Genomic DNA, 222,612 nt, shown 5'->3' with positions numbered 1-222,612 from the left:
CTACCGACCGCGCCGCCCGCGCCGTAGACGACGACATTCTTGTTTTCCAGCAACATATCCTTCTCTTTCTGGTTGTTCACGCCATCGCGTGAAGTCCGTGGCCGGTGAGCTGGTACTCCCGGTGCTCGTCCTGGTTGTCGGTGTCCTGGCACAGCCGCGCGATCTCGGTGCCGACGATGGCCGGCGTGAGAAGCGGTTGCAGAGCCGCCGCGAATGTGTCGGTGTCGATTCCCTGCCGCTGGGCGTAGGCGGCGACCCCGGCGGCGCCGAGTTCGGTGGCAGGCGTCAGTTGCGGCAGCACGGTGGCGAAGCCGATGCCGAGCTGGGCGCGGCGGGATTCATCGGCGGCGTATCCGGCGAGAAATCGGATCATCGCCTTTGCGCCCGAGTATCCGCCGCTGAGCGGTGAGCCGCGGAGGGCAGCCCCGCTGGATATCGCCACCACCAGGCTGCCTGGCGTCAGCGGGTGGCGCAGTGCCGCGCGGATCCAATGGAAAGCGTGTTGGGTGTCGACCTGCCAGTTGCGGCTGAACGATTCCCAGGACTGTTCGTTTACCGGGCCGATGGCGGGTGTCGCGCCCGCGTTGAGCACGAGCAACGTCGGTTGGTGTTGCTCGATCAGGGTGCGGGCGGTCTCTGCGTCGGTCGCGTCGGCAACAACCGGGACGAACGCCGCACCCAATCGTCGGTGCACGTCCGCCAATGCGTCGGCGGTGCGTGCCACGCCGACGACCTGGTGATCTTGGTCGATCAGCGCGGCGGCGATCGCCGATCCGAAGCCGCGGCCCGCTCCGGTGACCACCGCCGTGGTCTGTGACTGGCGCGATGAGCTCATACCTATACAGAGGCGAGCACACCGCGAAAGTCATCGCTGCGGCTCGGTTCGGGTTCTCACAGAGGGTGTCCGATGATTTGTCCGGCGACCGCTCGAGCCGGGGGTATCTCGTCGGGTCAGGATCCGGAGCATCCAGCCTTGGCCTGAACACGAAGTTGGAGGTCGTCTGGCACGTGACGCATTCCCATGTTGGCCCCGTTCGGCGCCCGATTAGCTCGGACCGACGAGGAGGCCGACGACTGCGGCAGCGATGCTCGCCGCGGTGCCTGCCAAGAGCACCGCAGCACCCCACGACGGAGTGCTCTGGCGACGTGTTGCTGTGCTTCGGCTCGCGAGCCGAAGCCGTTCGAGCACAGCGGCGACCTCTACGGCCGATGGTCGCCCGTTCTGACCGTCAAACCGCCAGGTTTCACGGCCGTAGCGGCCAAGATCAACGTTTACTTCGTACCGCCGAACCCGAAGTCGTTCGATCGCTGACCAGGGAAAGGCACGCTGACGCAGCACCCCACGGACCTCGAAACCTTCTGCCGTCACCGTGAGGCGACAGCAGGGACCTCGTAGCTCGTCGTACAGAGGCCACAAGAAGAAGAGCGTGCCCAGCCCCAGCCACCATGGCATGGTGCTGCCCGCCAGGTAGACAATCCCAAGTGGCCAGCTGACGAGTAGCGAAACCAACCGCCACGAGCTCCCGCCGCTGCCCTCAAACTTTGGGCTCCAGGGCAAAATGGGAAGTTCGGGTGCCGGCGTAAAGTCCTGGGCGTCCCACGGCCGCTGCGCATCGATGTCGTCCACGAGCCACCATCCTGAGATTGTCGATCATCCAAGCTACGACGCAGCGAGCGGCTGAGCCGTTGCACCTTGCGTGGTGGTCGTGGTAGCCGCCGCTGTCCATCATGCAGTTCTTCCGGAGGGGCGTTGCTTGTTCTGCCTTGACATGTGCGCCGCTCCCATGCGGAGTAGCCTCCTCGGGGCCTGAGTACGATATTGTGCGTATGTCATACGACACGAGGAGCAGATTTTATGAGTCCGGGGTCTTCCAGCGTGGCGCGACGCCGGCGGCGGCTGGCGACCGAGATCAAGGACTTGCTGCGCCAGTTGAGCAATGAACTGTCGTTGCTCAACCACCAGGTCGGCACGCACCTCGAGCTGAAGGACGTCGACCTGGACTGCTTTGAGCTCATCAGCCGGTACGGCCCGATGAGCCCGAGCAGCGTGGCAAGACGGGCGGGGCTGCATCCGGCGACGATGACGGGCGTGCTCGACCGCCTGCAGCGGGGCGGCTGGATCACCCGCGAACGCGACCCGGAGGCCACTGACCGTCGTGCCGTGACCTTGCGCGCACTCCGCGACCGCAATGCCGAGGTGTTCCACCTCTACTCGGGAATGAACAGCACGATGGACGACGTCCTCGCGGACTACTCTGAGGGCGACCTGGAACTCCTCGTCGGCTTCCTCCAACGCACTACCACTGCCGGCCAGTCCGCCACTGCCACGCTCGCTGAGGCCGAAGTCTAGGTCTCGGTCCACTTCGGGCCTTCAGAGCTTACGGCGGCCGGGAGGAGCTGTACGCCGCGTTTTGTCGCGCGCCGGTCGCCTGCCACCACTCATCCGCAGCCGGTAACCGCAGCACTCGGCCCAGCTAACCACGGGCAAGCTTCGGTACCCGCGCCAGGACCTGACGCCACGACGGCCGCCGCCCCTCCTCACGCCGGCGATATCGGGTGGCAGGCCATCCGCTGGCTCAGCCCTCGCTGACGTCGCTTCGCGGGCTCTCGTCGGAATCAGCGTTGGAACGGCCGGCGGATCAACACTACCTTCAGGCGCGCTTGGTGATGCTGAAAACAGATGATACGATTCCCATATTATCTCTCATGCGAATTTTCGGCATCAGGGTGGGCAGTGGAAGGAAGCTCCCGCAGGGGAAGCAGCGACGAGCCGACCGCCAGACCTTCCCGTACGCGAAGGAGCAGCAACATGAACACAACGTTGAACGTCGTTCTCTGGATCGCCCAAGGTTTCCTCGCCCTCTTCTTCCTCGCGGGTGGCGCCCCGAAGGTCCTCGGCCGCGGCATTGACCGCTGGACCGGGTTCTCCGACCTGCCCCGCGCCCAGGTGATCCTCGTCGGTGTCGCGGAGGTTCTCGCCGCCGCGGGTCTGGTGCTGCCCAAGGTGACCGGAACGCTACCGTGGTTGACCCCCCTGGCGGCCATCGGTCTCGCTGTCATCGGTCTGATGGCCGCTGGGTTTCACGTGCGCGCCAATGAGCACCTCAACGTACTGGAGACATCACTCCTGGCTTCCATCGGCGCAGTGATCGCGATCGGCCGCTGGGACCTCATCGACTCAAGCGCCGATGTCTCGCCATGGACGCTGGTCGTAGCTCTCTGCCTGCTGGTCCCTGCGGCCATCATCAACGTCATCGTCCTCTACTCGGGCAATGGCGAGCTGGCTGCGCCGGAGCACAGCAGTTCCGGACAGGTTGACGGAACCCGGCAGCCCGTCGGGTGACGACGCTACCCGCGGTCCACCGGGCCGATCCGGAGTGACAGATCGGTGCCTACGGCATGCAAGGTGTCATGCGGACGGGTCCTGAGCGCGAAAGGTGCGCCGATAGGCCGCTGGGGAGACGCCGATGGCGGCGCGCAGGTGTTGCCGCAGGGAGTTGCCTGTGTTGAAGCCGGCCTGCTGGGCAACGTGATCGATGGGCAGGTCGCTGCTCTCGAGCAGCTGGCGGGCAAGCTGGACGCGCTGCAAGGTCAGCCATTCGCCAGGTGTCAAGCCGACCTCGGATCGGAAGCGTCGCGTGAATGTGCGCACGCTCATCCGTGCGTGGCCCGCCAGCTCCGCCAGGGATAACGCTTGGTCAAGTCGATCCAGAGCCCAGGCCCGTGTCTCGGAGGTGCTCGCTGTCGTTGCCTCTGGCACCGGCTGGTCGACGTACTGCGCCTGGCCGCCATCGCGCCAGGGTGGGACCACGCAACTGCGCGCCACCTGGTTGGCCACTGCGCTTCCGTGGTCGAGGCGCACCAGGTGCAGGCACAGGTCCACGCCCGCCGCAGCTCCGGCGGACGTCAGGATGTCGCCACTGTCGATGAAGAGCACATCCTGATCGACGTCGACGCGAGGAAACGTCTGGTGGAAGTGCTCGATCTCTTGCCAGTGCGTGGTGGCGCGGCGCCCGTCAAGCAGGCCCCCGGCTGCCAGCACGTACGCCGCCGTGCACAGCGAGGCGACCCGGGTCCGTGGCCCGATCAGCGCGAGGGCAGCAGCCAGCGGCTCGGGGAGAACTCCCTGGTCGCGAATCGAACCCAGCGACGCAGAGGGAGGAATGACCACCGTGGCGGCGGTCGCGAGTATCGATGAGTCGTGCTCGACAGTCACGGAGAACCCAGCAGCGGTACGGACCGGCCGACCGTCCAGTGTGCAGGTGACCACCTCGTACAACGGCTTGCCGTTGGCGCCTTCCGCGCTGCCGAAGATCCGAGCAGGGATTCCGAGCTCGAAGGGGATGACTCCCTCCAAAGCGAGCACTGCCACGCGATGCATGGCCGGATTCTGTCACATGATGTCCATCGAGCCACTACCTGGCGAAGGACTGGCGGGTGACCCTGGACAGTGTCCGGGGTGGTCCCGGCGTCACGATGACATCGGAGAATTTGAATGCGATCGGAGTCCGGCGGTGTGCGGATGCGTGCGATCAGCCTGCGCGACTGGGGTGGACCTGAGGTTCTTGAAGAGATCGAGACGGATCGGCTGAACCCTGGGGCGACGGAGATCCTGGTGCGCGTGCATGCCGCCGGGGTCAACCCGACAGACTGGAAGGCCCGGTCGCATGGCGGCTTGAGGCTCTGGGACGACCCTGTGATTCTCGGCCACGACGTCTCCGGTGTGGTCGAGGCCGTCGGGCTGGGGGTGACATTGTTCGAGCCCGGCGACGAGGTGTTCGGGATGCCTGACTTCCCACGCCAGGCTGGGGCGTATGCAGAGTACGTCGTAGCGCCTGCGAGGCATTTCGTCCGGAAACCGGAGGGAATCGACCATGTCCATGCGGCTGCGCTGCCGATGGCCGGGCTGACGGTGTGGCAGGCTCTGACCGAGATGGTGAGCCTGAGACCGGGGCAACGGGTGCTTGTCCACGCGGCCGCCGGTGGCGTCGGGCATCTCGCCGTACAGATCGCGAAGGAACTTGGTGCCTACGTCATCGGAACCGCTCGGCAGGACAAGCATCTCTTTGTTCAGAAACTCGGCGCCGACGAGGTGATCGACTACACCCAGGTCGATTTCGCCGACGCGGTATCGGATGCCGACGCGGTGCTCGACACGATCGGGGGAGATTACAGCATTCGTTCGCTCCGGACGCTTCGCCGAGGCGGCACCCTCGTGAGTCTGGCCGCAGCGGCCGATGCTCCTTCTGCCGACGTGGCAATGGAGTACGGCGTCCGCTGCGGGTTCATGCTGGTCGAGCCCGACTATGCCGGCCTGAAAGCCATCGCCGGTCTCGCCGCGGCAGGGCGGCTCACCGCCGAGATCGCAGCTGTTCTCCCACTGGCCGAAGCTGCCGAGGCCCACATCCGAGGTGAGACAGGCCGCACCACGGGAAAGATCGTCCTCGTCCCGTGACCCTCGCTCGCTGATTGCCTCAGCGTGAGACCAGTCTTCTTTCGGTAGAGGTCAGCTGGTTGGGCACTGCGAAGCTCTGGTCGAAGTGCCGGAAGTCGATGCCGTCCTTCAGCGCGGTCATCTGATGCACCACGACCTCGGGCTCCGGTGCATGCCACTGACCGTCAGGACAGCAGGGCGCATCCATCGACGACGTGACCGGTGGTGGAGAGTTCGACGATGTCACCGGACGCGTCAACCGTGCCCAGGATGTGGCCGCCGCTGACGAGCCTCAGTGCCGGTGCGCCCAACCGTGCCTTCTGCGCTTCCCTGACCCAGGCCATTGAGTTGCCTTCGAAGTCCAAGGTGGAATGACTGTCCGGGTAGACAGTGAATGTCCCAGGTCCTCCGTTGTCGTAGTCGATGGAGACCCCGGTGTTCAGGTTGGTCAGGCGGTTGATGAGACGTCCGGTCACCCGCGTGGTGATCGAGCCGTCCGCGTTCTCGGTCTGCTGCACCACGTACTCCCGGTCCTCGACAGCGCTGATGTGTATCGGGAAACCGCAGACGTCCGCCGGGATGTCGCCGGGGGTGTTGCCGACCGGGACGCGGGGGTCACCGCTCCCGGCCTGCGCCATGCCCGTCGCGGTGGTGATCAGCGTTGTGATGACGGCGAGACCGAGTCCGATGCGGAGTGCCAGCGGCGATTGCTTGCGCTTCATGGAGTTTCTCCCTTGCCTCTGCGGCGCGGTGGCCGTTGTTGTGAGAGCGGTCAGGTGTCGAAGACATTGCACGAGATTCATAACATATGGAGAGCGTATGTCATCGGGCGGGCTGCGCTCGTCGTGCGCAGCCCCAGGACGCGACCATCGACCAACTCGGCCCAGCCGGTGCCTCAGGTTGCGTCAGGAGCAGATATGATTAATATGGAGATCATAATATACGAATCCCGCAGAGATGGAGTTGTCATGATCGTGATCACAGGAGCGACCGGCACCGTCGGACGTCCGCTCGTCGCATTGCTGAAGGATCAAGGCGTCGCCGTCCGTGCTGTCACCAGGTCCGCCGAAGTGGGGAAGGTGCCGGCCGGCGTCGACGTTCACAGGGCCGATCTGGCGCGGCCGGAGGACGTCGCGTCCGCTCTGGAGGGAGCCAGCGCCCTCTTCGTGCATCCGCGTGCCGTCGGTGAGAGTGCGGCGAAACTGCTCGCACTTGCCGCCGAGATGGGGGTGCGGCGAGTGGTGGTGCTGTCGGCGATCAACGTCGACGACGATCCGGCGTACCAGCCGTCGCGATTGAACGGTGATCGCAACAAGGAGGTGGAGGCCGCTGTCGCCGACGCGGGATTGCCATGGGTCGCAGTGCGGGCCAGTTCGTTCGCCACCAACGCCATCGGCATGTTCGGCGCCCAGGCCCGCGCCGGCGACGTCGTCCGGGCCCCGTATGCGAACTTCGCCGAGGCCCCGATCCACGAGTCGGACCTGGCCGCGGTGATCGCTCGTGCGCTGGTCGATGACGACCTGGACGGACGCCGGATCCCAGTGACCGGTCCGCAGTCCGTGACCCATCAGGAAATGGTCGCTGTCATCGGCGAGGTGATCGGTCGGCCGCTCCGTTTCCAGGAGGTCCCGCCGGAGCTGGCCGCCCGCGGACTGGTTGCGAATGGCCTGCCGGAGGCTTTCGTCGACGCACTGCTGGCCAGGTACGCGCGGGACGCCGGAAAGCCGGCCCGCGTCACTGATGAGGTGGAGCGGATCCTCGGCCGCCCGGCGAGCAGCTTCGCCCAATGGGTCGCGGATCACGCGGACGCTTTCCGGGCGGTGGCGTCATGACGATCACCGTCCGTCGTACTCCGGATGCCAGATTCGAAGGGCTCCTGGACTACCCATTCGAACCGCACTACTTGGACATCGATGCCGGCGACGGCGCCGGCACTCGGCTGCGCGTGCACTACATTGACGAGCGACCTGATCCGGCCAAGGCGTCCGGCGAGACGGTGCTGCTGCTGCATGGCGAGCCGACCTGGAGTTACCTCTACCGCCACATCATCCCGCCGTTGGTCGCCGCCGGGCACCGCTGTGTCGCCCCCGACCTCGTCGGCTTCGGCAAGTCCGACAAGCCCGCTAACCGATTCGACTACACCTACCAGGCTCACGTGGACTGGCTGCGCCAGGTCGTCTTCGACCGGCTCGACCTGTCCGACGTGACAATGGTTTGTCACGACTGGGGTGGCCTGCTGGGCCTGCGCCTGCTGGGCGAACACCGTGGCAAGTTCCGGCGCGTCGTCGCGACGAGCACCTCGATGCCGACCGGGGACCGGGACCCCAGCGGCCCGCTGTCCATCTGGCTGCAGATCAGCCAGCGGTCGAACCCGTTCGTGGCGAGTCAGGTCATCGACCGCGGTACGGTCACCGAACTCGATCCCGCGGTCCGGGCGGCGTACGACGCGCCGTTCCCCGACGAGAGCTACCTGCAGGGCGCCCGGCAGTTCCCGCTGCTCATCCCGCTCACCCCGTACGACGAGGCGACCGTCCCGAATCGCAAGGCATGGTCGGTACTGCGGACCTTGTCTATCCCCTTCCTGTATGCGCACGCAGATCACGACTACGGAGTCGGCGAGGGGAGGACGACTCTCCACGAAGCGGTTCCGGGCGCGCAGGAGGTCGTCCTCGAGAACGCTGGTCACTTCGGCGTGGAGGACCGTGGGCCCGAACTCGTCGCCGTGGTCGACGAGTTCATCCGTTCAACCGCCACAGTCGAGAGTGACAGGTGACCGTCATGTCTATCGCGAAGGTCTTGCGGGCGGCGAGCCTGCTATTCACCGGACTGTTCGCCGGGTTCCTGCTGGGGGTGCTCGTGCTGGAGAACTCGCTGCGGGGCTACGACGCCTCGGTCTATACGCAGGTTCGGAAGGTAGAGCTCGATTCGCTCGACACGCTGGCCTCCGTCACCTTGATCCCCGCACTGGTCTCCACTCTGATCCTGGCCGTTCTGACCATCCGGGCCAGAGGCAACGATCGGTGGCTGCTACTGGCGGCGTTCGCGTTGCTGGCGCTGGTGTTCGTCACGTCGCTGGCGATCAACCTGCCGATCAACGGCGATCAGGCCGACTGGTCAGTGCAGGCTCCACCATCGGACTGGGCGAGTGTGCGGGACCGCTGGCAACTTGCCCACGTGGTCCGCACAGTCTCCGCCGTACTGGCGCTGTGCTCACTGACCGCCGCCGCTGTCAGCGAGACGGTCCGGCGCAATACCGGCGCAGGATCCGACCGTGTCCTGCTTGGGAGCACTACGGGTTCATCTCAGCAGTAGCCGGCCCGATGTCGCTTCATCGCACCGGATCTGCTGGGCCTGCCCGGCCCGACGACCAGCACTCCGGTGCCGTCGATCGACGGCACCGGAGCCCTACCGAGGCAGCCTGGAGCGGGCGGTCTGCGCTGCAGAATCTTGACAGAATGTTGTGCGGAAGTCGTATGACACGAGGAGCCGACCTTATGAGTCCTCTATCTTCCGGCGAAACGGCGCGCCAGCGGCGGTCCAGTTGATCGGGGTGGCCGGTGCCCGGCGAGGCGGGGCAATGAGCTCAACCTCCGACTGATAGAGCCCTCGGACGGAATTACGCCTTTGTCATTGCTGGAAGAAGCTGGTGAGGGCCGGCTTCAGTGCGGCTGGTGACACGGCGTGGCTCTGTCCATCGAGGACCTGATACTTGCCATCGGGGAGAATTCCGGCCAGTTGCCGAGCCCCGGTACGCAGCAGTTCGGGAGCCTTGCCTCCGGCCATGACGAGAGTCGGCACCTTCACGTCAGCGAAATCGGCGGCTTCGAGCGGCTTGCCGTAGATCTTGTCGTCGACGATTGCCACGTCGTACGGAAGAGTATGAGCCAGCCCGGTCAGGCGTTTCCATAACGGCAGCAGCCGCATGACGCCGACCGCGAAGCCAGGTGCGCCCATGCCCTTGGTCATCATGTACCTCACCGCGGCACTCCGATTGCCTTCGGCGACGAGCGTGTTCAGGTGCTTCTGGAAGTCGGCCGGTGGCAGTGGTTTGCTGTGGTCGACCCGGAACGGCGGTTGATACAGCGCGAGGCTGCGAATGCCGATGTCCGCCGCGGCGGCGTGAAGGGCCAGCGCGGCGCCGGAGGACTGCCCCCAGACGTGCGCCTCGCCGCCGGCTGCCTGGACGAGTGCTTGTAGATCTTCGATCTCGCGTTGGACCGCGTATGGCCGGGTGTCCGTACTGTCACCACGTCCCCGGCGGTCGTAGTTGTAGACGGTGAACCGGTCCGAGAGGGCGGCCACCAGCTTGGGCAGCATCGGGTACTTGCGGTAACCGAAGGCCCCGGCGACGAGGATCAGTGCGGGGCCGGTGCCGGCCTTGTCGTACGCGATGGTCGTGCCGTCAGGCGAGGTCACTGTGTGCATAATCGTGTTCTCCAGTGGAATCTGGTCTTCGTACCAACTCGTCGAATGACTGGGTCCGTAATCGACATCCCCATCGCCAAGATGCGAGCCGATGCGTCATCGACCCGCCACGGGAGCGGACCGGAATGAGGCAGCAGGAACTGGTCCGCGGCGAGTTGTGAGGCCATCCACGCTGTTCGCTGCGACCGCTGCCGATCGATGCGGTAGAGAACGTGCCGCTCGACGCGGTGGCCCGGGACAACCCGCGGATGGTCGAAGTCGTCCGCTGGGTCGCGAAGCATCCCGATCCGCTCCATCACCTGTGCGTCCGCGCTCAGTGCGGCGAACGGTCCACGATCGAGGGCTGTCCACTGGCGGAGGTGGATTCGATCGGGGCGAGGCCACCGTGACAACGCTCGCCGAGCGACTCCCTGTCTCGCGATAGGCGCTGGTCAAGCACCTTGCGGTGTTGGATGTTGTCGGGCTCGTCTCAGGCGGCCGGATCGGGCGTGAGGCGCGCTACTCGGTGCGGCCCGCGACGTTGAACGCAACGGCACAGCGGATGACTGCGCTTTCGCGGACGATCAATTATTGAGCGTCCTGATCGCCGGCTCGTAGCCTGGAGGCCCGCTGCTCGGTTCGCTTCGATCCGGGCCACACGATCAAAGGGTTTCTATGACCGCGGCGGCCGATCCCGCCGTCGTCTTCCGGCACACGGACTCCGGCGGTACGGTCCGCCCGCAATCAGGCCCCGAAAATCTGGCGCAGGTGATCAGCGAAGTTGTCGGGGAATCGGTGGCCGAGGCCGGGGATCCTGCGGACGCTCAGACCGAGCTCAGACAGCCGATCTGCCGCCTCCTCCACCGTCTTGAGTAGATGATCGTCCACGCCGATCAGAACGGTTGCCGGAGACAACGGCCCGTACCCCGTCACCGGAAGCTCTCGGAGCGCGGGGGCCAGAACTACGCTGCCTTCCACTGGCAGTGGCTGCGCCGACAAGGCCCAGTCCAGCGCGGCCCGCCCGCCGTCGGAGAACCCGCCCGCGACCAACGGGAGTTCGAGAAGCTCTGCCGGGAGGTCAGCCAGCGCAGCGGCGATGTCCGTCGCAGCCTGGGCTCGGTCCGGCCAAGTCCGGGACCTCGGCGCGATCAGCTGCGACGATTCCACGCAGACCAGCGCATATCCGAGTTCGAGCACCGCAGCCCAGTCCCTCGCTGCCCGCGCTGCAGTCTGCCCGGCACCGTGCAGCGCGACCACGACAGCAGACGGCGGGACGCCGTCGGCGGGGACCTTCACCAACCAGGAGCTCCGATCGTTCACTCGCCGCCCCCGGGATACCTCGACAATCTGCCGGAAGTCAGGGAGTTGTTGAAGCCCTGCCAGATCATCATCCTCGGTCAAGATGTCCTCATGCCACCACGCACCGGCCATGCTCGCCTGTACCAGAACCTGGAGAGCCAGATCCACCTCACCCATCGAGCCGTGCATGCATGCCCGCAGATGAGCCAACTCCGCTGACCAAGGATCGAGGCTCGGGCTTGCCGAGTCCAGCAGCTCCAGGGCTTCCCTCTGGCGACCTCCGCGGTACAAGAACAGCACACGGTCGTTCAGGTCGTCGTACTGCCGCTCGGCATCCACCGAGCGATGGTGACACAGGCGAGGGCCAAGCAGAGCGAAGTGATCGGCCGGGCAAGCTGGCGACAAGTCGACGATCCCGGTGACCTGGAGTCAAGCCTCGGAGGCTGGGGGTGAAGCCCGCTGTCGCTCCCCTCGGATACGGTGGTCTTGACAGGAGCAGAGGAGGGGTGTGGGCGTGACGACGAAGGTAGAAGGCTTCGATCGCTTGCTCGAACCGTTCCGTTCGGAGTTGCTGGCGTACTGCTATCGGATGCTCGGCTCGTCTCATGACGCCGAGGACTTGGTCCAGCACACGTACCTGAGGGCGTGGCGGGCGCGGGAGCAGTACGACGAGACTCGCAGCTCACTGCGCACCTGGCTCTACCGGATCGCGTCGAACGCCTGCCTGACCGCCTTGGAGGTCCGCGGCCGCCGACCGCTGCCGTCGGGTCTGGTGGCCGCGTCGGACCCGCTCGCGCCGCTCGCGCCGGGGGAGAACGTCGCCTGGCTCCAGCCCCTGCCGGACTCCCTGCTGGACGCGGGCGATCCGGCCAGGACCGTGATCGACCGCAGCAGCCTGCGCTTGGCGTTCGTCGCCGCCCTGCAGCACCTGTCGGCGCGTCAGCGTGGTGCGCTGATCCTGCGTGACGTGCTCAGCTTCTCCGCGTCGGAGGCAGCAGAAATCCTAGGCACCACCGTTGCATCGGTGAACAGTTCCCTGCAGCGAGCGCGTACCCGCGTGAAGGAAGTCGGGGTCCGGCCGGAACGTCTCAGCGAGCCGTCCGCGGCCGAGCAGCGCGCCTGGGTCGATCGCTACATGAAGGCGTTCGAGCACGCCGATATCGAGGGTCTCAAGCGGCTGCTCACCGAGGACGTGCTCATGGAGATGCCGCCGATGCTCAACTGGTTCGTCGGCCCCGCCAACTACGGTCTGTTCATGGAGTGGGTCTTCGAGAAGGCCGGAACGGACTGGTGCCTGAAGGCGGTCGCGGCCAACGGCCAGCCCGGGTTCGCCGCCTACCGGCGCGTCGGTGGCGGATACGAGCTGCACACGGTCCAGATCTTCACCGTCACCGCCGAGGGCATCAGCCGGAATTCGGTGTTCCAGGATTCCGAGGTCTTCACGCCTTTCGGTCTGGCGGCCGGGCTCGACGCCCAGGGAGCCTGACCAACCACACACCCCAAGCCACGGGGCGATCCTTCACGCCCCGATCGGGCCCACAACGCCGCTGACCACTGTCGAGCATGCCTCAACATCTTTACCGCGGCGCGATGAGTTCCGGCCCCGCCGCCGGTATGTATTCACGAGTTCGTCGGAATACCCCCGGCGAACCGATCACAAGGGAGAATCCGATGTCATACAGTCGTGCGGCAGACGAGGCCGCCATCCAGGCCGTGCTGGTTGACTCCTACAAAGCGTGGGAGGCCGGCGACGCCGACGGCATGGTCGCCGACTACACCGCGGACGCGTCCGCCATCATGACAGGCTCGCTCCGCGACAGCCGTGACGTGATCCGCGAGAGCATGGCCCTGGCGTTCGATGGTCCGCTCAAGGGCAGCTCGACGTACAACAAGCAGCTGAGCCTCCGCTTCGTCGGCAGGGACGCCGCGATCGTCGTCAGCGAATCCGGCATCCTGTTCGCCGGCGAGACCGAGGTTCCAGACACCGGCAAGGTGAACGCGACCTGGGTTTTCGAGAAGCGGGATGGCCAGTGGCTGATCGCCGCCTATCACAACAGCCCGGTGCTGGCGCCCGTGCAGTGAACCTTCGCTGCAACCGGCGGTGAAGGTGTAGTGGCGCGGAGGTCTGACATCGCTGGTCCCGATGTTCGAGCCCTGCCGTCGAACGGCGTGAAGCCCTGATGGAAGTAGGTCTTGACCAGAGATCAGCTTTGTAGGGGCTTCACGTCGACACCATCGTGAGGTGCACCGCATTGCTCGACGTCCGGGAGCACCCGGTGTCGTCCATGCGTTGCGCTCAACGGGGGCCGGTTCCATCGGGTCACCGAGGAGTTCGGCCGCGAGATCGTTCCGAGCGAGGAGGTCGAGGTGCCGGCTGACGACGAAATTCGAGCTCCATCTGGGCACGAACGTGCTCGGCCATTTCGCCCTCACCGGGCCCGCCCCTACCGACTCTTGCCCAGGGCAATGATCCGCGAGTGGTTTCTCTTAACTCGATCACATATCAGAGGAGGCATCTCGACTTCGAGGACCTACAGCTCGAACGAGCCTTCAACGCACTGCGCGCTTACGGCAACTCCAAGCTCGCGACCACGAGGCCAGCGCTGACGACTGCAAAACCCGCCCGCCCAACAGTTTCGCCTCGGCTGAAGCCAGCGGGCCCTCGCCCAAGCTTGAATCAGTGGATGCTGACCGGTCCGGCACACCGCGATGGCGTCCATGTCATGGGTTATCTGCTGCTGTTGTGGGTTCTCCCCTGGTGCACCAGGGGAGAACCCACACCTCGAGGGGATATCCGGCTCTTCTGAGGTATGCTGGCGAGGCGGGTAATCAGCAATGGGCGAAGCTCCACGACACCGATGGTGACACCTCCGGTTCGTCGCGCCCACTGCCTGCGCTGACTGACACCGGCATGCCGTCCACGTGCCCTGGGTAGTGGTCGCTTGCGGGGTGGGATCCAGGCGTGGGGACACCTCCTCTACGGCGGGCGGGCCGCCGGGCCGCCCGGCCAACACACGCTCATGCCGAATTCAGGAGGTTCCGAGGCGGACCCGATCGTCGTCATCCTGCAGTAGAAGGGGTGCGCGGTTCCGCTACCGTCAGGCTATTGTCATGCGTGCTCGAAGAGTCGTCAGGTACCAACGTCGGTTGCTCGCCGGTGTTCGAGGCTTGTGGTGGTCGTAATGGTCGACGGCTCAGGACGTCCTCGAAATGATTCAGCGGATGAGGGTACAGACCGGGACGATGACCTTGTGGTCCCCGGTTTGACGGTTCAGCGTGAAGCCCCCCTCGAGTCGCTGCAGGCTCAATTGATCGGAACTCTCGAGATCGACACTTCAACGAACTGCCTGATAGTCCGCGTTGCAGTCGGCACCGGGGACAGGCTCGTCGACGTCGACGTTGCTTGGCCCCCAGGCTGGAGTGTCGCAATCCGTCACGGCGAGATCGTCCTGATCGACGCGGCCGGGCAAACGGTCCGAAGGCTGGGTGACGAAGTGTGGGTCGGGGGAGGTTCCGTGGACGCCGACCAGGCTGGCGTTGTCTCATGTACAGGCCGCAAGCAGGTATTCGTGGCGTCTGGGTTCAGTGGTCCTTGAGTTCTCGCCGCCCGGCATCAGGACGCTTGGCTGTGCGAGGCGAACCAACTGCCACGAGCCGCCGTCCTGGCGTCTGATCGCCGGCCTCTTGACCAACAAAGTGCGGTCGTGTCGCGGACAGTTAAGGCGCGTTGAAATGCCGAGAACTGTGGGCCATCGACAACGAGCGCATGTCATTTTGCCTACGGAGGGCAGACGAGGCCAGTGTCTGTCGCGTTGCGCGACGAGCTATTTGCTCACGTCGAGCACGCGCCGAGCCATCTCGTCGAGCACCTGATCGACCCGCTCGACAATGATCCGTTGTTGCTGATCCGGTGCGAGATCGATGAACCGGGTCCATGGCAGCACAGTCTCGACGTACTGCATGCTGCCGTCGTCGGTTTGTCCGGGCGCTCTGATCAGTCTGCTCCGCTCGTTGTGGAGCACGAGGACAATAAAGAGCCGTTGGCCGCCGGTCGCCGCGCGCCATTTCAGAGCCGAGTCGAGGCGCTCGGCCTCGGCCGCCGTGGCTTCAGCGAGCTCTGTTACACGCTCTTCCTCGCGCAGGCTGAAGTAGCGCTTCCATTCCTTGTCGTACTCGCTGCCCGCGTGGAGCTTCAGCCAGTGCTGGTCAGTAGTCACGGTCACCTGCGGCTGAAGTACCGTCCGGGAGGACATCGGCCATAGCGCCGATCGTACGGGCGGATCTCCGGGCCGAAACGTCCGGTAGCCGCGATCCGCGCTCCGATTGTCGCGCATCAGTCAAACGGAGGTAGCCCCCCGGTCTCCCTGCCGAATTCGCTCCTATGGATCAAGCGAGCGCCTTCGGCGCCCCGCATCTCTGCACGACCACCGATCCACGAGAGACCACCTAGCGTCGTCCGACGACCTGGCGGCGCACCGACCGGCGAGTCCCGTCCCCTGACGCCCGATTGTCCGGGCAGCCCGGCACGCGTCAAGGTCGGCCTTCGGCCGTCGCAAGCGATCGAGCAAACCGCTCGACCCTTGATCCGCACCGTGCTGACCTTGGTCTGGCAGCTATCAAGGCGACCGGGGCAAGTGTGGCGACCCAATGATCGGGGTGCCGCGCCAAGCGAGCAGTCACACCCGCTCGTAGGTTCCGAGCCGTTGTCCACCAGCCGCGTAGAAGGTGAGCGAGCGGCCGTCGATCGCGAACCGAGCTGCCCGTTCAAGCACCTCTGAATTAGGGACGGTGATGACGTCGGGACAGCCGATCAGGGTCTGAGCGCTATTGGCAGTGCTGATCGATCCGTCGTCGCTGGCGCTGTAGGTTCCGCTGATCGCGTTGCACCCGTCCGAACCCCGCCATCGCCCATCGCTCGTGAACGTAATGTTCGGCACGCGGCCGGCCGGCAGCGCGGGGGGTGGAAGGGCAGAGTTGTCGAACCCGACGATGTCGACCGGCCGCCAGTTGCCAATCAGTGCACCGGTCTGCGTCTGCGTCGATGCCGACGTGCTGGGTGTCGACACGCCCGCGGTCTCGGTCCCCGAGGGCGCGGTGATGGCAATGGCGACTCCGACCGCAGCCATTGTCACCGCAGCGACGCCGGATGCCAGCCAGGTCCGGCGGCGACGAACGGGCTTGGCCGCTCGGCTGACGAGGTCCTCGACCACCGGCACCCGCTCACCTGCTTCGATCATCGTGGCGCGAAGCTCGCGCTCAAGGTCTGTCATGGTCGTCGCTGGCTCCCTTCACTATCGCCGGATCGTGCGCCGCTCTCAGCGCGGCGAGTGCCCTGCTCACAGTCGCCCGTGCTGTGGAATCCTTGATCCCGAGCACGGCCGCGATCGAGGCATGGTCGAGATCCTCGTAGTAGCGCAGGACGAGTACCGTCCGCTCCCGGGGCGATAGTTCCGCCAGCGCGCGCCACATCGCGTCGTGCTCCGCCACTGCCAACGCCGGATCAGGCTCCGAGTGGGCAGACTCAGCCATCACCAGAGGGGCTTCGCGGGAGGAACTACGTCGGGCCGCCGACACATGCGCGTTGACCAACACCCGTCGGACGTAGGCGTGCGGATCGTCCATGCGCCGAACGCGCCGCCAGTGTTGATAGGTGTGCATCAGAGCGGTCTGTGCCAGGTCCTCGGCGCGGTAACGGTCGCCCGACAGGACGTAGCCCAGCCGCACGAGCTGCTGCCCACGCACGGCCACGTACTCGTCGAACTCCACATCCGACTCCCAACTATGGGTTGTCCTACCCCTTGAACGCTCCAGCGCCACAAAACGCTGCATCAGATCAGATCGTCGCGCGTGCACACCGCGTGCCCTTATGAGCGCACACCAACGGGCTCGACTGGTCACTCACGGAGAGGAACCGACCGGGCCCCACGCTCGGCGAGCTACCGCTCAACCAGGCGGAGCCACCTGGACCGCCTTCGCAAGGCAGTGACCGGCTTGCGGCCTGGCCGCTGGCGCCCTGATCATCCTCCTATGAACGAGACGCCTGCCACGGCGAGGCTAAGACGTGCCGTCCGGGCGGTCATCCTGGCCGATGACGACCGTGTTCTGCTGTGCCGCTTCAGCTTCCCGCATCCGGCTGTACCGACGGGCGCAACGGTTGTATGGGCGGCCCCCGGCGGCGGCATCGAGCCCGGTGAACTGCCGCTGGCGGCACTGCGCCGGGAGTTGCACGAGGAGACAGGGCTTGTCATTGACGCTGACCCGCCTCACGTCTGGCACCAGGAGGTCGCCGCTCCCGGCCATGCGGACGGCTACGACGGGGTGGTCAACGACTACTTCCTCGTCCGCACCACGCGCTTTGATCCCCGCGGCGCGCTGTCCGATGACGACCTCGCCGCCGAGCACATCAGCGGGATGCGATGGTGGCGGCACGCAGACATCGCCGAATACGGCGGAACCGACCTGTTCTCACCTCGTGACATCGCCACGCCGCTGGCGGCGCTGATCGCCGGTGACATCCCGGGCACGCCAGTGATGCTCGGCCTGTGATCTCCCTGGGCACTTGTAGATCCGCTGTATCCGCCAGACGCACCAAAGGCGCGAGGCTGCCGGACAACCAGGCGAATCTCCACGCGCGGCGTGCAGGTCCGACGAGCATCGGGAGACTCAGCACAGATGATCGTGCAGCAGCGCCTGCTCTACCGCCGTAGCGCCTGCAGGACTATCCACGCTTGGCGGGGAGTACAACAAGTAGCCGCGATCCGTGCACGCAACCGTGGTGTCTTCGACACGGCGGGCCAGTTGGCGCTTGTGCGCGGAGAACGTGAGCAGATGTCGCTCGCACCGGTCGATCGGGTTGGACAGGCGGGTGAGTGTCGACTGCTTGGTCGAGTGTGACGAATCGTGGATCTCGTGTGGGTACGCGATCCGTGGAGCGCTGACCGATCGTTGCTGCGCCCTCTATCTGATGTGGAAGACGTGGACCAGGTGTGGTGTATCGGCCAGGGTGTGAGGTGCAAATGCGTGGTAGGCCCAGACGTGGACCCAGGCGTTGCCGGTTCGTACCGTGAGTACGGTCTTGAACATTCCCGGTGCGAAGTAAGTCAGGATCAGGAAGACCACCGACAGGGCGGCATTTCCTGGTGAGTCGAAGATCGTCCACGCGTCCCAGACGTGCAGCGCCGTGTAGGTGAGCCCACCGAGGATGACCGTGGCGGCGGTCGAGCCGGTGAGCAGAAGGAAGCGTGGCACCAAGATCGCGTAGATGAAGACCATGGCGGGCAGTACGGCGCCGGCGAGGTACAGCGTGAAGGTCAGGGGAGCACCCAGCAGGATCTGACGGGCGGTGAGGTCGAAGATCTCGGGCTCGAGCGCGGCGATCTGGACGAGTGATTCGACGCCGAGGATCACGCCGATGAGTAGGGTGTCGGCCCGGCGGTTGCCGGAGCGGAGGTTGAGCGCCTCGGCCGAGTACCGGCGTCGGAAGTAAAGGAGGGGAACCACCGCGTAGATGACCAGGTTGAAGCCGGCCCAGGTGATGGCCTCGGCGGGGCTGACATGCTCGTGGGTTCCGTAGATCGAGCCCGCCAGGTGGAGACCGAAGGGATGCCATCCGAGGAGTCGGGCAAGGGCGAAGCCGAGGCCCAGCGCGCCTGCCGCGTAGAGGAGCAGGAACAGCGTTTCGCGGGCGGCCACCGCTCGCCGCGGTGCACGGCTGGCGAGGTCAGGCACGGCCCGTTTGCGGGAGACCCAGTAGGTGAGTGCGGTGAGCAGCAGCACCTCGACGAGGACGAGGTTGGCGTCTACCACGCGACCGAGCGGTGTCCGCGCGGCGGCGTTCGGCCAGTCGAACGGCAACGTGTCTCCCGCCACAGCAAGAGCCAGTCCGTTGCAGGCCACCCAGCCCAAGGCGGCAAGGCGGACGCTGCGCCGGCGGAGCAGCGCGCGGAGGCCACGGCGGCGCGCGGGGTGCGCTTCGGGCTCGTTGACGAGCGTCATGATGGGTCTCCAACACCTTTGGTAGCACGACTGTGCTACTAAACGGAACGCTAGCACGACTGTGCTATAAAGGGCCAGTGCCCAAGGTTGTGGATCCGGTGGAGCGCCGCCGTGAGCTCGTCGGGGCAGTACTACGGGTGGTACGCCGCGACGGCCTGGAGCAGGCCTCGGTGCGCAACGTCGCGCGTGAGGCGGGGCTGTCGATGGGATCGCTGCGCCACTACTTCGTGAGTCAGTCCGAGCTGATGGTCTTCGCGTTCCGGACGGTCATCGACCGGATCGGGGCCCGCCTCGCGATGCTGGAGGCCGAGCCCGACCCGAGGCGACGAGCCGAGCGCGTGTTGGCTGAGCTGCTCCCGCTCGATGACGACCGGCGCGCCGAGAATGAGGTCTGGTTGGCCTTCACATCCCGGGCCATGGTCGACCCGTCGCTTCGGGTCCTGCGTGACGAGGGATACGACGCGCTCCAGGTCGGCTGTCGAGCGATACTCGCCGACCTCTCCGCAGCCGGTCTCGCCCCGACCGACGTACGGGCTGAGGCCGAGCGGCTGCACGCCTGGCTCGACGGCCTCGCCGTGCACGCGGCCATGCGACCAGACCTCTACACCGCCGATAAATTGACAGCCGCCATCACGTATCACCTCGACATGCTCGCAACCGAAGCAGCCGTTGCCCCACGAAACCGGCGGCCGCGTTGAACCCTGATACGTCGGCGCCGTGCAGCGGGTGGTCTCGCCGACGACGGACCGCGCAGGTGCGGGATGCGCGTAGACCTCCGTCGAGGCGGGTGGCATGTCCCAGCAGTGCCTGTGCCTCGTCCAAGGTGCGGCCGGTATCAAGCACGTTGCTCGCGAAGGCGTGGCGCAGTATGTGCACCGGCCCGCTCCAGTCCGGCTCGGCGCGACAGCGCAGCCAGCAGTTCGGTCACCGCTCTGGTCGCATCGGCGCACCCAGCGGTTCCCGGAACAGGTTCGCCAGCCTGAACTCGCAGGCCGCGGCGGCTGACACCTGTTGTCGTTCCCAGCAGTAGGCGTCCTGGGCCTGCCCGACCAAGAAGTCCAGCGGCACGATCGCAAGGACCGACGCGACCGCGCCATTCGCTGATACTGGGGGTATGGACGACTGTTGCGATCCGAAGGGATATCAGGCGGTGTTCTCGTCGCGGTTCGCGCGGCGGGTGGCGAAGCGGTACTCCAAGCGTGGCCTGAGTCCGGCGGCGTCGCGGATGGTCGGGTTCGTGAGCGAGCACGGCCTCAAGGGGGCCACGGTGCTGGAGATCGGCGGTGGCGTCGGGGAACTGCAGGTCGAACTGCTCCGCCGCGGCGCGGCGCGGGTCACCAACCTGGAGATCTCCACCAGCTACGAGGCCGAGGCCAGGGCGCTGCTGGAGCGGTCGGGTCTGACCGAGCGGGTCACGCGGGGCTTCGGCGATATCGCTACCTCACCGGACCTGGCCGAACCGGCCGACGTGGTCGTGATGCATCGGGTGGTTTGTTGCTATCCGGACTACCAACTGCTGCTGTCGGTCGCGGCGAACCACGCGCGCCGGCTGCTCGTCTACAGCCACCCCGCGGACAACGTCGTGGCCAAGGCGATCGTCGGGTCCGAGAACCTCGTGCGCCGGCTGCAGCGCAATCCGTTCCGCGCGTTCGTCCATCCACCCGACGCGATGGTCGCCGCCGCGGAAGGCGACGGCCTGCGCACGGAGTACCGGCATCGGGCCAAGGACTGGCAGGTCGTCGGGCTCGTGCGCTGACGGTTGATCCGGAGCCATCAATCCGGGTCCACCGCCAGCTAATTCAGTTCACTGACTGAGCTTGGTGATCCGGGTGTATCAGATCCCCAGGCTCGTCCGGGTGCACACCCTCGCGGCCGCAGGCCGGCCAGATCATGTCCCTAGCCAGCACTGATAGCCGTGCGTATAGCCCGTTGAATAGCCAGCGGCATAGGCGGCGGCCCGCGATATCTGCTCGCGCGCCTGTCCGGCCGGGATGTGGACCGTGCGCTCAGTTGGACGACGGCCAGGCTTGTGGACGCTCTAGGTTCGCAGTGTCCACGACACAGCGGGAGCCACGCGAGTGCAGCGGTGGCTGGTCGCGATGCCGGTGAGGAGTCGTGGACCCCAACATCACCGCAGGCACCGACGGCAAGCTGACCGTCACCCTCACCCCAATGCGGTCACCCGACATCCAAGTCAGCTGGTTGATGATCGCCCAGACGTGCTAGGCGACGCTGTCGAGAGCTGCTCGGGTATCTCGTGGGTAGTTGCCTTTGGCATCAGATCAACCTCTGCCTCCGCCAGGGCGTCTGACAAGTGTGCCTGGCTACAAGGCTTGGCGCTTGGAAGGGGGGAATCACCGATGAATCGTCTTCGCACTCTCGCCCGCGTCGTGGCAGTCGGAGCCGCCGGCACCTTGCCGGCGGCCGCACTGCCCAGCCAAGCGGCCGTCACGACGGCCTCAACGACAACCGTTGCTGCGAGCAGCAACCTCCACGCGCTCGATGCGAGCAAGCTCCGGTACATCCGCCGGTGCTGGGGATACGTGAGGTATCCGAACGCCGGCTGCGAGGTGTCCGCCGCCGTCCCGAAGGGCTGGAAGATGACCAGGCTCAGCACCTACCACGCCCGCTTCGACGACCGGTCGAGGACCTGGATGGTGCGGATCAACGGCGGTCTGGGCGGCAAGCAGAGCAGCTCGACGGCGGCCCTGAGCAAGCAGCAGAGCCTGCGCGGGGTGCCCGGCCTGAGGATCGTGTCCCGCGTGACCAGCACAGAGGTCTACGCGCCCGGGCCCAATCCCAGCACCACGGTCAAGGTCACCACACTCACCTACACCTACCGCAGCTATCGCGGCACCCGCTGGGTGGCCACCCGGTACGTCGAGTTGTGGGGCCCGCGCGCCTACGTCGAGATCACGGTGGCGGGTCGCCAGAAGGACCAGGCAGGCCTGAAGACCGTTCTGGCGAAGGCAACCCGGACCATCGCGCTAGCAGGTTGACCCAGCCCTCACAAGGTCCGCAAGACTGGAGGCGGGCGGCTGCTTTGGGCGTGAGCGTTGCCAAGGCCGCCCGCCATACCAGCTGACGCGGGAGGTCAGCTCTGGTACACCCAGGCAGGTAGGTCGGCGATGCTGTCGAGGATGGCGTGGGGACGCCAAGGTCCCTGGCGACGACGCAGCCCGGCGGTGTCATCCAGCGCTGCGGCTGGTCGCCGGGATGATCGGCAGGAGCAGCGAAGACGTGTGTTGCCCGCCGGTGAAGAGGGTCATGGTGCCGCCGAAGACCGTGTGTGGACGGGCGCGTTCGTCGGTGTGGACGAAGATGCCGTTGCCGCGCATACGGACGCCGTACGCTTCCGGCCACGGACCTTCGCCGGCGAACGCGAAGTCGCGGCCGCACAGTGTGACGCCGAGCCGGTATCCGGCGGGGATGATCACCGAGGTGGGCCAGATCTCGATGTCGACGCCGACCGGCTCGCCGGGCGTGAGCGGCTGCGACTCGGTGTAGGTCTGCCAAGGCCGGTACGGCGTGCTGAGCGCTGGGTCGGTCGAGCGAAGCGAGGCGCGTAGCCAGCCGAACGCGATAGCGCCCTCGGGATCCATTGCACCGGGAAAGGTGACGTCCTGTCCGTTCGGGTCCTGCACCCGCAGTACGAGGAACAGGTCGGCGTCTGTGGTGCTGGACGCAACGGTCAGGTGCGCGGAGGCAGGTCCGGTGATCTCGGTTTCCACGCTCAACGGGTCCGTCCAGAACGTGACTCCGTCGTCGAGTGCGGCGAAGTCGACGCTGGTCGCGGACCGCGGCGGCGTGGTGTCGAGTTGCCGGCGGTCGACGTCGAGGTGGAATGTTGTCCACGTAGTCCGGGCCAGTGGCCACTCGTTCTCGGCGCGCTGCGCGAACGTGCCGTCCACCCTGCGCAGGTTGAGGTACACCGGTGGCTGATCGCGCCAGCCGGTGTCCTCGTCCTTGAGGAAGTGGCCGAAGAACCGTTTCTGCAGCCGCAGGCCGTAGTCGGTGTAGAACTCGACCCAATGCTGCTGCCCGTGGACCTCGAGCCACTTCTGGCCGGCCGGGATCGTGTTGTAGCCCTCGAACCCGCCGCGGGTATGCAGGTGGTGGCCCCAGTTCGTGGCGGACAGCGTGGGCACGGTGATCCGGGTGAGATCGGCCGACCGGTCCCGGTAGTAGTCGTCCAGAATCGGGCGGGCGAGCATCTCGGCGACCACGTCCGCCCGGCTCTTCTCGAGCACGTCCGGATCGAGCGTTTCCGGGCCGGCCACCGGCACCCCTGTCACTGGATTGCGTGCGCCGCGGTCGCCGACGCCGTGCTGCATCGCCTCCACCTGCGGCGGAAACCACTGGCTGAGGAAGTCGCTGGGAATACCGCCGTGGTGGGTGAACTCCCGGTAGTAGTCGGTCGCACCCTCCCACGGACAGATCGCTGCTAGGTGCGGTGGCTGAAGTGCGGCAACCTGCCATTGATTGACGGCGTAGTACGAGATCCCGAGCAGGCCGACCTTGCCGTTGCTCCACTGCTGCACTCCGGCCCACTCGATGCAGGTGTAATAGTCGCGGGCCTCGCGCGGCGAGAAGATGTCGACATACCCGGGGGATCGGCCGGAGCCGCGGGCGTCGACACGGATGACGACGTACCCGTCGGGAACCCACTTCTCGGGATCGACTGTCTCCCAGTTCTGGTAGCGGTTGGACGAGCCGTCGAGCGCGTCGGGATGCTCGGCCTCCAGGTTCGACCACGCGAACCTGAACGCCTGCTGGAACGACAGTCCCTTCGCATACGGCCCGTGGGTCATGATGACCGGATAACGGCCGTCCGTGTCGGGCCGGAAGATATCGGCCCGCAGGACCACGCCGTCGTCCATGGTGATCGGCACATCCCAATCGATGCGCATCAAGTTCTCCTTGGGTTGGTGTCGACAGTGCTGAGTTCCCTTACCAATGAACCGCGGCCGGAGCGGCCCCGACAGGGGTACCGCCGCAGCGGCCTCAGATACTCTCGATCCGCTCAGCAGATGGAGGTTCAGGCATGGAGTTGCGCCAGCTACGCCATTTCATCGCGCTCGCGGAGGAGCGCAGCGTGACCGCCGCGGCCCGTCGCGAGCTGATCGTGCAATCCGGACTGTCGAACTCTCTGCAGGCCCTGGAACGCGAGCTGGGCACCGAGCTCTACCTCCGCGGCACCAGGCCGGTGCGGCTCACCGCCACCGGAGAGGCTCTGTTGGCGCCGGCCCGCGAGGCGTTGCGCGCCGCAGAAACCGCCCGTCGCGCGGTGCAGGAGACCCGGGACGTGCTCGTAGGCCGGCTCCGCCTCGGCATCGCCCTCTCGGCGCAGTACCTCGTACCGTTCGCCGGCTACCTCGGCGCGTTCCTGCGCGACCACCCCGGCGTCGACGTCCGAATGCGCCCCGCCGCCGCGCTGGTCATGCTCGACATGGTGGAGAACGGCGAGCTCGACTGCGCCATCGGACCGGCCTTGGAGCAACGCGGACGGTTGCGTCTTACCTCGCTGGCCAGCGAGCCGCTCGCGCTGACCTGTCGCAGTGATCACGAACTCGTCCGCCGTGACCGTGTGACGGTCGCCGACCTCGCGGGGGAGCGCTTCGTCGACGTACCCCCGGGCTGGACCGCGCGCCTGCTGTGCGATGCCCTGTTCGCCGGGGCCGGACTGACGCGGCGGATCGTCGCGGAGGTCGGCGACTGGGAGGTCCTGCTGGAGATGATTGCCGCCGGCGCCGGTATCGGATTCACCCCGGTGGGACTGCAGTACAGGGTCATGACCGATCCCGACAGCCCGCTGCGTCACCTCCGAGTGGACGGCGCCCAGATGGATCGCCACCTCTACCTGATCCTGCCGCCGCACGCCGAGACCAGTCCTGCGGCCGCCGCGTTCGCGGCCGGCATGCTGGCCCGGCACGGCGCCGGCTGAGGGCTCCGGCCTCGGGATCTCCAGGAGAGATGGACGCCATCTCATCCAGGCCCACAAAGTCTGGCATCGGCCTTCGCGAGCAGGCGGTTCTCATCGAGTGGAAGCATCATCCGCTTGCGAGAGGTTTGGAAATGAGTACAGCTACACGTTCGTCCCGTGTTGCGGTTGCCAGCACTCGGCGACATCTGGCCGGTTTCTGGTTCGTGGCTGCCGCGTTCCTGACGTTGATGGCATTCGGTACCGTCCCCACCCCACTGTGGCCGATCTATCAGGTCCGGGATCACTTCGGCGCGACGACGGTGACGATCGCCTTTGCGGTGCTGGTCGTCGGCACCGGCTCCAGTTTCCGGCTGCTCGGCCACCTGTCCGATCGGCTCGGCCGCCGCCGGGTGATCGTTCCTGGACTGCTGGTCGCGATTCTTGCCGATGCGGTGCTGGCCTTCTGGCCTGATTTGCCTGGCCTGATCGTCGGCCGGGTGCTGACGGGTGTGGCGATCGGTCTGATCGCGTCGACAGCGACCGCCTATCTCGCGGATCTGTACCACGAGGCGCGGCCCGAGCGGGACGGATCACCTGTTCCCGCACTGGTCGCGACCGCCGTCAATCTCGGTGGTCTCGCACTCGGCCCGCTGGCTGCGGGAGTACTGGCCCAGTGGGCGCCGGCGCCCTTGCGTACGCCGTACATCATCTTCGGAGCGTTGATGGCGGGGCTTCTCGTGCTCGTGCTGGCCAGCCCAGAGACCATCGACACCGCTGCGGCGGATCAGGACCGACCGGTGCGCTTTGCGCTGCGTCCAGGTCAGGGCGCAGCCTTCGGGGCAGCGGCAGCCGTCGGGTTCTTCGCGTTCGCGGTGATGGGGTTGTTCTCGTCGCTGGGCGTCATCATCGTGCGCAGCGAGTTGGGCATCACGTCATATTTCATCGCCGGCCTGGCGCCGTTCGCCGCCTTCGCCGCGTCAGCCGTCGCGCAGCTCGCGCTCGGTAGGCTCGCCCAGTCGGCGGTGCTCTTGATCGGCGGGCTGCTGTTCCCGATCGGGCTGGCCCTGACCGCGGTGTCGCTCTACCAGCCGACGCTCTGGCTGGCGCTCACGTCTGCGGCTCTTGCCGGCGGTGGCGCGGGGCTCCTCATCAAGAGCGGTGTGACTCAGGCCGCGATCGCCGCCGTACCGGCTTCGCGGGCCGGCGTGCTCGCCATGTTCTTCATCATCGCGTACGTCGGCATGGGGCTGCCGTCGATCGCGTTCAGCCTGGTCATCCAGCATGTCGCGCTCCGGCCGTCGATGATCGGTTTCGCCAGTGTGCTGTCGGTCGGCGCATTCATCGCCATCGTCATCGCTCGCCGATCAGCCGCCGTCGCCGGGTCCGGCCGACCGGGGGTGCAGAGCCGATAGACCTGGACGGCTGGTGACGAGGCAGCAGATGTGGCCGATCCTCGACGTCGGGGTGCAACTCCGTCTGCTGCCTCTCGCAATGCTGACGCAGGCTCCGTGCCGGTAAGGGGCGTCTATGGGCTGTACCCAGCCGGTTCCCGTCGGCGATGCCTTCGGCAACGAGTTCGTCCAGCGGTTCGAGAAGGGCGCTGAACCGGGCACGACGCTGGACGGTACCGCCCTCATCCCCTGGGACGAGGTCGCAGCCGTCCTGGTCGAGAGCACCAGCGGCCACCAGTTCGTGAAGACCACGATCTGAACCTGTGCCGACCGCTGGGAGGGATCACTCTCGCCGTTCGTCCGGGATCGACTGCAGGGCTGTTGTGAGGACGGCGTCGAGTATCGCCTGGGCCTGGTCACCTGCGGGGAGGGCCCGTGCGATCGTGATGGCGCCCACGATCGAGGCCACGAGGGTCCAGGCCTGCTGCACCTGTTCCTCCTTGTCGCCGGGCATGGCGGGGGCGATGGTGGCGATCACGTCGACCATCCGGCGGCGATATGTCTCGCGGACGGAGTCGCCCGCCCGTGCCACGTCCGCGCTCAGTGACGGCATCACACAGCCGTCTGCGGGGTTCTCGCGGTGCAGGTCGCTTAGGTAGACGCGGAGAACGTCGCCGAGCAGGCGTCGTCGTACGGCCGGCTCCTGGTCGGCGAGACCGGCGAACTCGATACCCAACTGCGTGGCCACGACCTCTTCGAGGACGGCTTCCTTGTTGGCGAAGTTGGAGTAGAGGGCCCCCGAGGTGACCTGGGCCGACGCGGCCAGGCCGTCGACCCCCACGCCGTGGAAGCCGTTCTCCTTGAGCGTTCGCCCCGCCTCCTGCACGATCGCGGCCTTGGCCTGCGCTCTGTGCTCCTTCGTGTACCTCATCCCCGGCCTCCTTCCTGTCTCCGGGCGCTCGGACTTTAGCGTAGCGCTCGCTATATAACGAGCGCTACGCCGAGTACGTCGATCACGGGCGTCCGGGTGAAGGCGGTAGAACGGTGTCGTGCTCCGAGAGCAACCCGAGCATGCGCTCGTCGATGCACAGGTCCCCAGGGCTGCACCTGGACGCCGGGCTGCGGCTCGTCGCCGCCCTCCACGAACATCGCCTCCGCGCCACCGGGTGTGTAGATGAACACGAGCTGGCGCGGCGGATGCCCGGGTCGTTGAAGCGGTGGACATTGCCGCGCGGCAGAAACACCACATCACAGGTCGACGCGGTGAAGGTCTCGTCGCCGGGTTGCAGTACCCGGGCGACGCGTTCAGTGGCGCAGGAATCCCAAGGTCTGCTGCACGAAAAGGGCGTGGTACTGGAAGATGCCGCCATGCCCGGAATCGGGGTAGATGCTCAGCTGGGCGTCAGGGAGTAGCTGTGCCAGCTCGAAGGAATTGATCGTCGGCAGCATGATGTCCTCGTCGCCGTTCACGACCAGGACGGGCTGCGCGACGGTCGCCAGTCCGGCGGGGGAGGTGCCCTGCTCCCACTTGGCGAGCGCGGTGAGCTGGGCGCCGATCGACTCGTTCGTCAGGGGCGTGTCCCGATCCTGCAGGGTGCGCTCGTCGAGGCGGCCCAGGAAGGCGTCGGCGGCTGCCTGACTGGTCGGCGTAGGCGAGAAGAACAGGATGTGCTTGGGGTGCTTGCCCTGGTTGGACGCCTGCTGAATGGCACTCTGGAGCACGGGTCCAGCGCTCGCACCTCCCTTGCCGCCGGCGGGGCCGGTTCCGGCCAGAACGAGGCGCCGGACGAGGTCTGGACGCTGTTGGGCGACGACCTGGGCGACCATGCCGCCAAGGGAGAAGCCCAGCAGGTCGACTGTGCCCAGTCCGAGGGCCTCGAGGAACGCCACGGCGTCCTCGGCCATGGCCTCGACGTTGTCGGGGGTCGTACCTCCGGATCGACCGACGCCGCGGTTGTCGAAGGCGATCACGTGGCGCTCTGAGGCGATGCCATCGATCACCGCCGGGTCCCAGTCGTCCAGCCCGGCCGTGAGGTGGTGCAGGAATACGAGCGGGACGCCGCCGTCGGTGCCCGCCTGCCGATACGCGAAGGGGACTCCGTCGACATCCACCGTCATGGTCGGCGTGTCCTTGTAGCTCACTGTCATTGCTCTTCACTCTCCGACTTGTGCCGCGTCGGGGCGGCATGCCCAGCGTCGTAGGATAACGATCGCTATATAACGAACGCTATCCTATGCGAGGGGCGTACACCAACCGGAGAGCGAAGGGCCACAGATGCGAGACACCGACGAGCGCGAAGTCACCGGGTCCACGAAGACCCAGGTACTGGTGGTCGGAGCCGGCCCCGTGGGATTGGTTGCCGCCTGTGATCTGGCGCGCAGGGGGATCGCGGTGCGTGTCATCGACGCCGCCGACGGATCGTCGTCGGGTTCGCGCGCTAAAGGGCTGCAGCCCCGCAGCCTCGAAGTGCTCGATGACCTCGGAGTGGTCGGACGGATCATGGCGTCTGGACGCTCCCGGACGCCGATACGCAAGTACCAGGGCACGACCGTCCTGGGAACGAGCGAGGTGAACCCTGATGCCCAGGAACCGAGCTGCTCCACCCCCTACACCCGCACCATGCTGATCCCGCAGTGGCGCGTGGAGGAGGTGCTGCGCGAGCGGCTCGGAGAACTGGGCGTGGCCGTGGAGTACGGGTCGCGGCTTGTGGGACTGGAGCAGGACGGCGAATTCGCCCATGTCACCATCCAGAACGCGGGCGGGCGTGAGAACGTCTCCGTCCCCTATGTCGTGGGCAGCGACGGGGCGTCCAGTGAGGTGCGAAAGCTCATCGGCGTCGGTTTTCTGGGGCAGACGGACGAGACAGTCAGAATGCTCACCGGCGATGTCGAACTGAGCGGGTTGGACCGCGACTTCTGGCACTGGTGGCCCAGCCCCGACGGGAAGCTCCTGGCGCTGTGCCCGCTCGCGTCCACGGACACCTTCCAGATCCAGATCGGTGTGTCCCCCGATGCCGCGGACGAGTTCTCGCGGGAGGAGATTCAGAGCCTGATCGACCAGCGGAGCGAGCGAAACGACATCCGCGTACGGCGCGTTGTGTCCCAGTCCGTCTGGCGTTTCAACGTGCGGATGGTCGACCGGTACAGGGTGGGCCGGGTCTTCCTCGCCGGTGACTCGGCCCATGTCCACTCGCCGGCAGGAGGACTAGGAATGAACACCGGTATCCAGGACGCATACAACCTCGGCTGGAAGATCGCTCACGTGCTAGGTGGAGCCCCTGAAGCCCTCCTGGATACCTACGAGGAGGAACGGCTCCCCATCGCCGCCGACATTCTGAGTCTCTCCTCGAAGCTCATCTCCGAACGCCTCAAAGGGGGCGTGCCGAGTGAGGGGCGAAGCACGGACACCCTGCAACTGAATCTGAACTATCCCGCCAGCGCGCTCAACGACGGCCCGGTGCGATCTGGAGCGGTCGTGAACCCGGGGGACCGCGCACCGGACTCGCTGGTCCAGGCAGCCGACGGCACCACCACCCGGTTCTTCGACCTCTTCCGCGGTCAGCACCTGACCGCGCTCGCCTTCGGGCCGCAGAGCCGCAAGACCGCCCAGGTTCTCGCCGAACGCTTTCCCCGGGAACTGCGGACGTTCGCTGTCCTACCGCCCGATTCTCCCAACGCCGACCTGGATGCGAGTTCGATGATCGACCACGCGGGCCACGCTCACCGCGATTACGGCATTGACGGCGACACTCTTCTGATCGTGCGGCCTGACGGTTACGTCGGCATGCGTGTCACCGACCCGGACCAAGCCCGCGCCTTGGACTACCTCGGGCGAATGCTGCCTTCAGGAAGACCAGTCGGCTGCTGAAACCACCTGGATTTGCTGCGATCTCGTTCATCGGGAAGGTCGCACTCATGCCAAACCGCCGAGCCGGCTGAGGTGGATCTCCAGGAGAGATGGAAGCCATCTCATCCACGCCCACCAAGTCTGGTATCGGCCTTCGCGAGCAGGCGGTTCTCATCGAATGGAAGCACCATCCGCTTGCGAGAGGTTTGGAAATGAATACAGCTACAGGGTCGTCTCGTCTCGCGCACCTGACAAGCGTGCGTGCACTCGCCATCGTCATCGCGGCGGTCGCCGGCATCGCCGGGCTGCTCATCACGTCCGGACCGGGGGCGTCCGCCCAAGCCGGACCCGCTCGCGCTCGATCCGCCCCGGGCGGCGCTGCCCTTACGGCCCAGCGCGCCTGCTCACTCAACCCATCACCGCCGGCCGGCTTCATCGAGCGCAAAGTCAAAGTCAACGGCATCGGCATCAACTACGTGCGCGGCGGTCACGGGCCTACCCTGCTCCTGCTACACGGCTACCCGCAGACCTGGTTCACGTGGGACCACATCCTGCCCGCGCTCGCCCAGCACTACACGGTCGTCGCGCCCGACCTGCCCGGCGCCGGGCTGAGCGATGCTCCCACCTCCTCCGCCGCCTATACGAAGAAGGCGATGGCCGCCGACATCTACGCGCTCATGGTCAAGCTCGGCCTCAGCCGCGACATCAGGGTCGTCGGCCATGACATCGGCACCACGGTCGCCTATCCGTACGCCGCCGCCCATCCCGGTGACGTCGTGAAACTCGTGCTCAGTGAAGCCCCGATCCCGGACCCGACCATCTACACATTCCCCTCGCTGACTCCGAACGGCCCCGGGCTGTGGTGGTTCGGCCTGTTCGCCGAGAAAGACGGCCTGGCCGAGGACTTGATGACCGGCCGGGAGCGGAAGTGGGTGACCGACTTCATGCCGACGAGCGAGGTGGTCAAGGGCGCCCTCACCGCATGCGACCTGGACATCTACGCCCACTTCCTCGCGCAACCCGGACACTTGCGGGCAAGCATCGCGTGGTTCGCCACCCTGCCGCAAGACGTCAAGGACAACGCCGTCTACCAGAAGACCAAGCTCAGCATGCCGGTCCTCGCCATCGGTGCCTCGGGCAACCTTGGTAGCCGTGAGGCCACTTGGGTCCGTGGGTACGCCACCAACGTGACCGGGGTGGTTGTCCCGAACTCCGGGCACTGGCTCTACCAGGAACACCCCGCCGAGCTCACCAGGATCCTCCTGCCGTTCCTGGGATAACCGGCGCTCGGGCGGCTGCCGCTGCGACCACCGGCAGCCGCCCGTCGGGGCCGGTGAGCTGTCTGTGGATCTCGCTGGCCATTGTGATCACCGTGTCGGGGTCGTCGCCACAGGGGATGAGGTTGAAGGTTGTGCATCCTGCCTCGGCATAAGGACCGAGGAAGTCGGTTACCTCCGCAGCGGAGCCGAATGGCGAGTACCGCTCGAACTTGTCGAATGGCAGCCGGTAGGTGGCCTGCATCGCATCAGCGACGGCGGATCTGGCACGGTCGCGGTTCGGGGCCAGTCCGCACCAGACGTTGAGTCCGTGCGAGAACGCTGCGGTCTCGCGGCCGATTTCCGTTGCCAGGGCGGCGATGGTTGCTGTTGCTGCCGCAAACCGGGTGGGTGAGATCCAGATCCCGAGCCAGCCGTCGCCCAGGCGCGCGGCGCGGTCGAGTGCTGCTCCCGATCTGCCTCCGACGATCAGCGGGGCGGGCTTGGTCGGGATCGGCCGTACGAGCGCGTCTTCGACGGTGAAGTGGTCGCCGTGGAAGGTGACCCGATCGCCGGCAATCAGGTTGCGCAGGACCGTCAGTGATTCGTCCATCCGCTTGCCTCGGGTCGCCGGATCGACGCCGCAGACAGCGACCTCGTGGCGGTCCTCGCCGCCTATTCCGACGCCTAGGGTGAGCTTGCCCGGCGCCAGTTCGGCGAGGTCGCTGAGTTGGCGGGCCACCGGAACCGGGTGGCGCAGCGGCAGCAGATACAAGCCGACGTAGACGCCGAGGTCGGGGCGGCATCCCAGTGCCGCGGCGGCCTGGATCAGGCCGTCCATGCCGAAGCCTCCGTGGAAGCTGATGTGGTCGCCGAACACCACGTGGTCCAGCCCGGCGTCGGCGATGCCGATCAGTGCCTCGCGCCGTTGCGTGCCCGTGAGCAGACGGCCTCCTATCGCCGGGATCGCCGTACCCGCGCGGATACTGCTCACGGGGCGCTCGGTCGATCCGTTCGGTGACATTGTCATGACAGGCCTACCTTCGTCTCGCTTCGGGGGACCGCGTGCGCCGATCGCGGGTGGCGGGGCACGAACCGGGGCACGCGCCGCGCGTACTCGCCGTACACGTCGCCGAGTTGACGGCGCAGGTCGCGCTCCTCGAACCGGACCCCGACGGCGATGTATGCCGATGCAGCGACCGCGAACAGCAGGTGCCCAGTGGTCATCGACGGGGTTGCCCAGAAGGCGACCAGCAGCCCCAGCATCATCGGATGTCGCAGCCACGCGTACATCCAGCGCTCCGCGAAGGACGGCGAGGTGTAGCGTCCGCGCCGCGCCCAGCCGCCCTGGCGCAGGCCCACGAAGTCGAGATGATCGATCATGAAGGTCGAGCTGAGTGCGATCACCCAACCCACAGCGCAGATCCCCCACAACAACGCAATCCACGGCTGCGCATCGACCCGCCAGATCGAGCCAGGTAGTCCACGCCACTGCCAGAACGTCAGGCCGAGGCACAGGCTCGTTGACAGTACGTACGTACTGCGCTCAAGCGCAGCAGGCACGCCTCGCGCAATCCGCCGCTTCACGCCGGCGCGGGCCATCACGGAGTGCTGGAGCGCGAACACCAACAGCAGGGCCGAATCGACAAGCACCGCCCGCCAGGCCGGCCCTGTCTGGGCGCGGTCGATGACGGGGACCAGTCGCAGGTTGCCGAGGAACGCGATCGCCCACGCCGCAGTCAACGCGAACGCAAGATAGGCGAACGCAGAGTAGACGCGCGAGGCCACGCCGGTCGAGTAGCTAGTCACGTCCCCAGCATCAGTGACGCCGAGATCGCCTGTCAGCAGTGGAACTACCGCACTTCGTCAGGGCCTGAACGGCCGCCGGCGACGACCCAGGCCGCGATCTGGGACCGCGACCGGAAACCCAGCCGAGCCCGGATGCGCTCCACGTGCGACTCCGCCGAGCGCTCGCTGATGCCGAGCCGGCCGGCGATGTCCCTGTTCGTGAGCCCCTGGGCGACCAATTGCGCCACCTCGTACTGGCGTCGTGTCACCGACGTGCCGGGAACAGATCGCAGCGGTGAGAGGCCGAGGAAGCCTCGCATGGCTTGCACGATGGCGTCCAGGTCGCCGATGTACGGAAGGTGATCGCGGCCGGTCAGCACCTCCAATCGCGCGCCCGGGATTCCGGCGGCGAGCAACCGAGCCTGCTCCAGCGGCGCCGCCCGGTCATGGTCGCGATGCAACACGAGCGTCGGGGCCTGAACGTTCGCGAGCAGATCGGTGATGTCGAGGTCATATGCGAGGGCGAGCATCGCGCGCGCAGTCTGGGGCGTCGTGGCCTCGCGTTGGTATCGGACGAACGCCGCTCTGGTCGCGGCGTCGGCGTCGGGGGCGAAGATGTCGGCCAGCACATCCGAACCAAGGCCCCAATGCTCCGCGATCAATCCGAGGACATGCTCACGGACCCGCACAGCCGCGATGTCGGCTCCGCGTACCCACCCCCCGTAGAGGACCAACCGCGAGACGCGAGCCGGATGCCCCGCCGTCCACGCGGCGGCCACCGCGGCACCCAATGACGCACCGAACAGATCGAATCGCGAAGCGCCGACCGCCCGGACGACAGCATCGAGTGTCTCGAGCTCCAGTTCCATCGACGGAACACGCTCCGCGGCCCCCGACAGCCCGCAGCCCACCTTGTCGTAACGGACCACCGTCCGCCCCTGCGCCAAGGACTCGTACAACGCACGCTCCGGCGGCATCGCCCAACTCAGCTCCAGATGGGTAAGCCATCCCGGCGCATGCACCAGAACCGGTCCACGCCCCACCACCGCATACGCGACCCGCGAACCATCGGCCAGCCTCGTCGTAGCGATCCGCTGCTCCACAGCCTCATTCTGCCGTGGCTCGTGACCATGCGTGGGCCGACGCTACCGGCTTCGACGCCGAGATCCGCGCTCTGCAAGACCGCGGGTATTCGGCTATCGGGTTCGGCAACCCGCTTCGCGATCTTGCCGGCGACGCCGCCTACCTGGCCGACTTCCTGCGGACCCTGAGTGGGCCCATCGTGCTCGTCGGTCATTCGTACGGCGGCAATGTGATCTCCACCGCCGCTATCGGCAACGAGCAGGTCAAGGCGCTCGTCCACCTCAACGGCTGGATGTGCGACGTCGGCGAGAGCCAGCAGGAGCTCCTCGAGAGGTTCGAAGGCAGCCTTGTGGGGCCCTCGATCCGGCCCGTTCCGTTCACCAACCCTGATGGGAGCGAGGGCGCCGACCTCTACCTTGCCCCCGAGGCCTTCCGAGAAGCCTTCGCCGCCGACGTCGATCCTGCGACGGCCGCAGTGATGGCTGCGGCACAGCGGCCCTACGCGGCTGCGGCGTTCGCAGCTACGCCGTCGGCCCCGCCCGCGTGGAACACACTGCCGTGCTGGTATTTGCTGGGCACCGAGCACAAGGCCATCCCGCCGGAGCTGCGGCGGTTCATGGCCGGGCGAGCGAACGCAACGATCGTGGAGGTGGCGGCTTCGCACGTCTCGTTCGTGTCCCAGCCCGAGGCCGCCACCCAACTCATCCTGCAGGCCGCCGAAGCGACAGCCGCAGCCGGCTGAACGGTCTTGACGTATCCGCGGCCGACGGCGGCTCACCCCAATCGACTTGAGGCGAGTGCCGGTGATGCGTCCGTGCCCGCGGACCAGGGTGGTCCTGGCTCGGGTTCGTCATCTCAGTTGGCCTTGGCTGCGAGGCGGTGCAGACGGATCGCCGAGATCAGGAAGAAGATGCCGCCCAGCACGGCGTATCCGCTGATGCCTGAGACGGACGCCTTCGGCCCGCCGGCCATCAGGATGAAGCTCGAGCCGGCGATGACAGAGACTCCGCCGCTGAGGATCATTGCCCACTGCCCTCCGAGCCGGTAGCGCAGGATCGCGACGATCAACTGCACGATGCCCGCGGTGATCGCCCAGGCACCCCACACCCGCAGAACGCTCGGCATACCGGAGGTGACGGCGACAGCCAATCCGATCGCCGTGAGCAGACTCAGTGCCATGTTGAGGTACAGCGGTGCTCGCGGTCGTGTGGTCCCCGAGGAACGGAAGTCGATCACGGCCGCGGCCACGTCGAACAGCGGATAGATCACCAGGAGGGCGATGCCGGCCGGGTTGAGTGTCGAAGCGGTGAGCATGATCAGGACAGCCCAGATGACTGCGAAGGCGAAGCGGACGTAGTACAGGTTTCGCAACTCCTTGGTGCTGCTGGCGGTCTCGGTTACGGCGCGGGCGTCGATGGCACTGGACATCAGATTCCTCTTTCGATGATTGGCACGGCGGATCGGTCGGGCGTCAGCGGCTGACACGGTCGGCCTGCTTGATCGGACACGTGAGGGTTGCCGGGTAGGCGGGCGATGGGGGCGCGGCAGGCATTGACCTCTTGCTCACTCCGAGTAGAAAGAACGATCGGTCTACCTGACTTTGGCGGATGTACCCACGGATGTCAAGACCGACCGTTCTATCTGCTAGCCTTGCGACAGGATCTCGAACGGGAGAGGCGGATGTCGGAAGCACGAGCGCGACTGCTCAGCACGGCCAGCGGGCTCTTCTACTCCGAAGGACTTCATTCCGTAGGCATCGATCGCATCATTGCTACCGCAGGCGTGACACGAGCCACGCTGTACAGGCACTTCCCGAGCAAGGACGACCTCGTCGTCACCTACCTGACACAGGCCGACGAGGCAATCCGCACACGAGTGAACGCCGCGCGGACTCAGGACGCGTCCCCCGACGACGTCGTTCGGACTGTCGGTCGGTTCATCGCTGACGACATCCAGAGCCCCGGCTTCCGGGGGTGCGCGTTCCTCAACGCCGCCGCTGAATACCCCGACCCGACCCATCCGGTCCACCAGGCGGTCCTCAGGCACCGGCAGTGGTTTCTGGCCACGATGACCGAGCTCTTCTCCGAAACCGGAAAGCCCGACCCCGATCCCGCAGCCCGGCATTTCGTCATGCTGCGAGACGGCGCAATGGCCGCCGGCTGCCTGACCGATCCGAAACCCATTTGTGAGACATTCCTACGCGGGACCGAAGGACTCCTCAAGTACCGCAGTCGCCACCAATCGGACTACTAGAGCCGGCCTCAACGCGGACCACCGTCGGCGAGCCGTGCTGTCGTCCCAGACGATTCTGAGCGATGGTCACCCAGGACAGCCCTTCACCAGTACGACGTGTCGGTCCTCAAGGTGTGAAGGCGCGGGCGATGGGCCAGGCGCCGGGGGAGGTGTTTGACAGCACGGTGCAGGTGGTGCCGGTGTGTGGGTCGTGCGTGGACTTGAACGACGCGCCGGCGTCGTACCCGACCAGGATCGCCGTGTCGGTGCTCTCGTGCAGCCAGAAGCCGAGACCGTAGCGCCTGGATTCCTCGGGTACGTCGCAGTGCGGCCGTACGACCTCTTCGACCGAATCCACTAGGTCGCCGGCGAAAAGCGCGCGCCAGAAAGTGGAGATGTCGGCGGCGGTGGTGTGGATGCCGCCATCGCCGGTGGCCAGCACCGGCAGGTGGAAGATGTTGGAGCGATCCACACCGTCTATTGGCAGGTAACCCACGGCCGCGTCAGCGGGCAGCTCGTCGGAGCGGAGGAAGTCGGTTCTGGTCATGCCGGCGGGGCGGAGCACCCGTTCCCGGACCAGGTCGTGGTATCCGACGCCGCTGGCCCGCTCCGCCAGCAGGGCGAGGACCACGAAACCACCATTGCAGTAGCCGAAGCGCTCACCGGCCCGGAACTTGGTGGGATGCCCGTCCAGCAGGGGCAGGAACGCCTCGGTGGTAGTCAGCTCGTGCGCCGCGCCGATGAAGTAGTCGGTGATGTCGGTGTCGGCCTCTTCGTCCAGGTAGTCACCGATGCCGGAGGTGTGCGTGAGTAGATGCTCGACGGTCACGTCGTCCGCGATCAGCGGAAGATCCTTGCCGAGCAGGGATCGAGCGGTGGTGCTCAGCTCCAGCACACCGTCATGCACCAGTGAGAGCACCGCCACCGCGGTGAACCCCTTGCTGCCGCTGGCGATACCGAATCTGGTGTCCAGGGAGTTGGGAACGCGGTAGGCACGGTTGGCCAACCCGTAGGCCTTCGCGAACTCGATCTGGCCGGCCCGATCAATCCGGACCACACCGGAGAACCCGGTTTCCTTAGCGATCTTGTCAATATCCCCCTGCGCCATTGCCGCAGATTAACCCAGGTCGCGCGCCTACCTGGAGGCCGTATAGCCACGCCTGTCGTACGGCGGATGCTCACAGTTGCGGTACGGCGAGAAGGGGTTCGACGGTCGCGTAGTCCACGACCGGGCCGTCGCGGCAGATCAGCAGTGGCCCGAGCTGGCAGTGCCCGCACAGCGCGACCCCACACTTCATCGAACGCTCGAGCGACACGCGGATGCGCCCGGCGGGTAGCCGGCCCCCGATCAGGACACGTGCACCGAATCGCATCATCGGCTCGGGACCACAGAGGAACGCGACCGTCCGGTCCGGATCGATCCGGAGCCGGGACATCGGCTCGGTGACGAAACCGACCGCGCCGTCCCAGCCCGGCGCGGGCCGGTCGACGGTGAGCTCGACGTCGAGGTCGTCGCGCGCCGCCCAGCGATCCAGCTCGGCGCGGAACAGGAACTCGTCCGGCGTGCGGGCGCCGGCCACCAGCACGATCTTGCGGTACGCCGGCCGTTCCGCCAGCGCCTCCAGCAGCAGCGGACGTAGTGGCGCCAAGCCGATGCCACCGGCCACCACGACGAGATCGTTGCCGGCGGCAGCTTCCGGCGCCCACGCCGTACCGAACGGGCCGCGGACACCGATCACGGATCCGGGCCGGGCGTCGTGCAGGGCCTTGCTGACCGCCCCGACGGACCGGACGGTGTGCAGCAGTGTGCCGTCGTCGCCGATGCCACTGATCGAGATCGGCACCTCGCCCACGCCGTACGCGTAGAGCATGGCGAACTGCCCCGGCCGGAACGGGGCCAGCGGGCGGTCGACCGGCTCCAGTCGCAGCGTGGCCGAGTCGCGGGTCTCGACCGTGCGGCTGGTGACGCGGTACCTGACCGGAAGCATCGGTTCAGCCGGCATCGGTACGGCCCTCGTCGTTCGGATTGCCGTAGACGTCCAGCAAACGGGCGCGGGTGGACTGCAGCCGGTCCAGTACGACGACCAGCAGCCGGCGGGTCAGCGCGTAGCCGAGCGAGGGATCCTGGTCGGCGAGCAGCCTGAGCCGCTCGGCGTCGAACGCGGTCGCATGGACGGTGCCGACCGCTCGGGCTCCGAAGTGCCAGCGGTACGGCGGGACGAGCCAGGACCAACCGAGCAGATCGCCAGGTCCGAGAGTCTGGACGACGACATGGCCGCGGCCAGGGACCGCTGTGTCGAGCGCGACGCGGCCGTGCTGGATCAGCCAGCAGCAGTTGGCCGCGCCATCCTCGTCGAACAGCCGCACGCCGTCGTCGTAGTCCACGTCGTGGGCTGTGCTGAGCAGCATCTCCCGCTCGTGCGGACCGAGGGTGTCGAACAAGCCGATGCTAGGCATCAGCCGACTCGCCGGCCGCTGCCGTCGCGGCGAGCCGGCCCACTTCCTCGGTCAGGTCGATACCGACAGGGCACCAGGCGATACACCGGCCACATCCGACGCACCCTGACCCGCCGAACTGGTCGTACCAGGTGCCGAGCTTGTGGGTGAGCCACTGCCGGTAGCGGCTCTCGCCGGAGCTGCGGACGCTGCCACCATGCAGGTAAGAGAAGTCGAGCTCGAAGCACGACTGCCAGCGTTGCCAGCGTTCGGTGTGGTCCCCGGTCAGGTCGGTGACATCCTCGGTGGTGGTGCAGAAGCAGGTCGGACAGACCATCGTGCAGTTGCCGCAGGTCAGGCACCGTTCGGCGACGTCCTCCCAGTGCGTCGAATCCCGGCTGCCGGCCAGCAGGGCCCGCAGGTCGACCTCGGGCATCGCCCGGCCCATCCGGTGCGCGGCGGCCGCGACCTCCGTGCGGGCGCGGTCGGTCTCGTCCGCCGCGGCGTCGCGGTGGTCCAGCCGGCCGAGCAGGTCGGCGCCGGCTTCGGTGCCGGTCTCGACCAGGAACCGGTGGCTGTCGGCTGGTCCCGACGCCGTTAGTTCGGTAAGCGTCAGATCGGCCCCCGGTCCGGCCCCGGGGCCGGTGCCCATCGAGGCACAGAAGCACACCTCGCCGGGTTCGGTGCAGTTCACCGCCACGACGAACAACGACCGGTGCCGTGCCTCGAACGACCCGTCCGGATGGCTGCCGCCGCCGAGCACACCGTGAAGCTTCGCGATCGCGGCCAGATCACAACCCCGGACGCCGAGCAGCGCGTACCGCGGTGTCTCCTCGTCAGCGGCGCGGAACGAGCCGTCCTCGTCGGTGGACCACAGCTTGCGGCGGGCCGGATGCAGGAACGTCTTCCAGGACTGCGGACCGGCGGAGTGGGCGAACATGGCGTCGTCCTCACGCGGCCGCAACCGGTAGTAGCCCGGACCTGTCTCGACGCCCCAGCCGGCGGGCAGTTGCCCGGCGTCGGTGAGCTCGGCCAGCACGATCGCGCTGCCGGACACGGTCGGCCCGATCACCTGATAGCCATCGCCGATCAGCACCTGGACGAGAGCGCCGAGGCCGTCGGTGTCGATGATCGATTGACCCATACCGCGATCGTCCTGGTGGCCGCCGTACCGGCCCCAGGGCCGAAGGTCCCGGGCGGCGCGGTCTTCGGTCCCTGGCGGAGCCGTCGGTCACCCTGGTGTGCTCACGATGATGAACACTCCGACGCTTGCGGTCTTCAAGCTCGCCTCGTGTGACGGTTGCCAGCTCACCGTGCTGGACTGCGAGGACGAGCTGCTCACGCTGGCCGGGCGGGTGCGGATCGCGCACTTCCTGGAGGCGTCGAGCGCGGTGCTGCCCGGTCCGTACGACGTGGCACTGGTCGAGGGCTCGATCACCACGGCAGCCGACGCCGAGCGAATCCAGCGGATCCGGGCCGAGTCGCGGGTGCTGGTGGCGATCGGTGCCTGCGCGACGGCCGGCGGGATCCAGGCGCTGCGCAACTTCGGCGACGTCGCCGAGTTCGCGTCGGTGGTGTACGCCCGGCCGGACTACATCGAGACCCTCGCCACCTCGACGGCGGTCGCGGACCACGTCCGGGTCGACTTCGAGCTGCGCGGCTGCCCGATCGACCGCCGCCAGCTGCTCGAGGTGCTGACTGCCTTCCTGGCGGGCCGCAAGCCGGATCTGCCCGACACCTCCGTGTGCACCGAGTGCAAGCGCCGTGGCCTGACCTGCGTGATGGTCGCCGACGGCACGCCGTGCCTCGGCCCGGTCACCCATGCCGGGTGCGGAGCGTTGTGCCCGGCGTACCGGCGTGGATGTTTCGGCTGCTTCGGCCCGATGGCGAAGCCCAACGTGGCGGCGCTGCTCCCGCGACTGCGGGAGGCCGGGATGACCGACGACGAGGTCGACCGGGTCTTCCTCACGTTCAACGCGGCTGCCGGCGGGTGGTCCTCGTGAACCATCGCGCCAGGCAGCTGAACGTCAGCTCGCTCGCCCGCGTCGAGGGGGAGGGTGCGCTACGAGTCACCGTTCGCGACGGAGTGGTGGAGCGCGCGGACCTGCAGATCTACGAACCGCCGCGATTCTTCGAGGCCTTGCTGCGCGGGCGAGGCTACACCGAGCCGCCCGACATCACGGCACGGATCTGCGGCATCTGCCCGGTCGCCTACCAGACGAGCGCGTGCACTGCGATCGAGGACTCCTGCGGAGTGCGGGTCGGCGGCCCGATCGGTGAGCTGCGCCGCTTGCTGTACTGCGGCGAATGGATCTCCAGTCACGCGCTACACATCTACTTGCTGCATGCGCCGGACTTCCTCGGCTACCCGGACGCGATCGCACTGGCCACCGCCCATCGCGACATCGTCGAACGTGGGCTGGCCCTGAAGAAGGCCGGCAACGCGATCCTGGAGCTGGTCGGCGGCCGGCCGATCCACCCGATCAACGTTCGCGTCGGCGGCTTCTACTCCGCACCAGGCAGAGACCGGCTGGACGCGCTGGCCGCGCAGTTGCGGCCGGCGCTCGAGGCCGCGATCGCCACGGTGCACTGGGTGGCCGGATTCGACTTCCCGGACCTGGAGCTGGACCACGAGTTGCTCGCTGTCCACGACCCGGCCCGGTACGCGATCGAGGGCGGCACGACGCTGCGTCGCAGTGACGGGCCTGCGTTCGGAGTCGACGCCTTCAGCGACCATGTGGTCGAGGAGCAGGTACGACACTCGACTGCGCTGCACGCCGCCCTCGACGGCCGCCGGTACCTCACCGGGCCGCTGGCTCGATACACCCTCAACCACGAGCGCCTGTCACCACTGGCTCGCGAGCTCGCGGCCGGCGCGGGACTCGGCAGCGAGTGCCGCAACCCGTTTCGCAGCATCGTGGTCCGTGCCGTCGAGACCGTGTACGCGGTCGAGGAAGCATTGCGGTTGATCGAGTCGTACCAGCCGCCGGAGCCGCCGTACGTCGGCGTTCGGGCACGAGACGGGGTCGGGCACGGTGTCAGCGAAGCGCCGCGTGGCCTGCTCTACCACCGCTACGCGATCGGCGCCGACGGCCTGGTCCGGTCGGCGACGATCGTGCCGCCGACATCGCAGAACCAGGCCGCCATCGAGGAAGACCTCCGCCGGGTCGTCTCGGCCCATCTGGATCTCGGTGACGAAGCGCTGACCGCGCTGTGCGAGCGGACGATCCGCAACTACGACCCGTGCATCTCCTGCTCGACGCACTTCCTCGAGCTCTCCGTGGAGCGGCTGTGAAAGCACCGGTCGTGATCGGCATCGGCAACGAGTACCGTCGCGACGACGGTGTCGGCCCCGCACTCGTCGCCGCGCTCGAGGAGTATCGGCCAACCGGTGTGCGGCTGATCGTGTCCGACGGCGAACCGGCGCGGCTGATCGAGGATTGGGCCGGCGCCCCACTCGCCGTGGTGGTCGACGCCGTGCTGTGCGAGCCGTCGACGCCCGGCGAGATCCATCGCACCGACCTGCGCGGTCTGGCCGCGGTCGTCCGCGCGCGTCCAGCCGGCTCGCACGGCCTCGGTATCCCTGATGCGGTGCGGCTCGCCGAGGCGCTGGACCGGCTGCCGGAACGGCTGATCGTCTACGCGGTCGAGGCCACCGACGTTGCCTTCGGCACCGACCTGTCGGCGCCGGTCGCCGCCGCATTGCCTCGGCTGGTGACGGCCGTACTGACCGAACTGGGGTTGCGTCCGCGGGGATGACGAGCCCACGACGAGGGAGTTCCCCTCTGCCGGTCATCTCACGTGGTCGACGCGAACCCACGCTTGCGCGGATGACAAATCCACGCACCGCACACTCCGGTCACCGACCGGCTCGCCGACTACCTGCTGTTCCTCCGCGACTGACCGCTCGATGTCGTGTCGCGGCCGGCCGGGACCGCCGTACCTTTGTGGTGGGTTGGGGCGGCGACTCTGTCGCGCCAGCCTGGGGTGCGTAGGGACAGGTAGCAGAGGCCGGCTACGGGGACGGGGATCCAGAACTGGAAGAGCCGCCAGGAGACGACCGCGATGACGGCGACCCCGCCGGGGACGCCGAGACCGATCAGGCCCGGGATGAGGATGCCTTCGATGATGCCGAGGCCGCCGGGGGTGATCGGCAGAACGGCGAGCAGGCTGGCGATGCTGTAGGCGAGCACCAGCGAGGCCGGGTTCATCGGGTGTCCGAAGGCGATCAGGAAGAACCAGAGAGCTGCCGCGTCGAGCAGCCAGTTGAGCGTCGCCCAGGTCAGGAAGGATCTGCGGACCTCTCGGTCCGACAGCAGCTCACGAAGCTGGGTTGCGATCTCACGAGCGCGGGGACGCCAGCGCCGGGGGAGCCGGCGAAGAGCGAAGCGGAGGACGGCGGCAGCGCCGGCAGCCATCCGTGAACGCTCCCGGGTGGCAATGACGCCGCTTCCCGCAAGCACAGCGCCGATGAGCCAGAGGATCAGATAGGGCGCGGTCGGACCGGAGAAGATCAGGGTGGGAATCAGTGCTACCCAGAGGACGGCGGCAAGAGCCACCGCACACCCGACGCCCTGTACTGCGATTGCCGCGGCGACGTCGGTCGGCGCCGCGCCACCGGAGACCAGAAGCCGATAGCGGAGCGCCGTCGTCGTCGCGCCACCGCCCGGCACGATGTGTCCGATGCCATAGCCCGTCAGATCGCTGCGCAGGAGCCAGCCGAAGCCTGCCGGCCGCTCGCGGAGCACGCTACGGGTACTCAGCGAGTAGCACACCAGGCTCATCGCTTCGAACGCGATTCCGGCGCCGACCCACCATGGATCGACCTGTCGCAGCAGGCGCAGCGATTGCTGGGTGCCGGCCATTCTCGGCAGCACGACGTAGTCGACGACCGCGATGAGGATCAGCAGCCCGATCGCGCTGCGGCCCCAGGCCAGCGCCGTTCTGGCCGCTCGCCCGGCCGCTGTGCGTCGCGGGAGTCGGGGATCAGCCGCCTTACTTGCCTGCGGCAACAGGTGCGCCATTGCCGGCTGCTTCGGCCAGGTCGAGGGCCAACGTGATCATCTCGCTCCTCAGGTCATCCGGCCCGTCGGCGGCGACGGTTGTACTCGCGACGCCTCCAGAGCGGTGGCGATTTCGCCGGACCAGGCGCGGATCTCGGGCCAGTCCCTGGAGTCGCCGATCAGCTGGTCGAGTTCTGCGCGGTGGGAACGGACTCCGGCGACGGCGTCGGCTTGGAGGTCCCCGGCGAACGTCTTGACCGGAGCGGCCTGGATGAGGCCGGCCAGTCGGGCGACGTCGGGTGGGACGGGCTGGTCCTGGTCCTTGCTCGGACCGATCGGGCCGCTGTGGAAGAGCCAGACCGGCCGGCTGCGGAGTTGCCGCTCGTGATCGCGGAGGAAGCGGACAGCCTCGGAGCGCCAACGTCCCTTGTAGATCGCGCTGCCGACGATCACGGCGTCGTACTCGCTGACGGCCAGGACGGCGCCGATCTCGTGGACGTCGACCTGGTGGCCGGCGGCGCGGAGCTCGGAGCCGATCACCCCCGCAATAGTTGCGGTCGCGCCCATCTTGGTGGCGTAGGCGATCAATACCTTTCGGGTCATCACACATCTCCTTCCGTCAGCACGCGAAGAGGCTCACGTGCCGCTCGTCGTGCGAGTCGAGGTCCGCGGTGAGTCGGCTGCCGCCGATAGTTCCGTCGCGGTACTCACGTACTCACGTACTCATCGTGGTTCCGGCGACAGGCCCGCGTCAGAGTCTTTCTGCCTGGATTGCCTGGGCCGCAAAGTCGGTTGGCCGGCGTCCGTCGTGCCGTTATGGCGAGACCTTGTTTCCTTCGAGGTGGAGTGCGGTTGCGAGGAACGCGGTGACGCGCTGTTCCCACTCGCGCGGGTGGGTTCGCAGGGCCTGGGTGTGTCCGGTGCCAGGGACGATCCACAAGTCGACGCTGCCGGCGGCCGCGGACTGGATGTAGCGGGCTGCGCTGCCCTCGTCGGCACGGTCGCCGGCAGCGATGAGCAGCACCTTTCGTGGCGCGGTCGCAGCGACCGCATCGCGCAGCGCCGGTGGTTGATCTGCGGCCGTGAGCAGGCCCGTGACGCCGTAGGTCAGCCAGTCGAGGCCCTCCTGAAGGGTGCCGCGCCAGCCGTATTCGCCGGACAACCACGCTCGGTCGGCAGGTACTCGATGGGTCGCGCCTTCGGCGACGACTGCGCGGATCCTCCGGTCACCTGCCGCCGCGCCGATCGCTTCCTCGCCGCCCATCGACAACCCGACCGCCGCGATCAGCTTGTCATCGACGTCGGGTTGCGTCTGCAGGAACGACACGGCCGCGGCGACGTCCTGATCGCCGTACCAACCGAAGTCCATGGCTCGCCCGTCGCTGCGGCCATGACCGCGTGCGTCGAAGAGCAGTACGCCGTACCCGTGATGCGCCAGCACGACAGCGTGATCGAGCACGCTCGAGCGGGTCGAGCCCGCCCCATGGAGCAGGACAACGGCCGCGTGGTTTCGGGACGGGATGTACCAGCCGGCGAGCGCGACCCCGTCCGCGGTCGGGAACGTGACTTCGGCAGACGCCAGACCGCGGTCCGCCGGAGTTGTCGAGCCGACGGTCGTCGGAGGAACGGTGGTCGCGGCAACCGCCTGACCGATCGTCAGCGCTGCGATGACCACAGCGGCGAGGAGGACGGGCACCACCAGGATGCGGCGCCAGCTCCGGGCGGCGCGGACCAGGATCACCCCGCTGACGGCAAGCAGGGCCAGACCGGCTGCCAGGACGGCGAGGCCGATGACGGTGATGGGATGGAAGCCGGCCTTCGCCAGGTACGGCAGGCCGACGCCGATCCCGACTCCGAGTACGAGACATCCGGCGCTGAACACCAGGCTGCCTCGGACGATCCGTGGGCGGGCACCGATTCGCTTCACCTCGCGTCACCTCCGCCGTCCGCTCCCAGGTTCTGTCGCGGCGCACTCGCCACCCAGGGCCGCAGGTCCTGACACAGCGGGGACAACCGACCCTGCCGCCGGGGCGGGTCCAGCGGGAGTGTGGAGTCGAGTGGAAAGGGTGCCTCATGACACGAACGCCTCACCTGGAGCCCGCTCGGAGGCGACTACGGCCGATACTGCTCGGTCTTGGCGCGGTCGTCGGGGTCGCCGTTGGGTTCGGTCTGTTCCGCAAGTACGGCGGTCGAGCGCGGGACGCCAGTTCGTTCGCGATGTTCGGCGAGACCAAGACCACGGTTGAGCATCTGACGAGTGCCGATGCCACGGCGGTGTTCGGCGCGGTCACGCTCGACCTGCGAGAGGCTCAGATCGACGAGGAAGCGACAGTCGACTGCTTCGCGCTCTTCGGTGGTATCGACGTTCTGGTGCCCAAGCGGTGGCGGCTCGCGTTGTCAGGCACGCCGATCTTCGGGGGAGTCGAGGACAAGACCAGCCAGGACGAGCCGCTGCCGGCCGAAGCACCCGTCCTCCTCGTCAACGCGGTCGCGATGTTCGGCGGGGTCGCGGTGGCGAATGAGCCAGGCGACGCGACCCTTAGGGCCAAGGGTCGTCAGGGGTTGTCCCAGCCGCGGCGCGGAGAGTGAGTGGCGGTCTGCTGGTCGCGGCTGCGGTAGACGATGTAGGGCCTGGTCAGGTAGCCGAGCGGGGCGCTGAAGACGTGGACCAGGCGGGTGAAGGGCCAGAGGGCGAAGAGGGTGATGGCGACGAGGCCGTGGAGCTGGAAGGTCAGGGGAGCCGCGGCCATCAGGTCGGGGTGGACGTCGAAGCGGAACAGGCCGCGGAACCAGATGGAGACGCCGTCGCGGTAGTCGTAGTGGCCGAAGATGTTCGCGATCACCGTGTTCACGAGGCCGAGCACTATGACGGTGGCGAGGAACAGGTACATGACCTTGTCCATCCGGGTGGTTGCCGAGAACACCGGTCCGACCGTGCGGCGGCGGTAGATGAGGATGGCCAGGCCGGCGACCGTGCAGAAGCCGGCGATCGCGCCGATCGAGACGGCGAGGAAGTGATAGAGACCCTCCGAGATGCCGACCGCCTCGGTCCAGGACTTCGGTACGCCGAGACCGATCACGTGCCCGAGGAACACGCCCAGGATGCCGAAGTGGAACAGCGGGCTGCCCCAGCGCAGCAGTCTGTTCTCGTACAGCTGCGAGGACCGGGTGGTCCAGCCGAACTTGTCGTAGCGGTAGCGCCAGAAGTGCCCGGCCACGAAGATCGTCAGGCAGATGTAGGGATAGACCACCCACAGGAACTCGCTCATCGGCGTGCTCCGGGAAACGTTGGCATTGGCAACGGTTGGGTCGCCGGATCGAAGGCCGGTGTCGCGTACGGCGTGAGTCCGACCTCCTCCTGCGGTGGGCCTTCGGCGGCGAGGCGGTCGATCGCGGCGCGCTCGTCACCGGCAAGCGGCGGCAGTGTCGCGGTGATCCCTTGTACGGCGCCGTGCCAGGCGGACCCGGCGTCCGCGAGAGCCAGCCGGAGGATCTCGAGACCCGCGCGATGATCGATCAGCAAGCGCCACCCGAGTCGCTGGTCGACGGTCGCCGCGTACTCCAGCACCACACAGAGGTGATCGGGCAGCTCGGTATCGTCCAGCACGAAGCCGGACCGCAGGTAGGTCTGCTTGAAGCGCAAGAGTGCGACTCCACGACGCCTGGTGTCTCCGTGGGCGAAGTAGGTCAGGTAGAGGTTGTGCCGTCGCCGGTTGTCGAACGTGTCGACGTACCGCTGCTGGAGCGTGGACAAGTCTTCGGATGCGAGCTCTTGAGCGGTGGCGCGCAGCGGATCCCCGACGGTCGGGGGGAGTTGGGCCGCTCCCTGCTGGATGAGTTGCAGCCGTGAGAGCAGTTCGTCATCGGGGTAGTCGAGCAGCAGCGATGCTGCCTGCCAGGCGATGGTGAGGTCGCGAGGGGGCAGTTGCGGGTTCGGGTACTTCATGGCTGATCGGCCTTCGGTGGGAAGAGGCCGTCCGGCTTGCCCTTGCCGTCCCAGTTCAGCAGGTTGACCCGGTCGGCGGTCTGCCGGTCCTTCAGCATCTGGAAGTTCTCGACCGCGATCGGGGTCGGTACGCCGGAACCCTCGCCGAACGGGCCCGATCCACCCATGCCCGGTCCACCTTCGTAGTCGAGCGAGCACTCGGTCGCCAACTCTTCCAGCGCGTGCGCCTGCTCGGCGTGCGCCGGTGGGATCACGTAGCGTTCGTCGTACTTGGCCAGTGCGAGCAGCCGGTACATGTCGTACATGTCCTCTTCGGTCATGCCGACCGCGTGGGGGATGCCGCCGTCGGGGTCGCGGCCGAGATTGATGTCACGCATGTACGAGCGCATCGCGGCGAGCTTGCGCAGGACGAGATCGACAGGCTGTACGTCGCCTGCGGTGAACAACTCGGCCAAGTACTCGATCGGAATCCGCAACGCGTCGATGGCGGCGAACAGGTTCTCCCGCTTCTCGGCGTCCTCGCCGGTCTCCCTGACGACGTCGACGACGGGAGACAGGGGCGGGATGTACCAGACCATCGGCAGGGTTCGGTACTCCGGATGCAGCGGCAGAGCGACCTGGTAGCGGTTGATCAATGCGTACACGGGCGATCGTCGAGCGGCCTCGATCCAGTCGTGCGGGATCCCGGCCCGCTCGGCTTCGCGTCGTACGTCGGGGTCCGAAGGATCGAGGAACACGTCCCGCTGGGCTTCGTAGAGTCCGTGCTCGTCCGGTGTCGACGCGGCGGCCAGGACCTTGTCGGCGTCGTACAGCATCAGGCCGAGGTAGCGCAGCCGGCCGACACACGTCTCCGAGCAGACCGTCGGCAGGCCGACTTCCACCCGCGGGAAGCAGAACGTGCACTTCTCCGCCTTGCCGGTGCGGTGGTTGAAGTAGACCTTCTTGTACGGGCAACCGGAGATGCACATCCGCCAGCCGCGGCAGCGGTCCTGGTCGACGAGCACGATGCCGTCCTCGGACCGCTTGTAGATGGCGCCGCTCGGACAGGACGCGGCGCACGACGGGTTCAGGCAGTGCTCGCAGATCCGCGGCAGGTAGAACATGAAGGTCTGCTCGAACTCGAACTTGACCTTGTCGCCGACCTTCTTCAGCACCGGGTCCCGCTCTGCCGTCGCGGCGGACCCACCGAGATCGTCGTCCCAGTTCGCCGACCAGGACACCTTCATGTTCTGCCCGGAGATCAGCGACTTCGGCCGGGCCACCGGCGTGTGCTGCTGGGCGGGCGCGTCGGTCAGCGTCGCGTAGTCGTAGGTCCAGGGCTCGTAGTAGTCCTGGATGGACGGCATCTTCGGGTTGGAGAAGATGGTCAAGAGTTTCTTCAACCGCCCACCTGCCTTGAGCGTGAGCCGGCCGCGCATGGTGAGCGTCCAGCCGCCCTTCCACGTCTCTTGGTCCTCGTAGGTCCGTGGATAGCCCTGGCCGGGCCGGGTCTCGACGTTGTTGAACCAGACGTACTCGGTGCCGGGGCGGTTGGTCCAGGCCTGCTTGCAGGTGACCGAGCAGGTGTGGCAGCCGATGCACTTGTCGAGGTTCATCACCATCGCCATCTGCGCCATGACTCGCATCAGTAGGTCACCTCCTGGGAGCGCCGCCGGATCACGGTGACCTCGTCTCTCTGGTTCCCTGTCGGCCCCAGGTAGTTGAAGGCGAAGGACAGTTGGGCATACCCGCCGATCAGATGTGTCGGCTTGATCAGCAGCCGGGTCAGCGAGTTGTGGATTCCGCCGCGCTTCTTCGACGTCTCCGCGATCGGTACGTCGATCAGCCGGTCCTGCGCGTGATGCATATACACCGTGCCTTCGGGCATCCGGTGCGAGACGATCGCGCGGGCCACGACGACGCCGTTGCGGTTGACCGCCTCGATCCAGTCGTTGTCAGCGATGCCGACCTTGGCGGCGTCCTTGTCGCTCATCCAGATCGTCTGGCCGCCGCGCGACAGCGACAGCATGAACAGGTTGTCCTGGTACTCCGAGTGGATCGACCACTTGCTGTGCGGCGTCAGGTAGCGAACCGTCACGCCGTGCTCGGTGACCGAGCCGATCTCCGGTTCGGCGAACAGTGCGCCCATGTCGAGTGGTGGACGGTACACGGGCAGGTTCTCGCCGAGCTCTGCCATCCAGTCGTGGTCCAGGAAGAAGTGCTGGCGACCGGTGAGCGTGTGCCAGGGCTTGAGCCGTTCGACGTTGATGGTGAACGGCGAGTACCGCCGGCCGCCGGTCTCTGAGCCCGACCACTCCGGAGAGGTGATGACCGGCACCGGAGCGGCTTGGGTGTCGGCGAACGTGATGCGCTTTCCCTCGTGCTCCGCGGCCAGGTCGTGCAGGGGTTTGCCGACCCGGGTCTCGAGTGTCTTGAAGCCCTCGGTGGCGAGGCGGCCGTTCGTCGTACCCGACAGGGCCAGGATCGCCTCGCAGGCGTGGACGTCGCGCTTCAGTGTCGGCCGGCCGTCGGCCGGGCCGCCGCGGACAGCGCCGTTCTTCGCGCGCAGGTAGTCGACCGGCTCGGTCACATCGTAGGTGACGCCCTTGGTTGTCGCGCCGAGCTTCTCCATCAGCGGGCCGAGGGCCGACATCTTGGCGGCAACGGCACCGTAGTCGCGTTCGACCTCGACGAGCTTCGGCATCGTGACGCCGGGGATCGGGTCGCAGTCGCCGGCCTTCCAATCGCGAACGATGCCGTGCGGATTCGCCAGCTCGTCCGGCGTGTCGTGCAGGAGTGGTACGGCGACGACGTCGCGGCGTACGCCGAGATGCTCCTGGGCGAGCTCGCTGAACTTCTCCGCGATCGTCTGCCACGCGTCCCAGTCGGTGCGGGTCTGCCACGGCGGCGCGATCGCGGGGTTGAAGGAGTGGATGAACGGATGCATGTCGGTGGTGTTCAGGTCGTGCTTCTCGTACCACGTCGCCGCCGGCAGGACGACGTCGGAGAAGAGTGTCGTGCTGGTCTGCCGGAAGTCCAGCGTCAGCAGGAGATCCAGCTTCCCGCGCGGTGCTTCGTCGTGCCACTCCACCTCGCGCGGGCGGCTGCCTGCCGGTGCCTCGCCGGCTCGCAGCGACGAGCCGGCACCGAGGAGGTGCTCGAGGAAGTACTCGTTGCCCTTGGCCGACGAGCCGAGCAGGTTGGCCCGCCAGATCGACAGGATCCGCGGGAAGTTCTCGGGCGAGTCCGGGTCCTCACAGGCGAAGCGGAGCGCTCCGGTCTTGAGCTCGTCGACGATGTGCTCGGCGACCGGTCGTCCCGCGGCCTGCGCCTCGTCGGCGAGGTCATGCGGATTGCGGTTGAACGTCGGGTACGACGGCATCCAGCCGAGCCGGGCGCTGAGCGCGATCAGGTCGGCGGTGGTCTTCCCGGCCAGTTGTCCCTGTCCCGTCGTCGCGGCCAACGTGTCCGCACCGAACGGGTCGTAGCGGAACTGATCGGTGTGCAGGTACCAGTAGGCGGTCTGGATCATCTGCCGTGGCGGCCGCGACCAGTCGAGCCCGAACGCGAGCTGAGCCCAGCCGGTGATCGGGCGGCACTTCTCCTGCCCGACGTAGTGAGCCCAGCCGCCGCCGTTCACACCCTGGCAGCCGGTCAGCGTGGTCAGCGCCAGGAACGCGCGGTAGATGGTGTCGGAGTGGAACCAGTGGTTCGTGCCGGCGCCCATCACGATCATCGAGCGGCCGCGGGAGTCCTCGGCGTTCTGCGCGAACTCGCGCGCGATGCGGGCAGCCGCAGCCGCCGGAACACCGGTGATGCGCTCTTGCCAAGCCGGAGTGTACGGCGCGAGGTCGTCGTACGAACTGGTCCAGTCGCCGGGCAGTCCGGGGCGGGCGACGCCGTACTGGGCGAGCATCAGGTCGTAAACCGTCGTGACGAGGTGTCCGCCGATCCGCCGCGCCGGGACGCCACGGATGAGGTCACCGGCCGCCCCGTCACCGGTGTCGAACCGCCGCAGCCGGAGCTGCACAGGCTCGGCGTCCCCGCCGGCCAGCGACAGCGCCGGATCCACCGGGCCAAGGTCGAGATTCCACTTGCCTTGGCCGGCCTCGCCGAAGCGGTGACCGAGCGAACCGTTCGGTACGACGGGCCGGCCGGTGGCCGAGTCCAGCACCACGGTCTTGAAGTCGGCGTTCTCCTCCGGGAGGTCCGGGAGATCGGCCGCGGTGAGGAACTTGCCCGGCCGGTGCACACCGTTGCCTACGGCATCGAGCCGGACCAGGTAGGGGAGGTCGGTGTAGGTCTTGGCGTAGCGGGTGAAGTACGGCGTCTCGCGATCGACGAAGAACTCCTTCAGGATCACGTGTCCCATCGCCATCGCGAGCGCACCGTCCGTTCCAGGTGCCGCGGGCAACCATTCGTCAGCGAACTTCACGTTGTCCGCGTAGTCCGGTGACACCGCGATGACCTTCTGGCCGCGGTAGCGCGCCTCGGCCATCCAGTGCGCATCCGGCGTTCTGGTGACCGGCAGGTTCGAACCCCACATGATCAGGTAGCCGGCGTCCCACCAGTCTCCGGATTCGGGTACGTCGGTCTGGTCGCCGAACACCTGTGGTGAGGCCACCGGGAGGTCGGCGTACCAGTCGTAGAACGACAGCATCGTGCCGCCGATCAGCGACGTGAACCGGGCGCCCGAGGCATGCGACACCATCGACATCGCCGGGATCGGCGAGAACCCGGCGATCCGGTCGGGTCCCCACTTCTTCAGCGTGTGCACGTACGCGGCAGCGACGAGCTCGGTGGCCTCGTCCCAGGTCGCCCGGACCAGTCCGCCTTTGCCACGGGCGGACTTGTACTTTTGTGCGAGCGTTGGATTGTCGACAATGTGCGCCCAGGCGGCGACCGGATCGCCGCCGTACTGGGACTTGGCCTCGCGGTACATCTGCAGCAGCACGCCACGGATGTAGGGGTAGCGGATGCGCGTGGGGGAGTAGGTGTACCAGGAGAAGGCGGCACCGCGTGGGCAACCGCGGGGCTCGTACTCCGGCTTGTCGGGACCGACGGAGGGGTAGTCGGTCTGCTGCGTCTCCCAGGTGATGATGCCGTCCTTGACATACACCTTCCACGAGCAGGAGCCGGTGCAGTTCACCCCATGGGTGGAGCGCACGACCTTGTCATGACTCCAGCGATCCCGGTAGAAGTCGTCGGCGCTCCGGCCACCGATCTTGTGCAGGGTGCGCAGGTCGTCGGAGACCACGCCCCTGGTGAAGTAGCGCCGAGTCCGGACCAGGGCCTCGCTGAGCCCGCCATCCAGGCCGATGGCCGAGGCGTCCTTCGAGCCGTCCCCAGTGCTCATGCAGCTCCCTCGCTAGTCGCTGTGCGGTGCTCCTGACGCGTCGGGTCGGCCGTCCTTCTCACGATCGTCAGGGTCAGCAGCAACGTCAAGGCCGCAGTGACCGACAGCAACGTCAGGCCGATGCCGTACGACTGGGTGCGGCCGTAGACGTAGCCCATGATCAGCGGGGGGACGAAGCCACCGAGGCCGCCGGCCGCACCGACGAGGCCGGTCACGCCGCCGACCCGGGCCGGGTCGGTGACCTTCGCGACGAGTGCGAAAGTGGCTCCGCTGCCACCGCCGAGAGCGGCGGCCATGGACAGGAACGCGGCGGTGCCGACGTGCTCGAGCAGGGGCGTGGTGGCGGCGACCGCCGCGCCCCCGGCGACGATCGCGTAGCAGCCGGCGAGAACGGGCACCGGTCCGAACCGGTCCGACAGCCAGCCGCCGAGCGGTCGCATCAGGACGGCGACCACGACGAAGCCGGCCATCCGGTTCGCCGCGTCGGCGGCGCTCAGGTCGTACGCAGTCTTCAGGTACGACGGCAGGTAGACCGAGAAGGCTACATAGCCGCCGAACGCCACGGCGTACAAGATGCAGGCCTGCCAGCTGATCGGGAGCTTGGCGTTCGCCACCAGCCGGGTCACGAACGATCCCTGCGCCGGGCGCCGGTTCGGCGCGTCCCGCAGTACCAGCCACGCCAGTACGGCGTACCCGGCCATGACGCAGGCCGTGATCACGAACGGAACCCGGTGGCCGGCATTGCTGTACAGCTTCACGGTGGTCAGCGCGCTGATCGCCGTACCGCCCATGCCCGCGCCGAAGATGCCGACAGCGAGACCTTTGCGCTCGGGCGGGAACCAGGCACTCACGAAGGGCACGCCGACCGCGAAGGTGGTGCCGCCGATGCCGAGGAAGAAGCCGCCGATCAGGAGCGCGCCGTACGAGTCGAGCCCGAAGAAGCCGATGAACAGGATCGGCACGATGGTCGCGGCGGTGACCAACGGGAACATCACCCGCCCGCCGAACCGGTCGGTCAGGGCACCGACCGGAATGCGGCCGAGCGAGCCGACCAGCACCGGTACCGCGACCAGCAGCGCGACATCCGACTCGGACAGCCGGCCGAGTGTGCCCTGGGTCCGGAACAACGGCCCGAGCGGACTCAGCAGCGCCCAGGCCCAGAAGTTGACCGCGAACCCCACGGTCGCAACCGCCAGCATCACCCAGGGCGCTCGCTCAGCTCTCTCTGCCGGGCGATCGACGTCGCTTCCGTTCATCGCAGGCTCCTCGCGCCGAAGTCAGGCCTCGATCGTCGCGCGGCGCGACACGGTCGTCCCAGGGCCATCGGTCCCGCCGGGCTGCGCCGAACGGCCCGGCAAGTGATCTCTCAACGGCCGGCGCGCCAGGGGTCGTCCGGCTACCGAGGGGCTTTTCCTCACCTACGGAGTCGGTACGTCGTTGCTGAGCATGCGCAACCCGGCCGTTGCCCGGGCCCGAGTGCCGGTGAACTGAGCGAAGTCAGTCGCCCGGCGGCGGTTCGGTCGGCTCTGCCGGCGGCTTGTCCGCTTCTTTGTCACGGCGGTGGCTCTCCCGGTAGACCTCGACGCCGAGGTGGCGCACGATGCTCTGGTCGGGGTGTGCCGATCCGGTCGTCCGCCGGCTGGCCACCGTGCGCTTCGCGTCGCGCTGTGTGCGGGCCTTCTCGATGTCTTTCATGGCCGGCTCCCTTCTTCTACTTCCAGCACACGCCGGCTCGCGACCGTACGACAGGGCAGAAGTTCCCGCCGGGGTGGACCGGACGGCCCTGGCGCGCCAGGCGGCACCTGCGGACGATGGCACGAAGGGGTCCATCGATCGGAAGGGCGAGCATCATGATCGCGAGCAGGCACTGGAGCGTCGAGATCTTCATCGACGAGCACGAGGACGAGCGGACCACCCACGCGGAGGCCCGGCTGCACACCAACGACAAGACCCAACTCGTCGGCCGGGGAACCGCCCGCCGGAACCCGGGCGACACCGACATCGCCGAGATCGGCGACGAACTCGCCGTCGCCCGCGCATTGTCGAGCCTGGCCCACGAACTGCTCGACGCCGCCACCTCCGACATCGAGCAGATCACTCACGAGCACATCCACTTGCACAGCTGACCGCAGGCCCGGGTACCGGTCCTGTCCGGCGGGCCTTTCGAGGGGCCCGCCGCGATCAGGGCACGCCGAGGACGCTCAGGTTCTTCCCGATCATTGCGTCGACGCCGAGGCGGCGAGCGTCAGCCAGGGCGTCATCGGTGTCCACCGGCCAGGTGAAGACGACCTCGGCCCCACGCCGCAGCTCGGTGACGATCGCGGGAGTGAGCAGTCGCCGGTGGACGCAGACGCCGTACGCCGGTCGTCCGCGGAGCCGGGACCGCAGCCGGCGCAGCCCACGGCGGCTGCCGGCCGACAGCACGAGCCGCACGTTCGTCAGGTCGCGGAAGGCGGACAGCATCCACCAGTGCTGCGTGCACACGGTGACCGTGCCCGCCGGCACGACCTCGGTCAGCACGGTCGCGAGGCGGGCGGCGAGCCGGGGATGGATCCCTTTCAGGTCGAGCAGCAGACGGGGATCGCCGGCGGCCGCGGCCAGCAGTTCGCGGATCTCGAGCAGTCGGACGTCCGTGCGGCGGACCAACTCACCCCGATCCCACAGCCACCACGGACCGAGGGTCTTCCGGTGCCGAACCTCGAGTCGTCCCCGGTAGGCGTGCACGTCCGCCTCGACGAGGTCGGCGCCGAGATCGAGGGCTGACCGGAGGGTTCCGAGATCGTTGCCCGCGCGATGCGCGACGACGAGTTCCGGGGTCACGATGCCGTCGGTGCGGGCTCGGTGAACCAGCCGCGCCAGCGCAGGAACAAGAACGTGCCGCCCAGCAGGAGCGCGGGAATCCAGTAGAGCAATGCGGTGAGTGCGACGGCGCCGAAGGCGGCTGTCCAGGAGACACCGATCGACGCCAGGCCGGCGACCAGGGCGCCGTCGCGTGGACTCGCCCCGTGGACGCCGGGGAGCACACCGGCGATCTGGCTGGCTCCGAAGACCGCGATCAGGTGGAGCGGCGACACGGATCCGCCGACCGCGTCGATGGACCCGACCAGCAGGCCGAGGATCGTGGCCTGGTACCCGATCGACAGGACGACGCCGAGCGCGAACACCTTCGCCGACGGCCAGGGCCAGCGACCGACCAGGAGCGGACGCCGACGTCGTACGACGAGCGCGACCGCGAGGACCACGGCCGCGGCGCCGAGGGCGATCGCGAGCACGGTCCACGGCAGGGTCACCCCGCTGACCACCACGGCGGCGACGAGTCCGACGGCACCGATGAAACGGTCCAGCGCGACCTCGGCGACCCCGCTGGCACGTCGTACGCCGATCTTCTCCAGCCGGTGGACGCGCCACAGATCCGCTCCGGCATGCCACGGTGAGATCAGGCCGAGGACCTCACTCTCCGCGTAGGCGCGCAGATGCCACCGGCGCGGGCGGCCGCTGGTCGAGATCGCGTGCCAGCGCGTCGGGCACAGCACGTACTTGCCGATCGCGAACGGCAGTAAGCCCAACACCGCGGGCAGCAGGACGGTGTGCGGGACGCGGTCGACATTCCACAGCGAGAGCCCAACGGCGGCCACGAGCGCGGCGATGCGCACGCCGCGGTGCGTCGCGATCGTGGGGATGAAGCGCGCGATCCTCGCGAGGTGCCTCTGGCCCTTGTCCATGACGGCTTCCTTCCGGGCCCGGGAACGGCGCTGAGACAGGCGCCGCGCCCGACGGTCCCTTGCCAGGACGATAGCCGCCCCGTTCAAGGTCGGCATCGTGACGCCTGTCGTGGACCTTTGCCAGCGAGCGAGGGAGGGATGGCCCTGTGCCGCTCCCGGTCGCCTCGGCAAGGGTGGAACGAGTGGTGGAGGGAGAGCTGATGGTCGCCGAGCGCGAGACATCGATGCTGCGAAGGACCGGTCGTGCGCACCAGATCGCCCGCGAGGTGATCGTGATCGCCGCCGTCATCGTGCTGTACTTCGGTGTCAGGGGCCTGATCGCGACCAGGATCGAGGTCGCCTACCGGAATGCCGAGCGCGTCATCGCCCTCGAGCGATGGACCGGCGTGTTCGTCGAGCCGAAGCTGCAGGCGGCCGTCACCACGCACGGCTGGATCGCGAACACGGTCAGTTACATCTACATCTATGGGCACTGGCCGGTGCTCCTGGCGACGTTGCTGTGGTTGCTGATCCGGCATCGTGACGCGTACCCGACGTTCCGGAACGCGATGCTGCTCTCCGGGACGATCGGATTGGTGATCTTCGCCGTCTTCCCGGTCGCCCCGCCACGCTTCCTGACGGCCTACGGCTTCATCGACACGGTCACGCAGGAGACCGAGGCCTACCGGGTGCTGCAGCCGCCGGCGTTCGTGAACCAGTACGCCGCCGTGCCGAGCCTGCACTTCGGCTGGAACCTGTTGATGGGGATCGCCGTCGCCAGTCTGGCCGGTCACCGGATCATGCGTTTGTTCGGCTGGCTGATGCCCGTCCTGATGCTCGCCGCGATCGTCCTGACCGCCAACCACTACCTGTTCGACGGCCTGGTCGGCGGCGTGATCGCCCTACTGAGTCTCTTCGTCGTGAGCCTGTTCGGCTCCGCCGGTCGCCGGCGGGGGGGAGGGCCGAAGGCCTGCGAGGTCCAGTGCATTGGGCCCTGCCGTGCGGCTCCGGCGCGAGGTGTGGTGGAGGTGAAGGCTACGGAAGGGAGACACCATGACGATGATCCAACACAGGGACCCCCGGCGTCAGTTCGCCGACCTGTTCGACTGGGCTGAGGGCTTGCCGAGTCTGTTCACTATGCCGGCGATGATGCGCGGCGTCCGGATCGAGGAGTTCACCGACGACGACAAGTACGTCGTCCGGGCGGAGCTGCCCGGCCTGGATCCGGCGAAGGACGTCAAGGTCGAGGTCGCGAACGGGATGCTGGTCATCTCCGCGACTCGTCAACAAGAAGAGCACGACGGGACCCGCTCGGAGTTCCACTACGGCACGCTCACCCGCCGGGTGCTGCTGCCGGACGGAGCCGACGAGAAGGCTGTCGTGGCCAAGTACACGGCCGGAATCCTCGAGGTGACCGTCCCGATCTCGGCGAAGCCCGCCGAGGCGCGCACGATCACGATCGACCACACCGACTGACACCGACCCGGCCCGACCTGGTGAACCAGGCCGGGCCGGCACACGAAGGGATGTGATGGTGATGAGGCGGTTGGTGATTCTCGGTGCCGGTACCGCTGGTACGACGGTGGCCAACAAGCTGAGGCGCCGGTTGGCGCGCGACGAGTGGCGGATCACGGTGATCGACCGCGATCGCGACCACCTGTATCAGCCGGGACTCCTGTTCATCCCGTTCGGGCGTGATCAGGCCGCTGATGTGCTGCGACCACGGCGGAGCCTGCTCAGGAAGGGTATCCAGTTCATCATCGGTGAGATCTCCGCTGTCGATCCGGAGCAGAAGGCCGTCCGGCTCTCCGATGGGGGAGTGGTCTGCTACGACTACCTCGTCATCGCGACCGGTACCAGCTCGCGGCCGGATCAGACCCCCGGAATGCTCGGGCCCGAGTGGCACCGCAGCATCCACGACTTCTACACCTACGACGGCGCCTTCGCGCTGCGCGAGGCATTGCGGGACTTCCCCGGGGGCAGGCTGGTCGTGCACGTCGTGGAGCAGCCGATCAAGTGCCCGGTGGCTCCGTTGGAGTTCACCTTCCTGGCCGAGGACTACTTCCGCCGCGAGGCCATCCGGGACCAGGTCGAGATCGTCTACGTGACGCCGCTGGACGGCGCCTTCACCAAGCCGATCGCGTCGCGGTACCTCGGACGGTTGCTGGACGAGCGGAAGATCGCGGTGGAGACCGACTTCCTGGTGGAGCGCATCGACGCCGAGCGCAAGACCCTGGTCAGCTACGACGACCGCGAGATCGGCTACGACCTGCTGGTCACCGTCCCACTGAACATGGGTGCGGACTTCATCGGCGAGTCCGGCCTCGGTGACGAGCTCAACTACGTACCGGTCGACAAGCACACTTTGCAGTCCACCGCGTATCCGGACGTCTTCGCCATTGGCGACGCCAACGATCTCCCGACCTCGAAGGCCGGCTCGGTGGCGCACTTCTCCAGCGAGATCCTGGTCGACAACTTCTGCCAGTACGTCGAAGGCCGCGCGATGACCCACCGGTTCGACGGGCATGCCAACTGCTTCGTCGAGACCGGCGACGGCAAGGCCCTGCTGATCGATTTCAACTACGACACCGAACCGCTGCCCGGGCACTTCCCGCTGGGATTCGGACCGTTGTCCCTGCTCCGGGAGACGAAAGCGAACCACTGGGGCAAGGTCGCGTTCCGCTGGATCTACTGGCATCTGCTGCTGCCAGGCCGCCGGCTGCCGGTGCCGGCCCGGATGTCGATGACCGGCAAACATCGACCGGACGAGGAGGTCCGACCATGACCGTCGTCAGCGTTGGCGACATCACCATTCATGTCGATTCCGAAGGATTCCTGACGGATTACGGCGAATGGACCGAGGATCTGGCGGTGGAACTCGCGAGCCGGATCGGCATCGAGCTCACCGACGAGCACTGGAAGGCGATCAGGTTCCTGCGTGCGGACTACCCGTCGCACGGGGAGACCGCCACCCTGCGCAGGGTGTCGACCTTGGCCGGCATCCCGATCAAGCAGCTTTTCGTCCTGTTCCCCGGCAAACCGGCCAAGAAGATGGCGTACGTCGCCGGCCTGCCGAAGCCCCGCGGTTGTGTGTGAAAGAAGGAAATGTGATGACCACCATCGACAGCATGCCGCTGATCGTTCCTGACTTCGGGGATGAGGCGACGGCAGGCCGCAAGCTCGCGATCATCTGCTCCAAGGGCAACCTGGACATGGCCTACCCCGGCCTGATCCTGGCCAACGCCGCACTGGGCGAAGGTGTGGAGACGCACCTGTTCTTCACCTTCTGGGGCTTCGACATGATCACCAAGTCGCGGATGAACGACCTGAAGTTCACCATGCTCGGCAACACCGCCACCCATATGCCACAAGGACTCGGCGGCCTGCCGGGCATGACCGCGATGGCCACGCACCAGATGAAGAAGCAGATCCACGACATCGGCGTCCCCGACGTACCGGAGTTCCTCGAGCAGATCGTCGCCTCCGGCGGTCATCTCTGGGCCTGCCGGATGTCTGCCGACATGATGCACCTCGACGAGTCCGACCTCTCCGACGACGTCGAAGGCATCATCAGCGCCGCCGACTTCATCGAGAAGACCGACGGCGCCCAGATCATCTTCATCTGAGCGCGTTGAGTGCTACCGGGCGGCCCGGGAGGCGTGGCGGGCTGCCGGGATCGCGAAGCAGAGGGCGGGGACGGACCAGAGCCAGAAACCCCAGCCGAAGCACATCAGGGCCAGATGGAAGGCGATGACCGCCACGTACCCGGCGCGCGGGCTCTTGACCAGGAGTACGGCGATGGTCAGTTCGGCCACAGCGAGGAGCAAGGCCCACAGCGTCGGGTCGGCCATGAAGATGTTCTGCCAGCCGTCGTACACCCAGCCGAACAGGGCGCCGTCGGCGAAGGGGCGGTAGGAGTCGGGAGTGGTCAGGGCCAGGTAGACGTGGACGCAGGCGCCTGAGGCGAACAGGGACACGAAGCCCCAGTGGATCGCGCGCCACACCGGGTTGGAAGCCACGGGTGTCGTGGCGGGATGTGTCGTCATGGGGATCAGCCTCCGGTGGCGGCGGCGGGGATGACGGCGACCGGGCAGTCGGCGTGGTGGAGGACGGTTTGGCTGACCGAGCCGATGAGCATGCCGGCGAAGCCGCCGCGGCCGCGGGCGCCGAGGACGATCAGGTTGGCGTCGGCGGCGAGGCGGAGGATGTGTTCGGCGGGGTGGCCGGTGATCTGGATGAGTTCGGCGTCGTGACCACCGCGCGCGTGCACCGCGTCGCGGAGCTCGGCCTCGGTGATCCGGTGCAGCTGGGTGCCGGCGGGCTGGGCGGCGACGACGCGGACGGCGAGGTCATGGCGCCGGGCGTAGTCCAGGCCGAAGTCGAGTGCGGTCTGACTCGCGGACGAACCGTCGTACCCGATGACCACCCGGATGCCGGCCTCAGTCCCGAGATCCGGTCGTACGACGACCACCGGGCAGCGGGCGTTCGCGGCGAGATCGAGGCCGGTCGAGCCGAGGAGTGCGCCGGCCATCAGGCCGAGGCCACGGCTGCCGATGACCACCAGCTTCGCGTCACCGGACGCCTTCACCAGGATGGTCGATGGCGGGCCGCTCTCGATCCGCGGATCGACGTCGACGGCCGGCGCGAGTTCGCGGGCCAGGGCGAGAGCCTTGTAGACGACGTCACCGGCCTCGGACGCGGAATCACCGGGCTGCATGGCATGGATCAGGCGAAGCTGAGTGCGCAGGGACTTGGCCTCGGCTGTCGCCCACCTGATCGCGATCTGGTCGGCCGGCGACCCGTCGATGCCGGCCACGACTGGCTGGTGTCTCATGCTGATCTCCTTGCCGTCTCCGGCAGACCGATCTCCTCGGCAGCTGTGAGCAGATCGCGCAGGCGCGCGACGAACCGGGCGGCGGGCGCGCCGTCGACCACGTCGTGGTCCACGCTGATGGTCAGCTGGAGGAACTCACGCTCGACCAGCCGGCCCTGGAACAGAATCGGACGCCGGGTGATGCCGCCGATCACGATGCTCAGTGTGTGGAGCTGGAACGCGATGCCCCAGCCGCCACCGGCGCCGAACATTCCGACGGCTGTCACACCGACGGTTCCTGCCAGCGCCCGTTGGCGCTGCGGCAACCGGTGCAGCATCCCGAGCAGACGGATGCGTACGAAGCCGGGGAGGATCAGATAGGCGCGTGCCCACCGTGCCTTGCCGACCGACGGGCTGAGGTGGGGATTCACCTTGACGTCGCGGATCTCGCGGTGCAGCTCCTGCACGGTGCGACTGCCGGCATCGCGCAGGACATGGGTGAACGCGAACGGACTCCCGTCGAGGTCGACCTCGACGGGTAGGCCGACGTCGACCTGATCGAAGATCACGTCCCGGCCGCGCAGATCGCGGTACGCCTGGACTGTGGGGTCGGCGGCGACCGCACGGGCCACGCACGCGATCACGAAAGCGGTGAACGAGAGATCCTCACCGGTCGTCTCCCGGTGCCGTCGCAACGCACCGCGGGCCGAGGTCACGTCCACCTCGAACAGGCCGTGAATGGCGTGGCGGCGCTGGGCGGCCCGGCCGGCATCGATCACGAGCCGGCGGGCCCAGGGCACGGGCACGACCTTCGAGTGCAGCTGATGCACGGTCCACCTCCGGAGCCGATCTGCTTCGAGCATGGGCTGCACGCGGCGCCTTCCGCATCGGCCGATCGGTCCGGGCGGACGGGTCTTTAGGCCCTACGGGGGTCGACCGAGCCGGAGTTCGCTCTAGGTGCATGGACTCATCGAGGTAAGGATCGGAGGATCGGATGCCCACCGTCCGTATCACGGCCACCACGGCCGCGCGCCAGGCGATCCGTCACCTGAGCGCCGGTCGTGGCGCTCCAGTGATGTTCGTCCAGTCCGGCGATGGCCGTGCCGGCGGTATGCCGATGTGCTACCCGGATGGCGAGTTCCTGATCGGCCCCGGGGACGTGCTTCTCGGGGAGATCGAGGGCAGCCCGTTCTACATCGACCGGCGGCTGGACCAAGCCCGGGGCGAGGTCACGTTCGAGCTCGACGTCGCGCCCGGTGGACCGGAGGGGTTCTCTCTCCCGGCTGGGCTCAGCGGCCATTTCGTCACCCGATCCACAACCTGTGCAACCTGAAAGGACGATCATGAAGGCAGCAGTTGTCACCGGCTTCTCCGCACCTCTGGAGATTCGGGAGGTGCCGATTCCCGAGCCCGGACCAGGGGACGTACTCGTCCGGATGGAGACCAGTGGGCTGTGCCACACCGACATCCACGCGGCGCACGGGGACTGGCCGGTCAAGCCGACGCCGCCGTTCGTCCCGGGCCATGAGGGCATCGGTGTGGTGGTGGAGCTGGGCGCCGGTGTGACCGACCGGGCGGTCGGTGACCGGGTCGCGATGGCCTGGCTCGGGTACGCCTGCGGCAGGTGCCGGTACTGCATCGGCGGCTGGGAGACGCTCTGCCTGGAGCAACGAAACTCCGGCTACTCGGTCAACGGCAGCTTCGCCGAGTACGCCGTACTGCCTGCCGCCTTCGCGACGCCGGTGCCCGCTGCGATCTCCTCGCGTGATGCCGCGCCGCTGACGTGCGCCGGAGTCACGACGTACAAGGCGATCAAGGTCGCCGGCGTGGCTCCGGCCGAGACCGTGGCGATCTTCGGCGTCGGCGGACTCGGGCACCTGGCCCTGCAGTACGCGCGGATCGCCGGCGGGATCACCATCGGCGTCGACATCGAGGACTCCAAGCTGAAGATGGCCACCGAACTCGGTGCTGACCATGTGGTGAACGCCGCCAAGACCGATCCCGTCGAGGCGATCCAGGCGCTCGGTGGCGCCGACGTCGCGGTCGCCCTCGCGGCGAACCCGCAGTCGTTCGACCAGGCCTTCCGGTCGCTGCGTCGCGGCGGGCGGCTCGTCTGCGTGGCTCTGCCCGGTGACAACGGCGCGCTCAGCCTGCCGATCTTCGACACCGTGCTGAACGCCAAGACCGTGATCGGCTCGATCGTTGGCACGCGCAACGATCTCGCCGACGTGTTCGCCCTGCACGCGGCCGGCCGGACCCGGGTCATCGCCGTCGACCGCAAGCTCGACGACGTCAACCAGTCCATCGCCGATGTACTCGCGGGTGACATCCCGGCTCGGGTCGTCTTCCAGTTCTAGTGAGGAGCTGAACCCATGAGTGTGCTGATCGGCTGCCCGGCCGAAACCGAACCCCGGGAGAACCGGGTGGCCCTGACACCCGACGTGGCGGCCCGCCTGCACCGCGCCGGTCTCGACGTGATCGTCGGGTCCGGCGCCGGCCGGGGGGCGTGGTTCCACGATGAGGAGTACGTCGCGGCCGGCGCGCGCATCGGGACCGGGGAAGAGGTCTACGCGCAAGCGGACGTCGTGGTGGTGATCCACCCACCGGCGGACCGCACGTTGCTCCGGGCCGGTCAGCTCCTGATCGGGCTCCTCGAGCCACTGCTCACCGCGGGGGACCTCGCGGATACGAAGGTGACTGCACTCAGCTTCGACGGACTGCCCCGCACACTGAGCCGGGCCCAGTCGATGGACGTCCTCACATCACAGGCCAACGTGGCCGGCTACAAGGCCGCAGTGCTGGCCGCGGACACGTTCGGCGGGTTCTTCCCGATGCTGATGACCGCGGCGGGCACGGTCCGCCCGGCGAAGGTCCTGGTGCTCGGCGGGGGAGTTGCCGGCCTTCAGGCCATCGGTACGGCGCGCCGTCTGGGCGCGCTGGTCACGGGGTACGACGTCCGAGCGGCCGCGCGGTCCGATATCGCGTCGACCGGTGCCTCGGTGCTGGACCTCGGTGGCGTCTCGGCGAGTGGCCAGGGCGGCTACGCCCGCGCGCTGACCGCCGAGGAGCAAGCCGATCAGCAGCGCGCCATGATCGCCGCGATCGGCGCCTTCGACATCGTCATCACCACCGCGCAGGTGCCGGGACATCGCCCACCCGAACTGGTTCCGGCGGCTGCGCTCGCGGCGATGGCGCCCGGCTCCGTGGTCGTCGATCTCGCGGCCGGCCCGCTGGGCGGCAACGTGGCGGGCTCGACTCCGGATGGTCGCCACGTCACAGCGAACGGCATCACCGTGCTCGGGGCCGGCAATCTGCCGGCCCAGGTACCGCGGGCCGCGTCGGCTGCCTGGGCTCGCAACGTCGCCGCGCTGCTCGACCACCTGATCCACGACGGTTCCGTCGTACTGGATCGCGGCGACGAGATCACCGCCGGTCTGCTGGTCTGTCAGGACGGCCAGGTCGTGCAACCGAAGGAGACACTGTCATGACACCTGTGCTGCTGGCGGACCTCACGGTCTTCGTGCTCAGCGTGCTGGTCGGTTTCGAGGTCATCACCAAGGTCCCGGCGACCCTGCACACGCCGCTGATGTCGGGATCCAACGCCATCCACGGCGTGGTCGTGGTCGGGGTGATGATCGTTGCCGCGAGCCTCGACACCACAGTGGGCTACGTGCTGCTGTTCGTTGCGGCCGTCTTCGCCGCCGCGAACGTCGTCGGCGGATACGTCGTCACCGACCGGATGCTCGAGATGTTCCGGACCAAGCCGAAGGCGAGGGCCGGGCGATGACCGTCTTCGACACCACGACCCACCTGCTCTACCTGGCCACCGCGGTCTGCTTCGTGCTCGGCCTGCAACTGATGAACTCGCCCGCGACCGCGCGGCGCGGCAACCAGTTGTCCGCGCTGGGAATGGCGGTGGCGGTCGGCCTGACGGTCGTCGTACTGGTTCATGACCGGACGATCACGGCCACCGCGGCCGTCGTCCTGGCTGCCGGGGTGGCCGTCGGCGCCGGCGCGGGGCTCGTCGCCGCCCGCCGCGTGAAGATGACCGCGATGCCGCAGCTCGTGAGCTTGTTCAACGCCGTCGGCGGTGGTGCGGCTGCGTTGATCGCGTTCGCGGACGCGCTGCCCGGCTCCGCCGGCCGGCCGATCAGCACCACGCTCGCGACCTCCCTGGACGTGCTGATCGGCGGCGTGACCTTCTCCGGCTCGCTCATCGCCGCGGGCAAGTTGGCCGGGTTCGTCCCAGGCCGGCCGCTCACCTTCCGCGGTGGTCGAGTGATCAACCTGCTGCTCGGGCTGATCGCTGTCACGGCCGGCTACCTGTACACCGCGCATCTCGGTGCGGGGACGACGCTCGCCGTGCTGACGGTCGCCGCGCTGGCGCTCGGCGTACTGATGACTCTGCCGATCGGTGGAGCCGACATGCCGGTGGTCATCTCGCTCCTGAACGCGTGCACCGGTACGGCGGTGGCGATGGCCGGATTCGTGATCGGCAGCACTCCGCTGATCATCGCCGGCGCACTGGTCGGCGCGGCCGGTGGCATCCTCACCAAGCTGATGGCAGTCGCGATGAACAGGTCGCTGCTGAGCATCGTCGCCGGCGGATTCGGCACCGGTGACGAGCAGTCCCGGCCACTGGTCGCGGCGACGGGCACGGTACGGTCCGTCACCGCCGACGACGCGGCCCTGCAGTTGGCGTACGCCGCGAAGGTGGTGATCGTGCCGGGGTACGGCCTGGCAGCGGCGCAGGCTCAGCATGAGGTGGTCGAGCTGGCCGAGGCCCTCACCGAGCACGGTGTGGACGTGAGCTACGGGATCCATCCCGTGGCCGGCCGGATGCCCGGTCACATGAATGTCCTGCTGGCCGAGGCGAACGCGCCGTACCCGCAGCTGAAGGACCTCGACGAGATCAATCCCCAGTTCCCGGCGACCGACGTCGTGCTCGTGGTCGGCGCGAACGACGTGACCAACCCGGCCGCGCGCCGGCCCGGCAACGCCGTCTCCGGGATGCCGATCCTGGACGTCGACAAGGCGCGCAGCGTGATCGTCGTCAAGCGCTCGCTCGGCCACGGCTACGCGGGGGTCGACAACGAGCTGTACACCAACCCGAGGACCGCGATGCTCTTCGGTGACGCGAAGGTCGTGCTCACCGCGTTGATCAGCGAACTCCAGGCCTATGTCCACTGAGGTGAGAACGATGGAAGACACGCAGGCAGTGACGGACGCGGATCGGGATGCGATGCTGCGGGCCGCGGTGGCGGCGCCGTCGATGCACAACACCCAGCCGTGGCGGTTCCGGTTCGCCGGGCCGACGGTCGAGGTGCACCGGGATCGGGAGCGCGAACTCCCGGCGGAGGATCCGTCGCGGCGGATGCTGTACGTGTCGCTGGGTGCGTCGATCTTCAATCTGCGAGTGGCCGCGGCGGCGCTCGGGATGGGCTCGGCGGTTCGTCACCTGATGGACCAGCGCCGCCCGGATCTCGTCGCGGTGGTGGAGCTCGATGCGCCGCTGATCGGAGAGATGGCCGGACTGGCGCCGTACCTCGCGCAACGCCGGACGAACCGGGAGCCGTTCAGCGATGTGCGGGTTCCGGACCAGGTTCGTGCGGAACTCGGGCTGAGTGCGCGGGTCGAGGGCGCCGTGCTGCAATGGCTCGATCGGCCGCCGATGCGGTGGTGGTTGCGGATGGCAACGACTGACGCGATGACCGCGGACGACGACGATCGCGGCCGGACGGCGGAGCGGCGCCGGTGGGTCGGTGGCGACCGGGCGGACGACGGCGTGCCGTCGGGCGCGCTCGGCCCCCGTGTCGCGGGCGGCGATCCGGTCGTCCGTGATCTGGCCGCCACCGGGGCCGACGAGCTGCGGCCGGTGGCGGACTTCGAGCGGGCACCACAGTTCGCGGTACTGGCGACCCGGTACGACGGACCGATCGAGTGGCTCCGGGCCGGCCAGGCACTGGAACGGGTGCTGCTCGAGGCGACCGCACAGGGCGTCTCGACATCGCTGCTCAATCAGGCGATCGAGCACGAGGGCCTCCGGTGGCAGATCAACGATCCGCTCGGTCCCTGGCAGCGTCCCCAGGCGGTGATCCGCTTCGGCTACGGTCCACCCGTCCCACCGACTCCCCGCCGTCCGATCGCGGACGTCCTGATCCGCGACTGACAGCGTGCCGGGGGATGGGCCGGGTGGTCCCGGAGGTCGGGACCTTGGGCCCTGACCATGGCGGCGGGGCTGGGCGAATCTTGAAATGCAGGGAAACCACCGGCTCGCCGGGAGCGGACCCAGGAGAGGTGGCCGGAGGCCACGAGATCCGCCGTCATCAAGACGGTTCCGGTCCGGAGAGCCGGTCCCCTGCGTCCAACCGCGCCGTACCAGGGGGTTGTCATGAACACCGGCAAGGAGCGGTCGGGGGAGCTGTGGGTGCTCGGGCAGGCTCGCCGGCTGGGGTTCGGGAAGAATCCGTTGCGCCGCCGGTCGGATCGCATCGAGGCGGTTGTGTTGTGGTGTGGGCTCGTCGTCGCGTTGCTGCTGATCCCGGTCGCCGCCGCGATCGGCACCGGCATCAGCAACGCCAGTGAGGAGTCGGCCGCCCGGCAGCGAGCGGTTCTGCACGAGGTGAAGGCCACGACCCTCGAGGACACCGCGACCGCCGTACCGAGCGCACCCGGCGACGTCATGTCGCGGGCTCAGGTCAGTTACGTCGACGCGAACGGCGTCGCCCGCGAGGGTATGACGAGCGTCGTCATCGGTACGAAGGCCGGAGACGAGGTGACGATCTGGCTCGACCACTCCGGGAACATCGTCCGCACGCCGCGCTCGGGCGCCGACAGCTCGGCCTTCGGTACCTCCGCCGGCTTCCTCATGCTGGCCGGTTCCTGGCTCCTGCTCTGGGGCCTGGTACGACTCGCCCGCGTCCCGCTGGACCGCAGCCGCACACGGGAATGGGAGAACGAATGGCGTGCAGTCGCCCCACGGTGGCTGCACGGCCAGAAATGACGGCGTGAAGGCCTGCCCCGAGGTCGGGGCAGGCCTTCCGCACTGTTGTCACTTACGGCGCGCGATGCGGTCCATCGCGGCCTGGACCGCGGTCTCGCTCGGTTGCGGCCAGAACACGTCCCACGCGTGGAAGACGATTCCGATACCCCAGCCGAAGATCGGGAAGGCGGGCCAGAAGAATTCCGCACCGGTCAGGTACCAGATGACCACCAGGAAGGTGTTCACCGTCAGGTAGGCGAGGACGTGTCCCGCGAGGTCGTGCCGCTTGCGGAGATCCTCGACCGCCTGCTTGCGCAGCGTCTCGTCGTTGTCGGCCGGAAGAGGCCGATCGACGACCTTCTCGTCCATGACTGCCTCCTTACTCATCACTTCCACCGTCTGCCGGTTCGGGCCGTCCGGTCAGGGCACCAAGGCGCGACCTGAGCGGGACCTTCGGCTCTGCAGACCTCGCCACGACGGATCGACGCTGGCAGTGAGGGACGAGTGTGAGGAGGACGTGATGAGTACGACGACGTACCCCGTCCGCGTGGACGGGGCGATGGACGAGCGGCTGAATCGCTGGCTGTGGCTGGTGAAGTGGGTGCTGGTGATCCCGCACCTGTTCGTGCTGGTGGTGCTGTGGATCGGGTTCGTCCTGATGAGCTTCGTGGCGTTCTTCGCCATCCTGTTCACCGGGCGCTACCCGCGCGGAATCTTCGACTTCAACGTCGGAGTTCTACGGTGGACCTGGCGAGTGCAGTTCTATGCGTACGGCGCACTGGGAACCGACAAGTACCCGCCGTTCACCCTGGAGGACGTGCCCGATTACCCGGCGCATCTGGAGATCGCGTATCCGGAGCACCTGTCGCGCGGTCTGGTGCTGGTCAAGTCGTGGCTGCTCGCGATTCCGCACTACCTCGTAGTCGGATTCTTCCTGGGCGGCGGGACCTGGTTCGCCGTGCAGACGGACCGGCAGGGCTGGGCCTCCGGTCTGGTCGGCCTGCTGGTGCTGATCGGCGCTGTGGCCCTGTTGTTCACCGGGCGCTTTCCGCGGCCGGTCTTCGACCTGGTGCTCGGCATGGACCGCTGGGTGTTGCGGGTCGCGGCGTACGCCGGACTGATGGTCGACCAATACCCGCCGTTCCGCCTGGACATGGGCGGTGACGATCCAGGTACCACCAGGCTGGACGAGCCGCAGGACGAGCCGCACCCGGGGCTCTTACCACCGCCACCACGGCGCGAACCCGGGCCGCGGATGTCGGCCGGGCGGACGATCGCGTTGATCGTGGGCGTCCTGGTGACGCTGGCATCGCTGCTGGGGCTCACGGTCGGGGGAGCGATGGCCTGGCTTGATCAGGCGCGCCGTGATTCCGCCGGCTTCGTGACCTCGGACAAGGTGACGCTGAGCACGACCGGCTACGCACTGACGAGTGAACAGGTGACGATCCATGCCGGAGCCGCGTCGGTGCCGCACCGGTGGTTCGGTGATGCCCGGGTGCGCGTCGAGACGGTCAGCGGCGGCCCGGTGTTCGTGGGCCTCGCGTCCGTGACCGACGTACGCCGGTACCTGGCCGGGGTCGCGTACACGACAGTGAAAGCCGTCGGCCCGAACACCACGACGTACGCCGATCACGCCGGCACGGCGCCGTCAGTGGTGCCCACCGACCTGAACATCTGGCGGGTCCAAGCGGCCGGTCCGGGTGAGCAGACGATCACCTGGCCGATCGAGAACGGCGACTGGACGCTCGTGGTGATGGCCCAGGACGGCAGCAAGGCACTGAGCGTGCGCGCCGACGCCGGCGCCACCGCACCTGCGCTGCAGTGGGTCTGGATCGCGATCCTGACGAGCTCGGGTGTCTTCCTCCTGCTCGGCACGCTGACCGTCGTGCTGGCGGTCATCCGGCAGCCGAAGCCGGGACCTTCGACTCTGCAGACGACCCCCGGCCCGCGGGTCGAATGAGAGTGACGGAAACAACCGACTGAAGGGTCGATCATGAGCGTACGGGTTGGGATCAACGGGTTCGGGCGGATCGGGCGGGACTACCTGCGCTGCGTGCTCGAGCGGACGTCGAGCGGCATCGAGGTGGTCGCGATCAACGACGTCGCGGCACCCGCGACACTCGCGCACCTGCTGCGCTACGACTCGACCTATGGACCGCTGAAGGAAGAGGTCGGGCACTCCGACGACACGATCACGGTCGGTGGCCGCACTCTGCGTGCGACCGCCGAGCGTGACCCCGCGCGCCTGGACTGGGCCGCGGTCGGGGCCGACATCGTGATCGAGTCGACCGGCAAGTTCCGGACCCGCGAGGCCACCGGCGCGCACCTGACCGCGGGCGCTCGCAAGGTGATCCTGTCGGTGCCCGGCAAGGACGTCGACGTGACCGTCGTCCTCGGCGTCAACGAGGACGACTACGACCCGGCGATTCACCACGTGATCTCGAACGCCTCGTGTACGACGAACTGCGTCGCACCGATGGTGTCCGTGCTGCACCGGGCCTTCGGCATCGAGCGTGGACTGATGACGACGATCCACAGCTACACCAACGACCAGGTGCTGCTGGACTCGCCGCACAAGGATCTGCGCCGCGGGCGTTCCGGCGCCACGAACCTGATTCCGACGAGCACCGGCGCGGCCCGTGCGGTCGGCCTGGTCATCCCTGAGCTGGCCGGGAAGATCGACGGCGTCGCGGTGCGCGTCCCCGTCGAGGACGGCTCCCTCACGGACCTGACGGTGCAGCTGTCCGAGGCCGTCACCGTCGAGCAGGTGAACCAGGTCTTCGCGGATGCCGCGGCCGGACCGCTCAAGGGGATCCTGCGCTACACCACGGATCCGATCGTGTCCCACGACATCATCGGCGACCCGGCATCCTGCATCTTCGACGCCCCGCTCACGCAGGTCCAGGACCACCTGGTCAAGGTCTTCGGTTGGTACGACAACGAGTGGGGCTACACCAGCCGTCTGGTCGACATGACCGAGCTCGTCGCCGGTTCGCTGTGACAGGAGGAGCAATGAACAGCGAGAGAGTCGTCTGGCTTCACGGCGACGCAGATCCACAGCAGGTCGGCGTGAAGAACGCTCGATTGGCCGAGCTGACGGACGAGGGCATCCGGATTCCGGAGGGCTTCGCGGTGACCGCCGCGGCGTACCAGGAGTTCGTCCGCGAAGGCCGGCTGGGGCCGGTGATCGCGCGGGAGCTCCGCAGATACCGCGCCGGCCGGGACCTCGTCGTGGTCGCCGCCGCGATCCGGACCGCCTTCCGGGACACATCGCTGCCGCAGGCCGTCAGCGACGAGATCCTCGCCGCCTACGAGGACCTGGGCGGTGACGGTACCGAGGTGGCGGTCCGGAGCAGTCCGGCCGAGACGCAGGACGACGTGGCCGACGAGACCTTCCTGCATCTGCGCAGCGGAGCGGATGTGCTCGCGGCCTGCCGCCGGTGCTTCGCGTCGCTGTTCAGTGCCGTTGCCGTTGGCAACCGTGAGCACCGGGGCCCGGACCACCTGGTGGCCGCCATGCCGGTCACCGTGCAGCGGATGGTACGCGCGGATCTGGGGAGCTCCGGCACGGTCCGTGGCGAGAGCACCTTCGTGCGGGTCCGTGCCGCGTGGGGTCTGGGGGAGCCGGTCTCCGGCGATGCCGACCAGTACTCCGTGCATCCGGGCGCGCGCCCGATGATCGTGAAGCACCGCGGCGCCAAGCGAGCCAAGACCGTGTACGCCGGACTCCGCGGCACCGAGGTGGTTCAGACCACCCCCGAGGAACGGTCAGGGCTGGTGTTGACCGATGACGACATCGAGGAACTCGCCCGCTGGTCGGTCATCGCCGACAAGCACTTCAAGCGGCCGATGGAACTCGAATGGGCCAAGGATGGTCGCTCCGGCGGCCTCTACCTGGTCGAGGTCCGCGCGCGGGTGCTGCCCGTGGTGACCATCGACGGTCCCGGTCGAGCGGTTCCGGTGCTTCAGTACACCAGGGAACGGTGACGCGATGTTCGAGGTGCGGATCCATGGCCGAGGTGGCCAGGGTGTGGTGACGACGGCCGAGTTGCTGTCCGTCGCGGCGTTCACCGAGGGGCGGCAGGCCCAGGCGTTCCCGACCTTCGGGTCGGAGCGGACCGGCGCGCCGGTGGTGGGCTTCTGCCGGATCGACGACCGGCCGATCCGCACGCACGAGCCGGTGGCGGAACCGGATGCGGTGATCATCCAGGATGCCGGCCTGATACACCAGACGGAGGTGTTCGCCGGACTTCGTGCCGACGGCTACCTCCTCATCAACACTTCGTGGTCGCTCGTCGAGCTGGGCCTGGATGCGTATGTCCAACGGTTCCGGCCGGAGCGGGTGATGACGATCCCGGCGACCGAGCTGGCCCTGACTCACCTGGGCCGTCCGTTGCCAGGTGCCGTACTGCTGGGCGCCTTCGCCGCGCTGACCGGCCAGGTCCAGCTCGAATCGGTCACGACCGTGGTCGAGGACCGCTTCTCCGGTTCCGTTGCCTCCGGCAACGTCGCCGCCGTGCGCGCCGCCTACGGCCTGGCGCGCAGCCAACTCGAGGAGGCATCCGGTGTTCACACAGATTGAGGGTTCGCGCGGTGTCGCCGAGGCTGTCGCCCGCTGCCGGCCCGAGGTGATCTGCGCGTATCCGATCTCCCCCCAGACGCACATCGTCGAGGCGCTCAGCGTGCTGGTCGCCTCCGGTGAGCTGACGCCGTGCGAGTTCGTCAACGTCGAGTCGGAGTTCGCCGCGATGTCGGTCGCCATCGGCGCGTCGGCGACCGGCGCCCGCGCCTACACCGCGACCGCGAGCCAGGGTCTGTTGTACATGGCGGAGGCGCTCTACAACGCCTCCGGGCTCGGCCTGCCGATCGTGATGACGGTGGCCAACCGCGCGATCGGTGCCCCGATCAACATCTGGAACGACCACAGCGACGCGATGTCGCAGCGCGACTCCGGCTGGATCCAGCTGTACGCCGAGAGCAACCAGGAGGCGCTCGACCTGCACATCCAGGCGTTCCGGATCGCCGAGACGCTGTCGCTGCCCGTGATGGTCTGCATGGACGGGTTCGTCCTCACCCACGCGGTCGAACGCATCGACCTTCCGAGCCAGGAGGTGGTGGACGGCTTCGTGCCCCCGTACGAGCCGCGGCAGCTCCTGGATCCGGACGAGCCGGTGTCGATCGGCGCGATGGTCGGCCCGGACGCGTTCACGGAGGTCCGCTATCTGGCGCACACCAAGCACTTGCGGGCGCTCGAGGTGATTCCCCAGGTGGCGGCCGAGTTCGCCGCGACCTTCGGCCGGGATTCCGGTGGTCTGGTCCGGGATTACCGCTGCGCGGACGCGGAGACGGTCGTCATCGCGCTCGGCTCGGTGCTGGGGACGGTGAAGGACACCGTGGACGAGCTCCGCGACGAGGGCGTGAGCATCGGTGTGCTGGGCGTGACCTCGTTCCGGCCCTTCCCGTTCGAGGCCGTGGGTACGGCGCTGCGCGGTGTGAAGCGGGTCGTCGTCCTGGAGCGGGCGCTGGCGGTCGGCATGGGCGGGATCGTGGCAGCCGACGTACGGATGGCTTGGCCCGGTGAGCCCTGCACGGTGATCGCCGGCCTCGGCGGTCGTCCGGTCACGAAGAAGTCGCTGCGCGCGTTGTTCGCCGACGCGGTGGCGGACCGGCTGGAGCCGCTGACGTTCCTGGACCTGAAGCGCGACCTGGTCGAGCGCGAATTGCGCCGGACAGGCTGAGAGGACAGATCATGCCAGTACAACGGATCAAGTTCTACCAGACCGGCAGCTTCGCGGTGGGGAACCGCCTGCTGGACCCGGATCAGCAGTCCGTCCAGGCCGACACTCGGCGGACGAACTCGCTGAACTCGGGACACCGCGCCTGCCAGGGCTGTGGTGAGGCGCTCGGCGCCCGCTACGTGCTCGATGCGGTGATGCGTGCCACCGGCAACCAGATGGTGGCGGTGAACTCGACCGGCTGCCTGGAGGTCTTCTCGACGCCCTTCCCGGAGTCGTCATGGCAGATTCCCTGGCTGCACTCGCTGTTCGGCAACGCGCCGGCGGTGGCGACCGGTGTCGCGGCGGCGCTCAAGGCGAAGGGCCGGACCGACGTACGTGTCGTCGGGCAGGGTGGCGACGGCGGGACTGTCGACATCGGGCTGGCCTGTCTGTCCGGAATGTTCGAGCGCAACGACGACGTGTTGTTCATCTGCTACGACAACGGCGGTTACATGAATACCGGCGTCCAGCGGTCCGGTGCGACTCCGCATGGCGCGGCGACCACCACGACCCCGGCGGGCAACTCGTTCGGTCAGGGCAAGAATCTTCCGGAGATCGCGATGGCGCACCGGATCCCGTACGTCGCCACGGCGACCGTCGCGGATCTGCGCGACCTGGAGTACAAGGCGAGCCGCGCGATGGAGTTCCACGGCGCGCGCTACCTGCACGTGCTGGTGCCGTGCCCGCTGGGCTGGCGGACCGCCTCCGACGAAACGATCCGCGTCGCCCGGCTGGCCACGGAGACCGGCGTCTTCCCGGTCTTCGAGGCGGTCGACGGCGTGGTGTCCGACGTGACGAAGATCCGCCGGGTCCGTCCGGTCACCGATTACCTGCGACCGCAGGGACGCTTCGCGCATCTGTTCGGCGACACCCCACGCGAGGACATGGTCAACAAGATCCAGGCGGAAGCGGACCGGAACATCCGGATCTTCGGCCTGACCGAACCCGACGAGGTGAGTTAGATGCCCGAGGCAATCAAGCACGGACCGTTGCCGTTCGCGATCACGCTGGACGTGGGCTCGAGCCTGGCGAACAAGACCGGCTCCTGGCGGACCGAGCGGCCGGTGTACCTCGATCGGATGCCACCGTGCAACGACGCATGCCCGGCCGGCGAGAACATCCAGGAATGGCTGTCGCACGCCGAGGCGGGCGACTATGAGACCGCCTGGCGGCAGATCATGGTCGACAACCCCTTCCCCGCCGTGATGGGCCGGGTCTGCTACCGGCCGTGCGAGACCGCGTGCAACCGCGCCACGCTGGACGAGCCGGTCGGCATCAACTCCGTCGAGCGATTCCTCGGCGACGAGGCGATCAAGCAGGGCTGGTCCGTCGCGGTCGAGGCGCCGCCCAGCGGCAAGCGGGTGCTGATCGTCGGTGCCGGTCCGTCCGGACTGTCGGCGGCGTACCACCTGGCGCTGCTCGGCCACGAGGTCACGGTCCGGGACAATTCGCCGGAAGCCGGCGGCATGATGCGCTACGGCATTCCGTCGTACCGGCTGCCGCGGGACGTGGTGGACGCCGAGATCCAGCGGATCGTCGACCTGGGCGTCCGGCTCGAGCTCGGTACGCCGGTCACCGAACTGACCGGGGAGCTCGCCGAGTTCGACGCCGTCTTCCTGGCGGTCGGGGCGCACGTCGGACGTCGTGCCGACATCCCGGCCGGCGACTCGGCACGGATCGTCGACGCCGTGTCGTTGCTGGCCGGACTCGAGAGCGGCGAGGAGCCGCTGCTCGGCCGCCGGGTCGCGGTGTACGGCGGCGGGAACACCGCGATGGACGTCGCGCGCACGGCTCGCCGCCTCGGCGCCAGCGATGCGGTGGTGGTCTACCGGCGAACGCGCGAGCGGATGCCCGCTCACGACATCGAGGTCCAGGAGGCGCTCGAGGAAGGTGTTCGGATGCGCTGGTTGTCGACGATCGTCTACGCCGGCGAGGATCGGGTGCTGATCGAGAAGATGCGGCTGGACGACACCGGCTTCCCGCAGCCGACCGGTGAGTTCGAGGAGCTCGACGCGGACTCGGTCGTGCTTGCGCTCGGCCAGCAGGCGGAGCTCTCACTGGTCCAGGATCTCCAGGACGTGCGGATCACCGACGGTGTGGTCGAGGTCGACACCCGGATGATGACCGGCCACGCCGGGCTGTTCGCCGGTGGCGACATGGTCCCCGGTGAGCGCACCGTCACGGTTGCCGTCGGCCACGGTAAGAAGGCTGCCCGGAACATCGATGGCTGGCTTCGCGGTACGACGTACAACCATCCGGACCGGCCCGCGTTGGCGAGTTACGACCGGCTCAACACCTGGTACTACGCGGACGCGTCGGCGACCCTACGGCCCCAGCTCGACGTGGCCCGGCGGATCACGACCTTCGACGAGGTGACGGGCGGACTGACCGCCGAGAACGCGCTCTTCGAGGCCCGGCGCTGCATGTCCTGCGGCAACTGCCTCGAGTGCGACAACTGCTTCGGCGTCTGCCCGGACAACGCGATCATCAAGCTCGGCCCCGGTCAGGGCTACGAGATCGACCTGGACTTCTGCAAGGGCTGCGGCCTCTGCGCCGCCGAATGCCCGAGCGGAGCCATCACCATGGTCCGCGACCGCTTCTGACGGTCGAGGTCCGTCGAGCCCGCGGTGACGGGACGTTCGGCCCTGCCCGCTGTTGCGGGGAGAGTCGACAGTGAAGGTATGAGGCGATCGTCGACTGATCAGCGGCCGTTGGGGCCGGAGCTGATCGACCGCTGGCTGGGCGACGGGCTGATCACCAGGGGTCAGGCCGAGCGGATGCGCGCCGACCTCGGTCTGAGCTCGGCGCGGCCGGCACCTGTCGAGCCGGTGTCGCCGTCGTCAGTTCGGGCCGCGCCGATCGCCGGCCCGCCTCAGCGCGATCGCACCTCGCTGATGATCGAGGCGCTTGCTTACCTCGGTGGTGTGATCGTTCTGGTGGCCGCCGGACTTCTCGCCGCCCAGTACTGGGATGCGTTGTCCGCGGTTGCTCAACTCGGCGTGGTCAGCGGGGGAGCGGCGTTACTGCTGGTCGCCGGAGTGGCGGTGCCGAAACACCTCGGAGCCACGAGTGTCCGCCTGCGGTCCGTTCTCTGGCTGCTCTCCACCGCCGCCACCGCCGCGTTTCTCGCCCTCTTCGCCGACCTCGTTCTGGACCTGCGCGGCGACGACATCCTGCTCGTGTCCAGCGCGGGAGCAGCCGTGCTTGCGGCCGCGCTCTGGTGGCGGCTACCGATCTTTCCGCAGCAGGCCGCGTTCTTCATCGCTCTGATGGTTGCCGCGGCTGCGACAGTCGCGCAGGCGACCGACAACCCGCAGGTGCTTGGACTGCCGGTCTGGGTGCTGGGCGTGGTGTGGTTCGCGCTCGGCTGGCGCGGCCTGCTGAAGCCGCGGCGTTGGGTCTTCGCCGCCAGTGCGGCGGGCATGCTGGTCGGGGCGGCTATCACGCTGGCCGCCGATGCAGGCATGGTGCTCGCGCTCTGCACCGTCCTGGCGATCGTTGTCCTGGCCGTGCTGTTCCGCGATCTGCTGCTGCTCGGAGTCGGCGCCTTCGGAGCGCTCAACATCCTGCCGTCGGTGATCACCGAGTGGTTCCCAGGAGAGCTTGCGCCGCCGCTGGTGCTGCTCGGTTTCGGCGGACTACTGGTTGCGGCAGCCGTCTACACAGCCACAAGGGGGAAACCATGAGTCAGCAATCGGCGACCGTGCAACTGACGGTCCGAGGACACGTACCGGACGAAAGCGCCGACTACGCGATCGGCAAGCTGCAGCACGTCGTCAGCCGTACGCCGGACCGCGTCCAGCAGGTCCACGTCGTCATGAGCTTCGCGGCGAATCCCGCTCACGAGACGCCGGCCGATGTCGAGGTCGAGGCCGTGGTGGGCGGCGCGTCCGTGCATGTCCACGCGGCGGCAGCGACGCTGGCCGAAGCCGTCGACGAGGCGGCCGACCGGCTCCAGCGGCAGCTCACCGACCTGCGCGAGCGCGGACGTTCCCGGCGCCGGATCGGCGCACCGCGGTCAGCGGCCACGGCCACGTCCGAGCCCGTCGGCGACCTGACCGAGGAGCAGGAGGATGGCTGACCCCGAACTCGGACGGCCTCCGGACGACCGAGGCCCCGGGTGGTCGTAGGTCCCGGCGCGTGCGGGTAGGACGGCTCTGCCGGAGCGGTGCCGGTTGGACGAGATTGGAAGTGAGCCTGGGGACATGGGTCCCGGGAGGCTCGACCGGGAGGTGAACAATCATGCAGACGCGGGCGCCGTTGAGTGAACTCGGACTGAACTGCGGGAAGAAGACACGGTTGCGGCGGATCCTGTTCGATCATGGGCTGCGGAACGGGACGGCGTTGTTCCTGCCGTACGACCAGGGCCTCGAGCACGGGCCGCGGGACTTCTTCGCGAATCCGCAGGCGTCCGACCCGGCGTACATCGTCAAGCTGGCGATCGCCGGCGACTTCAACGGGATCGCGATCCAGATCGGGCTGGCGGAGAAGTTCTTCTGGGACTACGCCGGCGAGATCCCGCTGATCCTCAAGCTGAACGGCAAGACCGACATCCCGTCGGACGAGGCCGCCCTGTCGCCGGTGCACGCGAGCGTCGAGGACGCCGTCCGGCTCGGTGCGGACGCGGTCGGCTACACCCTCTACGTCGGTTCGCCCGCACAGGAAGCGGATTTCGCGCAGTACCGGCGGATCCGTGCCGACGCGGAGCGGTTCGGGATGCCGTTGATCGTGTGGGCGTACCCGCGCGGCGCGGCGATCGAGTCGAAGGGTGGCACGGACTCGTTCTACGCGGTCGACTACGCCGCCCGGGTCGCGAGTGAACTCGGCGCCGATGTGGTGAAGGTGAACTTCCCGCATCCGGACAAGCGGGACAACGTGAAGCCGCCGTACGAGGAGATCTTCAGCTCGCAGCAGGCGATCGACTCGGTGGTGCGGTCCGCGAACCGCACGCTCGTGCTCGTGTCCGGCGGAACGAGGGCCGGCGACGACGCGATGTACCGCAAGGCCGAGCAGGCGATGGACGCCGGCGGTCTGGGACTGATCTTCGGTCGCAACATCTGGCAGCGCGGCTACGACGAATCGCTGGCCTTCGTCGACGGGCTGAAGGAGATCCTCGTCCAGCATCCGAGTCACTGAGGGGAACAGATCGATGGACAAGTACATTCTCGTAGGCGTCGACGACACGCCCGAGAGTCGGCTCGCGCTGCACTGGGCTGTCGAGGCGGCCAAGGGTCGCGGCGCGGCGGTGCGGGTGGTCCGCGCCTATCTGAACGAGCTGAGCCGGTGGCCGGCGCTCGGTGTCGAGGGCTATGTTCCACCTCCGATGCCGATGGAGGAGTACCAGCGCGAGGTCGAAGCCGCGGTGCAGTACGCGCGGGACCGGCTCGGCTACGAGGGCGGATCCGGATGGCTCGCGAACAACGACCCGGCGCACGCGATCCTCACCGAGGCCGGGAACGCCGACATGGTGGTGGTCGGAACCAGGTCACGGAACAAGATGTCGGCCGTCGTCCTCGGTTCGGTGGCGACGTCGGTCGCGGCGAAGGCGCCGTGCCCGGTGGTCGTGGTGCGCGGTGAGCGCCGCACCGGACCGGTCGTCGTAGGCACCGACGGTTCGGCGGAGTCGGAGCAGGCGCTGGCCTTCGGGTTCGAAGAGGCCGCCCGGACCGGGCAGCCACTGAAGGTCGTGTACTGCTGGCATCCGCAGGATCAGCATGCCGATTCGATCGAAAACACCCAAGGACTGCTGAAGAACTGGCTGGCCGAGAGCCTCGCGCCGTACCTGGACAGGTACCCGACCGTGCGGGCGCAGGCCTTGGTGATCGAGGGCCGGGCCGGCGCACAACTCGTCGAACTGTCGGCAACAGCGTCGCTGGTGGTGGTCGGTTCTCGCGGCCGCGGCGGTGTCGCCGGTCTGCTGCTGGGATCCGTCAGCCAGAGCCTCCTGCACCACGCGGACTCGCCGGTCGCGATCGTCCGCCGGCATGAGGAGTCATGATGCGTCACCTGTTGACAGTCGCCGACGTGATGACGACCGAGGTGGTGGTCACCGTCGCCAACGACACGGCTCCTGCCGATACGGCCGGAACGTTCTACTAGGAGCCACGGTTCGGTGACCACTACAGAACTGCTTGCGACAGAACAAACAACTGATCCGCGCGAGCCCACCGATCGTCTGTTTCGTGATCTGCGGACGACACCCGACGGCCTGACGGATCGGGAGGCCCAGCGCCGTTTGGAGGCGTACGGGCCGAATGAACTCACCCGGCGACGGGGGAGTGGCTGGGTGGGTGAGCTGGTCCGGCAGCTCACCCACCCGCTGGCCTTGTTGCTGTGGCTCGCCGCCGTCCTCGCGGTGGTCGGCGGTACGGTCGTCCTCGGGGCGGCGATCGTGGTGGTCATCCTGCTCAACGCCGGGCTCGCGTTCGCGCAGGAGCGCCAGGCAGAGCGCGCGGTCGAGGCGCTGGCCGCCTACCTTCCGGTGCTGGCGACGGTGGTCCGCGACGGTGTGACCAAGAGCGTCGAGGCGCGCACCCTGGTGCGTGGCGATGTCGTTGTCGTTGCGGAGGGCAACCGAATCTCGGCCGACGTCCGGCTGTTCGCCGGAGCGGTCGAGATCGACAACTCGACGCTGACCGGCGAGTCGGTGCCGGTGATCCGCTCGGCCGACCTGACCGATGTCTCGGGCAACGTTCTGGATGCCGGCGATCTCGCCTTCAGTGGCACGAACTGCACCGCTGGCGAGGCCAGAGCGGTCGTGTTCGCGACCGGGATGCACACCGAGCTCGGCCGGATCGCCGCGATGTCGCAACGAGTCACGCGCGAGGACAGCCCGCTGGAGCGTCAGGTCAAGCGGGTGGCATGGCTGATCGCCGCTGTCGCGGTCGGTGCGGGGTTGCTGTTCCTGCTCCTCGGGGTGACTGTGACCGGCCTGTCGGTGCCGGACGCACTCAACTTCGCGATCGGCCTGCTGGTGGCGAACGTCCCCGAGGGCCTGCTCCCGACGATCACGCTGGCGCTCGCGGTCGGCGTACGGGTGCTGGCCCGGGCCGGTGCCGTGGTGAAGCGCCTGTCGGCGGTGGAGACGCTGGGGTCGACGACGGTGATCTGTACGGACAAGACCGGCACGCTGACGCAGAACCGGATGCACGTGACGGACGTGTGGACACCTTCGGGGCCGGTCGCTCTGCAGCCGGCGACCACCGGCGCAGTCCGGCGGCTGGCCGAGGCGCTCGCCCTGTGTTCCAACGCTTCCCACGATCAGACCGGCGCCGACAGCGGTGATCCGACCGAGGTGGCCTTGCTGCGGGCGGCGGCCGAGCTCGGCGTGGACCTGGATGTCGGGTCGCGGGCGAAGGGCCGGATCGCCCACTTCGCCTTCGACCCTTCGGTGCGGCTGATGTCGACCGTCGACCGCGCCGGCGACGCGATGACCGCGCATGTGAAGGGTGCGCCGGAGGAGGTCCTGGCCCGGTCGACGCAGTTCGCGACGACGTCCGGGACCGAGCTGCTGACCGATGCCGCCCGGGCAGAGTTCGGCCGGACGTTCGCGGAGTTCGAGAGCCGCGGTCTGCGGGTGATCGGCGTCGCGGACCGAGCTGTCGATCCGGCAGCGGTGCCGGCCGTGCGGGTCGAGGCAGAGCGCGACCTGGTGTTCCTGGGGGTGGTGGCGATGCTCGACCCGCCGCGGCCCGAGGTCGCCGCCGCCGTCCGGCGCTGTCAGGCGGCAGGCATCCGGCTGATCGTGGTCACCGGCGACAACGGCCTGACCGCGGCTGAGATCGCCCGGCAGGTCGGCATCGGTCGCGAGGGTACGACGGTCGTGACCGGAGCGGAGCTGGACCGGATGACCGAAGCCGAACTGGACCGGTTGCTCGCGGAGGGCAACGAGCTGATCTTCGCCCGGAGTTCCCCCGAGGCGAAGCTGCGGATCGCCGACGCGTTGCGGGCCGAGGGCAACGTGGTCGCGATGACCGGAGACGGCGTCAACGACGCTCCCGCGCTGCGCCGGGCGGACATCGGGGTCGCGATGGGAGCCTCGGGCACCGATGTCGCGCGCGAGGCGGCCACGATGGTGCTGACCGACGACGACTTCGCCAGTATCGTCACCGCGGTCGAGTCCGGCCGCCAGGTCTACGACAACGTCCGCAAGTTCATCGTCTACATCTTCGCCCACGCGACCCCGGAGGTCGTCCCGTTCCTGATCTACGCCCTGTCCGGCGGCCGCATCCCGCTGCCGCTGACGGTGTTGCAGATCCTGGCGATCGACCTCGGGACCGAGACACTGCCGGCCCTCGCCCTCGGACGCGAGCCGGCCGAACCCGGCCTGATGGATCGCCCGCCGCGGCGCCGCGGCGACGGCGTGATCAACGCAACGATGCTGGCCCGGGCTTGGGGGCTCCTGGGCGGCTTGTCGGCACTGCTGGTGATGGGAGCCTTCTTCTGGACACTGCTGGCCGGCGGCTGGCGCCTCGGCGATCCGACCGGCACCGGTGATCCGTTCCATCACCTCTGGCTGCAGGCGACCACGATGTCGTTCCTCGGCATCGTCGCCTGCCAGATCGGCACCGCCTTCGCCGCCCGCACGCAGTACGCCTCCCTCCGCACCATCGGAGTCACCTCGAACCACCTGCTGCTGTGGGGGATCCTGTTCGAACTCGTCTTCGCGGCTGTGATCGTCGGCGTACCCCTGCTGGCGTCGATCTTCGGCATGGCCGTCCCACCGGCCTCCTACCTGCTGCCGCTGCTCGCCTTCCCCTTCATCGTCTGGGGCGCGGACGAACTGTGGCGGCTGATCCGTCGCCGGCGCCGGTCGGCACACGGGCTCGGGATGTCGTCATCATGAACGCGATCTTCGACTGGCTCGCCGGACTGCCCGCGTGGCTGGTGATCGCGGCGGTGCTTCTGTTGCCCGCACTCGAGGCGTCGACGTTCCTCGGGCTGGTCGTCCCCGGCGAGACCGCGGTGATCATCGGCGGGGTGGTGGCGCACGCGGGCGGTCTGCCGTTGTGGGCGGTGATGGTCGCGGCAGCCGTCGGTGCGATCGCCGGAGACCAGGTGGGGTTCCTGGTCGGGCGCCGGTACGGTCCCGGCCTGCTCGGTCGGCTACCGCGCCGGCTGCGGCACGAGGAGAAGATCGGGCCTGCGCTCGACCTGATCGCCCGGCGCGGCGCGGTAGCTGTGCTGATCGGCCGCTGGACCGCCGCCTTCCGGGCGCTCGTGCCGGGGATCGCGGGGATGAGCCGGATGGGGCGCGTGGCGTTCACCGTCGCGAACGTCATCGGTGGAGTGATCTGGGCCGTCCTGGTCGCCGGCGGAGGCTACCTGGCCGGGGCGTCGTACCACGCCCTCGAACAGCGCCTCGGACTCGCCAGCGGCGTGCTGCTCGGCCTGTTCGTCTCGGGCCTGGTCGTGGGGCTGATCGTCCGCCGGCGGCGCCGTCGGCGGATTCGTTGAGCTCCACGTCGTACCGTTGCCGCATGACGGCGAGGCGGAGCTGGGTCGAGCAGATCATGGGTCTGCCGATCAGCGTTCTGGCCCGCGGGGAGCAGGCGGACTCCGAGCGGGCGGATGCGGCGGTGCGGGAGGTCTTCGCGGAGCTGGTCGAGGCCGATCGGGTGTTCTCGCCGTACAAGCCTGACAGCGCGGTCAGTCGGCTGGCGCGCGGCGAGGTGGGCTGGGACGACGTGGATCCGGTGGTGCGCGAGGTGGCCGAGCGCTGCGAGCGCGCCCGCGACCTGACCGGCGGGCTGTTCGATCCGGAGCTGCCCGGTGGCGGATGGGATCCGTCGGGGCTGGTGAAAGGCTGGGCGGTCGAGCGCACCGGGGAGCGACTGCGGGCCGTCTCCGAATTGGACTGGTGCCTGAACGCCGGAGGCGACGTACTGGTGCTGTGCCCGAGCAACCATCCGTTCACGATCGGGATCCAGGACCCGCGTGATCCCGGGCGTGTGGTGGCCGCCGTGGCCCGGACCGATGGAGCGGTGGCGACGAGCGGTACGGCGGCCAGAGGCGCGCACCTGTACGACCCACGGACCGGCGCGCCTGTGATGTCCCGATGGCTGTCGGTGTCGGTGAGCGGTCCGTCGCTGGAGTACGCCGACGTGCTCGCGACCGCCGCGTTCGTGGCGGGAGAGGAGTGGCCGGCAGTGCTCGACGCGCTGCCCGGCTACGAGGGCCTGGGCATCCTTGCTGACGGCAACCTCCTGGCGACACCCGGCTGGCCCGCGGGCGGATCGGCGGCAGAATGACCGCGATGAAACGCATCCTGTTGATCGAGGACGACGCCGATCTGGCCGGTCTCCTCGACCGGGTGCTCGCCGACGAGGAGTACGCCGTGACGCGAGCGGGCGACGGCCAGACCGGACTGCACCTGGCGTTGACGCGGTCCTTCGATGCGATGATCGTCGACCGTGGCCTGCCCGCCGTCGAAGGCCTGGACCTGATCGCCCGGCTGCGCAGCCGCGGCGTCGTCACGCCGATCTTGGTGCTGTCTGCGCGGAACAGCACCGAGGACCGGGTCGAAGGCCTGGACGCCGGCGCCGAGGACTATCTGGCGAAGCCGTTCGAGCTCACGGAGTTGCTGGCGCGGCTGAGGGCCCTGCTGAGGCGTCACCTCGACCACGCCGGTCAGCTGGCCGTTCCGGGCGGCTCCCTGGACGTCGCCAGCCGCACGGTCCGGCAGGCGGGCGGCGGCACGGTCGAGCTGTCCGAACGCGAGGCGGCGTTGCTGGCGCTGCTCGCGGCGCGGCCGGGTGTCGTGTTCAGTCGCGGCGAGCTTCTCGATCGGGTCTTCGACGACGCGGAGTCCGAGACCGTGGTGGACACCTACGTCCACTACTGCCGGCGCAAGCTCGGGCGCGGAGTGATCAGCACCGTGCGGGGCCTCGGCTACCGGTTGGGGAGCACATGAGTGGGCGGCCGATCGGTGACGAGGTCCTCGTCCGCAGAGCCGCTCGTGGCGTTGCCGTCCAGGTCGCGGCTCTGGTCGCCGTGGCGATGCTGCTGCTGATCGCTCTGGTCACGGTCGTCGTGGTTCGCGGTCAGGCGGGTTCGGCCGACGATCTGCTCCGGTCCGCCGTGGCGACCGCCGATGACGTCGGCGATCCGCCGGCCGGCACGTGGCTGGCCATCACCGGTGCGGCCGGTACGACCGTCACGCCGGGGCTGCCGGACGAGCTGCTCCCCGAGCTGGCCGCGCTGCGCGGCGGTGCAACCCGTGGCGTTCGGCTGACTACAGTGGAGAACGACGACGGCGAGTACCGCATCGCCACCGGCATCCGCAAAGGTGAGCCTGTGCAGGCTGTGCTCAATCTGGCGACGGCGCATCAGGAGCGCGTCCGCCTGCTCCAGGCGATGGGATTCGCGTCGGCGCTCGGTCTGTTGTTCGCCGCGCTGCTGGGCGTCCTGATCGGCCGTCGCGCCGTCCGGCCGCTGGCCCAGGCGCTCACCCTGCAGCGGGCGTTCGTGGCCGATGCGGGCCACGAACTGCGTACGCCGCTGACGTTGCTGAGCACGCGCGCACAGGTGCTCGATCGCACGCTGCGTCGCAACAGCTCGAGCGACGAGATCCTGCGCGACTCCGGCGGCGTCGTCGAGGACGCGAAGCGGCTCGGCGAGGTCGTCGACGACCTGCTGGCCGCCGCCGACCCCCGCGGCGCCGAGGGCCACGAACCGGTCGATCTCGCCCATATCGCGGCGGAGGTCGCGGACAGCGCGGGAGCCCATGCCGAGCAGGCCGGCGTCTGGCTGCGGTGGCATGCGGACGAGGGCAACCTGCTGGTCCTCGGCGCGGCCAGCGCGATCCGCCGCGCGACCATCGCGCTGGTCGACAACGCGATCGACCACACACCGGCCGACGGCGAAGTGCGGATCGCCGTACGGCGGCATCGGCGGGACGTGATCCTGGCCGTCAGCGACACCGGTACCGGGATCGGGCCGGAGGAGGCACAACGGGTGCTGCGCCGGTTCGACACGGGCGGTCATCGTGCGGGCCGGGCGCATTACGGACTCGGCCTCGCGCTCAGCCACGATGTCGCGAACCGGCATGGCGGCCAGCTCCGGCTGGCGCCGAGCGAGATCGGCGCGACGTTCGAGCTGGTCCTGCCCGCGATCGAGGATCCTGGGCAAAGGAAGGACTAAGATTCCGCGGGCATCGTCGGAGTATGACCAACGGCGGTGTTGTCCCGGCGATGAGCCGGCGTCGCATCGCGCATGTCCGGCGGAGGTCTCCCCGTACGCCGGCCTGGTGGCGCGACGCCGTCGGCGTCCTGTGCTGGGCCAGTGTGCTGGTCGTGGTCGCCCTGTGGTTGTCGGGGCGAGGCGCTCAGCTGCTCGCGGCCGGGCCGGCGGATCTGCTGACGTCGCTCGGTCGGCTGTCCGGCCTGGTGGCCGCGGACCTGTTGCTGGTGCAGGTGTTCCTGATGGCCCGGGTGCCGATGATCGAGCGCAGCTACGGCCAGGACGAGTTGGCCCGCAGGCACCGGCTGGTCGGCTTCTGGTCCTTCAATCTGCTGATGGTCCACGTCGCCTTGATCCTCGGGGGATACGCGCTCCGGGACCACAACAATCTGCTGCGCGAGACGTGGAACGTCGTCACGACGTACGGCGGGATGCTCCTCGCGGTCGCGGGAAGTATCGCGCTGACGCTCGTCGTCGTCACCTCGGTGCGGGTGGCTCGCCGGGCCTTGCGCTACGAGTCGTGGCATTTGCTGCACCTGTACGCGTACGTCGGGGTGGGCCTGTCGGTGCCGCACGAGATCTGGACCGGCGCGGACTTCACGACCTCGGCGTTGGCGCGGGTGTACTGGTGGTCCGCGTACGCCGTCGCACTCGCCGCGATCCTGGTCTACCGCGTCGCCTTGCCGGTCTGGCGGACGCTCCGGCACGGGCTCACGGTCCGCGAGGTCGTCCGCGAGGGTCCCGGCGTGGTGACAGTTCTACTGGCCGGTCGTGGCCTGCACCGGATGCCGGTCCAGGCCGGTCAGTACTTCGTCTTCCGGTTCCTCGACGGCCCGGGATGGTCGCGCGGCAATCCGTACTCGCTGTCGGCCTCGCCCGCGCCGGACCGCCTGCGGGTGACTGCCAAGGCGGCCGGTGACGGGAGCAGCCGGCTGGCCGGGTTGCGGCCGGGCACCAAGGTCGCGATCGAAGGCCCGTACGGGCGGCTGACCGGCGAGCGGCGGGTCACCCACAAGGTCGCGATGTTCGCCTGCGGCATCGGCATCACACCGCTGCGGGCCTTGCTGGAGGAGCTCGCGTACGAACCAGGCGACGCCGTCCTGGTGTATCGCGCGCACGATCTCGACGACCTGGTGTTCCGCGACGAGCTCGAGCAGCTGGCCCACCGCCGCGGGATCGCGATGCACTACGTCCTCGGCCGGCGGATCCGGAACCGGAAGTCCTGGCTGCCGGAGAGCGCCGCGGCGTGGACCGACGAGGACGCCATGCAGCAGCTCGTCCCCGGCATCAGCCAGTACGACGTCTACGTCTGCGGCCCTGACCTGTGGATGGACGCGGTGTGCGCGGCGGCCACCGGAATCGGCCTGCCGCCGAACCAGCTGCATCAGGAGCGGTTCTCATGGTGAGAGGAGTACGTGCGTGAGGCGCGGGATCAAACTGGTCATGTCGGCCGCGACCCTGGTGGTCGTCGGCGTCGCACTGCGGGCGAGCGCCCAGCCGCACTCGTCGGCCGCGGTGGTGTCGTCCGCTCCGGCCGGGCGGTCCCGGCACGCGCCGACTCGTCCGACGCCGCTGCCTCCGAACCGGTCCGGGACCCGGACGGCGCCGCCGAGCCGACCGAGTCCCACCGACGACGACTCGGATCGCCCAAGCCCTTCCGCGACACGCCCGAGCTCCGCCACGCCGCGCCCGAGCGCCTCGCCGACACGCCCGAGTCCTTCGAAGGCCTCGGCTGTGACCGTTGCCGGTGATCTGGTCCAGACGCAGTACGGACCGGTACAGGTCGAGATCACGATGCGGAGCGGGCAGATCACCCGGGCCCGTGCACTCGCCCGGCCGAGCGGGGACGGCCAGACGGACTCGATCAACAGCTACGCGATCCCACAACTGGTCCAGGAGACCCTTGCCGCGCAGAGCGCGCGGATCGACACCGTGTCCGGGGCGACCTTCACCTCCGAGGGATACCGGCAGTCGCTGCAGTCGGCGCTCGACGCGGCACATCGAGCCGGTGCGTGATGAGGACCCACTCGGAGCGGCTGCGACGCAACGCGGCGGTCGTCGGGGCGACCGGCGTACTGCTCGGTCTGCTGTTCCTCTACCCCACGAGCACGAATCGGACCGACTCGCCGACCTCCGCCGCGGTCAAGCCCGGGGTCGTCAGCACGGGACCGGCGACCGGCGTCCTGACGGTGAACGGCAGCTCGGAGGGCACCCGGTACGGTCCGGTGCAGGTCCGCGTCACGATCCGTTCGCGCCGCCTGGTCGCTGTGACCGCACTCGTCTATCCGTCGTCGGGAGGGCGCGACCAGGAGATCAGCGCGTACGCGCTGCCGCAGCTCGAGCACGAGGCGATCGCGGCCCAGAGCGCGCAGATCGACACCGTGTCGGGCGCGACCTTCACCTCGGACGGATACCGGCGCTCGCTGCAGTCCGCCCTGGACGCGGCCCACCTGCAGGGCTGAAGTCCTCCAAGAAAACACCAAGAACGGTCTGCCAGCGTGGCGACTCCAGATCAGCACGATCCGAAGGAACCTGATGCAGACAGTCAATGGTCTCCCTGCCCATGTGCTCCTCGTCCACGCCATCGTCGTGCTCCTGCCGTTGTCGGCAGCGTTGCTCGCACTGACCGCGATGTGGCCGGCAGCCAGGCGCCGATTGGCCGGTCCGAACGCGATCCTGGCGCTGTTGGTCGTCGTACTGGTGCCGATCACGACCAGCGCGGGAGAGTTCCTCGAGCACCGCTTGGCGCCCAACGCGCTCATCCACCAGCACGCCGAACTCGGCGACACCGCCATCTATGCGGCCATCGGAGTCGCCGTACTGGCACTGATCGTCTGGTGGCGGCAACGGGAAGGCCGCGGCGCGACCCCGGCGAAGCGCGCCTATCTCGCACCAGCCTCGACCGCTGTGACCGCGGTCGTGACCGTGGCCGCCGTCGTCGTCTCGGCCGCGGCGGTCTACGACGTCGTCAGAATCGGCGACTCCGGCGCGAAGGCGAGCTGGAGCGGGTGGGCCCAGGGCTCCTGACCGTGATGGGCCCGGCGCCCACCGTCGATGACGGGGAAGTGTCATCGGCGGATCGGGCCCCCGCGTGGACGGTGAGAGCTGGATGAAACATCTGTCATCCGCGCCGGCGGGCGCGTCCCTTGCCGCACTGTTGCCGCTGACGGCGTGACGTCTCCAGGACGCACGCGGGTGGGCAAGTGGGGGTGGGGTCGTGACGCTTTACCGGAGATCCGTGCCGCGGCGGTGGCTGCGGGTACTGGTCGGACTGAGCCTGATCGCAGCGCTGCTGTCGGTCGGGCAACTGAGAATCGCGGCGCCGGCGAGCGCCGCCGGGCCGGGCAGTATGACCCTGCACGTGGTCAGCGCCCGGTCGGTGAACTCCGGTCCCGGCTTCGTGCACGAGAACGATCCGGTGCCCCACTACAAGTGGATCGTCAATGTCGACGACACCGGCGATCCCGGCACCCGGGCGAACCAGCTGACCGACCGGTGTCTTCCGGCGACCGCACCCGGTGGCTCGTCAGATCCGAACTACGCGGACACCTGCCCGTGGCCTTCGACCCGCCCGACGTCCGGCTTCGCACCGATCGTTGCCCAAGGCACGGAAACGGACCTGAACGACAGCACGGCGCTGGGTGAGCTGCCGCCGGGGAAGTACCTGATCTCGGTCACCGCGGACGGCTTCAAGATCGACGGGCAGCACTTCACCATCACCTCGGGGACGACCACCCACGCGGTGGTCCGGATGAACCCGACCCCGTTGCCGCTGACAACGCTGCGGCTGCAGGTCTTCAACGACAACATTCCGGTGGACGGCACCTACGAGGCCGACGCCGAGCAGGGACTCGCCGGCTTCACTGCGACCCTCACCGACGTCCTCGGCCTGGTCAGCACCGACTACTACGGCAACCCGCTGTGCACCGTGTACAAGCACGCGAACGCCAACGGGACCGGGCCGATGCTGTTCGACGCCAACAACCGGCCTGTCATCGACACCGCCCGATCGACCGGTCAGTGCGTGAGCAACGCGAGCGGTGCGATCGTCATTCCCAACCTCGGACCGAACCGCTATGCGGCCACGGTGTCGCCCCCCGCGGGTCAGTCCGGGTGGGTGCAGACCACCACGCTGGAAGGTGGCCATGACCACGACATCTGGCAGCAGGAGGGCGAGACCGGTTACGACACCGAGCAGGTCCGTGGCGCCGAACTGGTGTCCGCCGTCCAGTTCGGCTTCGTCCGGACCCGCGGCATCACGCCGCCGGCCGGTACGACGCCGACCGGCGAGATCAAGGGTGTCGTCATCGCCGGCCTGCCCTACATCGGCGGTCAGAACGGCCAGGTCGTGCCGGAGACCGGCTTCGCCGGAGCGAAATCCGACGGCCCGATCCCGTACCCGTGGGTGGCGCTGTCCGACCTCGACGCCGGCGACGCGGCCGTGTACGTCGGTCGCGGCGCGGCCGACGGCAGCTTCGACATCACCAACGTGCCGGACGGGACCTACCAGCTGACGCTGTGGGACGACGACCAGGACTACATCCTGTGGAGCTTCAACGTCGAGGTGCACAACGGCGACGTGACAGATGTCGGCAACAAGATGCTGGTCGGCTGGTTCACCCACATCCACGGCAGCGTGTTCATCGATGCCAACGGCAACGGTAAGCGTGACACCGGCGAGAAGGCGGTGCCGAGCTTCGGCCTGACCGTCCGCGAGCGCGACAACTCGTTGATGGACCAGTACACGAACACCGCGGTGACCGATGCCGCGGGCAACTACGACATCAGGGAGACCTACCCGCTGGGCAAGTGGCTGGTCCTGGAGGGCTTCAACACGCGCTACAAGACCACCGGCATCACCTATCAGGCCGCCAACGAGACGAAGCCGACCACGCAGCTGGGCAGCTTGGTCGACATCAACTTCCTGCCGATCATCGGCCTGCGCGGCCGGATCGACTGGGGTGTGCAGCCCTACGATCCCGGAACGAACGGCGGCATCGTCGGCACCGTCACCTACGACACGACCCGCAACGAGCTCGACCCGGCGATGGCCGCAACCGAGCCGTACCAGCCGGGCATCCCGGGAATCCCGGTCCGCTTGTACCTGCCGAAGGCCTGTACGGACACGACGCCGGTCGAGCGCTGCCGGCAGGGCTACGAGACCGAGCCCCAGCAGATCTCCGACGGCAACGGTGGTCTGGTGGACAACCCGCAGTACGGCGCGTTCGTCAAGGGCCCGGAGGTTCAGGACGCCTATACATCGGAGGAGTGGGCTCCGCCGCGCGGCTGCACGGCCCGGATGTACAACGGCCAGCCGCTGACCGATCAGCAGGCGCTCCCGGCCTTCGGTACGACGGAGAACCGGTTGTGCGTCGAGGCCCCGATGATGGGCGTGACGGTCGGCGCCAGTGACAGCGCCGGTGGCAGTCAGACCGTGAACGGCAACTACGGCTTCGCCACCTCGAAGGTCAACCTCTACCCACCGACGGACACGGTGCACAACCCCGACGGGCTCGCGCTGTACGCACCGCTGCCCGCCGGTCAGGAGCAGGACCTGCCGGCCCGCGACTACATCGTCTCGGTGGACATTCCGAACGACCCGGTCGACGGCAAGCCGATGTACAAGGTGACGCGGGAGGAGGACGTCAACGTCTTCGACGGTGACACCTACTTGCCGCAGGAGAACTATCCGCCGGCCACCCCGGCGCAGGCGAACGACCCGGCGGGCCCACCGGACCCGACCCCGACTCCGCCCGCCGAGCCGCCGTCCCAGCAGGCCGGCATCATCTCACCGTGCGCCGGACCGCTGCACACGGTCGACGTGACCAACGAGGCGTTCAACGCCGGCGGCGGCAGTCCGTTCCAGGGCTACGAACGGCCGCTGTGCGGTGACAAGCTGGTCGGCCTCCGGGCCAACCAGGCGGTCGCCCCCAACTTCAACCTGTTCACCGACGTCCCGATCCCGACGCACTTCTGGGGCCTGACACTGAACGACCTGGGGCTGACGCTCGACAAGCGCAGTGTCAACTACGGCGAGGCACAGGGCCTACCGTTCGTCCCCGTCGGCCTGTACGACTGGTCCGGCCGCCTGGTCGACACCGTACACACCGACTTCAACGGACTCTACGAGGCGCTCGAGCCGTCCACGGGCACGTACAACTGCCCGCTGCCGGCTGGACCCTGTCCGAACATGTACCGCTTCGTCGGCAACGATCCAGGTCAGCCTGGTGCCCTGAACCCGGACTACAACTCGAGATTCAGAACCATCGCGACCAACTTCCAGGCCTGGCCAGGGCTCTACACAGTGACCGACGAGGCGCCGACCCAGGTTGCCGCGACGGTACTGGCGCCCGACACGACCACGGTCAACCCGACGATCTGTGACCTCGGCGCGTCCGTCCCGCAACTGCTGTCCGTCAGCAGGCCGTACATCCGCCGGGGTGACTCGAACCGGTCGATCACGGCGACCGGCTTCGGCTTCGGCGCTGGCGGCAGCCCGGACCGACTGACGCTCAACGGTACGACGATGGCGATCACCAGCTGGAGCGACAAGAGCATCACGTTCACGGTGCCCGCGTTGTTCCCGCTCGGCGCCGCAGTCCTGGAGATCACCGGACACAACGGCAAGGCGAGCGTCAACGGGCTCACCCTCCAGGTGCTCGGGGCAAGCATCCCGCTGCTGGCCGGAATGTCCGCGACCAACCCGTTGATCGCGGAAGTGGGTCCGACGAAGCAGTACAAGACCGTGCAGGCCGCACTCGAGGCAGCCACGCCGACCCGGCAGCGGCCGTACTGGCTGGTGGTCGTCTGGCCGAACGCGCAGACCAGTGCGAACCCGCACGGTGACTACAACGAGAACGTCATCGTGCACCACCAGGTTCGCATCCAGGGCGTCGGCCCCGGCGGCTTCGACTCGGCCGGCACCTGGGTCCCGGGTTCGATTCTCGACGGCTCGGGCTTCAACCTGGACAACCCGAACGGCACCGCCTGGATCAACCGGCTGAGCAGCCTGGCGTACTCGGGCAATCCGGCGGTACCGGACTCGGCTGTGGTGACGGTGCTCGACGACCCGGCCCGGGCGGGGTTCACCCCGAGCAGCTGGCCGGTCACCCTGGACGGGCTCAGCATCACCGGCGGTGCGCAGGCCGACATCCCCGGCAACGTCAACGCGCTTACCGGGGCAGTGACCACGCCGTACGGCGCGGCCGGTGCGCTGGTCACCCAGGGCGGCGGGGTCTACGCACACTCGAACGTCCGTGGGCTGCAGGTGACCGACAACGTCATCCACGGCAACGGTGGATCGTACGGCGGCGGCATCCGGATCGGCACGCCGTACGTCGGTGACAACCGGAACTACGACCCGGTGATCGCGCGCAACCAGATCCGCGACAACGGCGGCACCAACCTGGCCGGTGGGATCGGGCTGTTCACCGGCAGCGACGGCTACCGGGTCACCGACAACGCCCTGTGCGGCAACTTCTCCGCGGAGTACGGCGGCGCACTGACCGCCTTCGGCTACATGGCCAACCCCGGTGGCAGCACTGGTGGCAGCATCACCGGGAACCGGATCTGGTTCAACGCCTCGTACGACGAGGGCGGCGGCGTGATGGTCGCGGGCGAACTGCCCGTCACGCCCGCGGCGCTTTCGCCGGGCACCGGTCCGGTGACGATCGACGCGAACGTGATCCAGGCGAACCTGGCCAACGACGACGGTGGCGGGATCCGGTTGCTGCAGGTCAGCGGATCGCACATCTCCCGGTCCGATCCGCAGACCATCGTGATCACGAACAACACGATCGCCGACAACGTGTCGGCCCACGAGGGTGGCGGCCTGGCACTGGACGACGCGGTCTTCGTGAACATCGTGAACAACACCATCACGAAGAACCTGACCACGGCCTCGGCCGTGACCAGCAACGGCCAGCCTGCTCCGGCCGGCCTGTCGACCGCGGCGAACAGCGACCCACTGCAGGCCAGGCTGCGCAACACGTCGCTGTTCTCCGGCTCGCAGACGCTGGCGGCCACGACGTTCAGCAAGCCGACACTGCTGAACGACGTGTTCTGGGACAACCGGGCCGGCTCCTTCAGCGGTGGGTACGTCTACGGCATCGGCGGTCAGCTGCCCGACGGTACGGCGAACTCGGTGAACAACTGGGACATGGGCGTCGCCGACGACCCGGGGGCGCTGCTGACACCGACGCACACGGTGCTGCAGGACGTGACCGGGACCGCCCCGGACGCGTCGAACTCCACGGTCGATCCGGGCTTCGTCTCGCCGTACGAGGTGTCGGTGAACATCCTGGCGGTCCGGTCGTACCCGGCCTTCCGGGAGGCGGTCATCGTGGCGCAGTTGCTGCCACCGGATCTGATGGGCGACTTCCACCTGTCCACCGCGACGCCGGCGTCGTCGGCACGCGGTCTGGGTGCGGCGAGCACCATCGTCCGTTGGGGAACGCCGACCACAGGGTTCAGCTACACCGTGGCCGCGCCCAGCCCGGACATCGACGGCCAGCCCCGGCCGACCGGGACCGGCAGCCAGCGCCGGTACGACGCCGGATCCGACCAGATGACGCCGTGACCCGTGCGGCCTGCCGCGTCCCCTCCGCGGCGGGCCGCACCTTCTACCTTCACCGAACCAGCAACGGGAGAACTCCAGTGACCGATATCTCCACGTCGCGTGGACTGACGCGGCGTTCCCTTCTCACCGGCGCGGGTGTCGTCGGCGGCGCGGTGCTCGGTGGGCGTCTGCTCACCGGCGGCGCTGTGCTGGCCGCACCCGACCGGTCGGCGGCAGCCGCCGCGCATCCGATGAAGCAGGTCCACCTGGTCGGCACCGACGGATGGGTCGCGATGCCCGGCGACGCACCGCCGGACCCGCCGTTCTTCCCGGATCCGTTGGCGCCGAGCCCGTTCAACACCTACGTCTTCGGCTTCCGCGACGTCACCGGCATGGCGTCGAACCTGGTCGCGGCACAGCGGGGCAAGGCACAGGTGAGCGCACCGATGATGGCGTTCGACGAGGATGACGACATCTACCTGACCCTGACCAATCTCGGCCTGGCGCAGCGGCCGGACCTGTTCGACGGGCACACCCTGCACTGGCACGGATTCGTCAACGCCATCCCGCTGTTCGACGGCGTCCCCGAGCTGTCGCTGGCGGTGCCGATCGGGCGCGACCTGACGTACTTCTACCGGCCGCACGACGCCGGCACCTACATGTACCACTGTCACTTCGAGGACGTCGAGCACGTCCAGATGGGGATGACCGGCATGGTGTTCGTCCGGCCGGCCCAGAACCGGACCCCGCTGCACCCGGGGGAGCGGTACGCGTACAACGACGGTGACGGGTCGACGGCGTACGACCGTGAGTTCGCCTTCATGCTGACCGAGCTGTGGTCGGCGGCGCATTACCGCGACGCGCACATCCAGGTCAACGACTGGACCGACTACGACCCGAGCTTCTGGCTGCTCAACGGCCGGGCGTATCCCGACACGATCGCTGCGAACGGGGACCCGCTGAGCACCGCCGCGGGCCGGCTGCAGTACCAGCCGATCTCGTCGCTGATCCGCTGCAACGCCGGCGACCGGGTGCTGTTGCGGATGTCGAACCTCGGCTACCAGAACCACGCGATGACCGTGGACAACCTCGATCTGACCGTGATCGCCAAGGACGCCAGCCTGCTGAAGGGCCGCGACGGCACGACGAACTACCTGACCACGAACATGGTCGAGATCGGGCCCGGTGAGAGCCGCGACGCGCTGTTCGTGGCGCCCGGTCCGGGGGAGTACCTGCTCTACGACCGCAAGTACTCCTATCTCGACAACGGCGGCGGGCCCGGGTACGGCGGGATGATGACGAAGATCGTCGTCGGCCCGCCCGGCACCTATCCTGCCCAGACCGCGGCGAATGCGTGACGGGGGCGATGATCCGATGAAACGACTCTCGGTCCAACGACTGCTGGCCCTGACGGCGGCCGTCGTACTGGTCACGACGCCGCTCGTGGTGCGGACGCAGGCGTCTGCCGCGGAGATGTCCGAAGGACTGCTCTGCGACAGCGACCCGAACCAGACGTTCTCGCTCACGGCGAGCGACGGCTACGTGTCCACGCCCGACGGCAACTCGATCCTGATGTGGAGCTACGGCAACAGCAAGCGCGGCTTCCAGTTGCCCGGTCCGACGCTGTGCGTCGAGTCCGGCCGGCCGGTCACTGTGATCCTGCACAACAAGTTGCCGGAAGCAACATCCATCGTCTTCCCCGGACAGCAGTCCGTGAGGGCGAACGGCAATCCGGCGCAGCCGCAGTTCGACTCCGGCGGCTCGCTGACCTCACTGGTCCAGGCTGCCGACGCCAGCGATGGTTCGGTCACGTACACCTTCACCGCCGGCAGCCCCGGCACCTATCTCTACGAGACCGGCACCGATGTGGACAAGCAGCTCCAGATGGGCCTGTACGGCGCCCTGGTGGTCCGGCCGGCGGGCCATCCGAACCAGGTGAACGATCGCACCGACTCGGCGTTCGCCAACGGCAAGGAGTATGTCTATCTGCTGTCCGAGATCGACCCCGACGTCCACCTGGCCGTCGAACGGAACCAGCCGGTCAACGTCAACGCGTCGAAGTCGCGATACTTCCTGATCAACGGCCGCAGCATGCCGGACACGCTGGCGCCGAACAACGCACCCTGGCTACCGGGACAGCCGTACGGCGCGCTCGTGCACATCAAGCCGTACGACGCCGCCACCAACCCGCTGCCGGCGACGATCCGCTACCTCAACGCCGGCAGCGTCAACTACCCGTTCCACCCGCACGGCAGCGACGAGCGGGTCGTCAACCGCGACGGTCATGCGCTGCAGGGACCGTCCGGCCAGGACCTGTCGTACCAGAAGTACGACCTGGACGTCGGTCCCGGGCAGACGCTCGACGTACTGATGGACTGGCGTGACGTCGAGCACTGGAACGCGACCACCAACCCGATCCCGACCCAGATCCCGGCGATCACCGACCAGTTGCTGGTCGGCCCGGACACCTGGTTCTCCGAGAGCGGCTACCTCGGCACCAAGAACGCGGTGCCCTCGAACCTGACGCAGAACAACGAGTGCGGCGAGTACTACCACATCGCGCACAGCCACGCGCTCGAGCAGGCGACCAACTACGGGGCAGCTTTCGGCGGCATGATGACGGTCTTCCGCATCGATCCGCCCGCCGGCTGTGCGAGCCAGTGAGGACACCGACGATGACGAACAGATTCCGGGTCGCCGCCGCGGGCGTAGCGACCACAGCTCTCGCTGGCGCACTGCTGTCAGCGGTGCCCGTCGCCGCGGCACCGGCGGTCCAGCAGACGCCCTCGCGCGCATCGGTTGCCGTCGGCAAGCTCACCCCGCGGGGGTGCAGCTTCGGTACGGGCACTGCCGCCTGCGACCTCTACGCGATGGCCGGTACGTCGACTGTGCTCGGCACCGCGGTGCCGATCTGGGGATTCTCCTTGGCCGGTGCGGCTGGCTCGGCCACCGCACCGGGGCCGGCGCTCGTCGTTCACCAGGGCGACCAGGTGACCGTCACGCTGCACAACCAGCTGGCCGGGCAGACCGTTTCGCTGGCGTTCCCCGGGCAGGGCCTGCCCGCTGGTGGTGAGGACACCGCCGGCATCGCGTCGGGCGCCCGCACCTACACGTTCACCGCCGCCAGGGCCGGGACCTTCCTGTACGAGGCCGGCCACACGTCCGGCGGCGCTCGCCAGGTGGCGATGGGACTGGCCGGCGCGTTCGTGGTCCTGCCGCCGGACGGTACGGCGTACGGGACGCAGCCGGCCGGCTATCCGGCCAGCCAGTACGACGACGACGCCCTCGTCGTCCTGAGTGAGATCGATCCGTCGTTCAACGCGAATCCGGCCGGTTTCGACCTGCGCAAATTCAGCCCGAAGTACCGGCTGATCAACGGCAAACCGTTCCCGGCTACCGATCCGATCGCGACGGACCAGGCCCACAAGGTGCTCCTCCGGTACGCCAACGTGGGATCCGTGACCCATCCGATGACGGTGCTCGGCGGTCTGCAGACCGAGATCGCGCAGGGCGGTCATCCGGCCCACTTCAGCACCACGGTGGCGGCGGAAAGCGTCGATCCAGGGCAGACGCTGGACGCGCTCGTGACGATGCCGACCGGTCCGGAGGCCAAGCTGGCCCTCTACGAGACCGCCCGGCATCTCGACAACAACGGCCAGCACACCGCCGATCCGGCGCAGTTCGCCTTCGGGGGGATGCTGACGTTCCTCGACACCAACGCGCCGCCGCCGAGCACGGACGGCGTTGGCCCGGTCTCGACCCACCTCCGGCTGGCGCCGAACCCGGCCACCGGTCAGGTGCCGGTCTCGGTCACCGCGGACCTCAGTGATGTCACGACCGGTGGATCAGCGGTGACCCAGGCCGAGTTCGTCATCGACGACGCGGTCACTGTCGGGCCCGGATTCGGTACGCCGATGAGCCTGCCCAGCAGCGGTGTGAGCGTCATCGGAGCCACCGGGACCATCACCACGGCGATGCTGGCCGCGCTCGACGCCGGTCGTCACACCGTGTTCGTCCGGGCGCTCGACGCGGCCGGCAACTGGGGCGTCGTCGGCTCGGTGATCCTGAACCTGCCGAAGACAGGCCCGCAGACGATCAACGGCTCGATCGCGGACGTGCCGGCCAATGGCACCGTCGCGGTCGGTGTCTCGGCGACCGGGGACGACTCGGACGCGGGCGGCCTCATCACCGCCGCCGAGTACTTCCTCGACACAGCCGGGACCGACGGCACCGGGACCCCGCTGACGCTGAACCGCAGCGCGACCGTCGTGTCGGAGGACGTCGATCTGGCACCAGCTCTGCTGCAGACCCTGACCGAGGGGACGCATCACGTCCTGGTGCACAGCAAGGACTCGCTCGGTCTGTGGGGACCGCCCCTGGACATCCCGTTGCCGATCGACGTCACCGGTCCGGCCGTGGACGCGGCTGCAGTCGGGCCGAACCCGACGAACGGCGTACTGGCTGACAAGAGCCACCCGGGCAACCTGTTGATCTCCGCCGAGATCACGGACAAGGACGCCGGTGGGGCGGCCCAGAGCCGGCTGGTGGACGCCGAGGCGTTCCTCGACCCGACTGCGCCGAACCCGGCCGGCGGGACCGGCCTGCAGATGCTGCCGGTGGACGGGAAGCTCGACTCCACAGGGGAGGCGTTCTACGGGCTGATCCCGCTGACCCAGGTCAAGGCGCTGGCCGACGGCACCCATCACGTCTACGTCCGCGGCCAGGATGCCGCCGGCAACTGGGGCCCGTTGTTCGCGGTGAACCTGGTGGTCGACAAGACGGCGCCGGTGCTCGGAGCCCTGACCGCCGCTCCGAACCCGACCAACGGTGCGGACACCCTCACTCTCACCGCTCCGGTCACGGATGCCTCGCTGATCGCGAAGGCGGAGTACTGGCTCGGGTCCACCGACCCGGGGGTCGGCAAGGGCATCTCGGTGCCGGTCAGTGTGGTCGCGGGCAAGGTCCAGGTCACCGTGCCGTTGGCCTCCGTGACACCTGGCAACCAGGTGTTCAACCTGCGGGTGCAGGATCTGGCCGGGAACTGGAGCAAGGCGGTGAACACCACCGTCTCGGTCCAGCGGCCGAACCGGATCTTCGCCGACGGGTTCGAGTCGGGCGGCTTCGGCTTCTGGAGCTCGAGCACTGGTGGGGTCGCCAACACGACGACCGCGGCGCTGCCCGGGCCGCTGGAGCCGGGGAGCCTGCGCGGACTGCAGGTGACGCTGCCGGGCGCCGGCTATCTGACCGACAACACGCCCGCGGCGGAGACGTCGTACCACGCCAGGTTCGTGTTCAACCGGAACACGCTCACCTCAGGCACCAACGCGAACACCGCCCTGAGCCTGTTGCAGACACGGACCGGTACGAATGGCCAGGTCTTCGCGCTGGAGTACCGGTTCACGGCCGGCTCGGCGCAGGTCCGGACCGTGCTCGACCGCAGCGGGGCCGGAGCTCTGACGGGGGCGTGGTTCACGCTCACACCCGGTACCCACACCCTGCAGGTCGACTGGACGTCCGGACCGGCCACCGGTACGTCGGCCGGCTCGCTGCGGCTACTGGTGGACGGCGTCAGCCGCTCGCTGCAGACCGGGAACACCAGCACGCTGCGGATCGAGACGGCCTGGTTCGGGGTGTCGGCCGGGATGAGCGCCAGCTCCTCCGGGCGGGCGTACTTCGACACCTTCAACTCGACCAGGTTCACGATGCCGTGACGCCATGACCGCCGGGGCCTTGAGCGATCAGGGCCCCGGCTCAGTCCTTGGGAGGGACAGGCATGCTGGAGACAACAGTTCGTCAACGGGCCGGCTGGACGGCGGGGGCCAACCGCCTGGTCGTGCTGGCCGCGGTGCTCGCGATGGCAGCCGTCGCCGGCGTCCTCGTGGGATTCAAGCTCTGGTCGTCGCCGGGCGATCCGGGGGCGTTTCCGCAAAGCACCGCGATCGAGCAACAGTACGGCGTGCGCTTCAGCCGGATCGCCGTCGTCGGGGACGGCGGCCTGATCACGCTGACCTATGTCGTCCTCGACAGTGAGAAGGCCACCCGGTTCCAGTCCGATGTCGGGCATCCGCCCGAGCTACGCAGCGAAGCCCGGGACGGCGGCACGAAACGGGTGTCGGTGATGAAGCAAGGCCATGCCTTGCGCGCGGGACAGACGTACTACCTCGTCTACCAGAACACCAAAGGTGCACTCCGCCACGACGAGAAGGCGTCTATCCAGCTCGGCGACCTCGTCCTGCCGCATGCACCGGTCCTGTGAGACCACGTCCGGCGTCCGGGAGCGTCAACTCGCGGTGGAGACCTCCGGCTGGATCGGCAGGAAGACCTCGAACAGGGCGCCGCCCTCGGGCGCCGCCGAGACGGTGATCCGGCCGCCGTGCGCACGGACCGCGGCCTGGGCCATCGGCAGGCCGAGCCCGCTGCCCATCGGGACCACGGATCGGGGCGGCCGGTGCCAGAAGCGCTCGAAGACATGCGGCAGGTCGACCGCCCGGATGCCCGGGCCGGCGTCGGCCACGCTGATCACGTACCAAGGCCCCGCGATCTCGCCGGACAGCCGGATCCGATCACCGGAGGCGGTGAAGTGCACCGCGTTCTCGATCAACGCGTCAAGGGCCAGTTCGAGCCAGTCCGGGTCTGCTGTGATCCTGGCTCCGGCCAGCCGATCGACCGCCCAGTCCCGGTCGGCGCTCTCGCGCCAGTTCCTGCCGATGCCGCTGAGCAAATCGGCCAGATCCAGGTCGACGTGACGAAGGGCGCGTCCGGAGTCCAGCTTCGCCAGAGCGAGGAGTCGCGTCGACAGTGCCGACAGCCGGCCCATCTGGCGGACGACGATCGCGTAGTCGCCGGCGGACTCGGGGCTGGTGGTGACGATCGGCTCGAGCAACTCGAGGTGCCCGACGGCGATCGTCACCGGCGTCCGCATGGCGTGCGACGCCTCGCGGAAGAACTCGCGCTCCCGCTCGAAGACGGCCAGACGCTCCTCCGCCATCAGCTCGACCTCCTGCTGCGCGGCGACCCGCCGCCGGGCGTGCCACACCATCGCGAGGAACAGCAACGGCATCAGGGGTATCTCGGCCCACTCGGCCCGGCTGGTGCCGTCCTGCAACTGATGGTTGACCAGGATCCACCCGGTCGTCACGGTGACCAGAAACGTCACCAGCAGCGTGGGTGCCAGCGGCCAGACGCGAAAGCCGTACGCGAGCGTCAGACCGAGGAACAGGAAGTGATAGGGGATGACCTCCCGCTCGATCATCACGTTCATCAGGGCGAGCATCGCCAGCACGTAGGCAGCGAGCAGGCCGTCGACCAGCCGGTACCACTCCGGTGTCAGCCGGCCATTACTGAACCGGCCGAGCCAGGTGGTCCGGGCATCACGCGCTTTGAAGCTGATAGCCGACATTGCGCACCGTCTGGATCACGTCGCGAGTCATCTTGCCGCGCAGCCGCCGGACGTAGACGTCCACGACGTTGGTCGCGGGGTCGAAGTCGTAGCCCCACACCGCGGACAGCAGTTCGCTGCGCGAGCAGACCTTGTCCGGCTTGCGCATCAGGTGCTGCATCAGCAGGAACTCGCGCTCCGAGAGCGCGGCCTCGCTGCCGTCGATCCGCAGCTTGCGCGTCCGGATGTCGAGCAGGATCCGGCCGACCCGCAAGACGAGATCCTCCGAATCCCGGCCGGCGGAGTCCCGCAGCCCGAACCGCACCCTGGCCAGCAGTTCACGGATCGTGAACGGCTTCGGCAGGATGTCGACCCCTTGCTCCAGGCAACGAACGCGCGCTTCCGCGTCGGCGACCGCCGACAGGACCAGGATCCGGGTCTCCGGGCTGCTCACCAGCACGGCGGCGATCACCGCCTCACCGTCGACCTCCGGCATCCGCAGGTCCAGCACCATCAGCTCCGGCTTCTTGGTCAGCGCCATCCGCAGCCCGTCGCCGCCGTCCGTGGCGGTCAGCACCCGATAGCCCTCCGCCTCGAGCCCGCGCCGGACGAAACGAACCACTTCCGGTTCGTCGTCAACCACCAGAATTGTTGCCATGTTCCCCCCATGCCGGTCGCGCCGTCGAGCGCACCCGCCATCCCGATCCGTCCCCCGAACCCAAGGACATACTGACTCCCCGTGACGCCGGACGGAAGTCCCGGCGCGCGATTCTCGCCGAACCGCCGCCATGACAGTCGGGTGAAAAGGTTGTCATTTCGATGACCTCGCGGCGCCCGCGGGTGGATCGTCTCGAACAGACTGTTGGTGTCCGAGGGGGGAGACCGTGGGCACTCTCACGCGGGACAGGCAGGCTCACCGGCGAAGCCGGTGGGTCAGGGCATCCCTCCTGGTGGTCGTCACCGCTGTGCTGTGGCTGGCTTCCGGCGGTGTCGCCCAGGCTCACCCCGTGCTGCTGCGGTCCACCCCGTCGGACGGGCAGACGGTGCAGGCGGCGCCACGGCAGATCGACCTCTGGTTCTCCGAGCCTCCGACGGCGGCCGGGATCGAGGTTTCGCTGTCGGATCGTGACGGCCGTGCCATCCCGCTCGGAACCACCCGGATCGCGGACCGCGGGATCCATGTGGTCGTGTCCGGCTTTCCCGAGCTGCCTCGGTCGGTGTACGAGCTTCGCTGGAGCGTCGTGTCGAAGTACGACCTGCACCGGTTGCAGGGCACGCTGGTGTTCGGCGTCGGTCTGGCGGCGACCTCGACCGGTGAACCGGCCCGTTCGGTCACCGGGCCGGCGGCCACCGTCGTCGACGTCGTGCTCGGCTGGATGGACCTCGCCGCCACGTCGGTGCTCTGCGGCTGGGCGTTCCTCGCCACCGCGCTCGCCCGGCGCCCGAAGCCGGCGCTGCCCGAGCCGGTGGTGGCGACCATGCTCGGACTGGCCGTCGCCTTTGGATTCCTGTCGGTCTTCACATCCTTGGTTCGCAGTGGGAGACAGCTGTCGGAGGCGAAAAGCTCGGAATCGGGTCTGGCGATCCTCATCGGCTCGGGCCAGTTGACGCGCTGGACGCTGCGCGAGCTGGCCCTCGTCGGAGTGCTCGTCGTGCTGATCAGGCGTGTTCGCGGCCTCTCAGCCGGACCATTGGGTACGTCGTTGCTGGTCGTTCTCCTGCTCGCCGACATCGTGCTGCGGTCCGCGAGCAGCCATGCTCAGGCTGGCCCCGTATCCCTTGTAGTGCTGTCCCTGCATCAGGCCGCCGGGCTTGCCTGGATCGGCGGTCTTGGTCTCCTCGCTGTCCTGACGGGCCAGCTTCGCGAGAACCGCGGGCAGGCCTTCCGGCTCTGGAAGGCATTCGGGCCGCTGGCCGCCGGTTGCGTCGCCGTCCTGTCCGTGACCGGCCTCTTGCTGGCAGGCCGTCAGGTGGCGAGTCTCGATGCCGCTCTCGGGACCCTGTACGGCAAAGCGTTGTTGGTGAAACTAGCGGTCGTGGCGGCAGCGATGATGCTCGGATTCCGGCATGCCCGGCGGTTGCACCCCTGGCTGATCCGACGGCCGGACCGTCAGCCGAAGACTCCGACGGCCCGCGGCCAGGCGATCTCGGCTTTGCTGGGCGTGGGCGTCCTGCTGTTCGCGGTGGTACTCGCCGTGACTCCGCCGGCGCGTGGCCCGCAGTTCAGCAAGCCGATGCCGGTCGCCACGCGCGCGACGTACCAGGTGGACGACCTGCTGATCACGGTGGCGCTGGCGCCGAACGCGCCCGGCCGCAGCCTCCTCCTGGTGGACGTAGTCAGCAGCAGGCGCCCTGTCCCAGGACCGATCTCGGCGGTGACGGCCGACCTCGGAACAAGTACCGGGATCGTCCTCCGGCGGACCCAAGGTGCTGTCGGGGGCGACTCGCGATGGCAGGCCGCGGTGGATGTCGAGGCAACGGGTGACTTGCCGCTCCGGATCGCTGCCGTCCGCGGCCACCCCGGTTCCGCGACGGTCTCCGGAACCTGGGTCGTGCCGAGCGGCCTGGCGCCGCGTGCTGTCGTCGTCTCGAACAGTCCATTGACACCGTGGACGAATGCCGCCGCCGCACTGACAGCCCTGCTGGCCCTGACCGTCGCGGGCGCGCTCGTGCACCGGCATCGCCGACGCGTCGCGCCGGGCTCCGAACAGCTGTCCGGAGCGCACGAACTCGAGGACGCCGCTACACACCGGTGAGCGCTCACTTGGTGGTGGTGCAGATGTACCTCTCGATGAGGTTGAACGGGCCGCCCTGGACGGAGACTTCGTTGCGCCAGATCATCGTGTGGTCGTCGACGAGATGCCAGGAGAGGCGGAGGCGGACGGGTGGGCGCCCGATGCTCTCGAAGGTGAGCAGGTCGCCGTTGATCCGGCCGGACAGGATCTCCAGGTGGCCGTAGTTGTCGGCGACCGAGGCGCGGTACTCGCCCGCCTGTGGATCCCAGCCTGCGACCCAGTGCAGCTGCCAGTGGAGGACGAAGGTCCCTTCGGTGAGGAACTGGTCCTGCCGGTAGTCGCCGACGATCCACAGTCCGTTCTGGATGGTGTGATGGCGGCCTTCGCCGGTCGCGGTCATGGCAGGACTCTCCGGGCCCATGCCGCCGGCCTGGATGGTGCCGGTCCAACGCACATTGCGATGGAACCGGGCGAGCTGGACCATCTCGTCACCGGGCTGTACCGGCAGCGGAATTCGTGTTACCGGCGTCGATGTCATCGTGTGCCTCCCGAGATGTTGCTGATGTGAAGGTGAGGTGTTCGGCGAGCTGGGCGGAGCACAACGCGAGGGTTGTGGCGATGGCGATGGTCAGGAGCAGAGTGGATGGAGACAGGGCAAGGTTCAGGGTTGCGGCGGCGACTGCGGCGACAGCGAGGATGGTGGACTGCCAGCTGACGGCGTCCGGACGCTCCCCGTCGGAGCAGAGGATGATGATCACTCCGCTCAGCAGGAGTGTCACGCAGGTCATTCCACGAGCGGTGATGAAGTTGCTGGAGGCAAGGAACAGCAGGTAGAGCACCACCAGTACGGCGATCAGGGTCGAGGCCACGAGGTCGCGGCGGCCGAGCGTGGGCATGGCTCAGCCGCCGTGGGCGGTCGAGATGTCGCGGCCGTCGAGGGCGGGCAGCGCGATCGCGACGAGGAAGGCCGAGCCGGCCAGCAGCCAGAGGTAGCTGAGTTGGAGGCCGGCACCGAGCGGTCCACCGTTGAACGCCTGGTGGATGGGGGAGTAGGGCTGCCAGGACTCGAAGCGCGGCAGGATGAGTCCGACGGCGTAGACGACGTACGCGGCGGTGGCGGCGGCCGCGGCGATCCCGATCGCGGCGGAGCGGCGTCCGGTGAGCGCGCCGGCGGCCAGGGCCAGTACGCCGTACTCCACGCCGAGCAACGTCATCGCGAGCGCGCCACTCGCGGCGGCTGGAACGCTGATGCCAAGGCCGAAGATCAGGCTGCCGAGCGTGGTGGCGACGAACAGCGCGAACCCGAGGACGGCGATCGACAGCGCCAGCGCGAGCGCCTTGTCCACAACGATCCGGAAGCCGGACACGGGCGTGACCAGCAGCAGCTCGAGGGTCCCGCGTTCCTCTTCGCCGGCCAGGGCACGGGCGCCGTGGCCGATGCCGTAGACCAGGAAGAGCCCGGGCAGCATCAGCGTGAACAACTCGGCGTTGAGGAAACCGGCGCCCGTGGACATCGCGTCGAGGTCGAAGAACTTGCGCAGTTCCTCCGGGAACGACTGGTACAGCTCGGTCAGGTTCGGCATGTCCCGGACCGACGGCCACAGGGCGCTCTCGAGCAGCACGAGTGCCACGATCGCGATCGACCAGCCGATCAGGCCGCGGCGGGCGTCGTACATCGACTTCAGGAAGACGTTGCGGAACATGGCGCTCACTCCCGCCCGGTGTAGTAGTCGAGGAACGCGGCCTCCAGGTCGGCCTCATGGCTGACGACGTTGGTCACCTCGTACGGCCCGACCGACCTGATCAGCTCCGCGGTCGATCCGGTGACGACGACATGCGCGGTGCGGCCGTCGATCGTGAGCTCCTGCACACCTGGTACGGCGTGGATGCGGTCCGCCGGCGGGGTAGCGGCGAAGGTGAGATCGAGGCGACGGCGGGCCTTGTCCCGCAATGCTTGGACGGACTGCGTCGTCACCAGCCGGCCGGCTCGCAGGATCGCGACAGTGTCGGCGACGGCGTCGATCTCGGACAGGACGTGCGAGGAGAGGAAGACGGTCCGGCCGGCGCCCCGGGTCTCCCGGAGCAGGTCGCGGAACTCGCGCTGCATGAGCGGGTCGAGTCCGGTCGTGGGCTCATCCAGGATCAGCAGGTCGGGCTCGTGCATGAACGCCTGGACGATGCCGACCTTCTGCCGGTTGCCGCGGGACAACATACCGATCCGGACACTCAGGTCGAGGTCGAATCGCTTGGTCAGCAGTTCGATCCGATCCCGGTCCACACCGCCGTACAGGTGGGCGAAGTAGTCCAGGTACTGCGCGCCGGTCAGGTCCGGGTAGGCCACGAAGTCGCCGGGCAGGTAGCCGATCCGCCGCTGGATGACGTCGTACTGGTCGTTGGCGTCGAACCCGAAGACGACCGCGGAGCCGGACGTCGGGCGGATCAACCCGGCGAGCAGGCGGATCGTGGTGGTCTTGCCGGCGCCGTTCGGCCCGAGATAGCCGAGGATGACGCCGGCCGGGACGTCCAGGTCGAGCCCGTCGAGCGCGGTCCGGCGGCCGAACCGCTTGGTCAGTCGCCGGGCTTTGATGACGATGTCCCCATTGAGTGTCATGGCAACGAATCCTCAGCTGTGATGGATGACGGCGACCGGGCAGTGCGAGTGGTGGAGCAGGCCGCGGGCCACTGATCCCAGCCGCAGCTCGGAGAACGCGGTGTGGCCGAGCCCTCCGACCACCACCAGGTCGGCGAGCTCGGACTCGTGCGCGAGCACCCGCACCGGATGATCGGCGACGGCACGGTGGTCGACAACGACCTCGGGGTACTTGGCTTGCCAGTCGTCCAGCGTCCGGGCCAGGAGTTCGTCGGTTGCGTCGGCCCAGGGCGGCCGGCTCGGGTCGGTCCAGACACTGGGATCGGGGTAGCTCTCGCGGATCTCGACAGCGTGGACACCGACGAGTTCGGCGTTCGTCGCGTCGGCCAGCTCGAAGCCGAAGCGCAGCGCGTCCTGGCCTTCCAGTGATCCGTCGACGCCGACCACGATCCGCCGGTGCGCGGGCGCCGCCGGATCCCAGGTGTCGGGTACGACGACCAGCGGCACCTTGGTGCTGAGCGCCGTACACGCCTGGGATGTCGATCCGAGCACGAGCTCCGCGAAGCCGCCCATGCCGCGGCGGCCGACGACGAGGGCCTGGGCACGCTCGGACAGCTCGAGGAGGATCTTGGCCGGATGGCCGTGGCGCACTTCCAGTGACGCGGTCGTGAATCCGATCCGCTCGAGCTCCTGGAGGGCGTCTTCCAGCACCTCGCTGCCGTCGTCCGGTCCGGTCGGCCGTGTGCTCGTGGGGAGCTGCGGCTGATCGTCCAGGACGTAGACGGCGTGCAACCGCGCCTGCCGCAGGGTGGCGTACGCCGCCGCCCAGCCGAGCGCGATCAGGCCGTCGCGTGATCCGTCGATCCCGACCAGTACAGGCTGTTCCGCTGACATGGGACACCTCTCGGTTCGTACTCCTGCAGTTCCAGTCAAGCCGTGCGCGGGCGCTGGAGGGAGGGCCGAAGGTCCCGCCTGCAGGTGTAGTTCGGCCGCAGTCAGGACCGGTGCGGAGGGCCATTGTCGAGAGTGGAAAGTCTCGTCTAGGGAGGTCTGTGATGAAGGCATTGGTCTACAACGGTCCAGGGCAGCGGAGCTGGCGCGAGGTGCCGGATCCGGTGATCCAGGATCCCGAGGACGCGATCGTCCGCGTCGACGCGGTCACCATCTGCGGCACCGATCTGCACATCCTGAAGGGTGATGTGCCGACGGTCGAGCCGGGCCGGATCCTCGGTCACGAGGCGGTCGGCACGATCACCGCTGTCGGCAGCGGCGTCCGTGGCGTGGCGATCGGTGACCGGGTGCTGATCTCCTGCATCACGTCCTGCGGCCGGTGCGAGTACTGCCGGCAGGGTCACTACGGTCAGTGCCTCGGTGGTGGCGGCTGGATTCTCGGTCACCTGATCGACGGCACCCAGGCCGAGCAGGTCCGGGTTCCGTTCGCCGATCGGTCGGTGTACAAGCTGCCGGACAACGTCAGTGACGAGGCGGCGGTGCTGCTGGCCGACATCCTGCCGACGTCGTTCGAGGTCGGCGTACTCAACGGCAAGGTCTCGCCGGGTGACACGGTCGTGATCGTGGGAGCCGGGCCGATCGGCCTCGCGGCGATCGCCACCAGCAAGCTGTTCAGCCCGTCGCGGATCATCGTGGTCGACGCCGCCGACTCGCGGCGCAAGGCCGCGCTCGAGCGGGGCGCGGATCTCGCGCTCGACCCGGACGACGACGTGGAGAAGACGGTTCGTGAGCTCACCGGTGGACTCGGTGCCGACGTCGCGATCGAGGCGGTCGGGATCCCGGACACCTTCGAGCTGTGCACCCGGGTCGTCCGGGCCGGCGGGACGGTCGCGAACGTCGGTGTGCACGGTGCGCCGGCGACCCTTCACCTGGAGGATCTCTGGATCAAGAACGTCACCATCACGACCGGCCTGGTGGACACGTCGTCGACGCCGCGGTTGCTGTCGATGCTCGCGGCGGGCCGGCTGGAACTGCCCGAGCTGATCACGCACCGGTTCGGCCTCGACGAGATGCAGGACGCGTACGACGTCTTCTCGCGGCCGGCGGTGACCGGTGCCCTGAAGGTCGCACTGTTCAGCGAAGCCGGAGTCGAGTAACAGCACAACAGCCGCGGTCCGCGACCTGGCGTCGCGGACCGCGGCTGTTGCCGTTCGGGGGTCAGACGTCAGCAGCCGAGAAGGTGATCGGCTGGACGACCTCGATGCGACCGCCCAGATCGTCGCAGGTGGGCAGGTCGTGGTAGATCTCCCAGCTGTCTCCGTCGCGGTCGGCGCCCTCGAGCTGCAGCCAGTCGTCGATGGCTTGGCGCGCCGGGCCGATCTTCTCGTGCGCCCCCTTGTACTTCTCGACGACTGCCGGGCCGGCCGGCAGAGTGGACGGACGGACCAGGCCGGAGCCCGCGATCGGAGCCGCGACCGGGAAGCCGGCCTCTACCTCGATGAGATCGTCGTGCACCCGGTGGCCGCGGGCGAACGGGTATCCGGACGGTGGGATGCCGCGGCGAAACAGGTACGTCGCGACCTCCGCACAGGCCCGGGGCACGAAGTCGGTCAACTGCGCCGGGACGAGGACCGTGCGCCGGACGGCTGTCGCCTGCTCGGCGAGTATCCGTGGCTGCGGTGCGGAGCTGGACATGGCGTCAGCGGACGATGGCGACGGGGGACTGGGCGTGGTGCAGGACGCTCTGGCCGACCGAGCCGATGAGCAGACCGGTGAAGCCGCCCCGGCCGCGCGAGCCGACGACCACCAGGTCGGCCGAGTTCGCCCGGCGAACGAGCGCCTGGGCCGCCGATCCGCTCACGAGTTCGGTCCGCCACTGCACATCCGGATGATCCGCCGCCGCCCCGGCCACGGACTCGGCGACGAGCAGCCGGGCTTCCTCCTCGATCTTCTGCGCGTCGAACGCAAGCATCGACGCCCCGTCGGCGTAGTTCAGCAACGACGTGGTCCAGGCGTGCAGCGCGACGATCTGAGCGCCTAAGGCCTCGGCCTGGTCGAAGGCGAAGTCGATCGCCTTGGCCGACGCCTTGGATCCGTCGACTCCGACGACCACGGTCGGCCCCTCGTGGGCGTGCGCGCGCAGGTCGTGCGGGATCACGATGACCGGGCACGGAGCGTGCGTGGTCACCTGGACCGCGACAGACCCGACCAGCAGTCCGCTCCAGCCGCCGAGGCCGCGCGAGCCGAGGACAACGAGGCGGGCGTGTTCGGCCCCCTCGAGCAGGGCTGGTACTGCGGCTCCGCCGACGAGGCTCGTTTCGACCTGCAGTTCGGGGTGCTGCAGACGGACGCTTTCGGCAACCGAGTCGAGCCCCTTCTGACGCGCCGTTCGCAAGGCGTCGAGCGGAACTACGTGACCCGGCGAGGGACGCACGGTGACGATGAGCTCGAACGCCTCCAGGATCCGGAGCGGAGCCAGCTCGCGGACGGCTTCGGCGACGGCCCAGCGCAGAGCGCTCTGGCTGCTCGGCGAGCCGTCGTAGCCGACGACGATCGGAGCGGGTTGTGACGACATAGTGTTGGCCTCCTGTGTTCTCAGAACCATTGGTCGAAGGAATCGCGCCAGTTCCGGCGGAACGTGCCGCCGTTGGACTGCGCGGGGTAGCCGATCCGGATCACCATCTGCGGCCAGAAGCAGTCGCCGATCAGGTCCCGGACCTGGAGGCGCGGGGCGGTGCGCTCGAGCACTTGATTGAGGAACGAAGCGGTGAGGTCGTACGACGTGGCGACGAGCAGGACCCGCTGCAAAGCGTGGCCGGCGCGCACCCAGGCGGCGGTGTCCTCGTTCCGGGTGCTGAGCACGGCGATGGACGGGTGGCTCTCGTAGACGGCCTGGCTGCGATGACTGCTGTCGAAGCCGGCGGACAGGTCGCGGACGAAGCCCGGGCGGGTGGGGAGCGGACCGAGCGCGCTGTCCTGGATCCCGTCGCCCGATCGGTCTCCGCCGATCCAGCGCTGACGTTCGTGCAGCCGATCCTCGTCGTGCAGGTCGTCGGCGTCGGTGCGCCGAACGATGGTGCCGAGCTGTGTCAGCTCGCTCGGGCCGAGCCAGTGCAGCTGAGCACGTTCGGCCCGCGCCGCCCCGTCGAGCTTCCGCAGCACCTTCGGTGAGACCGCGTGCTCCAGGAGCGGACCGCGATACGTGTGCCTGCGACGGATCTCGCCGTACAGACTGCTGAGGCCGGGCACCCGAGTCTCGCGGTCGGCGAGGAAGATGCGGGCGGCGATCTCCGGGTACTGCGGATCCGGGTTCGCCGCCACGCGGGACTCGTGGCCGAGCATCGCGGCCGCCACCCGGAGGTTGAACACCGCCGCTCCGATGCCGATCCGCGCGGCGCGACCGGCAGGATCCGCGGCGGGCAGCGTGCGCTCCTCGTCGAGCAGTACGTCGACCACCGGCCCGTGGACCTCGAACCGCCACGGCTGCGTGTTGTGGATCGACGGCGCCTGCACCGCGGCCGTCAGCAGGATGCCGACCTCGTCGTCGGTCAGTACAGCGTTCATCTGAACTCCGTTCTCACCGGCACGCGGGCAATGCCCAGCCGGAGCTGGTCCTTCCGCTCCCAGCGTGCGCGGGTGTCGAGCGGCGTCACAGCGGCATACGTCCCGAGATGACAGGCCCTTCGGCGGGTGGCGGTGAGGTGACAACGGCCCTGACCGGCGGCGGGGGCGAGATCCACGATCGAGGTGTCCGCATCGAGTGAGAGGAACAGACCATGACCACCACGCCGCACCGCCGCGACCTACCGACTCCGGCGATGGAACCCGACGGCGATCAGTACCCGATCATCACCACGGCGGCCGGGCGTGCGCTCGCCGTCCTCCGGATCGCGTTCGGCCTCGAATTCCTCTGGGCGTTCCTCGACAAGGTGTTCGGCCTCGGCTACGCCACCCCGTCCGGCAAGGGCTGGATCGACGGTGGCGACCCGACCGCCGGCTTCCTGGGCAAGGGCACCAGTGGCCCGATGAGCGACTTCTACCACTCGCTGGTCGGTGACTGGTGGGTCACTCCGCTGTTCATGATCGGCCTGGCCGGAATCGGTCTCGCGCTGACTCTGGGCATCGGAATGCGGATCGCCGCCGTCTGCGGCTCGCTGCTGTACCTGTTGATGTGGTCCGCGAACCTGCCGCCGCAGACCAACCCGGTGCTCGACGATCACATCCTCGGCGCCATCACCCTCGTCGTCCTCGCGCTCGTTGCCGCCGGCAACGTGTGGGGGTTCGGCCGCTGGTGGGGCAAGCTCGACATCGTCCGCCGGTACCCGTGGCTGCGGTGAGCACAATGACCGCCAAACCGGTCATCCACGTGGGGGTCGACGGCTCCTGGCGTGACACCGGTGCCCTGGAGTGGGCCCTGCTCGAGTCGCTGCTCCGGCAGGAGCCTCTCCAGGCGGTGCATGTGATCGAGGATCGGCCCCGGCATGCACCGGGCTGGCAAGCCGACGTCGTGGACGACTCCTCGTTGGAGCTCGTCGGCGAGGTTCAGAAGTACCTGGACGAGAGCCCCGGCTCGCTCGACCACGAGGCTGATCTCGTGGTCGGGCCACCGGCCCGGACGCTGACCGAAGTCGCGGCCGGCAGCCGGATGCTGGTGGTCGGCCGCCGGGGGATGGGGACGTTCCAGCGACTGCTGGTCGGCTCCACCTCGGAGGTGGTCGCGGCCACCGCGCAGGTCCCGGTCGTGATCGTGCCCGAGCACTGGAAGCCCGGCGACCACTCCGGTCCGGTGCTGGTCGCGGTCGACGACTCCGACAACAACCAGGCGACCATCGAGTTCGCCATCGAGGAAGCGACCGAGCGTGGGCTGGCCGTGCGGCTGGTCCATGTCTGGGACCTTCCAGCCATGTACAGCTGGGACGCGATGAACGTCGCCGGCGTCAGGGCCGAATGGACCGAGAACGCCGAGCGCCACTTCGAGAACGTGACAGCCGAGTGGCGGCAGAGGTATCCCGGACTGACGATCCATGCGGATGTCCGCCGCGGCCACCCGGTCGACGGCGTCGTCACGGCGGCAACCGAATGGGACGCCCAGCTCCTGGTCATCGGCACCCGCCACCACGCCAGGCTGACGTCCTTCCTGCTCGGATCCGTGACCCGTGGTGTGCTCCACCACGCGACGTGCCCGCTGGCCGTCGTACCGACGACGAGTAGTTGATGGCCGAAGGTCCTCCACAGATCCGTCCATCCGGCGGGAGCGGACGGCCCGCACGACCCTGTCGGAGCCGCCGAGGTCGGCGCAGGCTCGAAGTGACAAGAGAGGTGAAGAGATGAGTACTTGGACACGTACCGGGCCGATTGTGGTCGAGGTCGACGGAACCGCGGAGAATCTGCGGATCGTGGACTACGCGGCCGCGGAGGCACTTCGGAGCGGGGCCGAGCTGGTGCTGGTGGCACCGTATTCGGCACACGGTTCGTTCTCGCCGATGATGCCCGGGTATGCGCCGAAGACGCCGGCCGAGCTCGCGGATGACGCGTTGCGGGCGGCTGTCGCGCATGTGCGGCATCGGGACGGTTACGCGATGGCGCTGGCCGCGGTCGCCGGCGAGGGGTCGCGGGTGCGGGTTCTCGCGCACGCCGCGCGGAAGGCGCGGATGCTGGTGGTCGGCAGGGCACGCAGCCGTGGTCCACAACGCCTGATGAACACGCACACGAGTCTGACGCTGGCGAGTCGGGCCGGCTGCCCGGTGGTCGTCGTACCGGCGTCGTGGAAGCCGTCGCTGGTGGACCGGAAGGTTGCCGTTGGCATCGATGGTACGGCGCTGTCGTCGGAGGCACTCGAGTTCGCCTTCGCTGTCGCCGCCGGCCGGGAGTCCGACCTGGTCGTCGTGCACGCGGGTCTGCCCGCGGAGCACGCCTGGAACGACGAAGACCCCGAACACTCGTGGATCAGCCGGGCGGATCACCTGCTGTCGGAGACGCTCGCCCCGTGGACGAGCCGGTTCCCGGACGTGAAGGTGACGCGGTTCCTGAGCAGCCGTCAGCCGTCTGCCGCACTGGTGCACGAAAGTTGCGAGGTCGGCCTGGTCGTGGTCGGTTCACACACTGGTCCGCTGCCGGTCGACCCGGTGGCGCGCCGTTCGGTGGCCGCGATGACCTGCCCGGTCGCGATCGTGCCGCATCACGTGACCGCGGCCGAGCGCGAGCCCGTGGAGCAGCAGCGCGACGCCCTGCGCGGCGAGCTCGTCGTACCGACGTACTGACCCTGATCGGAGGCCTTGATCATGTCCGAGACCGTACGTGCGCTCGTGGTGTACGAGTCGATGTTCGGAAACACCGAGCGGATCGCGCGAGCGATCCGTGACGGGCTGCAGCAGAGTGTCCCGACCGAGATCGTCCCGGCGTACCGGGCGCCGACCGTGGTCCCCGCCGACGTACGACTGCTGGTCGTCGGGGGACCGACGCACGCGTTCTCGATGAGCCGGCCGTCCACCCGGCAGGAGGCGCGGAAGCAGGACGACGTGGTGATGCCGATCGAGGTCGGGATCCGCGAGTGGCTCGACGCCCTGGCGACCGACACGAGGTCCAGCACCGGACGCCGGTCGAAGCACCTCGAGGTGGCGACGTTCGACACGCGGATCGCCAAGGTCCGCCGGCTGCCCGGGTCGGCCGCACGGTCGGCCGCGAAGCTGTTGCGGAAGCTGGGGTTCCGGCTGATCTCGCCGTCGACGAGCTTCTTCGTGGACGAGTCGACCGGGCCGATCCGTCAGGTCGAGATCGATCGCGCCCGCGAGTGGGGCGACGAGCTCGGCCGGCTGCTCACCACCTCCGCGACGGCGGCCCTGAGGCGCTGAGGAGGAGCGATGATGCAGATGGGTTATGGCATGGGTATGGGCATGGGCTGGATCCTGTTCGCGGGGATCCTGTGGGTGCTCGTCGCCGGTGCGGCCGTGTGGGTCGCCGTGCGGCTGGTCCACCAGTCGCGTCCGAGGCCCACCAGCCTCCCGTCGCCGCTCGACATCCTCGAGCGCCGGTTCGCCGCCGGCAAGCTGACCCGCGACGACTTCGACGAAGCCCGCGCCCGCTTGCGAGAACACGAGCTGGATCGGTGATTCACGCAGGACCAGATGCGACGGTCGCTGATGCGCATCACCTGGACGGGTTGAGAGGTTCGACCACCAGGACGAGCTTCCCGCGCGCGTGACCGTCCTCGCTGACGCGGTGCGCCGCCGCCGCGATCTCGCCGAGCGGGAAGGTCTGCGCGACCGGGAGCGAGAACTGCCCGGACTCGATCAGCTCGCCGATCTCGGCGAGCGCGTGCACCGCGATCCGGACCTCGCCGCGGCGCCGAAGAGCTGCCGTTGCTGGTGGCAGGTGCTCACCAGGAGCGAATGCGGCGGCCGGTGATGCGGTGCGGCTCGATGGCCATGTAGGACTCGCGGGTTCCGCCGGCCCAGGGCTCGACTCGGCCGCGGGCGGCGTCGAGTTCTTCGCGCGTGACCGGGCGGACCATGCCGTGCACCAGGACGCTCCAGCCGTCGTGCAAGGCTTCGTCGGTGAAGTCGATCTCGAAGGCGATCGGGGCCAGGTCGAACTGCGCGACCGCGCTGTCGGCCGCGGTCCGGAAGATGATCAGGTCGTTGAGGTAGCAGTAGTTGATCGGGAAGACCACGAGCTCGTCGGCTCCGTTGTACGCGATTCGGCCGACATCACCGGCGTCGATGAGCTTCACGCACTCCTCCTTGCGCATCGGCTCGAGTACGGGCGCGGTCGGTGACTGCCGAGGGGTTCTGGGCCGATAGGGCCCGGTCAGGTCGCCGACGCTGATGTCGAGGGCACGCGACAACCGGACGAGCTCCGCGCCGGTGAGAGCGAACGCCCGGGTCTCGATGTTCTCGATGCGCTCCGTGCTCACGCCGGTCCGCTCCGCGACTTCCGCCGTACTCAGGCCGAGGGCCAGCCGGCGGCCCCGGATGCGGATGCCGAGGTCGCTCGGCTTGCCTGTGGTCCCTGACCTGGTGTTCATCGGAGTCTGCCTTCCCATCGATTTCGGCAGTTCCAGACAATCAGGCGGGCACCCGGGCGGGCAGGGCATGACGTCCTGAAGGACCAGGGCCGGTCGGCACGTTCGCGCCGAAGGTCCCGCCCGGGGTAGGACCGTTGCCCCTGGCGCGTACCGCGCGGGGAACGAGATCCTGATGTGGGCGTGCCGGGCCACGTCGTACGGTGGGTGAAAAGCCAAGGAGACGGTGATGACGATCAAGGTGTTTCTGCTCGACGACCACGAGGTGGTCCGGCTGGGACTGCACCAGCTGCTCGACGCGGAGCCGGACATCGACGTCGTCGGTGACGCCTCGACCGCCGCGGAGGCGATCGCGCGGATCCCCGCCGTACGTCCCGATGTCGCGGTCCTGGACGTCCGGCTGCCCGACGGCGACGGCATCACCGTCTGCCGCGAGATCCGTTCGTCGATGGAGACTCCGCCGGCCTGCCTGATGCTGACGTCGTACTCCGACGACCAGGCGCTCTTCACCGCGATCATGGCCGGCGCGGCCGGCTACCTGCTGAAGCAGATCCACGGCGACGCCCTGATCGACGCGGTACGGCGGATCGCCGCCGGCGAATCGCTCCTCGACCCGACCATGACGATGAAGGTCCTGGAACGCCTCCGCCACCCGGTCGCCGACGAGGACCCGAGGTACGCCGCGCTCACCGAGCAGGAACGCCGCATCCTCGCCGAGATCGCCGAAGGCAAGACCAACCGCCAGATCGCCCAGTCGCTCTACCTGGCCGAGAAGACCGTCAAGAACTACGTCTCCTCGCTGCTGCGCAAACTCAACCTCGAACGCCGCACCGAGGCAGCCGTCTTCGCCATCGAACACTCGAAGAACCACCCGCAGTCGTAGGTGGCCACTTCATCAGCCGGGGAAGTGCCCCGTTGAGCGGTGACTAGGGCCGGGTGACGGGGATGGCGGTGCTGATGCCGTCGGCCCAGGCGCGGATCTTGGCCCAGTCGCGGGAATCCCCGGCCAGGTTGCCGGTGGCGAGGTGGCGGGCGAGGAAGCCCTTCGCGGTGGCTTGTTCGAGGCGGCCGGCGAAGGTGACGGCGGGCGCTGTGCCGATCTTGTCGGCCAGGCGCCGTACGGCGGACGGCATGTCCTGCTCCTGGTCCTTGTCGGGACCGACCGGGCCGCTGTGGAAGAGCCAGACCTGGCGCTCCCGGAGCTGGTCGACGTTGTGGCGCAGGAACCGTACGGCGTCCCGCCGCCAGCGGCGGGCGTAGATCGCGCTGCCGAGCACGACAGCGCCGTACGGATCGATGGTACGGACCTGAGCGACGTCGAGGACGTCGACGTCGTGGCCGTGCTCACGCAATTCGGCGCCGATCGCCTCCGCGATGCCGGCGGTCCCGCCCATCTTGCTGGCGTAGGCGACCAATACCTTCCTGGACATCGAGACCCTCCTTCTGGTCACCCCAAGCACACCAGTCGCGGGCACGGCCCCGGCAGTGCCGAACGGCCTCGGCTAGCGGGCCTCAGGGCCCTCGATCGCCGCGCGGGGGATGACAGCGACCGGGCACGGGGGCTGGTGCAGCATGGTCTGGCTTACGGAGCCGAGCAGCAGTCCGGCGAAACCGCCGCGACCGCGAGACCCGACGACCAGGAGTTGTGCATCGGCGGACCACTCGAGCAGAAGTTCCGAGGGATGACCGGGCACCTCGATCACCTCGGCGGTCCGCGCGTCCGCGTGGGCACGGAGCGCGGCCGTGAGGTCGTGGTCGTCGTCCTCGTCGTCCGCCAGGACCGTCACGATCCGGGCGGCGAGTTCGTGGCGCCGCGCGTACTCGAGCCCGAAGTCGACCGCCGCGTCGGCGGCCGCCGACCCGTCGTACCCGATCACCACCCGGCTGCCCACCAAGGAGTCGTCGCTGGGGCGTACGACGACCACCGGACAGTGCGCGTGGGCGGCGAGCTCCAGTCCGGTGGAGCCGACGAGCAGGCTGACGGCCCGGCCCGATGCCCGGCTGCCGATCACGATCCGCTCGGCGTCCCGGGATGCCGCCAGCAGAACGGGCGTGGGGAAACCATCGACCCGCTCCGCCGTGATCGGCACGCCAGGGTCGAAGCTATGCGCCACCTCGAGCGCCTCTGCGACGATCTTGTCGGCGGCGGCGCGGAGCCCGGGCGCGACATCGCTGGGTCCGAGCGGAACCCGGAACTCCGCCCACACGAACGCGTGCACCAACTGCAGAGCGAGCCCCTTGGACGCGGCCTCGGCGGCACCCCACCGGATCGCGTTCTCGCAGTCGGCCTCGCCGTCGATGCCGACGACGACCTTCTTCGCCGTCACGTCGACGTCCCTGGCCAGCGCCAGTTCGTGATCTCGGGCATGTCCTCGCCGTGGGCCAGGATGTAGGCGTGGTGTCGCGCTCGCTGGTCGATGAGCCATTGGCGGACCTCGGCGGCCCGCTGACCGAGCCCGGGGACCCGGTCGATGACGTCGAGGGCGAGGTGGTAGCGGTCCAGGTCGTTGCGGACCACCATGTCGAACGGCGTTGTGGTCGTGCCTTCCTCCTTGTAGCCACGGACGTGGAGGTTGTGGTGGTTAGTCCGCCGGTAGGTGAGCCGGTGGATCAGCCACGGGTACCCGTGGTAGGCGAAGATGACGGGCCTGTCCGTCGTGAACAGCGCGTCGAAGTCGGCATCGGCCAAGCCGTGGGGATGCTCGCTGGCCGGTTGCAGGCGCATCAGGTCGACCACGTTGACGACCCGGACCTTCAACGACGGCAGGTGCTCGCGCAGCAGGCTCACCGCGGCGAGCGTCTCCAGCGTCGGTACGTCGCCCGCGCACGCCATCACCACATCGGGTGAGCCGTCGTCGTTGCTCGCGAAGTCCCAGATGCCGAGGCCGCGCGCGCAGTGCAAGGCGGCGTCCTCGGGGCCGAGCCAGTCCGCCTGGGGCTGCTTGCCGGCGACGATCACGTTGATGTAGTCATGGCTGCGCAGGCAGTGCTCGGCGGTCGACAGCAGCGTGTTGGTGTCCGGCGGCAGGTAGACGCGGATCACCTCGGCCTTCTTGTTCACCACGTGGTCGATGAAACCGGGGTCCTGATGGGAGAAGCCGTTGTGGTCCTGCCGCCAGACGTGCGAGGTGAGCAGGTAGTTGAGCGAGGGGATCGGTCGCCGCCACGGGAGCGAGCGGGTGACCTTGAGCCACTTCGCGTGCTGGTTGACCATCGAGTCGACGATGTGCACGAACGCCTCGTAGCAGGAGAACCAGCCGTGCCTGCCGGTCAGCAGGTAGCCCTCGAGCCAGCCCTGGCAGGTGTGCTCGCTGAGGATCTCCATCACCCGGCCGTCCACCGCCAGGTGCTCGTCGGTGGGCAGGACCTCGGCGTTCCAGGCTTTGCCGGTGACGTCGTACAGGGCGTCCAGCCGGTTGGAGGCGGTCTCGTCCGGACCGAAGACGCGGAAGTTCCGATGCGGCAGGCTGGCTCGCATCACGTCGCGCAAGTAGTTGCCGAGGACCCGCGTGGGCTCGTGGTCGGTTTCGCCCGGGCCGGCGACCGGTACTGCGTACTGCGTGAGCTCCGGCAGCTCGAGGTCCTGCGATAGCAGGCCGCCGTTGCTGTGCGGACTGGATCCCATCCGGCGGTCATCAGGTGGTACTTGCGCGAGCAGCCGGGCAACCGGCCGGCCGTCGGCGTCGAACAGTTCTTCCGGCCGGTAGCTGCGCATCCATTGCTCGAGGAGCCGCAAGTGGTCCGGTGACGTCCGTACGTTCGTCAGCGGCACCTGATGCGACCGCCACGTCCCTTCGACCTGCAGGCCGTCGACCTCGTGGGGCCCGGTCCACCCCTTGGGTGTGCGGAGGACGATCATCGGCCAGCGGCGACGAGGTGTTCCCTCATGGGCGCGCGCTTCGGCCTGGATCTCGGCGATCTCGTCGAGCACCTGGTCGAGGGTCAGCGCCAAAGCCTGGTGGACGTGCTCGGGCTCGTCGCCGTCGACCAGGTACGGCTGGTAGCCGTAGCCCTCGAACAGCCGGGTCAGTTCGTCGTCACCGATCCGGGCCAGTACGGCGGGATTGGCGATCTTGTAGCCGTTGAGGTGCAGGATCGGCAGGACCGCGCCGTCGGTGCGGGGATCGAGGAACTTGTTCGAGTGCCACGAAGTCGCCAGCGGGCCGGTCTCGGCCTCGCCGTCGCCGATGACGCAGGCAACGACCAGGTCCGGATTGTCGAGTACGGCGCCGTACGCGTGGCTCAGGGAGTAGCCCAGTTCGCCGCCCTCGTGGATCGAGCCGGGCAGCTCGGGGGCGACGTGACTCGGGATGCCGCCGGGGAAGGAGAACTGACGGAAGAGCTTCGCCATCCCGTCGGCGTCCCGGGACACGTCCGGGTAGGTGTGGCTGTAGCTGCCTTCGAGCCACGTATTCGCCGCGATGGCCGGCCCGCCATGTCCCGGACCGATGACGTACATCATGCTCAGGTCGCGCCGTCGGATCACCCGGTTGAGGTGCGTGTAGAGCATGTTCAGTCCAGGCGTCGTACCCCAGTGACCGAGCAGGCGTGGCTTGATGTGCTCGGGCCGCAGCGGTTCGGTGAGCAGGGGGTTGCCGAGGAGGTAGATCTGGCCGGCGGACAGATAGTTGGCCGCCCGCCAATAGGCGTCGAGGTCGGCGACCTCGTCGGCGGACAGGGGCTTGCCGGTGAGCTCATCCATGGCTCCCAGCGTCGCGGCAGCGGGCAGTGCTCACCCAGAGTCGAAGGTCCCGCCGTCGTGGGACCCATCGGCACTGGCCTGGGCAGGCTTCGCCGCGGTGAGCTGGTGGGGTGTCGGAAGGAGACGTGATGACGGCGGTCGAGCAAGTGGGTGGGCGGTCCGGCGCGGGCTGGGATGTGCTCGCCTCGGACGGTTCGGTCGTGCGGATCCGTCCGCTCCGGGAGGACGACGAGCCGGCGCTGGAAGCGATGAACCGGCGGGTGTCGGACCGGTCGATCTACCTGCGATTCTTCGGGATCAGCCGATCCAACGCCGACCAGCACACGCACCACTTGGCGACAGTCCACGACGACGGGCATGTCGCGGTGGTGGCCGAGTACGGCGGCCAACTGGTGGGCGTGGCGAGTTACGAACCGCTGCGCGCGGGTGAGGCCGAGATGGCCTTCCTGCTGGAGGATTCGGTGCACGGCCGGGGGATCGGCACCCTTCTCCTCGAGCAGCTCGCAGCGATGGCCCGGGAGAACGGGATCCAGCGGCTGCGCGCCGACACCCTGGCCGAGAACGCGGGCATGCTGCGCGTGTTCGCCGACTCCGGTTTCGAACAGGTCCGCAGGCTGGACAGCGGTGTGGTCGAGCTGGTGCTGGATACGGCGTACCGGCCCTCGACGCTGGAACGGATGGCCGACCGCGAGCGGGCGGCTGAAGACCGTTCGCTGCACCGGCTGTTCTCGCCCCGCGCGGTGGCCGTGATCGGCGCCGGCCGGAACCCTGGCGGGATCGGCCACGAGGTCCTGCGGAACCTTGTCAAGGGCAACTTCACCGGACCCGTGTACGCCGTCAATCCGCACGCGGACCGGGTCGCGGACCTGCCGTCGTACCCGTCGGTCGCGGACGTGCCCGGTGAGGTCGATCTCGCGATCATCGCGGTCCCGGCCGAGCAGGTCCGGCAGGTCCTGACCGAGTGTGGCGCCAAGGGTGTGGGGGGAGCAGTCGTGCTGACCTCGGGCTTCTCCGAGCTCGGGGCTGCCGGGCACGAGGCGCAGCGGGAGATCCTCGAGGTCGCCCGCCGGAACAGCATCCGGCTGATCGGCCCGAACTGCCTCGGGCTGGTGAACACCGACCCGGCGATCAATCTGAACGCGACCTTCGCCGAGGTCTCGCCCACGCGCGGAACGCTGGCGATCGCGGCGCAGTCCGGTGCCGTCGGCATCGCGGTGCTCGATCAGGCGGCCCGGACCGGGCTGGGCATCTCCGAGTTCGTCTCCCTCGGCAACAAAGTCGATGTCAGTGGCAACGATCTGCTGCTGCACTGGTGGGGCGACCCGCGGACCGCGGTGATCGGGCTGTACCTGGAGTCGTTCGGGAACCCGCGCAAGTTCGGCGGACTGGCCCGCCTGGTCGGCCGGACGAAGCCGATTCTCGTCGTGAAGGGCGGTCGTTCGGCGGGTGGCCGGCGGGCCGGCGCCTCGCACACTGCCGCGGCGTCGACTCCTGAGACCGCTGTGGACGCCCTGTTCGCGCAGTCCGGCGTACTGCGGATGGACACCGTCGAGGAACTGGTGGAGACGGCCCGGGTGCTGAGCGTCCGGCCGTTGCCTCGTGGCCGTCGGCTCGCCGTCGTCGGCAACGCGGGTGGTGCGGGAGTGCTCGCCGCTGACGCGGCCGGCCGGCTCGGTCTCGAACTGCCGGAGCTGAGCTCGGCTGTTCAGGGTGAGCTGGCGGCGGTCGGTGCGGTGGGCAGCGGCAACCCTGTCGACCTCGGCGCGGCCGCGTCTCCGAAGAGCCTGGCCCGAGCCTTGAAGGTCATCGTCGACAGCGGCGAGGTCGACATCGTGCTGGTCTGCTATGCCGCGACGCGCGCCGGCCGGGTCGAGGACATCTACGACGCTGTCGCCAGGACCGCGACCCAGGCCGAGGTGCCGATCGTCGTGAACTGCGTCGGTGCGACTCACGCCGCGCCGGAGGTCGCGCTTGCGGACGGCCGTCGCTTGCCGGTGTTCCCGTTCCCGGAGAGCGCCGTGCGCGCGTTGGCCCATGCCGTTCAGTACGCCGAGTGGCGGTCGCGGCCGCAGGGCGTCGTACCGGAGCTGGCGCGGGTCGATGGTGTTGGAGCGCGAGCCGTCGTGCGGTGGTTCCTCGAGCAGAGCCCGGACGGTGGCTGGATGGGGCCGTTGCAATCCGGCCAGCTTCTGCAGTGCGCCGGGGTTCCGGCGATCCCGGTCCTCGCCGCGTCGACTCGTTCCGAGGCGATCCGGGCGGCCGAGTCGGCGGGGTATCCGGTCGCACTGAAGACTGCTGCGCCCGGCGTCCTGCACAAGACCGATATCGGCGGTGTGCGGGTTGGGTTGGCGAACTCGGTGCAGGTGGCGACGGCGTACGACGAGGTTGTCGCCGCTGCCGGGGACCCGCAGGTCGTGGTGCAGGCGATGGCACCGGGTGGGACCGAGTTGGTGATCGGCGTGGTGCGGGACCGTCTGTTCGGGCCGCTGCTCATGGCCGGTAGCGGTGGCATCCTCACCGACCTGCTGGCCGACCGCCAGTGGCGTGGCCTACCGCTCACGGACCTCGACGCCATCGAGACGCTGCACTCACTGCGCTGCGCACCACTGCTGGCCGGCTACCGCGGCGCCCAAGCTGCGGACCAGGAGGCCGTCCTGGACGTCATCCACCGCATCGCTTGGCTCGCCGAACAGGTCCCCGAGCTGGCAGAACTCGACATCAACCCGCTGATCGCCGGCCCGTCCGGCGCCTTCGCGGTCGACATCCGAATGCGCCTGACACCGGCGAACCCCGAACCCGACTGGCACGCCCGCCGCATGCGCGCGGACAGCTGAACCGGACGTGCAGCGTCCCCGTCTCGGTAGGGCCGAGACGGGGACGGCTGGTCACTACGCGTTCTGGACTGTGTCCTCGAACCGCAGAGCGACCCGCGAGAGGGCGCGCAGAGCGGCGATGGCTTCGGCGACCTGCTGGTGAGATGTGGGTGGGTGGACGGTTCGGTAGAGGTCGTTGCGGAGGTCTTCGAGGTGGTCGACGAGGTGCTCGATCTCGTGGGCGACGATCGTGTCGTGCGGTTGCTGACTCGTGAAGGTGGGCAGGATGCGGCCGCGGTATGCGGTGATCGTCTGCTGCGCTTCGGCGAAGCGGCGTTCCTCCAGGAACCAGCTGTCCGAGGCACTGTTCGCCGCGATGGTCTCGAGGTCGGCCTCCCAGCGGTCGATCTCCTGTTGCAGGGTGGTGGTCATGGCTGCTCCTTGGTGGTTCGGAAGTCGGCGATCGGCCGGCGGGCAGTTCCGACGCCGGGATGGCTGCGACTGAAGCGGATGATCATGTGGGCGTGCCCCGGCCGCTGGGTGAGGCGCTGCACCTTGCGGCGCAGGTCCTCGAACTCGAGCGGCTGGTTGAGGAACGACGCGCTGACGCCCTCTCGGGTCGCGGTCAGCAGGACACGTTCGAGCGCGGCGCCGGCGGTGACCTGGTCTGCGGGCTCGTCGAAGTCGGTGGACAGGATGGCGAGATCCGGGTTGGCCTCGAAGGTGCCCTGATCGCGGGCCCGGTCGGCCGGCCGGGTGGCCAGGTCGCGAACGGCCGCCGGGTAGCTGGCGGATCGTGGTCCGAGCGCCGAGCTCGGCACTCCTTCGGTGGTGCGCTCACCGCCGACCCAGTGGGCGCGTTCGGCGCGGCGATGCCAGTCCCTGATCTCACGCAGGTCGGTGTCGAGCACCAGGTCGAGCACGGCGCGGATCTCAGGTTCGCCGAGCCACGTCAGCTCGGCGCCCTCGGCGAACGCCGCCCGCAGCAGACCGACGCGGATCTTCTCGGCCAACGGCGTCGGATCGGAGGGGCGACGGTCGGTGTGCCGGCGCGGAATCTGCTCGGCGAGGTTGCGAAGGTCGTCGTCCTGGGCGCTCGTGGGTTCGATGACGATGCGGGCCAGCAGGTCGGGTTCTTCCGGGTACGGCGCGAGGCCGAACCAGGTGCCGTAGCCGAGGGCGGCGGCCGCGCAGCGCAGGTTGAAGGTCGCGGCACCGGCCGCGATCCGCATCGCCCGGCCAGTGGGGTCCTCGGCGGGCAGGGTGCGTGAGCCGTCGAGGAAGAGGTCGATGACGTGACCGTTCACCTCGAACCGCCACGGCTGGGTGTTGTGCATGCTGGGCGCGGCGATGGCCGCTGCGAGCAGGCTGTCGACGTGCTCCGCCGGCAAGTGCTGGTCCGACATCGGTGGCTCCTCCCACTGGTGATACCTCAGCTTCGCGCCAGGGAGGAGGGTGGCGCTGCGGGCAAGAGTCCCGATTCGGGAGGCCCTTCGGCAGTCGGTCAGTCGCCGATCGGCGCCCTGAACTCCACCACCGTGCCGTGCGGCTCGCTGCCGGTGAGCTGGACGCTTCCGCCGAGGGCCTGGGCACGCTCGGCGAGGTTGCGCAGCCCGCTTCTGCGATCGCTGGTCCCGATGCCGACGCCGTCGTCGGAGATCCGGGCCATCACCTCACCTGAGCCGACCGCTATCTCGACCGTCGCGTGGGAGGCCTGGGCGTGGCGGACGACATTGGACAGCGTCTCCCGGACGGTGGCGAGGATCTGCGGGCGGACGGGATCCGGTACGACGGTGTCGATCGGGCCGGTGCAGATCAGCTGGGGCCGGAATCCGAGTGGTTCGGCGTACTCCGCGACGAGCGCCTGAACGTCGCCACGCAGCGAACTGGATTCCGGTGTCTGCTGAAGCTGGAAGATCGCGGCCCGAAGATCGTGGATGGTCGTGTCGATGTCCTCGACCGCCCGGCTGAGTCGATGCTGATCTTCGGGGCGGGCAAGCCGATGCATGCCCTGGAGTTGCAGCCCGGTGGCGAAGAGCCGCTGGATCACCAGATCGTGCAGATCCCGGGCGATCCGGTCGCGATCCTCGAGCACCGCGAGCACGTCGCGGTCGTGCTGCGCCTGGGCGCGTTCCAGGGCCAAGGTGGCCTGGCCGGCGAACATCCGGATCAGGTCCGTGCCCTCGGACACTCGCGTGGTGGACCCGTGTTCCATGGCGACCACGAGCAGACCGCCGGTGCCGGTGCCGCCGGCCGGCAGCGGCACCGTCGTCGTCCGCGCGAGGTCGGCCGCCTCGGGGAACTCGGCGAGGCCGCCGGTGTCCTTCAGCACCTGAGCCAGATCCTCGATCACCACCTGGGCGTGCCCGGTGATCGCGTGGCCGACCACCGGAAGGTCGGCCGGGACATGGCGGCCGAGGAAGCGCTCGAACTGCGGTGGTCCGTCGACGGCCCGCACGACGAGGTCGGAGTCCTCGATGAGCAGCACCGCTGCCACCAGTGCCCCGGACAGTTCGCGGGATCGCTGCGCGATCAGTTGGAGTGCTTGCCCGGGTTCGAACTCGCCGAGCATCAGCTGCGTGATCTCGGCGGTGACCTCGTGCCAGCGCCGGCGCTGCTCGGTATCGGCGTACAGCCGGGCGTTGTCGATCACGACCCCGGCGGCAGCGGCGAGCGCGGTCACCGTGCGTTCGTCGTCCTCGGTGAAGTCGGCGCCGCCGGTCTTCTCGGTCAGGTACAGGTTGCCGAAGGCGTGCTCGCGGGTCTGGATCGGAACACCGAGGAAGCTCTTCATCGGTGGGTGGTTCGCCGGGAAGCCGTACGAGCGCGGGTCCTCGGCGAGATCGTGCATGCGGATCGGTTCGGGGTGCTCGATCAGCAGACCCAGGATGCCGTGACCCTCGGGGTACGGGCCGATCGCGGCGATCTGCTCGTCGGTGACACCGTGGGTGATGAAGCGGACGAGCCGCTTGCCGTCCGGGCCGACGACACCGAGAGCGCCGTACTGGGCACCGGCCAGTTCGCAGGCGGCGCTCACGATGCGGTCCAGGGTGCTGTTCAAGTCGAGGTCGGCGCCGATGCCGACGACCGCGTCGAGGAGGGCGCGCAGGCGCTCCTGGGTGTCCATGACCTCGTCGACGCGGCCGAGGACCTCCTGCAGGAGGGCATCAAGACGCACCCGGGACAAGCCTGCGAACTCCAGCGCTCCTTCGTCCCAGCTTCCACTCCCTGACCGTGAGCCCTCAGCCACGGGTCCAAGGTACTCGAAAATATCACTGCTGGTGTGAGCTCGCGGCCCGAGGACGCTGCCCCCAGGGAACCAGGCGCCGCCCGTGGACGGATTCGATTCCGAGCCGGACCAGCTGTGGATCGTCCATCGGCAGCCACGAATGCAAGGGCAGGGTCTGGCGGAGCTCGGCGGTCTCCTCCGGGGAAACCACGGACAAGTGCCCGATGGCGGTCACGGTCCAGCCGAGGTGACGCTCGAGGTCCACGTCATCGGCCTCGAAGGCGACCACGTCACCCCGCTCCGCGGCCCGGAACTTGTCGCCGGTCGCGGTGCTGAACACGATCGTGTCGTCGTCCAGCACGAAGTTCACCAGCCGAACCGCGGGGAGACCGCCGTAGGTGTAGACCAGCCGCCCGAGCGGGACCGACTCGAGCAGCTCCAGGCAATCTGCCCGGCTGACGATCTGCAGACGCGAGTGATCGAACTGCTGCGTGCTCATGAGGGCCTCCCTGCGGTGGACAAACCAACGATCATCTGGCGGAGAGCGCCGCAGTAGGGCCGAAAGTCCCTGACTCCACTGGGACTCGGAGCACGTGGCGATCGTCGGGGCCCGGCGAGACGTGACCAGTTCAGCGGGGTGCGCAGCTCCACCACGGTGCCGGTCGGCTCATTGGGACCGATGTGGACGGCACCACCGAGTGCGGCGGCCCGCTCGCGAAGGTCGCGCAGGCCGGTCTGATGGGCATCAGGAGGCAGACCGACGCCGTCATCGGCAACCCGGGCGACGACCTCCTGGCCGGTGACGATCACCTGGACGGTAACGTGCGTTGCCCGTGCGTGGCGTACCACGTTCGACAGCGACTCCCTGATCGCGGCGAGGATCTGCGGACGGACAGCGGCGGGTACGGCGGTGTCGAGCGGCCCGGTACAGGTCAGCGCGGGCCGGAAGCCCAGCGGCTCGGCGTGCTCTGCGACCAGGGCACTGACATCCGCGCGCAAGGAGATGTCGCCGGGGCGATGACGGAGCTCGAAGATGGCGGCGCGCAGATCCGTGATGGTGGTGTCGATGTCGGCAACGGCCCGGCCAATCCGTTCCCGCACGTCCGGCCGTGCCACCTTGTGCATTCCCTGCAGTTGCAGGCCGGTCGCGAACAGCCGCTGGATGACGAGGTCGTGCAGGTCCCCGGCGATCCGGTCCCGGTCCTCCAGGACGGCGATCATCGACCGGTCGCGGTGTGCTTGAGCCCGCTCGAGAGCGAGCGTCGCCTGGTTGGCGAACATCCGGAGCACATCCGTCCCCACGGTCACGGAGAGGGTCGCGCTCTGGCTGGCGGCGACGATCAGGAGCCCGCCCGTACTGAGGCTGCCGGATGGAAGTGGCGCGATGATAGTGCGCCCGAGCATCTCGACCTCCGGGACCTCTCTGGCCCGGCGGGCGATCAGTCGCAAGGCATCGTTCGGGTCGTAGTCACCGAGCATGAGCTGGGTGATCTCCGCGGTCACCTCGTGCCAGCGTCGCCTGCGTTCGGTGTCGGCGTAGAGGCGGGCGTTGTCGATCACGACTCCCGCCGCCGCGGCCAGCGCGGTCAGGGCGCGCTCGTCGTCCTCGGTGAAGTCCGCACCGTCGGCCTTCTCGGTGAGGTAGACGTTGCCGAAGACGTGGTCCCGGGTGCGCACCGGCAGACCGAGAAAGCTCTTCATCGGCGGGTGGTTCGCGGGGAAGCCGAACGATCGGGGGTGTTCGGACAGGTCGCGCAGGCGGAGCGATGCGGGGTGATCGCTCAGCGCGCCCAGCAGGCCGTGTCCCTCGGGTAGTGGCCCGATCGCCGCGATCTCTTCGGCGGTGACACCGTGGGTGATGAACCGGCTCAGCCGCTTGCCGTCCGGTCCGACCACGCCCAGCGCGCCGTGGCGGGCGCCGACGAGCTCACAGGCCGCGGTGATGATCCGGTCCAGCGTGCTCGTGAGGTCGAGGTCGGCGCCGATGACGACGACGGCGTCCAGCAGCGCACGCAACCGCTCCTGCGAGTCGATGATCTCGTCGACGCGGCCGAGAAGCTCCTGCAGGAGGGCGTCGAGCCGGACCCGGGACAGCCCGGCGAACTCCAGCGCGCCCTCGTCCCAGCGATCGCTCGGGGCCTCACTCACATACCCAAAGCTAACCGGTCGTCACCAGTGGCGGAACTGCCCGGCCAAGCGGCGGGCAGATCGTCGCCGTTCATCAGAGCCGTCAGTCACGCCCCCGAACCATGACGTACGACGCCGAGGGTCTCGCGCGCGATCTGCCACTCCTCGTTGGTGGGGACCACGAACACCGCGACCTCGCCGGCGTCGGTGGAGATGCGGTGCGCTCCGGAGAACGCTGCGTTGTTCCGGTTGCTGTCGATGGCGATCCCGAGGCGTTCCAGACCGGCCAGAGACGCAGCCCGGACCTCGGCCGAGTGCTCACCCACACCGGCGGTGAAGACGACGGCGTGGACTGTCCCCAGGACGGCGTAGTAGGCGCCGACGTACTTGCGGATCCGGTGGCAGTAGACGTCGAAGGCGAGACTGGCGTGCTCGTCACCCCGTGCGCGCAGTCGCGACAGTTCACGGAAGTCGTTCTCGCCGGCCAGGCCTTTCAGTCCCGATGCCGAGTTGAGCGCACGGTCGATCTCGTCCACGGACATGCCCAGTTCCCGCGCCAGGTACGCCGGGATCGCGGGGTCCACGTCGCCGGAGCGGGTCCCCATCACGAGTCCCTCCAGCGGAGTCAGGCCCATCGAGGTCTCCACCGACCGGCCACCCAGAACGGCCGAGGCCGAGCACCCGTTGCCGAGGTGCAGCACGATGACGTTCGTCTCGGCCGGATCACGTCCGAGCAGTCGAGCGGTCTCGTGGGAGACGAACGCGTGCGATGTTCCGTGGAAGCCGTAGCGGCGGACCCCGTGGTCCTCCAGCCAGGTCAACGGCACCGCGTAGGTGTAGGCGTGCGGAGGGAGCGTTTGATGGAACGCGGTGTCGAACACGGCGACCTGTGGCAGGTCGGGGAAGACCCGGCGGGCGACCCGGATTCCCTCCAGGTTCGCCGGGTTGTGCAGCGGGGCGAGCGGTACCAGCCCGGTCACTTCGGCGATCAGTGCGTCGTCGATCGGCGCCGAAGCCGAGAACCGGGAGCCTCCGTGGACTACGCGGTGGCCCACCGCCCTGAGGTCGAGGTCGGCGAGTGATGGCCCGTGCTTCTCGAAGGCATCGATCGCCGCGCGCAGCGCATCCTCGTGGGTGGGTATCGACCGCGTCGTCTCGGTCTCGCCGGCCGGGCCGCGGTGGACGTGGCGGCCCTCGCCTTCCCCGATGCGCTCTACCAGGCCGGCGGCCGCCGCTTCACCAGTGCGGGCGTGGACCACGCTGTACTTGAGCGACGAGGAGCCGGCGTTGATCACCAGGACGTGGTCGCTCATTGCGTGCGGCTCCCGGCGGCCTGGACGGCGGTGATCGCGACGGTGTTGATGATGTCTCGTACGGTCGCTCCGCGCGACAGATCGTTGACGGGTCGGCGCAGACCTTGCAGGACCGGCCCGACCGCGACGGCGTTCGCCGAGCGCTGGACCGCCTTGTAGGTGTTGTTGCCGGTATTCAGGTCGGGGAAGATGAACACGGTCGCCCGCCCTGCCACCGGCGAGCCGGGCAGCTTCGTCCTCGCCACCGCGCTGTCGATCGCGGCGTCGTACTGGATCGGTCCCTCGACCGGCAGCTCCGGTGCTCGTTCGCGGATGATCATCGTTGCCTTCGACACCTTTTCGACGTCGGTCCCCGATCCGGAGGTCCCGGTCGAGTAGGACAGCATGGCGACCCGCGGTTGGATGCCGAAGGCAACCGCCGTCGCGGCCGAGGAGATCGCGATGTCCGCGAGCTGCTCGGCGGTGGGATCCGGGTTGACCGCACAGTCGCCGTACACCAGGACCTGGTTCTGCAGGCACATGAAGAACACCGAGGAGACGACGGAGACCCCAGGCACGGTCTTGACGATCTCGAGCGCGGGCCGGATGGTGTGGGCGGTGGTGTGCGCCGCGCCGGACACCATGCCGTCGGCGAGGCCGAGCTGGACCATCATCGTGCCGAAGTACGAGACGTCTCTGACCAGCTCGCGGGCTCGGTCCAGGTCGATCCCGCGATGCTTCCGGAGCCGGTGCAGTTCGTCCGCGAGCCGCTCGGCGAGGTGGTCGTGCTCGGGGTCGACGATCCGGGCGGCCGCCACGTCGGCGCCGAGTGCGGCGGCCTTCGCGCTGATCACCACCGGATTCCCGAGCAGGGTCAGGTCGGCCACTCCACGGCGGAGCAGGACGTCCGCGGCCCGCAGGATCCGCTCCTCCTCGCCTTCGGGCAGGACGATGTGCTTGCGGTGGGCAACTGCTTCGTCGATCAGCTGGTGCTCGAACATCAGCGGCGTCACCGCGTTGCTGCGCGCGACCTCCAGTTGATCGAGGAGGGCCTCGCCGTCGACGTTCTGCTCGAACAGGGACAACGCCGCGTCCACCTTGCGCGGCGAGTCCTTCGTGAGCCTGCCGCGGACGGCGGTCAGTGCCGCCGACGTGGCCTGCGTGTCGAGAGTGGTCTCGAGGATGGGCAGTGTCACCCCGACCCCGTCGAGCAGCCGCTGGACCTGCGCCGGCAGCGTGAAGCCGCCGTTGAGGACGACCGCGGAGATCTGCGGGAAGTTGAGCGACGCGTGCGCGACCAGCACCCCGAGGACCACCTCCGGCCGATCTGCCGCAGTCACCACCGCTGCGCCGTCGAACAGCCTGTCGAGCACGTTCGGCATCGTCATCCCGGCGACGACGAGGCCGGTGACCTCTCGCGTCAGCAGGGCGGGATCACCCCTCAGCAGACGGCCTTCGACCGGGACCATCAGGTCCGCGACCGTGGGCTGAGTGAGGAGCGGCTCCTCCGGCAGGGCGAACGCCGGTGCACCGGCGCCTGCCAGTACCGCGACGGTGTCAGCGAGGTGGTTGGGGGTGACGCGGTTGGCGACCACCGCGGCCAGCGACCCGTGGTTGCCGCGCAGTTCCCCGACAGCCATGTCGGCGATCATCCGAACCTCATGCGGGCTGCGCTGGAACCCGTTGAGGACGAGGACGACCGGTGTGCCCAGGTTGGCGGCGATCTTGGCGTTGAAGGAGAACTCTGTCGGAGTCCCCACATCGGTGTAGTCGCTGCCGACCACGAGTACGGCGTCGACGTGGTCGGCGATCTCGTGGTAGCGCTGCACGATCGCGTCGAGCGCGGCGTCGGGGTCCGCATGCACCTCGTCGTACGTGACGCCGAGGCTCTCGCCGTACGCCGACTGGACCGCCTCGTGGGCGGTCAGGAGGTCCAGTACGTAGTCCCGACCACCGTACGTCGCCGTGTCCGGACGAACGATGGGACGGAACACAGCCACCCGTTCGACCCGGCGCGACAGTTGCTGAAGCACTCCGAGGGCGACCGTGGACTTTCCGGTGGACCCCTCCACCGACGCGATGTAGACGCTGCTCCCCATGCCTGCACCCTAACCACTCACCGCGACCGCGGCGGACTGGTCCTCGAACGGGACCTTCGGCCCTGTGCCCGCGGCGCGAGGGACAGGACCGTGAGAAAGGGAGGTGGCATACACATGACCACAATGCCGACGACCGGCCGCTACGTCTTCGACTTCGCCGAAGGGAGCATGGACCAGAAAGAGCTACTCGGTGGGAAGGGCGCCAATCTCGCGGAGATGACCCGGCTGGGACTCCCGGTTCCGCCGGGATTCACGATCGGGACCACGGCGTGCCGTGCCTATCTGGAGACCGGAGACCTGCCGGCCGGGCTGGCCGGCGAGATCACGGCGCACCTCGGCCGGCTCGAACAGGTGATGGGTCGCCGGCTGGGTGACCCGGCCGACCCGCTGCTGATCTCGGTCCGCTCGGGTGGGAAGTTCTCGATGCCCGGGATGATGGAAACCATCCTCGACATCGGGCTGACCGACGAGTCGGTCCACGGGCTGGCGAAGCACTCGGGCAACGAGCACTTCGCGTGGGACTCCTACCGGCGGCTGCTGCAGATGTACGCGCGCACCGTTCTCGACGTCCCGGACGACCTGCTGCAGGCGGCCGTGTCCACGGAGTACGCCGAATGGGGCGTCGGGACTCCTGAGGAGCTGCCGGCCCCGGCGATCGAACGTGCCTGTACGGCGCTGAAGCAGGTGATCGCCGACCACGCAGGCCGGCCCTTCCCGCAGGATCCGGCGGAGCAGCTCGACCTCGCGGTCCGTGCCGTCTTCCGCTCGTGGTCGACGCCTCGGGCTCGTTTGTACCGGCGCCAGGAGCACATTCCGGACGACCTCGGCACAGCGGTCAACGTGATGGCGATGGTCTTCGGCAACCGCGGTCCGGACAGCGGCACCGGTGTCGCCTTCACGCGCGACCCGGCGTCGGGTGCGACCGGGGTCTACGGAGACTACCTCCAGGACGCTCAGGGCGAGGACGTCGTCGCCGGGGTCCGCAACACCGTTCCGTTGGCGCGGCTCGCCGACATCGATGCGGTGAGTTATGCCGGACTGGTGACCGCGATGACCACCTTGGAACGGCACTACCGCGACTTGTGTGACATCGAGTTCACGATCGAGCGTGGCCGGCTGTGGATGCTGCAGACGCGGGTCGGCAAACGCACCGCTGGGGCGGCGTTCCGGATCGCGGTCCAGTTGGTCGACGAGGGCCTCATCACCCTCGACGAGGCATTGTTGCGCGTCAGCGGCGCCCAGCTCGGACAGTTGATGTTCCCACGGTTCGGCGAGCGGCACGGCGTACCGGAGTTGGCCCACGGTGTGCCCGCCTCGCCGGGTGCCGCGGTAGGGGTCGCGGCCTTCGACTCCGAGGCGGCACAGCGGTTCGCCGCCGACGGCCGGCACGTCGTACTCGTCCGCCGGGAGACGAACCCCGACGACCTGCCCGGCATGCTGGCAGCGGTGGGGATCCTCACCACTCGAGGTGGCAAGACCTCCCACGCCGCGGTCGTCGCTCGAGGAATGGGCAAGACCTGTGTCTGCGGCGTGGACAGCCTGTCCGTGGACCCGGTGGCGCGTCGCGCTGTCACGGCCGAGGGTGCCGTCGTCGAGGAAGGCGACGTGCTCTCACTGGACGGGACGACGGGCGTCGTCTACCGCGGTGAGGTTCCTGTGGTGGCCTCTCCGATCGTGGAGTACTTCGAGGGCCGTCTGAGCCTCGCCGAGGCGGACGACCTGGTGCGTGCGGTCGACCGGCTGCTGCGGCACGCGGATGTCCGTCGCAGGCTCGGCGTCCACGCGAATGCCGACACTCCCGCGGACGCCGAGCGCGCCCGGCAGTTCGGCGCGGGCGGCATCGGGCTGTGCCGGACAGAGCACATGTTCCTCGGTGAGCGGCGCAAGCTCGTCGAGCGGCTGGTGCTCGCCGAAGGTGCCTCGGACCAGCAGACGGTGCTCGAGGAACTGCTGCGGCTCCAGCGCGACGACTTCGTCGGGATCTTCCGGGCGATGGCCGGTCTGCCGGTGACCGTGCGGCTGATCGATCCGCCGCTGCACGAGTTCCTGCCCGACCTGACCGACCTGTCGGTGCGGGCGGCCGTCGGCCGAGCCACCGGCACTCCCGACGTCGACGCGGAGCGCCTGCTGCCGGCGGTCCAGCGGATGCACGAGAGCAATCCGATGCTGGGACTGCGCGGTGTCCGGCTGGGCATCGTCATCCCGGGGCTGTTCGAAATGCAGGCCAGGGCGATCGCCGAGGCGGCCGTCATCGTGACGGGTGAGGGCAAGACGGTGCTCCCGGAGATCATGGTGCCGTTGGTGGCCGGCGAAGCCGAGCTGCACCTGGTGCGGCAGGAGATCGAAGGTGTCCTCGCCGAGGTGGCGACCCGAACCGGCCGCACGGTCCCGACCCGGATCGGCGCGATGATCGAGGTGCCGAGGGCGGCGCTGGGTGCCGAGCAGATCGCCCGGTCCGCCGACTTCTTCTCGTTCGGCACCAACGACCTCACCCAGCTGACCTGGGCGTTCAGCCGCGACGACGTGGAGGCATCGATCTTCCCGCGCTACTTCGACGCCGGGATCTTCGCGGTCTCGCCGTTCGAGTCGCTGGATGTCGTGGGTGTGGGCCGTTTGGTCCGGATCGCCGTCGCCGAGGGACGCAGCGGCAACCCCGACCTGGTCATCGGTGTCTGCGGTGAGCACGGCGGCGACCCGGCGTCGATCGCCTTCTTCGCCGAGGCCGGGCTGGACTACGTCTCCTGCTCCCCGTACCGCATCCCGATCGCCCGCCTCGAAGCCGGCCGCGCCGCTGTGGCGCCGACCTCGGCGGACAGCGACACACGCTGAGCAATGCGGGCCTGGCCGACCTCCCTTGCCGGGGAGGTCGGCTAGGCGCATGGTGGAGACGTGGCCGGAACCAAGTGGCACGACCTCAGTCCTGGCAGGCGCCGTGTCATCATCGCCGGTGCCGCCCTCGAGAGCGCCTTGAAAGCTGCCGCCCTCGCTGACCTGGCGCGCCGCCCAGCGACCGAGGTCAGAGGCTCCAAGGCACTCTGGGCGCTCGCGATCACGCTCATCAACGCGGTCGGTGCGGTGCCGATCGCCTACTTTGTCTACGGCCGCCGACCGTCCAGCTGATCAGCTGGACGGCCAGGTGTGGGACTCGCCGGCCTTCAATTGCCGCGTTCGGCCGAAGCAGCGCACGGTGATCGGCGCGCCCGGGCCGGGATCGACGGTGAGCGTCAGCCCGCTGGTGGACACTTCGGCGACGAGACGGTGTCCTCGGTAGCGCAGCACCATCCGGAGTGTGCCGAGTTTGCCCGGCCAGTGCGGCCCGAAGCGGAGTACGTCGTTCGACGTGCTCAGGCCGGTGAAACAGCGCTGGATGAGATCGGCGCCGCCGGCCATCGCGGCAAGGTGGATGCCCTCGGCGGTCGTGCCTGTCTGGCTCGGATCGCCGGCGTCGCTGTGCAGTGCCTGTTCGAGGAAGCCCAGAGCCCGATCGGGATCGAGCATCGCCAACCCCCAGGCGTGCACAACCGCGCTCAGCGACGAGCCGTGGCACGTGCGGGCCAGGTAGTACTCGACCGTGGCGCGGATCGTTTCGGCGGTCAGCGGGTAGCCGAGCCTTTCCATCAGCTCGCGCAACTCCCGGCGGGGCAGGAGGTACAGCAGCATCAGTACGTCGGCCTGCTTGGAGACCTGGTACGCCGTGACGTCCTGTCCCTCGGCTTCGAGGATCCGGTCCAGCCGGCGAATATCGCCGTACTCGGCCCGGTAGTGCTCCCAGTCGAGCTCGGAAAGCTGCTCGTATCCCTCGAACTGGCTGATCACCCCGTCGTGGAACGGGACGTACATCCGACGGGTCAGTTGGTCCCAGTGACTCAGTTCCTCGGCGCGGAGGCCGAGGGACTCGACCAGCTGCGTGCGCTGCCAGTCCGGTAGCAGCGCGAGGGCCTTCGCGGCCACGCCGAACAGCCAGACGGCCATCACGTTCGTGTAGGCGTTGTTGTCGATCCCCGCGGCCGGCTGATCGGGATAGCCGGTGTGGAACTCGTCGGGTCCGACCACACCGCGGATCACGTACCGGTCGCGACCCTGGTCGTACTCCGCGAGGCCGGCGAAGAACCGCGCCACCTCGACGATGACCTCGGCACCGTAGTCGCCGAGGAATGCGAGGTCGCCGGTCAGCTCGACGTACTGCCACATGGTGTAGGCGATCGCCAGGCCGACGTGCCGTTGCCGGAAGGTCGCGTCCTCGCTCCAGCGACCGGACAACGGGTTGAGATGCAGCCGCTGGCTCTCCTCGCGGCCGTCGCTGCCGGACTGCCACGGGTACATGGCTCCCGGACAGCCCGCCAGCCGAGCCGCCAGCCGGGCGGCGGGCAGCCGCCGGTACCGGTACAGCAGCAGTGCCCGCGTCAGCGCCGGCATGCGCAAGGTGAGGACCGGAAAGACGAACAACTCGTCCCAGAAGATGTGGCCCCGGTACGCCTCCCCGTGCAGGCCGCGAGCGGGTACGCCGGCATCGGTGTCGGCGCTGTACGGCGAGACCGATTGGAGCAAGTGGAAGAGGTTCAACCGGACAGCGGCCAGGGTGCCGTCGAACGGCTCCTCGAGATCGAGCGAGAACTGCCGCCACAGGTGTGACCAGGCCAGCACGTGGGCGTCGCGCAGTTGGTCGAAGCCGCGCGCGTTCGCGACTGCGGTGCGGCTGGCCAGCAGCGGTTCGGAGATCCCCGGGTCCCGCGAGCCGTAGAGCGCGGCCACCTTCTCGGCGGTGACGACGTCTCCGCTCCGGACCGGGACGACGACCTCGGCACAGGCGGATGTCGCGTCCGTCCACGAGGTCCACTCGGTGATCGGCGATCCGTTGTGGGCGGCAACGGTTCGCGTCGCGACGGCAACCCGGTGGCGGGATTGCGACGTCGTCGCCGCGACCATGAGGTTGCCATCAGCAACCGTTGCGGAGACGTCGGTCAGATGCCGGCCGGACAGTTTCCGGTAGCGCTCGACTCCGGCGTTCCGGACGGCTCCGTTCACCGCGGTCCCCAGCCGTAGCCGACCCTCCCAGTTGAGGACGGTGACGGCCAGGGTCTGGCCGGCCAGGTGTGGCTCGGCCATGCTGGCGAAGCGCCGTTCCACAGCCTGAACCTCCCGGCCGTGCGGATCGCGGAGCCGGAACCGCCGGGTCAGCACGCCGCGCAGCAGGTCCAGCTCCTGGTCGTGCTCGACCACCTCGCAGTTCTCGGGAGTGAGCCAGTCGCCGTCGTCGATGGCAGCCGTCAGCGGCAGCCAGTCCGGCAGGTTCACGAGGCTCTCGTTCTCGAGTACGTGGTCGTTGACCTGGTCGGCCAGCCGGTTGTAGTAGCCGGCCAGGTACGTCCCCGGGTAGTGGTGTTCGCCCGCTACCGCACCCGCCCACGCCCCTCTGGTCGCGAAGTACCCGTTGCCGACGGTGCACAGCGCCTCACGGCGCCGCTCGTCGGCCGGGTCGTAGCCACCGAACCGGTGGACCCAGTCGTTCATGGCTCGAGACCGACCCAGCTGGTCGCGTCCCGCCACGGGCGGCGGCCGGTGTGTTCCTCGGCCTGGGCCGGATAGCCGATCCGGAGGATCATCTGCGGCCAGCTCCGTCCGCCGATCAGGTCCCGGACCTGTGCCCGCAAGGTCGGGTACTCCAGCGCCTGATTGAGGAAGGAGACGGCCAGCACCGAGGAAGTTGCGGTCAGCAACACACGCTCCAAGGCCAGGCCGGCCAGCACCCAGGCGGACTCGTCTTCGTCCCCGGTGGAGAGCACGGCGATGCGCGGGCGCTGTTCGAAGACGACGTGCTCCCGGCCCGGTGTGTCGAGACCCGTCGCCAGATCCCGGACCATGGCCGGATCGGTAGGCACCGGCCCGAGTGCGGCGTCCGGTACGCCGTCGTGCGGCCGCTCGCCGCCGACCCACCGGCCGCGCTCCAGCAGGCGGTCCTCGTCGTGCGAGTCGAGGTCGTCGGCCTGCCGCAGGAGCTGCCCGAGCGTCCGGGTGGCATCGTCGTCCAGCCAGTGCAGTTCGGCACCATCGATCTCAGCAGCGTCGGTCAGCGCGCTGATGACGATCGGTGGGATGGCCTGGTCGAGCATCGGTCCGCGATAGGTGTGCCGGCGCGAGATCTCGCCGTACAGGGCGGACAGGTCGGCGATCAGGCCGCTGCGATCGGACAGGTAGATCCGGGCGACCAGGTCCGGTTCGGCCGGGTCGGGCGCGACGGCGAACGTCGACTCGTGCCCGAGCATGGCGGCGGCAACCCGGAGGTTGAACGCCGCCGCGCCCAGACCGATCCGGATCGCCCGGCCGGCCGGGTCGGCGACGGGCAGGACCAGGTCCTCGTCGAGCCGGACGTCGATCACCGGCCCGGCGACCTCGAACCGCCACGGCTGGGTGTTGTCCATCGACGGAGCGTGGACCGCGGCGGCGAGCAGAATGCCCACCTCGTCGTTGGTCAGTGCCTTGGTGGTGTTCACGGGCGTCCTCCTCGTGCGGTCACTTCCAGGACACGGCAACGGGTGGGCGGCCGGCAGGGCCGTCAGTCCTGAACCCGGCGGGTCCATGGTCGGCGACCGAGCCCTGTGGCGGCAGGACCGGGACCTTCGGCCCTGCGCGCGCGATCGGCCAGCTCGTGGAATGGGAGTGGACGCCTTGCCGAGGGGGAGTTATGAAGCACCGGCTGACGGTCGCGGACGTGATGACCACCGACGTCATCACCGTGCCCGACGACGCGGGATTCAAGACAGTGGCCGAAGTGCTGGCCGAGCACCACATCAGCGCCGTACCGGTGGTCGACCGGTACGGCACCGTGGTCGGCGTGGTCTCGGAGACGGATCTGCTCCGCAAGGAGCAGTTCCAGCGGGCCCGCCGATTGCCGTGGTTGCTTCGCTGGTGGCACCACCGATCGCGGTCGAAGGCGGCCGCCGTGACCGCCCGGACGCTGATGACGCGCCCGGCGGTCACCATGACCGACGGCTCGACCCTCGACGAGGCGGCCCGCCGGATGGCGGCGCGGAGCGTCACCCGACTGGTCGTCACCGACGCCGGCGGCGACGTCATGATCGGCATCGTCACCAGGTCGGATCTGCTGCGCGCGTTCGTTGCTCCGGACCACGAGATTCTCGCGCGGGTACGGCGTGACCTGGTCGAGCACGCGCTGGGGGACGACCCATTCGGGGTGGAGGTGACGGTGGCCGACGGTGTCGTCACTCTGACCGGGGAACTCGACGACCGGAGCATGGCGGCGACCGCCGAGCGGCTGACCCGTGAGGTCGACGGGGTGGTCGACGTACGCAACGAACTCACCTGGGCGTTCGACGACACCGTCCCGGCCCCTGGCGCCACCGACTTGCAGTAGGCAGCCGGCTACCTACTGCTGAACGTGTCCTCCTGAGTCAGCGGACGACCGCGACCGGGCAGGGTGGGTGGTGGACGAGGGCGCGGCTGGTCGAGCCGAGCAGGAGGCCACGGAACGCGCCACGGCCCCGGGATCCGACCACGAGGAGTTCAGCGGACCGGCCGGCGGAGAGCAGTGCGTCGTGCGCGGTCCCGTGGACGAGAAGCTCGTCCACGGGGACGTCCAGGTACTTGTCCCGGTGGCCGGCCATCGACTCGGCCAGCAGCGCCGCGCTTTCCTCTTCGAGGGTGTCGAGGTCGTAGACTACAGGCAGCGGATCGTTCGCGCCGGTGCTGATCGGGTCGTGCCAGGCCATCACGGCCATCAGCGTCGTCTGCCTGGACTCTGCCTGCTCGAAGGCGAACTCGATCGCTTGGAGTGAGCACTTGGAGCCGTCGACTCCGACGACGATCCCGCCCGCCTGGCCGGACTCCCACCGCGGCGGTACGACGACGGCCGGACACGCCGCGTGCGTCGCCACGTGGGCCGATACCGATCCCATCGCCAGGTCCCGGAACTCGCCGAGGCCCCGGGAGCCGACCACGACCAGCTCGGCGTTCATTGCCTCCTGCAACAAAGCCGGTGCGGCGCCGCCGAAGGTGACGACGGCGTCGACCAGCAGGCGCGGAAAGGTCTCCCGGATCTCCTGGGCGGCTTCGGCCAGCAGGTGTTCGGCCGTGACCCGCAGCATGTCGGTGGGGAGCGGAACCGAGGGGATCCCGAGTGGGCTGCTGAAGAACGGCAACGGCTGGGCGTAGGTGAGGCGCAGTCGCGCCGATCGGCGGTCGGCCTCATCGGCCGCCCACCAGACCGCGGTCTCGCTCGCGGGAGACCCGTCGTACCCGGCGACGACCGTGGTGATCATGGGCGACTTCCTCCCGTCGTCGCGTCGTGCCCGGCGCGGACCCGGCGACCGGTGATGCAGGTCGGTGTGATCACAACGTAGACCTGGCGGTCACCACCCGCCCAGGGGTCGACCGTCGTACTGAGCAACGAGGCTCGGTCGGAGTCGGCGTGCCGGGCGGTGCCGTCGATCAGGACGCTCCAGCCTTGGCGCATGCCCTGGTCGAAGCGGTCCACCTCGAAGGCGACCGGTCCCTCGCCGTACTGCCCGATCGATGTCGTCGCCGCGGTCCGGAACACGATGCCGCCATGGTGTACGGCGAAGTTCACCGGGAGAACGTGCAGCCGGCCGGCCCACTCGAAGGCGACCCGGCCGATGCCGCCGGGTTCGATCAACCGGAGGCATTCCTGCTCGCTCAGCTCGGCCAGGACGGGGCGCAGGGCGGCGCGACCGTGACCCGGGGGCTGTTCGGGGATCGCGCCGAGAAGCTCGGCGACAGTGGTGTCGAGGGCGTCGGCGAGGCGGATCAGGGTGCTGGTGGTCAGGGCGACGGGCGCATGCTCGACCCGGGCCAGGTAGCCGGAGTCCATCCGGGCCCGGGCGGCCACCTCCTCGCGGGTCAGCCCCAGTACGCTGCGGCGTCTGCGGACACGCCGGGACAGATCTCCGGCGCCGTCCGGCTGCTCGTTCGCGGTCATCTGCGGTGCCTCCACTCGAGAACCTCGCTGTTCCACCAGCCCAGCCACCTGTCCGCCGCTCAGCGGCCGTGCGCCTGCTTCATCTGTTCGGCGGTGAGGATATGAGCGCCCGCGCTCGGGATGACCAGGGTCTCGGTCCCGGTGTCGTCCCAGCGAACGATGTACGGCGGCGAGCCGTCGGGGCCGTGGACCTCCAGGATCAGACCGTGACGTTTCGGCTCGTCGAGATGGGTGCCTTCGATCATCAACCAGTCGCCAGGTGCCGCTTTCATGGTCGTGCTCCTCCCGGTGAGGGCTGCCGGCGGTCCGCCGGCGCGCCCACCCTCAGCTGACACCTGAACGGGGCGCTACGGCAGGGGCCAAGTTCCCGCGGGCTGGGACCGAAAGGCCTTCGCCCGGCTGGAGGTCCCTTGTCCGGGGTGGTCGGGACCTTGTGCCCTGGGAAGAGCCTGCGCCGCGCGGCCACGATGCTGATAGACCCGGAGCGCGGTGACTGGGACCCGTGACAACCGAACGGGGGGGGTGCGATGAGCGTGATGCTGGATCGGCTGCGCCGCTTCCGCCCCGTTGGATCCCCGGGAGGAGCCGGACCGGTCGGCGTACCTGTGGACCACCGCCCCGGTGTTCCTACCGAACTCGTCGCGGTCTTCGACGCCCTGGACGGTGTGATCGCCGAGTGCCAGGAGATCCGCGCGAGCGCCGAGCAGACGGCGGCCGAACTGATCGAGGAGGCGCAACGCGAGGCGGCCGGCCTGGTTGCCTCCGCTGCCGCCCGTGGAGCCGCCGAGCGCGCCGAGGCGGCAGCCGCGATCACGGCCGGCGGGGATGCCGTGGCCGAGCGCACCCGGACCACCGCGACAGCTGAGGCGGAAGTGCTGACCCGGCGCGGCCGGCAGCGGATGGACGAGCTGGTCGCCCTGATCCTCGACCGGGTTCGAGCCGACGCCGGACGAGCCGGAGCGGCGTGATGGGCGCGGGCTGGGTGGCCGCTACCGTCCGGGCGAAGGCGATGGCACGGCGACGCATCGGAGCCGGTGCGGCCCGGCGGATCGCGGGCTCGCCGAACCTGTCCGATGCGCTCGGTCTGCTCCGCGGTACGGCGTACACGAAGGCGTCGGCACCGGGCACGTCCCTGCCGGCGGCAGAGCGGCTGGTCGCGGCCGCGGAGCTGTGGCAGTTGCGGGTGCTGGCGGGCTGGCTGCCCAGATCGGCGGTCGGACTGGCCCGGGCACTGGGCGCGCGCTACGAACGCGCCAACATCGAGACGCACGCACGGAGCCTCGCCGAGCCCGGCCGGTCCGGGCAGTACTACGACCTCGGCAGCCTGGCGTTGTCCTGGCCGCGGATCGCTGTGACCACGTCACCACAAGCTCTCCGTGAAGCGCTTGCGGCCTCGCCGTGGGGCGATCCGGGCGACGGCACTGTGGAGGCGCTGCACGACGTACTCGCGCTGCGCTGGCTACGGATGATTGCCGCCGAGGCGGCCCCGACGATCGAGTGGGTGACCGGTGCGGCGGCCCTGCTGGTGGCCAAACAGTTGCTAGTAACAACTACTGGACCGGCCGACTGGCTGGTCCGGGCCGCGGCTCCGTTGGTCGGGACGAACTGGGTGCGGGCGGGTTCGGTGTCCGCGCTGCGCGAGGCGATCCCGGTGGCCGGCCGCTGGGTCCTGGAGGGTGTCGACGCCCCGTCCGGCCTCTGGCGTGCCGAGACAGGTCTCGCCGTCCGGATCGAGTCGGACGGCTTTCGGCTGCTGCGGCACGGAACGCCAGATGTGGAGCCGTTCCTGGGCGCGATCGCCGTACTGGCGGTCGACGGCTGGCGGGTGCGGGTCGCGCTCGGGGACGCGGCGCTCGGCGCCGGACCGGGGGAGGTGCTCGATGTCCTGGCGTGACGCCGTGCGGCCGGTGCGGATGCAGCGGATCGGTCTGGTCGTCCCGGCCGAGCAATCCCGTGAGCTGCTCGCGCGGCTGGACGCGGCCGGTGTGGTCGACCTCGATCCGGTGCAGCCCGAGGTCGAGCTGGCCGTCGCCGCGGAGCGCGAACCGGGCTGGTCGGCTCGCGAGACGGAGTTCCGGCGGCGAACGGCTCAGGCGGTCGCTCACGGTCCCGTCACGGCCTGGCTCGGCTGGACACCGAGTGCGGCGATGCCCGGCCTGACCTCCGAGGTGGCCTCGATCGGCGGCGCCGCCGTACCTCTCTCGCAGCCTCCGGGCATCCAGCCGCCGACGTTGTTGCGGCAGCAGGGTCGCGGCCAGTCCTTCGAACTGCTCGTGCAGACCTATACGACGGTGCCGTACGCCGATGTGGATCCGTCTCTGGTCGCCGGGATCGTCTATGTCGCGATGTTCGGGATGATGTTCGGCGACGTCGGTCACGGTCTGCTCCTGCTGATCGGTGCTGCGATCGTCCGCAGCGGACGGTTCGCCCGGCTCGCGAAGATCCGGCGGGCCTGGCCGTTCCTGGCCGGCGCGGGCGCGATGAGCGTCGTCTTCGGCTTCTTGTACGGCGAGATGTTCGGTCCGACCGGCTTGGTGCCGGTGCTCTGGCTGTCCCCGATCGACGCCGTCACCACCTTGCTGCTGACGGCGATCGGTGTCGGCGCGGTGCTGCTGGGCGGCGCGTACGCCCTCGGCATCGTCAACCGCTTCCGTGAGGGCGGTTGGGGTTTCGCCCTCTATGCGCGGACCGGCATCGCCGGCAGCCTGCTGTTCCTGGCGCTCGGTGGTGTTGTCGCCGGCATCTACTTCGACATCGGCGGTATCCTGCTCGCTGCCGTCCTGGTCGCGATCGCCGGGTTGGTGCTCACCTTCGTCGGTCTGCTCGCCGTGGCCGGTGGTGGCTCCGCCGGAGTGCTGCAGGCGGTGGTCGAGTTGTTCGATGTGGTCGTCCGGCTCGGCTCGAACGTCGTCTCGTTCGCCCGCCTCGCCGCCTTCGGCCTGACCCACGCCGCCCTTGGTGCGATCGTCTGGCTGGGCGCGACCGCCCTGTGGGGCGGCGGTTCGCCGGTGGGCCGGCTGGGTGCCGTTCTGGTGCTGCTCATCGGTACCGCCGTCGCGTTCGCCCTGGAGGCGCTGGTCGCAGGCATCCAGGCCCTTCGTCTCGAGTACTACGAACTGTTCTCCCGGGTGTTCGAGTCCGACGGGCGGCCGTTCCGTCCGTGGCGGCTGCCCGCGGAGGACATGGAGGTGACACCGTGAGAAGTTTCCTTCGCCGGCATCCCTGGGCGGCGGCCCTGCTGACCGTGCTGAACGTCGTACTGCTGACCGCGGGGATCGCCTTGCTGATCACCATCGTGACCGCGGACTGGGGGTTTGCGGCCGGCCGGCCGGAGGTGGCCACGGCAACCGCGGCCGCGGCCAATGGGTCTGCCCTGCTAGGTGCGGCCATCGCGGTGGCCGGCTCTGCGATCGGGGCCGGGATCGCGGTCGCCTACACCGGCGCCGCGGCCTTGGCCGCGATGAGCGAGCGGCCGGAGTTGTTCGGCCGGGCGATGGTGGTCGTCGGACTCGCCGAGGGCATCGCGATCTACGGCCTGATTGTCGCCCTGATCCTGGTGGGCCAGGCGAGATGACCACGGTCGCCGTGCTGGGAGAGCCGGTCCGCACCTCAGGGTACGGACTCGCCGGTGCACAGTTGCTCACAGCAACTACACCCGACGAGGTGCGGCGGTGCTGGCACGAGCTACCCGTTGACGTCGGGGTGGTGCTGCTGACGCCGGCCGCCGCTGACGCGCTCGGCCCCGAGGTGTTGGAGTCGGCCGCAGTGCTGACGGTGGTGTTGCCACCATGAGCCGTCCGCTCGCGTCGATCGCCGAAGCCGCCCTGGAGCCGGTTCGGACGGCGTTGCGTGCGGCTGCCCGCGCCGATGCCGCGGAGGTGCTTCGGAACGCACACCAACGCAAGGACGAGCTGCTCGCCGATGCACGACGTACCGCTGACGAGATGCTGGCCACGGCTCGCGCTGACGGAGCGGCCGAAGCGACTGCGGTCGTGAATGCTCGGCTCGCTCAGAGCCGCCGGGACGGGCGCCGGAGCATGCTCACGGCACAGCGAGACCTCTACGACGAGCTGCGGTGGCGGTGTCGTGCTGGGGCGAAGGCCCTGGCCGAAAGCCCTGGATATGAAGAGCTCCGGCGCCACCTGGCCGAACGAGCTCTGGCTCAGCTGGGTTCCGACGCGACGGTCGCGGACAGTGCGGACGGCGGCGTACTGGCTTCGGCTGGTGACCGGCGGTTGGACCTGACCCTTCCGACGTTGGCGGAACGTGCTCTGGAGCGGTCGGGTGCGGAGGTGGCAGAGCTGTGGGCGGCATGACGCAACCGGGCCGGATTCGGCGCATCAACGGTCCGCTGGTCGAGGTACGAGATGTGCCGGACACCGCGATGTACGAGGTGCTGGAACTCGGTGACCTCCGGATCCCGGCCGAGGTCGTCGCGATCAGCGGTGACACCTGCACCTTGCAGGCCTTCGAGTACACCGGGGGCCTGCGGGTCGGCGACTCGGTTCACCGCACCGGGCGCCCACTGTCCGCCCGTCTCGGACCAGGCCTGCTGGGACAGGTCTTCGACGGATTGCTGCGTCCGCTGTCGACCGCGCCGACGTGGTTGTCTCCGCAGCAATTGTCCCTGGAGGAGTCCGCAGGGGATCGTTGGCACTTCGTGCCCGGTATGGAACAGGGACACCAGGTGTCGCCGGGCGCGGTGCTCGGAGTGGTGACAGGTTCGGGAGCGATCGAGCACCGCGTGCTGGTGCCGCCGGGAGTGACCGGGGAGTTGCGATTCCTCGCCGAGGCCGGCAAGGTGCCGGCGGACGCGACGGTGGCGCGCGTCGGAGACGTCGACGTGGGTCTGTTCGAGCAGTGGCCTGTCCGCCGGCCGCGGCCGTTCGAGCGCCGCGAGGAGACCTTCGTCCCGCTGCACACCGGGCAGCGCGTGCTGGATCTGCTGTTCCCGATCGGTGCGGGTTCGACGACCGCGGTGCCGGGCGGATTCGGCACCGGCAAGACCGTGCTGCTGCAGCAGGTGGCGAAATGGTGCGATGCCGACGTCATCGTGTACGTCGGGTGTGGTGAGCGCGGCAACGAGATGGCGGACGTGCTGGGCGAGCTGGCTGAGCTCGCCGATCCGCGCACCGGTGGGCGGATGATCGACCGTACGGTCATCCTCGCCAACACGTCGAACATGCCGATGATGGCGCGAGAGGCCAGTGTGTTCACCGGCGTCACAGTGGCGGAGTACTTCCGGGACATGGGATATCACGCGGTCGTCGTGGCCGACTCGACCTCGCGCTGGGCCGAAGCGTTGCGGGAGTTCGCGTCCCGAACGGGAGCGCTGCCCGCGGAGGAGGGGTATCCGGCCGACTTGTCCTCGGCACTCGCCGCGTTCTACGAACGAGCCGGCCGGGTCCGGACGCACGGCGGCCAGGTCGCCGCCGTCACGGTCGTCGGTGCCGTGTCCCCACCCGGTGGTGACCTGACCGAGCCGGTCACCACCGCGACTGAGCGATTCGTCCGCGGCGTCTGGTCGCTGGACCGCGACCTCGCGTACGCGCGCCACTATCCGGCCGTCAGCTGGGCGGCGTCGTACTCGCACGACGTGGCCGCCGTGGGTGCCTGGCACGCCGGTCATGGGAACCAGGGCTGGGCCGCGCGGCGAGCCCGGGCGATGACCCTGCTGGCCGAGGCGGCGCGATTGACCGAGCTCGCCGAGATCGTCGGCACCCGGACGCTGCCCGGGCGCGAACGCATGACGATCCTCGGCGGCCGGCTGCTGCGCGACACGGTCCTGGCGCAGAGCGCGCTGAGCGCGGTCGATGCCAGCTGCACCGTCGAGCGCGGCGCTGAGCTGCTGCAGTTGGTGCTCGATGTCGTCGACCGCTGCCTGGCGCTGGTCGATCGAGGGGTGGCGGCGACGGAGTTGGAGGAGTTCGATTTCGGCGCGCTGATCAGGGCGCGGGAGGACGCTCCCGAGCAGGCGGATCTCGAGCGGTGCCGGACCGAGATCCTGACCGCGTTGGAGGCGTTGCCATGAGTACGGGTTCAGACCTCGAGTACGGCGCTGTGGAGTCGCTGCGTGGTTCGCTTCTGGTGGTGCGTGGCGTCCGTGACGTGGGTTGGGACGAGTCGGCCGTCGTACGGCTGGACGACGGCACCGAACGCCACGGCGTCGTGCTGGAGGTGGCCGACGACCTCGCCGTACTGCACGTGCTGGAAGGCACCGACGGGATGCGTCTCGGCGGGGTCCGGATCGGATTCAGCGGCAGCCCGTTCCGGATCCCGCTCGGTTCCGGCTGGCTCGGCCGGATCTGTGACGGGCGCGGCGAGCCATTGGACGGTGGGCCGCCGGTGCTCGGCTCGATCACCGCGCCGGTGAACGGTTGGCCGCTCAACCCGGTCGAGCGGGAGCCACCGCGGCAACCGGTGCTGACCGGCGTGTCCGGGATCGACGCGCTGACCACACTGGTCCGCGGGCAGAAGCTGCCGATCTTCTCGGTACCCGGCCTGCCTCACCTGCAGCTCGCGACGCAGATCGCGGCCCAGGCCTCCGCGGTGGGCGACCCCTTCCTGGTCGTCTTCGCGGCGATGGGCCTGCCACATGCCGACATCGACTTCGTTCGTACGGCGCTGGAGGGGCGAGCCGCCGCGGGGGAGCTGGTGATGCTGCTGAACAGCGCGGACGACCCGGTGATCGAACGGTTGCTGACGCCCCGGATCGCACTCACGGTCGCGGAGCACCTGGCCTTCGATCTGGGCAGCCACGTGCTGGTGGTGATGGCCGACATGACCAGCTACTGCGAAGCGGTGCGCGAAGTGGCGGCGGCGCGTCAGGAGATCCCGGCCCGGCGTGCCTATCCGGGCTATCTGTACAGCGATCTGGCTTCGCTGTACGAGCGGTGCGGCCGGATCCGGGGCCGGCCCGGTTCGGTCACGATCATGCCGGTCCTGACGATGCCTGCCGGTGACATCACCCATCCGGTGCCGGATCTGACCGGGTACATCACCGAAGGACAGATCGTGCTGGCAGAGGATCTGCATGCGCGCGGCCTGTACCCGCCGCTCGACGTACTCAGTTCGCTGTCGCGGTTGATGCGCCACGGTGCCGGTCCAGGCCGGACCAGAGCCGACCACCTGGACCTGGCCGCCCAGGCGATCGCCGCGCTCGCGCGGGCTCGGCAGGCCGCCGAACTGGCAGACCTGATCGGCGGCGGTGCGCTCAGCGCCATCGATCGCGGCTACCTGGCTTACGCCACTGCGCTGGAGGATTCACTGCTACGCCAGCGAGTTGACGAGGCGCGGAGCTTCGACGAGACGCTGGACCGGCTGTGGCAGGCCGTGTCGGTGTTGCCTCGGCGTGAACTGACCATGTTGTCGCGCGCCCTGCTGGCCGAGCATCTGACGGGCGGTGGACGATGAGCGGCGCGGCGGCCACCGGCCGCGCCGGACGGCTCGCACTGACCGCCCGACTGGCGACCGCACGGCGTGCGGTCGAGTTGCTGGATCGCAAACAACGAGCGCTCGCGGTGGAGTGCGAACGGCTGGAGCTGGCCGCCGCTCGAGCTGCCGAGACCTTCGAGCAAGAGTCGCGTGTTGCGACCAACTGGCTGCGGCGAAGTACTGCGCTGGACGGTCAACGCGGTCTGCAAGCGTCGACCCCATTGGCTGCCGCCGACGTCACCATCGGCTACGACGTGACCATGGGTGTGCGACATCCGACCAGTGCCGAGATCCGCTTCGTTCCGCGGCCCGAACCGGCCGGAAGCTCTGCCTTGGCCTATACGGTCGAAGCCCACCGCACCGCGCTCCTCGCCGCGGTACGGCTGGCCGCGGCCCAGCGCGCGGTCGCCCAGGTCGCCGCCGAGCTGGCGCTGACCCGGCAGCAACAACGCGCGCTCGAACAGCGCTGGATCCCCAAGCTCGACCGGCGTCTGGCCGAGATTGTGCAGCGCCTCGACGAGACAGAGCGCGAGGAGAACCTGCGGCTGCGCTGGGCGGCGGCGAATGCGTCCCGGGAGGACCGATGACGGACCGGTTCCTGGTGGTGGTGGACGACTCGGCGGCGGCCCTGCATGCAGCGCGAGTGGCGGTCGACCTGGCCGCGGCGGCCGGCGCAAGGCTCACGCTGGTCACGGTCGTCGAGGACCACGTGCTGGACGCTCGGCTCAGTGCAGCCGCGATCCCGGATGCGGCGAGTCGACGGGCTCGGGGTGCGGTGGCGATGGTGAGCCGGGTCGCCACGATGGCGGATCGCCAAGGCGTGGCAGCCGAGACGGAGGTGCTGTCCGGGCACGGCGCCGAGCAGGTGCTGGCGGCCGTCGGCCGATGCGGCGCGGACCTGATCGTGGTCGCGCGGGAACCACGGCTGCCGGCCGGCAGCCGCATGGCGCCGGTGAACGTCGAACACTTGCTGGAATTCGCCGATGTCCCGGTCCTGGTCGTGCCGCCCGCGCCGAAAAGACTGCATCAGGAGGCACCATGAGAACCGAATCGCTGGAGAGTTCCTACCTGGCTCTGCCCGACGAGGGAGGTCCGTTCGCCGGTGTGGTTGTCGTTCATGAGGCCTTCGGGCTCAACGACAACATCCGCGACATCTGCGGCCGGTTCGCCGGCGGAGGATATGCCGCCCTGGGCGTGGACCTGTTCGAGGGACGGAGCCGTGCCGTCTGCATGGCCCGGATGCTCGTCGGCGGACTGGCCGGCAACCTCGACTACTACGGCGTTCCCGGCCTGAAGGACGCGCTGGGGCGGCTGGCCGGCCATCCCGACGTGGACGGCGAGCGGATCGGTGCCATCGGGTTCTGCCTCGGCGGATCCATTGTCCTCACCTGGGCCTGTACCGAAGCCCGGCTGACGGCTGTCGCCCCCTTCTACGGCTCCGCTCCGAGACCTCGCGAGGCGATTCGGAGGTTGTGCCCCGTGGTCGGCTCCTGGCCCGGGAAGGACTTCACGACCAAGGCTGCGGGCGTACTGGAGACCGAACTGACGGCCGCCGGTATCGCGCACGATCTGAAGGTCTATCCGGGGGCCAAGCATGCGTTCTTCAACGACCGATGGCGCAACTACCAACCGGACGCGGCGGCTGACTCGTGGCGGCGGGTCCTGGCCTTCTTCGACGAGCATGTTCGTGAACGCCCGACTGGCTGAGGCATCGCCGATGGTCCCGGGAAAGGGGGACTGTCTGCCCTGACCGTGGCTGCGGGTGGGGCAGACGCTGGACTTATGTACAGCGTCGAGACTGTTCCTGCGCAGGCCGGCCCGGCCACTCGCCAGGTGCTGGTCGCATCGCATCTGGGCAAGCGGTTCGGGGATCGGGTCGCTGTCGACGACGTCAGCTTCGAGGTGGCGGCGGGGGAGACGTATGGCCTGCTCGGGCCGAACGGCGCCGGCAAGACGACGACCATCCGGATGGTGTGCGGGCTGCTGCGTTCGGATGCCGGCAAGACTCTGATCGCCGGCCGGCCGGTCAGCACGACGGCGACCGCGGCGAAGAAGTGCGTCGGCTACGTGCCGCAGGACATCGCGCTCTACCCCGATCTGACCGCGCGGGAGAACCTGAGGTTCTTCGGCCGTCTCTACGGGCTGCACGGCAAGGCCCTGAATCGCCGGGTCGGCGAGGTGCTGGACCTGATCGGGCTGTCGGAGCGGGGTCGCGACCGGGTCGAGTCGTTCTCGGGCGGGATGAAGCGGCGGCTGAACATCGGTGCCGGTCTGCTGCATGAGCCCACCCTGCTGGTTCTCGACGAGCCGACCGTGGGGGTGGATCCGCAGAGCCGGCACGCCGTGATGGAGAGCGTGCGCGCCTTCGGTGCGGCAGGTATGGCGGTGCTCTACACCACGCACTACATGGAGGAAGCCGAGCGGTTGTGCGATCGCGTCGGCATCATCGACCACGGCCGATTGGTTGCCGAGGGCACGCGTCGTGAGCTGGTCGCGCAGCTCGGTGAGCACGACCGGATCGATCTGACCGCGACCGGTGACCTCGGCGCGCTGGCCGACCGCTGCCGTCGCCTCGACGGGATCGACCGCGCGGACGTGAAGGACGGCGAGGTGCAGTTGCTGGCCCGTGACGGACGTCGGCTGCTGCCCGCCGTACTGGAGGCCGCGGAGCATCTGGGCACGCCGGTTCGGTCGGTCGAAGTGGCCGAACCCGACCTCGAAGCGGTGTTCCTGCACCTGACCGGCACTGCCTTGCGGGAGTGATCGTGAACGCAGCCCTCGTGATCGCCGCCAAGGATCTGCGCCAGCGCTTCCGGGACCGCTCGGCCATCATCCTCGGCTTCGTCGCACCCGTGCTGGTGGCTGCTCTGATGAGTTTCGCCTTCTCCTCGGTGGAGGCCTTCCATGCCGATGTCGCACTGGTGGACAACGACCACGGGCAGATCGCCGTCGCCTTGCGTACGGCGCTGAGCGGGCCGGACCTGTCCGACGTCCTGACGGTGAAGCCGGTCGGTGACGAGCAGCAGGCCCGCAAGTTGGTGGATCACGGCGACGTCGGCGCCGGCCTGGTGATCCCGCCCGGGTTCAGTGCGTCGGCAGTCGGTGACGAACCGATCGGCTTGACGGTGCTCGGCAGTCCGGACAACCCGCTGGAGGCACAGGTCGCCCGGGCTGTCGCGGACGCCTATGTCGCACAGCTGAACGCCGACCGATTGTCCGTGCATGCCGCGTTGGCGGCCGGAGTGCCGCCGAGCCGGACCGCGGAGTTGGCAAAGGCGGTGGCCGGCCTCAGGTTGCCCGAATCGGTCGAGGCTCGCGCGACGGGTTACCGGCAGTTGACGACCGCCAGCTACTACGCGCCGGCGATGGGCATCATGTTCATCCTGTTCGCGATCGGCTTCACCGCGCACAGCTACTTCGCCGAGCAGCGCGACAGCACCCTCGAGCGGATCAGCGCCGCACCGATCCGGCGGGGCGTCGTACTGCTCGGCAAATCGCTGGCGGCCTTCGCCTACAGCGTCGCGAGTCTGACCAGCCTCGCCGTGGTGTCCTCGTTGGCGTTCGGCGCCCAGTGGGGTCCACCGATCCCGGCCGCGGCGTTGATCCTGGCGATGTCGGCGGTCCTGGTCGCCCTGACCGCTCTGGTGATCGCGGTCTCGCGGACCGAACGGCAGGCCGACGGGATCGCGATGATGATCACCTTCACCCTGCTGCTGCTCGGCGGAAACTTCGTCCTGATCAGTCAGGCACCCGAGACACTGCGCAAGCTGGCGCTGCTCACGCCCAACGGCTGGGCGCTGCGTGGCTTCACCGATCTCGCCACCGGCGCGGCCGCAACGAGCGTCGTTCGACCTGTTCTTGTCATTCTCGGTATGGCCGCGCTGGTCGGCGTACTCGCCGCGGCAGTCGGTCGCTGGAGGGCCGCCTCATGACAGCTCTGGCTGTGGCCGGCGCCTCGCTGCGCCGGATGCTGCGCGACCGGACGGCGCTGTTCTTCGTCGTGCTGCTGCCCGTTCTCGTGATCGCGATCATCGGCACAGTCGTGAGGAACCCGGGTGGCTTCCGGATCGGCGTCGTGTCAGCACAGGCCTCCGGGCAGCCGCTTGCAGGCACCCTCGTCGACGACCTCGGCGCCACCGGACCGGTGCATCTCCAGTCCGACGAGCAGACCGCGCGTACGGCGTTGCGGCGCGGCGAGCTGGACGCGGTGGTGCTGATCCCGACCGGTCTGGAAGCGGCACTGTTGCGGGGACACGACGTGGTGATTCCGGTGCTGGCCGGCGGCGCGGAGTCGACGCAGGGCGCCGTACGATCCGCCGTCTCCGCCGCGGTCGCGCGGCATGCCGAGCGGATCCAGGCAGCTGCGTTCGCCGCCCGGAAGACCGGCAGCACCGTCGCCGAACAGTTGCCCAGAGCCACTGCTTTGCAACGGATCACTCCACGCATCACGGTGAGCACCGAGAACGTGGCCAGCGGCAGCAACTACCTTCCACTGGGATTCGGGTACAGCGCGCCGACCATGCTGGTGCTGTTCGTGTTCATCAACGCACTGGCCGGTGGTGCGACAGTCGTCCAGAACCGCCAGCTCGGCATCTACGGCCGTGCGCTGGCCGCGCCGGTCCGGGCGAGTGACCTGGTGCTGGGTGAATCCTTGTTCTACCTGACGTTCTCGCTGCTGCAGTCGGCGCTGATCATCGGTACCGGATCGTTGCTGTTCGGCGTCAGCTGGGGCAACCTGCCGGCGGCGATCGCGCTGGTTGTCACGTGGGCGCTGGTTGGCACCGGCGCCGGGATGCTCAGCGGCGCCGCGTTCAAGACCCCGGACCAGGCATCGGCGATGGGGCCAGTGATCGGCATCGCGTTCGCCATGCTCGGCGGCTGCATGTGGCCACTGGAGATCGTGCCGGACAAGGTTCGCATCCTCGGTCATGTGACCCCGCACGCTTGGGCCGTGGACGCCTGGATCACTGTGCTGTCGCGCGCGGGCGGTGTCGCGGACATCGCGACGAACCTGGCCGTGCTCGCCGGATTCGCCGTCGGGATGCTCGCGCTGGCCTCGGTCCTTCTCCAGCGCCGCCTGAGCAGCTGACCGGTTGTTTCGCCTCCTCTGGACCCGCATCGCTTTCGTCCGTGGCCGTGACCGCGTCCGTCGCGCTTGTGCGTGGCCGGTGACCGCGTCCGTCGCGCTTGTGCGTGGCCGGTGATCGCGTCCGTCGTACTTGTGCGTGGCCGGTGACCGCGTCCGTCGCGCTTGTGCGTGGCCGGTGACCGCGTCCGTCGTACTTGTGCGTGGCCGGTGACCGCGTCCGTCGTCGGGATACGGAACCTCGCGTGGCTTGCTGATGATGGCAGCGGCGTCGCTGACGCCGTGGCCGAGGCAAGTCGCATCGATCCAGCTCGGAATACCTGAACCTGTCGTACTCGGTAGCCCCTACTGGTGGGATGAGGGTCGGTTGTCTGTCTGTGGCTGGACATGCGCCGGCATAGTGGGGCTGTTTCAGCGGTGGTTCTTGGTGGCTGTCGTTCAGGCCGCGGCGGTGTTGCCGCGATGCCCGGTGGGTTCGCGCCGTGGGCCAGCAGCGCGACGGCCGGGTCCCGAATCGTTGTCGCCGTCATTGTCGTGGTCGCCGCCAGGGTTGCTGTTGTCGGACTCGGAGGCAAGGTCGCCCCACGGATCGAACGTCCGATCGACGCGCCCGCACTCCACGCCCGCGCTCCGGGTTGGCGCCAGGGCTGACGGCGTACTGGGGGTGATGTCGGCCTCGGGTTTGCTCCGGTGAACGGTTCGGTTCGGGATCACCGCATCGCCCCAGACGTCTGTGCAATCCGGGCCTCCGTTGACTGGCACCTTGGGTCTGTCGTGTGGTCGGCTGTCGGAGTCTTCGCCCCAGGGGTCGAACGTGCTGGTGGGTGGGCGCGGCGGTCCGGGTTCGGAGGTCGGGTCCTGGTGGTTCTGGTGCTTCTGCTGGTCGTGGGTGTGGGGTGCACGGTGGTCGGGGGTGTCGCCCCAGGGGTTGAGGCGTGCGGTTTCGTCGGGGGTGATCCAGGGTGGGTCGGTGTCGCGTGGCCAGGCGCGGGCGGGTGCGCCTGGTGTGGTCACCCTGGGTGTGGTTGCGTCGAGTGTGGTCGCGTCGGCTGCTACGCGCGTGGATGAGCGGGGTGTCGGTTTGGTGGTGTTGGGGGTGGTGGTTGGTGGCCGGTATCTGTCGCGGGGGATGGGGTTGGGGGTGGCCCAGGCGGGGCGGGCGACCTCGACGATGCCGTTGGTGATCTGGATGGTCCAGTGCCCGGCGTGGAGGTCGCGGTGACAGCGTTTGCACAGGAGCACGAGATTGGTGATCTTCGTGGCGCCTCCGTCGATCCAGCTGATGACGTGGTGGGCGTCGCAGTAGATGGGTGGGGCGCCGCAGCAGACACAACCCTTGTCGCGGGCGATCAGGGCTTTGCGGATCGGGCCGGTCGCGAGCCGCACGGTGGTGCCGACGTCGAGTGGCTGGGAATCCGAGCCGAGCACGATCGGCAGGATGTGGGCGTCGCAGGCCAGGCGGCGGATGGTGGCCGCCGACAGCGCGTCGCCGTAGATCAGGTGGCCGAGTTTGTCGGCGGTGGCGGCCTTGAGGTCGTTGAAGTCAATCGTGACGATGATGTGCGGCTTCGGGCCGTGCCCAGGAGCGGCCCCGCGCCCTTGACGGTTGCCCGCATCGCTGCCCGCGCTGCCCGCGTTCTCGGTGCTGGTGGCGGTCCCCGCGGGTGTGGTGTCCGTGGTGGTGGCGGCGCTGCCTGCGGGCACGAGGCTGAGTGGGGCGGTGGTGGCGGCGGCTGTGCCCGTTGTGGGGTTTGTGGTGGTGAGGAGGGTGGTGAGGGCGTCGGCTTGGCGTTTGGTGCGGGGGCGGGGGTCGGGGGCGCCGTCGATGGTTTTGTGGGGTTTGGCGTGGGTGTGGATGAGGGTGCGGAACAGTTCGGCGTTGTCGTTGGCCAGGTAGCCGGTGAACGCGACGCCGTTGGCGGCGTTCTTCAGGGTGAGCGACTCGCGGTCGTAGGCTTTCTGTTCGGCGGGTTCGGGGCCGTCGGTGTCGAGCCGGTCGCGGACGAGCCGGCCGGCCTTGCGCAGGTCGAGGGGGCCGTGGGTGCGGCCGAGTTCGACCAGTTGCTGTTCGGCGACCCGCAGGTCGTCGGCCGTGACGGTGGCCGGGACCTTGTCCAGCGCGGCCACGATCGCCTCGGCCTGCGCCGGATGCAACAACACCCCCACCCCCGCACAGGTCCCGCCCGCACCATCCACACCCGCACCATCCGCAGCCGCGCCGTGCTCGCCGTCGCTCCCATTCCTGCCGCTCGTGTCGCTGTCGCTCGTGTTGTCGTCGGTCAGGTCGCTGTCGCTGGCGCCGGTAGCGGTCGTTGGGTCGTCGGTCAGGGGGTTGGGGTCGGGCAGGGCGGCGGCGACGGCGGGGTATTTGGGCAGGGTGGTGGCGAGGTGGACGTCGCGGCGGGCCTTGGTGGGGTCGATGCGGTAGCGGAAGGTGAGTAGCCGGGCGGTGGTGCCGGCGCCGAGTTCGTGGGCGTGGCCGGTGGTGTCGAGGCCGGCGATGAGGTGCAGGGCGAGGGTCTCCAGGCGGGCGATCTCGGCGTAGGCGGCGTCGAGAGTGGACAGCATGTCGCTGCCGCTCATCGACCACACCGGTCGCTGTCCGAGAATCTCCATACACAAACTGTAAACAGCCTCGCCGACAGTTCTCAAACCCGGATGCCCTTGTTTTCAAGGGATTTCGTTCACAAGAGGTTGTCCACAGAAGTGCCGGGCTGTGGACAACGACCGGATCGAGGTACTCGCGTGTGGTAAGCCTGCGACCGTAGATATCGTTGCTGCAAGCAACTAGCGCGAACGCTGGTCCAGGGCCGCCCTGACCGCCCTGGCCGCGCCTTCGCCGCGGTTGAGGACGCCGTCCTGTCGATCGACGGCCGGGTTACAGGACGTGTGCGGTCAGTTGGCCGGGGCGGGGTGCAGCCCGGTGATGGCAAAAGCCTCGACGCCTTGCAGGTGACCACCGGTCGAGGCGACGACGGTCAATGCGGAACCGGTCGCGCCGGTGAAGCTGACCCGGGCCGACCACGGTTGCCGTTCACCTCCGGCGGGGAGGCAGCAGTACGTACCGATCGGCTTGGTGGACGATAGCTGTCGGACGTCGACCCGGATGGATTCGTCGACACCGGTGATCAGCCCACCCACAGTCAACGGTGAGGTCACGGTTGCACCGTACCGGGGGTGGTCCAGAGTGAGGGTGGTGTCGATGGTCCCGACGACCTCCCATGGCGCGTCCAGTCCCAGACTGATCCGGACGAGGTGCAGTGTCGCGGCGTGGGCGAGTCGGCCTTCGGCCTGGTATCCGACGCCGATCTGCGCTTCGTCACCGCTGACCGAGCTGGACACCACCCGGTCGACCTCGGTGAAGCCAAGGTAGCCGGTCGTGAACGACAGCGCCGTCTGCTCCGGATCGAGATGCCAGGGCTGATGTCCGCCACTGCGATAGCTGCGTTGCCATGCTGCCGCGCCGGCGACCGAGCTGAACGGCCACAGGGCCTGGTAGGCAAAGGGCCCGACTGTCGTGGTGGGCTTCGACGGTGTCGGCAATGGCGTAGGCGTCGTACGGGCGGATGTCGTGGGGGTCGCGCCGGCCGACGGGGGTGGGGCGACGCTCGGTTCCGATCCCGACTCACGGAGGAGTACGACGGCCAGCACGGCGATCAATGCGATGCCGGTGACCGCGGCGACGACGATCGCGATCCGCATCCGCCGGGTTGCCCGGCGCTGTGGAGCCGGATCGCCGCCGGGAAGGTTGGCAGGGCCCGTGGTGGTCATCGCTCCGCCTCCCGAATCTCAGCGCTGTGGAGCGAGGGAAGCCCACCACCGCTACTGCAGCGGGCCGAGATGTACGGTGCACGGCTGCGGGCCGTTTCTCCGTACCCTTCACACCTGGCTTCCCTCGCCCATCTCCATTGCACCTCCGGTGCCTCCGCCGGACGCAGGGCCGAAAGTCACTACTCCGAAGGCCTCTCGGGTCAGGCGCTGAGGAAGATCACACAGTCGGCCATGGACAGTGTGCTCGCGGTCGGTGTCTCGATCATGGCTGCTGCGTGCGGGCCGTCCGGATGCGGCGGGCGGCGACGGTCAGGCCGGGGATGATCGCGGAGCCGGCGGCGTTCACCACTCGGAGGCGGCCGGCGGACGGCGGTCGCCGGACCGGCAAGTCAGCAGATGCGAACGGCGATGACGCCGCGGACAGTGCCGGCCAGGGAGTCGGCGAGGTTGCGGTCGCGGGGGTCGGCCGGACCGGTCACCGTGACGACTCCGTCGCGGACGTCGACCTGCCAGCCAGGGTTCTCGGCCTGGATGATTTCGCGAACCTCGGCGCGGATCCGGTCGTCCCGGCCCGCCAGCAGGTGGATGACGTCGCTGCGGCTGATCATGCCGATGACGCGGCTGTGGTCCAGCACCGGCAGGCTCTTCACCATCGTCGACCACATCAGATCGATCGCGACCTCCAGTTCGTCATCGACGTCGACGGTGGCCACTAGATGGCTCATCACGTCGGCGATCCGGCGGGCCGGCGTGTCCGTGGTCGTCCGGACGGTGGCCTTGGGGACGCGGTCGTCCAGCAGGCCCTCCTCCTGGACGAGGTCGGCCTCGCTGACGATCCCGACCAGGATGCCGGCCGTGTCGACGACCGGCATGGCGGTGATCTTCCGATCGTCGAGGAGCCGGAGCGCCAGGCCGATCGGCGTCTGCGCCGTCACGGTGACCGCGGGTGTGGTCATCAGGTCGCGGATCAGCATCGTCATCACCTCGTTCTGCCGGCGGTTCCGGCGTCTGTCGCGCGGAACTCGTGCGCGTCGTCGTGGCGGATGAGTCTCCGGCGCGTCTACTTCTACGATGTCCTGGCCACGAGGGCGATCCCAGAGACAAAGGTCCCGGGCGGCACAGGATTTGTCTTCAGTGGTGGTTGCGGACCGCGTCCACGCCGCGCGCCGTACCGCACGAGGCCTCGAACTGGCAGAAGCGGCTCGGCGAAGGGAGCAGGCGGGTCATGTCACCGCGGCCGACCGTCCCGACCACGTGGTCGTTCTCGACGACCGGCAGCTGCTCCAGCATCATCGACTGCATCAGGTCGACTGCCACGTCGATCTGGTCGTCAGGACTGACGGTGACGACGTGGTGGGTCATCGCGTCGCCGACCCGGCGCGATGGCGTCGTACCGGCGACGCGCCCGGCCGATGCCAGGACGCGGTCAGCGACCAGAGCCTCGTCCTGGACGAGATCTGTCTCGTCGATGATCCCGATCAGAGCGCCGCGGTCGTCGACGACGGGAATCGAGCCGACCTGCTCCGTACGCATCAACCACAAGGCCGTCGCGGTTGAGGACTGCGTCATCACGGTCACCGCCGGAGTGGTCATCACCTCGCGGATCAGCATTGTCCTCACCTCTTCGCGCCGCCGACTGTTCTGCCTTCAGCGTCCAGTTGGTCAGCTGAACCCGGCAGGGCCGGAAGACCCGCAAAGGGTCCTGCCGTGCGCAGGTATCGATCCGCGGGAGTCGCCGGGTGGCTTTGGTCCCGAATCGGAAGGCACTCCGGCCCTGGATGGGGCCCGGGGGCTGGGGTGACGGTGGAGCCAGGTTCGTCCGACGTACCGCCGGCGACGACATCGACGCGCGCGCGGGTAGAGAAGCAAGCAATGAGGCACTGGTCATGAGAGAGCGGATCACGATCGCCGTCGGGATCGACGACAGTTGGTCCGCGAACGGCGCCGTCGACTGGGCGCTGTACGAGTCAGGGCTCAGTGCGGCTTCGATCAGGGTGCTGCACGTGGTCGGCGACCGGCCGCCGGCGGGCCTGTTCCACGACGGACGTGGTGCCACCGAGGCGGGCAAGCGGCTGGTGGCCGACGTCCGCGAGTACCTGGATCACCGTGACAGCAAGGGGCTGCACACGGCCGTCGTGCTGTCCGGTACGCCGGCGCACATCCTCGCGCAATCCACCGGGAACGACCGGATGCTCGTGGTCGGGCGGCACGGGCGTCGCATGCTGGGCCGGCTGCTGATCGGTTCCACGGCCGAAGCCGTGGCGTACGGCGCCGAGACGGCGGTGGTCGTCGTACCGCCGAAGTGGAGTCCGGGCGATCGGGACGCGCCGATCGTGGTCGGGGTGGACGAGCTCGAGTACTGCGAGTCAGCGGTCGACTTCGCGGTCGGCCTGGCCGCGGAGCGGCGGGCTCCGGTCCGCTTGGTGCACATCTGGGACATTCCCACGATGTTCACCGGAGACGAGCCCGACACGGCGGGCACTGCCGAAACCGCGCGCCGCTACTACGGCGACCGGTTGGATGCGACAGTACGGCGGTGCTGCGACAAGTACCCCGGCGTCAGCATCGAGGCTGAGCTCAGGCGCGGCCACCCGGTCGCCGGATTGACCGACGCCGGCCGCGAGGCAGGCGCCCAAATGCTGGTGGTCGGCGGCCGCAGTCACCGGCGGATGATGGCGCTGCTGCTGGGCGGGACCGCCCGCGGCATCCTGCAGCACGCCACCGGCCCGACAGCCATCGTCCACCAACCGGGAACGCGACCCGCCCAGACCTAGGTCCGGCCTGTTCTCCCGGCAGGCGGGACTTTCGGCCCTGCCACGAGCAGCGGCGGACAGGCATGGTGTAGACAGGGGAGGAGTTCGCGATGAGCATCGGCCGGAGCAGGTCTGGGGAACTGTGGGTGCTGATGCGGGCGCGCCGGCTCGGGTACGGGCGCAACCCGTTGCGCCGCCGCGTGGATCGGATCGAGTCGGCGATCGTGTTGGGTGCCGTGCTCGCTGCCCTGTTGATGATTCCAATCGCTGCCGCTACGGGCACCGCCTTACGGAACGCGAGTGACCACGCCGCGGCACATCGGCGCGCCGTTCTGACCCAGGTACAGGCACGGACGTTGGAGGACACCGAGTCGGCCCCCGACGGAACTGGACAGGTCGATACCACGGTCCGAGTGACGTGGATCGATCCGGCCGGCCGGCCCCACGAGGGGCGGGCGAACGTTGCGTTCGGGACGAAGAAGGACGCCGAGGTGATTGTCTGGCTCGACAGTTCGGGTGCGATCACTCTTCCGCCGCGGCCCGCCGGAGACAGTGCGGCGATCGGCAGCGCGGTCGGATTGAGCCTGGCGATGGTTTCGTGGCTGCTGATCGCCGGCCTGGCGCGACTGTCCGTCGTACCACTGAACCGACGCCGGATGCGCGCCTGGGAACGCGAGTGGGAGATCGTCGCTCCCCGCTGGCGCCACCGCCAGGGCTAATGTCGTTTCCTCGGTCCAAAGCGGAGCACCGCTGGTCAAGTGAGCCAGGGCTGGGTGGTGGACAGTTCCAGTGGGAAGGAACATGCTGAGGCTTGAGCGGTCGCATCGTGCGTTTGGGGACCGGAGGGGGTTGCCGAGTTATGTCCGCTCGGGGGGCGGTTTCAAATGGACACGGGCACGGATCGCTACAGCAGCACGGTGAATGCGAGGAAGATTGCCACCCTGACGGGTTGGTTGATGGTGGTCACCTTCGTCGCCTCGATCCCGGCGTACTTCATCCTCTACGCGCCGGTGCGGGATCATCCCGACCACATCACCGGAGCCGGAGCCGACCCCACCTCGAGCGTGGCCTTGGGCGCGACCCTCGAACTAATCGTCATCATCGCCAACATCGGCACCGCCGTGGTGCCGTACGGAATCTATAGGCGATATAGCGAAAGCCTCGCTCTGGGCTACGTCGCAGCACGTCTCGTCGAGGCCACCTTCATCGCCATCGGTATCGTCAGCATGCTCACGTTCCTGTTGATGCGGCAGGAAGGCACGGCCGGCACGGACGCCGCTCTCGGCCAGGCTTTCGTCGCGATTTACGATCGCGCATTCCTGATCGGACCAGGCTTCTGCGCCGGCGTCGCGAACGGAATAATCCTGGGCTACCTGATGTATCGGTCTGGTTTGGTGCCACGAGGCATGACGATGTTGGGGCTCATCGGAGGTCCGCTGATCGTCGTCTCGGGCATCCTGGTCATGTTCGATGTCATCGAGCGTGGCGGCACGGTGCAGGGCGTCGCGACGATTCCGGAGTTCTTCTGGGAGTTGTCGTTCGGTATCTATCTCATCGTCAAGGGATTCAAGCCCGCTCCGATTCTGGCTGGGCTGGACGGCGGATCTGTCGCCCGCAGTGAGAGTTCGTAGCCGGCCGTCGCTAGCCCGAGGGGGGACCGATCATGAAGCGCAGGCAGGTGATGATCCAGCGGCCGAAGCGCCCGCGCCCGCCGGAGACACTCGACCTCCGTACGCCGTCCGGCCGCATCCTGCCGTTCTGACCTCGTTTCGCCGGGCGGGTGTTGGTGGACAGAGCGACGCTGCGCCGCGGCGTCAGCGCTCGGCGAGCAGGCGGGCGATGACGTCGGACTCGGACGTGAGCTCCCGTCCGAAGGTGATCAGCTCGTCCTCGGTCAACGGCAGGAGCAACGGCGGGTACGGCCAAGGCTCGGTGCCCGGCTCCGGGCTGTCTGTGCGGCCGGTAGCCGGGTCTGCCGCGCGCCGCCGGCCGAAGAGACGCCAGGAGCGGGCCGGGCGCTGCGGATCGCGCTGGGCGTCGGCGAAGTCGGGGCGCGCCCACACCTGGAAGAACCACGGTACGCCGAACAGGAAAGGTGTCATCTCCGTCACCACCAGGAACTCTCCGCCGCCGCACTTGCGCGGGCGACATCGGGAACGTCATCTCCGTCCGACGATCCCGGCCTTCGGCACGCGCCCGGCAGTGCGTTCCGGCCCGAACCCCAGGGCCGAAGGTCCCCACCCCGACGGTCTGACCGACAGTCAGCACGCGCCGGGTGGGACGGCTCCGACGAGTTCGAGCCACGCCCGGAGGGCGCCCGGGTCGGTCGTGCTCGACTGGTAGCCCAGGTGGCCATCAGGGCGGACGGCCACGATGCCGTGACCCGGCCGACTGCTCAGGTGGTGCACCTGAACACGGGGGCCGAAGTCGTCCGAACCCAGCAGTTGCGCGTCGCGCTGGAGCAGAACGTGCACGCCTGGCAACGCAGTGAGTTCGTGCAATCGGACCGTTCGCCCGTCGCTCGTCACGGTTGCGTCCGGCAACCGGTCACCGGGTCGGAGGTGTCGATCGATCATCGACGTCCTGGGTCTCGACAAGACACTGCCGCGGTAACTCACTCTGAGCTGGGACAGCGTGCGGACGGCCTCGGCGACCAACCGCCGCTGCCGGAGGAAGAGCGGAACGACGGGAGCCGCGAAGGGTGCCAGTGTCCCGCGAACGAAGGCCGGCAGCGGATGTGTGGACGCTTCGGCGAAGAAGATCAGGTGCGTCATGGCCAGCACCTGCCGCGCGACCGGCCGACGTTCCTGATCGTAGGAGTCGAGCAGTTCGGTCCGCTCACCGCCTCCGGCGTACGCCAGCTTCCAGCCCAGGTTGACCGCGTCCTGGATCCCGAGGTTCATGCCCTGCGCGCCGGCGGGGGAGTGTGTGTGGGCCGCATCGCCGGCCAGGAAGAGCCGGCGATCCCGGTACGCCGCGGCCAACCGATGCTGCACGCGGATCCGGGCTGACCATTGGACGTGGCCGATCGCGATGTCCTGCGTGGACTCGTCGAGCAACTGCTGGAGCTCTACGGCGGGCACCGGCGGCCCGATTCCCTCGACGACAGGCCCCTGAGCCGGCCGGGTCGCGAGCAGTCGCCATCGCGCGCCCTCCCCGAGGGCGAAGAGGAAGAGCAGGCCGCCCCGCCCGGCGGCGACATGCAGGACCCCCGGGGCCAGATCGCCATCCAACTCCAGGTCGGCCAGCACGACCTCCTCGTTGTACGCCGCGCCCCGCCAGCCGATTCCGGTGAGCGTACGCACGGTGCTCCCCGGACCGTCGCAGCCAGCCACGAATCGGCACGATGCCCGCGTGATTCCGTCTGCCGACCGGAGTGTGGCCCGGACGCCGGCGGTGTCCGGGGCGATGTCAATCAGTTCGACACCGCGATCGATGCGGACGCCGCGCCGAGTCAGGGCCTGCGCGAGGACAGTCTCGACGTCCATTTGCCTCACCAGGGTCAGGTGCGGAAACGCGGTGTCGGGCAGGAGGAACTCGGCCAACGGGACAGACACCCGGCTTCGGCCCAGATGCAGTTCGGCGCTCGGCGACGCGTCGCCTCGGTCGAGCAGCTCTCCGGTCACGCCGAGAGGTCGAAGGCACTCCAACGTCCGCGGGTGCATGATCATCGCCCGCGAGGGGCGGAAGGCCTCGTGGCGTCGTTCCACGACCCGGACGGTCGCACCGTGAGCGTGAGCCTGGAGAGCCGTCGTCAGTCCGGTCGGCCCTGCGCCGACCACGAGAACATCGACGGGCTCGCTCAGCTTGCGCCGACCATGCGCCACCATGTCTCCTGGTTCGCCGGCTGGACGGGGTCCAGTAGGTGCGGATCGCGAAGCAGTTCGTCGCGTCGCATATCGGGCACCACGTGGTAATGGATCGAGCCTTTCACACTCACTAGCTCGAGCACCCGCCACAGTGCGCGCGCATATGCCTCGGCCGACTCGGCGCCGTCCCACTCGTAAAGTCCCCGGTAGGTGCCGACGTCGTCATGGGCCAACCACAGCTTGGACACGAAGCCGGGGAAGCCGACGAACAGCGGGGTGTTGAACCAGGACTCCCACCGGAACACGGCGTGTCCCCGGCCATGCACACCACGCAGCCGAAACGCGACCACCAGTACGCACGGATCCGCCGGGGTGGGCCGATCGACCACGGTCTCCCGGTACACCCGGCCCTCTGTCCGGTCGGCGAACCGTAGCCATCTGCCGACGTACTCGCGCGGCTGATGCACGCGTCGTTGTGCGAGCAGCCGCATCGTGGACGCGACGCACCGGCAAACCGCAGCCAGCGCGACCACCCTGGGCAAAGGATGCTGGACAGACATGAGCCCTCCTTCCCTCAACTCCAGCCTTCTGCGGGCTCCCCTTTGCGTGACACGGCCTTTCGACACGCGTTCAGCAGGTCCTTCAGCGCCGGCTGGTGGCAAGTCCATGTGTGCGTGCAGGAAGGCCCGGCCCGTCTCGTTGTGGATCGAGCGTCAGACCGAGCTGAACAGTTCCGTGTGGACGCGGCGCAGCGGGACTCCGAGGTCACGCAGGTCCTCGCAGATCCCGGACACCATCGTCGGCGGACCGCAGAGGAAGTAGTCGAGGTGCCGGGCACGCCGGGGCAGCACCCGGGACAGCAGGTGCAGGTCGATCCGGCCGACCTCGCCGCGCCATTGGGCGCCCGGGGACTCCACGACTTCGATCACCTTGAGGTTCAGCCGGCCGCGGAGTTCATCGATGCTCGGGCGTAACAGCATCCGGTCCTCGGTCCGGGCTCCGACGATCAGCCGATGCCGGCGCGGGTCGCCGCGATCGGCGAGGGTGCGCAGCATGCTCAGCAGTGGCGTGATCCCGACCCCGCCGGCAATCATCACGAAACCCTCCGAGGCGGTGTGTCCCTCGATCGTGAATCCGCCGTACGGGCCGTCGAGGTACACCCGCCGGCCAGGCCGTAGTGCGCTGACCAGTTCGGTGAAGTCGCCGAGCGCCTTGATCGTGAACTCGACGTGTTCGGGATGCTCGGCCGTCGAGGCAACGCTGAACGGGTGCTCCTCGAACACGAACGGCGTCGAGCCGATCTTGATCCAGGCGAACTGGCCGGCGTGGAACTGCATGCCGTCGTGACCGTCGGCCCGGAGCACCAGGGTGACGGCATCACCGGGCTCCGGGCGCACGGTCTCGACGCTGTACACGTTGCGCCGGGCTTGTAGCGGTAGCCAGATCCATCGGCGTGCGGCGAGCCCGGCCGCCAGGCCACCGACGAGGATGAACCAGCCGCCGAGCAGTGGATGGTGGACCAGATGGCCGAGGAACCACACATGCAGCCAGGCACCGGCGAGCACGATCGCCGCGAGGCCGTTGTGCACCAGTCGCCAGCCCTCGTAGCGCGGCTGGCGGCGACGGCGCCGGATGGCGAGACTGATCATCAGGACCAGCGCCGCGGTCGACGCCGTCGCGGCTCGTGCCGCCCAGGTGGTGTGCCAGAGTTCGAAGATGTGCAGTCCGCGTGGGTCGACGAAGAGCACGACTACCACGTGCACCAGGACCAGGACTCCGGCCAGCATGGCGATCACGCGATGAATCCGGAGCACCGTCTCGATCCCGAAGGTAGCGACGAGTCGCCGGAGCCGGGCGGGAAGCACCACCGCGACCGCCAGCGCCGAGAATCCGACGATGCCGGCACTCAGCGCCAGCCCTTCGCCCGGCCTGATGCGGCTGCCGCGCAAGACGAACCAGGTGAGGAGGAACGGAAGCAGAAGGACGGCGATGTACCCGGCGAACCAGCGCAACTTCGCAGCTGGTCCGTACATCCGCATCGAGGCAGGTCGATGGGACGACATGCGTGACTTCTCCTGGCAGTAGGGGCCCCCGATGGCTCAGACGGCTGAGGGTATACCCGCGGCGCCCCGCGTCGATGCATCGAATCAATGGCTGTCGCGGCTGCAGCCGGACATCGTCACTCCGCTGTTGGGTGCGCTTGCGTTACCAGGCTGTTATCTGTATTTTCCGACTCCTAGAGACGGAGGCATGGGTGGGCGACGAGTTGCTCACGGGGAGATACGACATCCGCGGTCTGCTGGAGCGAGACGGGACGGGTGAGCGGTGGCTGGCGGTGGACTTGGCGATGCGTCGTCCGGTGGTGATCTGGTTGTCGGAGCCAGGCCGTCGGATCCGTGTCCCGGACGGGAAACCGGCGCACGGTCGACTCCCGGTGGCCGGGGTCGTGCACCCGAACGTCTTGCGGACGTATGACGCAGGCCGTGCCGCCGACGGCCGGGATTACCTCGTCACAGAGTTCGTCGAGGGAACTGACCTCGCGGCGCTGGTACGCACCCGCGGGCCACTGCCGGGGGCACAGGTCGCCGACGTGGCCGTACAACTGGCGCGCGGTTTGGAGGCCGTCCATGCGACTGGGTCCGTGCTCGGCCGCGTGGAGCCGCGAGACCTGCTACTGACCGACAGCGGCAGCGTGAAGATCACCGGGCCGTCCAACGCACTCACGGTGGACCCCGACACCGGCCGGCCGGCCGGTGATCCGGCCTACATCGCACCGGAGCGCGCGTCCGGACAACCGGCGAGCACCGCGAGCGACTGGTACGGCCTCGGTTGTGTGCTCCATCAGCTCTTGGTCGGACGGCCGCCTTTCACCGGCGACGCCGAGTCGGTGCCGGCGTCGCAGGTCGGCGTACCCGTGACTCCTGTGCAACAGCGGCTTCCGGACGCCGACAACCGTGTTACGAGCCTGATCGACGGGTTGCTGGCCAAGGACCCGTGCCAACGTCCGGCGTCGGCCACGGAGTTCGAGGCCCGTCTCGCGACGGCGCCGGAGCGGACCCTGGTCCTCGCGGTCCCGGCCGCTGACACAGACCCACCTCGGTCGGACACAGCCACCGATGTGCCGGTCATCCGACTGACCGTGCCGCCTCCCTTGTTCCGGCGCCGGACGCCGATCATGGCCCGTGCTCGCCGCCTGACAGGGGCGGGCAGCGTGGTCAGCGCGGTCATCGTCGTGGCCGCGGGCGCCGTGCTGTTCGGCGCCGCCGGTGAAGAACAGGCACAGAGCACCCCTGCGTCGATCGATATCCGGCCGAGCCATCCGGTTCTGGCGAGTGCTCGGCCGAGCTCGCCGCGAGCGTCGTCGACGGGGCGGCCGAGCCGGAACGAGCCGACGCCCCGGCCAACAGTCGTCACGACGAGTCCGGTCACCCATTCCAGTCCAGCGCCTGATCCAGCGGCCCGGCTCCGCGATCTGGCCGTTCTCCTGCGCGCCGACCGGCGTGCGGAGCACAACCAGCGAGTTCAGTCGGCGGCGATGCTCTTGGACCAGGCGGCTGCTGCCGTCACCGACAGCAGTTCGGCCACGGACCTGGTCCGCGCCGCCTTCGGGCAGCTCGCGGACGCTGAGCGGTCAGACAGCTGGCATCCGGGCGGATCAGAGTCGACAGTGCTCAGGGCGCTCGGATACCGCTCACCGATGACAACCCACAGGCATAGTCGACATGACAACTGAGGCTCCGGCCGAGCAGCACCAGGACGGAGGCTGAAGCAAAGTGTCTCGGCGTGACGAGGCTGCTACCCACCCTGATGAACCGCATCGTGGGGGACTGGCCGGACGTCTGAACTGGCTTCGTGCCGGTGTGCTGGGCGCCAATGACGGCATCGTCTCGACAGCAGGGCTGGTCGTCGGAGTGGCCGGCGCGACCACTTCGACGACCGCCATCCTGACAGCGGGCGTGGCAGGCCTGACTGCGGGTGCGGTGTCGATGGCGCTGGGCGAGTACGTCTCGGTCAGCAGCCAACGTGACTCCGAGCAAGCCCTGCTGGCTAAGGAGCGAGCAGAGCTGGCCGCGTCACCGGAGGACGAGTTGGACGAGTTGGCTGCCCTTTACGTGGACAAAGGCCTGCGCCCCGAGACGGCAAAGCTGGTTGCGGCCGAGCTCACCGAGCGGGATGCTTTCGCGGCGCACGCCGAGGCCGAGCTCGGGATCGACCCCGATGAGCTGACCAACCCTTGGCACGCTGCCGGCGCGTCCGCCCTGGCTTTCACCGTGGGCGCGTTACTGCCTTTGGTCGCGATCTTGCTTCCACCGCCGGGAATCCGTGTCCCCGTCACCTTCGCTGCCGTTCTGCTCGCCCTGGCCGGAACCGGCGTGCTGAGCGCACGCCTGGGCCAGACTCGATGGGCGCCCGCCGTCAGCAGGCTCGTGGTGGGTGGCGCCATCGCGATGGCGGTGACGTTCGGCATCGGACAACTCGTTGGCTCCTCCGTCTTCTGAGGCTCGGCGATGTCGGTTTCGGCGATCGCCGTCGAGACGTCATGCGGCCTGTAGTTCGGCGACGAGCTTCTCGACCCGGCTACGGATGTCGTCGCGGACTTCGCGGACGATCTCGATGGGTTGGCCGGCGGGGTCGGTGAGTTCCCAGTCTTCGTAGCGTTTACCGGGGAAGATCGGGCACGCGTCGCCGCAGCCCATGGTGATGACGACGTCGCTGTCGCGCACGTCTTCGGTTTCGAGGATGTGCGGCACGGCGCCGGTGATGTCGATGCCGACTTCGCGCATCGCTTCGACGGCGACGGGATTGATCTGGCTGGCGGGTTCGGACCCGGCGGACCGGACTTCGATGCGGTCGCCGGCAAGGTGGCGCAGCCAGCCGGCGGCCATCTGTGAGCGGCCGGCGTTGTGGATGCAGACGAACAGAACAGCGGGTTTGCTCACGCGGATGCTCCTGTGTGGGTGGTGTCTGATTGAGGTGTGACCACGTTGTCCGCGGCCTCGCTCGCGCGGGGGTAGAGGACCACGACGAGGGCAGCGCCGAGGATGGCGCCGAAGGCCTGGAAGAAGATGAAGCCGGGCACCGAGCTGGGCGCGATGCCGGCGAAGGTGTCGCTGAACGCGCGCCCGATGGTGACCGCCGGGTTGGCGAACGAGGTGGACGAGGTGAACCAGTACGCGGCCCCGATATAGGCGCCTACGGCAACAGGTGCGAGCTGGGCTCGGCCGGACCAGGCGAGCGCGAAGATCAGCAGGATCAGACCGGCCGTTGCAACAGTCTCGCCAAGGTACAGATGTCCGGCAGATCGATCCTTGGTGGACCAGGAGACCGCGGGCTCGCCGTACATGAGGTTCGCGAGAATCGCCCCGGCGACGCCGCCGCCGATTTGAGCGGGGATGTAGGCGGCGAGGTCGCGGCCCGCCAGCCCGCTGCCTGTGCGCTGGCCGAGCCACCAGTCGATCACGGACACGGCCGGGTTGAAGTGGGCGCCGGACACGGGACCGAGCATGAGGATCAGTACCGCCAGCCCGAGCGCGGTGGCGAAAGAGTTCTCCAGGAGCTGTACGCCGGTGTCGCTGGGCGACAGGCTGGCCGCGGCGATGCCGGAGCCGACAACGACGGTGACGAGCAACCCGGTCCCCAAAGCCTCGGCGACCGCGCGGCGCCACAACGGTTGTGCGTGGCTCATCCGCGGCTCACCGGTACGGCGAGTTCGTCGAGCAGGACGCGGACGCGGCGTTCGATCTCGTCGCGGATCGGGCGGACGTCGGCGACGTCGAGTCCATTGGGGTCGTCCAGGTCCCAGTTCTCGTAGCGCGTGCCGGGGAAGATCGGGCACGCGTCGCCGCAGCCCATCGTGACCACCACGTCGGCGGCGCGGACAACCTCGTCGGTCCAGGGCTTGGGGTATTCGGTGGAGATGTCGATGCCGCGTTCGGCCATCGCGCCGACAGCGGCCGGGTTGATGTCGATGCCGGGTTCGGAGCCGCCGGACCAGGCGATCGCGTTGTCGCCGGCCAGGTGCTGGAAGAACCCGAGCGCGATCTGGGACCGGCCGGCGTTGTGGACGCAGAGGAACAGCACGACGGGTTTGCCGTCGTCGCGGTGACCTTCGACCCGTGCGAGTGCCGTGAGGCGTTGCCGCGCGAACCGTTCGGCCAGCAGGGGGAGGAAGTTGGGGATGGTGCTTCCGGTGACGAACTGGTCGTAGCTGGAGTGCAGGAACCGTTCGATCGTCTCCGGACCGTAGATGTCGGAGAACTCATCGGTGAGTCGTACGGAGGCGGTGCGCAGGGCGAGATGTTGGTCGATGGAGAGGTCGGCGTGCCGGTGCCAGGTGAGTTCGGTCATGGTGTGCTCCGGGTGGAGTCGGTCGCCTCGGGCGACAGTGCAGGCGCCAGCCGATCGATCCGGTCGGCGATCTCGGTGTAGGCGGACTCGAAAGCCGCGTCGGTGTCCATCGGTGCCGGATCGGGAATCGACCAGTGCAACCGGGGCCGCTGCTCGGACGGCAGATGCTCATAAGCGTTGTCGCACACGGCGATCAGCAGGTCATCGCGTCGTACGACGTCACCCAGGTTGGAGGTGTGCCAGTCAACGGGGTCCAGACCGTGGCGGCGGGCGATCTTCAACGCCCGTGGATGGACGCGCTCGGCCGGTTGGGTGCCTGCGGAGACAGCCGGCACATGGCTGCGGCGGGACCAGATCGCCGCGGCGAGTTGTGAGCGTGCGGAGTTCTGGGTGCAGACGAACACGACCCGTTTCGCCGCGAGCAGCGCAGGAGTGGCGATCGCGGTCAGCGCGTCCGGTCGGAGCCGGACATAGGTACGCCGACGGTCACCCTCGGACCGGGTACGCAAGACCAGGCCGGCATCCTCCAGCACCTTCAGATGATGGGCGACCAGGTTGGTCGGCAGGTCCAGCGCAGCCCCCAGCTCGCCCGGCGCCGCGTCACCCGCGACCAGAGTGTCCACGATCGCGAGCCGCGCAGGATCGCCGAGTGCCGCATGGATGCGGGCTCGTTCAGCCAAGGTCAGTCGCTCAGTGTTCATTGACTCAATGCTCACTGAGGTATCTGCCGGAGTCAAGCCGGCGTGGCCTACATCAGTTCAGATCGGCGCGACCGTGAATCAGCGAGGCGACACAGGCTCCGGCACAGCGAGAAGAGTCGAGATCCATTGCAGCCGTTCAGGCACGGGCCAGTAGTAGACCCATGTGCCCCGCCGCTCGCAGTCGACCAGGCCGGCCTCGCGGAGCACCTTCAGGTGATGGGAGATCGTTGGTCCGCTCACCTCGAACTGTGGGGTCAGGTCGCACACGCACATCTCATCGCCCGCGGACGTGATCATCGACAGGAGGCGGAGCCGGATCGGGTCGGCCAGCGCCTTGAACACCGCCGCACCCTCGGCCGCCCCGGCTGCATCGAGTGCAGCATCGGAGATCGGCGCACAACAACCACCGGTCCCGACGGGCGTCAGCGTGAGTTCCTGTTTCGACATAGGTCTATCTTGACTCTTGTCTAATCACGAGGCAAGCTAGCTGTTGTTTCGATGATCTTCTAGACAGGGAGTTGGAATCGTGAGCGAGCAGACAGCGGCGCCGGTGGTCGTCATCGGTGCGGGGCCGGTCGGCCTGGCCGCGGCAGCACACCTCGCGGAACGCGGGCTGGACTTCGTCGTGCTGGAGTCCGGGCCGACCGTCGCGGCGGCGATCGGTGAATGGCGGCATGTGAAGCTGTTCAGCCCATGGCGCTACGACATCGACTCCGCCGCCCGGCGCCTACTCGAGGCGAGCGGATGGACGGAGCCCGACCTGGGCACGCTCCCTACCGGTGGTGACCTGATCGACTCGTATCTCGCACCGCTGACCAAGACGCCACAGCTCAACGACCGCATTCGGTACGACGCAACCGTCGTCGCCGTCACCCGGGTCGGCTTCGACCGAATCCGCACCGCCGGCCGCGAAGCCGCGCCATTCCTGATCCGCCTTGCCGGCGGAGCCGAGCTACTCGCCTCCGCGGTGATCGACGCCGCCGGCACCTGGCGCAAGCCGAACGTCCTCGGCGGTTCCGGCATCCCCGCCCAAGGTGAAGCCACCGCAGCGGACGGCATCGCCGACGCCCTGCCCGACGTCCTTGGCGTCGACCGTGATCGCTACGCGGGACGTCGTACCGCGGTCGTCGGCGCCGGTCATTCCGCGGCAACCACCCTCCTCGACCTGGGCGAGCTGGCTGAGCAGGTTCCCGGGACCGAGATCGTCTGGGTCGTGCGCGGCACCGACCAGGCCCGCACGTACGGCGGCGGCGAAGCCGACGAACTCCCCGCCCGTGGCGCGCTCGGCAGCCGTCTCAGGAAGCTGGTCCAGTCCGGGCACGTCGAGTTGGTCGGCTCGTTCCGGATCGAAGCGATCACCCGCACCGCCGACCGCCGCGTCGAACTGGCTGCCGGCGAACGCCGGGTCGTGGCCGACACCGTGGTGAACTCGACCGGCTTCCGCCCGGACCACGACTTCGTCTCCGAACTGCGCCTCGACCTCGACCCGATCATGGGATCGACCCGCGCTCTCGCACCGCTGATCGACCCGAACCAGCACTCCTGCGGCACCGTCCCGCCCCACGGGGTTGACGAGCTCGCGCACCCCGAACCCGGGTACTACGCGGTCGGCGCGAAATCCTACGGCCGGGCACCGACGTTCCTCCTCGCGACCGGCTACGAACAAGCCCGCTCAGTCGTCGCCGCACTGGCCGGGGACTGGGACGCGGCCCGCGACGTGCAGCTCGACCTGCCCGAGACGGGTGTCTGCTCGTCCAACCTCGCGTACGGCGGCACTGACGACGAGGCCGGCGGTTGCTGCGGCCCGGCACCCCAAGCCGTAGAGATCTCCGCGCCGGCGGGTCGGGGCCTGGCCACTGGGATCAGCGGCGGCCTGCTGACCGTCATCGAGGACACCTCCACCAAGCAGTCGGGCTGCTGCGGCTGATGATGGCGTGGGCACCGGCGTACGTCGGTCCGCGGTTCGGTGCGGCTGCGCTGGGCCTTGGACCTGATCCGGCGTACAGGCGCATACCTGCCCCGCGCGGGGTTACCTGACCAATCAGACGTTGGTGGTTGGTCTGAGGAGGCGTGTACCAGGGTGACCCGCATGAACGAACGGACGACGACGCAGGCGCATCCGGGTGAGCCGCGGTTGCCGGCTGCCGTCGGGGTGGTGGCGGCGATCGGGCTGTACGCCCTCCTGCCCAGTGCGCTGCAGATCGGGCCACGGTTCGTGGTCCCAGGGCTGGAGTTGCTGTTGTTCATCCCTTTGGTCCTGGCCAATCCGCGCCGGATGGGCAGGCAGAACCGGTTGCTGAGGCGACTGTCGATCGGCCTCGTGTTGCTGATCGCGTTGTCCAACACGACCGCCCTCGTGCTGCTGATCCGATCACTGGTCGCAGGAGACGCGGAGGCAGGTGGTCAGTTGCTGGCAGCCGCTGGGCAGGTGTGGCTCACGAACGTTCTCGTCTTCGCGCTCGCGTATTGGGAGCTCGACAGGGGCGGTCCGGTCACCCGCTTCCGGGTGGCGCGGCCGCGACTGCCCGACGCGGACTTCCGCTTTCCGCAGGACGAGGACCACGACGCGATCAGTGAAGTGGCGCAGCGGTCATCGGCCAAGTCCGGCTGGGCGCCGGGGTTCATCGACTACCTCTATGTGTCGGTCACCAACTCCTCGGCCTTCAGCCCGACCGACACCATGCCACTGTCCGTCCGGGCCAAGCTGTTGATGGCTGTCGAATCGGTCTCGGCGCTGATGATTTCGGTCCTGGTCGTCTCGTTCGCCGTCGGCCTCCTCGGCCACTGACCGACTAGCCCGGTGGCGGGTGGTCAACGCTGCTCAGATCGGCGAGACTTGCCAGTTGAGCGGCAGGACATCGATATGGGCGTCTCCAGCGGTGGTCCCGGAACGGGCCTTCTAGACCGGCGCGTCGAGCGCGGGGCAGTGGATCGGGTGCTCGACCGGGCACGGGCGGGCAACAGCGCCGTGCTGGTCGTGCACGGCGAGCCCGGGATCGGCAAGACGGTCGTGCTGGATTATGCGGTGCGCCGGGCGTCGGCATCGGACCTGCGTGTGGTCCGGGCGTCGGGCGTGGAGTCGGAGCTGGAGCTCGCCTACGCCGCGCTGCACCAGCTGTGCGTGCCGTTCATCGGACCCCGGCTGGAGCAGCTGCCGAGGCCGCAGCGTGCCGCGTTGGCGGTCGCATTCGGGCTTCGGGAAGGGCCGGCACCGGATCGTTTTCTGGTCGGCCTGGCCGTCTTGAGCCTGCTGGCCGCGGCGGCGGAGGACCAGCCGCTGGCCTGTGTGGTGGATGACGCACAGTGGCTCGACCGCGCCTCGGTGCAGTGTCTGGTGTTTGCGGCGCGGCGGTTGCTGGCCGAGCCGATCGCGCTGATCTTCGCCGTACGCGGGCCTGGCGGTGACCCACGCGGCGTACGTCAACTCCGGGCGTTGCCGGATCCGTAGCGCTGGCGGAAGAGCAGGTACGCCACGCCTCCGGCCAGGAGCGGGAGCCAGTACGAGACGATGCGGTAGAGCAGGGTCGCCGCCAGGGCGTCGCCGCCGGGCACGCCCGCGAGAGTGAGCGTCGTGACGAGGCCGGCCTCGACGAAGCCGAGGCCGCCGGGGGTGAATGGCAGGAGCGTCAGGAGTTCGCCCGCGACGTACGCGAGAAGGACGAGCGACGGGTGCGGGTCGGCTCCGACGGCGTGAAGGGCGGCGAGCAGCGCGAAGTAGTCGAACAGGCTGTTGCCGGCGGCCGCCAACAGTGTCGCCTTCCAACGCTTGCCGACCGTGGTGCGAACGAAGTCGCGATCCGCGAGCAACTTCTGCGGAACGTCGGTCACGTGCTTGCGTCGTCTGACGGTCGCGTTGAGGAGCCACTGAACGGCGCGGCCGGCCCGTTCGACGGGTTTGTCGCTGACAAACACCGCCGTACCCACTGCCAGGATTGTCACGAGTACGGCGACGCCGAGGTAGGCCGCCGTCGCCAGGCTGTGGTTGACCGCGGCACCGCCCAGGATCGCTGGTAGCGCCAGCACGGGCAGGGAGAACGTCGTCGCCATCTGCAGGATCGCGGCCGCGCCGTACGCCGTGACGATGTCCTGTGTTTCGGCGATGCGGGCCTTGCGCAACATCGCGGTCGCGGCCGCTGTGGACGTGGCGCCACCGCCCGGCAGTGCGTGGCCGGCGGAGAACCCGGTGAGCTGGGCGGCGGCGACGGGGAACCAGGCGCGCGTGCCCAATGCGATCCGATCGACCTCCCACAGGCACACATAGCTTGTGATCTCGCAGGCGAACGCCAGGATCGCGAACGGCCAGTCCAGATGCTCGAGCGATCGCCATGAGCCGAAGACCGAAAGCAGACTCGGGAGCACCAGGTACAGCGACACACCGCCCAGCACGAGATAGGCGGCCGGGCGTACCTTCGGCCACCACCCGCCTTTCCCTCCTGCCGGCGGCTGCGGCGCCGCGGACTTGCCAGGGTCCGCGGTCACGTCAACCTCGCGCCGTCCGGTCGAGCGACCTACGTCGCGGAGGTCATCTGCCCGACGGTTCGGCCCGCCGAACGGAGCTGGAACGCGAAGGCGATCTCCATGATGCCCAGCACGAGCAGCCACACGCCGAGGACGACAGCGAGCGTCAGCAGGGAGATCCCCGGCCAGACCAGGACCATGACCCCGAGGAGCAGAGCGATGATTCCGTAGGCCGGCGGCCAGCCCCGGTGCCGCCCGGCTCCGCGCAGAAGTTTCGTCGTGTTGTCAGCGAGCACATCGCTCATTCGAACCCCTCCGATCGGGCACGTAGGCGCTCCGGCGTGATCGTCCGTCATGCAACCAGAGCGGCGAGCGTATTCGAGGCTACTCTCACCGACTCCGGAGCCGCGTCATTCCGTTGCGGGCAACAGTCGATTTGCTTCAGTCGAGGGGACGGAGCGCGTCGGCGTACGAGACGGAGGTGCGGCGCAGTACGCCGTCCTTGACGGAGTACTGGCCCATCCGCCACAACGGCGGGCTGTAGGCGTGCACGGTGACACTGCCCTCGGCCAGGCCGGTCAGGCGGTGGATGTGATCCGGGCCGAAGCCGTAGACGTCACCCGCGGCGACCTCGGTCTCGATCGAGTCGACGCCGATCGCCAGGTTGTGCTCGACCACGCTGCCGCGAGCAATCGCTACCGCGCCGGACGAGACGTCGTGGTCGTGCCAGCCGGTGTCGTTGACGGGCGTCCAGCAGATCAGCCAGACGTCGACGTTGGCGTCGCGATGCAGCGAGGCGAACACGCGTTCGTCATCGCTGTAGCTGACCTTGTCCTCCCACAGGTGTGGCTGCGCTGCGATCGAGGCCGCGAGCTCGGCGAGTTCGCTCGGGTGCAGGTCCCGGCCGGGAAGGGTCTTCAGCGACAGACAGCCGTTGAGCTCCACGAGCCGGCCGGCCCGGCGCGCGGGAACGCCGGGCATGTCAGAGTCGGGCTGGGCAGTCATTGCACTCCCTCTCGGAGTCGGTACAGGTGCAGTCGTTGCCTGTCTCGACTATCTCGATCACACGCGCGCCTCCGAATCCGGGAACCAACTGATCCGCCGCGCAGAGTCTGCAGGTCGGTATCGCGCTGCCACGGGATGGGGTTGTCACGGCATGGGGTTGTGTCTGGTCCTAGCTTTGGGATGAGTGGATGCCGGATGGCGTCTGCGTTCTTGGGAGCGGGCAAACATGGCGATTCTGATGAAAGCGGAGGCGCTCGCGATCATTCGTCGCGCCTACGGACCTGATGTTGCCGATTCGGTGGCGGATCAGTTGCCAGATCGGATCGACCCTGACAACGACGCGGACGCAGAATTGCTGGTCGGTCTCGGCCTGACCCGGGACGGCCTGGCCGGCGCGCTCGGCGGCGAACTCTGAAGCGACCTCGCGGAAGAGCCGGCGACTCGTGTCACACAGCGGGGTGGTGTCCGGTCTTAGAACCGAGCCGATCAAGACGCAGTCGGCTCCGACTCCGCTCCGGCGAGGAGTGTCGCCAGCACAGAAGTCCGCCGACAGTTGGAGCCGTCCTTCGCACGGAATAGGACAGATCGATGACCAGTCCCGACAATCACGGAAGCCCGCCCACCATCGTGCTGGTGCACGGAGCGTGGGCAGATGCCTCGAGCTGGAGCCGAGTCGGGTCGACGCTCCAGGACGAGGGCTACAAGGTCAGGGCGATCGCCAATCCGCTGCGATCACTGTCGGGCGACGCGGCGTCCGTCAGGGCGTTCCTGGACAGCTTGACCGGCCCGATCGTCCTGGTCGGCCACTCGTACGGCGGTGCCGTGATCACCAACGCGGCCACCGGAAATCCCAACATCCAGGCACTCGTGTACGTCGACGCCTTCGCGCCCGACGCCGGTGAGAACGCGACGGCCCTCGCCGGGCCGGATTCCGCGCTGTCCGTCGACCCGACGACCGTTTTCGACCTTGTTCCCCCGACGTTCCCGCCGACCGCGGCCAGCGATCTGTACCTCAAGGAGTCGACGGTCTTCACGTCGTTCGCGAACGGGTTGAGTGACGATGAGAAGGCGGTCGTGTTCGCCACCCAGCGGTCGGCCACCGTGGGTGCACTCGGCGAGCCGTCCGGAACGCCGGCCTGGCGGACGATCCCGTCCTGGTATGTCCTCGGCACGCGGGACAAGATCATCCCGCCCAGCGTCCAGCGGTCGATGGCCGAGCGGGCCGGCTCCACGATCGTGGAGTTCGACGCCGGCCATGTCGGCCTGATGGCGGACCCCAAGACCGTCACTCAAGTCATCGAGCAGGCTGTGCGAGCGACCGTCGGCTAGCCGGACGGATGGGGTCAGGGCATCGAGCCGATGCGACTCGATGCCCTGACTCCGACGTTCGGGACACCATCAGGCCGCCAGATCGGCGGTCAGGAGTTCTTCGAAGCCGGTGAGGTCGCCGGCCCGGGCCGCGTCGAGGAATGCGTGCAGGAAATGCCGATGGAGGGCCGGCTTCACGGTTCTTTGTTTGTCGGCGGCGATCCGTTTGCGGGCTCGGCAGACGAGTTGTCTGCTGTTGGCGGGGCCGAGGTGGAGGAGTTGCGAGATTCGCGGGTAGGGGTAGTCGAAGGCTTCGCGGAGGATGAAGGCGGCGCGTTCCTTGGGGGTGAGGTTGTCGAGGACGACCGCGATGGCTTGTTCGAGGGCTTCTTGGTGTTCGGCGGTTGTGGCTGGGTCGTTGCCGGTGTCGGCGGGTTCGGGTGCGGTGGGGGTTTCGCGGCGTCGCCGGGCGGACTGGCTGACGTTGATGGCGAGGCGGGTGGTCATCGTCGCCAGGAGTGCCTGCGGGTTCGCGACGACCGTGCGGTCGGTGTTCTGCCAGCGAAGCCAGGTCTCCTGCACGATGTCCTCGGCCTCGCTCGTGCCGGCGAGGAATCGGTACGCGATCGCCAGCAGCCGCGGTCGCACTCTGAGGAAGGTCGCGACCGCCTCGTCGAGATCGCCGCCGGCTCGTCCGGTGTTCGCGGTCTGGACCGCAACGTTGTCCCCGTCGTTCCCCGTCGGCCTTGCTTCTCTGGCGTTCACGCTCCCGGCTCCTTCCTGCTCGGCGGGCATCTCGCAACGCCCTTGCCATCACAGTGCGGGTGCCGATCCCGTCGTCGCGCCTCGGGAAGTCCATGGGTGGTCACGTGGTCCCGGCCGACCACGAGATCGTGGCCAACCACGTACTACGACAGGGACATGCCGGGTCAGTCGATGCCTCGTCACAGGAAGGCGTGGACGTCCGCGGCGAACTCGGTGTGGTGCTGGAAGAGGAATCCGTGGGCGGAGTCGGGGTAGATCTTGATCCGTGCGTGCGGGATGAGGCCCGCCAGCAGGTACGAGTAGTGCGGCAGGATCATCGGGTCGCTGTCGCCGTTCGTGACGAACACGGGGACTTCGATGGCGCTCACCCGTTCGAGCAGTGCGTGGTTGGGGACACCCCAGTCACAGACGGCGTCGTACTGCGCGAGCCGGGTCGCCCACGTGGTCTGGTCGTCGCGGTCGGTGGTGCGGGCCGCCATCCGGCCGAAGGCGTCGATCCCGGCCTGCCGGCTGGTCTCGGAGTTGGCGAAGAAGACACCGAGCACCCCGGCCGGGTTGGGTTGCGGTTGGCCGACGGCGCCGATCACGTCCGGCGCCCAGCCGTGCATGCCGGCCGCACCCTGCGGCGCTGACGAAGCAAGGACGAGACGACGTACGGCGCTCGGCCGGATCAGCGTGATCTCCTGCGCCACGAAGCTACCGAGGGAGAAGCCGACGAGGTCGACCTGCGCGAAGCCGATCGCGTCCAGGAACGCCAGCGCGTCTCGCGCCATCTCCGCGACCGATCGCGGCGTACTCCCGCCGGACGCACCGACACCAGTGTTGTCAAAGGCAACGACTTGCCGATCGGCCGCGAGTGCGTCGACCAGGGCGGGATCCCAGTTGTCGAGGTTCCCCCGGAAGTGCTGCAGCAGAACCAGCGGTACGGCGCCGTCGCCGGACTCGCGGTAGGCGTAGTCGATCCCGTTACCCGCCGTGACCCGTTTGGTCAGGGCATCGACGTACGTGACTGTCACCCTTCTCCCTCCTTCACCCTCCAGGAAGCACCTACAGCATCACCCGAACACTTGAGGCCGACCAGTGCTCCGCCACGGCGAATCACTGGTGGGACTTGAGGTCCGCGATCTGGGCGCGGGCGGCGAGGACGAGCTCGTCGTTGGTGTTGGCGTGGCTGCCCAGGCCCCAGCCGCCGGGTGCGGCTTCGGTGAGCAGGACCCAGGTCCGGTCGGTGAGGCCGGGGTCGCCGGCGGCGGTGGCGACGATCCAGGTGAGTTCCTCGACGACGGCCAACTGCTTGTCCCGGTCGAGGGCGCCGGCGTTGGTGAGGACCTGGACTCGGACGTAGGTGCTGTCGCCGTCGACGTTGGACAGGCTGTCGACGGGTAGCTCGTGGACGAACGCGGACCGGGCCGCGATCGTACGTGCCCTGGAGCGGCTTCCCGAGCCGGTCCGGCCGCCGGCTGATTGGCCGGACGACCTCGCGGACGAGCAGCGGGTGTGGGTACGCGCGTGCACCGAGCCGCTGATCGCACACGCGGACGGCGTCGGTCAGCTGCACCGGATCGCCGCCCGGGCAGTGATCGACCTTGCCAAGCTCGGCGCGTCGGCCTGGTTGCTCGACGAGACCGAACTCGCAGTGCGGCTACTCCGCGAGGCGCTGAGCCGGCTCCGCGCGCCGGGAATGCTGGGGCGCAGTGGGGCCGCGCTGTCCGCGCTCCAATGGGCGTGCATCGACAGCGGCCGCTGGGACGAAGCGCTCACAGCGGCCCGGGAAGCGAGCGACGCTGCCGCCGCGTACGGCATGGAGACTGTCGCGGCGACTGCTGACCTCTGCACGGCCTCGATCCTCGCCTTGCGAGGCGATCACGAGCAGGTGCAGTCACTGCTGACCAGTGCAGCGACGTACACCGACGAGCGGGAGTACCGGTCGATCGCCGCCCGCGCCCGCCATGCCGCAGGGATGGCGGCGTTCGCGCAGGGCAACTTCCTGCCGGCCTTTGCCCAGCTGCGGCAGCTCTTCGACGCGGACGGCGAGCCCCTGCACCATCACGTGTCCTACTTGGCCATCGGTGATCTCGCCGCCGCCGCGGTACGGGCCGAGCGTCGGCTCGAGGCGCGGACGCTGATCGAGCGCGCGCTGGTTCCGGTCGAGGAGAGCAGCGGCCCCCGGCTGCACCAGCTCGCGGCGCGCGCCCGCGCCCTCCTCACGGAACCCGTGTGACGCAGAGGCCCACTTCGACAAGGCTCTGGCCGATCCTGCGGGGGAGCAGTGGCCGTTCGAGCGGGCCCAGTTGCGGCTCGACTATGGCGAATGGCTGCGCCGGCAGCGACGGATCAACGACGCCAAGCCCGTCCTGGCGACCGCCCTGGAGACGTTCCGCCGACTGGGCGCGGCACCCTGGACCCGACGTGCGGAAACGGAGCTGCGCGCCTGTGGCGTAGCCGAGCCGGTGACGCCGACAGCACCCGACGCCCTCGCCGAACTCACCGCACAGCAGCGCGAGATCGTCATCCTCGCCGCCCGCGGCCTCACCAACGCGGAGATCGGCGACCGCCTGTTCCTGTCACCGCGCACCGTCGCCTCGCACCTCTACCGCTCGTACCCGAAGCTAGGCATCACCGGCCGCCACCAACTCCACAACCTCACCACCCCGGAGCACTAGCGCCGATCGGGTCAGGTGAGGGAGTCGACCGCGGTGTTGATCAGGTCGGCTACTGCTTGGGGCTGCGAGACGTAGACCGAGTGGCTGCCGGGGACCTCGCGGACGGTCGCGCCGGCACGCTCGGCCATGGCGCGCTGGGCCGGTGGCGGGATCATGTGGTCGTCGGCGGCGACCAGGTACCAGGTCGGCTTGCTCCGCCAGCCGGGGTCGGTGACCGAGCCGGCGAGTGCGTCGACGCCCCAGGGGACCTGCGAGTCGGCCATGAACGCGGCTTCGTCGGCCGGCAGGTCGCCGGCGAACGAGTCGTGGAACTTCTCGCGGTCGAGGAACAGGTAGCCGTCCCGGGGCGGCAGGATCGGCGGAACCGGTGCTCCCGGCGGTGGGTCGGCGATCAGCGTGTTCACGGACTCACCCTTGTCGGGGGCGAACGCCGCGATGTAGACGAGTCCGGCGACGCGCTCGTCGCTGCCGGTCTCGGTGACGACGACACCGCCGTACGAGTGACCGACGAGGACCACCGGGCCGTCGAGCTCGTCCAGGACCTGCTTGGTCGCGGCCACGTCACCCGCGAGCGACACCGTCGGGTTCTGCACGATCGCGACCCGGTGCCCCTGGGCCCGGAGCCGGTCGTACACGCCCCGCCAGCCGGAACCGTCGACGAATCCGCCATGGATCAGTACGACGGCAGGTCGGGTGCTGGTGTTCATGGTGTTCCTCCTTCATCGGTGGGATCACCGGCGACGCTAGGTGTGGGCCGACGGCCGAGGCATCAGGGATATCCCTCGACCGCGACCCTCGATCCGGTCTGCGACTTGCAGGATGATGACCCTCGTGAGTGAGGTATCAGCGGCCGCGTACGGGTTGTTCGGCCGGGAGGACGCCGTACGCGTGATGAGCGACGTCGTGGACCGGGGTGGAAGTGCGGTCGCCGTCGGCGAGCCTGGTACGGGCAAGAGCAGCCTGCTGAAGGTCGCGGATCAGTTGGCCCAACGCCGGGGGCGAAGGGTGCTCTCCGTGACCCCAACCCAATTCGACCGGGGACTTCCCTTCGCCGGGCTGGCCGAACTGGTCGGCCAGTGTCCGGACGGAGCGGAGCGGGATCTTCCGGGTCCGCAGCGGCACGCCTTGGCGGTTGCTCTGCAGCGTGTCGAGCCCGATGGCCGGGAGGTCGACGCCTTGGCGGTGCCGTTGGCGGTCCGAAGTCTGCTGACGCACCTGTGTACGTCGGAACCGGTCGCGATCATCATCGACGACCTGCAGTGGCTGGACCAGGCAAGCGTCGGGAGCCTGAGCTTCGCACTCCGCCGTATCGCCGGCGAAGCTGATCGGTTGAGCGTCCTGATCGGAACCCGACCGGACCCGGGCACCGGTGCCGACCTGATCCGGTGCCTGCCCGAGCCTGGACACGAGTTCACGCTGCCTCCTCTGGAGGAGTGGGCGATCGGCCAGCTGCTTCGGAAGCGCCTGGGCACGCGATGGACTCCGCCGCTGTCCGCCGGGGTGGCTCGGGCGAGCGGAGGGAATCCGTTCCTGGCTCTCGAGATCGCGCGGGCCATGCAGGCCGACGTGTCCAGCTGGCCGGGGAGTGCGCAAGCCGGCCACGATCCGGTCCTTCCCGTGCCGCCAGGGCTGGTCGACCTTCTGCACGAGCGCGTCGCACGACTTTCGCACCAAGCACGCGAGGTCCTCTTGCTGGTGTCGGCGGCGGGCCGGCTCACCGTGGCGCAGTTGCAACAGTTCGTCGCGGAAGACCAACTGCGGTCGGCTCTCGAAGCTGCCAGGGACGCAGATGTGGCACGTGTCGGCGCCGGGTCGGTCGTTGCCTTCACCCACCCGTTGCTGGCTTCGGCCATGTACGACGCCGCGGCACCGGACGCGCGGCGTCGTACGCACGGCTTACTCGCGGAAAGGCTCGAGGATCCGGTCGAGCGCGCCCGCCACCGGTCGAAGTCGATCACCGCCCCCGATGAAGCGGCGGCCGGCGACCTGGAACGCGCAGCCGAAGTCTCCCGGCGTCGTGGCGCCCAGCAATTGGCCGGTGAGTTGCTGGAAGGAGCCGCGCTGGCCACCCCGTCCGATCTGGGCACCGCCGACGGCTTTCGTCGGTGGCTCCGCGCCGTGGACACATACATCGACGCCGGCGACATCCTCTCGGCGAGGTCGGCCCTGGGCAAAGGGTCGGCGCTGGCCGCTGTCCCGCAGCAGCATGCCCAGGTACTGGCGCGGCAGGCCAAGCTGGCCGACGACCTCAGAGGGTCTCGGGTCCTCGCCGAGCAGGCGTTCCGGCTGGCACCGCCGGGCGAGGTCCGTGCGGAGATCCTGCAAACGCTCAGCGAGCAGCGCCGGATGGAAGGTGACGGGCGCCTCGCGCTGCGGCTGACCAAGATGGCGATCACCGAGGCGGGAGCGGCCGGGCGTCCGGACATCCAGCTCGTCGCGCTGTACCAGCGACAGTCCATCGAGCAGCTCTGGGGATTGGGCGATCCGGAACAGACAGTGCGCGAGATGGAGCGACTGGTCGAGAGTTCGCCACTCGAGCTGTCCCCGGCCGAATGGGCCGGCGCCCGAGCCTTCTACGCGGCCTGGAACGATCACCGGGCCGAACGGGTCGTCCGCGACGCCATCGCGCGCGCCGTCGACGCCGGCCGGTACGGCGATCTGTCCAGCCTCTACATCTGGTTGATCCTGGTCCTGATCCGTGCCTCGAAGGTGCGGGAGGCTCAGGCCGCTCTGGACGAAGCGGATCGCCTGGGTGCCTGGACGACCTTGGGTCTGCAGGAGAACATGGCCCGCATCCTGATCAGCGAATACGCGGGCGACCTCGATGCGGCTCGCGACGTGGCCGAGCGCGCGGCGGCGCGCTCGAGAGCCGGCGGGTTGAGGTATTGGCTGGGTGGCTTTCTGGCACAGCTCGGCTTCGTCGAGACCTCCGCACGGAACTGGAACGCGGCACTCGAACCGCTGCGCGAGCTCGCGGAGATCTTCGCGAGCACCAAGCTGGTCGACCTGGAGCAACTGTTGTGGCCTGTCGACCTCGCCGACGCCGCCTTACAGATCGGCGCACTGCAGGACGTCGAGACGGCCATTGTCCTGCTGCGACGCCAAGGCGCAGCCGGCCGGCCGGAAGCCGCAGTGGCCGCGGACCGCTGCCAGGCCCTGTTGAGCGCTGCGCGTGGTGACTTCGACGGCGCTGTGAAAGAGCTCCGCAGGATCGTCGACGAACCGGGATCCGAGTGTCCGTTCGAGGCGGCTCGTTCCCGGCTGGCTCTGGGCCAGGTCTACCGGCGCGCCGGATACAAACGCCTGGCCGAGGAAACGCTGAGCGCGGCCGCGAGCATGTTCGAGGAGCTGGGCGTCCCGCGCTGGGCGGAACGAGCCAGGGACGAAGCCGGTCGGGTCGGGCTGCATCCCACCACGAACATGCTCACGGCAACGGAGCGCCGCGTCGCCGAGCTGGTCGGAGCAGGACACTCCAACCAGGAGACCGCCGCCGAACTCTTCCTGTCCGTCAAGACCGTCGAAGCCAACCTGACCCGGATCTACCGGAAGTTGTCGGTCCGCTCGAGGACAGAGCTGGCTCACCACTTGAACAAACTGAAGCCGACGACTGCCTCAGACCAATAGTCACTTGCTGAGGTCACTCTGCGTATCGTAGGGTCTCTAACGGAAGAACGGACAGCTTCCATTAGGACCTGCCAGCGGAGGAGACAGTGAGATGACAGCACTCTTTGCACAGATCAGTGACCTGCATCTGGACGGCACCGAACGGGCGACGCGTCGTGCCGTCCGCGTCATGGACTACCTGCGGGCCTTGCCTCGCCTGGTCGACGCTCTGCTTGTCACCGGGGACATTGCCGATCACGGCGAGGAGGCCGAATACGAGGAGGCGGCCCGGATCCTGACCGCGTCCTTCCCGGTGCTGACCTGCCCCGGGAACCACGATGTGCGACCGGCGTACCGCAAGGCTCTGCTGGGCGAGGCGCCGGACGACGGCCCCATCAATCAGGCGCACCACATCGCCGGGACCACCATTCTGATGTGCGACTCCACGATCCCAGGCCGCGACGAGGGACGCCTGGACGCCGAGACCCTCGCGTGGATCGACTCCACCCTCGCCGGACTTCCGCGTGAAGCCTCAGCGCTGATCGCGTTCCATCAGCCACCGGTCGAGCTCCACCACCCGATGCCCGACTCCGGCATGCTCGAACAGCCCGGACAACTGGCCGACTTGCTCGACGCGCATCCGGAGGTCGCCGCGGTCATCACCGGCCACGCTCACACCGCAGCGGCGTCGATCTTCGCCACGCGTCCTTTGATCGTGGGGCCGGCGATCACCTGGACCTTGCGGATGCCGTGGGAGGGTGACGAGGCCGCAGACCTCGAGCAGCCACCCGGGCTGGCCTTCCACGTCCTGGACGACAACGGCCGCCTGACCACCCACTACCGCGTCGTCCTCTGATCCCGGCTCGCCGGATCCTTACACCAGAGAGTCGCGCATCAGGATCAACGACTGCGCCGCCTTGAAGTAGCCCGCGGCATGGTTCTCCTCAGCATGAACCGCGAATGCGGGGTCCTTTCGGGCGACCTGGCCGGCGATATGAGCACCCATGCCGTAGAGCCTGATCACAGCGGTGTCCACGATCTCGCGGGCCTCGATGCCGAGACCGTAGCTCTCGAGGAAGAGTCGCAGCCTGCGCCGTCGATCCGGCTCGTCCAGCCAGCCCCACGCAGCGAGATCTGCGGTGGGATGGAACGGGACGAACTGATGCGCCGCGTACGCCAGGTCCCAGACCCTGCTGGACGGCCGGGCCGTGTCCCAATCGATGATGCCGCGGACGTCGGTCCCGTCGAAGAGGATGTTCCACGGCGCCAGGTCGTTGTGACCGATGCAGTCCACCACAGGCGGGCCGGCGATCTCGTAGCTCAGACCGGGCACCAGGCTCGACATCTCGAAGCCCTGGCTTGCGTCGTGTACCTCACGAATCGCGCGCGCGACGTTGGCCAGTGCTTCGTCCGAGCGGACATCGTCAGACAGCGGTGGGTAGCCGGTGTCGCCCGCGATGAAGGTCAGCCGCTCCGCACCATCGGCCGCGATACCGAGGAATCGCGGAGTCAGGGCGCAGCCCCTGGATTCGAAGTGCTGGAGGAGGCGGTGGATCTCGGAGTTGTCCTGTGCCGGATATCTGTGGACCTCGTCTCCGGCACGTCTCGGCTTGGAGAACCGGCCGCCGGCCAGTTCGGATACGTCGTCCACGGGACTCCTTCTCGCCTGATGTGCTTCGGCTTCTCACTCGACCCCGACGTCCTCCGGCACCCCGCGCGCGATCTGCGCGAGCGTGTCAAGCGCGCCGGCAAGTTGGTCGTACGGCGGGGACGCGAGAGCCAGGCGTACTGCGTTGGGAGCGCGTCCGGGAGTGACTGCGAACGCGGCCGCGGGGCTCACCGCGATTCCGTGCCGAGCGGCAGCGGCGACGAAGGTATCGGCACGCCACGCCTCTGGCAGGCTCCACCAGCAGTGATAGGCGCGGACGTCCGCCTGAAGGCTGAAGCCCTGCAGGCGTTCGCCGGCGAGGCGCTGCCGCGCTCGTGCGTCGGCTCGCTTCCGATCCTGGATGGTTTCCGCGGTGCCGTCGCCGATCCATCGGACCGCGGCGTCCAGCGCGAACCGCCCAGCTGACCAGGCGCCGGATCGCAGTGCCGTGCCGAGCCGTGCGGTCAGGCGGGCGGGCGCCACCAGGAAACCAAGCGTCAGACCTGGTGCGATCCGCTTGGACAGGCTGTCGACGAAGATCGTGTGGTCCGGCGCTGCCGCTGCGAGCGGCGGCACGGCGTCGGCGGCGAGGAACCCGTTCACGTTGTCCTCGATCACGACCAGGTCGAGGCGTTGCATCAGCTCCGCGAGCTCCGACCGACGGGCGGCGGGCATGGTGATCCCGAGCGGGTTGTGCAGTGTCGGCTGGAGATAGATTGCACCGAGCCCACCGGAGCGACGCGCACTCCGTACGGCGCTGGGCAGCACGCCGGACTCGTCGACCGGCAAGGGGATCAGCTCCACTCCGAGCCGGCTCGCGATCGACTTCACCACGGGGTAGGTCAGTTCCTCGACGCCGAGGCGTTGGCCGGCGGGCACGAGGGTCGCGATAGCGGCTGCCAGCGCCTGCCGGCCGCTTCCCGCGCAGAGTATGGTCGCGGGCTCCGGAGCCCAGGCGCTCGTACGGAGCAACTCAGCGGCTGCCTCTCGCGCCGCCGGAGTGCCCTCGGCGCCGACGGGCCGCAGGGCGGCGCCGAGCGCGTCGGTGCGCAACAGTCCTGCCAGGCTTTTGGCCAGCAGTTCAGGTTGATCGGGCAGCATCGGGAAGTTCAGCTCGAGGTCGATCCGTGCGGTGGCCGGCTCGGACAGCAAGGGCTCGGTCCTTGGCGGCGCGGCGCGGATGAACGTGCCACGGCCGACTTCGCCGACGGCCAGGCCTCTGCGGATCAGTTCGCCGTACACCCGCGCCGCGGTCGAGTCGGCAATGCCGTGCTGGCGGGCGAACCGCCGCTGGGGTGGGAGCCGATCACCGGGGCGCAGCCGTCCGCCCGCGACGGCGGCGGCGACCTCGTCGGCGATCAAGCGATAGTCCTGCATGGTTCCTCACGATTGCACCGAGTGCAATAAAATTATTGCACTCGCATCTTGTCCCGAATAGCATCGAGTGTCAACAGGGTCGAAGCAGCTGTGAGGACTGATCATGAGCACTGCGCAGATCGGCGGCATCACCGTCGACTATGACGACATCGGGGCGGGGACACCGCTCGTGCTGGTGCACGGGCATCCCTTCGACCGCAGCATGTGGCGGCCGCAGACGGAACGCTTCGGCGCGGACGGGTGGCGCGTGATCGCCGCCGACCTGCGCGGGTACGGCGACACCACGGTGGTGCCAGGGGTGACGCCGCTGGAGGTCTTCGCCACTGACATCATCGGATTGCTCGACCACCTGGGGATCGAGCGCTTCGCTCTCGCCGGTTTGTCCATGGGCGGCCAGATCGCGCTGGAGCTGTATCGGCTCGTGCCGGAGCGGATCCGTGCGTTGGTCCTCGCCGACACCTTCCCCGAGGCGGAGACCGCCGAGGGCAGGCGGCAGCGCAACGAGGTGGCTGATCGGCTGCTGCGCGAAGGAATGGCCGAGTACGCCGACGAACTGCTGCCGAAGATGATTGCCCCGGGCACCATCGAGGCGCGGCCCGAGGTCGCGCGGCACGTCCTCACGATGATGCGGAACGCTCCGGCCGAAGGCGCGGCGGCGGCTCTTCGCGGCCGGGCGGAACGGCAGGACTACGTGGACCTGCTGCGGCGGATCGACGTACCGACGCTCGTGATGGTCGGCCGCGACGACGAGTACACGCCGGTGGAGTGGGCGACCAGGACGGCCGGCTACATTCCGGGAGCCGAGTTGGTGGTGATCGACGGCGCGGGTCACCTTCCCAACCTCGAACGACCGGAGGAGTTCGGCCTCGCACTGGCGGAGTTCCTGAAGCCGATGAGCGACGGAGTTGATGCACGGTGACGGCGCCGCGCACCGTCCTGGTCACCGGCGCCAGCTCCGGCTTCGGAGCCGCTGTCGTCCGTCGCTTCGCGAACGATGGCGCCCGCGTCGTCGCGGCGGCGCGGCGAGCCGACCGGTTGGCCGGACTCGCCGCCGACCTCGGTGCGGACGTCCTTCCGGTGGTCCTCGACGTCACCGATCCGGAGGCGGTCACGCGGATCCTCGGCGACCTGCCTGAGCAGTTCGCCGCGATCGACGTGCTGGTGAACAACGCGGGTCTGGCACTCGGCCTCGAGCCCGCGCAACGCGCCGACCTGGCCGACTGGGACCGGATGATCGACACCAACTGCGGCGGTCTGGTGCATGTCACCCGCGCGGTCGTTCCCGGCATGGTGGAGCGAGGCGGTGGTCAGGTCATCAACCTCGGATCGGTCGCCGGCAGCTATCCATATCCCGGTGGCAATGTGTATGGCGCGACCAAGGCTTTCGTTCACCAGTTCAGCCTCAACCTTCGCAGCGACCTGCACGGTACGGGCGTTCGCGTGACCTGCGTCGAGCCGGGGATGGCGGCGACCGAGTTCTCCGCCGTTCGGTTCGCCGGCGACCAGGAGAAGGCCGAGGCCGTGTACGACGGGATGCAGCCGCTCACTGCGGACGATGTCGCCGACACCATCCACTGGGTGGCCACCCGCCCCGCGCACGTCAACATCAACACCATCGAACTGATGCCGACCGCCCAATCCTTCGCACCCTTCCAGGTAGCCCGCGGGTAAGTCAGCTGGTTTCCAGGGTGAAGTCGGCGGATCTGAGGATGACCCGGCGGCTGGCGAGGTAGTAGAGGCCTCCGCCGACCAGGGCGCCTGATAGCCAGGAGAAGTCGGTGTTGTGGAGAGCAACCGCGATGGGGCCTTGCATGGCCGGGACCAATCCGTATTGCCAGCTCCAGCCGGCGACCAGGCCCAGCAGCAGGCTGACGAGTGCCCGGACGTTCCAGCGGCCGTACGGCGAGTTGGCCGCATACAGGCCGGGGATGTCCAGGCGACCCCGGCGGAGGATCAGGTAGTCGACCGCGACGATGGCGCTCCATGGGCTGATCCAGACCAGGATCGAGACCATCCAGCTGTCGAAGGCCTGCCCGAAACTGCCCGCGCGCACGAACACGACCAGGACGGCGGACGCGACCACGCCGGCCAGGAGGGTGACCTTCCACCGCGCAGCCTTGATCCCGATGGAGAGTGCGGCGAGCGAGCACGAGTACAGATTCAGGATGTTGGTCGCGACCGGACCGTGCATGATCAGCAGGAGTACGGGCACGGCCATGACGCCGAAGGCTTCGGTGACGAGAGCGGAGGGGTCGCTGCTCGTGCCCGCGCTGGCCAGGCAGGCGCCGAGGGCCGCGAGCCAGACGGTCGGGCCGTACATCCCGAGAGCAGTAGCCAAGAAGACGGATCGGCTGGACGCCTCGGGCCGGACGAAGCGGCTGTAGTCGGCGGAGTACGGCAGCCAGCTGATTCCCCAGCCGACACCGATAGCGGTCATCAACTGGGTCATCGCCGTCAGCTTGTCGGCCGGCGTGCTCGCGGTGGCCGCGGTCCAGTGCAGCTCCGTCCGGCTGAGTGCGAGCACCGTCATGATCGCCATCACCAGCACCGTCAACGGGACGGTGTACTTCTCGAAGGTGCGGATCGCGTAGAACCCGTACAGCGCCAGGCCGAGCTGGAGGATCATGATCGCCGCGGCGACGCCGTACTCGAGACCGGCGCCGCCCCGGATGCCGAGTTTGCCGAGTACGGCTAGGACGAGGTCGAGGACGACCCAGGTGTTCACGCCGACCCACGCCATCGTCAGCAGGCATTGGATCAGGCCCGGTACGACGGCACCGTAGCGTCCGAACGGCGCCCGGCCGAGCACCATCTGGTTGACGGCGGTCCGGTGACCGATGACGTTCAGCAGGCCGAACAGTCCGCAGCCAAGGACATTGCCGATGGCAACGATGAGGACGGTCTCCAGCAGGCTCAGGCCGAGGGTGATGCCGAGTGCGCCGAGGACCCAGTTGATCGGCGCCAGGTTCGCGCCGGCCCAGATCCAGAACTGCTCACGGGGACTGGAGTCCCGGTCGGCCGGCGGGATCGGGTCCACGCCGTGCGCGTCGAACGGCACTGCCTCGGGTGCGGGGGTGGTCATGGCGGCCTCCAGTGGATCGAGTTGGCTCAGAAAACCAGCCGTGACCACGTCGGGGCAGTGGGTAGATGTCTAGTGAATCCGGGCTCTCACTGGATATGTTCACACCATGCTGAGTCTGGCGGCGCTTGTCGGCAATCGTGCGCTCGAACTGAAGGTCCTGGTCCCCGGCCCGACGGGGGCGCTCGACCGCGAGGCCCTGTGGGTGCACAACACCGAGTTGCCCGACCCGTCGCCGTACGTGCGGGCCGGCGAGATCGTCCTCACCAACGGGTTGTGGCAGCACGAGACGTCCGCCGGCGCGTTCGTGGCGAGCGTTCGCCGGGCTGGGGGAGTGGGCATCGTCTTCGGCCTGCGTCAGGAGACACCGGTCACGCCCGACGGGTTGGTCGAGGCCTGCAGGCAGGAGGGTCTGCCGCTGGTGGAGATCTCGATCGAGGTCCCGTTCACCGCGGTGACCGAGGCCGCTTCGGCGATCCAGGCCGATCGGCGCCGGGACGCACTGGTCGGCATGGTCCGGCGCGGCGACGCCTTGGCGTCCGCGATCTCGCGCGGTGCGGGAGCCTCGGGTGTGCTGGCCGTGCTGCGGAAGGAACACGACGTTCCGCTGGTAGTGGTCGACCGGATGGCGCGGCAGCTCGCATCCACCGGCGGCGAGTTGTCGGCCGAGCAGCGGCGAATGGTGGCCGACGGCCTGGCCCGGCACCCGCCGCCGCTCGAGATCGACCTCGGGGCAGATATCGGCCGTGCGACGGTGTTCCTGGTCGGCGCGGTCGGCGACACCGACGCCGCGCTGCTGTGTCTGCGGCCGGTGAGCCGGCTGGGGAGGGCGGAGCAGGAGGCGCTCGACCAGGCCGCGCGCTTCCTCAGCCTGGAGGTCGCCAAACAACAGGCGATCCAGGCGATCGAGTCGCGCTTCGCCAGCGAGTTGCTCGACATGATCCAGTCCGGGCCGCAGCGGGCGGCCGAGGTCGCCGACCGGCTGCGAGCGTTCGGTGTGGACCCGTCGGCCGAGCTGGTCGTTCTCACGGTCGCCTTCGCCGACGGTGCCGAGTCGACCTTGCCGGGACTGGCCGAGACGGTCGGTGAGTTCTTCCTGTCCCAGAGCCTGGCCGTTGCCGTCGCCGCAGGCAGCCAGGACGTGGTCGCCGTCGTACAACGTCCTCGACGGGATCTCGGCAAGCTCGCCATCGAGCTGTGCTCCGCGGTGCGGACCCGGTTCTCCGATCGGCGGCCTGTCGTCGGGCTGGGAGACACCGCTTCCTCGGCGGCGGAGCTGCGGCAACCGCTCGTGCAGTCTCGCGAGGCGTGTCAGGTGCTGCGGCGCCGGCGCGGCGGTCCGGCGGTCGCGTCGTTCCGGGAGCTGGGCACCCACCGGCTGCTGCTCGGCCTCCAGGACGCCGCGACGCTGCAGGGGTTCGTGGACGGAGTGCTCGGACCACTTCGCGAGCACGACAGACTGCGCGAGAGCGAGCTGGAGACCACGCTGCGGGCGTTTCTTGCGAACGACGGACAGTTCGCCGCCACCGCGACAGCGCTCTACGTGCACGTCAACACGTTGCGGAACCGGCTGGCGAAGATCACCGAGCTGACCGGTCGCGACGTCGCCCGGACCGAGGACCGGGTCGATCTCTACCTCGCCCTCGAGGCGGGCGACATGGCGAAGTCGCGGTAGCGGGTTACCGCAGTACGTCGACGGCGAGGTCGGTCGGTGCCTCGCCGTTGATCACCGTCAGGTCCTGCGGGCAGGCCGACACCACCACGACGCAGTCGAGTTCGGCGCGGAACGTGATCGAGTCGCCCGGACGAGTTGCCGCAGGCAACCAATCCAGCGTGGCCCCGGCGCCGATCGGGACCCGCATGAACACGTTGACCGGCTGCGGTATGACGTCGACGCCGAGCGCATCTCGCAGGTTGCGCGCACACGACGGATGATCCGGTACGCCGAGAGCGGCGTACCGGGCGTCGTCACAGGCCGCGATGAGCAGGTCGTGCACGCCGGGCGACGTGTCTTCGACCAGGGTGAGAATGGGTCGGCGTCGATCGGTCACAAAGGCCTCACCGACTGCCGGGAACAGGCGGCTGACGGCGGCCCTGGTGTGGGAGGCGCTCAGGTGTTCCGCGGTGATGCCGTCCGGCGTGGCGACGTACGCGAAGAGGTCACCGACCTGCGCTCCGGCGAGGTCGACGACCCGAACGTGGTCACCGCGCTGGACTCGGACGGCTCGTCCGGTCCGTGCCGGGACGGTGGTGCGCGAGATGGTCTGTGTCATGGGGCAACCCAACCAGGAGGGCTGCCCGGATTCAGTGGAGAATCCTCCAGCGCAGGCCCGGTTCTCTGTGGCCGACTCCATCGCGAAGGGGGGCGACGGATGGTGCAGTTGTCGGCATGGACCTGACAACCACGAGCCTCCACCCCGCCCTGGAACCTGCCGAACTCTCCGGCCTCGCGCTGGCGAACCGGTTCGCTGTCGCACCGATGTCCCGGGTGTCGGCCGCACCCGACGGTGTGCCGACGCCGGAGATGGCCGGCTACTACGCCGAGTTCGCCGAGGGCGGGTTCGGTCTGGTGATCACCGAGGGGATCTACCCGGATTCGTCGTACAGCCAGGGGTATCTGAACCAGCCAGGGCTGAGCACTTCGGAGCAGGTCGACGGCTGGCGAGAGGTGACCCGCCGGGTGCATGCCGCCGGGCGCCCGATCATCGCGCAGCTGATGCACGCGGGCGCGCTGTCGCAGGGCAACCCGCATCGCTCGGAGCGCGTCGGGCCGTCCGCTGTCCGGCCGATCGGCGAGATGCTGACCGAGTACGGCGGCAGCGGGCCTTGGCCCACGCCTCGCGAGCTCGCCGTGGCCGAGATCGAGGAGATCGTCGCCGGATTCGCCGCGGCGGCGGTGCGAGCACATGACGCCGGCTTCGACGGAGTCGAGATCCATGGCGCCAACGGGTATCTGCTCGACCAGTTCCTCACCGTCTACACCAACGAGCGCACCGACTCGTACGGCGGACCTGTCGCGAACCGGATCCGGTTGACCGCCGAGGTCGTGGCCGCCGTCGTGGCCGCGACCCCCTCGGATTTCGTCGTCGGGGTCCGGCTGTCGCAGACCAAGGTGAACGACCTCGACTATCGCTGGCCGGGCGGCGCTCACGACGCCGAGATCATCTTCGCGACCCTGGCAGACACCGGCATCGGCTACCTGCACGTCGCCAGCGAGGGGCGCAACTGGCTCGACACCGCCCGGTTGCAGGGCGGTCACACGATCACCGGACTCGCGCGACGGGTCAGCGGCTTGCCGGTGATCGCGAACGGCGGGATGCACGACCCGGAGCAGGCGGATCGGGTACTGACCGACGGGCACGCCGACCTGCTCTCGCTGGGCCGGGGAGCGCTGGCGAATCCGGACCTGCCGCGGCGCCTGGCCGACGAGGCGGAGCTGACTCGTTTCGATCGCCGGATGCTGGAGCCGGCGGCGACCTTGGCCAACGCCCGCCAGTGGCAGACTGATCAGCCATGACGGATTCGACGTGGCACGGTGGGGCGGCCGCTGTTGTCACGCTGACCTTCGACGTCGATGCCGAGACGCCGATCCTGGCGGCGGGCCGCCGGTACGCCGATCATCTGATGACGATGTCGCACCAGGCCTACGGGCCGGACGTCGGAGTGCCACGGATCCTGGAGCTACTGGCGGAACTCGGCGTACCGGCGACGTTCTTCGTTCCAGGGTGGGTGGCCGAGCACCGACCGGGGCTGGCGGCAACGATCGTCGAGCGCGGTCACGAGGTCGCGCATCACTCCTACAGTCATCGTGCGCCGACCTCGCTCGGCGCGGCCGAGGAGCGTGCGGACTTCGAGCGGGCCCTGGCGGTGTTCGATGCCCAAGGCATCGAGATCCGTGGACACCGGGCGGCGCTGTGGGAAGCGACGCGGGTCACGCTCGACCTCATCGCCGAGCACGGGCTCGCCTACGACTCGTCGCTGATGGGGGATGACCGGCCCTACCGGCTCGAGGTCGACGGCGGGACGTTCGTGGAGTTGCCGGTGCACTGGTCGCTGGACGACTGGGAACAGTACGCGTACCTGCCGTCCCCGCAGATCGGGTCGGTGATCGAGTCGCCGCGGAAGGTGCTCGAGATGTGGCGGGCGGAGCTGGACGCGATGCGCCAGTACCGCTGCTTGTTCAATCTGTGCATGCATCCGTTCCTGACCGGACGCCCGAGCCGGCTGGTGGCATTGCGCGAACTGATCGAGTACGCCCAGTCGTGCGGCGACGTCGCATTCGCCCGCTGTCGCGACCTCGCTGAATCGGCAGCGGCCGACCCGACGCTGCTGCCTCGAATCCCGCCCACGGTCACGCCGGACCCGGGCACCTATCCCGACTGAGCTCAGTGCGAGACCTTGCGGACGAAGGTGTCCGACGAGGTCACCGTGCGGCCGCTCGCGTCGATGACCTCGAGCCGTTGCAAGGGTCGTTCGTTGGCGGCGTCGAGGAGAACGGAGTGCGGCTCGCCGTCCTCGAACAGGTGATCCTCACCCCACTGCCGCAACGCGACGACGATGCTGAACAGTTCGCGACCCTTCTCGGTGAGCGCGTACTCGTGGTAGGCGCTGCCGTCGGCGGCGGGCACCACCTCCAGGATGCTCGCGCCGACCAGTTCCTTCAGTCGTGAGGCGAGGATGTTCCTGGCCAGCCCGAGGCTGCGCTGGAAGTCGCTGAACCGGGTGATCCCGTCGAAGGCGTCGCGAACGAGCAGGAGTGACCAGCGGTCGCCGATGATGTCGACCGCCCGGGCGACCGGGCACTCCGCCCCCTCGTGGCTCACGCGTCGCGCCATGTCACTCCCTTACCGATCGATCCGCCCACAAGTTTTTCTTCGCAACTGGTTGCAAGTATAAACCAGCCGCTGCTACGGTCCCTCGCATCGGTTTCAAGTTGAAACCAGTTGGTGCGGGGCAGAACAGAGGAGAGACCATGACGGAGCAGTCGGAGGCCGGCCGGGACACCAGGGTGAGCCCGGTGCGCGTGGCGGTGGTGCAGTTCGAGCCGCACGTCGGAGTGGAGAACCTGAAGGCCAACGCCACCGCCGTGGAAGAGCGGTTGACGACTGCCGCCGATCACGGCGCGGGCCTCATCGTCCTTCCCGAACTCGCGACCACGGGCTACGTGTTCGAGACCCGCGAGGAGGCGTACGCGCACTCCGAGCCGGTGCCCGGCGGCCGCAGTGTCGACCTGTTCACCCGGATCGCCGCTGAGCGGGACGTCTACATCGTGGGGAACGTCGTCGAACAGTCGAACGGAAGGCTCTTCGACACCGCGGTCCTCGTCGGCCCGGACGGCTACATCGGCCGGTACCGCAAGACCCACCTGTGGAACACCGAGAAGCTGTGGTTCACCCCGGGCGACGAGGGGTTCTCGGTGTTCGACACGCGGATCGGCCGGATCGGGCTGCTGGTCTGTTGGGACATCTGGTTCCCCGAGACCGCCCGGATCGTCACCCAGCTGGGCGCCGACATCATCTGCATCCCCACTGGCTGGGTCTGGACCCCGCCGCCCCTGTACGACGCGAGCGGTGTGTGCATGGCCGCACATCTGACCATCACGGCCGCGCACGCCAACAACGTCTTCATCGCCACCGCGGACCGGATCGGTCAGGAGCGCGGCGCCGGCTTCATGGGCAACTCCCTGATCGCCGGCACGAACGGCTGGCCGGTGGACCGGATCGCCGGACCGGACGAGGACACGATCATCTACGCGGACATCGACCTCACCGCCGCGAGGACCGCCCCGATCTGGAACCAGCTCAACGACCTGCATCGCGATCGCCGTACCGATCTGTACGACCAGATGCTCGGCTATCGCGGCGCGGCGCCGCTGCCGCGGTGACGTGATGACGACGACGGTCGGCCGTCCGGGCAGCACGCTCCGGCGGTACCGGGTCGAGTACGTCGCAGGCGGCCTCGGCGGCATCCTTCTCGTGGTCCTGGTCGCCTGGATGTTTGCTGCAGGCAACGAATCGGGTAGGCAGGTGTGGGATGGCCGCTACGCCGATGCACGGGGCCTGGCCCTGTGGTTGATCACCTCCATCAGCGAACCGCAGTACTACGCTGTCGCCTCCGCCGGCGCATGCCTGCTCGTGGGTGGCGCGATCGGGCACCTGGCGGATCGGAAGTCATGGAAGTGGCGAGGCTTCGTGCAGGCCTGCGGCACCGGACTCTGGCCGTGGGCTGCGGGCAGCGCGCTCCTGAGCTTGTCGCTGGGCACCATTGCGTGGGGGTGGACGCTGGAGCCCGGCGTCTGGCAGCCCCTCTTTGTGCCGCTCGTCTCCGTGGCGCCGGCCATGGTCGTGCTCTACGGTCCCGGACGGATCGTCGGCCTGACGGCGGCCATCACCGGAGCGCTCTTCGCTCCACCGGCGTCGATCGCCGCGGTCGACCTTGTCTGCAAGCCATTGGAGCTGCCTCTGGTCGTCGGCGCAACCAGTGGGATGTGGATCGGCGCCCTCGTTGCGTTCTCTCTCGTCCGATTCCTGCCCTGGATGCCCGCGCCTGGCGCCTGGCGGGCAGCCAAGGCAGATGACCCCGATCCACGCACCGCTTCCTGGCTGTGGGTCCTACGCCGCGCGCTGGCCGACTTCACCGAAGCGCAGTTCTTCGGCAACGAATGGGCGAGCGCCGCGATGCTTGTCGGGGCCGTCGTCGCCTACGCGATCAGCCCCTCGGCGCTGGTCTACGGCTCGGGTCTCTTCCTGGCTGTCCTTGCCGCACAGGCCGTCACCGCATTGACCGGTGTCCTCATCTGGCGCAGGCGTTGGCATGCCCACGGCTTCTACCCCACATTCGTACCGGTTGTGTCGGTCGCCCCGGCCACCGTGCTGGCCTTCGGTGGGACGGTCCCAGCCGTCCTCCTGGGCGCCCTGGTCGGCGCACTCATCGCTCCGCCGGTCGCAGCTGCGATCTCGCGCCGCCTCCCGGCGTCCTTCCATCCCTTCATCGGCAACGTGGCCTCGATGAGCGTCTGTACGGCGGTCATCGTGCCTGTCCTCGGCCTCATCCCTGGAGTCGCCTCATGACCGTCACTCCCAGCATCACCGAGCTGGCGCGCGCCCTGCGCAGCGGCGAGACCTCGGCCACAGACCTGGTCGGCAGAGCGCTGCGCCGGATCCACGAGCTCAACCCGACCGTGAACGCCTTCGCGCTGATCGACGAGGAAGGTGCCTACAGTTCGGCGCGCATCGTGGACGAAGAGCGGGCAGCCGATATCGATCGCGGCCCGCTCCACGGCGTACCGGTCGCAGTCAAGGACCTCATCGACATGGAGGGGCTCCCGACCACGTGCGGATCGGCAACCTCCTTCGGCGCGACGGCCACGGAGGATGCCGAGGTCGTCAGGCGGCTGCGTGACCGCGGCGCCGTCATCGTCGGGAAGATGACACTGCACGAGTTCGCCTATGGAGCGACTGGTGACCGCTCCGTCCATGGGCCTTCGCGCAACCCGATCGACCCCAGCAGGATGTCCGGCGGCAGCAGCGGTGGGAGCGCCGTGGCCGTAGCTGCGGGAATGGTGCCGCTCGCGATCGGCACGGACACCGCCGGTTCCGTCCGGGTGCCGGCCGCGCTGTGCGGAGTGGTCGGCTTCAAACCCGCTTACGACGCGATCTCGACCAAAGGCGTGTATCCGCTGGCACCGAGCCTCGACCATGTCGGCGTGTTCGCGACAACCGTCGAGGACGTGCGCCTCGGATATGACGCACTCGCCGACCAACCGACGTACGACGCGGAGCGTGGGGGCGAGGTGGTGGTCGGATGGATCTCGCCTCGTGACATCGCGATGACCGACCCACGCGTGGAGGCGCTGGTCCGCGATGTTCTCGACCGCTCCGGGTTCGCTGTCGAGGAAGCGCCACGATTCCCGCGGGCGCCTGGCGACCAGACCTGGTTCGAAGCCTTCACGACGCTGCAAAGCAGCGAGGCCTTCCGCGTACACGAGCACCACCTGGACGGTGACCGCGAGCTCATCGACACCGAGGTCTTCGCACGACTCCAGGCCGGAGGCCGGGTTCAGCCTGGGCCCTATGCCCAGGCTGAACACGCTCGCGACTACCTGCGGGCAGTCGTCGACGGGATGCTGCGGGACTTCGACATCCTGGCCCTCCCGACGGTGCCGATCGTCGCACCAGAGATAGGGGCCCGCAGCATCCATGTCGCCGGCAACGACCTCGAGGTCCGGTCGGCGCTGCTTTCGCTCACCAGCCCGTGGAACCTGACCGGGATGCCGGCGATCAGCGTGCCCGCCGGACGCCTCGACGGTCTGCCGGTGGCGATCCAGCTTCTGGTAGCCCCCGGCAACGAACAGAAGCTGTTCGCGGCGGCTCGAGCACTGCAGGCGACGCAAACCACGGCTCAGTCACGCTGAAGAGGAGAGATCTCATGCCGTCCATCCAGATCGACCTGCCGATCACCATCGACGCAGCCGCCAAACAAGCCTTGGCCCACCGCGTCGGCGCCATCTACGGAACCACGATGCAGGTGGCCATGGACCTCCTGACGGTCTCCGTGCACGACCTGGGCGAAGGCGGCGTCTGGCGGTGCCACGAATCCGGCCCGCCCACACCCTCGGCCCTCATCATGTGCGACATCCGCCAGGGCCGCCCCGACGAAACCCGGGCAGAGCTGGCCCAGAGCCTGATCGACGTGTGCGTCGACATGTTCGACCTGGACCGGCTCTGGATGAAGGTCGAGTTCACCCAGCACGCCGGCAACGAGATGTACCACCCCCATCTCGACGGCTTCAACTCGGACTGGAAGGGCGACGAAAGACGAAGTCAGGCCCAGGCCGGATGAGGACTCACCCGACGTGAGGCCGGTGGCCCGGCTCCTGGCGTGGGGCGCGCTGCTCGCTGCCGGGGATGGTTGGCAGTGGCAGCTGAGAGGCCTGGTACTGCGCCAGGTTGTACTGGCCGGTGGTGTCCGGCAGGGTCGGCGCTGTGCCACCGTCGGACCGCGACGTAGCTTGCCGCCGATTCCCGGATGACCACCGGGCGAACGTCCGACGACCAGCAGCAGCACCGCAGGGACCACCCTTGACCGGTGTTGGGGGGCGGAGGAGGCTTGCGGTGGTGACGGACGCTGCGAAGGAGATGCGTGATGGCGAAGGTTCTGATTCTCACCGGTGATGCCGCGGAGGACCTGGAGGTGTTCTACCCCTACCAGCGGTTGCTCGAGGAGGGGTACGACGTTGACATCGCCGCGCCGGCGGTGAAGAAGCTGCAGTTCGTGGTGCACGACTTCGTGGACGGCTTCGACACCTACACCGAGAAGCCCGGGCACACGTGGCAGGCCGACGTCGCGTTCGCGGATGTGGATCCGGCCGACTACGTGGCGGTGGTGATTCCCGGTGGGCGGGCGCCGGAGTACATCCGCAACGACGCGGACTGCCAGCGGATCGTCAAGCACTTCTACGGCGAATCCAAGCCGGTCGCCCAGCTCTGTCACGGACCGCTCATTCCCGCGGCGGCCGGTGTCCTGAACGGTCGCAAGACCTCGGCGTACCCGGCCCTGGAGCTCGACATGCGCGGCGCGGGAGCCGAGTGGGTCGACGGCGACGCGGTCGTCGACGGCAACGTCGTGTCCGGACGAGCCTGGCCTGATCACCCGACCTGGATGCGCGCCTTCATGACGATCCTGAAGGAGCACGCACCGGCGTAGACCGGGGGATTGTGCTGTTGCGCGGCGGGTACCGGCGGGCTACGGGAAAGGAGTAGACCATGCCTGCAGGATCGAGCCCGAAGCGGGAGCGGCAGTACGAGCACATCAAGGCCGGGCTGAAGAAGCGCGGCCGGAGTGAGGACACCGCGGAGGAGATCGCGGCGCGCACGGTGAACAAGGAACGGGCGCGGTCGGGTGAGGCGAAGCAGAAGAGCCGGAGCTCGACGCACGACATCTCGTCGAGCCGGCGTGGTGGGCTGCGCTCGCACACCGGGTCGAAGGGCCGGACCAAGGAGCAGCTCTACAATGAGGCGAAGCAGAAGAACGTCAAGGGCCGGTCGAAGATGACCAAGGCTCAGCTGGCGAAGGCCGTGGGGCGGTAGCCGGCCCGGTCAGCGCGGGAGCTTCCGGGTGTCGATCAGTTGCTGGGCGACGTCGCGGAGCTTGGTGTTCGTGTCCTGTGAGTAGCGCTTCAGGATGGCGAACGCGCGGTCGCCGTCGACGGCGTACCGCTCCATCAGGATGCCCATCGCCTGGCCGACCAGCTTGCGGGCGTCGACCGCGGCCGACATCGTCTGCTCGTGCCGCGCGGTCGCGAGCGCGACGGTGGCATGCCGGGCCAGGATGTGGGCGATCGCCTCGTCGTCTGTGTCGAAGGCGTCCGGCTGCGGGCTGTACAGACCGAGTACGCCGACGGTCGGCGAGGCTGCGTCACCCAGAGCCAGCGGTACGTCGAGCACGCTGCGGACTCCGAGCGCGGTGACCTTCGCCGCCCAGTCGGGCCAGCGGGTGTCGGTGGTGGTGTCGCGGACCAGTACGGTCGCCCGGTCCCGCATCGTCGCGAACAGCGGACCGTCCTCGCCCTTCATCTGGAACTGGTAGATCTCCGCCACGACCGGGTCCGTCACCGCCGGTACCTCGGGCTGCCCGCCGCGGGTATACAGGGCGACGCCCGCATAGCTGCAGTTCAATGCCTGGAGCGCGAACTGGACGACCGCATCGACGGTCTCGTCGATGCCGTCCGCCTCATGCATCTCCAACGCCAACCGCGCGAAGGTCGCGGCCACGCGACCGTTCGCCTGCGCGTTCTCCACTGAGCTGTCACCGGTTGAAGCTCTCAGCCGAGCTGTGTCCTCCATAGCTCCATCATGCCCTCACTGCCCATCCCGGTGTCAGGGCTCGAGGAGGTGGAGGGCTTCGGTGACGGTGTTGGTGACGGGAGCGCCGGTGGATTCGAGGGCGGCGCGGCTCATGGCGCCGGTGGTGACGAGGATGGAGTGGGCGCCGGCGGACCGGGCGGCGTGCGCGTCGTCGACCACGTCACCGATCAGGACGACCTCGGCGGGATTGAGGTTCTGGGCCTCGAGGTGGCGGATCAGGCTGTCGGCTTTCGAGTCGCCACCGACGTCACCGGCCAGGCCGTCGATGCGGGTGAAGTACCGCGTGAGGCCGAACTCCTCGATGGTCGGGGTCAGCCGGGTGTGGAACCACATCGACAGCAGCGACTGACTGCGGCCGCTCTCGTTCCACTGCCGCAACGCGTCCGTCACCCCTGCTGTGAGACCGCAGGTATGCAGGAGTGCGTCGTACCGGTCGTGGAAGAGCTTGTCGACCCGAGCCCACTCCTCGTCGTCGAGCGCGCGGCCCAGGATCCGCTCGTACGTCGCCCGCAGCGGCCGCGCGTACGCCGCCTGCCACTCGGGCCAGCTCAGCTCCGCCCGGCCGAACCCGGCACACACCTCGTTGACCGCGGCCAGCACGACCTGGTTGTCGTCCAGGAGGGTCCCGTTCCAGTCCCAAACCACATGCGAAACACTCATCACCCGCGACACTCTAGACGGACGACGATCGGGTGCGACGTCGAGCTGTTGAGGAGGCAAAGGTGGAGTTTCGTGGTGCGGGGGAGCTCGGGGTCGGCTTTCACGCCGAGGTGATCGCGCCGTTGGTGGGCGACGTCGGGTATGCGGCGGGGTTGCTGGGCTGGGGGTCGGATGTGCTGGGCTACGACACCGAGCGGTCGACGGATCACGGGTGGGGTCCGCGGGTAGTGGTGTTGGTGGATGCGGGAGAGGTCGAGCGGGTGCGAGCGCTCGTTAAGACTGGGCTGCCGGAGGAGTATCAGGGTTTCGCGGTCCGATTCGGGTGGGACGGTCGGGAGCCGGGACACCATGTGACGGTCGCGACGCTGGGGGATTGGCTGCGCGGGCAGTTGGGGTTCGATGCCTCGCGGGGGATCGGCCTCGAGGATTGGCTGATCACTCCACAGCAGCAGATTCTCGGAGTCGTTGCCGGGCGCGTGTACGCCGACGACGGCCGGCTGGAGGCGGTCCGTCAGGCCCTCGCTTGGTATCCGGATGAGGTGTGGCGCTGGCTGCTCGCGTGTCAGTGGTCTCGCATCGCGCAGGAAGAGGCGTTCGTCCAGCGCACCCACGAGGTCGGCGACGAGCTGGGGTCGCGGATCGTGGCCGGGCGGCTGGTGCGGGATGTGATGCGGCTGGCCTTCCTGCAGTCGCGGACCTATGCGCCGTACTCCAAATGGCTCGGTACGGCGTTCGCGCGGTTGGGGCACGACGACGGGCTGGACCAGGCGCTGGCGGAGGTGGTCGCCGCCGATGACTTCAGTCAGCGTGAGCGCGCCCTGATCACGGCGTACGAACTGGTCGCCCGTCGGCACAACGCCCTCGGGATCACGGACGCGATCGACCCGTCGCCACGGCCGTATTTCGACCGGCCCGCGATGGTGGTGGGGGCTTCGCGGTTCGTCGACGCGTGCCTCGCCACGGTCGAGGATCCCCGGCTGACGAGGCTCGGGCGGTTCGGAGCGATCGATCAGTTCGCCGACAACACCGACGTCCTGAGTGCTCCGGACGCGTACCGTCGGCTGGTCGGTCTCTATCGTTGAACGATGACACTTGCCAGGCATGTCATCAGAGCTGTCACAACCGCCGAGATCGGCTACCGGTACGTCCGTCCCGTCGGGCGCAACTCGTTCCGTGGTGATCACGGCAGTGGCGGGACGGCAACGGCGTACGTCGTGGAGACGGATCGTGGGGCCACCGGCTGGGGACTTCCCTTGTCCGCCGGGGATCCGGCGCGACTCGTGGGCAGGAATCTGGCCGAGCTGATCGACCCGGATCGAGGCGTGATCGACCCCGCGGCCGAGTTCCTCGACTATCCGCTGCACGATCTGGCGGCGCGGATCCTGGAGGTGCCCGTCTACGCGATGCTCGGGTCCGCGGGTACTCCGAGGATCCGGTGCTACAGCGGCGGCATCTACTTCGACGATCTCGATGCGGCGGAGGGGATCGAGGTGATCCGGGCGAACCTTCGCCAGGACCACGACCTCGGGTTCCGCGACTTCAAGCTGAAGCTCGGACGCGGGTATCGCTGGATGGACCCGCTGGCCGGGCTCGAGCGGGACATCGAGGTGACCCGGCTGGCTCGCGAGCTCTACCCGGACGCCGAGATCTTGGTGGACCCGAACGATGGCTACACGGTGAACACGCTGACGGCGTACCTCGACGCGGTCGGGGACTGCCGGCTCTACTGGATCGAGGAGCCGTTCGCCGAGCGCTGGGAGGACTTCCGTTTCCTGCGCGAGCTGCTCGGCATGTCCGGGCCGAAGATCGCGGACGGCGAGTTCGATCCGGACGAGGAGCACATCGTCAGGCTCGCGCAGGAAGGGCTCCTGGACATCGCGCTGATGGATGTCATCGGCCACGGCCTCACCGCGTGGCGACGAACGATGCCACGCCTCGTCGACGCGTCCACCGAAGCTTCTCCGCACGCCTGGGGCCTGCCTCTCAAGACCCTGTACGCCGCTCACCTCGCCGCCGGACTCGGCAACATCCCCATCGTCGAAGGCGTCCCCGGCCACACCGAGGGCACCGACGGCGACGGCTACACGCTGGCGGACGGTTACGTCATGCTGTCGGAGCAGCCCGGGTTCGGCATCAAGTTGCCGTAGCCAACGTTTGCGTCGACGTCGCGAACGGGCAGATTGACAAGTTGGAGGGCTCTTCTGCTGGATGTGGGTGGTTCGGAGCGTGTTGCGTGGTGCTCCTGGTCGGTTCCCGCTCCGTCCCGGCCCCCACCCGGTGTGGGGGCGGTGCGGACTGTCGACGGTCGGCCGCTGTTGGTCGGTGCGGGTATGTCTGGGCAGCGTCACCCACCTGGATCGGCAGACTCCCCCGACCCCGATCTGACTCGGGGAGAGGGCTGGCCATGGGTCCGTGGCGCTGGAGGGTGTGGGCACGCAGATACCGGCCCCGGGGTGCGCCCTGTTCTGTTCGGGTGGAGGGTTTTCTGCCGGTTTGAGGAGGGTTTTCCTCCCGGATCGGGCTAAAACCCTCCACGCACCAGGACTCCGACCCCACCGAACCCCACTGACCAGGTGATGGACGATTGCCTGAGCCTGGGTCGGCCAGCCGACCGCGAACACGTCCTGTCGAAAAGTCCGCTGTACCGCACCCACCCCCACCCACACATCAGTCAGAAGAGCCACTTGGAGCTTGAATTCCACTACATGTCCAGAACCAGGTCGGTGGTTGGGCGAGAACAGCAGATGAGGACCTGGCCGTCCGGCGGTGATTCCAGTGGAGTGGGGGAGTAGGCGACCTCTCCGGACAGCAACGGCGTCACGCACGTCTGGCACACGCCGGTGCGGCAACTGAAGCGCGTCGGGACGTCGCAGGCGTCGGCCAGGTCGAGCAGACTGCCCTCGCCACCTGGCGTCGAGAGGCCGCTGCGGGCGAACGTCACCAGCGGCCCGGTGCCGAGCTCGGCAGGTTGGTGGGGCGGACGCAGCGTCTGGTTGACGATGCCCGGGTTGGTCGACGGCAACGCACTGAACAGCTCGGTGTGGATCCGCTCGATCCCCACGGCGGTCAGCGCCTCGCGCATGTCCGCCATGAACGCGACCGGGCCGCAGATGTACGCCGTCGCATCGACCGGGAGCGCCAGGTCGACCAGCTTCTCCTTGGTGAGCCGCCCACCGGATGAGCTGTAGTAGACATGCTCATGGGCATGTGGCAGCGTGCCCAGCACATCGTTCGCTTCTGCGGCCAAGGGGTGTTCCGCTGGTCCGCGGGCGGTGTAGATCCACCAGATTTCGCGAGTACTGCGCGCGGCCGCGAGCGCATGCAGCATCGCCATGACCGGTGTGACGCCGATACCGGCCGACACGAGCACGACCGGCTCGGTGCCGTCCTCGAGCACGAACTCGCCTCGAGGTGCCGCAACCTCCAGTACGGCGCCGGGCCGCAGCCGGCTGGTCAGGTAGCCGCTCGCGATCCCGTGTGGCTCGTGTTTGACGCTGATCCGGTAGCTGCCGGTCCCGGGCGTGGAGGACAGCGAGTAGCTGCGCACCGGGACCGGCTGTCCGGCGTCCGGCAACCGGAACGTCAGGTACTGGCCCGGCCGGGCCGCAGGCAGGTCGATGCCGTCGGTCGCCGCCAGCCGGATCGACGAGACGGTCGGGGTTTCGGTGACCACGTCGGTCACCCGCAACGCACGGAAGCCCTCCCAGGCGGGCGGTGTCGCCCCCGATGTCCCCGCTGCCGTGAACGTACCCGCGCCGGTCGCATCGGCCTCCAGGAGTTCACGGAACGACCCCTGCCAGCCGGGGCTGAGGGCCGGGATCTTCAGGGCACGACGCACACCGTCGAGGTCTCGATGCGGGAGATAGAGCAGAGCGTCGGTGTCGGCGACGCTCAGCGCGCCCGGACCGGTCCTGGTCTTGACGATCGCGTCACCGGCCTCGACCCGGCCCTCGGTGATCACCCGGAAGTAGAACCCCGGCCGGTGGTGGGCGACCAGCAGCGCCGGCAGCTCCGGCTCGCCCATCCGCAGACCGACCCGGTAGCAGGTGACGCGTGGCTGCGTCACCTCGAACTCGGCCTCGCCGATCCGGTACCGGTCGCCGATGCACACCTCGTCGTCCGGCAACCCGTCGACCGTCAGGTTCTCCCCGAACTGCCCGTACACGAAGTCGTCCCGGCCGAAGTGCTGTTCCCAGTGGTGGTACGACTCGATCTGGTAGACGAACACCGCCCGCTGCTCACCGCCGTGGCCGGCGGTGTCGCCCTGGCCGTCGCCGTCGAGGTTCAGCCGCCGTGCCATCACCGGACCGTCGACCTGCTCCTTCCAGACGCCGGTGAAGACGGTCTTGCCGTTCCACGAGACGTTCTTCGGTAGGCCGACGTTCACCGACAGCAAACTGGCACTGGTCATCCCGAGCGTTCCTCCACCGTCAGGTCCAAGCGTCCTAGTAGCCCCACGCGGCACCGCGAGCGTCGCCGATGTCGCAATAGCTGCACAAACAGAATGTCTGACCCACGACCGGTGTCAACGCTGGACCAGGTGCTGCCGCGCTAGCTCCACGGCCACGTCGGGTGCGGGGTCGACGGGCCGGTGTACGGCGTGTCCGCGTAGTGCCGCTGCAGTTCGGCGAGCTGGTCGGTCAACGCCGCACGGGTCTCGGCGTACGCCGGATCGTCCGCAACGTTGACCAGTTCCTCCGGATCGTTGCGCAGGTCGTACAGCTCCCACTCCGCAGCGAAGATCCGGTCCGACGACCCCGGGACGCCGAGGCCCGCGCCGTAGTAATGGATGAGCTTGAACTCCTTCGTCCGTACGCCGTAGTGCGCCGGAGCGTGGTGACTGGGGTCGTCGTGCTCCCAGTACCGGTAGTAGATCGCGGACGGCCAGTCCGGAACGTCCGTTCCGCGTAGCAACGGCAGGAAGCTGCGGCCCTGGGACGTCGGCAGTGCGACCGCGGCCTCCAGCCCGGCCATGTCGAGGAACGTCGCGGCGAAGTCCACGTTGGTCACCATCGCGTCGCAGGTGCCGCCGGCCGGGATCTCCGGGGGCCAGCGGATCAGCATCGGCATCTGCAGGGACTCGTCGAACATCAGCCGCTTGTCGTACCACCCGTGCTCACCGAGGAAGAACCCCTGGTCGGAGGTGTACACGACGACGGTGTTGTCGCGGAGCCCTTCGTCATCGAGGACGTCCAGCAACCGGCCGACGTTGTCGTCGATCGACTGCACGCACTGCAGGTAGTCCCGCAGATAGCGCTGGTAGTTCCACCGCATCCGCGCGTCCCGGTTCTCCGCGCCGCGCAGCCCGGCCGGCAGTTCCTCGCCGAGCTCGTCCGCACCGAGGTCGTCCGCCACCGACATCCGCACGCCACGGACCGCCTGGCTCCGGGTGGAGTAGTCGTCGAGCAGTGTGGCCGGCTCCGGGATCGATCCGACCGGGTAGAGGTGCTTGTGCTTCTCGTCCGGAACCCACGGCCGGTGCGGCGCCTTGTGGTGCACCAGCAGCAGGAACGGCCGGTCCGGATCGCGCTGCCGGATCCAGTCGATGCTCTGATCGGTGACGATGTCCGTCGCGTAGCCGGGCACGATCCCGGCGCCGTCCGGGCCGATCATCAGCGGATCGACGTACTCGCCCTGCCCGGGGAAGACCCGCCACGCGTCGAAGTGCCGCGGGGCGGACTCCGGTCGCTCTCCGAGGTGCCACTTGCCGAACAGTGCGGTCTGGTAACCGATGTCCTTCAGCACCTCCGCGAAGGTCGGCACCCGGTAGTCGATCTCGGTGTAGATCGACGCCACCCCGTTGACATGGCTGTAGGTGCCGGTCAGGATCGACGCCCGCGACGGAGAGCAGATCGAATTGGTGCAGTACGTCGCATCCATCCGGACCCCGTCCTGAGCGAGCCGGTCCAGGTGCGGAGTGCTGTTGACCTTGCTCCCGTACGCCGAGATCGCGTGGGCGGCGTGGTCGTCGGACATGACGAAGACGATGTTCGGACCAGGCATCAGCTCACCCTAGCGGGAAGTTGTCCGGTATTGGAGACCGCTTACCGCCAGCGTCCGGTTCGGCGTAGGTTTGTTGCTCATGGCCATGTTCGATCTTTCTCTCGACAAGCTCCGCGGATACCGGCCCGAGGTGGCCGCACCCGCCGACCTGGTCGATTTCTGGCGCCGCTCGATCGAGAAGGCGCGCACCGACGACCTGTCCGCCTCGTTCACCGCGATCGACAACAAGCTCGCCGTGATCGACACCTACGACGTCACGTTCGCCGGCTTCGGCGGTGCGCCGGTCAAGGGCTGGCTGCACGTGCCGGCCGGCGCCACCGGTCCGCTCCCGACCGTCGTGCAGTACTTCGGTTACTCGGGCGGCCGTGGCTTCCCGCACGTCACGAACCTGTGGGCGCAGGCCGGGTACGCCCACTTCGTGATGGACACCCGCGGTCAGGGCTACAGCGCCGGCGGCGGCAGCGGTACGCCCGACGACAGCGCGTACGCCGGTCTCAACCACACCCCGGGCTTCATGACCGCGGGCATCACCGACCCGGAGACGTACTACTACCGCCGCGTCTTCATCGACGCCGTCCGCGCACTCGAGGCCGCCAAGGCGTCCCCGCTCGTCGACCCGGACAAGATCATCGTCACCGGCGCCAGCCAGGGCGGCGGCATCTCGATCGCGGCGGCCGGGCTCGCCGGACTGGCCGGGATCGAGTTGCTCGGCTGCGCCCCCGACGTACCGTTCCTGTGCCACTTCGAGCGGGCGCTGCAGATCACCGACGAGGATCCGTACGGCGAGATCACCCGGTACCTGAAGGGGTTCCGCCACGACGTCGATGCGGCGCTGCGGACGCTCAGCTACTTCGACGGGGTGAACCTGGGCCGGCTGGCCACGGCGCCCACGCTGTTCTCGGTCGCGCTGATGGACGCCATCTGCCCGCCGTCCACGGTCTTCGCCGCCTACAACCACTACGGCGCCCGGCCTGACGTCGCCAAGGACATCGAGGTCTACAGCTACAACGAGCACGAGGGCGGTCAGACCTACCAGCAGCTGGCCCAGCTCGACTGGTTCGCGAACATCTTCGCCGCGAAGGAGTCATCGACGGACCGATGAGTTTCCGGTGCGGGCGGCGTTACACGGTCACATGCGTCGGTCAGACTGTGACCGACCCGACCGCAGGAGGCCGTCAATGGACTGGAAGCTCGAACTCGTCATCGTCCCGGTAACGGACGTGGACCGGGCGAAGAAGTTCTACACCGACCAGCTCGGGTTCCACGAGGACGTCGACCACAGTGTGGGGGAGTCGTTCCGCGTGGTGCAGCTCACCCCGCCGGGGTCGGCGTGCTCGATCACGATCGGCATCGGGCTGACGAAGGCGGCGCCCGGGACCTACCAGGGCACGCACCTGGTGGTGAACGACATCGAGGCGGCCCGGGCCGAGCTGGTCGAGCGCGGGGTCGAGGTCAGCGAGCCGTTCCACTTCACCGCCGAAGGACAGCAGACCGGTCTGAGTCCGAACCGGAGTGACTACGAGACCTTCCTCAGCTTCTCGGACCCGGACGGCAACGGCTGGACGGTCCAGGAGGTCGGGAAGACCAAGTGAGCACGCTGGAGGAGTTGGCGTTCGCGGGTGACGAGTCCGCGTTCGCCGACCTCGCCGGACGGCACCGGCGCGAGCTGCATGTGCACTGTTACCGAATGCTGGCGTCGTTCGACGACGCGGAGGACGCCGTGCAGGAGACGCTGCTGCGGGCCTGGCGCGGACGGGACGGGTACGACGGGCGGACCTACTTCCGCGCGTGGCTGTACCGGATCGCGACCAACGTCTGTCTGGACGTCGTACGACGGCACACCCGGCGTACGGCGGCACCCGGAGAGGTCTCGTGGTTACAGCCGTACCCGGACCGGATGCTCGACGAGATCGCGGCACCCGCCGACGAGCCGGATGCCGTCGCGGTGGATCGGGAGACGATCGAGTTGGCGTTCCTGATCGCGCTGCAGGCATTGCCCGCGCGTCAGCGGGCAGCCCTGATCGCGCGGGATGTGCTCGGGTGGTCGGCTGCGGAGACCGCCGTACTGCTCGAGACCAGTGTGGCTGCGGCGAACTCCGCACTGCAGCGGGCGCGGGCGACGATGCAGCAGCGGTTGCCGGCTCGTCGTACCGACTGGAGTGCACCGCGGCCGACCGCCGAGGAGCGCGACGTGCTGGATCGGTTCATCGACGCGCATGAGCGGTGTGACGCCGCGGCGGCGATCGCGATCGCGGCCGAGGACCTGCGCGTGTCGATGCCGCCGAACCCGCTGACCTTCGACGGCCTCGCCGCCGTCCTGCCACTGTTCGAGCGGGCGTTCGGTCCGGATCGGGACGGTGAGTGGCGGCTGGTGCCGACGTCGGCGAACCGGTTGCCGGCCGCGGCGTCGTACCTGCTGCGGCCCGGGGACACGGTGTACCGGGCCTTCAAGCTCGACGTGCTCCGGGTCAGCGACGGCAAGGTCGTCGAGATCATGACCTTCGGCTACTCCCGTTTCCCGGCGTTCGGACTCCCGGACCGATTGACGACCTGAGGCACGGCCTAGTCTGGGGACATGCTGCTGGGACTACCCACGGGGATCCGGGCCTGCTTGTTCGACCTGGATGGTGTGCTCACCGACACCGCCGCCGTTCATGCCGCCGCGTGGAAAGAGATGTTCGACGAGTTCCTCCGTGCCTACGCGCAGCGGCAGGGAATCCCGTTCGTGCCCTTCGACGCGCGCAAGGAGTACGACGCCTACGTCGACGGCAAGCCGCGGGCCGACGGGGTGCGGGACTTCCTGACCGCGCGCGGGATCACGCTGCCCGACGGAACGCCGGACGATCCACCGACCGCGATGACGGTGAACGGCCTCGGCAACCGGAAGAACGTGGCCGTCCAGCGGCGGATCCGGACCGAGGGCGTGCACGTGTTCGAGGGTTCCCGGCGCTACCTGCAGGCCGCCGTCCAGGCCGGACTCCGGCGAGCCGTGGTGTCGTCGAGTGCGAACACCCACGAAGTACTGGATGTCACCGGACTCGCGCAGTACGTCGAGCAGGTCGTCGACGGCGTGACGATCAGGACCGAAGGGCTGCGCGGGAAGCCCGCGCCGGACACGTTCCTGGCCGCGGCCAAGGGCTTCGGGATCGACCCGTCCGAGGCGGCCGTGTTCGAGGACGCCCTGGTCGGCGTGTCGGCCGGCCGGTCCGGACACTTCGGGCATGTCATAGGTGTCGACCGCGTCGGACAGGCCGACGAGCTGAAGATCCACGGTGCCGATGTCGTGGTCCGCGACCTGGCCGAACTGCTGGAGGGTGAATGATCGACCGCGGGCATCATCCGATCGAGCCGTGGCGGTTGCGGGAGACCAGGCTCGCGCTCGACAAGCTGGCTCAGTCGGAGTCGTTGTTCGCCTTGTCGAACGGTCACATCGGGCTGCGCGGCAACCTCGACGAAGGCGAGCCGTACGCGATCCCCGGCACCTACCTGAACTCGTTCTACGAGCAGCGCCCCCTCCCGTACGCCGAAGCCGGCTACGGCTACCCCGAGTCCGGTCAGACCCTGGTCGACGTCACCAACGGCAAGCTGATCCGGTTGCTGGTCGACGACTCGCCGTTCGACGTCCGCTACGGCTACCTGACCAAACACGAGCGGTCGCTGGACTTCCGCACCGGCATCCTGCAGCGCGATGTGGACTGGACCTCGCCCGGTGGCAAGCGGATCCGGGTCCGCAGCCGCCGGATGGTGTCGCTGACCCAGCGGGCGGTCGCCGCGATCGAGTACATCGTCGAGCCGGTGGACCAGCCCGCGCGGTTCGTGATCCAGTCCGAGCTGGTCGCGAACGAGACCCAGCCGAAGCTGTCCGACGATCCGCGGGTGGCCGCCGTACTGGACAACCCGTTGAAGCCGGTCAGCCACGACGGCGGGGAGAACGGCGTCGTCCTGATCCACCGGACGACGCGCAGCCGGCAGTTGATGGCGGCCGCGATGAGCCACGAGGTGGACACCTCGGTGCGCTACGCGATGGACCTGGATGTCCGCGAGGACTGGGCCCGGTCGACGGTGATCTGCCAGCTCCAGCCCGGCGAGAGTCTGCGCGTGGTGAAGTACCTGGCCTACGGCTGGTCCAGCCTGCGGTCGGAGACCGCCGTCCGGGACCAGGTCGCGGCGGCGCTGGCGAGTGCGCGCTTCTCCGGCTGGGACGGGCTGACCGCCCAGCAGACCGAGTTCCTGGACGACTTCTGGGACGGCGCCGATGTGGAGGTGCATGGTCATCCGGAGTTGCAGCAGGCCGTGCGCTTCGCGCTGTTCCACATCCTGCAGGCCGGTGCCCGGGCCGAGCGGCGGGCCATCCCGTCGAAGGGCCTGACCGGCGCCGGGTACGACGGTCACACGTTCTGGGACACCGAGGGCTTCGTGCTGCCGGTCCTGACCTACACGATGCCCGACGCTGCCGCGGATGCGTTGCGCTGGCGGCACTCGATCCTGCCGTTGGCTCGCGAACGGGCCGAGGTGCTGGGGCTGCGCGGCGCGGCCTTCCCGTGGCGGACGATCCGCGGTCAGGAGTGCTCCGGCTACTGGCCTGCCGGTACGGCGGCCTTCCACATCAACGCGGACATCGCCGAGGCGGTGATGCGCTACCACCGGGCCACCGCCGACGATCAGTTCCTCGAGGAGGTCGGGCTCGAACTGCTGGTCGAGACGGCCCGGCTGTGGATCTCACTGGGCCACCACGACCGCAACGGCCGCTGGCATCTGCCGGGCGTGACCGGACCCGACGAGTACAGCGCTGTTGCCGATGACAACGTCTTCACCAACCTGATGGCGGCGCGCAACCTGCGCTCGGCGGCGGAGACCGCGGCCCGGCTGCCGGCCACGGCCCGCGAGCTCGATGTCGACGCGGAGGAGGAGGCCGCCTGGCGCGACGCCGCCGCCGCTGTGTATGTGCCGTACGACGAGGATCTCGGCGTACACCCGCAGTCGGAGGGTTTCACCGGGAACGCTGTGTGGGACTTCGAGGCGTACAAGGACAAGTACCCGCTGATGCTGCATGCGGCGTACTTCCAGCTGTACCGCATGCAGGTGGTCAAGCAGGCCGACCTGATGCTGGCCACGTACTGGTGCGGCGACGCGTTCACGCCGGAGGAGAAGGCGCGGAACTTCGACTACTACGAGCGGCTGACGGTCCGGGATTCGTCGTTGTCAGCGTGTGTGCAGGCCGTGATGGCGGCGGAGGTCGGTCACCTGGACCTGGCCTACGACTACGCCTACGAGGCGGCGCTGATCGACATGCGGAATCTGCACCACAACACCGGCGACGGTCTGCACATGGCGTCGCTCGGCGGTGCCTGGAGTGCCCTGGTCGCCGGCTTCGGTGGCCTGCGGGACCGGGAGGGTTGTCTGTGTTTCGATCCCGCGCTGCCGCAAGGCCTGTCCGGGCTGAACTTCGCGATCCGCTGGCGTGGGGTCCGGCTGAAGGTGGAGATCGATCCGGTGTCGGTGAAGTACTCGGTGCACGACGGCGAGGGCGCTCAGGTGACAATCCGGCACGCGGGGGAGGACATCACCGTCACCGCGGACAAGCCGGTGATCCGGACGCTGGACAAGCGCACGCCGTTGCTGCCCCGCCCGCCGCAGCCACCCGGCCGCGAACCGCGGGCCGCGATGGCGAGCAACGAGCGGGACCTCTAGCCGGGGCTCACTTCTTGTTGCGCGACGTCAGCTGGTTGCGGGCCGACAGCGACTCCGCGGTGCCGACCAGCAGCACCGAGGAGATCACGGCGACGATGAAGCCGAGCACGTTCAGCTCGAAGATGCCGCCGGTGCCGAGCAGGCTCGCGATCGTGCCACCGATCACGGAGCCGGCCAGTCCGAGCAGCAGCGTGGCGAGCAGACCGAGCTTCTGCTTGCCGGGCGTGAAGAGCCGGGCCAGCGCTCCGATGATGAGTCCGGCGATGATGAAGCCGATCATGTCTGTGTCCTCCGAGTGCTATTGGGTCTCTGCATCCAGTGTCCGGGCCCGATGGGGTCCGGTGCAGTGGAGTTCACCCTGATCGCACCCGGAGCGGACCCTGGTCAGGCGTGCGCCAGCGCTTCGAAGAGCCTGGTGGTCTCGAGCAGGCGCGGGGTCCGCTCGAGCACGTTCAGGACGGTGGTGCCGGTTCGTTCGGTGGCACGCTCGTCGTGGCCGAGCAGTTCCTTGTAGCCGGCCCTGCAGGTGGACTCCGCACCGAGGATCTCGGCGTACAGCTCGACGTCCGCCAGGTCGGGATGCGCCCTCAGCAGTTGCAGAGTGTTCTTCACGCACCGGATCAGCGTCGGCCTGGCCTTGTTCGACTGGAACCGTGAGAGCAGCTGGTCGGCCAGCCCCTTCGCGACGAAGTACTCCGCACTCGACACCTTGTCCCGCAGGTAGCGCACGCCGGCGGCCTCGCGGACGTCGTCGGTGAGCGCGCAGACCGCCCACTGCGGCGGCACGATGAACACCTGCGTCGCCGGTACGTACGCCGGCAGCCCGCGATCAGGGCCGAGGGGGCCGCTGTTGGTCACCGCGTTCAGCGCCGCCTTCGACGCCTGGTCGGTCGGATTCGCGTACGGCGCCGTGACCAGCCGGGACGCGAAGCTTGCATCCGGTACGACGATGACCGACAGGCTGCCGGTGTTCTGCAACAGCAGCGACGTGTGGGTCGGGTCGGTGCTGGCGTCGAGCCGCACCCCGTCCATCTGGGACTCCGGTTCGAGCGGCTCGGTGGACTGCGAGCAGTCCGTCGCCGGCTTGAGGACCGCGGTGGGGGTGCGCGGGATGACGATCGACGGGGTCCCGACCGTACCGTCGCCGGAGTCCGCGCCCTCCGCACTCGAACAACCCGCGACGGCGACCGTCGCGATCAAGACCGCAAAGGGCAGAAGCGCCCGACCACGCACCGCCACGATGACCCCCTGCACCGCCGAGCTCCCAGGTCCCCACCTGCTCGGTTGGCCTCAGTCTCGCATCACGCGGAGTAGTTGGACAACCGTCCCGGCGGCCGCGAACTGTCCTGGGCGTGGCTTAGCCTCGCGGTATGACTGTCCATCAGCTGTCCCGGCGCGACGCGCGGCGCCTCGCGGTCCGGGCGCAACTGCTGACGAGTGAGCGGCCGGCCGGGCTGTTCGAGGTGGTCGAGGGGCTCAACGTGCTGCAGCTGGATCAGACTGCCCACGTTGCGCCGAATGCTGATCTCGTCGCGTGGAGCCGGCTCGGATCGTCGTACGACGTGAGCGAGTTGGCCGACGCGCTGGCGACGCAGGAGCTGCTGGAGCTGCGCGGGTTCGTGCGGCTGCCGCAGAGTCTGGCGCTGTTCCGGGCCGAGATGGCGGAGTGGCCGGCCAGCAGGAGGCCTGATGGGAAGCTGCTCGACGACCAGGTGTACCGCCGCGACTGGGTCCAGGCGAACGAAGGCTGCCGGCTCGACATCCTCGAGCGGCTGCGTCAGGACGGCCCGTTGCTGATGCGCGACCTGCCGGACACCTGCGTCGTGCCGTGGGCGTCGACCGGATGGACCAACAACCGGAACGTTTCACAACTGCTCGAGTTCATGATGCAGCGCGGTGAGGTGGCGATCGCGGGCCGCGACGGTCGCGACCGCCTGTGGGACCTGGCGTCGCGGGTGTATCCCGACGAGCCGCTGGTCCCGGTCGAGAAGGCCCGGCAGATCCGGGACGAGCAGCGGCTGCGCTCGATGGGCATCCTGCGCGCGAAGGGCCCTGCGTGCCCGGGCGAGCCGCTCGATGGCGGCGTCGCGGGCGAGCCGGCCGTCGTCGACGGTGTCCGCGGTGAGTGGCGCGTCGACCCGGAGCTGCTCGGCCGGCCCTTCTCCGGACGTACGGCGCTGCTCTCGCCACTGGACCGATTGGTGTACGACCGGAAGCGGATGACCGAGCTGTTCGAGTTCGACTACCAGCTGGAGATGTACAAGCCGGTCGCCAACCGCAAGTGGGGCTATTTCGCGCTCCCGATCCTGCACGGCGACCGCCTGGTCGGGAAGGTCGACGCCACGTCGGACCGCAAGGCCGGCGTCTTCCGGGTCGACGCGATCCACGAGGACGCGCCGTTCCCGAGGTCGCTCGGCACCGCCGTCCACCGCGAACTCCGCGACCTCGCGCAGTGGCTCGACCTGGAGCTCGTCGTCATGATGTGACGCCGGTCACATCTGATGTTGACGCAAACACAAGGCATTGACGGTCCCAGATGTCTACGTGAACATCGCCGCGTGAGATCAACAGTTCGCCGTATCGCCGCCGCAGCGCTCGCTGCCACCGCCATCGCAGCTGCCATCACCGTCCAGGCCGAGGCGTCACCCACCGCGACGCCGGCCGCACCCGCCGCCGCGCAGGCGGGCGGCCCGGCCGGGACCAACGACTTCCGGGGAGTGAACTGGGCCGATCCGCGGGACAACTACGCCGACGACGAGGTGGTCCCGTCCGGACTGAGTACGACGGACGACTACGGGACGACGTACCGGAAGGCGACCGGGATCGTGGGCGAGTTCCGCAACGAGCTCAAGGCCAACACGATCCGCCTGCCGATCAACCCGTCGAGCGTGGGGACCACCTGGTGGAGTTCCTACCGCGGGGCGATCGACGCGTCGGTCGCGAGCGGCTTCAAGGTCGTCCTCAGCTACTGGGAGGCCGACAACGCCAAGGACGGCCGGGTCGACGATGCGGTCCGGTACGCAGCGATGTGGGACACGGTGGTGAAGGCCTACGCCAAGAACCCGCATGTCTACTTCGAGCCGATGAACGAGCCGTTCGGCTACTCGCTGACCGAGTGGGTGTCGCTGACCTCGTCCTGGATCGCCCGGCACAGCAACGTTCCGCGCAGCCGGATCGTCATCTCCGGCACCGGCTACAACGACAACGTCACCGGTGTCGGTGCGGCGCCCGAGCTGACGGGCACGCTGCTGTCGCTGCACTTCTACGGCTTCTGGGCCTCCGACACGACCGAGGCGGCCTGGCTGGCGAACCTGCGGCCGCGGATCGGTTCGTACGGCTGGCGCACGATCATCGACGAGGCCGGCTCGCCGATGACCATCGGCCTGAACTACGGCAACCACGAGGGCAACGTCTACACGGCGTACCTCGGCGCGCTCACCCAGGTGGCGAACGAACAGAAGATGGGCATCGTCTACTGGCCGGGCCTGCGCACCGGCGACTCATACTCGATGACCACGCAGGTCGGTCCGGCCGACCTCCAGGTCAACAGCCAGAGCGGTCGCGCGCAGCTGTGGTGGGGCTGGGGCCTACTGAAGAAGGAGCCCACGAACACCCTGCCGCCCGCTCCGCCGGGTGAGCCCCTGCGTGGTGTGGCCAGCGGCCGGTGCGTCGACGTACCCGGCTTCTCGACGACTCCCGGTACGGCGCTCGACCTGTGGGACTGCAACAACGGCGGCAACCAGTCGTGGAACTACACGGCCGACAAGCAACTCACCGTGTACGCCGACAAGTGCATGACCGCCGGCACCTCGATCACGATCGAGGCCTGCACCGGTGCCGCCAATCAGGCTTGGGAAGTCAACGCCGACCAGACGGTCACCAGTGTTGCCATCCCCACTCTCTGTCTGACCGCCGCCGGGACCGGCAATGGCGCAGCCGTCAACACCGCCCCCTGCAACGGCTCCGACGACCAGAAGTGGACCCGCTCCTGAATACAGTCTCCCGATGGAGAGCTTGGTTCGTACGGCGGGGGAGCGTGAGGTACTCGAAGCGTTTCTCGACTCGCATCGGCAGGTCGCGGTGGACAAACTCCGCGGCCTGTCCGAGTCGGACGCGCGCCGCCGGCTCGTGCCATCGCTGACCACACCGATCGGGTTGGTGAAGCACCTGGCCGGCGTCGAGCGGAACTGGTTCCAGCACATCGTCGCCGGGCGCCCGCGGGACGAGATCGCCGGCGACGCGCGTGGCGGCGACGCCAGTTGGCAGATCGAGGACAGTGAGACGGTCGCCGGGATCATCGCGGCCTTCGAGGAGGCCTGCGCGGAGTCGCGACGGATCGCGGCCGGCCTGCCGCTCGACCACGTCGTGTCCCGCGAAGACGTGGACGACGTCTCACTCCGCTGGATCTATGTGCACCTGATCAGGGAGCACGCCCGGCACTGCGGCCACGCCGACATCCTCCGCGAGCAGATCGACGGGGTCGCCGGCGCCTGATCGGGCCGGCTCTCCGCGCCACCGCGGCGACGATCAGGGCCCCGAGATCCGGCGATTGAGGGAGAAGAGCCGGCCGAGGATCGGCATCAGGACGATGTTGAGGCCGTGCAGTACGCCGATGATCAGCAGGATGCCGCCGATCCGGCCGGCCTCGAAGGCGACCTGGGCGGGCAGGACGCCGAGGCCCCAGCTCTCCCGCGGTTCGAAACTGACCGTGAACAGGATGTATGCGGTGAAGATCAGGTAGTACACGATGTCGGTCAGCACGAGGTAGCTCTTGCCGGTCTGCGGATTGTCGTGGAAGACATCCGCCGCGTAGGCGCGGCCGAACCGTTTGATGAACGGCCCGAGCCACAACGCCAGCCCGATCAGCAGAACATCGGTGAACACCTCGAGGATCCACCAGTCCAGCGTCAGGTGACCGTTCGGCGCGCGTGGCGTGAAGAGCAGGATGATTGCTGCCAGCAACACAATGCCGCCGGCCAGGATCACCAGGGCCCGGGTGATCCGGCGTCGTCGGGCCCGGTCGTCGGCGATGCTGCCGAGCACCCGATCGAACAGGTCGGGTGCCGGCGGTCGCGTCGCCGCCGGGTCCAGGGCGTCGTACAGGCGGCGCTCGACCTCGGTCGGCTCGTCGCCGGGAGTGCTGGGTCGCTGGGTCATCCCTGGACCTCCAGATCGGTTTTCAGCGCGCGCAGGCCGCGTTGCAAATGGGTCTTGACCGAGTTCGGCGACAGGCCGAGTGTGTCGGCGATGTCGGCGATCGACAGTTCGAGGTAGTAGCGCAGCACGACGCAGTCCCGCTGGCGCCGGGGGAGTGCGCGCAGCGCCGCGATCACCGCGCGCCGGCTCTCGCTCTCGGTCGCGTGGTCCTCAGCCGAGCGGTCGTCCGGGTCGGCCGGGAGGCGGTGACGGAGCGAGACCAGGCCGCGGCGGTTGTGGTCACGGGCCAGATTGATCACGATCGAGCGCAGGTACGCCCCGCCCGGTCCTGGTCGTGGATCCGGTGATGGTTACGGGCCAGCCGCAGGAACGCCTCCTGGACCAGGTCCTCGGCCGCGGTCCGGTCGTCGACGAACCACCGGGCGAGCTGGACCAGGCGCGCGGCCTCGGTCCGGAACAACGCGACCACCAGCGCGTCGGCATCCGGCCGCACCTCGTCGGCGGTCAGCTCCGCAGCCGCATCCATAGCCCCCATCACCCCTACGGACGAGTGACCCGCCGGATCGGGTGACACCGCAATCAGATCTTTTGCTGTCACCCGCGGCCCGGCAGTGCATCGTCTGTCGTAGTGATCCGTGCTCCCAGCATGGACGTCAAGGGGGAGAGATGACAGTAAGGGTGCTGACCACGACTGCGGCCGGACTGGGTCTCGGGCTGAGCTGGGGGATCGCCGCCCGGGTCTGGATGCGGCTGATCTCCACCGAACCGGAGTTCAGCTGGACTGGGACCGTCATGATCCTCGCGCTGACCGGGCTCACCGGTCTGGTCCTCGGTCTGTTGTACGGCGTCCGCCGTACCGGCCGGTCACGATGGTGGCGCGTCCTCGCCGTGTTGTGTCTGCCGATGTTCGCAAGCCCGGGGATGATCTTCTTCCCCGCGTTCCTGCTCGGCGGCCTGCTCTACCTGCCGCACCTGTGGGCGCGGCTGCTAGGCCTCGTCGGGATCGCCCTGTCTCAGGTCGGGCTGTGGGTCACCACCCGCGAGGATCCCGTCAATCCCTGGGTGCTCCACGGCGGCTTCCTCATCCTTTCGCTGACCCTCGCAGCCGGGGCGGCCGAGCTCTACCGGCCGCGCTCAGGCGAAGCCGCCGTTGCTCATGAGGAGTTGGCCGTTGATCCACTGACCGCGCGGTGAGCAGAGGAAGTCGACCAGGTTGGCGGTGTCCTCCGGCGTACCGAGGCGACCGAGCGGGGTCTCCCGGATGCCGGCGGCCCGGATGCCGTCGTTCATCCAGCCGGTGTCGATCGGGCCGGGGTTGATCACGTTCGCACTGACGCCGAGGTGGGACAGCTCGTGCGCGGCGGCCAGCGTGATCCGGTCCAGCGCGCCCTTGCTCGCGCCGTACGGGAGGTTGTTGACCGTGTGATCGCTGGTGAGCGCGATGATCCGGCCGGTGCCGGGCGCTCCGGTGAAGCGGCGCCCGTACTCGCGGATCAGCAGCCAGGTCGCCCGGGCGTTCACGGCGAAGTGGCGGTCGAAGCTCTCGATGGTCGTGTCGAGGATGCCCGAGTCGACGGACTCGCAGTGACACATCACCAACGCCGTGACGTTGCCCAGCCGTTCCTCGGCCGCGGCGAAGATCCGCTCCGGCGCAACCGGGTCCACCAGGTCCGCCTCGATCGGGACCGCGGTCGCGCCGAGCTCGGTCAGTTCCTTGGTGATCTCAACCGTCGCGCCGGACTGGACGCCCCAGTCCATGCGTTCGTCGTACGCCGTCCAGTAGGTGAACGCGATGTCCCATCCGGAGGCCGCGAGCCGACGGGCGATGCCGGCGCCGATGCCGACAGTGCGACCGACGCCGGTGACGAGAGCGACTGGGCGTTGCGTGTCCGGCTGCGTCATTGGGCGATCCTGCTGGATGGCAGGTCAGGCGGCAACCGGATTCTTCACTGCGCGTGGATGATGTGCGCGTCCGGGCCGGGGAAGAACAGGGACTCGGTGTCGGTGTCGCTCCAGTGCACCAGGTACGGCGGGGCGCCGTTCGGGTCGTGCACCTCGACGATCTCGCCCTGCCGCCGGTGCGCCGACAGATGGGTGCTCTCAACAACAACCTGGTCGCCCGCCGCGGCCTTCACCGGACCCACCCGCTCTCGCCGT

225 protein-coding genes (1 of these 225 running past the window's edge) are annotated in these 222,612 nt (G+C 68.6%); 123 read left to right on the top strand and 102 right to left on the bottom strand.

All coding sequences use genetic code 11. From position 1 onward, the window contains the following. From OG555_RS40245 to OG555_RS40235, 3 genes are all read right to left on the bottom strand, one after another. A protein-coding gene (locus OG555_RS40245; RefSeq protein WP_329479012.1) for an SDR family NAD(P)-dependent oxidoreductase crosses the window boundary here: on the bottom strand, positions 1–80 show its 5' end (the start). The gene continues 736 nt to the left of window position 1, outside the view; the window shows 80 of its 816 coding nt (coding positions 1–80); its start codon is at positions 78–80; its stop codon lies off the left edge, out of view. Further along, positions 77–802: an SDR family oxidoreductase gene (locus OG555_RS40240; protein WP_329479010.1), complete on the bottom strand. Its 726-nt coding sequence runs from the start codon at positions 800–802 to the stop codon at positions 77–79. Before OG555_RS40240 ends, OG555_RS40245 begins: the two co-directional genes overlap by 4 nt. A gap of 243 nt (positions 803–1,045) precedes the next feature. Further along, positions 1,046–1,627, bottom strand: coding sequence for a PH domain-containing protein (locus OG555_RS40235; protein WP_329479008.1), 582 nt, complete (start codon positions 1,625–1,627; stop codon positions 1,046–1,048). A 228-nt stretch (positions 1,628–1,855) separates the two neighbouring features. Here OG555_RS40235 and OG555_RS40230 point away from each other — a divergent pair, with 228 nt between their 5' ends. Then, entirely contained in the window at positions 1,856–2,350 is a 495-nt protein-coding gene (locus OG555_RS40230; protein WP_329479007.1) for a MarR family winged helix-turn-helix transcriptional regulator, read from the top strand. Positions 2,351–2,809: 459 nt separating this feature from the next. Continuing rightward, positions 2,810–3,343 (top strand): DoxX family protein, encoded by a 534-nt coding sequence (locus tag OG555_RS40225; RefSeq protein WP_329479005.1) that lies wholly within the window; start codon positions 2,810–2,812, stop codon positions 3,341–3,343. Positions 3,344–3,409: 66 nt separating this feature from the next. On the opposite strand, the gene OG555_RS40220 is transcribed toward OG555_RS40225, so the two are convergent. Continuing rightward, entirely contained in the window at positions 3,410–4,381 is a 972-nt protein-coding gene (locus tag OG555_RS40220; protein ID WP_329479003.1) for a GlxA family transcriptional regulator, read from the bottom strand. Positions 4,382–4,495: 114 nt separating this feature from the next. On the opposite strand from OG555_RS40220, the gene OG555_RS40215 reads away from it, so the two are divergent. Further along, complete coding sequence (locus OG555_RS40215; RefSeq protein ID WP_329479001.1) at positions 4,496–5,455, top strand: NADP-dependent oxidoreductase; 960 nt, start codon at positions 4,496–4,498, stop codon at positions 5,453–5,455. Positions 5,456–5,619: 164 nt separating this feature from the next. Here OG555_RS40215 and OG555_RS40210 read toward each other — a convergent pair whose 3' ends face one another. Continuing rightward, positions 5,620–6,156, bottom strand: coding sequence for a hypothetical protein (locus OG555_RS40210; RefSeq protein ID WP_329478998.1), 537 nt, complete (start codon positions 6,154–6,156; stop codon positions 5,620–5,622). 246 nt (positions 6,157–6,402) lie between these two features. Here OG555_RS40210 and OG555_RS40205 point away from each other — a divergent pair, with 246 nt between their 5' ends. Genes OG555_RS40205 through OG555_RS40195 form a run of 3 tightly spaced genes read left to right on the top strand, consistent with a single transcriptional unit; the run spans position 6,403 to position 8,746 of the window. Beyond that, complete coding sequence (locus OG555_RS40205; protein WP_329478996.1) at positions 6,403–7,266, top strand: NAD(P)H-binding protein; 864 nt, start codon at positions 6,403–6,405, stop codon at positions 7,264–7,266. Beyond that, a complete protein-coding gene (locus OG555_RS40200; protein ID WP_329478994.1) occupies positions 7,263–8,207 on the top strand; it encodes a haloalkane dehalogenase in 945 nt (314 codons plus the stop codon). Before OG555_RS40205 ends, OG555_RS40200 begins: the two co-directional genes overlap by 4 nt. Positions 8,208–8,212: 5 nt before the next feature. Beyond that, on the top strand, positions 8,213–8,746 hold the full coding sequence (locus OG555_RS40195; RefSeq protein ID WP_329478992.1) for an anthrone oxygenase family protein: 534 nt from the start codon (positions 8,213–8,215) through the stop codon (positions 8,744–8,746). 315 nt (positions 8,747–9,061) lie between these two features. Here the strand turns inward: OG555_RS40195 and OG555_RS40190 are convergent, their stop codons facing one another. Both OG555_RS40190 and OG555_RS40185 read right to left on the bottom strand, forming a co-directional pair. Beyond that, on the bottom strand, positions 9,062–9,850 hold the full coding sequence (locus OG555_RS40190; protein WP_329478990.1) for an alpha/beta fold hydrolase: 789 nt from the start codon (positions 9,848–9,850) through the stop codon (positions 9,062–9,064). Positions 9,851–10,582: 732 nt separating this feature from the next. After that, positions 10,583–11,476 carry a serine aminopeptidase domain-containing protein gene (locus tag OG555_RS40185; protein ID WP_329478987.1) on the bottom strand — a complete coding sequence of 298 codons (894 nt, stop codon included), beginning with the start codon at positions 11,474–11,476 and terminating at the stop codon, positions 10,583–10,585. Between the two features lie 175 nt (positions 11,477–11,651). Here OG555_RS40185 and OG555_RS40180 point away from each other — a divergent pair, with 175 nt between their 5' ends. Beyond that, a complete protein-coding gene (locus tag OG555_RS40180; RefSeq protein WP_329478985.1) occupies positions 11,652–12,623 on the top strand; it encodes a sigma-70 family RNA polymerase sigma factor in 972 nt (323 codons plus the stop codon). 185 nt (positions 12,624–12,808) lie between these two features. Further along, positions 12,809–13,219, top strand: a complete 411-nt coding sequence (locus OG555_RS40175; protein ID WP_329478983.1) for an SgcJ/EcaC family oxidoreductase — start codon at positions 12,809–12,811, stop codon at positions 13,217–13,219. Between the two features lie 1,742 nt (positions 13,220–14,961). On the opposite strand, the gene OG555_RS40170 is transcribed toward OG555_RS40175, so the two are convergent. The 3 genes from OG555_RS40170 to OG555_RS40160 all read right to left on the bottom strand — a co-directional run bounded on the left by OG555_RS40170 (position 14,962) and on the right by OG555_RS40160 (position 16,903). Continuing rightward, a complete protein-coding gene (locus tag OG555_RS40170) occupies positions 14,962–15,471 on the bottom strand; it encodes a hypothetical protein (RefSeq protein ID WP_329478981.1) in 510 nt (169 codons plus the stop codon). A gap of 342 nt (positions 15,472–15,813) precedes the next feature. Then, positions 15,814–16,353 carry an META domain-containing protein gene (locus OG555_RS40165; protein ID WP_329478978.1) on the bottom strand — a complete coding sequence of 180 codons (540 nt, stop codon included), beginning with the start codon at positions 16,351–16,353 and terminating at the stop codon, positions 15,814–15,816. Positions 16,354–16,393: 40 nt separating this feature from the next. After that, complete coding sequence (locus tag OG555_RS40160; RefSeq protein ID WP_329478976.1) at positions 16,394–16,903, bottom strand: SigE family RNA polymerase sigma factor; 510 nt, start codon at positions 16,901–16,903, stop codon at positions 16,394–16,396. Positions 16,904–17,164: 261 nt separating this feature from the next. On the opposite strand from OG555_RS40160, the gene OG555_RS40155 reads away from it, so the two are divergent. After that, positions 17,165–17,683, top strand: a complete 519-nt coding sequence (locus tag OG555_RS40155; protein WP_329478974.1) for an NUDIX hydrolase — start codon at positions 17,165–17,167, stop codon at positions 17,681–17,683. Positions 17,684–18,094: 411 nt separating this feature from the next. Here OG555_RS40155 and OG555_RS40150 read toward each other — a convergent pair whose 3' ends face one another. After that, positions 18,095–19,132, bottom strand: coding sequence for a hypothetical protein (locus tag OG555_RS40150; protein ID WP_329478972.1), 1,038 nt, complete (start codon positions 19,130–19,132; stop codon positions 18,095–18,097). A 77-nt stretch (positions 19,133–19,209) separates the two neighbouring features. On the opposite strand from OG555_RS40150, the gene OG555_RS40145 reads away from it, so the two are divergent. The 3 genes from OG555_RS40145 (at position 19,210) to OG555_RS40135 (ending at position 22,131) form a co-directional block, all read left to right on the top strand. After that, positions 19,210–19,830, top strand: coding sequence for a TetR/AcrR family transcriptional regulator (locus OG555_RS40145; protein WP_329478970.1), 621 nt, complete (start codon positions 19,210–19,212; stop codon positions 19,828–19,830). 416 nt (positions 19,831–20,246) lie between these two features. Further along, entirely contained in the window at positions 20,247–20,888 is a 642-nt protein-coding gene (locus OG555_RS40140) for a class I SAM-dependent methyltransferase (protein WP_329478968.1), read from the top strand. Between the two features lie 604 nt (positions 20,889–21,492). Beyond that, positions 21,493–22,131 carry a hypothetical protein gene (locus tag OG555_RS40135; RefSeq protein WP_329478966.1) on the top strand — a complete coding sequence of 213 codons (639 nt, stop codon included), beginning with the start codon at positions 21,493–21,495 and terminating at the stop codon, positions 22,129–22,131. A gap of 189 nt (positions 22,132–22,320) precedes the next feature. On the opposite strand, the gene OG555_RS40130 is transcribed toward OG555_RS40135, so the two are convergent. After that, complete coding sequence (locus OG555_RS40130; RefSeq protein ID WP_329478964.1) at positions 22,321–24,042, bottom strand: CocE/NonD family hydrolase; 1,722 nt, start codon at positions 24,040–24,042, stop codon at positions 22,321–22,323. 134 nt (positions 24,043–24,176) lie between these two features. On the opposite strand from OG555_RS40130, the gene OG555_RS40125 reads away from it, so the two are divergent. The 3 genes from OG555_RS40125 (at position 24,177) to OG555_RS40115 (ending at position 26,765) form a co-directional block, all read left to right on the top strand. Beyond that, positions 24,177–25,076, top strand: coding sequence for a LysR family transcriptional regulator (locus OG555_RS40125; protein ID WP_329478962.1), 900 nt, complete (start codon positions 24,177–24,179; stop codon positions 25,074–25,076). A gap of 131 nt (positions 25,077–25,207) precedes the next feature. Then, positions 25,208–26,467, top strand: coding sequence for an MFS transporter (locus OG555_RS40120; protein ID WP_329478960.1), 1,260 nt, complete (start codon positions 25,208–25,210; stop codon positions 26,465–26,467). 115 nt (positions 26,468–26,582) lie between these two features. Then, positions 26,583–26,765 (top strand): hypothetical protein, encoded by a 183-nt coding sequence (locus OG555_RS40115; RefSeq protein WP_329478958.1) that lies wholly within the window; start codon positions 26,583–26,585, stop codon positions 26,763–26,765. Positions 26,766–26,789: 24 nt separating this feature from the next. Here OG555_RS40115 and OG555_RS40110 read toward each other — a convergent pair whose 3' ends face one another. Continuing rightward, complete coding sequence (locus OG555_RS40110) at positions 26,790–27,377, bottom strand: TetR/AcrR family transcriptional regulator (RefSeq protein ID WP_329478956.1); 588 nt, start codon at positions 27,375–27,377, stop codon at positions 26,790–26,792. Between the two features lie 374 nt (positions 27,378–27,751). Beyond that, complete coding sequence (locus OG555_RS40105; protein WP_329478954.1) at positions 27,752–28,594, bottom strand: alpha/beta fold hydrolase; 843 nt, start codon at positions 28,592–28,594, stop codon at positions 27,752–27,754. A gap of 127 nt (positions 28,595–28,721) precedes the next feature. Here OG555_RS40105 and OG555_RS40100 point away from each other — a divergent pair, with 127 nt between their 5' ends. Then, entirely contained in the window at positions 28,722–30,314 is a 1,593-nt protein-coding gene (locus OG555_RS40100; RefSeq protein WP_329478952.1) for an FAD-dependent monooxygenase, read from the top strand. Between the two features lie 191 nt (positions 30,315–30,505). After that, positions 30,506–31,573, top strand: coding sequence for an alpha/beta fold hydrolase (locus OG555_RS40095; protein ID WP_329478950.1), 1,068 nt, complete (start codon positions 30,506–30,508; stop codon positions 31,571–31,573). Here the strand turns inward: OG555_RS40095 and OG555_RS40090 are convergent. The 3 genes from OG555_RS40090 to OG555_RS40080 are packed head-to-tail and all read right to left on the bottom strand — an operon-like array spanning position 31,542 to position 34,440. Then, a complete protein-coding gene (locus OG555_RS40090) occupies positions 31,542–32,543 on the bottom strand; it encodes an LLM class flavin-dependent oxidoreductase (RefSeq protein WP_329478948.1) in 1,002 nt (333 codons plus the stop codon). The genes OG555_RS40095 and OG555_RS40090 overlap by 32 nt on opposite strands. Positions 32,544–32,575: 32 nt before the next feature. Then, on the bottom strand, positions 32,576–33,358 hold the full coding sequence (locus OG555_RS40085) for a methyltransferase family protein (RefSeq protein WP_329478946.1): 783 nt from the start codon (positions 33,356–33,358) through the stop codon (positions 32,576–32,578). A 44-nt stretch (positions 33,359–33,402) separates the two neighbouring features. Then, complete coding sequence (locus OG555_RS40080) at positions 33,403–34,440, bottom strand: alpha/beta fold hydrolase (protein ID WP_329478944.1); 1,038 nt, start codon at positions 34,438–34,440, stop codon at positions 33,403–33,405. A 14-nt stretch (positions 34,441–34,454) separates the two neighbouring features. Here OG555_RS40080 and OG555_RS40075 point away from each other — a divergent pair, with 14 nt between their 5' ends. Continuing rightward, positions 34,455–35,162, top strand: coding sequence for an alpha/beta fold hydrolase (locus tag OG555_RS40075; protein WP_329478942.1), 708 nt, complete (start codon positions 34,455–34,457; stop codon positions 35,160–35,162). 113 nt (positions 35,163–35,275) lie between these two features. Here OG555_RS40075 and OG555_RS40070 read toward each other — a convergent pair whose 3' ends face one another. Then, the gene (locus OG555_RS40070; RefSeq protein WP_329478940.1) at positions 35,276–35,848 is read right to left on the bottom strand and encodes a hypothetical protein; all 573 of its coding nucleotides are present in this window, start codon (positions 35,846–35,848) and stop codon (positions 35,276–35,278) included. Between the two features lie 252 nt (positions 35,849–36,100). Between OG555_RS40070 and OG555_RS40065 the strand changes: the two genes are divergently transcribed. Then, complete coding sequence (locus tag OG555_RS40065) at positions 36,101–36,673, top strand: TetR/AcrR family transcriptional regulator (protein WP_329478939.1); 573 nt, start codon at positions 36,101–36,103, stop codon at positions 36,671–36,673. Between the two features lie 106 nt (positions 36,674–36,779). On the opposite strand, the gene OG555_RS40060 is transcribed toward OG555_RS40065, so the two are convergent. From OG555_RS40060 to OG555_RS40045, 4 genes are all read right to left on the bottom strand, one after another. After that, positions 36,780–37,760 (bottom strand): serine hydrolase domain-containing protein, encoded by a 981-nt coding sequence (locus tag OG555_RS40060; RefSeq protein WP_329478937.1) that lies wholly within the window; start codon positions 37,758–37,760, stop codon positions 36,780–36,782. 70 nt (positions 37,761–37,830) lie between these two features. Further along, positions 37,831–38,655, bottom strand: a complete 825-nt coding sequence (locus tag OG555_RS40055) for an FAD/NAD(P)-binding protein (RefSeq protein ID WP_329478935.1) — start codon at positions 38,653–38,655, stop codon at positions 37,831–37,833. Continuing rightward, positions 38,645–39,109 carry a Crp/Fnr family transcriptional regulator gene (locus OG555_RS40050; protein ID WP_329478933.1) on the bottom strand — a complete coding sequence of 155 codons (465 nt, stop codon included), beginning with the start codon at positions 39,107–39,109 and terminating at the stop codon, positions 38,645–38,647. The genes OG555_RS40055 and OG555_RS40050 overlap by 11 nt, the downstream gene beginning before the upstream one ends. Beyond that, positions 39,102–40,232, bottom strand: coding sequence for a 4Fe-4S dicluster domain-containing protein (locus OG555_RS40045; RefSeq protein WP_329478931.1), 1,131 nt, complete (start codon positions 40,230–40,232; stop codon positions 39,102–39,104). Before OG555_RS40045 ends, OG555_RS40050 begins: the two co-directional genes overlap by 8 nt. 106 nt (positions 40,233–40,338) lie before the next feature. Here OG555_RS40045 and OG555_RS40040 point away from each other — a divergent pair, with 106 nt between their 5' ends. From OG555_RS40040 to OG555_RS40030, 3 genes are read left to right on the top strand one after another with little or no spacing between them, the layout of a single operon-like run. Further along, positions 40,339–41,091: a hypothetical protein gene (locus OG555_RS40040; RefSeq protein ID WP_329478929.1), complete on the top strand. Its 753-nt coding sequence runs from the start codon at positions 40,339–40,341 to the stop codon at positions 41,089–41,091. Then, positions 41,088–42,383 carry a Ni/Fe hydrogenase subunit alpha gene (locus OG555_RS40035; protein WP_329478927.1) on the top strand — a complete coding sequence of 432 codons (1,296 nt, stop codon included), beginning with the start codon at positions 41,088–41,090 and terminating at the stop codon, positions 42,381–42,383. The genes OG555_RS40040 and OG555_RS40035 overlap by 4 nt, the downstream gene beginning before the upstream one ends. Next, positions 42,380–42,847: a hydrogenase maturation protease gene (locus tag OG555_RS40030; protein WP_329478925.1), complete on the top strand. Its 468-nt coding sequence runs from the start codon at positions 42,380–42,382 to the stop codon at positions 42,845–42,847. The genes OG555_RS40035 and OG555_RS40030 overlap by 4 nt, the downstream gene beginning before the upstream one ends. A 119-nt stretch (positions 42,848–42,966) precedes the next feature. Here the strand turns inward: OG555_RS40030 and OG555_RS40025 are convergent, their stop codons facing one another. The 3 genes from OG555_RS40025 to OG555_RS40015 all read right to left on the bottom strand — a co-directional run bounded on the left by OG555_RS40025 (position 42,967) and on the right by OG555_RS40015 (position 46,018). Next, positions 42,967–44,112, bottom strand: coding sequence for a lysylphosphatidylglycerol synthase transmembrane domain-containing protein (locus tag OG555_RS40025; RefSeq protein ID WP_329478922.1), 1,146 nt, complete (start codon positions 44,110–44,112; stop codon positions 42,967–42,969). Positions 44,113–44,160: 48 nt separating this feature from the next. Beyond that, positions 44,161–44,694, bottom strand: coding sequence for a flavodoxin domain-containing protein (locus OG555_RS40020; RefSeq protein WP_329478920.1), 534 nt, complete (start codon positions 44,692–44,694; stop codon positions 44,161–44,163). Between the two features lie 211 nt (positions 44,695–44,905). Continuing rightward, complete coding sequence (locus OG555_RS40015; RefSeq protein ID WP_329478918.1) at positions 44,906–46,018, bottom strand: alpha/beta hydrolase; 1,113 nt, start codon at positions 46,016–46,018, stop codon at positions 44,906–44,908. Positions 46,019–46,164: 146 nt separating this feature from the next. Here OG555_RS40015 and OG555_RS40010 point away from each other — a divergent pair, with 146 nt between their 5' ends. Continuing rightward, positions 46,165–46,680: a LiaF domain-containing protein gene (locus tag OG555_RS40010; protein WP_329478916.1), complete on the top strand. Its 516-nt coding sequence runs from the start codon at positions 46,165–46,167 to the stop codon at positions 46,678–46,680. On the opposite strand, the gene narI is transcribed toward OG555_RS40010, so the two are convergent. The 6 genes from narI to OG555_RS39980 all read right to left on the bottom strand — a co-directional run bounded on the left by narI (position 46,647) and on the right by OG555_RS39980 (position 55,067). Further along, positions 46,647–47,360, bottom strand: a complete 714-nt coding sequence (gene narI, locus OG555_RS40005; RefSeq protein ID WP_329478914.1) for a respiratory nitrate reductase subunit gamma — start codon at positions 47,358–47,360, stop codon at positions 46,647–46,649. The two genes, OG555_RS40010 and narI, sit on opposite strands and share 34 nt — an antisense overlap. Continuing rightward, on the bottom strand, positions 47,357–48,037 hold the full coding sequence (narJ, locus tag OG555_RS40000; protein ID WP_329478912.1) for a nitrate reductase molybdenum cofactor assembly chaperone: 681 nt from the start codon (positions 48,035–48,037) through the stop codon (positions 47,357–47,359). The genes narI and narJ overlap by 4 nt, the downstream gene beginning before the upstream one ends. Next, complete coding sequence (gene narH, locus OG555_RS39995; protein WP_329478909.1) at positions 48,034–49,662, bottom strand: nitrate reductase subunit beta; 1,629 nt, start codon at positions 49,660–49,662, stop codon at positions 48,034–48,036. Before narH ends, narJ begins: the two co-directional genes overlap by 4 nt. Continuing rightward, entirely contained in the window at positions 49,662–53,372 is a 3,711-nt protein-coding gene (locus OG555_RS39990) for a nitrate reductase subunit alpha (RefSeq protein WP_329478906.1), read from the bottom strand. The genes narH and OG555_RS39990 overlap by 1 nt, the downstream gene beginning before the upstream one ends. After that, positions 53,369–54,628 carry an MFS transporter gene (locus OG555_RS39985; protein ID WP_329478904.1) on the bottom strand — a complete coding sequence of 420 codons (1,260 nt, stop codon included), beginning with the start codon at positions 54,626–54,628 and terminating at the stop codon, positions 53,369–53,371. The genes OG555_RS39990 and OG555_RS39985 overlap by 4 nt, the downstream gene beginning before the upstream one ends. Positions 54,629–54,869: 241 nt before the next feature. Further along, positions 54,870–55,067 (bottom strand): hypothetical protein, encoded by a 198-nt coding sequence (locus OG555_RS39980; protein ID WP_329478902.1) that lies wholly within the window; start codon positions 55,065–55,067, stop codon positions 54,870–54,872. A gap of 155 nt (positions 55,068–55,222) precedes the next feature. Here OG555_RS39980 and OG555_RS39975 point away from each other — a divergent pair, with 155 nt between their 5' ends. Beyond that, entirely contained in the window at positions 55,223–55,498 is a 276-nt protein-coding gene (locus OG555_RS39975; RefSeq protein WP_329478898.1) for a DUF1876 domain-containing protein, read from the top strand. 55 nt (positions 55,499–55,553) lie between these two features. Here OG555_RS39975 and OG555_RS39970 read toward each other — a convergent pair whose 3' ends face one another. Then, entirely contained in the window at positions 55,554–56,192 is a 639-nt protein-coding gene (locus tag OG555_RS39970) for a glycerophosphodiester phosphodiesterase (protein ID WP_329478896.1), read from the bottom strand. Next, the gene (locus tag OG555_RS39965; protein ID WP_329478894.1) at positions 56,189–57,094 is read right to left on the bottom strand and encodes a lysylphosphatidylglycerol synthase domain-containing protein; all 906 of its coding nucleotides are present in this window, start codon (positions 57,092–57,094) and stop codon (positions 56,189–56,191) included. Before OG555_RS39965 ends, OG555_RS39970 begins: the two co-directional genes overlap by 4 nt. A gap of 182 nt (positions 57,095–57,276) precedes the next feature. Here OG555_RS39965 and OG555_RS39960 point away from each other — a divergent pair, with 182 nt between their 5' ends. From OG555_RS39960 to OG555_RS39940, 5 genes are all read left to right on the top strand, one after another. Beyond that, positions 57,277–58,188, top strand: a complete 912-nt coding sequence (locus tag OG555_RS39960) for a phosphatase PAP2 family protein (protein ID WP_329478892.1) — start codon at positions 57,277–57,279, stop codon at positions 58,186–58,188. Further along, positions 58,133–58,549, top strand: a complete 417-nt coding sequence (locus OG555_RS39955; RefSeq protein ID WP_329478891.1) for an Hsp20/alpha crystallin family protein — start codon at positions 58,133–58,135, stop codon at positions 58,547–58,549. The genes OG555_RS39960 and OG555_RS39955 overlap by 56 nt, the downstream gene beginning before the upstream one ends. Positions 58,550–58,610: 61 nt before the next feature. Continuing rightward, positions 58,611–59,858, top strand: a complete 1,248-nt coding sequence (sqr, locus tag OG555_RS39950; RefSeq protein ID WP_329478889.1) for a type III sulfide quinone reductase, selenoprotein subtype — start codon at positions 58,611–58,613, stop codon at positions 59,856–59,858. Continuing rightward, the gene (locus tag OG555_RS39945; RefSeq protein WP_329478886.1) at positions 59,855–60,169 is read left to right on the top strand and encodes a TusE/DsrC/DsvC family sulfur relay protein; all 315 of its coding nucleotides are present in this window, start codon (positions 59,855–59,857) and stop codon (positions 60,167–60,169) included. The genes sqr and OG555_RS39945 overlap by 4 nt, the downstream gene beginning before the upstream one ends. 14 nt (positions 60,170–60,183) lie before the next feature. Next, positions 60,184–60,699: a DsrE/DsrF/DrsH-like family protein gene (locus OG555_RS39940; RefSeq protein WP_329478884.1), complete on the top strand. Its 516-nt coding sequence runs from the start codon at positions 60,184–60,186 to the stop codon at positions 60,697–60,699. A gap of 12 nt (positions 60,700–60,711) precedes the next feature. On the opposite strand, the gene OG555_RS39935 is transcribed toward OG555_RS39940, so the two are convergent. From OG555_RS39935 to OG555_RS39925, 3 genes are read right to left on the bottom strand one after another with little or no spacing between them, the layout of a single operon-like run. Beyond that, positions 60,712–61,119, bottom strand: coding sequence for a hypothetical protein (locus tag OG555_RS39935; RefSeq protein WP_329478882.1), 408 nt, complete (start codon positions 61,117–61,119; stop codon positions 60,712–60,714). Positions 61,120–61,124: 5 nt separating this feature from the next. After that, entirely contained in the window at positions 61,125–61,907 is a 783-nt protein-coding gene (locus OG555_RS39930) for a universal stress protein (RefSeq protein WP_329478879.1), read from the bottom strand. Then, on the bottom strand, positions 61,904–62,716 hold the full coding sequence (locus tag OG555_RS39925) for a 2-oxo acid dehydrogenase subunit E2 (RefSeq protein ID WP_329478877.1): 813 nt from the start codon (positions 62,714–62,716) through the stop codon (positions 61,904–61,906). Before OG555_RS39925 ends, OG555_RS39930 begins: the two co-directional genes overlap by 4 nt. Before the next feature lie 164 nt (positions 62,717–62,880). Between OG555_RS39925 and OG555_RS39920 the strand changes: the two genes are divergently transcribed. The 7 genes from OG555_RS39920 (at position 62,881) to OG555_RS39890 (ending at position 68,889) form a co-directional block, all read left to right on the top strand. After that, positions 62,881–63,219, top strand: coding sequence for a DUF779 domain-containing protein (locus OG555_RS39920; RefSeq protein WP_329478875.1), 339 nt, complete (start codon positions 62,881–62,883; stop codon positions 63,217–63,219). 10 nt (positions 63,220–63,229) lie between these two features. After that, positions 63,230–64,243, top strand: a complete 1,014-nt coding sequence (locus tag OG555_RS39915; RefSeq protein ID WP_329478873.1) for a zinc-dependent alcohol dehydrogenase — start codon at positions 63,230–63,232, stop codon at positions 64,241–64,243. A gap of 15 nt (positions 64,244–64,258) precedes the next feature. After that, positions 64,259–65,374 carry an NAD(P) transhydrogenase subunit alpha gene (locus OG555_RS39910; protein ID WP_329478871.1) on the top strand — a complete coding sequence of 372 codons (1,116 nt, stop codon included), beginning with the start codon at positions 64,259–64,261 and terminating at the stop codon, positions 65,372–65,374. After that, the gene (locus tag OG555_RS39905; protein ID WP_329478869.1) at positions 65,371–65,673 is read left to right on the top strand and encodes an NAD(P) transhydrogenase subunit alpha; all 303 of its coding nucleotides are present in this window, start codon (positions 65,371–65,373) and stop codon (positions 65,671–65,673) included. Before OG555_RS39910 ends, OG555_RS39905 begins: the two co-directional genes overlap by 4 nt. Next, positions 65,670–67,076: an NAD(P)(+) transhydrogenase (Re/Si-specific) subunit beta gene (locus OG555_RS39900; protein ID WP_329478867.1), complete on the top strand. Its 1,407-nt coding sequence runs from the start codon at positions 65,670–65,672 to the stop codon at positions 67,074–67,076. The genes OG555_RS39905 and OG555_RS39900 overlap by 4 nt, the downstream gene beginning before the upstream one ends. A gap of 10 nt (positions 67,077–67,086) precedes the next feature. After that, positions 67,087–68,055, top strand: a complete 969-nt coding sequence (locus OG555_RS39895; protein WP_329478864.1) for an Acg family FMN-binding oxidoreductase — start codon at positions 67,087–67,089, stop codon at positions 68,053–68,055. A gap of 222 nt (positions 68,056–68,277) precedes the next feature. Next, a complete protein-coding gene (locus OG555_RS39890; protein WP_329478861.1) occupies positions 68,278–68,889 on the top strand; it encodes an Rv1733c family protein in 612 nt (203 codons plus the stop codon). Positions 68,890–68,937: 48 nt separating this feature from the next. Here OG555_RS39890 and OG555_RS39885 read toward each other — a convergent pair whose 3' ends face one another. Then, the gene (locus tag OG555_RS39885) at positions 68,938–69,237 is read right to left on the bottom strand and encodes a 2TM domain-containing protein (RefSeq protein WP_329478859.1); all 300 of its coding nucleotides are present in this window, start codon (positions 69,235–69,237) and stop codon (positions 68,938–68,940) included. Positions 69,238–69,388: 151 nt separating this feature from the next. Between OG555_RS39885 and OG555_RS39880 the strand changes: the two genes are divergently transcribed. From OG555_RS39880 to OG555_RS39800, 17 genes are all read left to right on the top strand, one after another. Further along, complete coding sequence (locus OG555_RS39880; protein ID WP_329478857.1) at positions 69,389–70,828, top strand: DUF4389 domain-containing protein; 1,440 nt, start codon at positions 69,389–69,391, stop codon at positions 70,826–70,828. Between the two features lie 33 nt (positions 70,829–70,861). Then, a complete protein-coding gene (gene gap, locus OG555_RS39875; protein WP_329478855.1) occupies positions 70,862–71,869 on the top strand; it encodes a type I glyceraldehyde-3-phosphate dehydrogenase in 1,008 nt (335 codons plus the stop codon). 11 nt (positions 71,870–71,880) lie between these two features. Beyond that, positions 71,881–72,855 carry a PEP/pyruvate-binding domain-containing protein gene (locus OG555_RS39870; RefSeq protein ID WP_329478853.1) on the top strand — a complete coding sequence of 325 codons (975 nt, stop codon included), beginning with the start codon at positions 71,881–71,883 and terminating at the stop codon, positions 72,853–72,855. A 4-nt stretch (positions 72,856–72,859) separates the two neighbouring features. Further along, positions 72,860–73,450: a 2-oxoacid:acceptor oxidoreductase family protein gene (locus tag OG555_RS39865; RefSeq protein WP_329478851.1), complete on the top strand. Its 591-nt coding sequence runs from the start codon at positions 72,860–72,862 to the stop codon at positions 73,448–73,450. Further along, positions 73,434–74,606, top strand: coding sequence for a transketolase C-terminal domain-containing protein (locus OG555_RS39860; RefSeq protein WP_329478849.1), 1,173 nt, complete (start codon positions 73,434–73,436; stop codon positions 74,604–74,606). Before OG555_RS39865 ends, OG555_RS39860 begins: the two co-directional genes overlap by 17 nt. A gap of 11 nt (positions 74,607–74,617) precedes the next feature. Continuing rightward, on the top strand, positions 74,618–75,607 hold the full coding sequence (locus tag OG555_RS39855) for a thiamine pyrophosphate-dependent enzyme (protein ID WP_329478847.1): 990 nt from the start codon (positions 74,618–74,620) through the stop codon (positions 75,605–75,607). Then, complete coding sequence (locus OG555_RS39850; RefSeq protein WP_329478845.1) at positions 75,608–77,248, top strand: NAD(P)-binding protein; 1,641 nt, start codon at positions 75,608–75,610, stop codon at positions 77,246–77,248. 78 nt (positions 77,249–77,326) lie between these two features. After that, positions 77,327–78,331 (top strand): DUF2157 domain-containing protein, encoded by a 1,005-nt coding sequence (locus OG555_RS39845; RefSeq protein ID WP_329478843.1) that lies wholly within the window; start codon positions 77,327–77,329, stop codon positions 78,329–78,331. After that, positions 78,328–78,726 (top strand): HPF/RaiA family ribosome-associated protein, encoded by a 399-nt coding sequence (locus OG555_RS39840; RefSeq protein ID WP_329478841.1) that lies wholly within the window; start codon positions 78,328–78,330, stop codon positions 78,724–78,726. The genes OG555_RS39845 and OG555_RS39840 overlap by 4 nt, the downstream gene beginning before the upstream one ends. 161 nt (positions 78,727–78,887) lie before the next feature. Further along, positions 78,888–79,781 (top strand): class I fructose-bisphosphate aldolase, encoded by an 894-nt coding sequence (locus OG555_RS39835; RefSeq protein WP_329478839.1) that lies wholly within the window; start codon positions 78,888–78,890, stop codon positions 79,779–79,781. Positions 79,782–79,794: 13 nt separating this feature from the next. Beyond that, positions 79,795–80,643: a universal stress protein gene (locus OG555_RS39830; protein WP_329478837.1), complete on the top strand. Its 849-nt coding sequence runs from the start codon at positions 79,795–79,797 to the stop codon at positions 80,641–80,643. A 114-nt stretch (positions 80,644–80,757) separates the two neighbouring features. After that, positions 80,758–83,490: a cation-translocating P-type ATPase gene (locus tag OG555_RS39825; RefSeq protein WP_329478835.1), complete on the top strand. Its 2,733-nt coding sequence runs from the start codon at positions 80,758–80,760 to the stop codon at positions 83,488–83,490. Continuing rightward, positions 83,487–84,101, top strand: coding sequence for a DedA family protein (locus tag OG555_RS39820; protein ID WP_329478832.1), 615 nt, complete (start codon positions 83,487–83,489; stop codon positions 84,099–84,101). Before OG555_RS39825 ends, OG555_RS39820 begins: the two co-directional genes overlap by 4 nt. Before the next feature lie 23 nt (positions 84,102–84,124). Beyond that, positions 84,125–84,895, top strand: coding sequence for an FAD:protein FMN transferase (locus tag OG555_RS39815; protein ID WP_329478830.1), 771 nt, complete (start codon positions 84,125–84,127; stop codon positions 84,893–84,895). 5 nt (positions 84,896–84,900) lie between these two features. Continuing rightward, a complete protein-coding gene (locus tag OG555_RS39810) occupies positions 84,901–85,557 on the top strand; it encodes a response regulator transcription factor (protein ID WP_329478828.1) in 657 nt (218 codons plus the stop codon). Next, positions 85,554–86,786, top strand: a complete 1,233-nt coding sequence (locus tag OG555_RS39805) for a sensor histidine kinase (RefSeq protein WP_329478826.1) — start codon at positions 85,554–85,556, stop codon at positions 86,784–86,786. Before OG555_RS39810 ends, OG555_RS39805 begins: the two co-directional genes overlap by 4 nt. Before the next feature lie 23 nt (positions 86,787–86,809). Then, the gene (locus tag OG555_RS39800) at positions 86,810–88,231 is read left to right on the top strand and encodes a ferredoxin reductase family protein (protein ID WP_329478824.1); all 1,422 of its coding nucleotides are present in this window, start codon (positions 86,810–86,812) and stop codon (positions 88,229–88,231) included. Here the strand turns inward: OG555_RS39800 and OG555_RS39795 are convergent. Beyond that, a complete protein-coding gene (locus OG555_RS39795; protein WP_329478822.1) occupies positions 88,223–88,453 on the bottom strand; it encodes a hypothetical protein in 231 nt (76 codons plus the stop codon). The genes OG555_RS39800 and OG555_RS39795 overlap by 9 nt on opposite strands. Positions 88,454–88,559: 106 nt before the next feature. On the opposite strand from OG555_RS39795, the gene OG555_RS39790 reads away from it, so the two are divergent. The 8 genes from OG555_RS39790 to OG555_RS39755 all read left to right on the top strand — a co-directional run bounded on the left by OG555_RS39790 (position 88,560) and on the right by OG555_RS39755 (position 101,638). Next, positions 88,560–88,841: an FMN-binding protein gene (locus tag OG555_RS39790; RefSeq protein ID WP_329478820.1), complete on the top strand. Its 282-nt coding sequence runs from the start codon at positions 88,560–88,562 to the stop codon at positions 88,839–88,841. Beyond that, positions 88,841–89,287: an FMN-binding protein gene (locus OG555_RS39785; RefSeq protein WP_329478818.1), complete on the top strand. Its 447-nt coding sequence runs from the start codon at positions 88,841–88,843 to the stop codon at positions 89,285–89,287. The genes OG555_RS39790 and OG555_RS39785 overlap by 1 nt, the downstream gene beginning before the upstream one ends. Before the next feature lie 73 nt (positions 89,288–89,360). Beyond that, entirely contained in the window at positions 89,361–89,852 is a 492-nt protein-coding gene (locus OG555_RS39780) for a DUF2231 domain-containing protein (RefSeq protein WP_329478815.1), read from the top strand. A 190-nt stretch (positions 89,853–90,042) separates the two neighbouring features. Next, positions 90,043–95,403 (top strand): hypothetical protein, encoded by a 5,361-nt coding sequence (locus OG555_RS39775; protein ID WP_329478813.1) that lies wholly within the window; start codon positions 90,043–90,045, stop codon positions 95,401–95,403. 77 nt (positions 95,404–95,480) lie between these two features. Next, positions 95,481–96,740, top strand: coding sequence for a multicopper oxidase domain-containing protein (locus OG555_RS39770; protein WP_329478811.1), 1,260 nt, complete (start codon positions 95,481–95,483; stop codon positions 96,738–96,740). A gap of 16 nt (positions 96,741–96,756) precedes the next feature. Continuing rightward, entirely contained in the window at positions 96,757–98,046 is a 1,290-nt protein-coding gene (locus tag OG555_RS39765) for a multicopper oxidase domain-containing protein (RefSeq protein ID WP_329478809.1), read from the top strand. A gap of 11 nt (positions 98,047–98,057) precedes the next feature. Further along, positions 98,058–101,093, top strand: a complete 3,036-nt coding sequence (locus tag OG555_RS39760) for a multicopper oxidase domain-containing protein (RefSeq protein ID WP_329478807.1) — start codon at positions 98,058–98,060, stop codon at positions 101,091–101,093. Between the two features lie 62 nt (positions 101,094–101,155). Beyond that, the gene (locus OG555_RS39755; RefSeq protein WP_329478805.1) at positions 101,156–101,638 is read left to right on the top strand and encodes a hypothetical protein; all 483 of its coding nucleotides are present in this window, start codon (positions 101,156–101,158) and stop codon (positions 101,636–101,638) included. Positions 101,639–101,662: 24 nt separating this feature from the next. On the opposite strand, the gene OG555_RS39750 is transcribed toward OG555_RS39755, so the two are convergent. Together OG555_RS39750 and OG555_RS39745 are read right to left on the bottom strand one after the other, a co-directional pair. Beyond that, the gene (locus tag OG555_RS39750) at positions 101,663–102,781 is read right to left on the bottom strand and encodes a sensor histidine kinase (RefSeq protein WP_329478802.1); all 1,119 of its coding nucleotides are present in this window, start codon (positions 102,779–102,781) and stop codon (positions 101,663–101,665) included. Further along, positions 102,753–103,418: a response regulator transcription factor gene (locus OG555_RS39745; protein WP_329478800.1), complete on the bottom strand. Its 666-nt coding sequence runs from the start codon at positions 103,416–103,418 to the stop codon at positions 102,753–102,755. Before OG555_RS39745 ends, OG555_RS39750 begins: the two co-directional genes overlap by 29 nt. A gap of 292 nt (positions 103,419–103,710) precedes the next feature. Between OG555_RS39745 and OG555_RS39740 the strand changes: the two genes are divergently transcribed. Continuing rightward, positions 103,711–105,516 carry a copper resistance CopC/CopD family protein gene (locus OG555_RS39740; protein ID WP_329478798.1) on the top strand — a complete coding sequence of 602 codons (1,806 nt, stop codon included), beginning with the start codon at positions 103,711–103,713 and terminating at the stop codon, positions 105,514–105,516. 4 nt (positions 105,517–105,520) lie between these two features. Here OG555_RS39740 and OG555_RS39735 read toward each other — a convergent pair whose 3' ends face one another. From OG555_RS39735 to OG555_RS39715, 5 genes are all read right to left on the bottom strand, one after another. Further along, entirely contained in the window at positions 105,521–105,895 is a 375-nt protein-coding gene (locus tag OG555_RS39735) for a hypothetical protein (RefSeq protein ID WP_329478796.1), read from the bottom strand. An 88-nt stretch (positions 105,896–105,983) separates the two neighbouring features. Further along, positions 105,984–106,391, bottom strand: coding sequence for a hypothetical protein (locus OG555_RS39730; RefSeq protein WP_329478794.1), 408 nt, complete (start codon positions 106,389–106,391; stop codon positions 105,984–105,986). A gap of 3 nt (positions 106,392–106,394) precedes the next feature. Beyond that, positions 106,395–107,198 (bottom strand): ABC transporter permease subunit, encoded by an 804-nt coding sequence (locus OG555_RS39725; RefSeq protein ID WP_329484936.1) that lies wholly within the window; start codon positions 107,196–107,198, stop codon positions 106,395–106,397. Positions 107,199–107,203: 5 nt separating this feature from the next. Next, entirely contained in the window at positions 107,204–108,106 is a 903-nt protein-coding gene (locus tag OG555_RS39720) for an ABC transporter ATP-binding protein (protein ID WP_329478792.1), read from the bottom strand. Positions 108,107–108,118: 12 nt separating this feature from the next. Beyond that, the gene (locus tag OG555_RS39715; protein ID WP_329478790.1) at positions 108,119–108,979 is read right to left on the bottom strand and encodes a universal stress protein; all 861 of its coding nucleotides are present in this window, start codon (positions 108,977–108,979) and stop codon (positions 108,119–108,121) included. 161 nt (positions 108,980–109,140) lie between these two features. Here OG555_RS39715 and OG555_RS39710 point away from each other — a divergent pair, with 161 nt between their 5' ends. Continuing rightward, a complete protein-coding gene (locus OG555_RS39710; RefSeq protein ID WP_329478788.1) occupies positions 109,141–110,193 on the top strand; it encodes a zinc-dependent alcohol dehydrogenase family protein in 1,053 nt (350 codons plus the stop codon). A 61-nt stretch (positions 110,194–110,254) separates the two neighbouring features. On the opposite strand, the gene OG555_RS39705 is transcribed toward OG555_RS39710, so the two are convergent. Genes OG555_RS39705 through OG555_RS39695 form a run of 3 tightly spaced genes read right to left on the bottom strand, consistent with a single transcriptional unit; the run spans position 110,255 to position 112,600 of the window. Next, positions 110,255–110,731 carry a GyrI-like domain-containing protein gene (locus OG555_RS39705; RefSeq protein WP_329478786.1) on the bottom strand — a complete coding sequence of 159 codons (477 nt, stop codon included), beginning with the start codon at positions 110,729–110,731 and terminating at the stop codon, positions 110,255–110,257. Positions 110,732–110,735: 4 nt separating this feature from the next. Next, positions 110,736–111,611 (bottom strand): universal stress protein, encoded by an 876-nt coding sequence (locus OG555_RS39700; protein WP_329478784.1) that lies wholly within the window; start codon positions 111,609–111,611, stop codon positions 110,736–110,738. A gap of 20 nt (positions 111,612–111,631) precedes the next feature. Then, positions 111,632–112,600 (bottom strand): Acg family FMN-binding oxidoreductase, encoded by a 969-nt coding sequence (locus OG555_RS39695; protein WP_329478782.1) that lies wholly within the window; start codon positions 112,598–112,600, stop codon positions 111,632–111,634. A 212-nt stretch (positions 112,601–112,812) separates the two neighbouring features. Here OG555_RS39695 and OG555_RS39690 point away from each other — a divergent pair, with 212 nt between their 5' ends. The 5 genes from OG555_RS39690 (at position 112,813) to OG555_RS39670 (ending at position 116,145) form a co-directional block, all read left to right on the top strand. Beyond that, positions 112,813–113,373 (top strand): hypothetical protein, encoded by a 561-nt coding sequence (locus tag OG555_RS39690; protein ID WP_329478780.1) that lies wholly within the window; start codon positions 112,813–112,815, stop codon positions 113,371–113,373. 5 nt (positions 113,374–113,378) lie between these two features. Further along, complete coding sequence (locus tag OG555_RS39685) at positions 113,379–114,251, top strand: universal stress protein (protein WP_329478778.1); 873 nt, start codon at positions 113,379–113,381, stop codon at positions 114,249–114,251. 112 nt (positions 114,252–114,363) lie between these two features. Next, the gene (locus OG555_RS39680) at positions 114,364–115,296 is read left to right on the top strand and encodes a universal stress protein (protein ID WP_329478775.1); all 933 of its coding nucleotides are present in this window, start codon (positions 114,364–114,366) and stop codon (positions 115,294–115,296) included. Between the two features lie 21 nt (positions 115,297–115,317). Beyond that, positions 115,318–115,887 (top strand): flavodoxin family protein, encoded by a 570-nt coding sequence (locus tag OG555_RS39675; RefSeq protein WP_329478772.1) that lies wholly within the window; start codon positions 115,318–115,320, stop codon positions 115,885–115,887. A gap of 9 nt (positions 115,888–115,896) precedes the next feature. Further along, positions 115,897–116,145 (top strand): hypothetical protein, encoded by a 249-nt coding sequence (locus tag OG555_RS39670; RefSeq protein ID WP_329478770.1) that lies wholly within the window; start codon positions 115,897–115,899, stop codon positions 116,143–116,145. 37 nt (positions 116,146–116,182) lie between these two features. On the opposite strand, the gene OG555_RS39665 is transcribed toward OG555_RS39670, so the two are convergent. Further along, positions 116,183–116,356, bottom strand: a complete 174-nt coding sequence (locus tag OG555_RS39665; protein ID WP_329478768.1) for a zinc-binding dehydrogenase — start codon at positions 116,354–116,356, stop codon at positions 116,183–116,185. Between the two features lie 55 nt (positions 116,357–116,411). Then, positions 116,412–117,059, bottom strand: coding sequence for a helix-turn-helix domain-containing protein (locus tag OG555_RS39660; protein WP_329478766.1), 648 nt, complete (start codon positions 117,057–117,059; stop codon positions 116,412–116,414). Positions 117,060–117,285: 226 nt separating this feature from the next. Here OG555_RS39660 and OG555_RS39655 point away from each other — a divergent pair, with 226 nt between their 5' ends. Beyond that, positions 117,286–117,939, top strand: a complete 654-nt coding sequence (locus OG555_RS39655; protein ID WP_329478764.1) for a response regulator transcription factor — start codon at positions 117,286–117,288, stop codon at positions 117,937–117,939. Between the two features lie 43 nt (positions 117,940–117,982). Here OG555_RS39655 and OG555_RS39650 read toward each other — a convergent pair whose 3' ends face one another. From OG555_RS39650 to OG555_RS39640, 3 genes are all read right to left on the bottom strand, one after another. Beyond that, positions 117,983–118,486, bottom strand: a complete 504-nt coding sequence (locus OG555_RS39650) for a flavodoxin domain-containing protein (protein ID WP_329478762.1) — start codon at positions 118,484–118,486, stop codon at positions 117,983–117,985. Between the two features lie 72 nt (positions 118,487–118,558). Continuing rightward, the gene (locus OG555_RS39645) at positions 118,559–119,383 is read right to left on the bottom strand and encodes a universal stress protein (RefSeq protein WP_329478760.1); all 825 of its coding nucleotides are present in this window, start codon (positions 119,381–119,383) and stop codon (positions 118,559–118,561) included. Beyond that, positions 119,380–121,758, bottom strand: a complete 2,379-nt coding sequence (locus OG555_RS39640) for a phosphoketolase family protein (protein WP_329478758.1) — start codon at positions 121,756–121,758, stop codon at positions 119,380–119,382. The genes OG555_RS39645 and OG555_RS39640 overlap by 4 nt, the downstream gene beginning before the upstream one ends. A 128-nt stretch (positions 121,759–121,886) precedes the next feature. Here OG555_RS39640 and OG555_RS39635 point away from each other — a divergent pair, with 128 nt between their 5' ends. Next, a complete protein-coding gene (locus tag OG555_RS39635; RefSeq protein WP_329478754.1) occupies positions 121,887–124,592 on the top strand; it encodes a bifunctional acetate--CoA ligase family protein/GNAT family N-acetyltransferase in 2,706 nt (901 codons plus the stop codon). 54 nt (positions 124,593–124,646) lie between these two features. Here OG555_RS39635 and OG555_RS39630 read toward each other — a convergent pair whose 3' ends face one another. The 7 genes from OG555_RS39630 to pta all read right to left on the bottom strand — a co-directional run bounded on the left by OG555_RS39630 (position 124,647) and on the right by pta (position 133,318). Further along, positions 124,647–125,003, bottom strand: a complete 357-nt coding sequence (locus OG555_RS39630) for a hypothetical protein (protein ID WP_329478752.1) — start codon at positions 125,001–125,003, stop codon at positions 124,647–124,649. Next, a complete protein-coding gene (locus OG555_RS39625; RefSeq protein ID WP_329478750.1) occupies positions 125,000–125,977 on the bottom strand; it encodes an Acg family FMN-binding oxidoreductase in 978 nt (325 codons plus the stop codon). Before OG555_RS39625 ends, OG555_RS39630 begins: the two co-directional genes overlap by 4 nt. A gap of 98 nt (positions 125,978–126,075) precedes the next feature. Further along, a complete protein-coding gene (locus OG555_RS39620) occupies positions 126,076–127,821 on the bottom strand; it encodes a GAF domain-containing sensor histidine kinase (RefSeq protein WP_329478748.1) in 1,746 nt (581 codons plus the stop codon). A 22-nt stretch (positions 127,822–127,843) separates the two neighbouring features. Then, positions 127,844–128,299, bottom strand: a complete 456-nt coding sequence (locus tag OG555_RS39615) for a pyridoxamine 5'-phosphate oxidase family protein (RefSeq protein WP_329478746.1) — start codon at positions 128,297–128,299, stop codon at positions 127,844–127,846. Continuing rightward, complete coding sequence (locus OG555_RS39610; RefSeq protein ID WP_329478744.1) at positions 128,296–129,948, bottom strand: GAF domain-containing sensor histidine kinase; 1,653 nt, start codon at positions 129,946–129,948, stop codon at positions 128,296–128,298. Before OG555_RS39610 ends, OG555_RS39615 begins: the two co-directional genes overlap by 4 nt. Positions 129,949–130,034: 86 nt before the next feature. Next, entirely contained in the window at positions 130,035–131,240 is a 1,206-nt protein-coding gene (locus OG555_RS39605) for an acetate/propionate family kinase (RefSeq protein WP_329478742.1), read from the bottom strand. Further along, positions 131,237–133,318: a phosphate acetyltransferase gene (gene pta, locus OG555_RS39600; RefSeq protein ID WP_329478740.1), complete on the bottom strand. Its 2,082-nt coding sequence runs from the start codon at positions 133,316–133,318 to the stop codon at positions 131,237–131,239. Before pta ends, OG555_RS39605 begins: the two co-directional genes overlap by 4 nt. Positions 133,319–133,432: 114 nt before the next feature. Between pta and ppdK the strand changes: the two genes are divergently transcribed. Continuing rightward, positions 133,433–136,147 carry a pyruvate, phosphate dikinase gene (ppdK, locus tag OG555_RS39595; protein ID WP_329478737.1) on the top strand — a complete coding sequence of 905 codons (2,715 nt, stop codon included), beginning with the start codon at positions 133,433–133,435 and terminating at the stop codon, positions 136,145–136,147. Positions 136,148–136,207: 60 nt separating this feature from the next. Then, on the top strand, positions 136,208–136,438 hold the full coding sequence (locus tag OG555_RS39590; protein ID WP_329478735.1) for a hypothetical protein: 231 nt from the start codon (positions 136,208–136,210) through the stop codon (positions 136,436–136,438). Here OG555_RS39590 and OG555_RS39585 read toward each other — a convergent pair whose 3' ends face one another. Together OG555_RS39585 and OG555_RS39580 are read right to left on the bottom strand one after the other, a co-directional pair. Further along, complete coding sequence (locus tag OG555_RS39585) at positions 136,439–138,829, bottom strand: glycoside hydrolase family 65 protein (protein ID WP_329478733.1); 2,391 nt, start codon at positions 138,827–138,829, stop codon at positions 136,439–136,441. It lies immediately after the preceding gene. Beyond that, positions 138,826–139,809 (bottom strand): Acg family FMN-binding oxidoreductase, encoded by a 984-nt coding sequence (locus tag OG555_RS39580; RefSeq protein WP_329478731.1) that lies wholly within the window; start codon positions 139,807–139,809, stop codon positions 138,826–138,828. The genes OG555_RS39585 and OG555_RS39580 overlap by 4 nt, the downstream gene beginning before the upstream one ends. Before the next feature lie 191 nt (positions 139,810–140,000). On the opposite strand from OG555_RS39580, the gene OG555_RS39575 reads away from it, so the two are divergent. Beyond that, entirely contained in the window at positions 140,001–140,690 is a 690-nt protein-coding gene (locus OG555_RS39575; protein WP_329478729.1) for a CBS domain-containing protein, read from the top strand. Between the two features lie 37 nt (positions 140,691–140,727). On the opposite strand, the gene OG555_RS39570 is transcribed toward OG555_RS39575, so the two are convergent. From OG555_RS39570 to OG555_RS39560, 3 genes are read right to left on the bottom strand one after another with little or no spacing between them, the layout of a single operon-like run. After that, the gene (locus tag OG555_RS39570) at positions 140,728–141,594 is read right to left on the bottom strand and encodes a universal stress protein (RefSeq protein WP_329478727.1); all 867 of its coding nucleotides are present in this window, start codon (positions 141,592–141,594) and stop codon (positions 140,728–140,730) included. Continuing rightward, the gene (locus OG555_RS39565; RefSeq protein ID WP_329478725.1) at positions 141,591–142,271 is read right to left on the bottom strand and encodes a helix-turn-helix domain-containing protein; all 681 of its coding nucleotides are present in this window, start codon (positions 142,269–142,271) and stop codon (positions 141,591–141,593) included. The genes OG555_RS39570 and OG555_RS39565 overlap by 4 nt, the downstream gene beginning before the upstream one ends. Positions 142,272–142,330: 59 nt before the next feature. Next, a complete protein-coding gene (locus OG555_RS39560; protein ID WP_329478722.1) occupies positions 142,331–142,543 on the bottom strand; it encodes a DUF1918 domain-containing protein in 213 nt (70 codons plus the stop codon). Positions 142,544–142,798: 255 nt separating this feature from the next. On the opposite strand from OG555_RS39560, the gene OG555_RS39555 reads away from it, so the two are divergent. The 14 genes from OG555_RS39555 (at position 142,799) to OG555_RS39490 (ending at position 154,794) form a co-directional block, all read left to right on the top strand. Beyond that, entirely contained in the window at positions 142,799–143,239 is a 441-nt protein-coding gene (locus tag OG555_RS39555; protein WP_329478720.1) for a hypothetical protein, read from the top strand. Further along, the gene (locus OG555_RS39550; protein WP_329478718.1) at positions 143,239–144,165 is read left to right on the top strand and encodes a hypothetical protein; all 927 of its coding nucleotides are present in this window, start codon (positions 143,239–143,241) and stop codon (positions 144,163–144,165) included. Before OG555_RS39555 ends, OG555_RS39550 begins: the two co-directional genes overlap by 1 nt. Continuing rightward, positions 144,152–145,471 carry a V-type ATPase 116kDa subunit family protein gene (locus OG555_RS39545; RefSeq protein ID WP_329478716.1) on the top strand — a complete coding sequence of 440 codons (1,320 nt, stop codon included), beginning with the start codon at positions 144,152–144,154 and terminating at the stop codon, positions 145,469–145,471. Before OG555_RS39550 ends, OG555_RS39545 begins: the two co-directional genes overlap by 14 nt. After that, complete coding sequence (locus OG555_RS39540) at positions 145,468–145,845, top strand: ATP synthase subunit C (RefSeq protein WP_329478714.1); 378 nt, start codon at positions 145,468–145,470, stop codon at positions 145,843–145,845. Before OG555_RS39545 ends, OG555_RS39540 begins: the two co-directional genes overlap by 4 nt. Then, positions 145,842–146,063, top strand: a complete 222-nt coding sequence (locus OG555_RS39535; RefSeq protein ID WP_329478711.1) for a hypothetical protein — start codon at positions 145,842–145,844, stop codon at positions 146,061–146,063. Before OG555_RS39540 ends, OG555_RS39535 begins: the two co-directional genes overlap by 4 nt. Continuing rightward, positions 146,060–146,587, top strand: a complete 528-nt coding sequence (locus OG555_RS39530; protein ID WP_329478708.1) for a hypothetical protein — start codon at positions 146,060–146,062, stop codon at positions 146,585–146,587. The genes OG555_RS39535 and OG555_RS39530 overlap by 4 nt, the downstream gene beginning before the upstream one ends. After that, positions 146,584–148,302 (top strand): V-type ATP synthase subunit A, encoded by a 1,719-nt coding sequence (locus tag OG555_RS39525; RefSeq protein ID WP_329478706.1) that lies wholly within the window; start codon positions 146,584–146,586, stop codon positions 148,300–148,302. Before OG555_RS39530 ends, OG555_RS39525 begins: the two co-directional genes overlap by 4 nt. Next, positions 148,299–149,684 carry a V-type ATP synthase subunit B gene (locus OG555_RS39520; protein ID WP_329478704.1) on the top strand — a complete coding sequence of 462 codons (1,386 nt, stop codon included), beginning with the start codon at positions 148,299–148,301 and terminating at the stop codon, positions 149,682–149,684. The genes OG555_RS39525 and OG555_RS39520 overlap by 4 nt, the downstream gene beginning before the upstream one ends. Continuing rightward, entirely contained in the window at positions 149,681–150,292 is a 612-nt protein-coding gene (locus OG555_RS39515; RefSeq protein WP_329478702.1) for a V-type ATP synthase subunit D, read from the top strand. The genes OG555_RS39520 and OG555_RS39515 overlap by 4 nt, the downstream gene beginning before the upstream one ends. Next, positions 150,289–150,747: a universal stress protein gene (locus OG555_RS39510; protein WP_329478700.1), complete on the top strand. Its 459-nt coding sequence runs from the start codon at positions 150,289–150,291 to the stop codon at positions 150,745–150,747. Before OG555_RS39515 ends, OG555_RS39510 begins: the two co-directional genes overlap by 4 nt. Continuing rightward, the gene (locus tag OG555_RS39505) at positions 150,744–151,412 is read left to right on the top strand and encodes a dienelactone hydrolase family protein (RefSeq protein ID WP_329478698.1); all 669 of its coding nucleotides are present in this window, start codon (positions 150,744–150,746) and stop codon (positions 151,410–151,412) included. The genes OG555_RS39510 and OG555_RS39505 overlap by 4 nt, the downstream gene beginning before the upstream one ends. Positions 151,413–151,487: 75 nt before the next feature. Next, entirely contained in the window at positions 151,488–152,468 is a 981-nt protein-coding gene (locus OG555_RS39500) for an ABC transporter ATP-binding protein (protein ID WP_329478696.1), read from the top strand. 2 nt (positions 152,469–152,470) lie between these two features. Continuing rightward, positions 152,471–153,637 carry an ABC transporter permease gene (locus tag OG555_RS39495; RefSeq protein WP_329478695.1) on the top strand — a complete coding sequence of 389 codons (1,167 nt, stop codon included), beginning with the start codon at positions 152,471–152,473 and terminating at the stop codon, positions 153,635–153,637. Continuing rightward, entirely contained in the window at positions 153,634–154,794 is a 1,161-nt protein-coding gene (locus OG555_RS39490) for an ABC transporter permease (protein WP_329478694.1), read from the top strand. The genes OG555_RS39495 and OG555_RS39490 overlap by 4 nt, the downstream gene beginning before the upstream one ends. Positions 154,795–155,229: 435 nt before the next feature. Here the strand turns inward: OG555_RS39490 and OG555_RS39485 are convergent, their stop codons facing one another. From OG555_RS39485 to OG555_RS39465, 5 genes are all read right to left on the bottom strand, one after another. Further along, entirely contained in the window at positions 155,230–157,407 is a 2,178-nt protein-coding gene (locus OG555_RS39485) for an HNH endonuclease signature motif containing protein (RefSeq protein WP_329478692.1), read from the bottom strand. A 279-nt stretch (positions 157,408–157,686) separates the two neighbouring features. After that, complete coding sequence (locus OG555_RS39480; protein ID WP_329478690.1) at positions 157,687–158,562, bottom strand: hypothetical protein; 876 nt, start codon at positions 158,560–158,562, stop codon at positions 157,687–157,689. Between the two features lie 262 nt (positions 158,563–158,824). Next, the gene (locus OG555_RS39475; protein WP_329478688.1) at positions 158,825–158,950 is read right to left on the bottom strand and encodes a hypothetical protein; all 126 of its coding nucleotides are present in this window, start codon (positions 158,948–158,950) and stop codon (positions 158,825–158,827) included. Position 158,951: 1 nt separating this feature from the next. After that, on the bottom strand, positions 158,952–159,536 hold the full coding sequence (locus tag OG555_RS39470; protein ID WP_329478686.1) for a CBS domain-containing protein: 585 nt from the start codon (positions 159,534–159,536) through the stop codon (positions 158,952–158,954). A 157-nt stretch (positions 159,537–159,693) separates the two neighbouring features. Next, on the bottom strand, positions 159,694–160,173 hold the full coding sequence (locus OG555_RS39465) for a CBS domain-containing protein (protein WP_329478684.1): 480 nt from the start codon (positions 160,171–160,173) through the stop codon (positions 159,694–159,696). Positions 160,174–160,448: 275 nt separating this feature from the next. Here OG555_RS39465 and OG555_RS39460 point away from each other — a divergent pair, with 275 nt between their 5' ends. From OG555_RS39460 to OG555_RS39450, 3 genes are all read left to right on the top strand, one after another. Further along, positions 160,449–161,336 (top strand): universal stress protein, encoded by an 888-nt coding sequence (locus OG555_RS39460; protein ID WP_329478682.1) that lies wholly within the window; start codon positions 160,449–160,451, stop codon positions 161,334–161,336. Positions 161,337–161,425: 89 nt separating this feature from the next. After that, positions 161,426–162,034, top strand: coding sequence for an Rv1733c family protein (locus OG555_RS39455; protein ID WP_329478680.1), 609 nt, complete (start codon positions 161,426–161,428; stop codon positions 162,032–162,034). Positions 162,035–162,199: 165 nt separating this feature from the next. Continuing rightward, positions 162,200–162,946 carry a DUF4386 domain-containing protein gene (locus OG555_RS39450; protein WP_329478678.1) on the top strand — a complete coding sequence of 249 codons (747 nt, stop codon included), beginning with the start codon at positions 162,200–162,202 and terminating at the stop codon, positions 162,944–162,946. A 183-nt stretch (positions 162,947–163,129) separates the two neighbouring features. Here the strand turns inward: OG555_RS39450 and OG555_RS39445 are convergent, their stop codons facing one another. The 4 genes from OG555_RS39445 to OG555_RS39430 all read right to left on the bottom strand — a co-directional run bounded on the left by OG555_RS39445 (position 163,130) and on the right by OG555_RS39430 (position 167,187). Beyond that, positions 163,130–163,417 (bottom strand): hypothetical protein, encoded by a 288-nt coding sequence (locus OG555_RS39445; RefSeq protein WP_329478676.1) that lies wholly within the window; start codon positions 163,415–163,417, stop codon positions 163,130–163,132. 159 nt (positions 163,418–163,576) lie between these two features. Continuing rightward, positions 163,577–165,145, bottom strand: a complete 1,569-nt coding sequence (locus OG555_RS39440) for an FAD-dependent monooxygenase (protein WP_329478674.1) — start codon at positions 165,143–165,145, stop codon at positions 163,577–163,579. After that, positions 165,118–165,684 carry a hypothetical protein gene (locus tag OG555_RS39435; protein WP_329478672.1) on the bottom strand — a complete coding sequence of 189 codons (567 nt, stop codon included), beginning with the start codon at positions 165,682–165,684 and terminating at the stop codon, positions 165,118–165,120. The genes OG555_RS39440 and OG555_RS39435 overlap by 28 nt, the downstream gene beginning before the upstream one ends. A gap of 153 nt (positions 165,685–165,837) precedes the next feature. Continuing rightward, a complete protein-coding gene (locus OG555_RS39430; RefSeq protein ID WP_329478670.1) occupies positions 165,838–167,187 on the bottom strand; it encodes a ferredoxin reductase family protein in 1,350 nt (449 codons plus the stop codon). Between the two features lie 191 nt (positions 167,188–167,378). Between OG555_RS39430 and OG555_RS39425 the strand changes: the two genes are divergently transcribed. Both OG555_RS39425 and OG555_RS39420 read left to right on the top strand, forming a co-directional pair. Further along, a complete protein-coding gene (locus tag OG555_RS39425) occupies positions 167,379–168,857 on the top strand; it encodes a serine/threonine-protein kinase (RefSeq protein ID WP_329478668.1) in 1,479 nt (492 codons plus the stop codon). A 127-nt stretch (positions 168,858–168,984) separates the two neighbouring features. Then, a complete protein-coding gene (locus OG555_RS39420) occupies positions 168,985–169,623 on the top strand; it encodes a VIT1/CCC1 transporter family protein (RefSeq protein WP_329478666.1) in 639 nt (212 codons plus the stop codon). A 39-nt stretch (positions 169,624–169,662) separates the two neighbouring features. Here the strand turns inward: OG555_RS39420 and OG555_RS39415 are convergent, their stop codons facing one another. The 5 genes from OG555_RS39415 to OG555_RS39395 all read right to left on the bottom strand — a co-directional run bounded on the left by OG555_RS39415 (position 169,663) and on the right by OG555_RS39395 (position 172,620). Beyond that, positions 169,663–170,064, bottom strand: coding sequence for an arsenate reductase ArsC (locus tag OG555_RS39415; RefSeq protein ID WP_442914468.1), 402 nt, complete (start codon positions 170,062–170,064; stop codon positions 169,663–169,665). Next, the gene (locus OG555_RS39410) at positions 170,061–170,810 is read right to left on the bottom strand and encodes an MIP/aquaporin family protein (RefSeq protein ID WP_329478663.1); all 750 of its coding nucleotides are present in this window, start codon (positions 170,808–170,810) and stop codon (positions 170,061–170,063) included. The genes OG555_RS39415 and OG555_RS39410 overlap by 4 nt, the downstream gene beginning before the upstream one ends. Then, positions 170,807–171,472 (bottom strand): arsenate reductase ArsC, encoded by a 666-nt coding sequence (locus tag OG555_RS39405; RefSeq protein WP_329478661.1) that lies wholly within the window; start codon positions 171,470–171,472, stop codon positions 170,807–170,809. Before OG555_RS39405 ends, OG555_RS39410 begins: the two co-directional genes overlap by 4 nt. After that, complete coding sequence (locus OG555_RS39400; RefSeq protein ID WP_329478658.1) at positions 171,469–172,173, bottom strand: arsenate reductase/protein-tyrosine-phosphatase family protein; 705 nt, start codon at positions 172,171–172,173, stop codon at positions 171,469–171,471. The genes OG555_RS39405 and OG555_RS39400 overlap by 4 nt, the downstream gene beginning before the upstream one ends. A 78-nt stretch (positions 172,174–172,251) precedes the next feature. Beyond that, on the bottom strand, positions 172,252–172,620 hold the full coding sequence (locus OG555_RS39395; RefSeq protein ID WP_329478656.1) for an ArsR/SmtB family transcription factor: 369 nt from the start codon (positions 172,618–172,620) through the stop codon (positions 172,252–172,254). Between the two features lie 79 nt (positions 172,621–172,699). Between OG555_RS39395 and OG555_RS39390 the strand changes: the two genes are divergently transcribed. The 3 genes from OG555_RS39390 to OG555_RS39380 all read left to right on the top strand — a co-directional run bounded on the left by OG555_RS39390 (position 172,700) and on the right by OG555_RS39380 (position 175,621). Beyond that, a complete protein-coding gene (locus OG555_RS39390) occupies positions 172,700–174,100 on the top strand; it encodes an FAD-dependent oxidoreductase (RefSeq protein WP_329478653.1) in 1,401 nt (466 codons plus the stop codon). A gap of 162 nt (positions 174,101–174,262) precedes the next feature. Next, entirely contained in the window at positions 174,263–174,961 is a 699-nt protein-coding gene (locus OG555_RS39385) for a hypothetical protein (RefSeq protein WP_329478650.1), read from the top strand. Positions 174,962–175,036: 75 nt separating this feature from the next. Beyond that, complete coding sequence (locus OG555_RS39380) at positions 175,037–175,621, top strand: ATP-binding protein (RefSeq protein ID WP_329478648.1); 585 nt, start codon at positions 175,037–175,039, stop codon at positions 175,619–175,621. Here the strand turns inward: OG555_RS39380 and OG555_RS39375 are convergent. The 3 genes from OG555_RS39375 to OG555_RS39365 form a co-directional block, all read right to left on the bottom strand. Continuing rightward, entirely contained in the window at positions 175,594–176,652 is a 1,059-nt protein-coding gene (locus OG555_RS39375) for a lysylphosphatidylglycerol synthase transmembrane domain-containing protein (protein WP_329478646.1), read from the bottom strand. The two genes, OG555_RS39380 and OG555_RS39375, sit on opposite strands and share 28 nt — an antisense overlap. Positions 176,653–176,681: 29 nt before the next feature. Next, complete coding sequence (locus tag OG555_RS39370) at positions 176,682–176,936, bottom strand: DUF308 domain-containing protein (RefSeq protein ID WP_329478644.1); 255 nt, start codon at positions 176,934–176,936, stop codon at positions 176,682–176,684. Positions 176,937–177,072: 136 nt separating this feature from the next. Next, complete coding sequence (locus tag OG555_RS39365; RefSeq protein WP_329478642.1) at positions 177,073–177,636, bottom strand: cysteine dioxygenase; 564 nt, start codon at positions 177,634–177,636, stop codon at positions 177,073–177,075. A 226-nt stretch (positions 177,637–177,862) separates the two neighbouring features. On the opposite strand from OG555_RS39365, the gene OG555_RS39360 reads away from it, so the two are divergent. Both OG555_RS39360 and OG555_RS39355 read left to right on the top strand, forming a co-directional pair. Further along, positions 177,863–178,051 carry a hypothetical protein gene (locus tag OG555_RS39360; RefSeq protein WP_329478640.1) on the top strand — a complete coding sequence of 63 codons (189 nt, stop codon included), beginning with the start codon at positions 177,863–177,865 and terminating at the stop codon, positions 178,049–178,051. 173 nt (positions 178,052–178,224) lie between these two features. Continuing rightward, entirely contained in the window at positions 178,225–178,965 is a 741-nt protein-coding gene (locus tag OG555_RS39355; RefSeq protein WP_329478638.1) for an alpha/beta fold hydrolase, read from the top strand. 69 nt (positions 178,966–179,034) lie between these two features. On the opposite strand, the gene OG555_RS39350 is transcribed toward OG555_RS39355, so the two are convergent. The 3 genes from OG555_RS39350 to OG555_RS39340 all read right to left on the bottom strand — a co-directional run bounded on the left by OG555_RS39350 (position 179,035) and on the right by OG555_RS39340 (position 181,224). Continuing rightward, positions 179,035–179,709 (bottom strand): sigma-70 family RNA polymerase sigma factor, encoded by a 675-nt coding sequence (locus OG555_RS39350; protein ID WP_329478636.1) that lies wholly within the window; start codon positions 179,707–179,709, stop codon positions 179,035–179,037. A gap of 179 nt (positions 179,710–179,888) precedes the next feature. Continuing rightward, complete coding sequence (locus OG555_RS39345) at positions 179,889–180,725, bottom strand: alpha/beta fold hydrolase (protein WP_329478634.1); 837 nt, start codon at positions 180,723–180,725, stop codon at positions 179,889–179,891. Positions 180,726–180,807: 82 nt separating this feature from the next. After that, a complete protein-coding gene (locus OG555_RS39340; RefSeq protein ID WP_329478632.1) occupies positions 180,808–181,224 on the bottom strand; it encodes a tautomerase family protein in 417 nt (138 codons plus the stop codon). Between OG555_RS39340 and OG555_RS39335 the strand changes: the two genes are divergently transcribed. Both OG555_RS39335 and OG555_RS39330 read left to right on the top strand, forming a co-directional pair. Beyond that, positions 181,205–181,930 (top strand): hypothetical protein, encoded by a 726-nt coding sequence (locus OG555_RS39335; RefSeq protein ID WP_329478630.1) that lies wholly within the window; start codon positions 181,205–181,207, stop codon positions 181,928–181,930. The two genes, OG555_RS39340 and OG555_RS39335, sit on opposite strands and share 20 nt — an antisense overlap. A gap of 70 nt (positions 181,931–182,000) precedes the next feature. Further along, positions 182,001–182,372, top strand: a complete 372-nt coding sequence (locus OG555_RS39330; RefSeq protein ID WP_329478628.1) for a LuxR C-terminal-related transcriptional regulator — start codon at positions 182,001–182,003, stop codon at positions 182,370–182,372. Positions 182,373–182,383: 11 nt separating this feature from the next. Here OG555_RS39330 and OG555_RS39325 read toward each other — a convergent pair whose 3' ends face one another. After that, complete coding sequence (locus tag OG555_RS39325; protein ID WP_329478626.1) at positions 182,384–183,079, bottom strand: alpha/beta fold hydrolase; 696 nt, start codon at positions 183,077–183,079, stop codon at positions 182,384–182,386. Positions 183,080–183,203: 124 nt separating this feature from the next. On the opposite strand from OG555_RS39325, the gene OG555_RS39320 reads away from it, so the two are divergent. Together OG555_RS39320 and OG555_RS39315 are read left to right on the top strand one after the other, a co-directional pair. Further along, positions 183,204–185,996 (top strand): helix-turn-helix transcriptional regulator, encoded by a 2,793-nt coding sequence (locus OG555_RS39320; protein WP_329478624.1) that lies wholly within the window; start codon positions 183,204–183,206, stop codon positions 185,994–185,996. 91 nt (positions 185,997–186,087) lie between these two features. Further along, positions 186,088–186,831, top strand: a complete 744-nt coding sequence (locus OG555_RS39315) for a metallophosphoesterase (protein ID WP_329478622.1) — start codon at positions 186,088–186,090, stop codon at positions 186,829–186,831. Between the two features lie 18 nt (positions 186,832–186,849). On the opposite strand, the gene OG555_RS39310 is transcribed toward OG555_RS39315, so the two are convergent. Next, positions 186,850–187,626: a phosphotransferase gene (locus OG555_RS39310; RefSeq protein WP_329478619.1), complete on the bottom strand. Its 777-nt coding sequence runs from the start codon at positions 187,624–187,626 to the stop codon at positions 186,850–186,852. Positions 187,627–187,659: 33 nt separating this feature from the next. Then, positions 187,660–189,000, bottom strand: a complete 1,341-nt coding sequence (locus OG555_RS39305; RefSeq protein ID WP_329478617.1) for an aminotransferase-like domain-containing protein — start codon at positions 188,998–189,000, stop codon at positions 187,660–187,662. 103 nt (positions 189,001–189,103) lie between these two features. On the opposite strand from OG555_RS39305, the gene OG555_RS39300 reads away from it, so the two are divergent. Beyond that, positions 189,104–189,919: an alpha/beta fold hydrolase gene (locus OG555_RS39300; protein ID WP_329478615.1), complete on the top strand. Its 816-nt coding sequence runs from the start codon at positions 189,104–189,106 to the stop codon at positions 189,917–189,919. Then, positions 189,916–190,671, top strand: coding sequence for an SDR family NAD(P)-dependent oxidoreductase (locus OG555_RS39295; RefSeq protein ID WP_329478613.1), 756 nt, complete (start codon positions 189,916–189,918; stop codon positions 190,669–190,671). Before OG555_RS39300 ends, OG555_RS39295 begins: the two co-directional genes overlap by 4 nt. A 1-nt stretch (position 190,672) precedes the next feature. On the opposite strand, the gene OG555_RS39290 is transcribed toward OG555_RS39295, so the two are convergent. Then, positions 190,673–192,082 carry a purine-cytosine permease family protein gene (locus OG555_RS39290; protein WP_329478612.1) on the bottom strand — a complete coding sequence of 470 codons (1,410 nt, stop codon included), beginning with the start codon at positions 192,080–192,082 and terminating at the stop codon, positions 190,673–190,675. Between the two features lie 106 nt (positions 192,083–192,188). On the opposite strand from OG555_RS39290, the gene OG555_RS39285 reads away from it, so the two are divergent. Further along, entirely contained in the window at positions 192,189–193,754 is a 1,566-nt protein-coding gene (locus tag OG555_RS39285) for a PucR family transcriptional regulator (protein ID WP_329478611.1), read from the top strand. Between the two features lie 4 nt (positions 193,755–193,758). On the opposite strand, the gene OG555_RS39280 is transcribed toward OG555_RS39285, so the two are convergent. After that, positions 193,759–194,352 carry an urea carboxylase-associated family protein gene (locus OG555_RS39280; protein WP_329478609.1) on the bottom strand — a complete coding sequence of 198 codons (594 nt, stop codon included), beginning with the start codon at positions 194,350–194,352 and terminating at the stop codon, positions 193,759–193,761. 116 nt (positions 194,353–194,468) lie between these two features. Between OG555_RS39280 and OG555_RS39275 the strand changes: the two genes are divergently transcribed. Further along, positions 194,469–195,596: an NADH:flavin oxidoreductase gene (locus OG555_RS39275; protein ID WP_329478607.1), complete on the top strand. Its 1,128-nt coding sequence runs from the start codon at positions 194,469–194,471 to the stop codon at positions 195,594–195,596. Next, on the top strand, positions 195,593–196,462 hold the full coding sequence (locus OG555_RS39270) for a polysaccharide deacetylase family protein (protein ID WP_329478605.1): 870 nt from the start codon (positions 195,593–195,595) through the stop codon (positions 196,460–196,462). Before OG555_RS39275 ends, OG555_RS39270 begins: the two co-directional genes overlap by 4 nt. Before the next feature lie 2 nt (positions 196,463–196,464). On the opposite strand, the gene OG555_RS39265 is transcribed toward OG555_RS39270, so the two are convergent. Further along, positions 196,465–196,914 (bottom strand): winged helix-turn-helix transcriptional regulator, encoded by a 450-nt coding sequence (locus OG555_RS39265; protein WP_329478603.1) that lies wholly within the window; start codon positions 196,912–196,914, stop codon positions 196,465–196,467. Between the two features lie 137 nt (positions 196,915–197,051). Here OG555_RS39265 and OG555_RS39260 point away from each other — a divergent pair, with 137 nt between their 5' ends. The 6 genes from OG555_RS39260 (at position 197,052) to OG555_RS39235 (ending at position 202,167) form a co-directional block, all read left to right on the top strand. Then, positions 197,052–197,963 carry a nitrilase family protein gene (locus OG555_RS39260; protein ID WP_329478601.1) on the top strand — a complete coding sequence of 304 codons (912 nt, stop codon included), beginning with the start codon at positions 197,052–197,054 and terminating at the stop codon, positions 197,961–197,963. A gap of 4 nt (positions 197,964–197,967) precedes the next feature. Beyond that, positions 197,968–199,149 carry a hypothetical protein gene (locus tag OG555_RS39255; protein ID WP_329478600.1) on the top strand — a complete coding sequence of 394 codons (1,182 nt, stop codon included), beginning with the start codon at positions 197,968–197,970 and terminating at the stop codon, positions 199,147–199,149. Next, positions 199,146–200,492 (top strand): amidase, encoded by a 1,347-nt coding sequence (locus tag OG555_RS39250; protein ID WP_329478598.1) that lies wholly within the window; start codon positions 199,146–199,148, stop codon positions 200,490–200,492. The genes OG555_RS39255 and OG555_RS39250 overlap by 4 nt, the downstream gene beginning before the upstream one ends. 14 nt (positions 200,493–200,506) lie before the next feature. Further along, positions 200,507–200,920, top strand: a complete 414-nt coding sequence (locus OG555_RS39245) for a hypothetical protein (RefSeq protein ID WP_329478596.1) — start codon at positions 200,507–200,509, stop codon at positions 200,918–200,920. A 303-nt stretch (positions 200,921–201,223) separates the two neighbouring features. Further along, positions 201,224–201,784, top strand: a complete 561-nt coding sequence (locus OG555_RS39240; protein WP_328519887.1) for a DJ-1/PfpI family protein — start codon at positions 201,224–201,226, stop codon at positions 201,782–201,784. Between the two features lie 59 nt (positions 201,785–201,843). Beyond that, a complete protein-coding gene (locus OG555_RS39235) occupies positions 201,844–202,167 on the top strand; it encodes a plasmid stabilization protein (protein WP_329478594.1) in 324 nt (107 codons plus the stop codon). Positions 202,168–202,176: 9 nt separating this feature from the next. On the opposite strand, the gene OG555_RS39230 is transcribed toward OG555_RS39235, so the two are convergent. Together OG555_RS39230 and OG555_RS39225 are read right to left on the bottom strand one after the other, a co-directional pair. Then, positions 202,177–202,818: a GAF and ANTAR domain-containing protein gene (locus tag OG555_RS39230; protein ID WP_329484934.1), complete on the bottom strand. Its 642-nt coding sequence runs from the start codon at positions 202,816–202,818 to the stop codon at positions 202,177–202,179. A gap of 138 nt (positions 202,819–202,956) precedes the next feature. Next, complete coding sequence (locus OG555_RS39225) at positions 202,957–203,604, bottom strand: HAD family hydrolase (protein ID WP_329478592.1); 648 nt, start codon at positions 203,602–203,604, stop codon at positions 202,957–202,959. Between the two features lie 62 nt (positions 203,605–203,666). Here OG555_RS39225 and OG555_RS39220 point away from each other — a divergent pair, with 62 nt between their 5' ends. Further along, entirely contained in the window at positions 203,667–204,686 is a 1,020-nt protein-coding gene (locus tag OG555_RS39220) for a DUF4037 domain-containing protein (protein WP_329478590.1), read from the top strand. A gap of 3 nt (positions 204,687–204,689) precedes the next feature. Then, entirely contained in the window at positions 204,690–205,751 is a 1,062-nt protein-coding gene (locus OG555_RS39215; protein ID WP_329478588.1) for a mandelate racemase/muconate lactonizing enzyme family protein, read from the top strand. A 554-nt stretch (positions 205,752–206,305) separates the two neighbouring features. Here the strand turns inward: OG555_RS39215 and OG555_RS39210 are convergent. Both OG555_RS39210 and OG555_RS39205 read right to left on the bottom strand, forming a co-directional pair. After that, a complete protein-coding gene (locus tag OG555_RS39210) occupies positions 206,306–208,015 on the bottom strand; it encodes an MOSC and FAD-binding oxidoreductase domain-containing protein (protein ID WP_329478585.1) in 1,710 nt (569 codons plus the stop codon). Positions 208,016–208,155: 140 nt separating this feature from the next. Continuing rightward, the gene (locus tag OG555_RS39205) at positions 208,156–209,607 is read right to left on the bottom strand and encodes a sulfatase family protein (RefSeq protein ID WP_329478583.1); all 1,452 of its coding nucleotides are present in this window, start codon (positions 209,605–209,607) and stop codon (positions 208,156–208,158) included. Between the two features lie 85 nt (positions 209,608–209,692). Here OG555_RS39205 and OG555_RS39200 point away from each other — a divergent pair, with 85 nt between their 5' ends. The 5 genes from OG555_RS39200 to OG555_RS39180 all read left to right on the top strand — a co-directional run bounded on the left by OG555_RS39200 (position 209,693) and on the right by OG555_RS39180 (position 215,298). After that, entirely contained in the window at positions 209,693–210,709 is a 1,017-nt protein-coding gene (locus tag OG555_RS39200) for an acetylxylan esterase (protein WP_329478580.1), read from the top strand. A 76-nt stretch (positions 210,710–210,785) separates the two neighbouring features. Then, the gene (locus tag OG555_RS39195; RefSeq protein WP_329478578.1) at positions 210,786–211,199 is read left to right on the top strand and encodes a VOC family protein; all 414 of its coding nucleotides are present in this window, start codon (positions 210,786–210,788) and stop codon (positions 211,197–211,199) included. After that, positions 211,196–212,161 carry an RNA polymerase subunit sigma-70 gene (locus tag OG555_RS39190; protein ID WP_329478575.1) on the top strand — a complete coding sequence of 322 codons (966 nt, stop codon included), beginning with the start codon at positions 211,196–211,198 and terminating at the stop codon, positions 212,159–212,161. Before OG555_RS39195 ends, OG555_RS39190 begins: the two co-directional genes overlap by 4 nt. Positions 212,162–212,182: 21 nt before the next feature. After that, positions 212,183–212,929, top strand: a complete 747-nt coding sequence (locus OG555_RS39185; RefSeq protein ID WP_329478572.1) for a beta-phosphoglucomutase family hydrolase — start codon at positions 212,183–212,185, stop codon at positions 212,927–212,929. Next, positions 212,926–215,298: a glycoside hydrolase family 65 protein gene (locus OG555_RS39180; protein WP_329478570.1), complete on the top strand. Its 2,373-nt coding sequence runs from the start codon at positions 212,926–212,928 to the stop codon at positions 215,296–215,298. Before OG555_RS39185 ends, OG555_RS39180 begins: the two co-directional genes overlap by 4 nt. 7 nt (positions 215,299–215,305) lie before the next feature. Here OG555_RS39180 and OG555_RS39175 read toward each other — a convergent pair whose 3' ends face one another. Both OG555_RS39175 and OG555_RS39170 read right to left on the bottom strand, forming a co-directional pair. Beyond that, positions 215,306–215,578: a GlsB/YeaQ/YmgE family stress response membrane protein gene (locus OG555_RS39175; RefSeq protein ID WP_329478569.1), complete on the bottom strand. Its 273-nt coding sequence runs from the start codon at positions 215,576–215,578 to the stop codon at positions 215,306–215,308. A gap of 104 nt (positions 215,579–215,682) precedes the next feature. Then, on the bottom strand, positions 215,683–216,537 hold the full coding sequence (locus OG555_RS39170) for a hypothetical protein (RefSeq protein ID WP_329478568.1): 855 nt from the start codon (positions 216,535–216,537) through the stop codon (positions 215,683–215,685). A gap of 131 nt (positions 216,538–216,668) precedes the next feature. Between OG555_RS39170 and OG555_RS39165 the strand changes: the two genes are divergently transcribed. The 3 genes from OG555_RS39165 to OG555_RS39155 all read left to right on the top strand — a co-directional run bounded on the left by OG555_RS39165 (position 216,669) and on the right by OG555_RS39155 (position 219,792). Then, the gene (locus OG555_RS39165; protein ID WP_329478567.1) at positions 216,669–217,784 is read left to right on the top strand and encodes a DNA glycosylase AlkZ-like family protein; all 1,116 of its coding nucleotides are present in this window, start codon (positions 216,669–216,671) and stop codon (positions 217,782–217,784) included. Between the two features lie 72 nt (positions 217,785–217,856). Beyond that, the gene (locus tag OG555_RS39160) at positions 217,857–219,290 is read left to right on the top strand and encodes a ricin-type beta-trefoil lectin domain protein (RefSeq protein WP_329478566.1); all 1,434 of its coding nucleotides are present in this window, start codon (positions 217,857–217,859) and stop codon (positions 219,288–219,290) included. A gap of 13 nt (positions 219,291–219,303) precedes the next feature. Then, positions 219,304–219,792, top strand: coding sequence for a DinB family protein (locus OG555_RS39155; protein ID WP_329478565.1), 489 nt, complete (start codon positions 219,304–219,306; stop codon positions 219,790–219,792). 33 nt (positions 219,793–219,825) lie between these two features. On the opposite strand, the gene OG555_RS39150 is transcribed toward OG555_RS39155, so the two are convergent. The 3 genes from OG555_RS39150 to OG555_RS39140 are packed head-to-tail and all read right to left on the bottom strand — an operon-like array spanning position 219,826 to position 220,981. Beyond that, entirely contained in the window at positions 219,826–220,455 is a 630-nt protein-coding gene (locus OG555_RS39150; RefSeq protein ID WP_329478564.1) for a hypothetical protein, read from the bottom strand. After that, on the bottom strand, positions 220,452–220,754 hold the full coding sequence (locus OG555_RS39145; RefSeq protein WP_329478562.1) for a sigma-70 family RNA polymerase sigma factor: 303 nt from the start codon (positions 220,752–220,754) through the stop codon (positions 220,452–220,454). The genes OG555_RS39150 and OG555_RS39145 overlap by 4 nt, the downstream gene beginning before the upstream one ends. Further along, positions 220,751–220,981, bottom strand: a complete 231-nt coding sequence (locus tag OG555_RS39140) for a sigma factor (protein WP_329478561.1) — start codon at positions 220,979–220,981, stop codon at positions 220,751–220,753. The genes OG555_RS39145 and OG555_RS39140 overlap by 4 nt, the downstream gene beginning before the upstream one ends. A gap of 140 nt (positions 220,982–221,121) precedes the next feature. Between OG555_RS39140 and OG555_RS39135 the strand changes: the two genes are divergently transcribed. Then, complete coding sequence (locus OG555_RS39135) at positions 221,122–221,649, top strand: hypothetical protein (protein WP_329478560.1); 528 nt, start codon at positions 221,122–221,124, stop codon at positions 221,647–221,649. Here OG555_RS39135 and OG555_RS39130 read toward each other — a convergent pair. After that, a complete protein-coding gene (locus OG555_RS39130) occupies positions 221,590–222,357 on the bottom strand; it encodes an SDR family oxidoreductase (RefSeq protein WP_329478558.1) in 768 nt (255 codons plus the stop codon). The genes OG555_RS39135 and OG555_RS39130 overlap by 60 nt on opposite strands. A gap of 44 nt (positions 222,358–222,401) precedes the next feature. Further along, complete coding sequence (locus tag OG555_RS39125; RefSeq protein WP_329478556.1) at positions 222,402–222,590, bottom strand: DUF1918 domain-containing protein; 189 nt, start codon at positions 222,588–222,590, stop codon at positions 222,402–222,404. Between the last annotated feature and the right edge of the window lie 22 nt (positions 222,591–222,612).

The sequence above is a fragment of the Kribbella sp. NBC_01484 genome, assembly GCF_036227145.1.
Classification (GTDB): Bacteria; Actinomycetota; Actinomycetes; order Propionibacteriales; family Kribbellaceae; genus Kribbella.
The sequence above is the reverse complement of the archived record's forward strand: the minus strand, read 5'-3'. Positions and strand labels throughout refer to the sequence as shown.

What these genes read in the sequence shown, in the direction of transcription:
- OG555_RS40230 (WP_329479007.1), top strand. Translation starts at nt 1,856, where the DNA reads ATGAGTCCGGGGTCTTCCAGCGTGGCGCGACGCCGGCGGCGGCTGGCG.
- OG555_RS40225 (WP_329479005.1), top strand. Translation starts at nt 2,810, where the DNA reads ATGAACACAACGTTGAACGTCGTTCTCTGGATCGCCCAAGGTTTCCTC.
- OG555_RS40220 (WP_329479003.1), bottom strand. Translation starts at nt 4,381, where the DNA reads ATGCATCGCGTGGCAGTGCTCGCTTTGGAGGGAGTCATCCCCTTCGAG.
- OG555_RS40215 (WP_329479001.1), top strand. Translation starts at nt 4,496, where the DNA reads ATGCGATCGGAGTCCGGCGGTGTGCGGATGCGTGCGATCAGCCTGCGC.
- OG555_RS40210 (WP_329478998.1), bottom strand. Translation starts at nt 6,156, where the DNA reads ATGAAGCGCAAGCAATCGCCGCTGGCACTCCGCATCGGACTCGGTCTC.
- OG555_RS40205 (WP_329478996.1), top strand. Translation starts at nt 6,403, where the DNA reads ATGATCGTGATCACAGGAGCGACCGGCACCGTCGGACGTCCGCTCGTC.
- OG555_RS40200 (WP_329478994.1), top strand. Translation starts at nt 7,263, where the DNA reads ATGACGATCACCGTCCGTCGTACTCCGGATGCCAGATTCGAAGGGCTC.
- OG555_RS40195 (WP_329478992.1), top strand. Translation starts at nt 8,213, where the DNA reads ATGTCTATCGCGAAGGTCTTGCGGGCGGCGAGCCTGCTATTCACCGGA.
- OG555_RS40175 (WP_329478983.1), top strand. Translation starts at nt 12,809, where the DNA reads ATGTCATACAGTCGTGCGGCAGACGAGGCCGCCATCCAGGCCGTGCTG.
- OG555_RS40170 (WP_329478981.1), bottom strand. Translation starts at nt 15,471, where the DNA reads ATGCGCGACAATCGGAGCGCGGATCGCGGCTACCGGACGTTTCGGCCC.
- OG555_RS40155 (WP_329478974.1), top strand. Translation starts at nt 17,165, where the DNA reads ATGAACGAGACGCCTGCCACGGCGAGGCTAAGACGTGCCGTCCGGGCG.
- OG555_RS40150 (WP_329478972.1), bottom strand. Translation starts at nt 19,132, where the DNA reads ATGACGCTCGTCAACGAGCCCGAAGCGCACCCCGCGCGCCGCCGTGGC.
- OG555_RS40140 (WP_329478968.1), top strand. Translation starts at nt 20,247, where the DNA reads ATGGACGACTGTTGCGATCCGAAGGGATATCAGGCGGTGTTCTCGTCG.
- OG555_RS40135 (WP_329478966.1), top strand. Translation starts at nt 21,493, where the DNA reads ATGAATCGTCTTCGCACTCTCGCCCGCGTCGTGGCAGTCGGAGCCGCC.
- OG555_RS40130 (WP_329478964.1), bottom strand. Translation starts at nt 24,042, where the DNA reads ATGCGCATCGATTGGGATGTGCCGATCACCATGGACGACGGCGTGGTC.
- OG555_RS40125 (WP_329478962.1), top strand. Translation starts at nt 24,177, where the DNA reads ATGGAGTTGCGCCAGCTACGCCATTTCATCGCGCTCGCGGAGGAGCGC.
- OG555_RS40120 (WP_329478960.1), top strand. Translation starts at nt 25,208, where the DNA reads ATGAGTACAGCTACACGTTCGTCCCGTGTTGCGGTTGCCAGCACTCGG.
- OG555_RS40115 (WP_329478958.1), top strand. Translation starts at nt 26,583, where the DNA reads ATGGGCTGTACCCAGCCGGTTCCCGTCGGCGATGCCTTCGGCAACGAG.
- OG555_RS40110 (WP_329478956.1), bottom strand. Translation starts at nt 27,377, where the DNA reads ATGAGGTACACGAAGGAGCACAGAGCGCAGGCCAAGGCCGCGATCGTG.
- OG555_RS40105 (WP_329478954.1), bottom strand. Translation starts at nt 28,594, where the DNA reads ATGACAGTGAGCTACAAGGACACGCCGACCATGACGGTGGATGTCGAC.
- OG555_RS40100 (WP_329478952.1), top strand. Translation starts at nt 28,722, where the DNA reads ATGCGAGACACCGACGAGCGCGAAGTCACCGGGTCCACGAAGACCCAG.
- OG555_RS40095 (WP_329478950.1), top strand. Translation starts at nt 30,506, where the DNA reads ATGAATACAGCTACAGGGTCGTCTCGTCTCGCGCACCTGACAAGCGTG.
- OG555_RS40070 (WP_329478940.1), bottom strand. Translation starts at nt 35,848, where the DNA reads ATGTCCAGTGCCATCGACGCCCGCGCCGTAACCGAGACCGCCAGCAGC.
- OG555_RS40065 (WP_329478939.1), top strand. Translation starts at nt 36,101, where the DNA reads ATGTCGGAAGCACGAGCGCGACTGCTCAGCACGGCCAGCGGGCTCTTC.
- OG555_RS40060 (WP_329478937.1), bottom strand. Translation starts at nt 37,760, where the DNA reads ATGGCGCAGGGGGATATTGACAAGATCGCTAAGGAAACCGGGTTCTCC.
- OG555_RS40055 (WP_329478935.1), bottom strand. Translation starts at nt 38,655, where the DNA reads ATGCCGGCTGAACCGATGCTTCCGGTCAGGTACCGCGTCACCAGCCGC.
- OG555_RS40050 (WP_329478933.1), bottom strand. Translation starts at nt 39,109, where the DNA reads ATGCCTAGCATCGGCTTGTTCGACACCCTCGGTCCGCACGAGCGGGAG.
- OG555_RS40045 (WP_329478931.1), bottom strand. Translation starts at nt 40,232, where the DNA reads ATGGGTCAATCGATCATCGACACCGACGGCCTCGGCGCTCTCGTCCAG.
- OG555_RS40040 (WP_329478929.1), top strand. Translation starts at nt 40,339, where the DNA reads ATGATGAACACTCCGACGCTTGCGGTCTTCAAGCTCGCCTCGTGTGAC.
- OG555_RS40025 (WP_329478922.1), bottom strand. Translation starts at nt 44,112, where the DNA reads ATGGCGCACCTGTTGCCGCAGGCAAGTAAGGCGGCTGATCCCCGACTC.
- OG555_RS40020 (WP_329478920.1), bottom strand. Translation starts at nt 44,694, where the DNA reads ATGACCCGAAAGGTATTGATCGCCTACGCCACCAAGATGGGCGCGACC.
- OG555_RS40010 (WP_329478916.1), top strand. Translation starts at nt 46,165, where the DNA reads ATGACACGAACGCCTCACCTGGAGCCCGCTCGGAGGCGACTACGGCCG.
- narI (WP_329478914.1), bottom strand. Translation starts at nt 47,360, where the DNA reads ATGAGCGAGTTCCTGTGGGTGGTCTATCCCTACATCTGCCTGACGATC.
- narJ (WP_329478912.1), bottom strand. Translation starts at nt 48,037, where the DNA reads ATGAAGTACCCGAACCCGCAACTGCCCCCTCGCGACCTCACCATCGCC.
- narH (WP_329478909.1), bottom strand. Translation starts at nt 49,662, where the DNA reads ATGCGAGTCATGGCGCAGATGGCGATGGTGATGAACCTCGACAAGTGC.
- OG555_RS39990 (WP_329478906.1), bottom strand. Translation starts at nt 53,372, where the DNA reads ATGAGCACTGGGGACGGCTCGAAGGACGCCTCGGCCATCGGCCTGGAT.
- OG555_RS39985 (WP_329478904.1), bottom strand. Translation starts at nt 54,628, where the DNA reads ATGAACGGAAGCGACGTCGATCGCCCGGCAGAGAGAGCTGAGCGAGCG.
- OG555_RS39980 (WP_329478902.1), bottom strand. Translation starts at nt 55,067, where the DNA reads ATGAAAGACATCGAGAAGGCCCGCACACAGCGCGACGCGAAGCGCACG.
- OG555_RS39975 (WP_329478898.1), top strand. Translation starts at nt 55,223, where the DNA reads ATGATCGCGAGCAGGCACTGGAGCGTCGAGATCTTCATCGACGAGCAC.
- OG555_RS39965 (WP_329478894.1), bottom strand. Translation starts at nt 57,094, where the DNA reads ATGGACAAGGGCCAGAGGCACCTCGCGAGGATCGCGCGCTTCATCCCC.
- OG555_RS39955 (WP_329478891.1), top strand. Translation starts at nt 58,133, where the DNA reads ATGATCCAACACAGGGACCCCCGGCGTCAGTTCGCCGACCTGTTCGAC.
- sqr (WP_329478889.1), top strand. Translation starts at nt 58,611, where the DNA reads ATGAGGCGGTTGGTGATTCTCGGTGCCGGTACCGCTGGTACGACGGTG.
- OG555_RS39945 (WP_329478886.1), top strand. Translation starts at nt 59,855, where the DNA reads ATGACCGTCGTCAGCGTTGGCGACATCACCATTCATGTCGATTCCGAA.
- OG555_RS39940 (WP_329478884.1), top strand. Translation starts at nt 60,184, where the DNA reads ATGACCACCATCGACAGCATGCCGCTGATCGTTCCTGACTTCGGGGAT.
- OG555_RS39935 (WP_329478882.1), bottom strand. Translation starts at nt 61,119, where the DNA reads ATGACGACACATCCCGCCACGACACCCGTGGCTTCCAACCCGGTGTGG.
- OG555_RS39930 (WP_329478879.1), bottom strand. Translation starts at nt 61,907, where the DNA reads ATGAGACACCAGCCAGTCGTGGCCGGCATCGACGGGTCGCCGGCCGAC.
- OG555_RS39920 (WP_329478875.1), top strand. Translation starts at nt 62,881, where the DNA reads ATGCCCACCGTCCGTATCACGGCCACCACGGCCGCGCGCCAGGCGATC.
- OG555_RS39915 (WP_329478873.1), top strand. Translation starts at nt 63,230, where the DNA reads ATGAAGGCAGCAGTTGTCACCGGCTTCTCCGCACCTCTGGAGATTCGG.
- OG555_RS39910 (WP_329478871.1), top strand. Translation starts at nt 64,259, where the DNA reads ATGAGTGTGCTGATCGGCTGCCCGGCCGAAACCGAACCCCGGGAGAAC.
- OG555_RS39905 (WP_329478869.1), top strand. Translation starts at nt 65,371, where the DNA reads ATGACACCTGTGCTGCTGGCGGACCTCACGGTCTTCGTGCTCAGCGTG.
- OG555_RS39900 (WP_329478867.1), top strand. Translation starts at nt 65,670, where the DNA reads ATGACCGTCTTCGACACCACGACCCACCTGCTCTACCTGGCCACCGCG.
- OG555_RS39895 (WP_329478864.1), top strand. Translation starts at nt 67,087, where the DNA reads ATGGAAGACACGCAGGCAGTGACGGACGCGGATCGGGATGCGATGCTG.
- OG555_RS39890 (WP_329478861.1), top strand. Translation starts at nt 68,278, where the DNA reads ATGAACACCGGCAAGGAGCGGTCGGGGGAGCTGTGGGTGCTCGGGCAG.
- OG555_RS39885 (WP_329478859.1), bottom strand. Translation starts at nt 69,237, where the DNA reads ATGGACGAGAAGGTCGTCGATCGGCCTCTTCCGGCCGACAACGACGAG.
- OG555_RS39880 (WP_329478857.1), top strand. Translation starts at nt 69,389, where the DNA reads ATGAGTACGACGACGTACCCCGTCCGCGTGGACGGGGCGATGGACGAG.
- gap (WP_329478855.1), top strand. Translation starts at nt 70,862, where the DNA reads ATGAGCGTACGGGTTGGGATCAACGGGTTCGGGCGGATCGGGCGGGAC.
- OG555_RS39870 (WP_329478853.1), top strand. Translation starts at nt 71,881, where the DNA reads ATGAACAGCGAGAGAGTCGTCTGGCTTCACGGCGACGCAGATCCACAG.
- OG555_RS39865 (WP_329478851.1), top strand. Translation starts at nt 72,860, where the DNA reads ATGTTCGAGGTGCGGATCCATGGCCGAGGTGGCCAGGGTGTGGTGACG.
- OG555_RS39855 (WP_329478847.1), top strand. Translation starts at nt 74,618, where the DNA reads ATGCCAGTACAACGGATCAAGTTCTACCAGACCGGCAGCTTCGCGGTG.
- OG555_RS39850 (WP_329478845.1), top strand. Translation starts at nt 75,608, where the DNA reads ATGCCCGAGGCAATCAAGCACGGACCGTTGCCGTTCGCGATCACGCTG.
- OG555_RS39845 (WP_329478843.1), top strand. Translation starts at nt 77,327, where the DNA reads ATGAGGCGATCGTCGACTGATCAGCGGCCGTTGGGGCCGGAGCTGATC.
- OG555_RS39840 (WP_329478841.1), top strand. Translation starts at nt 78,328, where the DNA reads ATGAGTCAGCAATCGGCGACCGTGCAACTGACGGTCCGAGGACACGTA.
- OG555_RS39835 (WP_329478839.1), top strand. Translation starts at nt 78,888, where the DNA reads ATGCAGACGCGGGCGCCGTTGAGTGAACTCGGACTGAACTGCGGGAAG.
- OG555_RS39830 (WP_329478837.1), top strand. Translation starts at nt 79,795, where the DNA reads ATGGACAAGTACATTCTCGTAGGCGTCGACGACACGCCCGAGAGTCGG.
- OG555_RS39820 (WP_329478832.1), top strand. Translation starts at nt 83,487, where the DNA reads ATGAACGCGATCTTCGACTGGCTCGCCGGACTGCCCGCGTGGCTGGTG.
- OG555_RS39815 (WP_329478830.1), top strand. Translation starts at nt 84,125, where the DNA reads ATGACGGCGAGGCGGAGCTGGGTCGAGCAGATCATGGGTCTGCCGATC.
- OG555_RS39810 (WP_329478828.1), top strand. Translation starts at nt 84,901, where the DNA reads ATGAAACGCATCCTGTTGATCGAGGACGACGCCGATCTGGCCGGTCTC.
- OG555_RS39805 (WP_329478826.1), top strand. Translation starts at nt 85,554, where the DNA reads ATGAGTGGGCGGCCGATCGGTGACGAGGTCCTCGTCCGCAGAGCCGCT.
- OG555_RS39800 (WP_329478824.1), top strand. Translation starts at nt 86,810, where the DNA reads ATGACCAACGGCGGTGTTGTCCCGGCGATGAGCCGGCGTCGCATCGCG.
- OG555_RS39785 (WP_329478818.1), top strand. Translation starts at nt 88,841, where the DNA reads ATGAGGACCCACTCGGAGCGGCTGCGACGCAACGCGGCGGTCGTCGGG.
- OG555_RS39780 (WP_329478815.1), top strand. Translation starts at nt 89,361, where the DNA reads ATGCAGACAGTCAATGGTCTCCCTGCCCATGTGCTCCTCGTCCACGCC.
- OG555_RS39765 (WP_329478809.1), top strand. Translation starts at nt 96,757, where the DNA reads ATGAAACGACTCTCGGTCCAACGACTGCTGGCCCTGACGGCGGCCGTC.
- OG555_RS39760 (WP_329478807.1), top strand. Translation starts at nt 98,058, where the DNA reads ATGACGAACAGATTCCGGGTCGCCGCCGCGGGCGTAGCGACCACAGCT.
- OG555_RS39755 (WP_329478805.1), top strand. Translation starts at nt 101,156, where the DNA reads ATGCTGGAGACAACAGTTCGTCAACGGGCCGGCTGGACGGCGGGGGCC.
- OG555_RS39750 (WP_329478802.1), bottom strand. Translation starts at nt 102,781, where the DNA reads ATGTCGGCTATCAGCTTCAAAGCGCGTGATGCCCGGACCACCTGGCTC.
- OG555_RS39745 (WP_329478800.1), bottom strand. Translation starts at nt 103,418, where the DNA reads ATGGCAACAATTCTGGTGGTTGACGACGAACCGGAAGTGGTTCGTTTC.
- OG555_RS39735 (WP_329478796.1), bottom strand. Translation starts at nt 105,895, where the DNA reads ATGACCGCGACCGGCGAAGGCCGCCATCACACCATCCAGAACGGACTG.
- OG555_RS39730 (WP_329478794.1), bottom strand. Translation starts at nt 106,391, where the DNA reads ATGCCCACGCTCGGCCGCCGCGACCTCGTGGCCTCGACCCTGATCGCC.
- OG555_RS39725 (WP_329484936.1), bottom strand. Translation starts at nt 107,198, where the DNA reads ATGTTCCGCAACGTCTTCCTGAAGTCGATGTACGACGCCCGCCGCGGC.
- OG555_RS39720 (WP_329478792.1), bottom strand. Translation starts at nt 108,106, where the DNA reads ATGACACTCAATGGGGACATCGTCATCAAAGCCCGGCGACTGACCAAG.
- OG555_RS39715 (WP_329478790.1), bottom strand. Translation starts at nt 108,979, where the DNA reads ATGTCAGCGGAACAGCCTGTACTGGTCGGGATCGACGGATCACGCGAC.
- OG555_RS39710 (WP_329478788.1), top strand. Translation starts at nt 109,141, where the DNA reads ATGAAGGCATTGGTCTACAACGGTCCAGGGCAGCGGAGCTGGCGCGAG.
- OG555_RS39705 (WP_329478786.1), bottom strand. Translation starts at nt 110,731, where the DNA reads ATGTCCAGCTCCGCACCGCAGCCACGGATACTCGCCGAGCAGGCGACA.
- OG555_RS39700 (WP_329478784.1), bottom strand. Translation starts at nt 111,611, where the DNA reads ATGTCGTCACAACCCGCTCCGATCGTCGTCGGCTACGACGGCTCGCCG.
- OG555_RS39695 (WP_329478782.1), bottom strand. Translation starts at nt 112,600, where the DNA reads ATGAACGCTGTACTGACCGACGACGAGGTCGGCATCCTGCTGACGGCC.
- OG555_RS39690 (WP_329478780.1), top strand. Translation starts at nt 112,813, where the DNA reads ATGACCACCACGCCGCACCGCCGCGACCTACCGACTCCGGCGATGGAA.
- OG555_RS39685 (WP_329478778.1), top strand. Translation starts at nt 113,379, where the DNA reads ATGACCGCCAAACCGGTCATCCACGTGGGGGTCGACGGCTCCTGGCGT.
- OG555_RS39680 (WP_329478775.1), top strand. Translation starts at nt 114,364, where the DNA reads ATGAGTACTTGGACACGTACCGGGCCGATTGTGGTCGAGGTCGACGGA.
- OG555_RS39675 (WP_329478772.1), top strand. Translation starts at nt 115,318, where the DNA reads ATGTCCGAGACCGTACGTGCGCTCGTGGTGTACGAGTCGATGTTCGGA.
- OG555_RS39670 (WP_329478770.1), top strand. Translation starts at nt 115,897, where the DNA reads ATGATGCAGATGGGTTATGGCATGGGTATGGGCATGGGCTGGATCCTG.
- OG555_RS39660 (WP_329478766.1), bottom strand. Translation starts at nt 117,059, where the DNA reads ATGAACACCAGGTCAGGGACCACAGGCAAGCCGAGCGACCTCGGCATC.
- OG555_RS39655 (WP_329478764.1), top strand. Translation starts at nt 117,286, where the DNA reads ATGACGATCAAGGTGTTTCTGCTCGACGACCACGAGGTGGTCCGGCTG.
- OG555_RS39650 (WP_329478762.1), bottom strand. Translation starts at nt 118,486, where the DNA reads ATGTCCAGGAAGGTATTGGTCGCCTACGCCAGCAAGATGGGCGGGACC.
- OG555_RS39640 (WP_329478758.1), bottom strand. Translation starts at nt 121,758, where the DNA reads ATGGATGAGCTCACCGGCAAGCCCCTGTCCGCCGACGAGGTCGCCGAC.
- OG555_RS39635 (WP_329478754.1), top strand. Translation starts at nt 121,887, where the DNA reads ATGACGGCGGTCGAGCAAGTGGGTGGGCGGTCCGGCGCGGGCTGGGAT.
- OG555_RS39630 (WP_329478752.1), bottom strand. Translation starts at nt 125,003, where the DNA reads ATGACCACCACCCTGCAACAGGAGATCGACCGCTGGGAGGCCGACCTC.
- OG555_RS39625 (WP_329478750.1), bottom strand. Translation starts at nt 125,977, where the DNA reads ATGTCGGACCAGCACTTGCCGGCGGAGCACGTCGACAGCCTGCTCGCA.
- OG555_RS39615 (WP_329478746.1), bottom strand. Translation starts at nt 128,299, where the DNA reads ATGAGCACGCAGCAGTTCGATCACTCGCGTCTGCAGATCGTCAGCCGG.
- OG555_RS39605 (WP_329478742.1), bottom strand. Translation starts at nt 131,240, where the DNA reads ATGAGCGACCACGTCCTGGTGATCAACGCCGGCTCCTCGTCGCTCAAG.
- pta (WP_329478740.1), bottom strand. Translation starts at nt 133,318, where the DNA reads ATGGGGAGCAGCGTCTACATCGCGTCGGTGGAGGGGTCCACCGGAAAG.
- ppdK (WP_329478737.1), top strand. Translation starts at nt 133,433, where the DNA reads ATGACCACAATGCCGACGACCGGCCGCTACGTCTTCGACTTCGCCGAA.
- OG555_RS39585 (WP_329478733.1), bottom strand. Translation starts at nt 138,829, where the DNA reads ATGAACGACTGGGTCCACCGGTTCGGTGGCTACGACCCGGCCGACGAG.
- OG555_RS39575 (WP_329478729.1), top strand. Translation starts at nt 140,001, where the DNA reads ATGAAGCACCGGCTGACGGTCGCGGACGTGATGACCACCGACGTCATC.
- OG555_RS39570 (WP_329478727.1), bottom strand. Translation starts at nt 141,594, where the DNA reads ATGATCACCACGGTCGTCGCCGGGTACGACGGGTCTCCCGCGAGCGAG.
- OG555_RS39565 (WP_329478725.1), bottom strand. Translation starts at nt 142,271, where the DNA reads ATGACCGCGAACGAGCAGCCGGACGGCGCCGGAGATCTGTCCCGGCGT.
- OG555_RS39560 (WP_329478722.1), bottom strand. Translation starts at nt 142,543, where the DNA reads ATGAAAGCGGCACCTGGCGACTGGTTGATGATCGAAGGCACCCATCTC.
- OG555_RS39555 (WP_329478720.1), top strand. Translation starts at nt 142,799, where the DNA reads ATGAGCGTGATGCTGGATCGGCTGCGCCGCTTCCGCCCCGTTGGATCC.
- OG555_RS39550 (WP_329478718.1), top strand. Translation starts at nt 143,239, where the DNA reads ATGGGCGCGGGCTGGGTGGCCGCTACCGTCCGGGCGAAGGCGATGGCA.
- OG555_RS39545 (WP_329478716.1), top strand. Translation starts at nt 144,152, where the DNA reads ATGTCCTGGCGTGACGCCGTGCGGCCGGTGCGGATGCAGCGGATCGGT.
- OG555_RS39535 (WP_329478711.1), top strand. Translation starts at nt 145,842, where the DNA reads ATGACCACGGTCGCCGTGCTGGGAGAGCCGGTCCGCACCTCAGGGTAC.
- OG555_RS39530 (WP_329478708.1), top strand. Translation starts at nt 146,060, where the DNA reads ATGAGCCGTCCGCTCGCGTCGATCGCCGAAGCCGCCCTGGAGCCGGTT.
- OG555_RS39525 (WP_329478706.1), top strand. Translation starts at nt 146,584, where the DNA reads ATGACGCAACCGGGCCGGATTCGGCGCATCAACGGTCCGCTGGTCGAG.
- OG555_RS39520 (WP_329478704.1), top strand. Translation starts at nt 148,299, where the DNA reads ATGAGTACGGGTTCAGACCTCGAGTACGGCGCTGTGGAGTCGCTGCGT.
- OG555_RS39515 (WP_329478702.1), top strand. Translation starts at nt 149,681, where the DNA reads ATGAGCGGCGCGGCGGCCACCGGCCGCGCCGGACGGCTCGCACTGACC.
- OG555_RS39510 (WP_329478700.1), top strand. Translation starts at nt 150,289, where the DNA reads ATGACGGACCGGTTCCTGGTGGTGGTGGACGACTCGGCGGCGGCCCTG.
- OG555_RS39505 (WP_329478698.1), top strand. Translation starts at nt 150,744, where the DNA reads ATGAGAACCGAATCGCTGGAGAGTTCCTACCTGGCTCTGCCCGACGAG.
- OG555_RS39500 (WP_329478696.1), top strand. Translation starts at nt 151,488, where the DNA reads ATGTACAGCGTCGAGACTGTTCCTGCGCAGGCCGGCCCGGCCACTCGC.
- OG555_RS39490 (WP_329478694.1), top strand. Translation starts at nt 153,634, where the DNA reads ATGACAGCTCTGGCTGTGGCCGGCGCCTCGCTGCGCCGGATGCTGCGC.
- OG555_RS39485 (WP_329478692.1), bottom strand. Translation starts at nt 157,407, where the DNA reads ATGGAGATTCTCGGACAGCGACCGGTGTGGTCGATGAGCGGCAGCGAC.
- OG555_RS39480 (WP_329478690.1), bottom strand. Translation starts at nt 158,562, where the DNA reads ATGACCACCACGGGCCCTGCCAACCTTCCCGGCGGCGATCCGGCTCCA.
- OG555_RS39470 (WP_329478686.1), bottom strand. Translation starts at nt 159,536, where the DNA reads ATGCTGATCCGCGACCTGATGACCACACCCGCGGTCACCGTGACGGCG.
- OG555_RS39465 (WP_329478684.1), bottom strand. Translation starts at nt 160,173, where the DNA reads ATGCTGATCCGCGAGGTGATGACCACTCCGGCGGTGACCGTGATGACG.
- OG555_RS39460 (WP_329478682.1), top strand. Translation starts at nt 160,449, where the DNA reads ATGAGAGAGCGGATCACGATCGCCGTCGGGATCGACGACAGTTGGTCC.
- OG555_RS39455 (WP_329478680.1), top strand. Translation starts at nt 161,426, where the DNA reads ATGAGCATCGGCCGGAGCAGGTCTGGGGAACTGTGGGTGCTGATGCGG.
- OG555_RS39450 (WP_329478678.1), top strand. Translation starts at nt 162,200, where the DNA reads ATGGACACGGGCACGGATCGCTACAGCAGCACGGTGAATGCGAGGAAG.
- OG555_RS39445 (WP_329478676.1), bottom strand. Translation starts at nt 163,417, where the DNA reads ATGACACCTTTCCTGTTCGGCGTACCGTGGTTCTTCCAGGTGTGGGCG.
- OG555_RS39440 (WP_329478674.1), bottom strand. Translation starts at nt 165,145, where the DNA reads ATGGTGGCGCATGGTCGGCGCAAGCTGAGCGAGCCCGTCGATGTTCTC.
- OG555_RS39435 (WP_329478672.1), bottom strand. Translation starts at nt 165,684, where the DNA reads ATGTCTGTCCAGCATCCTTTGCCCAGGGTGGTCGCGCTGGCTGCGGTT.
- OG555_RS39430 (WP_329478670.1), bottom strand. Translation starts at nt 167,187, where the DNA reads ATGTCGTCCCATCGACCTGCCTCGATGCGGATGTACGGACCAGCTGCG.
- OG555_RS39410 (WP_329478663.1), bottom strand. Translation starts at nt 170,810, where the DNA reads ATGAGCCACGCACAACCGTTGTGGCGCCGCGCGGTCGCCGAGGCTTTG.
- OG555_RS39405 (WP_329478661.1), bottom strand. Translation starts at nt 171,472, where the DNA reads ATGACCGAACTCACCTGGCACCGGCACGCCGACCTCTCCATCGACCAA.
- OG555_RS39400 (WP_329478658.1), bottom strand. Translation starts at nt 172,173, where the DNA reads ATGAACACTGAGCGACTGACCTTGGCTGAACGAGCCCGCATCCATGCG.
- OG555_RS39395 (WP_329478656.1), bottom strand. Translation starts at nt 172,620, where the DNA reads ATGTCGAAACAGGAACTCACGCTGACGCCCGTCGGGACCGGTGGTTGT.
- OG555_RS39385 (WP_329478650.1), top strand. Translation starts at nt 174,263, where the DNA reads ATGAACGAACGGACGACGACGCAGGCGCATCCGGGTGAGCCGCGGTTG.
- OG555_RS39380 (WP_329478648.1), top strand. Translation starts at nt 175,037, where the DNA reads ATGGGCGTCTCCAGCGGTGGTCCCGGAACGGGCCTTCTAGACCGGCGC.
- OG555_RS39370 (WP_329478644.1), bottom strand. Translation starts at nt 176,936, where the DNA reads ATGAGCGATGTGCTCGCTGACAACACGACGAAACTTCTGCGCGGAGCC.
- OG555_RS39365 (WP_329478642.1), bottom strand. Translation starts at nt 177,636, where the DNA reads ATGACTGCCCAGCCCGACTCTGACATGCCCGGCGTTCCCGCGCGCCGG.
- OG555_RS39360 (WP_329478640.1), top strand. Translation starts at nt 177,863, where the DNA reads ATGGCGATTCTGATGAAAGCGGAGGCGCTCGCGATCATTCGTCGCGCC.
- OG555_RS39355 (WP_329478638.1), top strand. Translation starts at nt 178,225, where the DNA reads ATGACCAGTCCCGACAATCACGGAAGCCCGCCCACCATCGTGCTGGTG.
- OG555_RS39325 (WP_329478626.1), bottom strand. Translation starts at nt 183,079, where the DNA reads ATGAACACCAGCACCCGACCTGCCGTCGTACTGATCCATGGCGGATTC.
- OG555_RS39315 (WP_329478622.1), top strand. Translation starts at nt 186,088, where the DNA reads ATGACAGCACTCTTTGCACAGATCAGTGACCTGCATCTGGACGGCACC.
- OG555_RS39305 (WP_329478617.1), bottom strand. Translation starts at nt 189,000, where the DNA reads ATGCAGGACTATCGCTTGATCGCCGACGAGGTCGCCGCCGCCGTCGCG.
- OG555_RS39300 (WP_329478615.1), top strand. Translation starts at nt 189,104, where the DNA reads ATGAGCACTGCGCAGATCGGCGGCATCACCGTCGACTATGACGACATC.
- OG555_RS39290 (WP_329478612.1), bottom strand. Translation starts at nt 192,082, where the DNA reads ATGACCACCCCCGCACCCGAGGCAGTGCCGTTCGACGCGCACGGCGTG.
- OG555_RS39285 (WP_329478611.1), top strand. Translation starts at nt 192,189, where the DNA reads ATGCTGAGTCTGGCGGCGCTTGTCGGCAATCGTGCGCTCGAACTGAAG.
- OG555_RS39280 (WP_329478609.1), bottom strand. Translation starts at nt 194,352, where the DNA reads ATGACACAGACCATCTCGCGCACCACCGTCCCGGCACGGACCGGACGA.
- OG555_RS39275 (WP_329478607.1), top strand. Translation starts at nt 194,469, where the DNA reads ATGGACCTGACAACCACGAGCCTCCACCCCGCCCTGGAACCTGCCGAA.
- OG555_RS39270 (WP_329478605.1), top strand. Translation starts at nt 195,593, where the DNA reads ATGACGGATTCGACGTGGCACGGTGGGGCGGCCGCTGTTGTCACGCTG.
- OG555_RS39265 (WP_329478603.1), bottom strand. Translation starts at nt 196,914, where the DNA reads ATGGCGCGACGCGTGAGCCACGAGGGGGCGGAGTGCCCGGTCGCCCGG.
- OG555_RS39260 (WP_329478601.1), top strand. Translation starts at nt 197,052, where the DNA reads ATGACGGAGCAGTCGGAGGCCGGCCGGGACACCAGGGTGAGCCCGGTG.
- OG555_RS39255 (WP_329478600.1), top strand. Translation starts at nt 197,968, where the DNA reads ATGACGACGACGGTCGGCCGTCCGGGCAGCACGCTCCGGCGGTACCGG.
- OG555_RS39250 (WP_329478598.1), top strand. Translation starts at nt 199,146, where the DNA reads ATGACCGTCACTCCCAGCATCACCGAGCTGGCGCGCGCCCTGCGCAGC.
- OG555_RS39245 (WP_329478596.1), top strand. Translation starts at nt 200,507, where the DNA reads ATGCCGTCCATCCAGATCGACCTGCCGATCACCATCGACGCAGCCGCC.
- OG555_RS39240 (WP_328519887.1), top strand. Translation starts at nt 201,224, where the DNA reads ATGGCGAAGGTTCTGATTCTCACCGGTGATGCCGCGGAGGACCTGGAG.
- OG555_RS39235 (WP_329478594.1), top strand. Translation starts at nt 201,844, where the DNA reads ATGCCTGCAGGATCGAGCCCGAAGCGGGAGCGGCAGTACGAGCACATC.
- OG555_RS39230 (WP_329484934.1), bottom strand. Translation starts at nt 202,818, where the DNA reads ATGCATGAGGCGGACGGCATCGACGAGACCGTCGATGCGGTCGTCCAG.
- OG555_RS39225 (WP_329478592.1), bottom strand. Translation starts at nt 203,604, where the DNA reads ATGAGTGTTTCGCATGTGGTTTGGGACTGGAACGGGACCCTCCTGGAC.
- OG555_RS39215 (WP_329478588.1), top strand. Translation starts at nt 204,690, where the DNA reads ATGACACTTGCCAGGCATGTCATCAGAGCTGTCACAACCGCCGAGATC.
- OG555_RS39210 (WP_329478585.1), bottom strand. Translation starts at nt 208,015, where the DNA reads ATGACCAGTGCCAGTTTGCTGTCGGTGAACGTCGGCCTACCGAAGAAC.
- OG555_RS39205 (WP_329478583.1), bottom strand. Translation starts at nt 209,607, where the DNA reads ATGCCTGGTCCGAACATCGTCTTCGTCATGTCCGACGACCACGCCGCC.
- OG555_RS39200 (WP_329478580.1), top strand. Translation starts at nt 209,693, where the DNA reads ATGTTCGATCTTTCTCTCGACAAGCTCCGCGGATACCGGCCCGAGGTG.
- OG555_RS39195 (WP_329478578.1), top strand. Translation starts at nt 210,786, where the DNA reads ATGGACTGGAAGCTCGAACTCGTCATCGTCCCGGTAACGGACGTGGAC.
- OG555_RS39185 (WP_329478572.1), top strand. Translation starts at nt 212,183, where the DNA reads ATGCTGCTGGGACTACCCACGGGGATCCGGGCCTGCTTGTTCGACCTG.
- OG555_RS39180 (WP_329478570.1), top strand. Translation starts at nt 212,926, where the DNA reads ATGATCGACCGCGGGCATCATCCGATCGAGCCGTGGCGGTTGCGGGAG.
- OG555_RS39175 (WP_329478569.1), bottom strand. Translation starts at nt 215,578, where the DNA reads ATGATCGGCTTCATCATCGCCGGACTCATCATCGGAGCGCTGGCCCGG.
- OG555_RS39165 (WP_329478567.1), top strand. Translation starts at nt 216,669, where the DNA reads ATGACTGTCCATCAGCTGTCCCGGCGCGACGCGCGGCGCCTCGCGGTC.
- OG555_RS39155 (WP_329478565.1), top strand. Translation starts at nt 219,304, where the DNA reads ATGGAGAGCTTGGTTCGTACGGCGGGGGAGCGTGAGGTACTCGAAGCG.
- OG555_RS39150 (WP_329478564.1), bottom strand. Translation starts at nt 220,455, where the DNA reads ATGACCCAGCGACCCAGCACTCCCGGCGACGAGCCGACCGAGGTCGAG.
- OG555_RS39140 (WP_329478561.1), bottom strand. Translation starts at nt 220,981, where the DNA reads ATGGATGCGGCTGCGGAGCTGACCGCCGACGAGGTGCGGCCGGATGCC.
- OG555_RS39135 (WP_329478560.1), top strand. Translation starts at nt 221,122, where the DNA reads ATGACAGTAAGGGTGCTGACCACGACTGCGGCCGGACTGGGTCTCGGG.
- OG555_RS39130 (WP_329478558.1), bottom strand. Translation starts at nt 222,357, where the DNA reads ATGACGCAGCCGGACACGCAACGCCCAGTCGCTCTCGTCACCGGCGTC.